Source organism: Aliivibrio friggae (assembly GCF_057368515.1).
In genome coordinates, this window is the sequence record NZ_CM170649.1 from 922,741 (window position 1) to 1,153,426 (window position 230,686).

At 37.4% G+C, this 230,686-nt stretch carries 234 protein-coding genes, 2 tRNA genes and 1 pseudogene (1 of these 237 cut by a window edge); 169 read left to right on the plus strand and 68 right to left on the minus strand.

What is annotated here, in order from left to right:
- From AC2INI_RS17555 to AC2INI_RS17565, 3 genes are all read left to right on the plus strand, one after another.
- A protein-coding gene (locus tag AC2INI_RS17555) for a multidrug effflux MFS transporter (protein WP_486305862.1) crosses the window boundary here: on the plus strand, nucleotides 1-274 show its 3' portion. Its footprint begins 935 nt before the window's first position; only the last 274 of its 1,209 coding nucleotides appear in the window; the start codon falls outside the window, past its left edge; the stop codon is at nucleotides 272-274.
- Between the two features lie 220 nt (nucleotides 275-494).
- Nucleotides 495-1,151 carry a 2OG-Fe dioxygenase family protein gene (locus tag AC2INI_RS17560; RefSeq protein WP_122032698.1) on the plus strand — a complete coding sequence of 219 codons (657 nt, stop codon included), beginning with the start codon at nucleotides 495-497 and terminating at the stop codon, nucleotides 1,149-1,151.
- Nucleotides 1,135-2,367 (plus strand): cysteine desulfurase-like protein, encoded by a 1,233-nt coding sequence (locus AC2INI_RS17565; RefSeq protein WP_122032699.1) that lies wholly within the window; start codon nucleotides 1,135-1,137, stop codon nucleotides 2,365-2,367. Before AC2INI_RS17560 ends, AC2INI_RS17565 begins: the two co-directional genes overlap by 17 nt.
- On the opposite strand, the gene AC2INI_RS17570 is transcribed toward AC2INI_RS17565, so the two are convergent.
- Entirely contained in the window at nucleotides 2,334-2,648 is a 315-nt protein-coding gene (locus AC2INI_RS17570) for a c-type cytochrome (RefSeq protein WP_162922448.1), read from the minus strand. The two genes, AC2INI_RS17565 and AC2INI_RS17570, sit on opposite strands and share 34 nt — an antisense overlap.
- 207 nt (nucleotides 2,649-2,855) lie before the next feature.
- Between AC2INI_RS17570 and AC2INI_RS17575 the strand changes: the two genes are divergently transcribed.
- From AC2INI_RS17575 to AC2INI_RS17625, 11 genes are all read left to right on the plus strand, one after another.
- Nucleotides 2,856-4,892 (plus strand): EAL domain-containing protein, encoded by a 2,037-nt coding sequence (locus AC2INI_RS17575; RefSeq protein ID WP_486305863.1) that lies wholly within the window; start codon nucleotides 2,856-2,858, stop codon nucleotides 4,890-4,892.
- A 210-nt stretch (nucleotides 4,893-5,102) separates the two neighbouring features.
- Nucleotides 5,103-5,720, plus strand: coding sequence for a sigma-70 family RNA polymerase sigma factor (locus AC2INI_RS17580; protein ID WP_486305864.1), 618 nt, complete (start codon nucleotides 5,103-5,105; stop codon nucleotides 5,718-5,720).
- Entirely contained in the window at nucleotides 5,713-6,366 is a 654-nt protein-coding gene (locus tag AC2INI_RS17585) for a ChrR family anti-sigma-E factor (protein WP_045104093.1), read from the plus strand. The genes AC2INI_RS17580 and AC2INI_RS17585 overlap by 8 nt, the downstream gene beginning before the upstream one ends.
- Before the next feature lie 124 nt (nucleotides 6,367-6,490).
- Nucleotides 6,491-6,919 (plus strand): nuclear transport factor 2 family protein, encoded by a 429-nt coding sequence (locus AC2INI_RS17590; RefSeq protein WP_122032703.1) that lies wholly within the window; start codon nucleotides 6,491-6,493, stop codon nucleotides 6,917-6,919.
- On the plus strand, nucleotides 6,916-7,653 hold the full coding sequence (locus AC2INI_RS17595; RefSeq protein WP_486305865.1) for an SDR family NAD(P)-dependent oxidoreductase: 738 nt from the start codon (nucleotides 6,916-6,918) through the stop codon (nucleotides 7,651-7,653). Before AC2INI_RS17590 ends, AC2INI_RS17595 begins: the two co-directional genes overlap by 4 nt.
- Entirely contained in the window at nucleotides 7,653-8,930 is a 1,278-nt protein-coding gene (locus AC2INI_RS17600) for an NAD(P)/FAD-dependent oxidoreductase (protein ID WP_122032705.1), read from the plus strand. Before AC2INI_RS17595 ends, AC2INI_RS17600 begins: the two co-directional genes overlap by 1 nt.
- Entirely contained in the window at nucleotides 8,927-9,658 is a 732-nt protein-coding gene (locus AC2INI_RS17605) for a DUF1365 domain-containing protein (RefSeq protein WP_122032706.1), read from the plus strand. Before AC2INI_RS17600 ends, AC2INI_RS17605 begins: the two co-directional genes overlap by 4 nt.
- Before the next feature lie 10 nt (nucleotides 9,659-9,668).
- Nucleotides 9,669-10,943, plus strand: a complete 1,275-nt coding sequence (locus AC2INI_RS17610) for a class I SAM-dependent methyltransferase (protein WP_486305866.1) — start codon at nucleotides 9,669-9,671, stop codon at nucleotides 10,941-10,943.
- Between the two features lie 80 nt (nucleotides 10,944-11,023).
- Entirely contained in the window at nucleotides 11,024-11,593 is a 570-nt protein-coding gene (locus tag AC2INI_RS17615; RefSeq protein WP_122032708.1) for a DUF2878 domain-containing protein, read from the plus strand.
- Nucleotides 11,541-12,044, plus strand: a complete 504-nt coding sequence (locus AC2INI_RS17620) for a chalcone isomerase family protein (RefSeq protein WP_486305867.1) — start codon at nucleotides 11,541-11,543, stop codon at nucleotides 12,042-12,044. The genes AC2INI_RS17615 and AC2INI_RS17620 overlap by 53 nt, the downstream gene beginning before the upstream one ends.
- Nucleotides 12,044-12,562 (plus strand): DUF3833 domain-containing protein, encoded by a 519-nt coding sequence (locus AC2INI_RS17625; RefSeq protein WP_486305868.1) that lies wholly within the window; start codon nucleotides 12,044-12,046, stop codon nucleotides 12,560-12,562. The genes AC2INI_RS17620 and AC2INI_RS17625 overlap by 1 nt, the downstream gene beginning before the upstream one ends.
- A gap of 102 nt (nucleotides 12,563-12,664) precedes the next feature.
- Here AC2INI_RS17625 and AC2INI_RS17630 read toward each other — a convergent pair whose 3' ends face one another.
- Nucleotides 12,665-13,612, minus strand: a complete 948-nt coding sequence (locus AC2INI_RS17630; RefSeq protein WP_122032710.1) for a ChaN family lipoprotein — start codon at nucleotides 13,610-13,612, stop codon at nucleotides 12,665-12,667.
- Between the two features lie 181 nt (nucleotides 13,613-13,793).
- Here AC2INI_RS17630 and AC2INI_RS17635 point away from each other — a divergent pair, with 181 nt between their 5' ends.
- A complete protein-coding gene (locus AC2INI_RS17635; protein ID WP_099047787.1) occupies nucleotides 13,794-13,931 on the plus strand; it encodes a hypothetical protein in 138 nt (45 codons plus the stop codon).
- A 37-nt stretch (nucleotides 13,932-13,968) separates the two neighbouring features.
- Here AC2INI_RS17635 and AC2INI_RS17640 read toward each other — a convergent pair whose 3' ends face one another.
- The 3 genes from AC2INI_RS17640 to AC2INI_RS17650 are packed head-to-tail and all read right to left on the minus strand — an operon-like array spanning nucleotide 13,969 to nucleotide 18,275.
- Nucleotides 13,969-15,849 (minus strand): alkaline phosphatase D family protein, encoded by a 1,881-nt coding sequence (locus tag AC2INI_RS17640; RefSeq protein WP_486305869.1) that lies wholly within the window; start codon nucleotides 15,847-15,849, stop codon nucleotides 13,969-13,971.
- A gap of 46 nt (nucleotides 15,850-15,895) precedes the next feature.
- The gene (gene phrB, locus AC2INI_RS17645; protein ID WP_486305870.1) at nucleotides 15,896-17,341 is read right to left on the minus strand and encodes a deoxyribodipyrimidine photo-lyase; all 1,446 of its coding nucleotides are present in this window, start codon (nucleotides 17,339-17,341) and stop codon (nucleotides 15,896-15,898) included.
- Nucleotides 17,331-18,275 carry a YbgA family protein gene (locus AC2INI_RS17650; protein WP_122032713.1) on the minus strand — a complete coding sequence of 315 codons (945 nt, stop codon included), beginning with the start codon at nucleotides 18,273-18,275 and terminating at the stop codon, nucleotides 17,331-17,333. Before AC2INI_RS17650 ends, phrB begins: the two co-directional genes overlap by 11 nt.
- Before the next feature lie 150 nt (nucleotides 18,276-18,425).
- On the opposite strand from AC2INI_RS17650, the gene tyrR reads away from it, so the two are divergent.
- The 3 genes from tyrR to AC2INI_RS17665 all read left to right on the plus strand — a co-directional run bounded on the left by tyrR (nucleotide 18,426) and on the right by AC2INI_RS17665 (nucleotide 20,879).
- Entirely contained in the window at nucleotides 18,426-19,973 is a 1,548-nt protein-coding gene (gene tyrR / locus AC2INI_RS17655) for a transcriptional regulator TyrR (protein ID WP_486305871.1), read from the plus strand.
- A gap of 9 nt (nucleotides 19,974-19,982) precedes the next feature.
- Nucleotides 19,983-20,540 (plus strand): ribosomal protein S5-alanine N-acetyltransferase, encoded by a 558-nt coding sequence (rimJ, locus tag AC2INI_RS17660; protein WP_122032715.1) that lies wholly within the window; start codon nucleotides 19,983-19,985, stop codon nucleotides 20,538-20,540.
- A gap of 126 nt (nucleotides 20,541-20,666) precedes the next feature.
- Nucleotides 20,667-20,879 carry a hypothetical protein gene (locus tag AC2INI_RS17665; RefSeq protein WP_122032716.1) on the plus strand — a complete coding sequence of 71 codons (213 nt, stop codon included), beginning with the start codon at nucleotides 20,667-20,669 and terminating at the stop codon, nucleotides 20,877-20,879.
- 91 nt (nucleotides 20,880-20,970) lie between these two features.
- Here the strand turns inward: AC2INI_RS17665 and bioA are convergent, their stop codons facing one another.
- Nucleotides 20,971-22,251, minus strand: a complete 1,281-nt coding sequence (gene bioA, locus AC2INI_RS17670) for an adenosylmethionine--8-amino-7-oxononanoate transaminase (protein ID WP_486305872.1) — start codon at nucleotides 22,249-22,251, stop codon at nucleotides 20,971-20,973.
- A 160-nt stretch (nucleotides 22,252-22,411) separates the two neighbouring features.
- Here bioA and bioB point away from each other — a divergent pair, with 160 nt between their 5' ends.
- From bioB to bioD, 4 genes are read left to right on the plus strand one after another with little or no spacing between them, the layout of a single operon-like run.
- Nucleotides 22,412-23,464 (plus strand): biotin synthase BioB, encoded by a 1,053-nt coding sequence (gene bioB, locus AC2INI_RS17675; protein ID WP_300178068.1) that lies wholly within the window; start codon nucleotides 22,412-22,414, stop codon nucleotides 23,462-23,464.
- On the plus strand, nucleotides 23,448-24,599 hold the full coding sequence (bioF, locus tag AC2INI_RS17680; protein WP_486305873.1) for an 8-amino-7-oxononanoate synthase: 1,152 nt from the start codon (nucleotides 23,448-23,450) through the stop codon (nucleotides 24,597-24,599). The genes bioB and bioF overlap by 17 nt, the downstream gene beginning before the upstream one ends.
- A gap of 7 nt (nucleotides 24,600-24,606) precedes the next feature.
- Nucleotides 24,607-25,428 carry a malonyl-ACP O-methyltransferase BioC gene (bioC, locus tag AC2INI_RS17685; protein ID WP_486305874.1) on the plus strand — a complete coding sequence of 274 codons (822 nt, stop codon included), beginning with the start codon at nucleotides 24,607-24,609 and terminating at the stop codon, nucleotides 25,426-25,428.
- A complete protein-coding gene (gene bioD / locus AC2INI_RS17690; RefSeq protein ID WP_486305875.1) occupies nucleotides 25,421-26,101 on the plus strand; it encodes a dethiobiotin synthase in 681 nt (226 codons plus the stop codon). Before bioC ends, bioD begins: the two co-directional genes overlap by 8 nt.
- Nucleotides 26,102-26,175: 74 nt before the next feature.
- Here bioD and AC2INI_RS17695 read toward each other — a convergent pair whose 3' ends face one another.
- The gene (locus tag AC2INI_RS17695; protein ID WP_486305876.1) at nucleotides 26,176-27,057 is read right to left on the minus strand and encodes a LysR family transcriptional regulator; all 882 of its coding nucleotides are present in this window, start codon (nucleotides 27,055-27,057) and stop codon (nucleotides 26,176-26,178) included.
- Nucleotides 27,058-27,172: 115 nt separating this feature from the next.
- On the opposite strand from AC2INI_RS17695, the gene AC2INI_RS17700 reads away from it, so the two are divergent.
- The 4 genes from AC2INI_RS17700 (at nucleotide 27,173) to AC2INI_RS17715 (ending at nucleotide 30,853) form a co-directional block, all read left to right on the plus strand.
- Entirely contained in the window at nucleotides 27,173-28,240 is a 1,068-nt protein-coding gene (locus AC2INI_RS17700) for an HlyD family secretion protein (protein WP_486305877.1), read from the plus strand.
- A gap of 13 nt (nucleotides 28,241-28,253) precedes the next feature.
- Complete coding sequence (locus AC2INI_RS17705; protein WP_122032723.1) at nucleotides 28,254-29,279, plus strand: DUF2955 domain-containing protein; 1,026 nt, start codon at nucleotides 28,254-28,256, stop codon at nucleotides 29,277-29,279.
- Nucleotides 29,280-29,401: 122 nt separating this feature from the next.
- Nucleotides 29,402-30,406: a glycosyl transferase family protein gene (locus AC2INI_RS17710; RefSeq protein ID WP_122032724.1), complete on the plus strand. Its 1,005-nt coding sequence runs from the start codon at nucleotides 29,402-29,404 to the stop codon at nucleotides 30,404-30,406.
- Nucleotides 30,407-30,583: 177 nt separating this feature from the next.
- On the plus strand, nucleotides 30,584-30,853 hold the full coding sequence (locus AC2INI_RS17715) for a DksA/TraR family C4-type zinc finger protein (protein ID WP_300180450.1): 270 nt from the start codon (nucleotides 30,584-30,586) through the stop codon (nucleotides 30,851-30,853).
- Nucleotides 30,854-30,952: 99 nt separating this feature from the next.
- Here AC2INI_RS17715 and AC2INI_RS17720 read toward each other — a convergent pair whose 3' ends face one another.
- On the minus strand, nucleotides 30,953-31,447 hold the full coding sequence (locus AC2INI_RS17720; RefSeq protein ID WP_105055832.1) for a GNAT family N-acetyltransferase: 495 nt from the start codon (nucleotides 31,445-31,447) through the stop codon (nucleotides 30,953-30,955).
- A 199-nt stretch (nucleotides 31,448-31,646) separates the two neighbouring features.
- Here AC2INI_RS17720 and AC2INI_RS17725 point away from each other — a divergent pair, with 199 nt between their 5' ends.
- From AC2INI_RS17725 to AC2INI_RS17755, 7 genes are read left to right on the plus strand one after another with little or no spacing between them, the layout of a single operon-like run.
- Nucleotides 31,647-32,294: a hypothetical protein gene (locus tag AC2INI_RS17725; RefSeq protein ID WP_122032726.1), complete on the plus strand. Its 648-nt coding sequence runs from the start codon at nucleotides 31,647-31,649 to the stop codon at nucleotides 32,292-32,294.
- A gap of 9 nt (nucleotides 32,295-32,303) precedes the next feature.
- Nucleotides 32,304-32,987, plus strand: a complete 684-nt coding sequence (locus tag AC2INI_RS17730; RefSeq protein ID WP_486305878.1) for an ABC transporter ATP-binding protein — start codon at nucleotides 32,304-32,306, stop codon at nucleotides 32,985-32,987.
- Entirely contained in the window at nucleotides 32,975-34,243 is a 1,269-nt protein-coding gene (locus tag AC2INI_RS17735; protein ID WP_486305879.1) for an ABC transporter permease, read from the plus strand. The genes AC2INI_RS17730 and AC2INI_RS17735 overlap by 13 nt, the downstream gene beginning before the upstream one ends.
- 31 nt (nucleotides 34,244-34,274) lie before the next feature.
- Complete coding sequence (locus AC2INI_RS17740; protein ID WP_486306463.1) at nucleotides 34,275-35,057, plus strand: outer membrane lipoprotein-sorting protein; 783 nt, start codon at nucleotides 34,275-34,277, stop codon at nucleotides 35,055-35,057.
- Between the two features lie 2 nt (nucleotides 35,058-35,059).
- Entirely contained in the window at nucleotides 35,060-36,316 is a 1,257-nt protein-coding gene (locus tag AC2INI_RS17745) for a hypothetical protein (protein ID WP_486305880.1), read from the plus strand.
- Nucleotides 36,316-37,377, plus strand: coding sequence for a sensor histidine kinase (locus AC2INI_RS17750; protein WP_486305881.1), 1,062 nt, complete (start codon nucleotides 36,316-36,318; stop codon nucleotides 37,375-37,377). The genes AC2INI_RS17745 and AC2INI_RS17750 overlap by 1 nt, the downstream gene beginning before the upstream one ends.
- Nucleotides 37,374-38,177, plus strand: coding sequence for a LytR/AlgR family response regulator transcription factor (locus tag AC2INI_RS17755; protein ID WP_486305882.1), 804 nt, complete (start codon nucleotides 37,374-37,376; stop codon nucleotides 38,175-38,177). Before AC2INI_RS17750 ends, AC2INI_RS17755 begins: the two co-directional genes overlap by 4 nt.
- Nucleotides 38,178-38,289: 112 nt before the next feature.
- Here the strand turns inward: AC2INI_RS17755 and AC2INI_RS17760 are convergent, their stop codons facing one another.
- A complete protein-coding gene (locus AC2INI_RS17760; protein WP_486305883.1) occupies nucleotides 38,290-39,921 on the minus strand; it encodes a glycoside hydrolase family 13 protein in 1,632 nt (543 codons plus the stop codon).
- Between the two features lie 144 nt (nucleotides 39,922-40,065).
- On the opposite strand from AC2INI_RS17760, the gene AC2INI_RS17765 reads away from it, so the two are divergent.
- The 7 genes from AC2INI_RS17765 (at nucleotide 40,066) to AC2INI_RS17795 (ending at nucleotide 46,090) form a co-directional block, all read left to right on the plus strand.
- On the plus strand, nucleotides 40,066-40,947 hold the full coding sequence (locus AC2INI_RS17765; protein WP_486305884.1) for a LysR family transcriptional regulator: 882 nt from the start codon (nucleotides 40,066-40,068) through the stop codon (nucleotides 40,945-40,947).
- A 106-nt stretch (nucleotides 40,948-41,053) separates the two neighbouring features.
- Nucleotides 41,054-42,232 carry an MFS transporter gene (locus AC2INI_RS17770; protein ID WP_486305885.1) on the plus strand — a complete coding sequence of 393 codons (1,179 nt, stop codon included), beginning with the start codon at nucleotides 41,054-41,056 and terminating at the stop codon, nucleotides 42,230-42,232.
- 60 nt (nucleotides 42,233-42,292) lie between these two features.
- Nucleotides 42,293-42,571, plus strand: a complete 279-nt coding sequence (locus tag AC2INI_RS17775; RefSeq protein WP_486305886.1) for a GNAT family N-acetyltransferase — start codon at nucleotides 42,293-42,295, stop codon at nucleotides 42,569-42,571.
- An 89-nt stretch (nucleotides 42,572-42,660) separates the two neighbouring features.
- Nucleotides 42,661-43,005, plus strand: a complete 345-nt coding sequence (locus AC2INI_RS17780) for a HopJ type III effector protein (protein WP_486305887.1) — start codon at nucleotides 42,661-42,663, stop codon at nucleotides 43,003-43,005.
- A gap of 52 nt (nucleotides 43,006-43,057) precedes the next feature.
- Nucleotides 43,058-44,035: a Gfo/Idh/MocA family protein gene (locus AC2INI_RS17785; protein WP_486305888.1), complete on the plus strand. Its 978-nt coding sequence runs from the start codon at nucleotides 43,058-43,060 to the stop codon at nucleotides 44,033-44,035.
- A 200-nt stretch (nucleotides 44,036-44,235) separates the two neighbouring features.
- Nucleotides 44,236-45,768 (plus strand): Na+/H+ antiporter NhaC family protein, encoded by a 1,533-nt coding sequence (locus AC2INI_RS17790; protein WP_486305889.1) that lies wholly within the window; start codon nucleotides 44,236-44,238, stop codon nucleotides 45,766-45,768.
- Between the two features lie 247 nt (nucleotides 45,769-46,015).
- Nucleotides 46,016-46,090 (plus strand) — tRNA-Gly (locus tag AC2INI_RS17795).
- A 114-nt stretch (nucleotides 46,091-46,204) separates the two neighbouring features.
- Here AC2INI_RS17795 and AC2INI_RS17800 read toward each other — a convergent pair.
- The 5 genes from AC2INI_RS17800 to deoD form a co-directional block, all read right to left on the minus strand.
- Complete coding sequence (locus AC2INI_RS17800; RefSeq protein WP_122032739.1) at nucleotides 46,205-47,788, minus strand: diguanylate cyclase; 1,584 nt, start codon at nucleotides 47,786-47,788, stop codon at nucleotides 46,205-46,207.
- Nucleotides 47,788-49,260 carry an ATP-dependent transcriptional regulator gene (locus AC2INI_RS17805; protein ID WP_486305890.1) on the minus strand — a complete coding sequence of 491 codons (1,473 nt, stop codon included), beginning with the start codon at nucleotides 49,258-49,260 and terminating at the stop codon, nucleotides 47,788-47,790. The genes AC2INI_RS17800 and AC2INI_RS17805 overlap by 1 nt, the downstream gene beginning before the upstream one ends.
- Before the next feature lie 116 nt (nucleotides 49,261-49,376).
- The gene (locus tag AC2INI_RS17810; RefSeq protein ID WP_486305891.1) at nucleotides 49,377-50,354 is read right to left on the minus strand and encodes a sugar-binding transcriptional regulator; all 978 of its coding nucleotides are present in this window, start codon (nucleotides 50,352-50,354) and stop codon (nucleotides 49,377-49,379) included.
- An 8-nt stretch (nucleotides 50,355-50,362) separates the two neighbouring features.
- Entirely contained in the window at nucleotides 50,363-51,832 is a 1,470-nt protein-coding gene (locus AC2INI_RS17815; RefSeq protein ID WP_122032742.1) for an IS1 family transposase, read from the minus strand.
- Nucleotides 51,833-51,883: 51 nt separating this feature from the next.
- A complete protein-coding gene (deoD, locus tag AC2INI_RS17820; protein WP_122032743.1) occupies nucleotides 51,884-52,594 on the minus strand; it encodes a purine-nucleoside phosphorylase in 711 nt (236 codons plus the stop codon).
- Between the two features lie 336 nt (nucleotides 52,595-52,930).
- On the opposite strand from deoD, the gene AC2INI_RS17825 reads away from it, so the two are divergent.
- Nucleotides 52,931-53,593 carry a potassium channel family protein gene (locus AC2INI_RS17825; protein ID WP_122032744.1) on the plus strand — a complete coding sequence of 221 codons (663 nt, stop codon included), beginning with the start codon at nucleotides 52,931-52,933 and terminating at the stop codon, nucleotides 53,591-53,593.
- Nucleotides 53,590-54,954, plus strand: coding sequence for a TrkH family potassium uptake protein (locus AC2INI_RS17830; protein ID WP_122032745.1), 1,365 nt, complete (start codon nucleotides 53,590-53,592; stop codon nucleotides 54,952-54,954). The genes AC2INI_RS17825 and AC2INI_RS17830 overlap by 4 nt, the downstream gene beginning before the upstream one ends.
- Before the next feature lie 100 nt (nucleotides 54,955-55,054).
- On the opposite strand, the gene AC2INI_RS17835 is transcribed toward AC2INI_RS17830, so the two are convergent.
- The 3 genes from AC2INI_RS17835 to AC2INI_RS17845 are packed head-to-tail and all read right to left on the minus strand — an operon-like array spanning nucleotide 55,055 to nucleotide 57,278.
- Complete coding sequence (locus AC2INI_RS17835; protein ID WP_122032746.1) at nucleotides 55,055-56,128, minus strand: mechanosensitive ion channel family protein; 1,074 nt, start codon at nucleotides 56,126-56,128, stop codon at nucleotides 55,055-55,057.
- Nucleotides 56,129-56,145: 17 nt separating this feature from the next.
- Nucleotides 56,146-56,796 carry a cytochrome b/b6 domain-containing protein gene (locus tag AC2INI_RS17840; RefSeq protein WP_486305892.1) on the minus strand — a complete coding sequence of 217 codons (651 nt, stop codon included), beginning with the start codon at nucleotides 56,794-56,796 and terminating at the stop codon, nucleotides 56,146-56,148.
- Nucleotides 56,797-56,822: 26 nt separating this feature from the next.
- Nucleotides 56,823-57,278 (minus strand): c-type cytochrome, encoded by a 456-nt coding sequence (locus tag AC2INI_RS17845; RefSeq protein WP_122032748.1) that lies wholly within the window; start codon nucleotides 57,276-57,278, stop codon nucleotides 56,823-56,825.
- Between the two features lie 206 nt (nucleotides 57,279-57,484).
- On the opposite strand from AC2INI_RS17845, the gene AC2INI_RS17850 reads away from it, so the two are divergent.
- Both AC2INI_RS17850 and AC2INI_RS17855 read left to right on the plus strand, forming a co-directional pair.
- On the plus strand, nucleotides 57,485-58,012 hold the full coding sequence (locus AC2INI_RS17850; RefSeq protein WP_122032749.1) for an NUDIX hydrolase: 528 nt from the start codon (nucleotides 57,485-57,487) through the stop codon (nucleotides 58,010-58,012).
- Nucleotides 58,002-58,223 carry a DUF3820 family protein gene (locus tag AC2INI_RS17855; protein ID WP_122032750.1) on the plus strand — a complete coding sequence of 74 codons (222 nt, stop codon included), beginning with the start codon at nucleotides 58,002-58,004 and terminating at the stop codon, nucleotides 58,221-58,223. The genes AC2INI_RS17850 and AC2INI_RS17855 overlap by 11 nt, the downstream gene beginning before the upstream one ends.
- 58 nt (nucleotides 58,224-58,281) lie before the next feature.
- Here AC2INI_RS17855 and AC2INI_RS17860 read toward each other — a convergent pair whose 3' ends face one another.
- Nucleotides 58,282-58,605 (minus strand): hypothetical protein, encoded by a 324-nt coding sequence (locus AC2INI_RS17860; protein WP_254052580.1) that lies wholly within the window; start codon nucleotides 58,603-58,605, stop codon nucleotides 58,282-58,284.
- A gap of 242 nt (nucleotides 58,606-58,847) precedes the next feature.
- Here AC2INI_RS17860 and AC2INI_RS17865 point away from each other — a divergent pair, with 242 nt between their 5' ends.
- A complete protein-coding gene (locus AC2INI_RS17865) occupies nucleotides 58,848-59,756 on the plus strand; it encodes an aldo/keto reductase (RefSeq protein WP_486305893.1) in 909 nt (302 codons plus the stop codon).
- Nucleotides 59,757-59,845: 89 nt separating this feature from the next.
- Here the strand turns inward: AC2INI_RS17865 and pyrC are convergent, their stop codons facing one another.
- On the minus strand, nucleotides 59,846-60,874 hold the full coding sequence (gene pyrC / locus AC2INI_RS17870; protein ID WP_122032752.1) for a dihydroorotase: 1,029 nt from the start codon (nucleotides 60,872-60,874) through the stop codon (nucleotides 59,846-59,848).
- A 194-nt stretch (nucleotides 60,875-61,068) separates the two neighbouring features.
- Between pyrC and arfA the strand changes: the two genes are divergently transcribed.
- Together arfA and AC2INI_RS17880 are read left to right on the plus strand one after the other, a co-directional pair.
- Complete coding sequence (gene arfA / locus AC2INI_RS17875; protein WP_122032753.1) at nucleotides 61,069-61,269, plus strand: ribosome alternative rescue factor ArfA; 201 nt, start codon at nucleotides 61,069-61,071, stop codon at nucleotides 61,267-61,269.
- A gap of 139 nt (nucleotides 61,270-61,408) precedes the next feature.
- Nucleotides 61,409-61,483, plus strand: a tRNA-Gly gene (locus AC2INI_RS17880).
- A gap of 292 nt (nucleotides 61,484-61,775) precedes the next feature.
- Here AC2INI_RS17880 and AC2INI_RS17885 read toward each other — a convergent pair.
- Nucleotides 61,776-65,147 (minus strand): Ig-like domain-containing protein, encoded by a 3,372-nt coding sequence (locus AC2INI_RS17885; RefSeq protein ID WP_486305894.1) that lies wholly within the window; start codon nucleotides 65,145-65,147, stop codon nucleotides 61,776-61,778.
- A 420-nt stretch (nucleotides 65,148-65,567) separates the two neighbouring features.
- Here AC2INI_RS17885 and AC2INI_RS17890 point away from each other — a divergent pair, with 420 nt between their 5' ends.
- Nucleotides 65,568-66,440 (plus strand): multidrug transporter, encoded by an 873-nt coding sequence (locus AC2INI_RS17890; protein WP_486305895.1) that lies wholly within the window; start codon nucleotides 65,568-65,570, stop codon nucleotides 66,438-66,440.
- 41 nt (nucleotides 66,441-66,481) lie between these two features.
- Here AC2INI_RS17890 and AC2INI_RS17895 read toward each other — a convergent pair whose 3' ends face one another.
- The 3 genes from AC2INI_RS17895 to gcvH form a co-directional block, all read right to left on the minus strand.
- A complete protein-coding gene (locus tag AC2INI_RS17895) occupies nucleotides 66,482-68,518 on the minus strand; it encodes an EAL domain-containing protein (RefSeq protein ID WP_486305896.1) in 2,037 nt (678 codons plus the stop codon).
- 371 nt (nucleotides 68,519-68,889) lie between these two features.
- On the minus strand, nucleotides 68,890-71,757 hold the full coding sequence (gene gcvP / locus AC2INI_RS17900) for an aminomethyl-transferring glycine dehydrogenase (RefSeq protein WP_486305897.1): 2,868 nt from the start codon (nucleotides 71,755-71,757) through the stop codon (nucleotides 68,890-68,892).
- 23 nt (nucleotides 71,758-71,780) lie between these two features.
- Complete coding sequence (gene gcvH / locus AC2INI_RS17905) at nucleotides 71,781-72,161, minus strand: glycine cleavage system protein GcvH (RefSeq protein ID WP_122032771.1); 381 nt, start codon at nucleotides 72,159-72,161, stop codon at nucleotides 71,781-71,783.
- A gap of 342 nt (nucleotides 72,162-72,503) precedes the next feature.
- Between gcvH and AC2INI_RS17910 the strand changes: the two genes are divergently transcribed.
- The 3 genes from AC2INI_RS17910 to AC2INI_RS17920 all read left to right on the plus strand — a co-directional run bounded on the left by AC2INI_RS17910 (nucleotide 72,504) and on the right by AC2INI_RS17920 (nucleotide 75,333).
- Nucleotides 72,504-73,112: a helix-turn-helix domain-containing protein gene (locus AC2INI_RS17910; RefSeq protein WP_486306464.1), complete on the plus strand. Its 609-nt coding sequence runs from the start codon at nucleotides 72,504-72,506 to the stop codon at nucleotides 73,110-73,112.
- Between the two features lie 95 nt (nucleotides 73,113-73,207).
- Nucleotides 73,208-74,326 (plus strand): glycine cleavage system aminomethyltransferase GcvT, encoded by a 1,119-nt coding sequence (gcvT, locus tag AC2INI_RS17915; RefSeq protein WP_446701661.1) that lies wholly within the window; start codon nucleotides 73,208-73,210, stop codon nucleotides 74,324-74,326.
- Nucleotides 74,327-74,649: 323 nt separating this feature from the next.
- Nucleotides 74,650-75,333 (plus strand): MaoC family dehydratase, encoded by a 684-nt coding sequence (locus AC2INI_RS17920; protein ID WP_122032774.1) that lies wholly within the window; start codon nucleotides 74,650-74,652, stop codon nucleotides 75,331-75,333.
- Between the two features lie 141 nt (nucleotides 75,334-75,474).
- On the opposite strand, the gene AC2INI_RS17925 is transcribed toward AC2INI_RS17920, so the two are convergent.
- Complete coding sequence (locus AC2INI_RS17925; protein WP_122032775.1) at nucleotides 75,475-76,374, minus strand: chemotaxis protein; 900 nt, start codon at nucleotides 76,372-76,374, stop codon at nucleotides 75,475-75,477.
- Between the two features lie 145 nt (nucleotides 76,375-76,519).
- Between AC2INI_RS17925 and AC2INI_RS17930 the strand changes: the two genes are divergently transcribed.
- Nucleotides 76,520-76,798, plus strand: a complete 279-nt coding sequence (locus AC2INI_RS17930; protein ID WP_045103769.1) for a peptidylprolyl isomerase — start codon at nucleotides 76,520-76,522, stop codon at nucleotides 76,796-76,798.
- A gap of 80 nt (nucleotides 76,799-76,878) precedes the next feature.
- On the opposite strand, the gene AC2INI_RS17935 is transcribed toward AC2INI_RS17930, so the two are convergent.
- Nucleotides 76,879-78,183, minus strand: a complete 1,305-nt coding sequence (locus tag AC2INI_RS17935) for an inosine/guanosine kinase (protein ID WP_122032776.1) — start codon at nucleotides 78,181-78,183, stop codon at nucleotides 76,879-76,881.
- 462 nt (nucleotides 78,184-78,645) lie between these two features.
- On the opposite strand from AC2INI_RS17935, the gene AC2INI_RS17940 reads away from it, so the two are divergent.
- Nucleotides 78,646-79,689 carry a GMP reductase gene (locus AC2INI_RS17940; protein ID WP_486305898.1) on the plus strand — a complete coding sequence of 348 codons (1,044 nt, stop codon included), beginning with the start codon at nucleotides 78,646-78,648 and terminating at the stop codon, nucleotides 79,687-79,689.
- 498 nt (nucleotides 79,690-80,187) lie between these two features.
- Nucleotides 80,188-80,658, plus strand: a complete 471-nt coding sequence (locus AC2INI_RS17945; protein WP_486305899.1) for a DsrE family protein — start codon at nucleotides 80,188-80,190, stop codon at nucleotides 80,656-80,658.
- A 200-nt stretch (nucleotides 80,659-80,858) separates the two neighbouring features.
- On the opposite strand, the gene AC2INI_RS17950 is transcribed toward AC2INI_RS17945, so the two are convergent.
- Complete coding sequence (locus tag AC2INI_RS17950) at nucleotides 80,859-81,059, minus strand: hypothetical protein (RefSeq protein ID WP_122032779.1); 201 nt, start codon at nucleotides 81,057-81,059, stop codon at nucleotides 80,859-80,861.
- Between the two features lie 304 nt (nucleotides 81,060-81,363).
- Here AC2INI_RS17950 and AC2INI_RS17955 point away from each other — a divergent pair, with 304 nt between their 5' ends.
- Nucleotides 81,364-82,668 carry a GGDEF domain-containing protein gene (locus AC2INI_RS17955; protein WP_486305900.1) on the plus strand — a complete coding sequence of 435 codons (1,305 nt, stop codon included), beginning with the start codon at nucleotides 81,364-81,366 and terminating at the stop codon, nucleotides 82,666-82,668.
- 110 nt (nucleotides 82,669-82,778) lie between these two features.
- Entirely contained in the window at nucleotides 82,779-83,435 is a 657-nt protein-coding gene (locus tag AC2INI_RS17960) for an NAD(P)H-dependent oxidoreductase (RefSeq protein ID WP_486306465.1), read from the plus strand.
- Nucleotides 83,436-83,509: 74 nt separating this feature from the next.
- Here AC2INI_RS17960 and AC2INI_RS17965 read toward each other — a convergent pair whose 3' ends face one another.
- On the minus strand, nucleotides 83,510-87,598 hold the full coding sequence (locus AC2INI_RS17965; protein WP_486305901.1) for a zinc metalloprotease: 4,089 nt from the start codon (nucleotides 87,596-87,598) through the stop codon (nucleotides 83,510-83,512).
- Nucleotides 87,599-87,631: 33 nt separating this feature from the next.
- The gene (locus tag AC2INI_RS17970; protein WP_122032783.1) at nucleotides 87,632-88,486 is read right to left on the minus strand and encodes a hypothetical protein; all 855 of its coding nucleotides are present in this window, start codon (nucleotides 88,484-88,486) and stop codon (nucleotides 87,632-87,634) included.
- A gap of 252 nt (nucleotides 88,487-88,738) precedes the next feature.
- Here AC2INI_RS17970 and AC2INI_RS17975 point away from each other — a divergent pair, with 252 nt between their 5' ends.
- Nucleotides 88,739-89,521, plus strand: coding sequence for a helix-turn-helix domain-containing protein (locus tag AC2INI_RS17975; protein ID WP_486305902.1), 783 nt, complete (start codon nucleotides 88,739-88,741; stop codon nucleotides 89,519-89,521).
- A gap of 226 nt (nucleotides 89,522-89,747) precedes the next feature.
- Nucleotides 89,748-90,701: an LpxL/LpxP family Kdo(2)-lipid IV(A) lauroyl/palmitoleoyl acyltransferase gene (gene lpxL, locus AC2INI_RS17980; protein WP_486306466.1), complete on the plus strand. Its 954-nt coding sequence runs from the start codon at nucleotides 89,748-89,750 to the stop codon at nucleotides 90,699-90,701.
- A gap of 115 nt (nucleotides 90,702-90,816) precedes the next feature.
- Here lpxL and tkt read toward each other — a convergent pair whose 3' ends face one another.
- The 8 genes from tkt to AC2INI_RS18020 all read right to left on the minus strand — a co-directional run bounded on the left by tkt (nucleotide 90,817) and on the right by AC2INI_RS18020 (nucleotide 101,343).
- Nucleotides 90,817-92,808, minus strand: a complete 1,992-nt coding sequence (gene tkt, locus AC2INI_RS17985; RefSeq protein ID WP_486305903.1) for a transketolase — start codon at nucleotides 92,806-92,808, stop codon at nucleotides 90,817-90,819.
- 191 nt (nucleotides 92,809-92,999) lie between these two features.
- The gene (gene tal, locus AC2INI_RS17990; protein ID WP_122032787.1) at nucleotides 93,000-93,950 is read right to left on the minus strand and encodes a transaldolase; all 951 of its coding nucleotides are present in this window, start codon (nucleotides 93,948-93,950) and stop codon (nucleotides 93,000-93,002) included.
- Between the two features lie 389 nt (nucleotides 93,951-94,339).
- Complete coding sequence (locus AC2INI_RS17995) at nucleotides 94,340-95,971, minus strand: BatD family protein (protein ID WP_486305904.1); 1,632 nt, start codon at nucleotides 95,969-95,971, stop codon at nucleotides 94,340-94,342.
- Between the two features lie 65 nt (nucleotides 95,972-96,036).
- Complete coding sequence (locus AC2INI_RS18000) at nucleotides 96,037-97,920, minus strand: VWA domain-containing protein (RefSeq protein ID WP_486305905.1); 1,884 nt, start codon at nucleotides 97,918-97,920, stop codon at nucleotides 96,037-96,039.
- Nucleotides 97,913-98,878 carry a vWA domain-containing protein gene (locus AC2INI_RS18005; RefSeq protein WP_486305906.1) on the minus strand — a complete coding sequence of 322 codons (966 nt, stop codon included), beginning with the start codon at nucleotides 98,876-98,878 and terminating at the stop codon, nucleotides 97,913-97,915. The genes AC2INI_RS18000 and AC2INI_RS18005 overlap by 8 nt, the downstream gene beginning before the upstream one ends.
- Nucleotides 98,871-99,398, minus strand: coding sequence for a DUF4381 domain-containing protein (locus AC2INI_RS18010; RefSeq protein WP_486305907.1), 528 nt, complete (start codon nucleotides 99,396-99,398; stop codon nucleotides 98,871-98,873). Before AC2INI_RS18010 ends, AC2INI_RS18005 begins: the two co-directional genes overlap by 8 nt.
- A complete protein-coding gene (locus AC2INI_RS18015) occupies nucleotides 99,398-100,369 on the minus strand; it encodes a DUF58 domain-containing protein (protein ID WP_486305908.1) in 972 nt (323 codons plus the stop codon). Before AC2INI_RS18015 ends, AC2INI_RS18010 begins: the two co-directional genes overlap by 1 nt.
- A 17-nt stretch (nucleotides 100,370-100,386) precedes the next feature.
- A complete protein-coding gene (locus AC2INI_RS18020) occupies nucleotides 100,387-101,343 on the minus strand; it encodes an AAA family ATPase (protein WP_065593597.1) in 957 nt (318 codons plus the stop codon).
- A gap of 193 nt (nucleotides 101,344-101,536) precedes the next feature.
- Here AC2INI_RS18020 and AC2INI_RS18025 point away from each other — a divergent pair, with 193 nt between their 5' ends.
- Nucleotides 101,537-103,450 (plus strand): methyl-accepting chemotaxis protein, encoded by a 1,914-nt coding sequence (locus tag AC2INI_RS18025; RefSeq protein ID WP_486305909.1) that lies wholly within the window; start codon nucleotides 101,537-101,539, stop codon nucleotides 103,448-103,450.
- 79 nt (nucleotides 103,451-103,529) lie between these two features.
- On the plus strand, nucleotides 103,530-103,730 hold the full coding sequence (locus AC2INI_RS18030) for a restriction endonuclease subunit S (protein WP_122032794.1): 201 nt from the start codon (nucleotides 103,530-103,532) through the stop codon (nucleotides 103,728-103,730).
- A 90-nt stretch (nucleotides 103,731-103,820) separates the two neighbouring features.
- Here AC2INI_RS18030 and AC2INI_RS18035 read toward each other — a convergent pair whose 3' ends face one another.
- Entirely contained in the window at nucleotides 103,821-104,528 is a 708-nt protein-coding gene (locus AC2INI_RS18035) for a DUF445 domain-containing protein (protein WP_122032795.1), read from the minus strand.
- Between the two features lie 147 nt (nucleotides 104,529-104,675).
- Between AC2INI_RS18035 and AC2INI_RS18040 the strand changes: the two genes are divergently transcribed.
- Genes AC2INI_RS18040 through AC2INI_RS18050 form a run of 3 tightly spaced genes read left to right on the plus strand, consistent with a single transcriptional unit; the run spans nucleotide 104,676 to nucleotide 106,123 of the window.
- Complete coding sequence (locus AC2INI_RS18040; protein WP_122032796.1) at nucleotides 104,676-105,101, plus strand: hotdog fold thioesterase; 426 nt, start codon at nucleotides 104,676-104,678, stop codon at nucleotides 105,099-105,101.
- A 21-nt stretch (nucleotides 105,102-105,122) separates the two neighbouring features.
- Nucleotides 105,123-105,947, plus strand: a complete 825-nt coding sequence (locus AC2INI_RS18045; RefSeq protein WP_486305910.1) for an HDOD domain-containing protein — start codon at nucleotides 105,123-105,125, stop codon at nucleotides 105,945-105,947.
- Between the two features lie 2 nt (nucleotides 105,948-105,949).
- A complete protein-coding gene (locus AC2INI_RS18050; RefSeq protein ID WP_122032798.1) occupies nucleotides 105,950-106,123 on the plus strand; it encodes a hypothetical protein in 174 nt (57 codons plus the stop codon).
- Between the two features lie 15 nt (nucleotides 106,124-106,138).
- Here the strand turns inward: AC2INI_RS18050 and AC2INI_RS18055 are convergent, their stop codons facing one another.
- Nucleotides 106,139-107,122 (minus strand): integron integrase, encoded by a 984-nt coding sequence (locus AC2INI_RS18055; RefSeq protein WP_486305911.1) that lies wholly within the window; start codon nucleotides 107,120-107,122, stop codon nucleotides 106,139-106,141.
- Nucleotides 107,123-108,237: 1,115 nt separating this feature from the next.
- Here AC2INI_RS18055 and AC2INI_RS18060 point away from each other — a divergent pair.
- The 46 genes and pseudogenes from AC2INI_RS18060 (at nucleotide 108,238) to AC2INI_RS18285 (ending at nucleotide 151,066) form a co-directional block, all read left to right on the plus strand.
- Entirely contained in the window at nucleotides 108,238-108,588 is a 351-nt protein-coding gene (locus tag AC2INI_RS18060; protein ID WP_486306467.1) for a YkvA family protein, read from the plus strand.
- A gap of 2,524 nt (nucleotides 108,589-111,112) precedes the next feature.
- Entirely contained in the window at nucleotides 111,113-111,325 is a 213-nt protein-coding gene (locus AC2INI_RS18065) for a hypothetical protein (RefSeq protein WP_060993032.1), read from the plus strand.
- Nucleotides 111,326-111,479: 154 nt separating this feature from the next.
- On the plus strand, nucleotides 111,480-111,956 hold the full coding sequence (locus tag AC2INI_RS18070; RefSeq protein WP_486305912.1) for a GNAT family N-acetyltransferase: 477 nt from the start codon (nucleotides 111,480-111,482) through the stop codon (nucleotides 111,954-111,956).
- A 56-nt stretch (nucleotides 111,957-112,012) separates the two neighbouring features.
- Nucleotides 112,013-112,621 (plus strand): hypothetical protein, encoded by a 609-nt coding sequence (locus AC2INI_RS18075; protein ID WP_486305913.1) that lies wholly within the window; start codon nucleotides 112,013-112,015, stop codon nucleotides 112,619-112,621.
- A gap of 154 nt (nucleotides 112,622-112,775) precedes the next feature.
- On the plus strand, nucleotides 112,776-113,303 hold the full coding sequence (locus AC2INI_RS18080) for a DEAD/DEAH box helicase family protein (protein ID WP_486305914.1): 528 nt from the start codon (nucleotides 112,776-112,778) through the stop codon (nucleotides 113,301-113,303).
- 154 nt (nucleotides 113,304-113,457) lie between these two features.
- Nucleotides 113,458-114,162: an aspartate/glutamate racemase family protein gene (locus AC2INI_RS18085; RefSeq protein WP_065594940.1), complete on the plus strand. Its 705-nt coding sequence runs from the start codon at nucleotides 113,458-113,460 to the stop codon at nucleotides 114,160-114,162.
- 163 nt (nucleotides 114,163-114,325) lie between these two features.
- Entirely contained in the window at nucleotides 114,326-114,988 is a 663-nt protein-coding gene (locus AC2INI_RS18090; RefSeq protein WP_486305915.1) for a DNA alkylation repair protein, read from the plus strand.
- A 269-nt stretch (nucleotides 114,989-115,257) separates the two neighbouring features.
- Nucleotides 115,258-115,590, plus strand: coding sequence for a hypothetical protein (locus AC2INI_RS18095; RefSeq protein WP_486305916.1), 333 nt, complete (start codon nucleotides 115,258-115,260; stop codon nucleotides 115,588-115,590).
- Nucleotides 115,553-116,065, plus strand: a complete 513-nt coding sequence (locus AC2INI_RS18100; RefSeq protein ID WP_486305917.1) for a hypothetical protein — start codon at nucleotides 115,553-115,555, stop codon at nucleotides 116,063-116,065. Before AC2INI_RS18095 ends, AC2INI_RS18100 begins: the two co-directional genes overlap by 38 nt.
- A gap of 180 nt (nucleotides 116,066-116,245) precedes the next feature.
- On the plus strand, nucleotides 116,246-116,884 hold the full coding sequence (locus AC2INI_RS18105; protein WP_486305918.1) for a glutathione S-transferase family protein: 639 nt from the start codon (nucleotides 116,246-116,248) through the stop codon (nucleotides 116,882-116,884).
- A 750-nt stretch (nucleotides 116,885-117,634) separates the two neighbouring features.
- A complete protein-coding gene (locus AC2INI_RS18110) occupies nucleotides 117,635-118,306 on the plus strand; it encodes a hypothetical protein (RefSeq protein ID WP_486305919.1) in 672 nt (223 codons plus the stop codon).
- Between the two features lie 145 nt (nucleotides 118,307-118,451).
- On the plus strand, nucleotides 118,452-119,402 hold the full coding sequence (locus tag AC2INI_RS18115) for a phospholipase D-like domain-containing protein (protein ID WP_486305920.1): 951 nt from the start codon (nucleotides 118,452-118,454) through the stop codon (nucleotides 119,400-119,402).
- A gap of 242 nt (nucleotides 119,403-119,644) precedes the next feature.
- On the plus strand, nucleotides 119,645-120,223 hold the full coding sequence (locus AC2INI_RS18120) for a hypothetical protein (RefSeq protein ID WP_486305921.1): 579 nt from the start codon (nucleotides 119,645-119,647) through the stop codon (nucleotides 120,221-120,223).
- A gap of 182 nt (nucleotides 120,224-120,405) precedes the next feature.
- Nucleotides 120,406-120,816, plus strand: coding sequence for a VOC family protein (locus AC2INI_RS18125; protein WP_486305922.1), 411 nt, complete (start codon nucleotides 120,406-120,408; stop codon nucleotides 120,814-120,816).
- A 1,266-nt stretch (nucleotides 120,817-122,082) separates the two neighbouring features.
- Nucleotides 122,083-122,826: a nitrilase-related carbon-nitrogen hydrolase gene (locus AC2INI_RS18130; protein WP_486305923.1), complete on the plus strand. Its 744-nt coding sequence runs from the start codon at nucleotides 122,083-122,085 to the stop codon at nucleotides 122,824-122,826.
- A gap of 239 nt (nucleotides 122,827-123,065) precedes the next feature.
- The gene (locus AC2INI_RS18135; RefSeq protein WP_486305924.1) at nucleotides 123,066-123,608 is read left to right on the plus strand and encodes a hypothetical protein; all 543 of its coding nucleotides are present in this window, start codon (nucleotides 123,066-123,068) and stop codon (nucleotides 123,606-123,608) included.
- Nucleotides 123,609-123,778: 170 nt separating this feature from the next.
- Complete coding sequence (locus AC2INI_RS18140; RefSeq protein ID WP_486305925.1) at nucleotides 123,779-124,408, plus strand: LysE family translocator; 630 nt, start codon at nucleotides 123,779-123,781, stop codon at nucleotides 124,406-124,408.
- Between the two features lie 169 nt (nucleotides 124,409-124,577).
- On the plus strand, nucleotides 124,578-125,216 hold the full coding sequence (locus tag AC2INI_RS18145) for a hypothetical protein (RefSeq protein WP_065605006.1): 639 nt from the start codon (nucleotides 124,578-124,580) through the stop codon (nucleotides 125,214-125,216).
- A gap of 719 nt (nucleotides 125,217-125,935) precedes the next feature.
- On the plus strand, nucleotides 125,936-126,871 hold the full coding sequence (locus AC2INI_RS18150; protein WP_486305926.1) for a hypothetical protein: 936 nt from the start codon (nucleotides 125,936-125,938) through the stop codon (nucleotides 126,869-126,871).
- 150 nt (nucleotides 126,872-127,021) lie between these two features.
- The gene (locus tag AC2INI_RS18155) at nucleotides 127,022-127,372 is read left to right on the plus strand and encodes a hypothetical protein (RefSeq protein WP_023604650.1); all 351 of its coding nucleotides are present in this window, start codon (nucleotides 127,022-127,024) and stop codon (nucleotides 127,370-127,372) included.
- 174 nt (nucleotides 127,373-127,546) lie between these two features.
- Nucleotides 127,547-128,563 (plus strand): restriction endonuclease, encoded by a 1,017-nt coding sequence (locus AC2INI_RS18160; RefSeq protein ID WP_486305927.1) that lies wholly within the window; start codon nucleotides 127,547-127,549, stop codon nucleotides 128,561-128,563.
- A gap of 1,275 nt (nucleotides 128,564-129,838) precedes the next feature.
- Complete coding sequence (locus tag AC2INI_RS18165) at nucleotides 129,839-130,375, plus strand: nucleotidyltransferase family protein (RefSeq protein ID WP_486305928.1); 537 nt, start codon at nucleotides 129,839-129,841, stop codon at nucleotides 130,373-130,375.
- Between the two features lie 131 nt (nucleotides 130,376-130,506).
- Entirely contained in the window at nucleotides 130,507-131,328 is an 822-nt protein-coding gene (locus tag AC2INI_RS18170) for a hypothetical protein (protein WP_486305929.1), read from the plus strand.
- Nucleotides 131,329-131,481: 153 nt separating this feature from the next.
- Entirely contained in the window at nucleotides 131,482-132,096 is a 615-nt protein-coding gene (locus AC2INI_RS18175) for a hypothetical protein (RefSeq protein WP_486305930.1), read from the plus strand.
- 192 nt (nucleotides 132,097-132,288) lie between these two features.
- A complete protein-coding gene (locus tag AC2INI_RS18180) occupies nucleotides 132,289-133,134 on the plus strand; it encodes a hypothetical protein (protein WP_155660263.1) in 846 nt (281 codons plus the stop codon).
- Entirely contained in the window at nucleotides 133,112-133,513 is a 402-nt protein-coding gene (locus tag AC2INI_RS18185; protein ID WP_155660262.1) for a hypothetical protein, read from the plus strand. Before AC2INI_RS18180 ends, AC2INI_RS18185 begins: the two co-directional genes overlap by 23 nt.
- A gap of 136 nt (nucleotides 133,514-133,649) precedes the next feature.
- The gene (locus AC2INI_RS18190; protein WP_486305931.1) at nucleotides 133,650-134,084 is read left to right on the plus strand and encodes a GNAT family N-acetyltransferase; all 435 of its coding nucleotides are present in this window, start codon (nucleotides 133,650-133,652) and stop codon (nucleotides 134,082-134,084) included.
- A 140-nt stretch (nucleotides 134,085-134,224) separates the two neighbouring features.
- Nucleotides 134,225-134,743 (plus strand): hypothetical protein, encoded by a 519-nt coding sequence (locus AC2INI_RS18195; RefSeq protein WP_155664145.1) that lies wholly within the window; start codon nucleotides 134,225-134,227, stop codon nucleotides 134,741-134,743.
- A gap of 133 nt (nucleotides 134,744-134,876) precedes the next feature.
- Complete coding sequence (locus AC2INI_RS18200; protein ID WP_486317279.1) at nucleotides 134,877-135,365, plus strand: GNAT family N-acetyltransferase; 489 nt, start codon at nucleotides 134,877-134,879, stop codon at nucleotides 135,363-135,365.
- A gap of 174 nt (nucleotides 135,366-135,539) precedes the next feature.
- Nucleotides 135,540-135,989, plus strand: a pseudogene (locus AC2INI_RS18205) (GNAT family N-acetyltransferase).
- Nucleotides 135,990-137,286: 1,297 nt separating this feature from the next.
- Nucleotides 137,287-137,751 (plus strand): ASCH domain-containing protein, encoded by a 465-nt coding sequence (locus AC2INI_RS18210; protein WP_486305933.1) that lies wholly within the window; start codon nucleotides 137,287-137,289, stop codon nucleotides 137,749-137,751.
- Nucleotides 137,752-138,587: 836 nt separating this feature from the next.
- A complete protein-coding gene (locus tag AC2INI_RS18215) occupies nucleotides 138,588-139,343 on the plus strand; it encodes a hypothetical protein (protein ID WP_486305934.1) in 756 nt (251 codons plus the stop codon).
- 153 nt (nucleotides 139,344-139,496) lie between these two features.
- Complete coding sequence (locus AC2INI_RS18220; RefSeq protein WP_486305935.1) at nucleotides 139,497-139,961, plus strand: GNAT family N-acetyltransferase; 465 nt, start codon at nucleotides 139,497-139,499, stop codon at nucleotides 139,959-139,961.
- Nucleotides 139,962-140,096: 135 nt separating this feature from the next.
- Nucleotides 140,097-140,777 carry a hypothetical protein gene (locus AC2INI_RS18225; RefSeq protein ID WP_486305936.1) on the plus strand — a complete coding sequence of 227 codons (681 nt, stop codon included), beginning with the start codon at nucleotides 140,097-140,099 and terminating at the stop codon, nucleotides 140,775-140,777.
- A 143-nt stretch (nucleotides 140,778-140,920) separates the two neighbouring features.
- On the plus strand, nucleotides 140,921-141,385 hold the full coding sequence (locus tag AC2INI_RS18230) for an ASCH domain-containing protein (RefSeq protein WP_486305937.1): 465 nt from the start codon (nucleotides 140,921-140,923) through the stop codon (nucleotides 141,383-141,385).
- 154 nt (nucleotides 141,386-141,539) lie between these two features.
- On the plus strand, nucleotides 141,540-141,881 hold the full coding sequence (locus tag AC2INI_RS18235; protein WP_486305938.1) for an SH3 domain-containing protein: 342 nt from the start codon (nucleotides 141,540-141,542) through the stop codon (nucleotides 141,879-141,881).
- Between the two features lie 150 nt (nucleotides 141,882-142,031).
- Nucleotides 142,032-142,880: a GTPase domain-containing protein gene (locus tag AC2INI_RS18240; protein WP_486305939.1), complete on the plus strand. Its 849-nt coding sequence runs from the start codon at nucleotides 142,032-142,034 to the stop codon at nucleotides 142,878-142,880.
- 1 nt (nucleotide 142,881) lies between these two features.
- The gene (locus tag AC2INI_RS18245; protein WP_486305940.1) at nucleotides 142,882-143,331 is read left to right on the plus strand and encodes a hypothetical protein; all 450 of its coding nucleotides are present in this window, start codon (nucleotides 142,882-142,884) and stop codon (nucleotides 143,329-143,331) included.
- A 229-nt stretch (nucleotides 143,332-143,560) separates the two neighbouring features.
- Nucleotides 143,561-143,806 (plus strand): Rho-binding antiterminator, encoded by a 246-nt coding sequence (locus AC2INI_RS18250; RefSeq protein WP_038155800.1) that lies wholly within the window; start codon nucleotides 143,561-143,563, stop codon nucleotides 143,804-143,806.
- Nucleotides 143,807-144,663: 857 nt separating this feature from the next.
- Nucleotides 144,664-144,999, plus strand: coding sequence for a hypothetical protein (locus AC2INI_RS18255; RefSeq protein ID WP_233651675.1), 336 nt, complete (start codon nucleotides 144,664-144,666; stop codon nucleotides 144,997-144,999).
- A 155-nt stretch (nucleotides 145,000-145,154) separates the two neighbouring features.
- A complete protein-coding gene (locus AC2INI_RS18260; RefSeq protein WP_486305941.1) occupies nucleotides 145,155-145,670 on the plus strand; it encodes a GNAT family N-acetyltransferase in 516 nt (171 codons plus the stop codon).
- A 1,014-nt stretch (nucleotides 145,671-146,684) separates the two neighbouring features.
- The gene (drt2, locus tag AC2INI_RS18265; protein ID WP_486305942.1) at nucleotides 146,685-147,968 is read left to right on the plus strand and encodes an antiviral reverse transcriptase Drt2; all 1,284 of its coding nucleotides are present in this window, start codon (nucleotides 146,685-146,687) and stop codon (nucleotides 147,966-147,968) included.
- Between the two features lie 140 nt (nucleotides 147,969-148,108).
- A complete protein-coding gene (locus AC2INI_RS18270; RefSeq protein WP_486305943.1) occupies nucleotides 148,109-148,567 on the plus strand; it encodes a GNAT family N-acetyltransferase in 459 nt (152 codons plus the stop codon).
- A gap of 142 nt (nucleotides 148,568-148,709) precedes the next feature.
- Nucleotides 148,710-149,063 carry a hypothetical protein gene (locus AC2INI_RS18275; RefSeq protein ID WP_486305944.1) on the plus strand — a complete coding sequence of 118 codons (354 nt, stop codon included), beginning with the start codon at nucleotides 148,710-148,712 and terminating at the stop codon, nucleotides 149,061-149,063.
- A gap of 779 nt (nucleotides 149,064-149,842) precedes the next feature.
- Nucleotides 149,843-150,433, plus strand: coding sequence for an outer membrane beta-barrel protein (locus AC2INI_RS18280; RefSeq protein ID WP_486305945.1), 591 nt, complete (start codon nucleotides 149,843-149,845; stop codon nucleotides 150,431-150,433).
- A 168-nt stretch (nucleotides 150,434-150,601) separates the two neighbouring features.
- Nucleotides 150,602-151,066, plus strand: coding sequence for a GNAT family N-acetyltransferase (locus AC2INI_RS18285; protein WP_102257510.1), 465 nt, complete (start codon nucleotides 150,602-150,604; stop codon nucleotides 151,064-151,066).
- A 235-nt stretch (nucleotides 151,067-151,301) separates the two neighbouring features.
- Here the strand turns inward: AC2INI_RS18285 and AC2INI_RS18290 are convergent, their stop codons facing one another.
- Complete coding sequence (locus AC2INI_RS18290; RefSeq protein ID WP_486305946.1) at nucleotides 151,302-151,631, minus strand: hypothetical protein; 330 nt, start codon at nucleotides 151,629-151,631, stop codon at nucleotides 151,302-151,304.
- 401 nt (nucleotides 151,632-152,032) lie between these two features.
- Between AC2INI_RS18290 and AC2INI_RS18295 the strand changes: the two genes are divergently transcribed.
- Complete coding sequence (locus AC2INI_RS18295; RefSeq protein ID WP_486305947.1) at nucleotides 152,033-152,509, plus strand: HEPN domain-containing protein; 477 nt, start codon at nucleotides 152,033-152,035, stop codon at nucleotides 152,507-152,509.
- Between the two features lie 129 nt (nucleotides 152,510-152,638).
- Here AC2INI_RS18295 and AC2INI_RS18300 read toward each other — a convergent pair whose 3' ends face one another.
- On the minus strand, nucleotides 152,639-153,145 hold the full coding sequence (locus AC2INI_RS18300) for a GNAT family N-acetyltransferase (RefSeq protein WP_175354183.1): 507 nt from the start codon (nucleotides 153,143-153,145) through the stop codon (nucleotides 152,639-152,641).
- A complete protein-coding gene (locus AC2INI_RS18305) occupies nucleotides 153,142-153,414 on the minus strand; it encodes a type II toxin-antitoxin system TacA family antitoxin (protein ID WP_017018730.1) in 273 nt (90 codons plus the stop codon). Before AC2INI_RS18305 ends, AC2INI_RS18300 begins: the two co-directional genes overlap by 4 nt.
- Nucleotides 153,415-153,635: 221 nt before the next feature.
- On the opposite strand from AC2INI_RS18305, the gene AC2INI_RS18310 reads away from it, so the two are divergent.
- The 15 genes from AC2INI_RS18310 (at nucleotide 153,636) to AC2INI_RS18380 (ending at nucleotide 166,117) form a co-directional block, all read left to right on the plus strand.
- Complete coding sequence (locus AC2INI_RS18310) at nucleotides 153,636-154,292, plus strand: hypothetical protein (RefSeq protein WP_486305948.1); 657 nt, start codon at nucleotides 153,636-153,638, stop codon at nucleotides 154,290-154,292.
- Nucleotides 154,293-154,463: 171 nt separating this feature from the next.
- Nucleotides 154,464-155,093, plus strand: coding sequence for a LysE family translocator (locus AC2INI_RS18315; RefSeq protein ID WP_486305949.1), 630 nt, complete (start codon nucleotides 154,464-154,466; stop codon nucleotides 155,091-155,093).
- Between the two features lie 129 nt (nucleotides 155,094-155,222).
- Entirely contained in the window at nucleotides 155,223-155,804 is a 582-nt protein-coding gene (locus tag AC2INI_RS18320; protein ID WP_486305950.1) for a basic helix-loop-helix domain-containing protein, read from the plus strand.
- A gap of 1,504 nt (nucleotides 155,805-157,308) precedes the next feature.
- Nucleotides 157,309-157,905, plus strand: a complete 597-nt coding sequence (locus AC2INI_RS18325; RefSeq protein WP_155654025.1) for a DUF2971 domain-containing protein — start codon at nucleotides 157,309-157,311, stop codon at nucleotides 157,903-157,905.
- Nucleotides 157,906-158,070: 165 nt separating this feature from the next.
- A complete protein-coding gene (locus AC2INI_RS18330) occupies nucleotides 158,071-158,493 on the plus strand; it encodes a GNAT family N-acetyltransferase (RefSeq protein WP_151656827.1) in 423 nt (140 codons plus the stop codon).
- 193 nt (nucleotides 158,494-158,686) lie between these two features.
- On the plus strand, nucleotides 158,687-159,097 hold the full coding sequence (locus AC2INI_RS18335) for a VOC family protein (protein WP_486305951.1): 411 nt from the start codon (nucleotides 158,687-158,689) through the stop codon (nucleotides 159,095-159,097).
- 708 nt (nucleotides 159,098-159,805) lie between these two features.
- Entirely contained in the window at nucleotides 159,806-160,342 is a 537-nt protein-coding gene (locus AC2INI_RS18340; protein ID WP_486305952.1) for a nucleotidyltransferase family protein, read from the plus strand.
- 152 nt (nucleotides 160,343-160,494) lie between these two features.
- Nucleotides 160,495-160,944: a GNAT family N-acetyltransferase gene (locus tag AC2INI_RS18345; RefSeq protein WP_486306468.1), complete on the plus strand. Its 450-nt coding sequence runs from the start codon at nucleotides 160,495-160,497 to the stop codon at nucleotides 160,942-160,944.
- A gap of 67 nt (nucleotides 160,945-161,011) precedes the next feature.
- A complete protein-coding gene (yqfB, locus tag AC2INI_RS18350) occupies nucleotides 161,012-161,419 on the plus strand; it encodes a N(4)-acetylcytidine aminohydrolase (RefSeq protein ID WP_486305953.1) in 408 nt (135 codons plus the stop codon).
- A gap of 224 nt (nucleotides 161,420-161,643) precedes the next feature.
- Nucleotides 161,644-162,201 (plus strand): hypothetical protein, encoded by a 558-nt coding sequence (locus tag AC2INI_RS18355; RefSeq protein ID WP_486305954.1) that lies wholly within the window; start codon nucleotides 161,644-161,646, stop codon nucleotides 162,199-162,201.
- 151 nt (nucleotides 162,202-162,352) lie between these two features.
- Nucleotides 162,353-162,868 (plus strand): GNAT family N-acetyltransferase, encoded by a 516-nt coding sequence (locus AC2INI_RS18360; protein WP_375320669.1) that lies wholly within the window; start codon nucleotides 162,353-162,355, stop codon nucleotides 162,866-162,868.
- A 132-nt stretch (nucleotides 162,869-163,000) separates the two neighbouring features.
- On the plus strand, nucleotides 163,001-163,759 hold the full coding sequence (locus AC2INI_RS18365) for a hypothetical protein (protein ID WP_486305955.1): 759 nt from the start codon (nucleotides 163,001-163,003) through the stop codon (nucleotides 163,757-163,759).
- An 825-nt stretch (nucleotides 163,760-164,584) separates the two neighbouring features.
- Entirely contained in the window at nucleotides 164,585-164,797 is a 213-nt protein-coding gene (locus AC2INI_RS18370; protein WP_060993032.1) for a hypothetical protein, read from the plus strand.
- 172 nt (nucleotides 164,798-164,969) lie between these two features.
- Nucleotides 164,970-165,434: a GNAT family N-acetyltransferase gene (locus tag AC2INI_RS18375; protein ID WP_486305956.1), complete on the plus strand. Its 465-nt coding sequence runs from the start codon at nucleotides 164,970-164,972 to the stop codon at nucleotides 165,432-165,434.
- Between the two features lie 152 nt (nucleotides 165,435-165,586).
- Nucleotides 165,587-166,117: a GNAT family N-acetyltransferase gene (locus tag AC2INI_RS18380; protein ID WP_486305957.1), complete on the plus strand. Its 531-nt coding sequence runs from the start codon at nucleotides 165,587-165,589 to the stop codon at nucleotides 166,115-166,117.
- A gap of 731 nt (nucleotides 166,118-166,848) precedes the next feature.
- On the opposite strand, the gene ribB is transcribed toward AC2INI_RS18380, so the two are convergent.
- The gene (gene ribB, locus AC2INI_RS18385; RefSeq protein WP_486305958.1) at nucleotides 166,849-167,502 is read right to left on the minus strand and encodes a 3,4-dihydroxy-2-butanone-4-phosphate synthase; all 654 of its coding nucleotides are present in this window, start codon (nucleotides 167,500-167,502) and stop codon (nucleotides 166,849-166,851) included.
- 311 nt (nucleotides 167,503-167,813) lie between these two features.
- Between ribB and AC2INI_RS18390 the strand changes: the two genes are divergently transcribed.
- The 3 genes from AC2INI_RS18390 to AC2INI_RS18400 all read left to right on the plus strand — a co-directional run bounded on the left by AC2INI_RS18390 (nucleotide 167,814) and on the right by AC2INI_RS18400 (nucleotide 169,341).
- On the plus strand, nucleotides 167,814-168,221 hold the full coding sequence (locus AC2INI_RS18390; protein ID WP_486305959.1) for a hypothetical protein: 408 nt from the start codon (nucleotides 167,814-167,816) through the stop codon (nucleotides 168,219-168,221).
- Nucleotides 168,222-168,416: 195 nt separating this feature from the next.
- Nucleotides 168,417-168,827 (plus strand): VOC family protein, encoded by a 411-nt coding sequence (locus AC2INI_RS18395; RefSeq protein WP_486305960.1) that lies wholly within the window; start codon nucleotides 168,417-168,419, stop codon nucleotides 168,825-168,827.
- A gap of 163 nt (nucleotides 168,828-168,990) precedes the next feature.
- Nucleotides 168,991-169,341, plus strand: coding sequence for a hypothetical protein (locus AC2INI_RS18400; RefSeq protein WP_486305961.1), 351 nt, complete (start codon nucleotides 168,991-168,993; stop codon nucleotides 169,339-169,341).
- 745 nt (nucleotides 169,342-170,086) lie between these two features.
- Here the strand turns inward: AC2INI_RS18400 and AC2INI_RS18405 are convergent.
- Together AC2INI_RS18405 and AC2INI_RS18410 are read right to left on the minus strand one after the other, a co-directional pair.
- The gene (locus tag AC2INI_RS18405; protein WP_122033201.1) at nucleotides 170,087-170,356 is read right to left on the minus strand and encodes a type II toxin-antitoxin system YafQ family toxin; all 270 of its coding nucleotides are present in this window, start codon (nucleotides 170,354-170,356) and stop codon (nucleotides 170,087-170,089) included.
- Nucleotides 170,349-170,627, minus strand: coding sequence for a type II toxin-antitoxin system RelB/DinJ family antitoxin (locus AC2INI_RS18410; RefSeq protein WP_017020218.1), 279 nt, complete (start codon nucleotides 170,625-170,627; stop codon nucleotides 170,349-170,351). Before AC2INI_RS18410 ends, AC2INI_RS18405 begins: the two co-directional genes overlap by 8 nt.
- Nucleotides 170,628-170,822: 195 nt before the next feature.
- On the opposite strand from AC2INI_RS18410, the gene AC2INI_RS18415 reads away from it, so the two are divergent.
- The 3 genes from AC2INI_RS18415 to AC2INI_RS18425 all read left to right on the plus strand — a co-directional run bounded on the left by AC2INI_RS18415 (nucleotide 170,823) and on the right by AC2INI_RS18425 (nucleotide 172,976).
- On the plus strand, nucleotides 170,823-171,389 hold the full coding sequence (locus tag AC2INI_RS18415; RefSeq protein ID WP_486305962.1) for a hypothetical protein: 567 nt from the start codon (nucleotides 170,823-170,825) through the stop codon (nucleotides 171,387-171,389).
- Between the two features lie 695 nt (nucleotides 171,390-172,084).
- Nucleotides 172,085-172,231 (plus strand): hypothetical protein, encoded by a 147-nt coding sequence (locus AC2INI_RS18420; RefSeq protein WP_017019179.1) that lies wholly within the window; start codon nucleotides 172,085-172,087, stop codon nucleotides 172,229-172,231.
- A gap of 259 nt (nucleotides 172,232-172,490) precedes the next feature.
- Entirely contained in the window at nucleotides 172,491-172,976 is a 486-nt protein-coding gene (locus tag AC2INI_RS18425) for a GNAT family N-acetyltransferase (protein ID WP_486305963.1), read from the plus strand.
- Nucleotides 172,977-173,168: 192 nt separating this feature from the next.
- Here AC2INI_RS18425 and AC2INI_RS18430 read toward each other — a convergent pair whose 3' ends face one another.
- Nucleotides 173,169-173,963, minus strand: a complete 795-nt coding sequence (locus AC2INI_RS18430; protein WP_486305964.1) for an aminoglycoside 6-adenylyltransferase — start codon at nucleotides 173,961-173,963, stop codon at nucleotides 173,169-173,171.
- 98 nt (nucleotides 173,964-174,061) lie between these two features.
- On the opposite strand from AC2INI_RS18430, the gene AC2INI_RS18435 reads away from it, so the two are divergent.
- From AC2INI_RS18435 to AC2INI_RS18470, 8 genes are all read left to right on the plus strand, one after another.
- The gene (locus tag AC2INI_RS18435; protein WP_486305965.1) at nucleotides 174,062-174,235 is read left to right on the plus strand and encodes a hypothetical protein; all 174 of its coding nucleotides are present in this window, start codon (nucleotides 174,062-174,064) and stop codon (nucleotides 174,233-174,235) included.
- Between the two features lie 2 nt (nucleotides 174,236-174,237).
- Nucleotides 174,238-174,702, plus strand: a complete 465-nt coding sequence (locus AC2INI_RS18440) for a GNAT family N-acetyltransferase (RefSeq protein WP_102257510.1) — start codon at nucleotides 174,238-174,240, stop codon at nucleotides 174,700-174,702.
- 177 nt (nucleotides 174,703-174,879) lie between these two features.
- Nucleotides 174,880-175,395, plus strand: a complete 516-nt coding sequence (locus AC2INI_RS18445; RefSeq protein WP_486305966.1) for a DUF6933 domain-containing protein — start codon at nucleotides 174,880-174,882, stop codon at nucleotides 175,393-175,395.
- Between the two features lie 157 nt (nucleotides 175,396-175,552).
- Nucleotides 175,553-176,008, plus strand: a complete 456-nt coding sequence (locus AC2INI_RS18450; protein WP_211254252.1) for a GNAT family N-acetyltransferase — start codon at nucleotides 175,553-175,555, stop codon at nucleotides 176,006-176,008.
- Nucleotides 176,009-176,802: 794 nt separating this feature from the next.
- Nucleotides 176,803-177,207, plus strand: a complete 405-nt coding sequence (locus tag AC2INI_RS18455; RefSeq protein WP_486305967.1) for a DUF2726 domain-containing protein — start codon at nucleotides 176,803-176,805, stop codon at nucleotides 177,205-177,207.
- 105 nt (nucleotides 177,208-177,312) lie between these two features.
- Nucleotides 177,313-177,474 (plus strand): topoisomerase DNA-binding C4 zinc finger domain-containing protein, encoded by a 162-nt coding sequence (locus tag AC2INI_RS18460; protein WP_486305968.1) that lies wholly within the window; start codon nucleotides 177,313-177,315, stop codon nucleotides 177,472-177,474.
- A gap of 121 nt (nucleotides 177,475-177,595) precedes the next feature.
- Entirely contained in the window at nucleotides 177,596-178,267 is a 672-nt protein-coding gene (locus AC2INI_RS18465) for a thermostable direct hemolysin-family toxin (RefSeq protein WP_122033262.1), read from the plus strand.
- Between the two features lie 185 nt (nucleotides 178,268-178,452).
- Nucleotides 178,453-178,896 carry a GNAT family N-acetyltransferase gene (locus AC2INI_RS18470; protein WP_065598008.1) on the plus strand — a complete coding sequence of 148 codons (444 nt, stop codon included), beginning with the start codon at nucleotides 178,453-178,455 and terminating at the stop codon, nucleotides 178,894-178,896.
- A gap of 184 nt (nucleotides 178,897-179,080) precedes the next feature.
- Here the strand turns inward: AC2INI_RS18470 and AC2INI_RS18475 are convergent, their stop codons facing one another.
- Nucleotides 179,081-179,290 (minus strand): hypothetical protein, encoded by a 210-nt coding sequence (locus AC2INI_RS18475; protein WP_486305969.1) that lies wholly within the window; start codon nucleotides 179,288-179,290, stop codon nucleotides 179,081-179,083.
- A 386-nt stretch (nucleotides 179,291-179,676) separates the two neighbouring features.
- Between AC2INI_RS18475 and AC2INI_RS18480 the strand changes: the two genes are divergently transcribed.
- From AC2INI_RS18480 to AC2INI_RS18495, 4 genes are all read left to right on the plus strand, one after another.
- Entirely contained in the window at nucleotides 179,677-180,132 is a 456-nt protein-coding gene (locus tag AC2INI_RS18480; RefSeq protein WP_254052606.1) for a YhfG family protein, read from the plus strand.
- Nucleotides 180,125-180,727, plus strand: a complete 603-nt coding sequence (locus AC2INI_RS18485; protein WP_486305970.1) for a putative adenosine monophosphate-protein transferase Fic — start codon at nucleotides 180,125-180,127, stop codon at nucleotides 180,725-180,727. Before AC2INI_RS18480 ends, AC2INI_RS18485 begins: the two co-directional genes overlap by 8 nt.
- Nucleotides 180,728-181,490: 763 nt before the next feature.
- Nucleotides 181,491-181,889, plus strand: a complete 399-nt coding sequence (locus tag AC2INI_RS18490; protein ID WP_122033208.1) for a hypothetical protein — start codon at nucleotides 181,491-181,493, stop codon at nucleotides 181,887-181,889.
- Nucleotides 181,890-182,350: 461 nt separating this feature from the next.
- Entirely contained in the window at nucleotides 182,351-182,599 is a 249-nt protein-coding gene (locus AC2INI_RS18495; protein WP_105055996.1) for a DUF3297 family protein, read from the plus strand.
- 188 nt (nucleotides 182,600-182,787) lie between these two features.
- Here AC2INI_RS18495 and AC2INI_RS18500 read toward each other — a convergent pair whose 3' ends face one another.
- Nucleotides 182,788-184,155 carry a YjiH family protein gene (locus AC2INI_RS18500; protein WP_486305971.1) on the minus strand — a complete coding sequence of 456 codons (1,368 nt, stop codon included), beginning with the start codon at nucleotides 184,153-184,155 and terminating at the stop codon, nucleotides 182,788-182,790.
- Between the two features lie 279 nt (nucleotides 184,156-184,434).
- Nucleotides 184,435-186,081 carry a P-loop domain-containing protein gene (locus AC2INI_RS18505; protein WP_486305972.1) on the minus strand — a complete coding sequence of 549 codons (1,647 nt, stop codon included), beginning with the start codon at nucleotides 186,079-186,081 and terminating at the stop codon, nucleotides 184,435-184,437.
- A 167-nt stretch (nucleotides 186,082-186,248) separates the two neighbouring features.
- On the opposite strand from AC2INI_RS18505, the gene AC2INI_RS18510 reads away from it, so the two are divergent.
- The 3 genes from AC2INI_RS18510 to AC2INI_RS18520 all read left to right on the plus strand — a co-directional run bounded on the left by AC2INI_RS18510 (nucleotide 186,249) and on the right by AC2INI_RS18520 (nucleotide 188,759).
- Nucleotides 186,249-186,482, plus strand: a complete 234-nt coding sequence (locus AC2INI_RS18510; RefSeq protein ID WP_122033211.1) for a hypothetical protein — start codon at nucleotides 186,249-186,251, stop codon at nucleotides 186,480-186,482.
- Nucleotides 186,483-186,661: 179 nt separating this feature from the next.
- The gene (locus tag AC2INI_RS18515; RefSeq protein ID WP_122033212.1) at nucleotides 186,662-188,071 is read left to right on the plus strand and encodes an FAD-dependent oxidoreductase; all 1,410 of its coding nucleotides are present in this window, start codon (nucleotides 186,662-186,664) and stop codon (nucleotides 188,069-188,071) included.
- Between the two features lie 310 nt (nucleotides 188,072-188,381).
- Nucleotides 188,382-188,759 carry a hypothetical protein gene (locus AC2INI_RS18520; protein WP_122033213.1) on the plus strand — a complete coding sequence of 126 codons (378 nt, stop codon included), beginning with the start codon at nucleotides 188,382-188,384 and terminating at the stop codon, nucleotides 188,757-188,759.
- Here the strand turns inward: AC2INI_RS18520 and AC2INI_RS18525 are convergent, their stop codons facing one another.
- The 3 genes from AC2INI_RS18525 to AC2INI_RS18535 form a co-directional block, all read right to left on the minus strand.
- Nucleotides 188,760-189,398, minus strand: coding sequence for a hypothetical protein (locus AC2INI_RS18525; protein ID WP_486305973.1), 639 nt, complete (start codon nucleotides 189,396-189,398; stop codon nucleotides 188,760-188,762). It lies immediately after the preceding gene.
- A 119-nt stretch (nucleotides 189,399-189,517) separates the two neighbouring features.
- Nucleotides 189,518-191,875, minus strand: a complete 2,358-nt coding sequence (locus AC2INI_RS18530; RefSeq protein ID WP_486305974.1) for a fatty acid cis/trans isomerase — start codon at nucleotides 191,873-191,875, stop codon at nucleotides 189,518-189,520.
- Nucleotides 191,876-191,983: 108 nt separating this feature from the next.
- Nucleotides 191,984-193,222 carry an L-lactate MFS transporter gene (locus tag AC2INI_RS18535; RefSeq protein ID WP_486305975.1) on the minus strand — a complete coding sequence of 413 codons (1,239 nt, stop codon included), beginning with the start codon at nucleotides 193,220-193,222 and terminating at the stop codon, nucleotides 191,984-191,986.
- 315 nt (nucleotides 193,223-193,537) lie between these two features.
- On the opposite strand from AC2INI_RS18535, the gene AC2INI_RS18540 reads away from it, so the two are divergent.
- The 4 genes from AC2INI_RS18540 to AC2INI_RS18555 all read left to right on the plus strand — a co-directional run bounded on the left by AC2INI_RS18540 (nucleotide 193,538) and on the right by AC2INI_RS18555 (nucleotide 196,360).
- Nucleotides 193,538-194,089, plus strand: a complete 552-nt coding sequence (locus AC2INI_RS18540; RefSeq protein WP_122033217.1) for a DUF3332 domain-containing protein — start codon at nucleotides 193,538-193,540, stop codon at nucleotides 194,087-194,089.
- A 327-nt stretch (nucleotides 194,090-194,416) separates the two neighbouring features.
- The gene (locus AC2INI_RS18545; RefSeq protein WP_122033218.1) at nucleotides 194,417-194,782 is read left to right on the plus strand and encodes an NADH:ubiquinone oxidoreductase; all 366 of its coding nucleotides are present in this window, start codon (nucleotides 194,417-194,419) and stop codon (nucleotides 194,780-194,782) included.
- Between the two features lie 133 nt (nucleotides 194,783-194,915).
- Nucleotides 194,916-195,920 carry a response regulator gene (locus AC2INI_RS18550; protein WP_122033219.1) on the plus strand — a complete coding sequence of 335 codons (1,005 nt, stop codon included), beginning with the start codon at nucleotides 194,916-194,918 and terminating at the stop codon, nucleotides 195,918-195,920.
- A complete protein-coding gene (locus AC2INI_RS18555; protein WP_122033220.1) occupies nucleotides 195,920-196,360 on the plus strand; it encodes a PAS domain-containing protein in 441 nt (146 codons plus the stop codon). Before AC2INI_RS18550 ends, AC2INI_RS18555 begins: the two co-directional genes overlap by 1 nt.
- A gap of 65 nt (nucleotides 196,361-196,425) precedes the next feature.
- Here the strand turns inward: AC2INI_RS18555 and AC2INI_RS18560 are convergent, their stop codons facing one another.
- Nucleotides 196,426-196,734 (minus strand): DUF496 family protein, encoded by a 309-nt coding sequence (locus tag AC2INI_RS18560; protein WP_060993732.1) that lies wholly within the window; start codon nucleotides 196,732-196,734, stop codon nucleotides 196,426-196,428.
- A 109-nt stretch (nucleotides 196,735-196,843) separates the two neighbouring features.
- Nucleotides 196,844-197,251: a bactofilin family protein gene (locus AC2INI_RS18565; protein ID WP_122033221.1), complete on the minus strand. Its 408-nt coding sequence runs from the start codon at nucleotides 197,249-197,251 to the stop codon at nucleotides 196,844-196,846.
- A gap of 155 nt (nucleotides 197,252-197,406) precedes the next feature.
- Between AC2INI_RS18565 and AC2INI_RS18570 the strand changes: the two genes are divergently transcribed.
- Both AC2INI_RS18570 and AC2INI_RS18575 read left to right on the plus strand, forming a co-directional pair.
- Nucleotides 197,407-198,066 (plus strand): YceH family protein, encoded by a 660-nt coding sequence (locus AC2INI_RS18570; RefSeq protein WP_486305976.1) that lies wholly within the window; start codon nucleotides 197,407-197,409, stop codon nucleotides 198,064-198,066.
- 4 nt (nucleotides 198,067-198,070) lie between these two features.
- Nucleotides 198,071-198,352 carry a GIY-YIG nuclease family protein gene (locus AC2INI_RS18575; RefSeq protein WP_486305977.1) on the plus strand — a complete coding sequence of 94 codons (282 nt, stop codon included), beginning with the start codon at nucleotides 198,071-198,073 and terminating at the stop codon, nucleotides 198,350-198,352.
- Between the two features lie 11 nt (nucleotides 198,353-198,363).
- On the opposite strand, the gene nadE is transcribed toward AC2INI_RS18575, so the two are convergent.
- Nucleotides 198,364-199,194 carry an ammonia-dependent NAD(+) synthetase gene (gene nadE / locus AC2INI_RS18580; protein WP_486305978.1) on the minus strand — a complete coding sequence of 277 codons (831 nt, stop codon included), beginning with the start codon at nucleotides 199,192-199,194 and terminating at the stop codon, nucleotides 198,364-198,366.
- Nucleotides 199,195-199,353: 159 nt separating this feature from the next.
- Between nadE and AC2INI_RS18585 the strand changes: the two genes are divergently transcribed.
- Nucleotides 199,354-199,866, plus strand: a complete 513-nt coding sequence (locus tag AC2INI_RS18585; RefSeq protein WP_486305979.1) for a nicotinate-nicotinamide nucleotide adenylyltransferase — start codon at nucleotides 199,354-199,356, stop codon at nucleotides 199,864-199,866.
- 6 nt (nucleotides 199,867-199,872) lie between these two features.
- Nucleotides 199,873-200,379, plus strand: a complete 507-nt coding sequence (locus AC2INI_RS18590) for a hypothetical protein (RefSeq protein WP_122033226.1) — start codon at nucleotides 199,873-199,875, stop codon at nucleotides 200,377-200,379.
- Between the two features lie 33 nt (nucleotides 200,380-200,412).
- On the opposite strand, the gene AC2INI_RS18595 is transcribed toward AC2INI_RS18590, so the two are convergent.
- Nucleotides 200,413-201,030 (minus strand): hypothetical protein, encoded by a 618-nt coding sequence (locus AC2INI_RS18595; RefSeq protein WP_486305980.1) that lies wholly within the window; start codon nucleotides 201,028-201,030, stop codon nucleotides 200,413-200,415.
- A gap of 181 nt (nucleotides 201,031-201,211) precedes the next feature.
- On the opposite strand from AC2INI_RS18595, the gene AC2INI_RS18600 reads away from it, so the two are divergent.
- The gene (locus tag AC2INI_RS18600; RefSeq protein WP_486305981.1) at nucleotides 201,212-202,315 is read left to right on the plus strand and encodes a 1-acyl-sn-glycerol-3-phosphate acyltransferase; all 1,104 of its coding nucleotides are present in this window, start codon (nucleotides 201,212-201,214) and stop codon (nucleotides 202,313-202,315) included.
- Nucleotides 202,316-202,331: 16 nt separating this feature from the next.
- On the opposite strand, the gene AC2INI_RS18605 is transcribed toward AC2INI_RS18600, so the two are convergent.
- Together AC2INI_RS18605 and AC2INI_RS18610 are read right to left on the minus strand one after the other, a co-directional pair.
- Nucleotides 202,332-203,255 carry a LysR family transcriptional regulator gene (locus AC2INI_RS18605; protein ID WP_122033229.1) on the minus strand — a complete coding sequence of 308 codons (924 nt, stop codon included), beginning with the start codon at nucleotides 203,253-203,255 and terminating at the stop codon, nucleotides 202,332-202,334.
- 38 nt (nucleotides 203,256-203,293) lie between these two features.
- Nucleotides 203,294-203,908: a hypothetical protein gene (locus tag AC2INI_RS18610; RefSeq protein ID WP_486305982.1), complete on the minus strand. Its 615-nt coding sequence runs from the start codon at nucleotides 203,906-203,908 to the stop codon at nucleotides 203,294-203,296.
- 193 nt (nucleotides 203,909-204,101) lie between these two features.
- On the opposite strand from AC2INI_RS18610, the gene cspE reads away from it, so the two are divergent.
- Complete coding sequence (gene cspE / locus AC2INI_RS18615) at nucleotides 204,102-204,308, plus strand: transcription antiterminator/RNA stability regulator CspE (RefSeq protein WP_122033231.1); 207 nt, start codon at nucleotides 204,102-204,104, stop codon at nucleotides 204,306-204,308.
- A gap of 65 nt (nucleotides 204,309-204,373) precedes the next feature.
- Here cspE and AC2INI_RS18620 read toward each other — a convergent pair whose 3' ends face one another.
- Complete coding sequence (locus AC2INI_RS18620) at nucleotides 204,374-204,670, minus strand: YfcZ/YiiS family protein (RefSeq protein ID WP_122033232.1); 297 nt, start codon at nucleotides 204,668-204,670, stop codon at nucleotides 204,374-204,376.
- 463 nt (nucleotides 204,671-205,133) lie between these two features.
- On the opposite strand from AC2INI_RS18620, the gene AC2INI_RS18625 reads away from it, so the two are divergent.
- The 9 genes from AC2INI_RS18625 to AC2INI_RS18665 all read left to right on the plus strand — a co-directional run bounded on the left by AC2INI_RS18625 (nucleotide 205,134) and on the right by AC2INI_RS18665 (nucleotide 215,168).
- The gene (locus tag AC2INI_RS18625) at nucleotides 205,134-205,595 is read left to right on the plus strand and encodes a TetR/AcrR family transcriptional regulator (RefSeq protein WP_122033233.1); all 462 of its coding nucleotides are present in this window, start codon (nucleotides 205,134-205,136) and stop codon (nucleotides 205,593-205,595) included.
- A 101-nt stretch (nucleotides 205,596-205,696) separates the two neighbouring features.
- The gene (locus tag AC2INI_RS18630; RefSeq protein WP_486305983.1) at nucleotides 205,697-207,076 is read left to right on the plus strand and encodes a TolC family protein; all 1,380 of its coding nucleotides are present in this window, start codon (nucleotides 205,697-205,699) and stop codon (nucleotides 207,074-207,076) included.
- A 1-nt stretch (nucleotide 207,077) separates the two neighbouring features.
- The gene (locus AC2INI_RS18635; protein ID WP_274445221.1) at nucleotides 207,078-208,058 is read left to right on the plus strand and encodes an HlyD family secretion protein; all 981 of its coding nucleotides are present in this window, start codon (nucleotides 207,078-207,080) and stop codon (nucleotides 208,056-208,058) included.
- A gap of 30 nt (nucleotides 208,059-208,088) precedes the next feature.
- Nucleotides 208,089-209,204, plus strand: a complete 1,116-nt coding sequence (locus AC2INI_RS18640) for an ABC transporter permease (RefSeq protein WP_486305984.1) — start codon at nucleotides 208,089-208,091, stop codon at nucleotides 209,202-209,204.
- A gap of 3 nt (nucleotides 209,205-209,207) precedes the next feature.
- Nucleotides 209,208-210,308 (plus strand): ABC transporter permease, encoded by a 1,101-nt coding sequence (locus AC2INI_RS18645; RefSeq protein WP_486305985.1) that lies wholly within the window; start codon nucleotides 209,208-209,210, stop codon nucleotides 210,306-210,308.
- 119 nt (nucleotides 210,309-210,427) lie between these two features.
- Complete coding sequence (locus AC2INI_RS18650; protein WP_122033238.1) at nucleotides 210,428-210,703, plus strand: HlyU family transcriptional regulator; 276 nt, start codon at nucleotides 210,428-210,430, stop codon at nucleotides 210,701-210,703.
- Between the two features lie 262 nt (nucleotides 210,704-210,965).
- Nucleotides 210,966-212,522, plus strand: a complete 1,557-nt coding sequence (pntA, locus tag AC2INI_RS18655; RefSeq protein ID WP_486305986.1) for a Re/Si-specific NAD(P)(+) transhydrogenase subunit alpha — start codon at nucleotides 210,966-210,968, stop codon at nucleotides 212,520-212,522.
- Nucleotides 212,523-212,533: 11 nt separating this feature from the next.
- Complete coding sequence (gene pntB, locus AC2INI_RS18660; RefSeq protein WP_486305987.1) at nucleotides 212,534-213,910, plus strand: Re/Si-specific NAD(P)(+) transhydrogenase subunit beta; 1,377 nt, start codon at nucleotides 212,534-212,536, stop codon at nucleotides 213,908-213,910.
- 301 nt (nucleotides 213,911-214,211) lie between these two features.
- On the plus strand, nucleotides 214,212-215,168 hold the full coding sequence (locus tag AC2INI_RS18665) for a tyrosine-type recombinase/integrase (protein ID WP_486305988.1): 957 nt from the start codon (nucleotides 214,212-214,214) through the stop codon (nucleotides 215,166-215,168).
- A 147-nt stretch (nucleotides 215,169-215,315) separates the two neighbouring features.
- On the opposite strand, the gene AC2INI_RS18670 is transcribed toward AC2INI_RS18665, so the two are convergent.
- Nucleotides 215,316-215,882 (minus strand): PhnA domain-containing protein, encoded by a 567-nt coding sequence (locus tag AC2INI_RS18670; protein ID WP_274420030.1) that lies wholly within the window; start codon nucleotides 215,880-215,882, stop codon nucleotides 215,316-215,318.
- A 301-nt stretch (nucleotides 215,883-216,183) separates the two neighbouring features.
- Between AC2INI_RS18670 and AC2INI_RS18675 the strand changes: the two genes are divergently transcribed.
- Both AC2INI_RS18675 and AC2INI_RS18680 read left to right on the plus strand, forming a co-directional pair.
- Entirely contained in the window at nucleotides 216,184-216,984 is an 801-nt protein-coding gene (locus AC2INI_RS18675; RefSeq protein ID WP_486305989.1) for a phytanoyl-CoA dioxygenase family protein, read from the plus strand.
- Between the two features lie 34 nt (nucleotides 216,985-217,018).
- The gene (locus AC2INI_RS18680; RefSeq protein WP_486306469.1) at nucleotides 217,019-217,099 is read left to right on the plus strand and encodes a hypothetical protein; all 81 of its coding nucleotides are present in this window, start codon (nucleotides 217,019-217,021) and stop codon (nucleotides 217,097-217,099) included.
- A gap of 172 nt (nucleotides 217,100-217,271) precedes the next feature.
- On the opposite strand, the gene yciH is transcribed toward AC2INI_RS18680, so the two are convergent.
- Together yciH and AC2INI_RS18690 are read right to left on the minus strand one after the other, a co-directional pair.
- On the minus strand, nucleotides 217,272-217,583 hold the full coding sequence (gene yciH / locus AC2INI_RS18685; RefSeq protein ID WP_122033596.1) for a stress response translation initiation inhibitor YciH: 312 nt from the start codon (nucleotides 217,581-217,583) through the stop codon (nucleotides 217,272-217,274).
- Between the two features lie 36 nt (nucleotides 217,584-217,619).
- Nucleotides 217,620-217,970 carry a DUF3319 domain-containing protein gene (locus AC2INI_RS18690; RefSeq protein WP_486305990.1) on the minus strand — a complete coding sequence of 117 codons (351 nt, stop codon included), beginning with the start codon at nucleotides 217,968-217,970 and terminating at the stop codon, nucleotides 217,620-217,622.
- Nucleotides 217,971-218,130: 160 nt separating this feature from the next.
- Here AC2INI_RS18690 and AC2INI_RS18695 point away from each other — a divergent pair, with 160 nt between their 5' ends.
- On the plus strand, nucleotides 218,131-219,045 hold the full coding sequence (locus AC2INI_RS18695; RefSeq protein ID WP_486305991.1) for a tyrosine-type recombinase/integrase: 915 nt from the start codon (nucleotides 218,131-218,133) through the stop codon (nucleotides 219,043-219,045).
- A 36-nt stretch (nucleotides 219,046-219,081) separates the two neighbouring features.
- Here the strand turns inward: AC2INI_RS18695 and AC2INI_RS18700 are convergent, their stop codons facing one another.
- Both AC2INI_RS18700 and AC2INI_RS18705 read right to left on the minus strand, forming a co-directional pair.
- Nucleotides 219,082-220,074: a D-alanine--D-alanine ligase gene (locus AC2INI_RS18700; protein ID WP_486305992.1), complete on the minus strand. Its 993-nt coding sequence runs from the start codon at nucleotides 220,072-220,074 to the stop codon at nucleotides 219,082-219,084.
- Between the two features lie 51 nt (nucleotides 220,075-220,125).
- Nucleotides 220,126-220,692, minus strand: coding sequence for an SPOR domain-containing protein (locus tag AC2INI_RS18705; protein ID WP_122033592.1), 567 nt, complete (start codon nucleotides 220,690-220,692; stop codon nucleotides 220,126-220,128).
- A 220-nt stretch (nucleotides 220,693-220,912) separates the two neighbouring features.
- Between AC2INI_RS18705 and AC2INI_RS18710 the strand changes: the two genes are divergently transcribed.
- Entirely contained in the window at nucleotides 220,913-223,600 is a 2,688-nt protein-coding gene (locus AC2INI_RS18710) for a bifunctional acetate--CoA ligase family protein/GNAT family N-acetyltransferase (RefSeq protein ID WP_486305993.1), read from the plus strand.
- 263 nt (nucleotides 223,601-223,863) lie between these two features.
- Here AC2INI_RS18710 and AC2INI_RS18715 read toward each other — a convergent pair whose 3' ends face one another.
- The 5 genes from AC2INI_RS18715 to AC2INI_RS18735 all read right to left on the minus strand — a co-directional run bounded on the left by AC2INI_RS18715 (nucleotide 223,864) and on the right by AC2INI_RS18735 (nucleotide 230,534).
- Nucleotides 223,864-225,831: a sensor domain-containing diguanylate cyclase gene (locus AC2INI_RS18715; protein WP_486305994.1), complete on the minus strand. Its 1,968-nt coding sequence runs from the start codon at nucleotides 225,829-225,831 to the stop codon at nucleotides 223,864-223,866.
- Nucleotides 225,828-226,358 (minus strand): YfiR family protein, encoded by a 531-nt coding sequence (locus AC2INI_RS18720; RefSeq protein WP_486305995.1) that lies wholly within the window; start codon nucleotides 226,356-226,358, stop codon nucleotides 225,828-225,830. Before AC2INI_RS18720 ends, AC2INI_RS18715 begins: the two co-directional genes overlap by 4 nt.
- On the minus strand, nucleotides 226,348-228,408 hold the full coding sequence (locus AC2INI_RS18725) for a TonB-dependent receptor plug domain-containing protein (protein ID WP_486305996.1): 2,061 nt from the start codon (nucleotides 228,406-228,408) through the stop codon (nucleotides 226,348-226,350). The genes AC2INI_RS18720 and AC2INI_RS18725 overlap by 11 nt, the downstream gene beginning before the upstream one ends.
- 324 nt (nucleotides 228,409-228,732) lie before the next feature.
- Complete coding sequence (gene mog / locus AC2INI_RS18730) at nucleotides 228,733-229,269, minus strand: molybdopterin adenylyltransferase (protein ID WP_486305997.1); 537 nt, start codon at nucleotides 229,267-229,269, stop codon at nucleotides 228,733-228,735.
- 77 nt (nucleotides 229,270-229,346) lie between these two features.
- Entirely contained in the window at nucleotides 229,347-230,534 is a 1,188-nt protein-coding gene (locus tag AC2INI_RS18735) for a conjugal transfer protein TraF (RefSeq protein WP_122033587.1), read from the minus strand.
- Nucleotides 230,535-230,686: the final 152 nt, after the last annotated feature.

Sequence of the window (230,686 nt, forward strand, 5' to 3'; positions counted from 1 at the left end):
ATTGGTTTTTGGCTTTACATTACTTGCTGTGGCTCAAGGCATTTCATTCCCACTTTCTATTAACTTATTATTGTCTCCGCACACTAAAAAAGTAGGCACTATTTCTGCTTTATCAGGCTCTGTTCAAATGTGTTTAGCTGGGGTGCTTGGGGGGTATTTGGTAAAAAATTGGGTGATAGATCAAAACAGTTTAGGCTTATTTTATTTACTGATCACAGTGATTATGTTCTTTGTTTTATTATGGAACAAACAAGTTCAGGGTGAAAATGAGTAATATAATCAAATCATTACGCTACTTTCAGTGAAGAGTTCTAGATTCTTTAATGAGCACAAAAGATAAATGGTGTTTAATTTTTCAATAAGTTAAATATTAGAGATTATATGTTAAACTTTTAAATTTGTGTGAAGTAAAGCACTGTGTGGTTTGATTTATCAGCATTTCTGCGTAAATAATAGATATGTAAGATATATGTTAATTTATTGCAGGAGGCATCATGTTACATTCACACGATACAACATTGCAGCTGACACAGTTAAGTCACGCTGCGGTTCATCAACTCGCACCTTCATTTTCTGGTCTACCTCAGACCATGCACGCTGATGGTAATTTTCGATTAAGGCGTTATTCCGTTATTCGAATGGTGAATGAAAAAGTTATCGAGACGAATAAGCATAACTTTGTGCAAAGTGAAGATATTAACCATTATCAAGGTGATGTGGTTCGTGAGTTTGAAGGTATTGAAAGTAAGATCCTACACAGTGAAGGTATGGCTGAAATGTGCCAGGTCTTTATGGATCTTAATCATTTACCAAATGGTCAAGAGATTGAAATACATCAAATGCGAATTGCGGCGATTTACGAAGAAACCGAGATAGCCCCAGAAGGCGTCCACCAAGATGGTTTTGATCATATCGCATTAATTGGTATCGATCGATCAAATATCGAAGGAGGAGAATTACTTGTATACAAAGATTCAAACGAAGAACCATTTTTTAGGAAAATTTTAGAAGATGGTGAAGTTGCTATGGTTGATGATAGAAAGCTGTGGCACAACGGCAAGCCAATTCGATTGATTGAACAAGGTCATGAAGGGCATATGGATGTATTTGTATTAACCGCAAAGGATAATGTTGATGACTTTCACGCCTGATCAAGTTCGCTCTCAATTTTCAGCACTTACACAAAAAATTGATGAGTTTCCGGTACTGTTTTTAGATGGTCCCGGAGGCTCTCAAGTACCTAATTCTGTACTGACAGCAATGACTGAATATCTGGGTTATTCTAATTCCAATTTAGGCGGCCATTTTTTTTCAAGCCAAACGACAAATAATGTGATGGATACTGCTCGTTCTTCTTGTGCTGCATTAGTAAATGCACCAAGCAGTAATAATATTGTCTTTGGTGCCAATATGACGTCCTTAACGTTTCAATTAAGTCGAGCTATAAGTCGAGAATGGAAAGAGGGTGATGAGATCATCGTTACGGCATTGGATCATTATTCGAACGTATCAAGCTGGCAGCAAGCCGCTGAAGATAAAGGGGTAATAGTTCATCAAGTTCGAGTTAATACCACTGATTGCACGCTAGATATGGATCATTTTTTTTCACTGTTGTCTGATAAAACCAAGCTAGTTGCCACGACGTTCGCCTCTAATACTACAGGGTCTTTAGTTGATGTGAAGTCGATAATTAACGCTGCACATGCTGTTGATGCAATGGTGTATGTTGATGCGGTTCATTACGCCCCTCATCATTTGATCGATGTGCAAGATCTTGATTGTGACTTCTTAGCTTGCTCGGCCTATAAATTTTTTGGTCCCCATGTTGGCATTGCTTATGTTTCTCCTAAATGGATACAAACGCTGTCGCCATATAAAGTTGAACCTGCTACAAATATAGGGCCTGGCCGATTTGAGACAGGCACACAAAGCTTTGAAGGGCTTGCTGGCGTTACAGCAGCTATTGAGTATTTGGCTCAGTGGGGAGCAAAAGAGGCGGGTTTACGAGAAAGACTTATCTCTAGTTTTACTCAATATGAACAACATGAATTGGCATTGACTCACTATTTTTTAAATAAATTAGAAAGCAGGCCTTGGATTTCATTGTTTGGTATTAGTGATCCTGAAAACTGCACTAATCGGACCCCAACGTTTGCTATTCGACTTCAAGACCATACGCCAGAAGTCGTAGCTAAAGAATTAGGTTCGCACAATGTGTGTGTATGGAATGGACATTTTTATGCGCTTGGTTTGATTAAGCAGCTTAATTTAGAAGAGTGTGGTGGTGTTGTGCGGATTGGATTTATGCACTACAACACCATCGATGAAATAGACTACTTATTTTCGCTATTAGATGCATTGGCATAAAACGCAGCAATGTCTTTTAAGTCTTGATCATTAAGTCGTTGCAGCTGGGCCTTCATCATTTGTGCGAGGGGGCCCTTTCGTTCGTCATTTTGATATGATTTCATTGAGTTATATAAATACATTTCATTTTGCATATCCAAATTAGGGTAGCTTGAATCTATTGCTTTTCCTGTTTCGCCGTGACAAAAAATACAACTTGGTGCTTTTAGTTTACCTAGCTTGGCATCGCCGGCACTGATATTAAATGAAAAAAACGCTATAAAAATTAAATATTTAGCCACAATTAAAACCTTATGTATTAATAGTTAATTAAGCCAATACATTTTCTTTTAGTCAAGAGTATTTATTGCTTTTTGAGATGCAGTTTATGTTTCTATCATTAACTTTAGTTGCCCCTTATTTTTCTACGGAAATAAAGTGAGCAAGTTTGCTTTATAGTATAACATGCATAAAAGATTTGAGTGTGCAGTTAGCTGTAAGGGGCATGAGTGTTTGATTATTTGATGAAGAACTTTCCGTCTAATAAATATTTAGCGGGTATTAGTAATGTATTTATTATGCTACTTCCTATCTCATTACTTTCATCGTTTTCTTTACTTGCTTCTAATGGCGCAGAGCTGTTTGAATTATCAAGCATCAGCAGAGATTTACACTTAACAAGCACGCTTATTTCACAACTATTTCCAGTTTTACTCGTTGTCTTCTTTTCTCAATATCTAGCTTCACTTCATAAACAGCCTATCATTGCTATTATCACCTCTTCGATTTTGGTTTATTTTATTGTTTGCCCTCAATGGGGAGAAGGTGAAGGGACAGCTGCAATTCCAATCAATTTTCCTTTTGCTATTCTTCTTCCTATTTTAGTCAGCTCTTGTTATCAATACTTTAAATTATGGTCTTTTTTTAAAGACTCACATTTACCTAGCGTAGTTGAGCGATCAATCAATCTTGTTATTTCAGTATCTACAATCAGCATTTTTATTGTTGCTGTTAGTTATGTTCTTAAATACGTTGTTTTTGATAATTTGCAACTCGAATTTGAAATGCCAACATTAGATCCTATGTCACTTTTTGATGGCATTGTTTACGAGTTGAGCCGTGGGTTATTTTGGTCAATTGGTATTAATGGCCATGTGGTGCTATCAAGCTATAAGTCAGAGCTTTTTGCTGTTACAGAAGAGAGTTTGGCACTAATAGAACTTGGTAAAGGAACAATGCCTATTTTAACCAGTAACTTCTATGATTTTTACACTGGGATGGGAGGGGCAGGAAACTCTCTTAGTTTAGTGTTATGTGTGTTGATTTTTGCAAAAAATAAAGGCTATAAAAATCTTGCTCAAGCCGCATTTTTGTTAAGTATCTTTAATATTAATGAGCCGATACTTTACGGTTTACCAATCATGTTTAACCCTATAATGATTGTTCCTTTTTTAATTGCTCCTATTGCGGGGTTAATTATTGCTTATTTTGCTACGCTATGGGGCATAGTCCCGCCAATTATGGGGGTAATAAGTTGGATGACACCGCCTATCATTGGTGGCTATCTAGGAACTAATGGTGCAATTTCAGCTTCGATATTACAAGGTGTCATTTTACTTGTTGGTATGGCTATTTATTATCCATTTTTTATGAGAATGGACAAATTAAGCATAGGTAGAACCGCTTTAGACTCATTAACTGAACGATTCTTTTCCTCAGAAAAAATTGATACAACTAAGGCGATTGGCAGTTATATTCCGCATTTAACAAAAAATATGGCAGCCCAAAAAGAAGTTGAACATTTGCATAAAACAGGTGATTTCATTCTTTACTATCAGCCGCAATATAATGTGAAGCAGAACAAGATTGTCTCATTAGAAGCTTTAATTCGACATCGTTCATACTCAGGGAAAATTACGCCTCCGACCTTTATTCAGTCATTTTCAGAGCTTGGATTACTGGCGGAATTAGATTTTTGGGTATTAGAAAAAGCAATTATGACAGCAAGTCTTTATGCTGATGATCCCAACTTTAAAATTTCTATTAATGTTTCTCCTGAGACGGTATTAGTACCAACATTTTTACCAACGTTATCGCGTCTTATTACGACGAGTAATTTAAAGTTTTCACAGCTTGAACTAGAAATAACAGAAGAACTGCTGATTAAAGATGAAGAAAAAACAAAGGAAATACTAACCCAACTTAGATCTCTAGGTGTTAAGATCGCGTTAGATGATTTTGGATCTGGCTATTCTTCAATTGCCTACTTATCTCGTTTTGATTTTGATAAAGTAAAAATTGACCGCTCATTATTATTGAATATTGATACATTACGCGGACAAAAGCTATTTAGGCTTTCTGTTGAATTAGGTCGGATCACAGGTGCAGGTATTGTGGTTGAAGGGGTAGAAACGTCTAGTGAACTTGAGTTTGTTCAATCACTGGGCGTTGAATGCATCCAAGGCTTTTTCTTTTATCGACCAATGCCAATCGAAGATGTGATAGATCTTGGTCTGATTACTTGCTTAAAAGATGATGTTGCTTAATTAAATCGAATATCAGTTTAAATAATTTTTATCGTAAACTAAACCGTTCGCTGTTATGACGAGCGGTTTTTTATTTGCGTTTTATATAATAGCTAAGTCGCATTGAGTGACATTAATTGAGATTTATTAGGTTAAAACCGTCTATAGTCTAGAGAGTGATCCAAACATGAATCTCTTTCGTAATAGTTAGAAATAATTACGGAGGTAGATATGCAAACTCAGCAAATAGAGGTTAGCAGTCGAGTGAACTCTAGTTATAAGCAACTGCCAATAAACAGTGAAGAAGAGATAGCCAAGCTAGATGTTTGGTTAAATCTGGTAGGAGAAACTCAAGATAAACAGGCATTTTCTGAGCTGTTTTCTTGGTTTGCACCCAAAATTAGAGCGTATGGATTAAAGAAATTCAATGATCCAACGTTAGCAATGGATTTAGTTCAAGAGACGATGACGCTTGTTTGGCGAAAAGCGGCCTTATTTAATCAGGTTAAAGGGAATGCCTCTGGGTGGATATTTACCGTCATGCGTAATCACAGCTTTGATATGTTACGTAAAATGCAATCAAATAGAGAAGATACGGTCAGTGATGAGTTATGGCCTTTGTTTGATAAGCAAGTCGAGACTGTAGAGCTAGATTGGCTTGAAACTAAAAAATTGAAAAAAGCAGTCAGTGTACTGCCTAGTAATCAGCGAGTAGTTGTTGAAGGAATTTATGAACAAGGCTTGACTCAACAAGAGCTTTCTGAGCAACTTAGTGAACCAATCGGAACGATTAAATCACGGCTACGTTTAGCATTAACCAAATTAAGACAGGAGTATGAGCATGAATAAAATTACCCACCATCCTAGCGATGCATTATTACGTTCTCATGTTGACGGTGATTTACCTGAATCTCTTGCTGTTGGTATGACGCTACATTGTGATTTGTGTGAACATTGTAAGCGTAAATCAGAGAAATTAACTCAAGAATTTGCAGCGAAAGCATGGCAAGAACCAGTAGAAGCGGAATCGATTGATTTTTCTCAAATGCTCAACGGTATATTAAATACCGAGGTTGAAACTAGCTATTTGAAAGAGCCATCGGTAGAGCATATCTTTATTGATTCTTTTCATTATGAATTACCTCGTGTATTAACTCGTTATGTTGATATGAAATGGAATCAAATGGGGGCGGTCAGTCGTGCTCGTTTGATAGAAGAGGGAGCGACACGATCTAACTTACTGCACATTAACGCGGGTGGTGTGATCCCAACGCATACCCATAAAGGCTTTGAGTTAACTTTATTGTTAGATGGCAGCTTTGAAGATGAATCAGGACATTATCATAAAGGTGATTTTATTTGGTTAGATTCTTCACATGCCCATAGCCCTAAAACCACTGATGGGTGTTTATGTTACACCGTACAAAATGCGCCACTTCACTTTACCCAAGGAATAAGTAAATTATTTAACCCGATAGGTAACTTATTGTACTAATATATAAATATAGGTAAGCAAGCTGAGTTAAAGCTAACTTCCTTTATGAAAAAAGATCACAGGATGTGATCTTTTTTGAATGCTACCACGTAGTATTTCATAAGTTTAATAAGGACATATCATCATGAAGCACTCTAATTTTGTTACTACATTTATATCACTTTATGGTGAATTAGATCGTTCAACTCTTCATCGCCTTCCTGAAATTTATTCTAATGATATTCAATTTATTGATGCCGTACATCAAATCGATGGGCTTCCTATGCTTACCGAGTATTTTGAACATTTATACGAGAATATTTTAAATTGTCAGTTTCATATTCATCATGTTATCGAGAATGATAATGAAGCCAGTCTTTTTTGGACGATGGAATACAGCCATCCTAAAATAGGTAAAGGGAAATGTATTTCTGTTGATGGTACTTCACATATTAAATTCAATGAAAGAGTGTATTACCACAGAGATTACTTAGACATGGGGCAGATGCTGTATGAGCATTTACCAGTTCTTGGTTCAGCGGTAAAGCTGATTAAAAAGAGAATGCAGTCATGAAAACAATATTAATCACAGGCGCAACGTCGGGCATTGGTCTCTCTTTAACAAACAAATACCTTAAACAAGGGTATCGGGTTTATGCGTGTGGTCGTAATTTTTCTGGGTATGTTGATTCAGATTACTTAACGACCGCAAAAGGCAACGGTAGTTTAATTGAGGTCGTTTTTGATCTTGATGACAGTAATTCAATCCTCGACGCACTTTCTACGATTGAAATGCTAGATACCGTGATTCTTAATGCAGGTACATGTGAATATATCGATGACGCGAATCAGTTTGATGCTGCATTATTTGAGCGAGTGATCACAACCAATGTCATTTCAATTGGGTATTGTTTACAAGCGTTAATACCAAAAATTAAACAGGGCGGTCACTTAGCATTAATGGGTTCAAGTGCTTCTTATGTACCATTTCAACGGGCAGAAGCGTATGGCTCAAGTAAAGCAGCAATTCATTATTTGGCAAAATCGCTTCAATTAGATATATCACCGGAACAATTTACTATTAGTGTGATTGCTCCTGGTTTTGTTAAAACGCCGCTTACAAATAAAAATGATTTTCCTATGCCAATGTTAATCGAAGTTGATAAAGCAGCAGAGCATATAATTGCAGGCATAGATAAAAATAAAAAACACATACATTTTCCATTTCCATTTACGAGTTTCTTAATTTTAATGGGAAGTCTCCCAGATCGTATTTGGCACTGGCTCGCTTTAAGGATGAAACGATAATGAAAAAAATTGCAGTAGTTGGTACAGGTATTTCAGGATTGGTGTGCGCGCATTTATTATCACGAGAACATGATGTAACAGTATTTGAAGCTAATGATTATATTGGTGGGCATACCGCAACAAAACGAGTAAAAGCAGAAGGAAAAGAGTGGGATATTGATACTGGTTTTATTGTATTTAATGATCGAACTTACCCAAACTTCATTGAGTTATTAACTCAACTTGGTTTATCTGGGCAAGAAACAGAAATGAGTTTTAGTGTTAAAAATGTTATTTCTGGTCTTGAGTATAATGGCCATAATTTGAATACGCTTTTTGCTCAACGCTCAAACTTATTTAATACTAAATTTTTATCCTTAATTAGTGAGATTTTACGCTTTAATAAACAATGTAAAGAGATGTGGAGTGTGGAGCACAGTGATGATCACATCGATCTTGATGTTGATGGCACGTTAGGTGATTTCTTATACCGTAATGAATACAGTAGCTATTTTTCTGAGCACTATATCTTGCCGATGGGTGCGGCTATTTGGTCATCCAGCTTACAAGACATGAAAGCATTCCCGTTACACTTTTTCATTCGTTTTTTCCATAATCATGGCCTGTTAGATATTGCGAATAGACCTCAATGGTATGTGGTGCCTAATGGTTCTCATTCATACATAAAACCTCTGATTGCGACGTTTAAAGATAAAATTCATTTAAATAGCCCAGTAACCAGTGTGACTCGAAATCCTAGAGGAGTAACGTTAGAGATAAATGGTGAAGACAAGCATGACTTTGATGAAGTGGTATTAGCTTGTCATAGCGACCAGTCACTAGCAATGTTAAGTGATATTACAACCGCTGAAAAAATAGTGCTAAGTAAACTCACTTATCAAGAAAATGAAGTCGTTATGCATACTGATGAGAGCTTATTACCAATACAAAAACGTGCATGGGCAGCTTGGAATTATCATCTGGATACGGGGAATAAAAATAACCCATCCAGTGTGACTTATAACATGAATATTCTTCAAGGATTAGAAACTAAAGAAACAACATTTTGTGTCACTTTAAACAATTCCCCTTTGATTCATAAAGATAAAATATTAGGTTCATATAAATACGATCATCCTGTGTTTAATACAGACACCATAGAAGCACAAGCTCGTCGAGAAGAAATTTGTGGTCGACACCATACCCACTTTGCTGGTGCTTATTGGTATAACGGTTTTCATGAAGACGGAGTAAGAAGTGCGCTTGATGTATGCCAACGTTTTGGGATTAGCCTATGATCAATTCTTGCCTTTATCACGGTGACGTAAGGCACAGACGATTTCAAACTAAGGCGCATAGTTTTAGTTATCAGATGTTCTTTATCGCCTTAGATTTGGATGAATTAGAAAAAACAGAACAGGTGGGGTGGTTCAAAAAAGGGCGTTTTGCTCCCCTAAGTTTTCGACGTTCTGATTATCTTGGCAGTCAGGATGAATCTTTAAAAGAATCGGTGTGGAATAAAGTGAGTGAATTGGGTGGAAATAACAGCCAAGGTCGAGTGCTTTTTGTTGGACAGGTTCGTTGTTTTGGGCTTTATTTTAGCCCAATTAATTTTTATTACTGTTATAACCAACAAGATGAATTGACGGATTTACTGGCTGAAGTGAGTAATACGCCGTGGAATCAAACTCACTATTACTTAATAAAAATTGGCTCTGAGCAAATCATAGATAAAACCTTTCATGTATCGCCTTTTTTGGATCTGAATATGAAATATCATTGGTTTATTAAAGCGCCAAGCAAGCGATTATCATTACATTTAGAAAACCGTGGTTTAGATGAAGAACAAGAAAAAATTTTTGATGCAACGATCGCTATGACACGAAAAGAATTTAATTCAAAAAATATACGTGAACAAGTGATCTCTATTCCCGTAATGACCGTAAAAATAGTATGGGGCATTTATTGGCAAGCATTGAAATTATTCATAAAACGAATCCCGTTTGTGCCACACCCAGAGCAATAAGGAGAGAGCAATGGCTAGTAATCAAATAGAGAGAACAGTATTGAAAGAGTCAGTTCTAAGCAATGATAAAAACAATAAGCCAATGCGCTGGATTGATGGTATGGCGCGTAAAGTGTTATTGGATTACTTAGGTAAGATGACTCAAGCCTCATTGACGATAAACGATGAATTAGGGCAAGTTGTTTTGGGAGATCCATTAGCCTCTTTGCAAGCTGTTGTAGAAATTAATAATACCGAAGCGTATCGAAAAATTTTATTCGGTGGTGGTATTGGTGCGAGTGAGGCATATGTTGCTGGTTGGTGGACAAGTCCAAACTTAACAAAGGTTATTCAAGTGTTAGGCCGTGAAGAAGGCGTACTTGATAGAGTAGAAAATAGCTTTAGTAAACTGGTTCAATTTTTTGATTTAATCAACCACAAGCGCAATAAAAATACCAAAGAAGGGTCTAAAAAGAACATTTTAGCGCACTATGATCTCGGTAATGAAATGTACAAAATGTTTCTGGATAAAGAAATGTTGTATTCAAGTGCTATCTATCCTAATGCCGATGCAAACTTGGAAGAGGCTCAGTTATTTAAATTACACACTATCTGTGAGCGACTTGAACTAAAAGAAGGTGAAACCTTACTTGAAATAGGCACGGGATGGGGAGCGTTAGCTATTTATGCAGCACAGCATTATGGCGTAAATGTTACCACGACGACAATTTCTGATGCTCAATATGACTTTGCAGAGCAGAGAGTAAAAGCCTTAGGTCTAGAAGACCGAATTACGCTTCTAAAGCAAGATTATCGTACTCTTGAAGGTCAGTATGACAAATTAGTTTCGATTGAAATGATAGAAGCGGTGGGACACGAATATCTAAGCACTTTCTTTGATGTATGCAGTCGACACCTTAAACCTGAAGGTAAAATGTTAATTCAAGCAATTACCATTGCAGATCAACGTTACGACCAATACCGTAAAAGCGTCGATTTTATCCAGCGTTATATATTTCCAGGGGGCTGTTTACCCTCAGTTAGTGTTATGGCAAATAAAGTGGCACAAAACACAGATATGGTGATTACTTCACTACATGACATCGGCTTAGATTACGCCAAAACATTACGCCATTGGTATGAACGTTTTGACGATGCAAATAGTGATTTAAAACAGATGGGTTATGGCGATGATTTTATTCGTTTATGGCAGTTCTATCTTTGTTACTGCGAAGGTGGTTTTTTAGAACGCAAGATCAGCACTGTGCATTTAGTGGCTGCGAAACCACAAAACGGGGTGTATTAGCCAATTAGTATTTGTTTCATACCAATCTGAGGGAGTAGTTGAATTACGACTTATTTAGGTTGGTATGGTAGGAGGCTTCAATGTTACGTTATTTCCCTATAATCAATGCAGTCTGGTTTCAATTGATTTGGTTTGCAGTGATCCTTTATCAACAGCAAGCGGTTCCTTTTTTACTCGTTTCAATATTGCTTCATCTATTGGTATCTCCAACACGGAAAATTGACTTTTATCTATTCATTTTAATTTCGATGTTAGGTGTTTTTGGGGACGTATTACTGTCTTTTACAGGCGTATATCAATTCTCTAATGATGTACTTATACCTGTGTGGCTTATTTTATTATGGTGTCATTTTGGTTTTGCTATCAATCACAGCTTAGGGTGGTTATCTCGTTTCAATCTTGGACTTATTGCTTTAATTGGTGCTATTGCAGGTCCATTAAACTATTTAGCCGGTCATCGATTAGGTGCTGTGGATTTCTCATATTCATATCAAATCACTTTATTTTCAATTGGAGTGATCTGGGCGGTCAATCTACCCGTATTTATTATTATTCAAAAGCGTTTAAGAGCAAGAATAAATAATGAGGGGAAGGATCATGAAAAGCTTGATAAGTATACTCACCATAGTAAGCCTGTTAACAATAAATAGTGTGTTTGCAGCCCCATTACAAGGTCTACAAAGCAGCGGAAAGTCAGAATTGTCATGGTTTTTAATTTCAGTGTATGAAGCACAACTGTTTACCACTTCAGGTCAGTTTGTCTATGGTCAATATCCACAAGCACTTGAGATTGAATATTATCGTAACATTACTAAAGAAAACCTAATTAAAGCGACTAAAGATCAGTGGGAAGAGCAATCAATTAAACACCCTGATTTAGACTCATGGTTGGTTGAATTAGAACAAGTATTTCCTGATGTGAAACCTGAAGATAAATTGGTTTTTAGCATTGATGAGATAGGGAATAATCAGTTTTTTCTAAATGATAAACCTATTGGAACAATAGCAAATAAAGATTTTTCTCAGCTTTTTCTTGATATTTGGGTATCTGAAAAAACAACGTATCCAGATCTACGTCTTGAATTGATAGGAGATAAATAATGAAAAAGATAGTCCTATTTATTTTTAGTATTCTATTAGTAGGGTGCTCTTCTCAAGACATTAATGATTACGCAGGCACTAGCCCTGAATTTTCAATGAGATCATTTTTTCAAGATGATTTAAAAGCAGAAGGGATAGTAAAAGACTTCAATGGCACGGTTATTAGAACATTCACTGTCGATCTTCAAGCTCAATGGGATGGAGACACATTAACGCTAGACGAGCAGTTTTTATTTAATGACGGTGAAGAGCAAGAACGAACGTGGATTATTCAAGATCTAGGCGATAACTCATATACAGGAACGGCCAGTGATATCCTTGAAACTGCTTATGGTAAAAGTGTAGGAAACGCCCTTAATTGGAAATACTCGATGATATTAAAGGTAGATGATTCACACTATGAAGTTGAATTTGATGATTGGATTTATCAAATTTCAGATAATGTTGTTATTAATCAAACAGAAATATATAAGTGGGGTATACAAGTTGGTGAAGTTGTACTTGTTATCCGAAAATAAAAGAAGTTAGTAAACACCTTGAAATGAAACATACCACTAAACTAAAACCACTCACTTGATTCCCTCGTCGAAGTGAGTGGTTTTTTATTTCTTATTGTTTAATCATTTACATACAAGATCATGGTTACGATTTTTAATCGTTTTGTATGCTTTCATCATGTTCTCTTGTTTCACAAAGCGTTTTGGTGGGGCTAAAACCTTTAATTGATAATCAGAGTCGTCAGTAGTAACTTCTTCTGCCGGAGTGATAACCACGACATTAAGCTTAGGGTTTAATTTTACTATTTGTGCCGCAGTGCCTAGACCATTTTCGATATGAAACTTTCCTGCAATATGCATGACTTGCGCTTTAGGGTGTAGCGCTAAGTAATTAACAATGCTTTCTGCCATCGTGGCATCCCACGTCATTTGAGCTGCAAATTGTTTTTGAGTTTGTTCTTCGTCACCATGATGCATAGAAGCTAAAAATTTTGACTTATAAGGGGACTCAGCAAGGTCGATGTTTTTAGCTAACCATGACTTTTCATCAACATCGAGTTTATCTAAATAGCTAATACCTTGTTGGCCAATGCATTTTACGATTGGTTTTGGAGCATTTGCTGCGATAATATCACGCCCTTCAGCCTTTGCGATTTCAACTAATGGGCGATAATCACTTTCATAATTAGGCCATGCCTTAGCTTCTGACATTAATGTTTGTTCGCCAATTTGTCCTGTTAAATACTCATCCACAACCATCTGTTTATCACGACTGAATTGCTCCATAGATAATGCTAATTTAGGCTCTGTTGCAGAGAGTTGCTTAAATAGATCCGTTTGAAAACGGTGGATAGCGGCATGAGTGTGCCATTCACCAATAAGAATTACATCAGCATCAATTATCTCTTGAGGTAAAGCACTAAGGGACAAAGGAGAGCTTGTTGGTGAGAGTAATTGATAATCATAGAAACTGGTGATAGCTTGAGAGGGAACTGGTGTTGGCTGAATTTGTTGGCTGCAACCTGACAGTAAAAGTATCGCAACAAAAGACAATAAAACGGTGGATTTCATAATAGAGATTCAGTAGAGAACAATCTTATAGATTAGGATAAAACGAGAGATAATTCAATCTTAATAATAATCATTACCATTTATAGTGGTGTGATTTGAATTCGTTCTTCTATCTCTGTCACAGTATTGCAACTCAAGACTCGTATAATCGGGATCTTGAAACTCACATAAGGATATTCATATGAGTGCAAATTACCTTGAGAAAACTAGGTATCATGAAGAAGTGGAATTAGAGTGGCTAGACGCAATTGAAGCAGGTCTATACTTCCATAATTCAATAGAAGTTGAGAGTGGCACTGATACCACTCTGAACGATTAATTTTTCAATTCTCATTATTTTCAATATAAAAAGTGATTCAATCACTTGATTTAGGCAAGAAGGAAATAGATTGTCCTTCCGCGGTTAAAATCGAAATCTGCTCCGGCTTGCCTTTTTCATCTAATCTTAACTCCCCAATTGAACTTTTATTAATTAGCTTATCGTTATTGATAACGGATGGATCTCGTTTAGTGACTAATAAATTCTTACGCTTTGTAAACCAGTTTAATGGAGAGTGTGGGCTATAGAGTACTCTGTCCATAAAATCACAAAAACGAAGTAAGACATTAGGAAACTCGTTTTTAAACCCACTACAAGTAATTTGGTAGATATCAGGGCTTGATTTACTGTGACGCAATTTAATGTCATAGGCGAAAGAATAATGCACATCACCAGATAGAATGACAAAGTTTTGTGGTGTTTTAGGGTGAGTAAGAATACTCAATAATGTATTCGCTGAGCCTGGGTGAGCCATCCAGTTTTCTGCATCAATCACTAACGGTTGTCCTAACATAGTCATTGTTTTTTGCAGGGCTTCAATAAATTTAACCCCAAAAATAGGCGCAGCAGAGACGATGATGATCGCTTCTTGTCCAATAAGCTCATGCTGAAAATCAAGCATTGCCTCCCAATCCATCAAACCTGATGGTTTATTAGTATTGGATTCAGAACGCCAACGACGAGTTCGAGTGTCTAACACCACGATTTTAGGCATCGTATGGATAGAGTAATGCCATTGCTCGAATCGGGTTAAATCTCTGATAAGTTGCGTATGCTGCTCATGATTATAATCATTAAAGAGTTGACGGAAACCATCTAAAAATGCGTCATCAAATTGCTCAGGATTATTTCCCCAGCCCTGACACAGAAAGTAGCCCATTAAGCCATTACCAATGACTTGAGCGGCGAGTGGATGCCCATTAACGGCATTCTCCCAGCCAATGGTTAAATTCCAGTCATCAGTGATGTCATGATCATCAAAGATCATGTAAGTCGGTATATGCGAAAACAGTTGCTGGACGTCATTTAACCCTTGCACAAATTGGTCAATAATGATTTTTTCTGTTTTCCAGCAAGCGTGCCATTTTTTATCTAATTTATTATCAGGATCAGGAAGTGACGCGGGTAGACTTACACATTCCCACAATGCAGGCGACCAAACTAATAAATACATGACGAAGAATTCGGCACAGGTGATTAGATGATTTTCGTGCTCACTGGAGCTAAAAATGGGACGAGACTTATATAGATTCCATCGAGAAAGAAAATTAGTATTATCAACATAGTGCGGCAAAAGCTTATCACGTTGATAAAGGTTATGTTGATGGGCGTAAAGCGAAGTACTTGTTGGGATCGCGGTATCAGGAAGCGATTCTTCAAATAACTCTAGTTGAGGAATGATTTGCTGAATTGCCATTAACATCGGTCCTGCGACATCATCTGCATAGATCTGGTCGCCACTCATCATTAATAGCGAAGCTCTCTCTTCAAGCGCTTGTGTTTTCAATTGTTGATTGGCGATGACTAAGCTGTCTTTGCTAGGATAATGAGGATTACGACATGAACCATGTAAGACATAATCTGCTTTGTCTTTAATGATGAATGAAAATAGAGATTCATTAGAATAAAGCGCATTAGGTAACAAACCAGATAATGCGCCATATTGAGTGATGATATCGTATTCGAGAGCTTGATTTACCGGAAAGTCCGCTTGGCATTGCAGTAGATATACCCAAGCATGGTGACCGATTTGAATGCATTGCAGATCGGTGATCATAAACTCAAGTGAGTTATTTGCCCATTGAATTAGGGTATGACCTTCGAGGCGTTCTGAAGTCGTTAGCCATAAGTTGACTTCAGTCGCACTCGATTTTCTAATAATAGGCCCAGCAAGAACTAACGGTAGTGATTTAGACATCAATTAATACAACTCTTAATAATAGATGAGACCATCATAATACTTGCTATGACTTACTTGCAACATCTTGAGCTTTGGCGTTTTTATAGATATCCAATGTTGTTAAGCGTTGTATTGCATGTTCAATAATAGGCTCTACATAATTATCAGGCTTTAATAGTGGTTTACTATTGGGCTGATGCAGCAGTTTTCCAGTTAGTGCTGTTAATTCAGGTAGCCAATGTTTGATAAAAATCCCTTTATTATCAAAGCGTTCACTTTGGGTGGTGGGGTTGAATATACGAAAGTAAGGCGTACTGTCACAACCTACTGATGCACACCATTGCCAACCGCCATTATTCGAGGCAAAGTCACCATCAATAAGTTTTGACATAAAGTACTGTTCGCCCCATCGCCAATCAATGTGTAAATCTTTGACTAAAAAACTGGCGGTGATCATTCGCAGGCGATTATGCATCCAACCGGTATTGTTGAGTTGTTTCATTGCAGCATCAACAATAGGAAAGCCAGTATCGCCTTTACACCACTGTTCAAATTTTACTCTGTCGTTATTCCATTGAATGTATTTGTCAAAGCTTAAAAAAGCGTGGTTTTTAGATAGCAATGGATAAAAGTGAAGTAGATGAGTGTAGAACTCTCGCCATATTAATTCATCAAGCCAAATTTCTTGCCCCTGAGTTAGTTGATTATTTGCCTCTAGGTGCAAACGTAAAATACACTGTTTTGCTGAAATCGCACCAATAGCTAGATAAGGAGAGAGTTGACTCGTCCCTTCAATTGCAGGGTAATCTCGTTGGTCATGATATTGTTGTGATTTTTCGCGACAAAACTGACGCATAGCATTGACTATAGTTTTATTTGAAACTAACCACGCCTTGCTTTCATTACTGATAGAGCCAGTAAATGTAGGGTTATGATAACGTTTAAGTGACCTTAACTGTGTCGCCGATAATTCAACTGAAGCGGTCACTTTTTCAATGGTTGGAAAGTGTTGATAAAAGTACTCTCTCCACGCTTTTTTAAAGGGCGTAAAAACTTTATAAGGCTGATGAGTTTTATTCAGTACTTTTCCAACTTCTACCGCACATTTGGCGTCATAAAAAGCACATTGAACATCAGAGAGTTGTGTTACAACATCTGCATCTCGGCATAATTCGTCAGCTTCATATTCTTTATTGGCGAATAAATGTGATATACCAAGATCTTTACATAATCCGTGCAGTTGTGGAGGAACATCCTTGAACCAAGGGCAAGATAATACCAGTAAAGGAATATGTAATGAGTGAAGCTCTTTTTCAAGCTCAAGTAAGCGCCTCTTTATCAAATCAATTTGAATTGAGGCTTTATTGTGTCGTTGCCATTGCGATTCACTAGCTACAAAAATAGCGACAGTAGGGGCTTGATTTGCAAGAGCAGCAGATAACGCCGGGTTATCGGCCACTCTTAAATCAGTACGAAACCAAACGCATTGCATGGTTGGTTTATAATCCATATCGTAATCTCAGTTCTTGAGGATATGGATTAAGGAAAGATTGCTTTGCTAAGTACTCATTGGAATGAATACCTAAATGATGCTTAATTAAGGTAATTGGTGAAAGCAAAGGCAATAACCCTTGATTGTAGTCTTGGATTATTTGAGCTAATTCAACCTTTTGTGGTGATTGAAGTTCTTTTTTGAAATAGCCTTGTAGGTGCATTAATACATTCGTATTGTTTTTACGAGAAGCTCGGATCGCCATTGTCTGCATTAGCTGTGTACGATAAATTGCAAAAAACTCATTAATGTCATATTCCGCCACTTTAGCAACTAATTTACCTAAGTTTTTGTACCCAACGGTTGAGTGCGACATCAGGGTGTATTTATAACGAGAGTGAAAGGCGATGATTTTCCCCGCGGTTGGTTCACCATCCATAGATTTATACAGGTCATTTAAACAAAAAACACGAGTAATAAAGTTTTCTTTAAGTACAGGGTCACTCAATCGGCCGTCTTCTTCTACTGGCAGCCAAGGCATTTCCTTCATTAGGATTTGAGTGTAAAGACCAACGCCATTTTTTGTCGCACTGTTTTTACTGTATACCTTAACGCGTTCCATGCCACAGCTTGGCGAATTCGCACAAACAATATAACCACACATCTCTGTTTCTTTCAGTCTATCAACCGTTTTTTGAGAAAATTCGATCATTGAATCAGTGTAGTCTAAAGATGCATCTTTTGAGTCAACAAGGGCAATTCTCTCTTCGTTTGTGATTAAACGTATTGTCGGCCTTGGTACTGACATACCACTACCAACTTCTGGACAAATAGGAACATAAGTAAAGTACGGGGCAAGGACTTTAGAGGCAAATTTATTGCTTTTATGGCCACCGTCAAAACGAACACTTTCACCGTTAACACAGGAACTTATACCAACTTTAATATCCATGATTGACTCTCCATTGCTTATTTTTATTATCAATGAGTAATTAAACGAATTAACTCTCTATTTGGATCACTTCAGCTTGACTCTTTTTTTGTAGTCGAGCAAACTAACTGTAAACATATTGTGACACCTATCTTAGTTAAGGAAGCTTTTGTGCGTCTTGAAGTGCAATGTAAAGATCGATTAGGACTAACCCGTGAATTACTTGATATTTTGGCCTCTCAGAATATCGATTTACGAGATATTGAAATTGAAAAAACAGGGTTAATCTATCTTAACTTTCCTGAAGTAGAATTTGATGAATTCAGTCAATTAATGGCTAAAATTCGTCGAATTGATGGTGTTATGGATGTTCGTAAAATTCCATTCCTACCAAGTGAACGAATTAACACTGAATTATTAGCAGTATTAAGTACCTTGCCTGATCCGGTTTTCTCTATTGGTTTAAAAGGAACCATTGATCATGTAAATCACGCCGTGGCTTCATTATTTAAAATTGAAAAAGAGACATTACTGGGTCAACCAGCAAGTACTTTATTGCCTGATTTTAATGTGATGAATTGGTTTGAAGAGTCACGTATTCGCCAGCGTGAATCGATGCTAATTGATAATATAACCTATGTAATGGAAATCATGCCGGTGTACATTACCGATGATGATAATGCCTCAATTTTAGCCAGCGCAGTGGTGATCATCAAACCTGCAATGGATTCAAAATTAGCTCGTCCATTTATTCCTGAAGCCTCTAATCTTGGCTTTGAGCATTTTGTAGGTTCTTCGACTAAATATAAAACCTTGATCTCACAAGCGAAGAAATTATCAGATATTGATCAATCATTATTGATCCAAGGTGAAACAGGCACTGGTAAAGAGATGTTAGCGCGTGCTTGTCACAATGCATCTATCCGTTCAGGAAAAGCCTTCATGGTGGTTAACTGTGCAGCCATGCCTGATGATGTCGCTGAGACGGAATTATTTGGCTACGCTCCAGGAGCATTCCCTAATATGCCAGAAGGTAAAAAAGGGATCATTGAGCAAGCGGACGGCGGTACGGTCTTCTTTGATGAGATCAGTGAAATGAGCCCACTGTTGCAAATCAAACTGTTACGTTTTATTCAAGATGGTAACTTTCGTCGAGTGGGTGAAGAGAAAGAGATCCATGTTGATGTTGGGATCATTGGCGCAAGTAAGAAGGAACTACTAGAATTAGTGGAACAAGGCGTATTCAGAGAAGATCTTTATTATCGTTTAAACGTATTATTTTTGGAGATCCCACCACTGCGTGAGCGTCCTTCTGATATTGCTACTTTGTTTGAGTTTTTTGTGGCTCAGTTATGCAAAGAGTTAGGTATTGTTAAGCCATCTATTTCAGAAGATGTGTATGAGTATTTACGCAGTTATTCATGGCCGGGAAATGTACGCCAATTAAAGAGTTCGACACTAAAAGCGTTAACTCAAATGGATAGAAACCAATTGAATACCTCACATTTTATGCTGCCAATATCAGATGCTAAAGCAGCAAATATGATGGATATTAATGTAGATGGCACACTTGATGAGATCATGAAATCGTATGAATCAATGATCCTAACTGGATTATACGGTGAGTTCCCATCCAGTCGTAAATTAGCAAAACGATTAGGTGTTTCGCATACCGCAATAGCGAATAAGTTGCGAGACTACGGAATAGGTAAGAAGTAGGGGAACGACATGGATGTGCATTTTGAGTTTGACCATTACCAAGTTCGTTTAATTAAAAGCAGTGACTCTGTGATGATTGCCAATTATTTTATGCGCAATCGGCACCATTTAGAACCATGGGAGCCTAAGCGCGCGAATTCCTTCTTTACCGCTGAAGGTTGGAAGCAACGTTTGTTGCAATTGGTTGAGTTACATAAGCATAATTTAGCTTTCTATTTTGTGATTTTTGATACTCAAGAGAAGAAAATTATGGGGTCGGTGAGCTTTAGTAATATTACTCGCTTTCCGTTTCATGCCGGTCATGTTGGCTACTCTCTTGATGAACATTATCAAGGTAATGGGATTATGCAGCGAGCGCTAGAACATACCGTAGATTGGATGTTTTCAGTTCAGCATCTTCATCGAATTATGGCTGCGTATATTCCACACAATAAAAAAAGTGGCAATGTGTTATCGGCACTGGGTTTCGTTAAAGAAGGAGAGGCGAAAGACTACCTTTATATTAACGGAGCTTGGGAAGATCATATTCTGACTTCTAAGATAAATAGCCATTGGGTACCAGAATAACTCTATTTTTGTGGCATAAATATAAGAAAGAATAGTTTAAATTGAAAGTTAGCATAGAGAAGTCGTTTAATTGGTGTACTCTATAAAGATGGTTTTTAAGACAATGATAATAAAGAAGGAATTTAAATGCTGAAGTTTATTAAATTTTTACAGTTGCTGATTTTAGGTGTTGTTGGTGCATTTGTTATTCAATCAACTGTGTTGCATGGTATTGGTATTTTCAGTGAGCGCTATGTGATCATGAGCTTGGTGCTGACAGCATTCTTAGAGCTGGCTATTTTTATTATTTATAAGTTAGTAGAAGATGATTTCACTAACGAACCGAAAGTAAAAAAGTAGCACGAATTTAGCAAATCGTTGAATAAAAAAAACCGATAACTCTTTGGAGATATCGGTTTTTTTGTGCCTAGTATTGAACAATTACATTGAGTTAGAAGAGTTCATTTAACGCACTATCAATAGCATTAACCAATTTAGTAATGTGTTCAGGCTGCGAAATAAACGGCGGCATCATATAAATTAACTTACCAAATGGTCGTATCCAAACCCCTTGCTCGACAAAGTGTGCTTGTATTTTTTCCATCTCAACAGGCGTGGTTAATTCCACAACGCCTATCGCGCCAAGCCATCGAACATCGGCAACTACATCGTGTTTTTTAAGTTGAGGCAGTAATTCTGAAAAGCAGGTTTCAATCTGTTTAGTTTGAGTCTGCCAATGATTTTGTTGGATCAATTCTAAACTAGCATTGGCTACGGCACAGGCCAATGGATTTCCCATAAAGGTTGGTCCATGCATAAAGCAGCCGGCGTCTCCACTGCATACTGTATCAGCAACAACTTTGCTGGTGAGTGTTGCAGATAATGTCATATAGCCGCCAGTAAGCGCCTTACCAATACACATGATGTCAGGCTCAATGTCGGCGTGTTCACAAGCAAATAACTTTCCTGTTCGCCCAAAGCCGGTTGCTATCTCATCTAGAATCAGAAGTAAGCCATATTCATCACACAAACGGCGGACTTCTTTTAAATATTGAGGGTGGTATAAACGCATTCCGCCAGCGCCCTGAACAATAGGCTCAAGGATCATAGCGGCGATCTCTTCATGGCGTTCGGCCAGCATCTTTTCTAAAGGAAGAATATCTTCAGGGTTCCATTCACCACCAAATTTACTGGTCGGAGATTCAACAAATAGATGTTCTGGTAAAAAACCTTTATATAGACCGTGCATTGAATTATCGGGATCGGTTACCGACATCGCGGCAAAGGTATCACCATGGTATCCATGTCTAACCGTCACGAATTTTGAGCGTGGTTGTCCTTTGGCGTGCCAATATTGCAGAGCCATTTTTAAACTAACTTCAACCGCGACTGAGCCAGAATCGGCTAAAAAGACTTGCTCTAATCGAGAAGGGCTTAGTTCAACTAACTTTTTACATAGATCAACCGCAGGTTGATGAGTAATACCACCAAACATCACGTGTGCCATTTTATCGGTTTGATCTTTAAGCGCTTGATTAAGGTGAGGATGACAGTAACCGTGAATGGTAGACCACCAAGAAGACATTCCATCAACCAATTCCGCCCCATTTTCTAAATAGAGATTAACTCCATTCGCGTGAGTGACAGGGTAGCAAGAAAGCGGATTAATTGTAGATGTGTAGGGATGCCAAATGTGTTGATGGTCAAAATCCAAGTCGATGCTATTGTTCATTTATTCACCAGTTGTAAACTTTATCTATCCATTAAGGTTGACAGTGTATCGTTTAACCGTAGACTAGCCAAGTATAAATAGAGACCAAAAAGCACAATCAAAAGTGGTCGGATCTTAGCAATAGCAATGGTTATAGCATGTTAACGAAAGGAATTTACACGTGGAAGTGAGACATAACTGGACAGTAGCAGAAGTACAGGCGTTGATGGATAAGCCGTTTATGGATTTAATCTTTGATGCTCAATTAGTACATCGTAAGTATCAACAAACAAACCATGTACAAGTAAGTACACTGCTATCAATTAAAACGGGCGCTTGTCCTGAAGATTGTAAATATTGCCCTCAAAGTGCTCATTACCGCACTGACGTTGATCGTGAACGCTTGATGGAAGTAGAAAGCGTTTTGGATGCTGCGAAAAAAGCGAAGAACTCAGGTTCAACCCGTTTCTGTATGGGCGCTGCTTGGAAAAATCCAAAAGAACGTGATATGCCTTATCTGCTAGATATGATCAAAGGCGTCAAAGAGATGGGTCTTGAGACGTGTATGACGTTAGGGATGATCACCTCAGATCAAGCGGATGAATTATCAGGCGCAGGGTTAGATTATTACAACCATAATTTAGATACCTCTCCAGAGTTTTACGGCAGCATTATTACGACACGAACGTATCAAGATCGTTTAGATACGTTATCTCATGTTCGTGATGCCGGAATGAAGATCTGTTCTGGTGGCATTATCGGCATGGGCGAAAGTGACAGTGATCGTGCCGGCCTATTTGTTGAATTAGCGAACCTTCCTCAGCATCCTGAGTCTGTTCCTGTCAATATGCTGGTAAAAGTAAAAGGCACTCCATTAGAGGATGCTGAAGACGTTGACCCATTTGATTTTATCCGTTTGATTGCGGTTGCTCGTATCATGATGCCTGAGTCTGCCGTACGTTTATCTGCAGGTCGTGAAAGCATGAATGAGCAGATGCAAGCCTTATGCTTTATGGCGGGTGCTAACTCGGTATTTTATGGTTGTAAACTACTGACGACACCAAACCCAGATGAAGACAGTGATATGCAACTGTTTAAAAAATTAGGTGTAAACAGCCAGCAAATAGCACAGAAACCAGATGTGGTTCAAGAACATGAATTGTTAGACCGCGTTGCTGAACGTGTCGCTTCTCGTCCTGAAAAAAACGATTTATTTTATGAAGCAAGCGTTTAATCAACGTATTAGCTCCGCACTTACTCAACGTAAGCAAGCGGGGCTGAATCGTTCTCGAACGGTAATAGAGCAAGGTAATCAATCTCGATTAGTGGTGGATGGTCAATCTTACATTAACTTTTCAGGTAATGATTATCTTGGTCTTGCTGGCAGTAAAGAGTTAACTCAAGCGTGGCAACAAGGCTTATCTTTATATGGTTGTGGTAGTGGTGCTTCGCCATTAGTGACTGGCTACTCAAAACCTCATGCCGATTTGGAATCTCAACTGGCTGAATGGCTTGGGTTTGATTGCGCATTACTGTTTAACTCAGGTTTTAGTGCTAATCAAGCGGTGCTTTTTTCATTATTAGAAAAAGGCAATACCTTGCTGCAAGACAAACTTAATCATGCCTCGTTAATGGAAGCGGGTATATTGTCACCTGCGACGATGAAACGCTTTAAACATAATGATATATCTCACCTAACCAAATTATTAACTGCGTCTGATCATTCACTTTCTTTGGTCGTCACCGAAGGGGTTTTTAGTATGGATGGGGATTTATCACCACTGTCAGATATTGCCAAAGTAACCAAAGAAAATAATGCGTGGTTAATGGTGGATGATGCCCACGGATGTGGCGTGTTAGGTAACAATGGTCGAGGGTGTTGTGATTTTTATCAAGTAACGCCAGACATTTTAGTCGTCACGTTTGGTAAAGGGTTTGGTTTATCGGGTGCTGCGGTGTTATGTAATCAAGAATGTGGTGATTACTTAGTGCAATTTGCTCGTCATCATGTCTATTCAACAGCAATGCCTCCTGCTCAAGCTCATGCCTTGTCTCATGCCTTATTGATGATCCAGCAACAAGAGTGGCGACGTGAAAAGCTCAAAGAATTAAATCAACAATTTGAATCAGAATTAACTGGTTTTTCAGGATCGGTGAAAACAGACACACCGATAAAACCGATTATTATTGGTGAAGCCGATAAAGCAATGAATGTCTCTGCCGCACTTAAAAATCAAGGACTGTGGACAACTGCCATTCGTCCACCTACCGTGCCAACAGGAACTGCGAGGTTAAGAATTACGTTAAGTGCCAATCACTCGCAACAAGACATTACACAGCTTACACAAGCAATAACAGAATTAGGATGATGGAGTTATGGTTAATCAAGCGGTCGCCATAGAAACCTCACATTGGACACCAAGCCAAGAGAAACAAGCCATTCAAGCCGCGTTTAGTAAGGCGGCGAATACGTATGATCGCTCTGCTGAATTTCAGCGTCAGGTGGCGGATACCTTATTATCTTACTTACCTCAAGATCTGTCAGGACTGCGTATCGTCGATGTCGGTTGTGGAACGGGTTATTGCAGTGAACAACTGTTGAAGCGCGGTGCAACAGTGGTGGCGTTTGATCTGTCTCAATCAATGTTAGATAAAGCCAAAGAGCGTTGTGGTGAAATAAACATCAGTTATGTTCAAGGGGATGCTGAGCATTTACCGTTTAAGAACAATGAATTTGATGTAGTTATTTCTAGTTTAGCACTGCAGTGGTGTCAGGATTTATCCGTACCGCTAGCTGAAATGAATCGAATTACCCATAATAAAAGCAAGGTTATATTTTCAACTTTGTTAAATGGCTCACTGTTTGAGTTAAAAAAAGCGTGGTCAAAGGTTGATTCATATCAACATGTTAACGATTTTATTACCTCATCTATGGTAAACCTTGCGTTAGCGCAATCTGACAGTAAGAATTTTACACTAGACTGCACGCCAGTCGAGATGACGTATTCTTCTGCTCTTGCTTTGATGAAAGATTTAAAAGGAATTGGAGCAACGCATTTACCTAATGGTCGCCACTCAGGTTTATTGAGTAAAGAAAAGCTATTAGCAGTAGAAGAAGCGTATCAAATTTTTAAGAATGAATTTAATAAGTTACCTGCTACTTATCAGGTAGGCTTTGGAGTTATAAGTAATGATTGATGCATTTTTTGTTGCAGGTACAGATACCGATGTAGGTAAAACCGTTTCTTCTAAAGCGATTTTAGATGCATTAAATATGAAAGGGCTAAATACAGCCGCATATAAACCTGTAGCAGCAGGATCTGAAGACAAAGGTGAAGGCGTCCAAAACTCTGATGCAATCCATTTACGCTCTGTAGCCAATGTTGAATTAAGTTATGAAGAAGTAAACCCATACGCATTGTTATTGCCTGCATCGCCACACATTGCAGCAAAAGCTGAGAATGTTGTAATTGATTATTCTGTTCTTTCACAAGGCTTAGCGGCATTAAAAGCTAAGTCAGACGTAGTATTAGTTGAGGGCGCTGGTGGTTGGCGTGTCCCTGTTTCTAAAGATGATTGCCTATCAACTTGGGTTAAACAAGAGAAATTGCCAGTTGTATTAGTAGTAGGCATTAAATTGGGCTGTTTAAGTCATACAATGTTAACGGCAGAAGCGATTCAACATGATGGTTTAGAGATCATTGGTTGGGTAGCAAACCGAGTAAACCCAGGTACTGAAAATTATGCTGAGATTATCGCGATGTTGGAAGATAAAATGCCAGCACCAAAATTAGGCGAGATCCCATATATGCCAAGTGTTAAGCGTAAAAATATGGGTAAGTACATTAATTTAGATGTGTTAGAAGCTTAATTTCTATAGTTACAAAAAATAGTTAAGAGACAACAAAGCCAATATCTTTCATGATGTTGGCTTTTTTATTGACGTTAATTAGAAAACGTTTCTCTAAATAAGGCCACCATCGCCCGCGTTTTTTCAGGTAAATAACTGGGTGTTGGATAAACTAAAGTAATGGTCAAATCAGTAAAAGAGGTTCTTGGTAAGACCTCAATGAGTTGGCCATTTTTGATTTTATCTTCAATTAAGATCGAAGGCAGAAGAGCAATGCCTTTACCTGACAGGGCTAATCGTTGAAGTAGATTAAGATCATCACTAAATAATTGATAATCAAGTCCTTGAGGGAGCAAGCTTTTATTATAACGGCTAGCAAGCAGATGAAAGTCATTTAACTGAGCCACATTATCAGGGCATCCGTTAAGCGCTAAATATTCAGAAGAAGCAACCATGCTATAAGGAATTTGAATTAAGCGTTGTTGAATATAGTCATCATGCAAAGGTTCGATGTAGCTAGGTAGAATTTGTAGATCAACATTTTCACGACGAAGATCCAACGATTGAACATGATGCTCAATCTCCAATTTAACCTCTGCATACTCCTTCATATACTGTTCAATTAGCTGGGAGAAAATCTCGGTCATTCCTAGGGCTGGTGGGATAGCTACTTTTAATCTACCTCTTGGTGTTAAGTGGTGCTCTCTCATTAATCGGCTCGCATCCACTAGGGTATTGACTGGATTCGAGGTTTGCTCATATAGCCATTTTCCTTGCTGGGTTAATTCAATCGCTCTTGTCGTTCTGATGAGTAATTGATGGCCAAGGGCTTTTTCCAATTCTTGCAGTCGACGGCTGACTTTTGAACGCTGTAATCCTGCAAATTGCGCGGCAGAGCTAATCCCCTTGTGCCTAACAATAAGAACAAATAGGTAAATATCATCAAATGAAACGGTGCTTTCTGGATGGTGACTCATATCTATTGTCCTGTTATTAGGTCATATGTGAGCTATTTTGCCATCTATTCGAAATAAAATCACGCACTATAATGAGAACCAGATCACAGCAACTTTGACTTTATTGAGAACTTCTATGCAAGCTGCAGAGCAAAAATTCAAACAATGGATGCGTATCCTAATCGTATTATTTCTTCTCGTTACTGCTTATTTAGTGATGGCAGATAGATTAACGCCGTTAACGACCCAAAGTAAGGTGCAAGGCTTTGTGGTTCAAATATCACCAGAAGTGTCTGGTCGAGTAGTTGAAGTTAATCACACAAATAATCAATTAGTTAAGCAGGGCGAGTTACTGTTTAAGATTGATGATGAAAAATATCAATTGGCCGTTCAAAAAGCCGAAATTGGATTAGCTCAAGCAAGAGAGCAAGAAGCGTCATTAGTGGCGGATATCGAAGCGGCACGCTCAAATGTTAAAACGACTCAAGTAACGGCAGATAATGCGAACCGTGAATATCACCGTATTAAGCGACTAGCCAAATCAGGGGCAGTATCAGCATCAGGCTTAGATTCTGCTGTCACTAAGCGTGACCAAGCCGCTGCCAATTTTATGGCTTCAAAGCAAAAGTTACACGCATTGGAAGTTAAACTAGGTAAAGGAGATGGCCAAAGTAGTGCCGTACTTTCTGCAAAAAATGCCTTAAAACAAGCGTTGCTGAATTTAGAAAATACTCAAGTAATAGCGCAAAGTGAGGGGATAATTACCAATATGCAGTTGCATGTCGGTTTGTTTGCCAATGCTAATCAGCCATTACTGACGTTTATTCCAACCGATTCACTGTGGATCTCCGCAGATTATCGTGAGAAAGCGACTTCAGAGATGAATAAAGGAATGTATGCTGAAGTGGCTTATGATGCACTGCCGGGTGAAGTGTTTCCATTATTGGTAGAGAGCCGCGATTATGGGGTTGCTTCTGCCCAACAAAAAGCCAATGGTCAATTGAGCAGCGTAGAAGTCAGTAATCGCTGGGTTCGTGATGCCCAACGTGTACGAGTGAATTTAATTAGCGAAGAGGCTATTTCACCACGATTATTTGTTGGCTCGCGAGCAACCGTTATTATTTATACGTCAGGCAATGCCGTCATTGATTACATTGGTCATAGCTTAATTACCATGATCAGCTATCTACATTACATATACTAGGTGGAATGTTGATATGAAAGCATTACGGATATGGTTTGGTTGTGTTCTAGGCTTTGCAATGTGTACGGTATTTGGTTGGTCAAACGGTATGTTCGGAACTCTGCTACCACTGTTTATTTTATCTAACCTGAATCGTTGGAATTGGGGAATGTTCATCCAGTTGGTTGTCAGTGTCGTTTGGGTGAGTATTCAAGTGGTATTAATTGTCGGTTTTTTACAACCATATCCACTATTGATGACCGTAGCTGTTGGCATTATGCTGCTATTTAAATGCCACGCAATGCACTATAAAGCGAGTTACTTATTCGGCTACACTGGCTTATTAGTAGGTTCAATTTTATTGAATTTTGGATCGTATGTGACATTTGATTTAGAAAACTTCATTGTAGGGGCGTGGGTTGCAGCCATTATGGTGATCCCTATTTGTGCTTTAGCTTTCTATCTGTTTCCTGATCCTATTGACAGTAATGCACCGATTTTAAAAGTAGAAGGCGAGAGCAAAGATCCACGAGAGATGCTAGAACAAACGGCATTGGGCTGGATGGTTGCTATGATTGTATTTTTGATATTTGAAATCGGTACATTAAATGATTCATTATCAGCCCAAGCTTCAATGCTTATCATGCTCTCTCCAATGACACTCGTTGGCTCATTGATGATGGCTCGAATTCGTATCGTAGGGACTATCTTAGGCTGTTTAGCTGCGATGGCGATGCAATTGATACTTTATGATCTGTATGATAATCCAATTTTATACATTCTAAGTTTTGCAATTGCCTCAGGCTATTTCTGTAAATGGTTAGCCAGTGAAAATCCAATCATGAAGGGAGTTGGATTCTCAGCAATGGCGGCCTTAACCATTCCAATAACAGGCGTGATCCCCGGCCAAAAAGATGCATTTTTTGCTATTTTATACCGAGTATCATCTATTGTGGTGGCGGTGATTATAACCAGCATATTAATTTGGGTCTGCTATCGGTTAATTAAACAGTTTCCTGTCTTTTTCCGAGGGGTTGAGCGAGAAGAAAAGGCTCACTAACAATTTGAATTATTAGATAATAAGCCAAGAGGTTGGTACATTGTTACGAACCTCTTGGCTTTTTTTGTTTATGTGATAACGTCTGTGTAGTTGAAAATTATAAAGAAATAACAAGGACAGTCATGAGCTCAATTATAGAATGCATTAGAACCGTTGGTCGTGGTGAGCGAAGCCGTAAGCCACTTAGTTTTGATCAAGCTTATCAAGTAATGAAAGAATATCTTGCCGGTGAAGTCTCTAGTGACAAAATGGCAATGCTGATGATGCTTATCCGAGTTCAAAACGAAACGGTTGAGGAGATCAGCGGCTTTACCACTGCTATTCGTGAATTTATTCGTAACGAACAAACGCCAGAGCTAAAAGAGCTTAACGTTGGTATTGATTGGGCGTGTTTTGCCGGTAAGCGTCAGGTTCAAGGTCCATCATGGCAGTTATACGCAGCACAAATTCTAGCGAACAAAGGATTTAGAGTATTACTTCATGGCCACTTACAGCTGGGCAGCACACGTGAACACGTATCTCAAGTGATTGATAAACTAAATATCCCTCGCTGTTCAAGTATTGCAGAGACACAAAAAGCATTAGATGAGGGTAATATCGCATATTTACCGCTATCGGTTTACGCCCCTCAAGTAGAAACCATGCTGTTATGGCAACATGAGTATGGTCTGCGTACCCCTGCGAATACCTGTGCGCGTATGTTAAACCCGGCATCAGCTCCAATTTCATTACGTGGAAGCTTTCATCCAGGTTTACCACAATTACACGGTGAAGCTGAATCTCGTTTACAACAAGCGACAGAAGATTGCTCAGAATTGGCACTGTGCTTTAAAGGCATGGGCGGAGAATCTGAATTTAATCCTAAAGTTAGCCAGTCTCTATGGTGTGCATCAAAAGGGGTATGTGAAGAGCTGTATTGGGAAGAGGCATTAATTGAAGATTTACCAATCCCTCAAATTTGTTTGTTAGGGACTAAACCCGAGCAGTTACAGCTAATGGCGAACACCGTTATTTTTAATGTCGCTAATGTTTTATGGGCAAATAAACGTGAAGAGAACTATCCAAGAGCAGAGGCGATTAAGCTTGCTACTCAATATTGGGAAGAGTATGTAAACACACTCGATTAACTCTTTATTAAGCAAATGAATCTGTTAAGCCGTAACTTTATCGTTGCGGCTTTTTTATAATTATAATAATTTAGTTTATTACATCAGTGTAATAGTAATTCACATTTAGCTCTATTATCAAAACACAGTTAATAATCGATAATGTTCTCCTAGTCAATCATATATTTGGAGACCATTATGGCTAATGGATTTACAAGAGATGGTGGCGTACAAGAACAAATTGATGCCACAGTTACTGATGCAATTAATCGTGCGAGAGCACACCTTAACCATGAACATAATGAGACAGATTATTGTCTTGAATGTGGTGAGTTGATCCCTGAAGGTCGACGTAAAATCATCCCCGGCGTTGAGTTGTGTGTGGAATGTCAATCTAAAGAAGATACACGTGAAAAAGCATTCAGTGCTTACAACCGTAGAGCAAGTAAAGACAGTCAATTACGATAGCAATGGTTACTGTCTAGATCTGCATTGGTATAATAATGGCGAAGTATCATATTTCGCCATACTATTACTGAGAAATGGTTTTGAATAAAAAAAGAGAGGCTATTTACGATTGATACGTGCCAAGAAATAGGTATTTACGTACTCACCCTGTCTAAACGCAGAATCAATTGCTTCACCTTCAATCACAAACCCGAATTTTTTATATAGAGAAAGCGCCGCGTGGTTATCTACAAACGCGTCAATCTCAATACGGCGAACATTAAGCCAATTATCAGCAAGTTCTAAAACGGTTTCAATTAGCTTACTACCAATACCACGTCCATGATAATCATCGTGAACGCCCATTCCAAAATGAGCAACATGACGAGTCCTAGGATGTGTCACTTGTTCAAAACCAATATTACCTACAACCTTGTTATCAATAAGGGCAACATAGCTATAGACGTTATCAGGTTTGCTTGAAATGCGTTTTTCCCAGAGAGCAGGAGATGGGAGTGGCAGTTGAAGTGTTTGCGCCTGAGCTTGTGGTTGATTATACAACTCACATAAACCATCAATGTCTTTTAATTCTGTTGGGCGAATTATTATTTCCATTACCTGCATCCTTTGCCTAATAAACATACACTTAACTTAACCAGAATCATCTTCGATGACAAGCACTGATCCCATTTGAATCTAATAATTACCGTTTATTCCTGTTATTTACCATTCGTCGCATCTTCCTGTTTTTCATTTTTACCTTAGCTAATCTGTAAACATCAAAAAGGACCACAGATTAACTAAGGCCAACCTAATGAAACATAAATTAACGACACTAGTATTTAGCTTATTAATGAGTGTGATGACTTTCTCCACGCAGGCGGCATTAACGGATAAAGATATTGCGGTATATAACCAAGCGGCAGCAGGCGATGAAGATCTTGTTGAATCAGCTTATGAACGTTTTGAACAATTGATTCAAACTGAAGGTGCAACGCCATTAACACTCGTTTATCTTGGCAGCGCAGAAACTCTAAAAGGCCGAGATGCAATGATGCCTTGGACAGCAATGAAATACGTTGAACAAGGGTTAGCTAAAATTGGCAAAGGTCTAAATCTACTTGCTACGGAAACCACTCCAATTGAAGATCAACCCGTTGTGTCTGGTCTTCCTAATTCTTATCTCACCCGTGCTTTAGCGGCAGCAACTTATTCACAATTGCCTGATATGTTTAATCATTTTGAGCGCGGCTATGATCTTTATTTAGCTCTTTTATCTGAACCTGATTTTCAACAGCAACCTTATCAAGCCACTGCTTGGGTATATGGTTATGCAGTGCAAGCAGCGCTTCGTGCTGATGATATAAATCAATCAAATCAATGGATAGCAGTCATGATTGAGCGAGATAAAAATCACCCTGAATCAATAAAAGCACAAGCACTTATTAGTGCTAAAAATTAGGAGAGGACAATGATTAGTTTTAGTGGCATAGAAAAAACATATCAATTGGGCTCTCAAGACGTTGCTGCGTTGAAAAAGGTAGAGGGCTTTATTATTAAAGGCAGCATGGTGGCTCTGTGTGGCCCATCAGGCTCCGGAAAAAGTACTCTACTCAATATACTTGGTTTGTTAGATATGGATTATAAAGGCAAGATCAGAATGGATGGAAAAGCGTATCCTAAAGATCCCATTAAAGCGGCCACGTTACGTCGTCACAAGTTAGGTTTTGTATTTCAACGCTTTAATCTAGTGCCAGTGATGACCGCTTTAGAGAATGTTGCCTATCCGCTGCATTTAAATGGCTACAGTCGAGAAGATCAAAAACGCTTAGCCACTGAAATGTTAGAAAAAGTAGGTCTTGGCGATTTTATTCACCACCGTCCAGATAACCTTTCTGGCGGGCAGCAACAGCGCGTCGCCATTGCTCGTGCGTTGGTTCATAAGCCAAGTTTAGTCATTGCCGATGAACCAACGGCCAGTTTAGATAGCCATACCGCAGAAAAAGTGATTGATATTATGAAAGCGTTAGGCAAAGAAATGGGAACCACCTTTATTATTGCGACGCATGATTATCGCATGGCACAGCATTGTGATGCCTGCATTAATTTACTTGATGGCACCATAAATAAGGAGGCAGTTTCATGGGCAAGTTAATCTCATTATTTCCTTATTCATTGCGTCTCGCGTGGCTTAATTTATTACGAAATGGCCGCCGTAGCGCACTTTCGATTTTAATCATTACCATTGCGGTGTTTGCATTAACCAGTGCGGGTGGTTTTGGATTGTATACTTATGACTCACTCAAAGAATCAACGGCAAGAGACACAGGCCACCTTACCCTAAGTCAGCCGGGTTACTTTGAAAGTGATGAAGAGATGCCCCTTAGTAATGGTCTTTCTGATATTTCGCAATTAACTCGTGATCTAATGAAGCACGATGAGGTTCGTGGAGTTCAACCAAGGATCGATTTCACAGGGTTAATCTCTAACGGGAGCAAATCGACTATATTCATGGGAACCGGTGTCAACGATCGTGAGTTTGACATGAAAGGTCCATTTCTAGATATGAGATCAGGAAAAACCTTAACGGATATTACATCGAGTCGATATGACGTGATGGAGCCTGAGATCATGCTTGGAGTGGATCTCGCCAAAAACCTAAACGTGGGTATCGGTGATTGGGTAACTTTACTGGCAACGACCAGTGAGGGGGCATTGAATGCGTTTGATTTTAAAGTACATGGAACTTATTCAACAGGGGTTCCAGAATTAGATAAACGTCAACTGTATATTCACATTGACTCAGCTCAAGAGCTATTGATTTCAGAGAAAGTGAGCACATTGTCGGTGTTTCTATTTGATACAGAGAAAACAGCTCTGATACATCAACGATTGGATGATGAACTAAAATCGATGTCACTAGAGCAAGATATTGAGATCACACCATGGCAAGAGAGAGCGTTTTTCTACAATAAAGTGAAAGATCTTTACGATCTTATCTTCGGTGTGATGGGTTTTGTGATGGGATTAGTGGTCTTTGTGGCCCTGTTTAATACCATGACAATGTCCGTGACTGAGCGAACTCGTGAAATTGGTACCTTATCCGCACTGGGAAGTTACCCAAATGAAATTATCAATTCATTCTTACGAGAAGCGGGCTTACTTGCCATCATTGGAGTGCTATTTGGTGCAATCACGACGGCAATTACCACGATATTGTTAATGATTGTTGATGTTCAAATGCCACCACCACCAGGAAGAACCGATGGTTACCCACTTAATATTTACTTCTCATTTGAGCTGGTTGTTTATGCAGGCATTGGTGTGATGTGTATTTGCTTACTTGCAGCGTATTTATCCGCTCGCAAGGGCGTTAAAAAACCCATTACGGAGGCGCTTATCTATGTCTAAATTAAAATTATTATCTACGTTCTGCTTATTTATGGGGCTTCATTTTTCAGTGGCCGCGACAGAGTTATCTCAATCAGAGCTTACTCAACAAAAGAATCAGCAAGAAATCGGGATTAATCATAACCAAGTGGAACAAATGATTAAGGCTGCTGATGATTATCGACTAGATAACGCAGCTGCAAAAGTCGTATCAGAAGTATTGCTATATAAAAATGATGAGCTAGATAAAAAACGTCAATACACGGTATATATGCGAGAAAATAGAGAATCATTAGTGCTATTTAATTCTCAAGTCGAAGCTGGGCAAAAGATGCTGATGTTAGGCGATAATTATTGGTTATTAATGCCTAAAAGCCGCCGACCAATCCGTATTACACCAATGCAAAAATTATTGGGAGAAGCATCGGTAGGTGACATTTCAACCCTCACTTGGAGCGAAGATTATCAAGGGCAATGGCAAGCAAGTGAGGAACTAAAATTAGAGAATGGGAAGCAGGTACAAGCTGAAAAACTTAAACTGAATGCTATTACTAAAGGCGCGAGTTATTTCACCATTGATTTATGGCTAGAGCAGGGGACTCATTTTCCAATTAAAGCCGATCTCTATCTACGTTCAGGAAAAATGGCGAAAGAAGCGTGGTTTATTAAAGGGCTTAGAGAAGGTGAAACCAAAGTTATCTCAATGGTATTAAACGATCAAATCCAAACCAATCAAAAAACCGTCATTGAATACAAAGAAATAGTGCCAACAGAGGTTGCGGATAAATATTACAACCCTGCTTATCTGTCACGTACCAAGCAGTTGGATTTGTGATCATGAAACCTCGGGTGAAATGGATATTATTGTGCGGTACTTGGCTGGCTTCTTTTTGCTCTCAATCTTCAGAGATGACTTTCGAATGGGATTGGATGCTTAGTGCTGAAACGGTTCAACAGAGAGAAACGGTTTTCTCTTCGATGACAGATAACGAGCATCAAGAGTCATTCAATGGTTTATTAGATGTTCAGATTGGCTATCAAGATTGGAATGTGGTGGTGGCACTGAAAGGTAATGATCTCTATTACCATTCAAATCTTGAGTCTCAAGATAAAAGCGCAGAAGCTGAGCTAATTGTCAGTGAACTATTTTGGCAAAGTAGTGTTGATATTTCCAATACATCATTAGATTTACAACTAGGTAAAGTTAGAGTCGATTGGGGTGTTGGTTATGGTTATCGCCCTCTTGATATATTCACGCCATATCGTCGTAACCCAGTCGGAATTCAAGTAGAAGAAGGAGTAGGCGTAGCTTCGGTATCCTATTTTGATAATCAAGGCGAGTGGTCATTAATTTATACCGATTCGTCATGGACTCAGCAAGAAGGGAGTGAGTTAGAAGAGCAAAGCGAACAACAAGGGATAGGAATAAGACGTTATGCGTTAGTGGGAGATACCGAATACCAATGGGTTGCTTATTATGACGATGTTCGACAGGGGCTATTGGGTGCGAGTGTTGTTACTGTGCTTGATGCCGCGTGGGAGTTTCATGGCTCAGCGGTATATCAATCAAAGTATCTTTCTTATCAGCAGCCAAATATCACACTTTACCCTGTCACTTTAGAAAAAGAAGAAAATGCATATCAAGCCTTAGTCGGGTTTACGTGGGCAAATGATGTGGGAAATAGTATCGTTTTAGAATACTGGTATGACAGCCGAGCGTGGGGTAAAAGTGATTGGAAAAATGCACTTACTGTGGCAACACCGTCGTATCAACAAGGCTTTAATCAGGCGAATATGGTTCAACATAACATGATGTTTCATTGGAGCTTAGATCCTAACGCATGGTCAACATGGGAATGGAGCCGAGATACCTCATGGTTAAGTCAATTTACCCCAACATTTGATGTGCTTTACTCACCAGAAGATAATGGCGTGATAGCAACGCAGTGGTTAAATTATTTGCTGCATGACTCGGGTGATTCCAGTATTGAAATGGAACTTGCCGCACGTTTTTTAACAGGTTCGGATGATTCAGCGTATGCAAATTTACCCGATAAGCATATGCTGTTATTGAATCTAAAAGGACGATTTTAATGGTAGTGATAAATAAGCAAAAAGAAGTAGCGATTCAGTTAGTAAAAAGCCTAGCGATTACGACTGTGTTTTGTCTTGTTATCGCCATGATGACGAGTAATATTTGGCCATCTCCTTTTTATGAACACGTTCTTATTAGTTTTGGTTATGGCTACAGTGCCGTGTTATGTTCATTCGCCTTAGAGTGGTTTTTACCGACACTTAAAAAAGCATATTCGACCGTTATTGCTATGGTGTTATCTCTTGCTTTAGGCACATTTCACGCCTCTTTGTGGTTAAATAAATACGACGATTTTGCAACTTTAGAAGCATTACAGCCGATCGTATTATTAGGATTGATATTTACCGGGATCTGTTTTTATTACTTTCACGCCACAGAGAAAACGTTGCAGGCAGAGCAAGCATTAGAGATCTCTAAGCGCAAGCAATTAGAGCAAGAAAAAGCATTAGCATTAAGTCAATTAAGCCAACTTCAAAGCCAAATAGAACCTCATTTCTTGTTCAATACCTTAGCTAACATTAGTGCGTTAATCGAATTAGACAGTGATAAAGCCAAATTGATGTTGGAGAAATTAACGGACTTACTTCGAGGCACCCTAAAAACAAATCGTAACCCTCTAATTACGCTAGAACAAGAAGTAGAATTATTAAGTGCGTATTTATCAATTCAACAGATCCGTTTAGGTGAGCGTTTAACGTATGAGATTGAGAACCAACTGAGTGGAACAATTTCGCTGCCTCCTTTACTCATTCAGCCTCTGGTTGAAAACGCGATTACTCATGGTATAGAGCCACAAGCAAAAGGAGGTAAGGTTGTTATCATGTTTAAGCAGCAAGATAATAGATTCAAGGTGTCAATTTCTGATAATGGTTTAGGCTTAGAACAAATGACATCAACCAAAGGAAATGGAATGAGTTTGAATAACATCAAGCAGCGTTTGCATAACCTATTCGATGGTACTGCTTCTATCATGATAATAGAGAATGAAGAGGGTGGCGTAGACGCTGAACTTTCTATTCCATTGGAGAAATTGGCTCAACTAAATAGGGAATATTCATGAGTAAATTGATGACCGCCATTATTGCCGATGATGAGCCTTTATTACGATTCCATTTGGAAAAAATGCTGTCTGACCTTTGGCTTGAGCTAGAGATTGTTGCAGTGTGTAGTAATGGTAAAGAAGCGCTTGAAGCAATAGAGCAGCACCAACCAGATATTGCCTTTCTTGATATTAAAATGCCAGAATTAGACGGCATGACTCTGGCCTCACAATTACAAAAATCAGCAACAGCACCAATGGTTGTTTTTATTACGGCTTATGATGAATTTGCCGTTAAAGCATTTGAAAACAATGCAATAGATTATGTGTTAAAACCAATTTCTGAAGCAAGATTAGATGCAACGTGTCAAAAATTAAAACAGAGAGTGGGTCAGCAATCTAGAGGTTCTGATTCAAAACAAGATCAAGGGGCATTAAGTGATCTGTTTGCTCAAATTCAGCAGCTATCAGCACAGCAAAAACCAGAATATTTAAGTTGGATTAAAGCGTATCGGGGAGAGGAGTTACACTTGCTTTCGGTCTCTGATGTCCTCTATTTTAAGGCGGAAGATAAATACGTTTCTGTTTATGCACAGCAGGCAGGCAATAAAGTTACCGAATATTTGATCCGCTGTTCGCTTAAAGAATTACAACAGAAGATAAATCCTGATCATTTTTGGCATATTCATCGCTCAAGCATTGTGAATGTCGCTCAAATAGATAAAGTGAAAAAGGATCTGTTAGGCCATTTATATGTGCACATTGGAGAGTCAAAGCTACCTGTTAGCCGCAGTGCGCAAAGTTTATTTAAAGGGATGTAGATTAAAGAGTGAATTGATTAAATTGATGGAGGTAACGCCCCATTCCAACAGCAGATCTAAGTAATAGAAAAGAAATAGGGCGTTACAGGTTGGTTCAATAATCTCGATGATCTTACAGTTTTGCCACAATACTTTGATATGGTGTAAGCGTTAGCTGTGAGCCAAAATGAGTGACAGAGTCTAGATTAGCAATTAAGCACTCGACTTCTTTATCCATTAAATGTTCAGGTAAAATTAACGTCTGAGGCTCAGCAGTAAAGTTATTTAGTGCCACTAAATGTTGATCTTCATTTTTACGCTCATAAGCAAATACAGCAGGATGATCTTCAAACAGTGGAATAAAATCACCGTACACAATCACAGGATTTTGTTTTCTCAGAGCAATCAGCTTTTGGTAATGATAGAAAATTGAGTCAGTATCTTCTAAAGCCGCAGCCACGTTTATCTGTGGGAAATTTGGGTTCAATGAGATCCAAGGCGTACCTTGAGTAAAACCAGCATGCGCAGAATTATCCCAATGCATTGGAGTACGTGCATTATCACGGCTATTGGCATGAATGCCTTTCATCATAGTTTCATGACTGACGCCTGATCCGGTTTTTACCTTGTAGAAATTCAGCGTTTCAATGTCTTTGTACTCTTCTAACGTATTAAATGCCACGTTTGTCATGCCAATCTCTTCACCTTGGAAGATATAAGGTGTGCCTTTTAGTAGGTGTAACGTTGTCGCTAACATCTTCGCTGATTCAACACGATATTGACCATCACACCCGTATTTAGAGACAACACGAGGTAAATCATGGTTATTCCAAAACAGAGAGTTCCAGCCGTTATTACTCAGCTCAAGCTGCCATTTGATCATCACTTGCTTAAAGGCATTAAGATCTAACGGTTTTGGTTTCCATTTATCTCCGTCTTCCCATAGCAGAGTAATGTGCTCAAACTGAAACACCATAGAGAGTTCATTACGAGCGGGGTTGCTATAAAGCTGTGCTGTTTCTGGCGTGGCATCCCAGGTTTCACCCACGGTTAATAGGTCTTTATTACCAAACGTCGCTTGATTCATCTGTTGAAGAAGTGGGTGAAGGCGCTTGCCGTTTCCTGTGATCTTTTTATCGATCTCTTTGCCAATGAGATCAATCACATCTAAGCGGAAGCCACCAATACCTTGGTCAATCCACCAGTTCATCATATCAAATACTTTTTGATGAACAGCAGGGTTCTCCCAGTTTAAATCTGGCTGACGTTTTGAAAATAAATGGAAATAGTATTGCTGATTTTCCTCGTCCCACTCCCATGCAGTGCCACCGAAGATTGAGCCTAAATCACTTGGCGCTTCTCCGTTTTCACCCGCATCACGCCAGATATAAAAATCACGGTATTCACTGTCTTTGTTATTTTTCGCTTCAACAAACCAAGGGTGTTCATCAGAAGTATGGTTAACCACTAAATCCATGACGATTTTAATGCCACGTTGTTCAGCTTTTTGCATTAGTTCACGCATATCATCCATGCTGCCAAACTCAGCAGCAATGGCTTGGTAATCAGAGATATCGTAACCGTTATCATCCATTGGTGATTGATAAACAGGAGAGAGCCAAATAACGTCGATACCAAGAGTGGTTAAGTAATCGAGTTTGCTGATAATGCCTTGTAAATCACCAATGCCATCATTATTTGAATCGCAAAAGCTACGTGGGTAAATTTGATATACCACACTGTTATGCCACCAACGTTTTTCCATCTTGATATCCAATATTCACTAAAAGAAAGTAACGTTAATATAGCGAAATTAAATTGGTATGAATAATTGATAATTTGAACTCTGATATAGAAAAAATTTATATCACGAGTATGGTAGAGCTGAATTTAATAGTGGGTATCAATAATGGAAAAGCAATATCGTTACTTTTATGAGGTAGCTCGCCAAGGCAGCATTAAAGCTGCGGCAGATAAATTGTGTATTAGCCAACCAACACTAACCACGGCGATTAAAAAGCTTGAAGAGTTGTTAGGTACTGTGCTGTTTTATCGTAAATCTAAAGGGGTAGAGTTAACCAGTACCGGCTGGGTATATTATCGCTACGTACAAGATATTTATGAAAAACATGGCCAGATGATGCATCAACTATCGGACATGAAAGCGCGCAGCCAAGGTAAAATTAAAATTGGTATTGGTGAAGCGTGGTGGGAGTGTTTTGCTGCTGATGTAATTAAACAATTTATAGAGACGCATCCAACAAATTCACTCTATATTGAGTTTGGCAATGGCTTATCAATGCTGAGTCATTTACTTAATGGTGATATTGATCTCTTTATTGGTCATGAAATAGAAAATATTGATTCTCGTAACCGCGTGCGTTTCATTCCACTATTTACTGAATGCGAAGCCTTATATGTGCGAGAAGGGCATCCATTATTAAATGAGAAGAAGGGGGGTGATAACAGTCATTACCCACAAATAAAAGTCACCCCCGACCATAGTCGAGATGGAAAAGTGCTCAATGATAAAGGCGCAGAGACCTTTGCATTAAAAGCACAACAAGCCAAAGTTATCTATGAGTTAGATTCATTAAAAGCCAGTATCGATATGCTTAAAATGAGCGATGCTATTATGCCTTATACCGATAAAATAAAATCGAAAATGGCTCTGCAAGGAGTTGTCGCCTTACCTACTGAACAATGTAAAACTGGTGTGGTTGGGATTTACTCTAATACAGAAGTATTGTCTGAAAATATGGAATACTTGGTCGATTTATTTAAACACTAATTTTTAGCAATAGGTAAATAAAGTAAAGATAAGGCTGTCGTAGATTAGAATTAATAAAAGTTATGTTACTGTAGCCGCAATATAAATAAAAATGAGAGTCACTATCATGCCGAGCCTTGCTCATTGGAAAAATCCTAAAACTTTTTTGATTTTAATTTCCATCGTTGTTCCCATTGCTTTTTCTACATGGAATGCGTTACTTAATAACTTCGTGATTGAAAAAGCGGCGTTTACTGGGGCTGATATTGGGCTCTTGCAAAGTGTGCGAGAGATCCCTGGTTTTCTAGCGTTTACTGCTGTTTTCGTCCTTCTTTTTATTCGTGAGCAAAAGTTCATGATCCTCGCTTTGGTGATGTTGGCAATTGGTGTAGCAATTACTGGTTTTTTCCCAAGTGTGTATGGCCTGTTATGCACCACGCTGTTGATGTCGGTAGGCTTTCACTATTTTGAGACCTTAAAGCAATCCTTATCATTACAGTGGCTAACTAAAGAAGAAGCTCCTGAAATGTTAGGTAAGCTGATCTCGATTGGTGCTCTTGCATCGTTATGTACTTATGGTGTGCTGTGGGTATTACTTGAGTTAGTGCAATTAGAGTTTAAATGGATCTATTTAATTGCAGGGACAATTGCCCTTATGGTGACTGTTTTTATGTGGTTGTCTTTCCCGAACTTTGAAAGTGAAACACCACAGACGAAAAAATTGGTTCTACGCAAGCGCTATTGGTTGTACTACGCACTTACCTTTATGAGTGGTGCTCGTCGTCAGATATTTATGGTGTTTGCAGGCTTTTTAATGGTTGAAAAATTTGGCTATTCAGCTGCTGATATCACTCTACTGTTTCTTGCTAATTATGCATTCAATTGGCTTTTTGCTAAAAAGATTGGCCGCTGGATTGGTGTTGTGGGTGAGCGCAAGGCACTAATGTTTGAATATATCGGTCTTATTTTTGTGTTTGTTGGCTACGCATTAGTTCAGACGTCAGAAATGGCAGCAGCGTTATATATTATTGATCATTTGTTCTTTGCATTAGCATTAGCGATTAAAACTTATTTCCAAAAAATTGCCGATCCTGCTGATATGGCATCAACTGCGGGTGTGGCATTCACCATTAATCATATAGCAGCAGTTGTTATCCCAGTAAGCTTTGGTTTGATATGGTTGGTATCGCCTGCTGCTGTGTTCTATGTTGGTGCTACAATGGCATTTATTTCGTTCTTATTGTCATTAAATATTCCAGAAGCACCGCAAGAGGGGAATGAAACTCGCATTTTGAAGTGGAACTGATTACAGTATAGGGACGACAATCAATGGCATAAGCCAACGATCATTCAAAAGGAATATAGAATGAATGCGATTACCCATGATCCAGATAACAAATGCTACTTAATCGCTTTAGAAGGTGATGCGGTAGCAAAAGTTTATTATGAAAAGAAGGGCAATATTTTTGATGTGATAAGCACACGAATTCCGGATGAACTGCAAGGTAAAGGCTACGGAAAAGTGATGATGGAAGCCTTTTTAGCAGAGATGAAAAGCTCTGGTTTATTGATTGTTCCCGTCTGCTCTTATGTGGTTCATTACATGAATAAGAATCAGCAGTGGCAAGATCTATTAGCAAAATAAAAGAGACCTAGGTGGAGATTCTACCTAGGTTTTTTTGTATGAAAAATATCACTTAAAGAGAATGAATTTAGATAAACAAGGAAGATCTCATGGCGTTACGTACATTTATTGAAAAATTGAATACTCAACCTGAGTTGGTTGAATTTACTGAGACAATGGCTGCTATTGATAATAACTATGATTTTACGCCAACAGAGTTTTCAAATGGAAAGGTAGTTAATCAAGCGGATCAGAATAATGGGTCATGTAAGATTTTTGCGTTTGCTGAGCTAAATAAATTGAGTGTTGAACAAACCTTAGCGTGTTTTGGTCAATATTACCGTGAAGATGTATTACAAAACCCAACCAATGATGACCACCAAAACATTCGAAATTTCATAGTGACAGGCTGGTCTGGTATTCAATTTAGCTCTGTGGCATTACAATTAAAATAAGACGTTAAACGATAATAAATATTAGAAAAACAAAACCAATAAAGAGACCATTATGATCAAACTTGCTGTTATTGGAACCAACTGGATAACTGAACGATTCTTAGCGGGGGCAATAGAGTCGGGGAAGTATGAAGTTACTGCGGTATATTCTCGCTCATTAGAACAAGCAAAAGTGTTTGCTGAAAAGTTTAAAGCAGAGTTAACGTTTGATTGTTTGGATCAATTAGCACAATGCAAAGAAGTGGACGCGGTGTATATTGCCAGCCCAAACTCTTTTCATGCGCCTCAATCGATTCAAATGATGAAGCAGGGAAAACATGTTATTTGTGAAAAGCCAATGGCATCAAATCACACCCAAGCGCAATTAGCGTATCAAACGGCACAAGAAAATAATGTGGTGTTGTTTGAAGCATTTATGTCGCCATATCTACCGAATTTTCAACAGATTAAATCGCATTTACCAAGTTTAGGGGCAATTCGAAAGGCCCACATTACCTATTGTCAGTATTCTTCGCGTTACCCTAAATACCTCAATGGTGAAAACCCAAATACTTTTAACCCTGAGTTCTCTAACGGCTCTATTATGGATATTGGTTTTTACTGTGTCGGCTCTATGATTGAGTTATTTGGTGAACCTAAATCGATTCAAGCACAAGCGCATGTATTGGATTCAGGTGTTGATGGTAATGGCAGTATCATTTGTGGTTACGATGGCTTTGATGTCGTTGTCATGCACTCTAAAACCAGTGATTCTTATGTACCAAGTGAGATCCAAGGTGAAAATGGCGCTATCCTTGCTGAAATGATTTCGATTGGTGAGAAGGTAACAAAGATACCTCGTGGTGCTGAAAAAGAAGATCTAACACTTGAACAGAATGCCAATCCAATGTTCTATGAAGCACTTAAATTTGCCGAGCAAGTAGAATCAAATAAAATGGATGATCATGCGGTTGAGCGTTCATTGTTGATCTCGAAAGTAACGACAGAGATCCGTAAGCAGACAGGCGTTGTTTTCCCTGCAGATAGCTAGCTTTTTAAATAATTACCGTAAATGGAGAAGCCGAATGAGATGAAATCATTCGGCTTTTTTTATGTCGGAATCTTAATAAGAAAAGAGTCAATTATAAAGATGGTATTTTTAGTGTTTACACAACTACTTTTTAAATATACAGTCATAAATAGTGAATTTATATTTAATTTGTTTTATGCAGTAGCAAAAGGAATATCGTTATGGAACAGACAGACATTACCTCCCTTATCCCCATCGTAATTACGCTCTTAATCTCATTGACTACTCGAAATGTGGTGGTTGGTTTATTTGCTGGCGTACTTAGTGGCGTTGCTATGCTAAATGGCTTATTTACGCACCTTGATCCACTCGAAACTTTTGGTGTGATGGTTAAAAGCTATATATCACCGCAATTAACAGACAGTTATAATGCGGGTGTCATTGTATTACTTGTCTTCATCGGTGGTTTTGTTGCTTTAATGGAGAAATCTGGTGGAGGCTATGCCTTTGCTGATAAAGTGACCACTTGGGTGAGAAGTAAATTTCAAGCACAAACCTCAGCATGGCTAGGTGGTATTGTGATTTTCTTTTCTGATTTAGGCACACCTTTAATTGTAGGTCCCGTTTTTCGTCCTCTTTTCGATAAACTAAAAATCTCTCGTCAAAAACTGGCTTTCATTATTGATTCAACCTCATCTCCTGTAGCTATTTTGATCCCATTTATTGGTTGGGGCGTGTATATCATGGGGTTAATTCAAAAAGAATTTATGGCTCTAAGCGTGACAGACATTAGTGATTGGGATGCTTTTATTGGTGCGATCCCATTTCAATTCTATGCAATATTAGCTATTGGTATTGTTCCACTTGTGGCGTTTAAAAAATTAGATTTTGGTCCTATGGCTAGAGCTGAACAAGCGGCAGAGCAAGGTAATGCTCACGTATCATCTGATGTATCGAAAGAAATATTTACGCATAAAAATGCAAAGGCATCGTTTGTATGGGGACCATTACTTGTTATGGGGATTGTACTCTGCTCAATGCTAGTTCCGTTAGGGTTCCCATTTGAAAAGGTATCTGGCTCAGTTTTCCGTTCTGCTCTATCGACGGCGTACTTCTTTGCAGCGGCGACATTAATTGGGTTAATGGCACTTTATAAAGTTAGAGGTTGGTCTGAAGGTATTTCAGTTTATATGAAGGGCATGGGTAACATGATGCAAGTGGCTATCATTTTAATCCTAGCGTGGTCATTAAGCTCTGTAGGCAAAGAATTAGGTGCGGCAGCTTATATTGCAGAGCAAGCGCAAAGTGGTTTTCCTCATTGGTTAGTCCCTGCAGTAGCGTTCTTGTTAGCGGCGATTATTTCGTTTGCAACCGGATCATCATGGGGAACGTTCGCTATAATGATGCCTTTGGTTATTCCAACAGCCATTGCTATTGATGCGCCTTTATATGCGAGTATCGGTGCGGTTTTATCTGGCGGCTTGTTTGGTGACCATTGCTCTCCTATTTCGGAAACAACTATTTTGTCTTCGACAGGGGCAGGTTGTGATCAGTTTGAACACTTCAAGACTCAGTTGCCATACGCATTATTGAACGGTGGGATTGCACTAATCAGCTTTGTTATTGCAGGTTTTGTTGAGAATGCCCTGATCTTTGTTTTTGCCTTGTGTGTTCAAGTTGCTCTTGTGTTTACATTAGCAAAAATAACAACAGAGAAAAATAAATACACTGGCAAAGAAAGTGAAGCATTCTAGTGATTTAACCAGGAATAATGATTAGATAATTACCGGAATGGGTATGACAAATATGCATCATGATTAGAAAGCAAAGAGCGACCAATAGGGTGGCTCTTTGTTTTATCGCTAAGTGTTATTAAAGAAAAAGATAGAATGCTGTGTTTTGCTACAAATTGTTTAAATAACCTGCAATCAATTAGTTAACAGTAAAAAAGGGCTTTACCTTAGCGCTCAGTGTGGCATTATCTATCTCGTTCAACGATGTGCGTACATCGTATAATGGCTATTACCTCAGCCTTCCAAGCTGATGATGCGGGTTCGATTCCCGCTGTACGCTCCAATCTCTTTTTATCCTCCTCAAGAGATTGTATCTGTTTTAAAATTCCAACTTATTGAAAATTAAGCGCTTAATAGCGTGCTTTGCCGTATCTGGCGTTTGAGGGGCAAATTAGATCTAATGGACACACACTCTATTTTTTCCAGACCGTTTGGCTTGGTAAAGTGCTTTATCAGCTCGTAATAAAGTCGCCTTATAATCTTCATCTTGAATATGGTTCGTCACACCAATACTGACCGTGAGTAAGCGATCATTAAGGGTTTCTTTCCAATCGTTATAGGCGATAGCTAGGCGGCAATTTTCTGCTACCTCATGCCCATATTGTCGATCATTTGACATGACAACAATGATAAACTCTTCGCCACCATATCGAATTGCATAATTATCTGGCCCAATTGTGTTCTGTAATATTTTTCCTACAACTTTTAAGATCACATCACCCGTTAGGTGAGAGTATTCATCATTGATTGATTTAAAATTATCAATATCGATAATTAGAAGCTGATACTTAGCCATGGTTGATTTTACTTCCTTTATAAAGGTAGTTTCAAACCAACGGCGATTATAGAGCTTGGTTAAACTGTCATGAAAGACGTCTTGTTGAAGCTTTGCTACGGTATCTTTTTGTTGAACAGACGCTTTTTTTAGTTGGATGTTTTCAGTTTCCGATATATTTAACCGAAGTTGTAGTTCTAAGCGGCTTAGTCGTCGTAAAGAGTGCTCACCAAGTTGGTTAATTGGAAAATTATCGATGATTTCAGTTGTTAGTTTATGCGATTCTTTTTCGCACTTTAGCGCTTCAGAAAAGCACATACAGCTTGCTAATGCATCGCTCTTAATATCCAGTAATTGGCGTATATAATACCCTTGTGAGTACTTTCTGGTACGTTTTAATTGCTGAGATATAAGGACATCAGCGAGATCGCCTCTTTTAAGTTGAATAAGGCAGTAGGCTGCCTCAATGGAGAAAAGTTTACTTAACCATGGGGATGAATGAAGATTGTTATATTCTTTACGAAAAGAAACTAACGTATCAAGGGCTGCTTTTGATTCGTTCTGTAACCTTAATAGTTTTGCGGTATACAGTTTTACTTGTGCGGTAAGTGACAAATCATCTGAAACATATTGAATGACTTTACACTCATCTAAGACGATTTTTGCTTTTGACAAACGATTAAGGTCAAGCAAACAAGCAATAGTATATAAACGATAGCGTAGTGAGAGATTATTACTTTTTATTGTTGAACTTAATGATTCTAGTTTTTGGTAGTAGCGTAATGCTTTAAGGTGATCACCATAAATAGAACATAAATTTCCAATCCCTAAAATCGATTGGATATAATATTCATGGTCGCCAAACTTCACTGCTAGATTAGACAGTGATGATAAATGATCTAACGCTTTTTGATATTCACCAATATCAGTGTATCGATAAATAAGAGCAGAATAGATCTGCAACATCAATTTATTGTCTTGTGGCAGCGACAAAAGCAAGAGAGCCCGTTGCAAATGCAAAATACTCTGCGTGGTGAGATTAAACTCAACCTCCAATTCAGAGCACATTAATAATGCGTAGGCTTTTTCAGTATCAGACTCAGTAAATTTTTCAACAATAAGTTCCCAAAGCTCTAACGATTGTTGAGAGTTGAGCTTCATGAGGTCAATGCCCTGATCGGCAATTCGAACTAAAAGAGTATCCATTAAAACACCACTTGAGAGTCAAGATGACTGGGTGAGAAGTCAGGCTGAGATCCCCACTGATGTAAATTAAAGTAATTCACAGAAGGGATCGAAGAGTTTAAAGAATAACGATGCCAAGGGTAGCTTGAAAACAGCGACGATAACGAATGCACTATTTCTTGTGTTCTTTGCTCATTTTCATTAATTAATAGTGAAACCTCAGTCTTACTAATACGAGTCATGCTGTCACCATGCTTGCAGTAATGATGACCTAATAATATGAGATTATTAATTTTATCTTCAGACGGATCCGTTATCGTGATCAAGTGATAATCCATATTAGTAGAATGAGAAAGCAATGATTTAACATGTTGTTGCCATTTATCAAGAGGCAACAAATAGGTGAGTGATGATATGGAATTAAATTCCAACTGAATCTCAATACGTTGGATTAATTTTTTAGCACGTCTTTCAAGTTGTTCTTTAGATGAGCGAGTTTTATCTCTGCCTAAACTGTTTGTTTGCTCTTGAATGAGTGAAACTTCATACTGACGATAACGTTTATAAGAATAAAGGGCATGCTCATAATCTTGCGTTAACTCAGCGATACGAGATTGCTCAAGACAGATTTGAGATCGTAACTCTCCTTTATCAAATTGATGTGCAATCACTTCAGCTTGAGTCAGTAGATCGTAAGCATGAGCATAATGAGATTGGGCTGAGGCAATTCGTGCTAAGCTAATAGCAGAGTGAGCCTTCATCCAGACTAAGTTATGCTGTTGAGCTGTTTGATGTGCGTAGCTGCAACATTGGTGTGCTGAATTTAAATCATTTAAGCCTAAAAATGCCAATCCCCTAAAATCGTAGACTTCAGATTTCCATGTGAGATTATTACTGTTACTTAGCAGCTGTTCAGCTTTAAATAAGACCGGCAACATAGCCTGATAATCTTGCAGTAAATAACAGTCCCACGCATAGAGAATAAATGCTTTTGCTTCTAGGTGGGGAATTCGATAATAATTGGCTCGTTGAGCGGCGATATTGTGAGCTGATTTTGCGTTTTCTAAACTATTGGTCATCCGCCAAATGTTGCCAAGCCCAATTAATGACTCAACCTCAACTTTATTATTACCAAGTAATGAGGCTTGCTCTAGAGCTTGTATCCAATATTGCTGTGCAGAATAAAGCTTAGCTTGCCCCCAAGAGTGAAGAGCGAGATTATGTAGAATACTCGGTAACAAATCATCGTTATCTAGCTCTTGGTGAAGTGTTAATAAATCTTTTGCAATAGCAAAGCCTGCTTGATACTTAAGTAAATGCCAAAGAGACGTTGAAATAATTAATTTTGAGTATGTTATACCATATTTAAAGTGTAGTGCTTCTGAGAGTAATAATTGTTGTTCTGCGCCTAGTTTGGCTTTCTCTGCATCTTCTTCGACAATTAAGTCTAGTGCATTGAGACTAGATATGATGTTATTTTGGGATTGTTTCACTGCGTCCTTCCTAGTTGACATCAATATAATATCGCTAATGTATTGATGTCACGAACTTTTTATCAGATATGCGACTGAGTTAAAAGGAAGGAACGAAAAGTAAAAGAAGGGGTTAATTATTCATTTTCAGCGAGATTCAATAAGGCCATTGCACAACTCACACTGGTTGCAAGAACATCAATAACGCCGGTTCTCAGTGCTCCCATAATTGACAATGCTTTGCGACTTTCACTCGCCATAGCAATAACATTTGAGATTTGGCGAAGATCTTCCATTTCAAGTCCAATCACTCGGCCGCGCATTAAAGTATCCGCGTTTGAGCCATCTAACTTAAAGAAATCAAAACCGCCAATATCACCGACAATGCCATCATTAAGGCGTGCTTCAACAAATTCTTTTGGAGTAAAGAAGCCTAGTTTAACCATATGGCTGTTCTCGTCCATATCACCAATACCCACTAAAGCAAATTCGGCTTTACGTGCTTGATTTAATGTCTCTTTAATCGTAGTGTGTTCCATAAAAGCAGAGCGTAAGCTTAGGTCATTTACGTAAGCGGGCGCATACAGAGTTTCACTACTGCCACCGTATTTTTTGGCTAAGCGACGGCAAATGTGATCGGCATTAATAATATCACCACTACGATGCGTGCCCCCAATAGCAGAGACAAAACGCGCATTACGGTGAGATACAATACCCGCGTGATCAGCAACGGCTGCCACATTTTGGCCTTGGCCTACAGCGACTGCCATATCTTCTTGTAAGTTATTGTTTAAATATGAACTTACGAGAGCGGCAACTTGTTTACGTTGTTCGTCAGTATTTGGCTGATCTAATGAAATAAGTGCGCGTTTCAAATTAAACTTTTCAACTAATTTTTGTTCAAGCTGAGCACTGTAAACAGGGTGAAACTTAACGGTAATCTCAACAATGCCTTCTTCGCGTGCTTTTCTAAGCATACGACCTACTTTGGCGCGAGATAAACCAAATTTTTTCGATATCTCTTCCTGAGTCGCTCCTTCTTGATAATAAAGAATAGAAATTTCAGTAAGAATATCTGTGTTTTCAGTTTGATCTTGAGAAAGCAATGGAGGCATATCGTTTCCTAACTTAATAATTCGGCAAGAGTGATTGGTTTAGAAATCAATCCAAGCTTTTGTGCTGGCGTAGAGCCAAGTTTATCTTGATGACAGAGATTATGCCACGCTCTGAAAATATCGAGTAGTGGAAGTAAACTTGCTGGGCGTAGTTTTCGTCTTGGTTCATTCACTAAGCTAGTGAATTGGGTATAAAAACGCTCTTGATACTCTTTAGCCTTTGTTGCTGAAGCACGTTTTAACCAATAGACTTCATTGTTTTCAGCACCGTTAAGATGGCAAATGCCTTTATGTAGGCCATTTAGTTCTGTAAAAGCCCAACGGTCACGCCACCAACCAACAAGGTGTATATCAATTTTTTCACCACTTTGCTCAAGAGGAAAAGCAGAGTCCTGAGTGACATATAAGAGATCAATACTGTTTTCTTTAATGCGATTTAAAAATACCGACATTGCAGCCGAACGCAGCATTGGCTCTTGAGGCATATACAGTTCAATGGATTCACAGTGTGAGAAAGCTCGTTGAATTTCTAAAAAATGAGCATAAGAAGTATAGGGTGGTCTAATTAATGCCCCTTTTGATGGATAATTTAATGAGACGTAATTACCTAATGGATCTTCCACGTTTGCTCTAGCTAAGATCTCTTGATACTTAGCATCAACACGCTTAAAAATTGATTGTTCGGTTACTGCGCTTTGAGAGTTAGCTTCCCCAATAAAAGCAGTCGGTAAAAATTGAGCATCATCATGAAAAGGGTCATGATCAAGCTGAGTTCCAGGCTTATGAGATTCTGAATAATTGATGTGTTGCGCTATTACGTAACCTGAATTCATTTCTGCAGTGGTGTACCAAAATACGCCATTATTACTTAATGGTTGTAAAGGTGTCGCATTTGAAGCCAGCTGGATCTCAGTTCTATCGTGTTGTAATCGAGTGTCAAATAAGGACATATGACGACGGCAGCGATTGGCAATCTGATTGATATGATCGTAAAAGGTTTTAGGATTTATATGTAAACGACGGCAAATTTCACGTACTGAATAACCAGTAAATAAAAAACCTAAAATCTTTTGTTGGATTAGACTTTTTTGATTCTCACCAGACCACTTATCTACAAACGTAGACGCGCATGATTTACAGCGATAGCGTTGACGATCACCACTGTAACCAAAGGCATGATAAAGCTCTCGATGTGTTAAAACATCAAGACCAAAATGGTCACAATCTGAATTATTACAAGAGGGCAATGAGTGAGATTGAACAGAGTCTTGACGAGCAAGTTCATTCAATACTTCATTGTTATTGATTAAGGGAGGAAAAGCACCACATTTCCTGCAAACTAATGCTGGTCGCTTAGGGTTAGTGCGTTGAACTAAATAATGTTGTTCATCGCTATCACCAAAATTGTCACACGCCAATGTTTTACAAAAATTGAGTTGTAACCCTTTAGCAGCCAACGGCAGTTTTTCGGTCGGCACTAGACGCCCCTTATAGATTTATAGCGCCAGACCTTTCTGGCGCAAACATAATTACAGTTTAATCGCTGTTTCTAGCGCAACTGTCATCATGTCGTTGAATGATTTTTGACGATCTTCAGAGCTTAATTTCTCACCGCGTTTGATGTGGTCTGAAACCGTTAGAATAGTTAGGGCTTTTGCACCTAAATCTGCGGCTACACCATAAATGCCTGCCGCTTCCATATCAACACCAAGAATGCCTAATTTTTCCATTTTGTCGAACAGATCAGCTTCTGGAGAGTAGAAAAGGTCAGCAGAGAATACATTACCTACTTTTACAGGTACGTTTAACTCACGCGCTTGAGCAACGGCTGTTTCTAACAGACCGAAATCAGCGATAGCTGCGAAGTCGTGGTTGTTGAAACGAATACGGTTTACTTTTGAATCAGTTGATGCACCCATACCAATAACAACGTCCATTAATTTAACGTCATCATGCACTGCGCCACAGCTACCAACACGAATTACGTTCTTCACGCCGAACTCTGCGATTAGCTCATGAACATAGATACAACAAGATGGAATACCCATGCCGTGGCCCATTACCGATACTTTTTTACCTTTGTAAGTACCAGTGTAACCAAACATATTACGCACATCACATACTTGAGTAACATCTTCTAGGAAGTTTTCAGCAATGAATTTTGCGCGTAGTGGATCACCTGGCATTAGAACTGTTTCTGCGAAATCACCAAGTTGAGCATTAATGTGTGGGGTAGCCATAATAAGGTCTCCGGTTCTCAAAAGTTAAATATAATTCAGTGTAACTAAAAATGTTGAACAATCTTGTTCGTTATGTGGCTATTTTATGCCTATATTTTAAGGTGTCATGAGATTAAGGTCACATTTTACCTTAGATCTTACATTATTTTTGCTATTGATAACTAAATCCGTTGAAAGTAAAGGAGCAATCGCAACCTTTTGCGTGTCTTAGCTTTAATACAGTCATGGAGTTTCTTTAATCAAGAACCTCAATTAGATTGAACTTAGGATTATCTAAGAGGATGATGCAAAAACGAAACTTCTCTTATCTCGTGATTATAAAAGTGAGTGAATTGGATGAAAGCAAAAAATAAACAATATGCAGTGATTGGGTTAGGTCGTTTTGGGCTAACGGTATGTGAAGAATTACACCAATACGGTTCACAAGTGCTGGCTATTGATATAAATGAAGAGCGAGTTAAAAAGGCCACTGATTTTGTATCCACAGCAATCGTTGCTAATTGTGCTAATGAAGAGACGATTTCTGAATTGAAACTCGATGAGTACGATATGGTGATGGTCGCGATTGGCTCTGATATTAATGCGAGTATTTTAACGACACTAGTGCTTAAAGAGGCAGGTGTTAAGACGGTTTGGGTAAAAGCGAACGATAAGTTTCATGCTAAAATTCTGACAAAAATAGGGGCTGACCATATTATCCTCCCAGAAAGAGACATGGGGATCCGCGTGGCAAGAAAAATGTTAGATAGACGCGTATTTGATTTTCATTTGTTGGGGAGTGGGTTAGCAATAACCGAGATCGTGATTGGTGGTGATAATATGGGGAAATCATTAGGACAGCTAGATTTTTGCAAAATGTCTGAGGTGAAAATACTTGCGATTAAACGTGGTCCTGAAATCATGACCGCACCGGAGCACAGTAAAGAGCTTGAAATCGGAGATATTCTTATTATTGTTGGGCCAGAAGAAAAATTGGCGCAAAAAATTAAAACATTATGAATTACTTACCAAAGCGTGGATTGTTTCCATTAAAGAATAACCAAAAAGCAAAAGAGTGGTCTGAACCAAGGATCATCCTTTTCTCATTTTTGGCTATTCTTTTACCTTCTGCATTGCTGCTTACTCTGCCAGTATTCTCTGTTTCTGGCTTGAGTTTCATGGATGCATTATTTACAGCGACCTCGGCAATCAGTGTAACAGGGCTTGGTGTGGTCGATACCGGCTCTCACTTTACGATAAGCGGAAAAATCGTTTTAATGTTTCTGATGCAAATAGGCGGCCTTGGACAAATGACCTTGTCTGCGGTTTTACTTTATGTATTTGGTTTGCGTTTAAGTTTGCGTCAACAAGCATTGGCAAAAGAAGCGTTAGGTCAAGAAAAGAAAGTGAACCTACGTAAGTTGATAAAAAGTATTATCTGCTTTGCTTTAGTCGCAGAGCTGATAGGTATGATTATTCTCTCTTTTCGTTGGGTTCCTGATCTTGGTTTAGCAAAAGGCTTATTCTATGCCGCGTTCCACTCTATCTCGGCATTTAATAACGCTGGGTTCTCTTTATTCTCAGATAGCTTAATGGGTTATGTGGGGGATCCGTTGGTTATTTTTACTTTATCGTGTTTGTTTATTGGTGGTGGTTTAGGTTTTACCGTTATCGTCGATTTAGTTAAAAACAGCTCAAAAGGGTTTAGTCGTCTCCAATTGCATACAAAAATAATGGTTATTGCAACGCCAACACTATTAATTATTGGTACCTTATTTTTCTATGTACTTGAATATAATAACCCAAGCACATTAGCGTCATTATCTGCAGGTGATAAATGGTTAGCCGCCTTCTTTCAATCAGCAAGTGCTCGTACTGCCGGCTTTAACAGTGTGGATTTAACTCACTTCACGCAACCTGCGTTGTTTATTATGATCATATTGATGCTAATTGGTGCTGGCTCAACCTCTACTGGTGGGGGCTTAAAAGTGTCGACCATTACCGTTGCGGCCGTTGCCACTTGGACTTTCTTACGTCAGAAAAAGCATGTAGTGATGTTTAAAAGAACCGTGAGTTGGCCGATTGTGACTAAATCTCTGGCGATTATTGTTGTGAGTGGATCGTTGCTTTCAATTGCTATGTTTTCATTGATGCTGACTGAGAATACTGGGTTTGATAAGGTGATGTTTGAAGTAATTTCAGCCTTTGCTACCGTTGGTTTAACGGCGGGCTTAACCGCTGAGCTGTCAGAACCTGGCAAGTTTATTATGGTTATCGTGATGATTATAGGTCGTATCGGGCCATTAACTTTAGCCTATATGCTTGCAAGGCCAGAAACATCGCGAGTGAAATACCCTGAAGAGAATGTGTTAACGGGTTAACGCTAGAAACATCATAAGCAGTATATAGAGGGCATCAACTTAGAGTGGATGCCCTTTTTTGTTATTTATTCACCCAATTATCTGCTCAGTCTAATCGATACTAATTAACGGGCAGTTGTTCAATTTTTACTGTTTGTGTAGGGAAAGCAATCTCGGCATTGTGTTGAGCGATAATGTCACCAATTTTGATCAACACATCTTGCTTCACTTCATGGTATTCAATCCAATTAACCGTTTTGGTAAAGGTATATACCAATAGATCCAAAGAGGATGGGCCAAAGCCATTAAAATTGACGATTAATGTTTGATTAGAATCGATATCATTATGATTAATTAACATCGTTTTTATGTCACTTACGATCAGCCCAATGTTACTTATGTCATCGTAACGAATACCAATATCTTCTTTGATACGACGATTCAGCATTCTTGATGGGTTCTCTACCACGATATTACTGAATACAGAGTTGGGTACATAAAGAGGGCGTTTATCAAAGGTTCTGATCACGGTCATACGCCAACCAATACGTTCAACCGTTCCTTCTAAAGAGCGATCAGGCGATCGGATCCAATCTCCTACTTTAAATGGGCGATCAAAATAGATCATCATGCCACCGAAGAAATTAGACAGTAAATCTTTGGCCGCTAAACCGACAACTAAGCCACCGACACCGCCAAAGGTTAATAATCCAGATAAACTTAATCCCATACCTTGCATTAAAGAAAGGATGCCGAGTGATATAAAGATTAATCGGATTACTTTTCCTACCGCAAGGACGGTGGTCTCATCGTGCTTAGGGTTTATAAGAACTTGCTTCTCGATAAGAGTAGTGAGGCGTAATGCAGACCAAATAAAACTCCAGACAAGAATAAATATTTGTAATTCAGGTAACCAAGTCGTACTAAAATGCGTGTGAGTGGTCAACAATATCTTGAGAGAAGCGGTCGCTGGCCATAACCAAATGACTAAGGTTATAGGAGATGAAATAGCTGTGAAGACAGCGTCATCCCAAGGGAGTTGGGTTTTGGCTGCAATATGGTGAAGGCGCTGAACAATAACGCGCCAAGATAACCATAGAAAAGCACTAAATAAAGAGATCACGATTATGTTTTGTGCCCAATCGTGATCTTTAAATTCTAATAGGGTGTTCCACCAATCAAGGAAACGAGTCATTGATAGTTCTCTTTTATTTAAAAAAGATAGCTTATCACTTCGCCTGCCCAAAAAAAGTAGATAAGGAAAAATATCACTGCAAAAATTCCCCATGCAATGGCAGCATGTTTCATTTTTGGACTATTTCCTGTGAGCTCGGCATATCCTGTCAACATTGGCTTAATTAAATTAATCCCTTTGAGTCGATAAAAGAAAACCGCGGCAATGTGTAAGCCTATAAACCCAAGAAGAACATCAAAGTTTTGATGATGTATTTGAGTTAAAAATCCACTTACATCATAACTAACTAATGAAGCCAAAGGGCCTTCAGAAAGGATATCATCATTACTGAATAATCCAGTGACTAATTGTAATGTGAGTAAGAGGAATAGCCCTAGTACCATGTAACCGCCAGCAGGGTTATGGCCAATAGAGTGGGATAATTGCCCTTTTTTCTCTAACGATAAGTAATTAATCGCTTTTTTAGGTGAAGTGATAAAGTGAGAAAACCTTGCGGTGTCACTACCAATAACTCCCCAAATAATTCTTGTTCCTAATAAGGCCATTAGAAGGTAAGCAAGAGTGAAATGCCACTCCATCAAACCTTCTTCTGCAGTATACCAAAGAGAGCCAAGTAAAATGACTTGGCTCCAATGATAAACCCGGACAAAACTATCCCAGATTTTCATATTTATCCTTCGACTATTCTATCTAATTATTTTGCTTTGTAATCTGAATGGCACGCTTTACAGTTTTTCACCGCTTTTCCAAAAGCTTTACGGATCGCTGCTTTATCACCGCTATCTGAGATACTAGCTAGGGCTGCAGTGTCTTCTTGAAATTGCGCTAGACGAGCTTCAAAATCAGGAAAGTTTGTCCATACCTTAGGTAGGGCATTCGTTTTTCCCTTATCAGATCCTTCTACATAGAAAGCATCAAGTGGCATTAAAGAAAGTTGAGACAATTGATTGGCACGTTTAGAAAAAATAGCGTCACTCCAATCAGTTTTACCTTTAACCATTTCGCCCATTTCACTCACGTTGCCAGCGATCATCGTGAATGCAGCTTGACGGTATTTTATTGCTTTGTCCGCTTCGTTAAAAGTGTGGGCTAAAACAGATGTTGAAGCCAAAAGAGTCGATGCGATAACCAGTGTTTTAATTGCTTTCATGTTGAGACTTCCTTGAATTGTAATTATTTTAAGTCACTATTATATGAAATGATGGATAAAAGAAGTAGTTACTTATCACAACATTTACACATTCTTTACACTTAATGTAGAGGATTATCAAAATTCAGTGGTTATTTGATTGCTGCAACAAAAAACAAAGTGCGTATAATGACAGTGTTATTTTTTAAGTAGGCTTGTTAGTTTTTATGCGAATTTTAAATATTACAACGCATCCGGATCTAGAACGTTTAGATAATAAAAAAATCCTTCAACGTAATGCGACGCGCGCGATTGTTTTAAAAGGAGAAGACATACTTCTTCTATATACAGAGCGCTATCATGATTACTCATTACCTGGTGGTGGTATTGATGATGGTGAAGATGTCATTGCAGGCTTAGTTAGAGAAATTGAAGAAGAAACGGGCGCTAAAAATATTTCAAACATCGAACCATTTGGTATTTATGAAGAGTTTCGCCCTTGGTACAAGCATGAATGTAATGTTTTACATATGATTTCATACTGCTATACCTGTGATGCAGATAAAGATCTTGGTGAAACTAATTATGAAAGCTATGAAATCCGTAATGGAATGAAACCAGTGTGGATTAATATTCATGAAGCAATTGCTCACAATGAAGACATTATTGCGAACAGTGAGAAAAAAGGCATGAGTATTGAACGTGAGACCTTTTTACTTCACTTGATCGTAAAAGAGCGTTTACATGTTCAATAAAGAACAGATCCTAAAGTTAACTCAGATGAAAATGCCTTTTGGTAAGTATGCAGGGAGAGTGCTGATTGATCTTCCGGAAGAGTATCTTTTATGGTTTGATCGAAAAGGAGGCTTTCCTGACGGGGAATTAGGAGAGTTAATGGCGTTATGTTTAGCAATGAAAATTGAAGGGCTAGATGAAGTTATTCGTCCTTTAAAATATCGTAGATAACGGCAATAGCAATAAATAAGAAGCATGAATAAATGAGTTATTTATGCTTCTTATTTCTTTATTTGTACTGAGATTCACCTTCTTTAGCTCGTTGAAAATCATCTAGTAATTCATCAGAGGCATCATTAAGTAGATAATTTAGCGCAGAGCAAAAGCTGTTAGTCTCATTATAAACTTCACGAGAGCGATCGATATGGCGCTCAGCCGTTCTTCGCACTTGAGGGGTATTTTGAGAGTTACTGTATTGAACTTGTTGATCAAACACTTCTTTTACGTATTTTTGTTTACAAATATCTTCATTTTCAGGTGTAGCGACAATATCAGCCAGAGATGGAAATGAAATAAATGCGAATAATAAGGCATGAAAATGCTTTTTTATCATGATGTTATGTACCTTATGTTGAATTGTTTTTTCATTTTTACTTTCACGCTATGTTGAGCTTGGCGATTATAAGAAAATAATTGCATCTTGTCTTTGGGTAATCACTTTATTTATGAGTTTGGTACGTAAAGATATATAGACTGTGCGATATAATTACTTACTCATTATGTTGATTTTTCGATCTGTATCACTGTAACTCTGAGGTCAGAAAACTACTATAAGTTCACATAACGGAGAATATAATGATTAAGAAAACAACGATTGCACCACAAGGCCCTGAATTTTCAGAATTAGTTCAAGGTTACTGGAGACTTTCTGAATGGGAAATGACACCAACACAACGATTAAATTTCTTAAAACAACACATTGAATTAGGTATTACAACCGTTGATCACGCTGATATTTATGGCGGCTATCAATGTGAGCGTTTATTTGGAGAGGCTTTAGCGTTAGAACCTTCAGTTCGTGACCAAATTGAAATCATCACTAAGTGCGACATTAATTTATGTACTTCAGATTTCCCAAACCGAAAAATAAACCACTACGATACCTCAAAAGAACACATTGTTAACTCAGTTAATAACTCACTTTCTCGCCTTAATATTTCTGAAATTGATGTACTCTTGATCCATCGCTTAGATGTATTAATGGATGCAGATGAAGTAGCCGATACATTTAATCAACTGCAGAAAGAAGGCAAAGTTAAGCATTTTGGTGTTTCTAACTTCACACCAAGCCATTTTGATTTATTGCAATCACGTCTTGATAAACCATTAGTGACGAATCAAGTTGAGATTAACCCACTTAATTTTGAAGTGGCGCATGATGGTACGCTTGACCAACTGCAAATGAATCGTATTAAGCCAATGGCATGGTCGTGTTTAGCGGGAGGAGAGATCTTCTCTGGACACTCTGAGCAAGCGATTCGTGTTCGTAAAGTCCTTGAAGAGCTAAAAGAAGAGGTGGGGGCTAAGAACATTGATCAAGTGATTTATGCTTGGGTGCGTAAGTTACCATCAAAGCCATTACCAATTATTGGTTCAGGTAAAATTGAACGTGTACAGGCGGCTGTTGATGCGATGGATATTAATCTAACTCGTGAACAATGGTATCGCGTGTGGGTTGAGTCAAAAGGCCACGGTGTGCCATAGAGAGAGTTCTCTGAATCAAACAGATACAAAAATGGGATGCTAATTGGCATCCCATTTTTATTTATGTTTTTAGTTAATTAGTATCGTAATTATTTAACTAACCATTCAATCGCTTCACCTGCACGAATTGGCACAACAAAGTCATTACCAAATGTCATTGTTTCAGGAGCGATCCACGCTTCTTTTACAAGAGTAATCGTATCTGTATTGCGAGGAAGGTTGTAAAAATCAGGACCGTTGAAGCTTGCGAATGCTTCAAGGTTTTCTAATTTACCTTCATTCTCAAATACTTCAGCGTACAATTCAATCGATGCGTGAGCAGTATAAGAACCAGCACAACCACAAGCCGCTTCTTTTTTGTCTTTCGCATGCGGTGCCGAGTCTGTACCGATAAAGAATTTAGAATTACCGCTTGTTGCTGCTTCAACTAAAGCTTGCTGATGGGTGTTACGCTTTAAGATTGGAAGGCAGTAGAAGTGAGGTTTAATACCACCAACTAACATGTGGTTACGGTTAAACAATAAGTGGTGTGCCGTAATTGTTGCTGCGACGTTTGGACCTGCGTTTTTAACAAAATCAACCGCATCTTTAGTTGTGATGTGCTCTAGAACGATTTTTAACTCAGGGAAATCATTAACGATAGGTGCTAATACAGTATCAAGGAAAGTCTTTTCACGATCAAAGATATCAACATCGTGTGTCGTTACTTCACCATGGATAAGAAGTAGCATGCCTTCTTCTTGCATCGTTTTTAATACAGGGTAAACCTTGCTAACGTCGCTTACGCCAGAATCTGAATTGGTTGTTGCGCCAGCTGGGTAAAGTTTAGCAGCAACAATATGGCCTGTTGCTTTTGCTTTGCGGATCTCATCTGAGGTTGTTTTTTCTGTTAAGTATAAAGACATGATTGGAGCAAAAGTATCAGATGGGTTTACTGCTTGAATGCGGTCACGGTAACTAAGAGCTTGTTCCGTGGTTGTTACTGGTGGAACTAGGTTTGGCATAATTAATGCGCGGCCATTGTAACGGCCAGAATCACGTACAGTGTCAGTTAATACGTCACCATCACGTAGATGTAAATGCCAATCATCAGGACGAGTAATTGTTAAAGTTGTCATTTGCTGCTCCCACCAGAAAAAGAAATAAGAGCCTAAGAATTATCGAGTTAATCGTTTGCTTAGGCGGAAGGATTCTAAAGCAAAATGGCTAAAACAAATAGGATAAAGTAAAAATTAGTAACAAATTTGACTTAAAAGCTAAAAGAAAAGACAATGTGTGCAAAATTTATACAGTAAGAAAATAGCGAGAAGTTATGAAAAAGAGTAAAAAAGAAGTGTTACCAGCTTCTGAATTTGAGCATGGTAGAGGTAAAATTAAAGATAACGCCTTAAAAGCAATTGTCACCAGCCCCTTATTTACAACAAGGGTCATGAAAGCTAAAAAAGGAAAGGGGAGCTTTGCTCGTAAAGAAAAATATAAAGGGTTTAAAGAGCCCTATTCAAAAGCAGCGTAAGTTTTTGAATAGGGCTTTTGTGATCTAGGTTCGATTTTTATGGCTATTCGAACAAATATCCACCATTTAACTTGTTGAAATGAAAAAAGATCTTTACCTCAGCGCTCAGTGTGGCATTATCTATCTCGTTCGACGATGTGCGTACATCGTATAATGGCTATTACCTCAGCCTTCCAAGCTGATGATGCGGGTTCGATTCCCGCTGTACGCTCCAATCTCTTTTTATCCTCCTCAAGAGATTGTTCCTGTTTTAAAATCCCAATTTATTGAAAATCAGCGCTTAATGGCGTGTTTTGTTGTATCTGGCGTTTGGTATAAATCTAACTATTCGCTTTGTTTCTTGCTCTAACTCATTTCCCATATAATTATTTGAATACACTTGTTCTGATGGATTTAATAAATAGGGTACTAATATTGTTTATAAAAAAGCCCCCAGTTTTAAAAGCTGGGGGCTTTTTGTTTTAGTGAATGATGCTACTAGATTTTATCTAGGCTTTTCATTCATATTATTGAGGGCTAAGACCTAATTGCTCTAGTACTAGTTTAAAGTTAGCACGACGCTCTTTCACGTTATGAACTTCACCAGTAGAACACACTAAATCAGGACAACCACGGTTTACGATACCAGAAACATCATCGATAAAGTCAGTGCCTTTCATACCGCTATCAACATATTTCTTAAGCTCGTTGTGGTAGTTCCAGTTACCGTACTGACCAGACTCATCAGGGTAGGCTTGTACTGAAGTAACCCAGTAGAATAGACCTGCAATCCACTTGATTTCTTTGTTCTCTTCAGAGCTACAAATTAAGCCTGGGTTTGAACAGAAATCTAACTCAGCGTATAACGGGTTCTTTGGTGGTGCTTCAACAACAACACCATCAATTGTTTTACCAATTGTCTCAGGATCAACGTGTGAGCGGCCTAAGTAATGGTTAAGCGTACCGAAGTTTTGACGACCAGTAGTTTGAATTACACCACGGCCCCACCAACCACAACCTTCAACGTCAGCTTGGCTGCTGCCATCCCAAATAAAGCTACCTGCTTTTTGCTCTACGTATGTTTTACATGTATCACGTTCCCATACTTGCTTAGATGTATCTACAGAAGTAGGTACGTCGTTACAATGACCGCTGTTAGTCCAACGACCAACGCTACCGTTAACAAGCAAACCGCGCTCTTCAAGCACTGCATTTGGAGCAGCAAATACTGGAGCTGGAGCACCGTACCATTTAGCGTGAGTTAGTGCACTTACTTCCATTTTGTTATCACGAGGACAAGAGTAAGCGTGATCTAAACCAGAAACAGGATTTACACCGTAATCTGCATATTTTTGACCAAGTTGACCACAGCTCGCTGACATTGGGTAATCTGTTGCAGCACCGTATCTAATCTCAGCCCAGTTGTTTTCATCACATGCGTTGTAACGAATCGTTTCTTGCATACTTTGTGCTAAGAACGCAGCAATCGCTACTTTCGCGTATTTGATGTTGGTTGCATCATCAACGTTTTCATCTAGTAGCCAGAACTTGTTACCAGCAACACCAACATTATGCATTGCATTCAGACCAGTCATGAAGTCAGTCCACTTATAAACAGTAGACGGAACCCATTGTGATTCAGGTGTTTCGTACAAGAATGCGGTATTGTTCATCGTATTTTCAGCGTCAGCCAATTCACGGTTCAACGCATCAATGATAGTTAATTGACCATTTTCTGTTGATTCACCAACATAGTACAGTGGCATTTTAGCTTTTTTGTATTCTTCGATTTCAGCAGTTAAGTTTGCTGTATCTTTATCAAATACGATAGCAAATACGTTGCTGAATGCAGCTTTACGCACTTGTGGTTTGCTTGCATTATCACCCATGAAATAAGCAGAAGCTTGATCCGTAGGGATATTGTTTAACATTACAGGCGTTTTAACAAAGTCAGAAACTTGTTTAACGTACTCTAGTGCATTGTGCCATTGCTCGCTATTTAGTGCTGCTGTTGAGCTTGACTTAGTGAATGCAATGAAATCAGCTTTAGTTGCAACATCTGCTTTGAACAACTCTAGTTTGTCTAATAGATCAGCGCTGTAGTTTGATGCTTTATCCCATACAGATTGTCTGCCAGAGTGAGTATCAAATGCGAAATCACCAATGCTTAGAGACCAACCGTAGTTTGCTTCTGGTGCTAGCGTAGAGATGATTAGGTGATGCGCATTAGCCCAGCCTTTCAAGTCATTGCTAAGAGCGTTGATATCATCGATGTCAATCTTGTTGCCAGTGATGTCCATCGCTTGTGTTAGCGCTTCTTTAACCGCAATGCTGTTTGAAGATAATGCTTTATCTTGCGTTGCTTGATCAAGAACATCAGTGTTGATGATGATTGATGCAGAGCCAGCTTGTGCAGCTGCATTAATGATAGATACAAACGTGCTTGTAAGCTTACCTAAATCGGCTAAATCAGCGCTGTTGCTTGCTTCAATAGTTAGCATTGCTGGTGCCGCAGACGATGGACTAGCAACAACTAACGTGTTTGGCCAACCAGCGACTTCTAGACGAACTGGATCCATTGGGTTCGGTAGAGAAAGAAGCGGTGCTGTACCCGGTTCTGTACCATCACAATTTAGATGAAGTGCCCATGAATCATCGCTACCAGGAACAGACTTAGTCCAGTAGATCGCAGAGTAAGCGATGTTTTTATTAACCATAATGTCACCGCCAGTCGCGTGATCACCACGTGTCCAGTCAGGGTAAACATTAAAGTCTTTACATAAGTCACCTGGAGTTACAGGCGGCTCTACAGGTGGCTCAACCACATCTTCTTCAACAGTGATTTTTACACTTGCTGTAGATGAAAGATCTTGAGCATCAGTAGCGATAGCTTTCAGTGTTACGTTACCAGCTTGAGTAGGCTGAAAATCACACGCAAAAGTGTTGGTATTCGCAGCGTCAAACGAACAGATTTCTTTGTTGTTTGCAGTAACAACCAGCGTTGCTAAATCGTTATCAGCATCTGTTGCATTAACAGAGATAGCAACGCTTTCTGTTACGTTGATTGCCGAGCCGTTTGTTGGAGTAACAAACTTAACTACAGGTGCAACGAAATCTTCAGTTACTTCAGCTTCTACAACAACAGATACTGATTTTTGTTCGATTTTTTGGTTATTTTTATCGAATACAAATACGTTAATTGTCGCATTACCTTCTTTACTTGGTGTCCAAGTTTGAGAGTATTGAGTGTTGTTTTGGTTTACTGTTTTTTCAGCAAGTTTGGTGCTGTTTGCCCAAAATTCAACTTTAGCGGCTAAGTTACCATCAACGTGAGCAGTAATTGAGGTTGCTTCGTTAGCTGTTAGTACTTGGCCTGTCGTCGGAGCAAGGATCGATAGTTCAGTGATCTCAGGCTCAGGATTTACAGGTTCGTCAGAACATTCTGTTAGTGACCAGAACCAAGAACTAGCACTTGGCGTTTCCCATACACCCGGATTATTTTGCGCAATAAAACACTGGTTGTCATAAGAAACCACATCACCATTTGAAACCTGAGTTTTACCAGGAATAAATAGAATAACATCGCCTAAATCAGGATCTGGAGTTGGGTCAGGATCTGGCGTCGGATCGGGATCCGGTGTTGGCTCTGGATTAGGTTCGCCTGAGCATACTGCAGTATCCCAGAACCATGAATCTGCGGTTGGAGATTCCCATATGCCTGGGTTATTTTTGGCAACAAAACAGTCGCCATTGAAAGAAACCATCTCTCCATTTTGAACTTTTGTCTCACCTGGAACAAAAGTAACAATGTTAGACGTTAAATTTACATCAGCGGCATATAGGTATCCACTGAACATAACGCTAGTAATAGCGGCTGTTATTTTATTTATTTTTATCACTGCTTTTTCTTCTTTTTATTTATCTTATCTAGATAAATTTATTGTTATTAAAGGTGTGCGATGGGTGATGGCCTATCATTCATTCTACGTTTATACATGAGGTAGTAAGTTTGAATTCAACCCATTCAAAATTCATATACCAAAATTAAATTGATAGCTAAACTGAATTTTCGAGCATTCTAGTCAGAAGTAATCGAATGGATATAAATATTTATAAAATATGAGATCTTGCTTCTAAAATAATAATTGGTTTTAATATTAAAATATGTTAAGCGTCTGTTTTTTGACGTAAAAGTCAGTTTTTTGTTGTTATAGCAGCTAATTCTATATTGCTAATAGATAGCTAATATTTGAAATATAAGAATATTAATAACAGCTAAGGTACTATGTATTTACAAGGATAGTTTATAAAGGATTATTGTGAGCTGGATATTATTTACGTTATTGGCGGCATTTAGCCAATCATGGCGCAATGCGTTTCAAAGCCGATTAAGCAAAGAGATGAATGTGATTGGCGTGACGTTGTCACGATTCTTGTGGGCTGGTCCGTTAGCGGCGCTCTATCTGTTTGCTCTGTATAGTTATAACCCTGTCTCTATTCCTATTTTTACATCGCATTCTTATCTCTACATTATTGGTGCATCCATCATGCAAATAGTAGCGACTGGACTGATAGTGGTGTTGTTTAAGCAGAAAAATTTTGCGATTGGTGCTGGTCTTGCAAAAAGTGAAGCGCCAGTTGCCGCGTTTTTAGGCGTTCTTTTCTTTGGTACTTCATTATCACTATTAGGATGGGCAGGCGTGGCAGTTGGAGCCATTGCGGTCTTTATGTTGAGTTGTCCTGATGGACTCCGTAGTCTCTCATTAAAAACAGCATTGATTGGACTCGCCTGCAGTACTTCTTTTGCTTTAACATCACTTTGGGTAAGAGAAGCAAGTCTTACCATCGACTTGCCTTTTCCACATAGTGCAGCTTGGGTACTGTTACTCGTTATTTTGTTGCAAACCGTATTACTCGTGGGTTATATGTTAGCCAAAGACCGTAAGACATTATACACGATGTTTACCAAACCTAAATTGGTTGTTATGACTAGCATCGCAAGCTTTATTGGCTCACTTGGTTGGTTTAGCGCTATGTCTTTACAAACGGTTCCTCTTGTAAAAACGCTTGGACAAGTAGAAGTATTCTTTACCATGCTGATCTCCCTCTTTTGGTTAAAAGAGGGGATTAAACGTAAAGACATGCTTGCCCTGCTATTAATTGCAATGGCTGCAGTATTGGTTATGTGGTAGATAAGATTTTTTATCAAACACAGATGATTAATTACCCGTGATTAAAACATCCCTTTTCTTTTTAATATCTGTTGGACAAATAAAAGAGGTTGAGGTTTGGCGATAAGAAAACCTTGAATTTTATCTACACCACAATTAGCAACAAATTGAAATTCCTCCTCAGTCTCAACTCCTTCGGCAACGACCTCACAATCGGCGATATGGCCCATTTGAGCGATTAATTGATACAGTTGCTTTCCTTTTGGTGTTGATGCGCCGAGTAATAAAGAACGATCTAATTTTATCTTATCAAACGGGTATTGAAATAAATGAGGAAATGAGGCGTAACCAGTTCCAAAATCATCCATTACGATTTTTATACCATATGCTTTTAAGGTTTTTAATGTATTCAATAAATGAGCATTACCACTTAAAATAGCTTCTTCTGTAATTTCAACTTCTAACCATTGTGGCGGAACAGAAAAGTATTTTAGTCTATTAATAAAGTGTTCAGCAAAGTCGCCTTCTTCTATCGAAGCCACCGAGATATTAATCGCTACACGTTGTCCTTCTGATAGTTTCATTTTTTGCATATCAGTTAGCACTTTATCGATAACTAACTTATCGAGCATAGGCATCATATTCAATAATTGGAAATCACTAATGAATGTTGGGGGACACAGATTTCCAGCACTGTCTTGATAACGTAATAAAGCTTCAAAGGATATAGCGTTGTTTTTTGTAACAGGTTGAAGCAGTTGATAATGCATTAGAAAGCCATCTCTATGAAGCATATGAGATATACGTTTTTGAGCAGAAGAATGCTTTAAACTACTGGCTGCTGAGCTTCTAGCACTATTTAATAAACTTTGAAAAATTGATTTTTCTATCGCGGTATTAGTAATAGCCGATTTATGGTGTAGTGCATATTTTCCTGCAAACGCGAGATAAAATGGGCGATAAACAAAGATACCAATGATAATAATCATTAGTTGTAATAACGAGCCTTCAACATTATTTCCCATAGCAATGTAGCCACTGATTAGTGGTGGTGTCATCCAATCGACGATGTTCGATACCGGTGAGATGATACCTGAAAAAATAGCCATATATGTGATAAGAAAGCTGAGTATTGGTAGAGCAACGAATGGAACAATAAGCAATGGATTAAATATAATAGGTAAACCAAATAGCAGGATTTCATTGATATTGAAAAGCACCAAGGGTAAAGCCGCTAAGGCAAGCATGATGTGATTTTTTTCTTTAGAAAATAGCAGGACACATAATAATAAGCTTATGGTATTTCCTGAACCTCCCATAGACAAAAATGCATCATAGAATCCTTGATTGATGATATGTAAAGAGGCTTCTCCCGCAGTCCAATCTGCGATATTTTGTTGGGTTTCAGCATAGATAGTCTGTTTGATAGTAAACAGCATATTATGACCGTTAACGCCAATTGAGCCTAACAACCCTAGAACCGTTTGATAGATCAGCCCTCCAGAAAAGGTTAAAGGGTCGGCATTTATATTCCCAATAAGTGCAGTAAAGTAATTGATACCTTTAACCATTATTTTAGATAGGAAGAAGGCAGAGCTAATAAAGATAAAAAAATGGAGAACATGCTTGAATAGACGAGACGAAAAATCTAAAGATTGTGGTTCAAGTTGTTGTAAGTTGAAGCGGTAACAGTATAAATAAGTAATTGAAGCACTTAACAAGGCTAATAATGGATTGTTAGGAAAGCTAAATGAAGCAGATAAACTACCACTTTCTATAGATAGTAAATAGAAAAGAACCACTGAATAAATGATAAATGACGCACTACTGAATGTTGTCTTGTGGGATAAATAGTACCCAGCAATAATACAAAATGAGAGAGGGTAAATATTGATCAGTAGATTTGATAAATGGAAAAAGAGGTTCGAAGCTTCTTTAAATTCCAATAGATTTAAAGAGTGCCCTAGAAGTACGGCGAATGCATTCGAAAGTGTTAAAGGGATCAATAACAGTGCAATGGCAGATAAGTCATAAATATAAGAGTGAGAAGCAATATGACTAGTCTTAAATTTTTGATGTAATGAAGCTACAAATGTCAAAAATGCATTATTTATAAAACTTGGATTTAGGTTTGCCTTCAAATGAAATAATTCCAGTAGAAGATAACATCGTATAACTGAATCTATAAGAAATCAGTAAGCCATTGTCGATGTAATCAGTAGCCAATAAAAGAGTAAAATTCACTTATCATTATTTGTGCTTTTTTAAAAGCGGCGAATTCTTACATAGAGATTAGCAGGTTACTAGCTTTTGTTTGTGCTCTCAGTCATTTTTTTCATAAATTGTTCAGTGTGCCGCCCATACTATCTTATTGATTATTTGTATGTTTTTTTTTAAAAAAAGGCGAACCTATAGGTCCGCCATTGTTCAGCTGTATTTTTGTTCTAACTTTTCATTTTAAGTTAGCTGATTACTCTTCATAGCTCTCAATGCTTGGGCAAGAACAAATCAAGTTACGGTCGCCAAATACGTTATCTACACGGTTAACGGTAGGCCAGTATTTAGAAGCTTTTGCTTGAGTTGATGGGAAACACGCCACTTCACGAGTGTATGGGTGCTCCCACTCATTAGACATTAGGTCCACTTGAGTATGCGGTGCATTCACTAATGGATTATTGTCTAATGGCCATTCGCCTTGTTGAACTTTGTTCATCTCTTCACGAATCGCAATCATTGCATCACAGAAGCGATCAAGCTCTGCTAAGTCTTCAGATTCTGTTGGCTCAATCATTAACGTACCCGCAACTGGGAACGACATGGTTGGCGCATGGAAACCAAAATCCATTAAACGTTTTGCAATGTCTTCTTCACTAATTCCTGTTGCTTCTTTAAGTGGACGAATATCAATAATACATTCGTGCGCGATGCGACCATTTGTACCACGGTACAGAACAGGGTAGTGAGGACGTAGACGCTCCATTACATAGTTTGCATTCAGGATTGCCACTTTAGTTGCTTCAGTCAGCCCCATTTCTCCCATCATCGCAATGTATGCCCATGAGATAGGAAGAATAGAGGCACTGCCTAGATCCGCTGCAGAAACTGCGTAATCTGAACCTTGAACACCGTTTTCTGTGTGACCAGGTAGGAAAGGCGCTAGGTGAGATTTAACACCGATAGGACCCATGCCTGGACCACCGCCACCGTGTGGAATACAGAAAGTTTTGTGTAAGTTTAGGTGAGAGACATCAGAACCAATGAAACCAGGGCTTGTTAAACCAACCTGTGCGTTCATGTTGGCACCATCAAGATATACTTGACCGCCTGCTTCATGAACCATGTCGCATACTTCGCGTACTTGCTCTTCATATACACCGTGTGTAGAAGGGTAAGTGATCATGATGCTTGATAGGTTTTCTTGGTGCTTAGCGATTTTTTCAGCTAAATCGGTCATGTCGATGTTACCGTTGTCATCACATTTCACCACAACCACTTTCATTGACACCATTGATGCCGTCGCTGGGTTAGTTCCGTGCGCTGAGCTTGGAATTAGACATACATTACGTTGACCTTCACCACGGCTTTGGTGGTAACGCTGAATTGCAATTAAGCCAGCATATTCACCAGACGCACCAGAGTTAGGTTGTAGAGAGAAGTCATCATAGCCTGTGATTTCACATAGCATTGATTTTAGTGACGTTGATAGTGTGGTGTAGCCTGCTGCTTGGTTTAATGGTGCGAATGGGTGAATACCACCAAACTCAGGCCATGTTACTGGAAGCATTTCTGCTACAGCATTTAACTTCATCGTACATGAGCCAAGTGGGATCATACCGTGAGTTAATGAGAAATCTTTGTTTTCCAGTTTTTTCAAGTAACGCAGCATTTGTGTTTCGCTGTGGTGCGTGTTGAACACTGGGTGGGTTAAGAATGAAGAAGTACGACGACACGCTTCAGGGATAGCAGCAAACTCATCTGCACCGACTTCATTAGAAAGCGTATCACACTCGGCATTATCAACACCAAATACAGTTAGTAGTGCAACTAAATCAGAAACCGTGGTGGTTTCATCAAAGCTAATGCCAAGCTCAGTATCAAATTTACGTAAATTGATGCTTGCTGCTAATGCTTTGGTATAAAGAATGTCTGTCTGCTGTTCAGTTTTAACTGTCAACGTATCAAAGAAGCTCTGATGTGTTAATTCAAACCCTGCAGATTGCAATGCTTTTGCAACGATAGCCGTGAAGTGGTGTACACGACGAGCAATGGTTTTTAAGCCTTCTGGACCGTGATATACCGCGTAGAAAGAGGCCATGTTTGCAAGCAATGCTTGTGCAGTACAAATGTTTGATGTCGCTTTCTCACGACGAATGTGCTGCTCACGTGTTTGCATTGCCATACGCAGTGCTTGGTTGCCTTTTGAATCAACTGATACACCAATAATTCGGCCAGGCATTGAGCGTTTTAGCTTTTCACGTGTTGCCATGAATGCCGCGTGCGGACCGCCGTATCCCATTGGTACGCCAAAGCGCTGTGCACTACCAATCGCAATATCTGCACCCATTTCAGCAACAGGTTTAAGAAGCACAGAAGCAAGAAGATCAGTGGCAACAACAACTAAGGTTTTTTTCGCTTGAGCTTGTTCAATCAGTGTTGATAAATCTTTTACTTCACCCGTTGTGCCAGGGTATTGAAGTAGAGCACCAAACACATCATGTGAATCTAAGTTTGAGTCAGTATCAACAACAACGTCAAAACCGATGAATTCGGCACGAGTCTTAATCACCGCTAGTGTTTGTGGGTGAACATCGTCTGCCACAAAGAAGGTGTTACTCTTGCTCTTTCCTCCGCGTTTACATAGCGTCATTGCTTCTGCTGCTGCGGTAGCTTCATCAAGCAAAGAGGCGTTCGCGATGTCAAGACCGGTTAAATCCATTACCATTTGTTGGTAGTTTAGTAGAGCTTCTAAACGACCTTGAGATATCTCAGGTTGGTAAGGCGTATATGCGGTATACCAGCCTGGATTTTCTAATACATTACGCAAAATCACATTCGGTGTATGTGTATTGTAATAACCTTGGCCGATGTAGCTTGTATTGAGCGTGTTTTGTTGAGCGATCTGTTTTAACTCAGCAAGCATGGCATTTTCAGAAAGGCCGTGAGGTAACTGCATTGGCTGAGGTAAACGAATTGAGCTTGGTACGGTTTCTTCGATTAATTTTTCTAGTGTTTCAGCGCCAACCGTATTGAGCATATGTTGATGCTGTGAAGAAGCGGGACCATTGTGGCGACGAATAAATTCGTTATCCGTACCTAATTGTTGAAGAAGCTGACTCATGATCTTAATCCTTTAAATTATTTTTATTCTTCTTCGATGCTTTCAAGGTATTGATCGCCAGGAATTAGGCTTTCTAATTGACCTTCATCAGACAGTTTAATTTTAGCAATCCAACCACCTTCATACGGTTCTTCGTTAACAAGCTCTGGGCTGTCTTCAAGTTCTTCATTAATTTCAACAATCACACCAGAAACAGGTGCGTAGATGTCTGAAGCTGCTTTAACAGATTCAACCAAAGAGAAGTTTTCTTCTGCTGTTACTTCGTCGTCTACCTCTGGTAAGTCAACAAATACAACATCACCAAGCAGGCCTTGAGCGTGGTTTGAGATACCAACCGTTACAGTGCCGTCGCCATTTTCACGTACCCATTCGTGGCTTGCTGTAAATTTAAGATCTTTTTCCATGATACTTCTCCAGTGTGAATTGTTTTTTAGCAAATGCTTTTAGCCATATGCTTTCAGCAAATTAGTATTAAACGAAATTATATTAGTCGAACTCAGGAAGGTGTTATCTGTATTAATAACGACCATCGCATTACATTAGCTAAACATACAAGTGTGAAATGCAACATTCAACCATCGAGTTTCCAATAAGAAACTTTGTTTCCCATTTTGCTACCTAGCGCACTCTTTCAGCATTCTTGTTGCTTTTTATCTCGCAATTTTCCGCCGATAAGATGAGTATTACAGAGGTTGATTGAATACTTAATGAGCAAGGAGCGTCGTTTGAGTAAGCCTCAAAATGCAATGGCAGAAGCAAAAATCGTCAAAATAGAGAAAAATAACGAAGAGCAACCGATTGCTCCGCTTGATCTTGGAAAAAGATTAAAAGACATCCGTATTCAACTTGGACTCACTCTTGAAGAGGCAAGTAAGCGCACGGGTCTTGCGCGTTCAACGCTTTCAAAAATAGAAAACGAACAGATCTCACCCACATTTCAAGCATTACAAAAACTCGCAAGTGGGTTGGATATCGCCATACCTCAAATATTTGAGCCGCCGAAACAAAAAGGGGCGGTAGGGCGTCGAGATATTACGCTTTCGCAACAAGGTAAGCCTCACCCAACGGCTACATATGAGCATGAATTGTTAGCAACTCAATTGTCCAATAAAAGGATGATGCCATTTAAGAGCCGTATTCGTGCGAGAGACTTTGATGCTTATGCTGAATGGGTGCGTCATGACGGAGAAGAATTTTTATTGGTTCTAGAAGGTAAAGTCTGTTTTTACAGCGAATTCTACGAGCCGGTTAATTTAGCAATAGGGGACAGTGTTTATTACGATGCAAGTATGGGACACGTACTTATATCGATTAGTGAGGAAGACGCTCATATCCTCTGGGTTACAGCAAAGTAATGCGTAGCTGAAAACACAATCCACTATTTTATTAGAAACCTATCCCAAGAATAACCGACACACTTAGCCAATATCAGGCAAATGGAGAAAGAAGAATGTCAGAACAACTAAACAAAACCGCTCTTTTTGATATGCATGTCGCTGCTGGCGCAAAAATGGTGCCATTTGCAGGTTATGATATGCCTGTTCAGTACCCATTAGGCGTAAAAAAAGAACACCTTCACACACGTGATGCTGCTGGTCTGTTTGATGTATCGCACATGGGACAACTTCGATTAAAAGGTGATGGGGCAGCTGCTGCACTAGAAGCACTAGTACCTGTTGATATTATTGATCTTCCTTCTCAGAAACAACGTTATGCATTCTTCACTAATGATGCGGGCGGTATTATGGATGACTTGATGGTGGCTAATTTTGGCGATCACCTGTTTGTTGTTGTGAATGCCGCATGTAAAGAACAAGATATTGCGCATCTACAAGCAAACCTTCCTGAAGGTGTTGAGCTTGAAGTGATTGAAGACCGCGCTTTATTGGCATTACAAGGCCCTCAAGCGGCAGATGTATTATCACGACTTCAACCGTCAGTGGCTTCTATGCTGTTTATGGATACGGCTGTTATTGAGATCAATGGCATCGAGTGTTACATCAGCCGCTCTGGTTACACAGGTGAAGATGGCTACGAAATCTCAGTGCCAAATGATAAAGCCGCAGAGCTTGCAGACGCCTTAACGTCTTTTGAAGAAGTAGAGTGGATCGGCCTTGGTGCACGTGATTCACTGCGTCTTGAGTGTGGTTTATGTTTATACGGTCATGATTTAGATACAACAACGACGCCAGTAGAAGCAAGCTTACTGTGGGGTATCAGCAAAAATCGCCGTGCAGACGGTGAGCGTGCAGGTGGGTTCCCAGGTGCAGATATCATCTTAAAGCAAATCGAAACGAAAGATGTGAATCGTAAACGAGTTGGTTTAGTTGGTCAAAGTAAAGCGCCAGTGCGTGAAGGGTGTAAGTTATTTGATGCTGCTGATAATGAAATTGGTGTGGTGACGTCTGGTACGGCAGGCCCGACAGCGGGTAAGCCCGTATCTATGGGTTATGTCAGAACGGACCTTGCAGTTATTGGAACAGAAGTGTTCGCTGAAGTTCGTGGTAAAAAACTCGCAATGACAGTAGAAAAAATGCCATTCGTACCGCAACGTTATTACAGAGGTTAATTTATTAGAGTTAGAAGCTCATAATAACGGCAATAGAAATGAATGAATAAGGCAAAAAGAGTATATAACTATGCTCTTTTTTTGGTTATGAAAAAAGTGAAGGTGAGGATTTCTCGCTATAAAGTATAAGCTAGGTCAGATTTTTGAAATTAATTGCACACTGTGCATATTGTATTATCTGTTTGAATTTAAATGATTTACTAGTACTCAGCGAACGTGTGTATGCTCGGAAAGTATTTGCAAAAAAACGTGACCTGTAACACAATTATAAACATGGCACTTAAGCATTGTTTTTACGATTAGATATCAAATAAGGTTTCTCTATGAAGGTTGTCGATTTTCTAAAGCATAAGCGTGAATATCTGGCGAAACATCCGTTTGAATTAAAAGACTGGATGTCACCAACCATTAAAGATTACTGGATTGAATTTTTAAATAAAGCCAACAACATTCACATTATTTCGTGGGTTAAAGAACACAAACGTACTGCTAATGGACAGCAAAACGAGGTTGTTCAACCTGAGCCAATTGAAATGAACTTAGATACTCAAGCTGTATTTGAAGAATTAACCGCTCGATTGGGCGAAGAAATCCACATTGGCGATTGGGCAATGATGGATCAAGAACGCATTAATAGTTTTGGTGCAGTGACAGAAGATATGCAATGGATCCATACTGATCCAGAAAGAGCTTCAGCGGAATCTCCGTTTAAAACGCCGATTGCCCATGGGTTCTTAACACTGTCTATGTTGTCAAAACTGACGGATAACGTGGGAAGTGATAACTTGCTTTTCCCTACGGCTAAAATGACAGTGAATTACGGCTTGAATAAAGTTCGTTTTCCATACCCTGTTAAAGCTGGAAAGCGTATTCGCGCAAGAAGCACACTAATGTCGGTAACACCGATTAAGCGTGGCTTAGAAATTGAAACAGAAGTTAAAGTTGAAATCGAAAAATGTCGCCGCCCAGGTTGTGTTGCTGTTTCAGTAATACGTTTATACTTTTAGGCCTTTTTGATTACACCAATCTTATTGAAGTTGATAGCTAACATTAGTGTTGAACGCAGTAAGATATAAAAAAACCGCGTTAACCTAATAAGGTAACGCGGTTTTTTGTGTCTGCAATTCTATTTATTACAGTTGGTATAACTAGGCAACTTGTCGATCGTTATGATTAGCACCACGTAGCATAGCTTGCACTAGCTCAGTTGCTTCAAACTTAGTTAACGCCTCATGAGCACCAACTTGATGTGCCTGCTCAACACAGATCTCACTTGAGAGCGAGGTATGAAGGATCACATACGCATCTTTCAATCTTGTATCGTTCTGAATTTCAAATGCCAATTCATAGCCGTCTAAACCGGGCATCTCAATATCACTGACCACAATATTATATGGGTGACCTTCATCAGAGGCTTGTTTTAGCATTTCATAGGCATCTAATCCGTTTGTAGCTACTTGATAAGGGATATTAATACTGTCTAAAGCCGTTGAAAGTTGTTTACGCGCTACAAAAGAATCATCAACTAATAGAATGTTAAGAGGTTTTAATTTCTCTCTTTCTACATCAGATAATATAGGGTACAAGTTAGAGGTATCTTCTGGATAGATTTTTGATAATAGAAGCTCAACATCAAGCAGTTGAACAATATTATCTTCAAAGCGGGTGATCCCAGTAACAAAGACATTAGAGCCCGCTGTTTCTGGTGATGGCTCAATGGCTTTCCAATCACACTCAATGATTTTATCTATGGCTCTTACCGCAAATCCAACAACGGTACGCATGCAATCGGTAATGATGATATAGCAGTCTTTTAACTCATCTTTATGAAGGGCTCTAAAGCCAACAGCTGCAGACATATCAATAATTGGAATCGCCATATCACGAATGGTTGCAGTCCCTAATACGTGGTGATGAGAGTAGGGAATAGAAGTCAATGCTTGAAAAGGTACGATCTCACGAACCTTCAACGTGCCGATGGCAAAACGCTGAGTCAGTGTGAGTTTAAATAGCAGCATACCTTGCGATTGGTTCGCTTTGCTTTTCATAAGTAAATGGCCTTCTGAAAAATAATTATTTTTATAAACTTGATTGTAGTTTTTTTGAGACGGTTTTTAAAGGTGAGACTATCAATTGATGATGAATAAACGATATAATTAAGCTTAATTTATCTAGAATCATTTTGAGGTATTCATGGCTAGCACTGCAGCTGCGCTACACATTCTTGTTAAACATAAAGAACAAGCAGAAGACATTATTCAACAGCTTAAAAAAGGCGCTAAATTTCACGTATTAGCGAAAAAATACTCTAGCTGTCCTTCTGGTAAAAAAGGCGGCGATTTAGGTGAATTCAAGAAAGGCCAAATGGTACCGCAGTTTGATAAAGTGTGCTTTAGTGGTGAAACACTTGTCCCACACCTAGTGAAAACTAAATTTGGCTGGCATGTCGTTAAGGTTCTTTATCGCACATAAGCAATAGCCTTTTCGAGATAATAAAAATCCGACCTATAATGTCGGATTTTTATTATCTGTTCAACGTAAGCTTGAGAAAATTAACGTTCCCAGTACGCTTCCTCTAAACAATCTTCACGCTCAGGCATTGATTTCGACAAACGTGGAGAGTGCTGAGTTAGTACCTCGTAGCTTGCACGGTTTGAGTACTTACAAATTTGAGAGAAAGAAGAGTAAGTTAAATAATCAGCATCGTGTTTGCTTGAGTTTGGCACATTCTCTTTATGGTAGTAGTTAGCGGCCATATCATGAAGAAGAGCAGATAATGCCGCATCACCAGCGCCATTGGTATTTTTAATCTCCATTGGACCACCCATGTAAGGGGCAATGTGAGAAGATACTTTAATTGGCTTAGTACATTGTGCTTTCATCATTGGGCGACTGTATTCAAAACGATTGAATTCAGGGATGTTACCAGGAAGAAGTGGCTTATCAGTTTCGCGTTTAATACTTTCTTCTGTGAAACCAGCCATGTACAAACCAACAGGACCAGCAGTACAAAGCACTAAATCTACCCACTCTAGCGCTTTATCTGCTGCTAGTAGGGGATCTTTCTCGCCAGTAAGGGCTTCTGCTTCTTCTTCGTTCATTGCAACAACAGTCACATTTTCTTTTAAGAACGTTTGCCACCATTCTGCTTTGCCTTCAATAACGTACTTAGTGCCTAAAGTAAGAACAACAGGGACGTTATGAGATTTTGCACAATCAATCGCTTTTTGAACCGCGTCCATCATTGGATCGCCTTCTTTACCACGAACAAGGTAAGAAGAAATCACTAATGCAGAGGCTTTTTCAAAAATATGCTCAGGAACGTGAGCAGGACATAGTTGGTTCATGTCACCTTCATTAATCGCAAACGTACGCTCGCCATCTTCAGAAATTAAGGTGTAACAACGACCAATAGGGCCTTGAACTGGTTGTAGGTGATCTAAATCCATACGGCTTGTTGTGTTACATAGGTAACGATAAGCGTAAGAACCGATTTTGATATTTTCACTCATTACACCAAGCAGAATAGACTTGCTGTCTGCTAGAACAGAGTAGTTATGAAGGGTGTTACCAATGGTATCGCCAGGATACTCATGACTGATCAAGTTTCTTTCAAACAGTTCTTTATATAAAGCTTCTGCTTTTGATTCTTCAAGAACCAAAGAATGACCTTTACTTAACTGGTGACGCGCTAAGAAATCATCATCAACTTTTGCTTCAATATCGACGATGGTTTGACCTACACCGATAAGGTGGGTGCGTTCAAGTTTAGGGGTTTGTTTGATTTGATTCACTAATGGATCGCGAGTGTGAACAGGAAAATAGTGTTTAGACTTACGTTGGCCAGGAAACTTCATGAATTAAAGATCAGTTAATAAGTGAATTTTCCGAGATTATATCACAAGTTTTTTCATTAACATTCATCAATCGATTAAATAATTGTGGACTAGGTCACTTTATTTTTTTTGGTGAAATAGCAAACGTTTACTTTAGGAGAGAAAATAAGAAAACAATCCAGAATGAAGGCCCGTATAAGGTGTGGGTGGAATGCTAATTTATAGAGGTATATGCTAGATATGATGTTTTTATGGTTGGATTATTCTGAAAGTTATGTTTTGTTTGCAGATTTATCAATAGTATCACAAAAAAAAATGAATTATCAGACTTGCAGAATTAGTTTCCGGCCCTATAATACTGAAAACCGGAGCGCCTGCCAGCGCCCCGGTTTTTTTGTGCCTGCTATCTTGGTTTGTTAACTGCCTTCTGCCAAAGGCAACAAGAGATAGTAGAGCCATTATCGATAATACGAGGAATTTATCATGCGTATCGAACAAGAATTAAAGTTAGGCTTCAAAGATGTACTGTTTCGTCCTAAGCGTTCAACACTGAAAAGTCGCTCTCAAGTCGAATTAACCCGCGAGTTTACATTTAAGCACAGCGGTCGTCAATGGTCTGGTACACCTGTAATTGCAGCTAATATGGATTCTGTTGGTAGCTTTGCTATGGCAAAAGCACTTTCTGAGCACGGTGTAATGACTGCGATTCATAAGCACTACACAGTTGAAGACTGGGCTGGCTTTGTTAAAGAGAACGATGTATCTGTTCTTAAAAACGCAATGGTTTCTACTGGTACTTCTGAAGCGGATTTCCAAAAAACAAAAGACATCATGGCATTAACAGATGACTTGATCTTTATTTGTGTTGATATCGCAAACGGTTACTCTGAGCATTTAGTTCAATACGTAGAAAAAGTACGTGCTGAATTCCCAGATAAAGTGATCTCTGCTGGTAATGTTGTTACAGGCGATATGGTTGAAGAACTTATCCTAGCTGGTGCAGATATCGTTAAAGTAGGTATCGGCCCAGGTTCTGTATGTACTACACGTGTTAAAACTGGTGTTGGTTACCCACAACTTTCTGCAATCATTGAATGTGCTGACGCAGCGCACGGCCTTGGTGGTCGTATCATTGGTGACGGCGGTTGTTCATGTGCTGGTGACGTTTCTAAAGCGTTCGGCGGCGGTGCTGATTTCGTAATGTTAGGCGGTATGCTTGCTGGTCACGAAGAGTCGGGCGGTGAAGTTATCGAGCAAGACGGTAAGCAATTCATGAAATTCTATGGAATGTCTTCACAAAGCGCGATGGACAAACACTCAGGTGGTGTTGCTAAGTACCGTGCAGCGGAAGGAAAAACCGTACTATTACCATACCGTGGTTCAGTTCATACAACGATTTCTGACATCCTTGGCGGTGTACGTTCAACTTGTACATACGTAGGCGCGGCGCAGCTTAAAGAGCTAACTAAGCGTACTACTTTCATCCGAGTACAAGAGCAAGAGAACAACGTTTTCGGTAAAGAGTAATCACTCGATACTTCGGAAATAACGAATAATGAAAGGTCGCATTTAGCGGCCTTTTTTTTGGCCTAAAAATGGCTAATGACTACAAAATGACTACGCAGATCCAAGTTTTTATTTTCCACATTATTCAAATGTGAGTAATTATGCATATTTACTGAGTTACTTAAAAGTAGCTTAAAGGTTTTTTTGTGATCGAACGGATTATAGTATTTTTTAAACAACTGACCTGAGATTCACTTAGTTCGCTCTTGCAAGAATACGATAAATTTATGCGAAAATTGCAGTAGTAATAAAGAAGGAACACTGAGAGTATATTTGTTATAAGATTTTAGGAACTGATATTTAAATGATTAATAAATTGCCTCGTAAATACTTGAGAAATAGATCTCTTTTTTTTAATATTTCTTCGATTTTTACTAAACTTTGAAACAATTAAGGCGTTGTTAGTACCTTCGATAGCATAAATAATGCTCTTTTTAAGACGTAAATGAGCATAATCTAATGAGATCTTTACAGAAACTAGTTTGTTTTATACTTGTACTTATTGCACCAACTGCCGCTGCATTAGATAATAAACAAGTAATTAACATCATTGAGTCCGATACTCCCCCTGTTGGTGTAGTTTTTGAAGTTATGGAGTGGGAAGATGGAAATTTTGAAGAAGTGCTTAAAACTATTGAGCGTTATTCAGAAGAATTAAAATATCGACACCCAAATATTGATTTTGCTGTAGTGAGTCATGGAGCGGAACAATTTTCTTTGTTAAAAGAAAATGAACAATCAAAAGGAAATATTCATGCGCTCACTCAATCACTTGTCGATGATGGTATTTCCGTAGAGGTATGCGCAACTCATGCATCTTGGAGAGGGAATGAAAAGGATGATTTTGCAGAGCATATAAAGGTTGTGGATAGAGCCCCTGTAATGATTAGAGAGTATCAGAGTAGAGGTTACATCTTAATTAGATTATAAATTAACTCGAATTAATGTTGCTGATGAAATGTAATTGAATAAATATTAGCGATATTGTCCTAAAAAATGGTTAATATCCATTTCGTTCTAAGTTTTTTATTTGGTTTTAAGCGAATTTTTTAGTTATTATTTAATAGTAAATAGAGGGCTGCTTGTTGCGTGCGGCCCTGTTTTATCTAAAAAATAACTGGATGGGGATGTTAATTATGATAGTACCTTTCACCATCAATGACCCAACTTGAAATAACGTTTGAATCTCTTATTTCAACTTTAATTTCTGTCATGTTGCGTGCTCCTTTGCCCAACAATTCAGAATAAAGTTCTTCAGCTTCTCTTTCTGCTGTCGCTTGACCTGACACACCTAGCTCTTTTGGTACGTTGTATACAAATTCAGGTTTCATGGCAATCCTTCTCCTTTTAGATTAATTCTTCTAAACCCTAGCATAAATTTTTTTATAGTAAATAAACTGATCTCTCAGAAATTAAATGACAAGGTAGTAATTTATTAATAATCATTAGTTTATTAAAAAAAGCACAGTCATTATGGTGAATGAAATGTTGCTTTTGTATGGTTTTGATGAATGATTTTGTTTGGTAACTGAGTTTGATTTCTTTAAAATGAGATAAAGTCTCACTTTATAAAATAACTAGGTTGATTATGTGATTTGCTGTTATATATTCATTCTTTTTTTCAATGAGAATTAAATGCCAAGTAGAAAGAAAACAAACGAAATTTTCAGTGAAATGCGTATCTTCTTTAAGATCTTAGCTGTTGCCTTATGTGTGTTTTTTGCTTGTTATTTTTTATTTAACACAGTGTCTTTAGCGCGGCTTGAGCGGGCAGTAGTTAATGACTATAAAAGTATCTATTCGATCAGTCGTCGTTTTTCATCTTACTATAATAATGTTGATTCAGTCTCTTTAGAAAAGGGACGTTATTATAAAAACGGTGTTGATATCGTGGTAAATAGTGACACTAATGTTAAAGTGCTTTCTATTGGTATTAAAAAATTACGTGCTGAATTAGAGAAGTTGATTGGTGATAGTTTATGGACTATCGCAGTGTTTCAAAATCCATCTAAATATGTTCATTTTGATCCTTTACGAAAAAGCTACGAAATGTTTTATCAAGAAGGGAATAAGGATGTCATTGAAGATATTGTTGATAAAGAAAGTCTTAGGGCTACGTATCAATCATTTTATGGATGTAACCTAAAATTAACGGAAAAGTACAAAGAAGATGAAACACACGAGTTTATCCGTTCAATGTTCTATCCTATCTATAATAAAAAGCATTTAGATTCCTTACTTGTCGTTGATATTAAAGCCTCTTTGCTTTACGACAAAGTGACTGAATTTAACAAGGAATACAACACGGTTATTAATTGGCAAGATAGTAACACTTATCAGAAATCAATGTATTTACCTTGTTCTGAGCAGGATGAGATCACCCTCGGAATAGGTTTTGTAGATGTGTTCAAAGAAATCCTCATTCCATCTATATTGTTTTCATTAAGCTTTTTCTTTTTACGAGTGAATTACAATCGACGTAAATATTTATTGCAGTTTGATCGTATGACGGGTTTTTATCGTCGTGACTTTTATGAAAAACGATTAAAAAGAATGAGAACACATGCTCTATTGATTATCGATATCGATCATTTTAAACGTATTAATGATACGTATGGGCATAAAAAAGGCGATGATGTTATTCAAGAGATTGCTGAGCGTATTTTAGGTACTATTCGCCGAAAAGACGCTGCAATAAGATGGGGTGGCGAAGAGTTTTTGATCACATTCAAGTCACTAAGCTACGAACAGTTAGAAGTTAAAGCTGAAGAAATTAGAGCTGCGATTGAAAAAGAACTCGTTAAAAAGTTAGCAATTACGGTATCTATTGGTGGCGTTGTTGACACAGATATGTCTTTTTCTGAAGCCTATAAACTTGCTGATTCAGCATTATATTTATCAAAAGAACATGGTAGAAATAGAGTAACAATGGCAGATTAACCACCTAGGTTTTAGCTAAGGAGTTAACTTGTGTTTCGGACTGTGCCAAAATGCTCTTAATGGATATGTATCGTTTTAATTGAATTTAAATAGGAATAGGTAGAGTGAATATGAAGCATGAGATCATTAGCGATTTAGAAAACCGTTATACAACTAAGAAATACGATCCGAGTAAGAAAGTATCGGCAGATGATCTTGCGGTATTACTTGAGGCGTTACGATTATCAGCTTCATCCATTAACTCTCAGCCATGGAAGTTTGTGGTAATCGAGTCTGATACAGCCAAGCAGCGTATGCATGATTCCTTTGCCAATATGCATCAGTTTAATCAGCCTCATATCAAAGCGTGTTCTCATGTGATCTTGTTTGCACATAAATTAAAATACACTCGTGATGATTATGAAGTGGTTTTAAATAAAGCCGTTGCCGATACTCGTATTACAGAAGAACAAAAAGAAGCCGCATTTGGTTCATTTAAATTCGTAGAGTTAAATTGTGATGAAGAAGGCCAACATAAAGCGTGGACGAAGCCACAAGCCTATTTAGCTTTAGGTAATGCACTGCATACGTTGGCTCGTTTAAAGATAGATTCAACCACGATGGAAGGGGTTGATAGCCAGTTATTAGGTGAAATTTTTGCTGATGAATTAGCTGAATATGAGTGTCATGTTGCTTTAGCGATTGGTTATCATCATACAAGTGAAGATTATAATGCCTCTTTACCTAAGTCTCGCAAAGCATTTGAAGATGTGATTACGATTCTTTAGATTCTTATTGTTTTGGGATAAAGAAAAGCCAGCGTGATAGCTGGCTTTTTGTTTTTAAGGCTGTTTATTTAAGGTTAATAAACTTTTTTCACTGGCAGTTTACGCAAGGTGTCATAGTGTTGACCTACCATGTTAATGTAATCACCTGATTGGTATGCTTTAATCATCTCTAATGTTAGTGTCCAAGCAAACTGGTCCGCTTCATTTGCTCCAGTAAAGCCATCATACAGAGCGTAACTTGTAGAAAGAAGTGTCGCATCAAGGCTAGCATTTACGTACGCCATTGTATAATCAATGATAGAAATCACACTGCTGATACTATGCTCTTTACCTGTATTCGACGTTACAGTGCCCGCCTCTAAGTCATAAATAACATCAGATTGAGATAGAACGCCATTAATTACTGCGTTAAATATCTGATTATTCATACCATTGCTTAAATCAATCTCACCTGAAGCAATTTGTGCTTTATATGAATTAATAATCAATTCAATAAATGGCGCATCCAAAGCAAGAATAGGTGTATGGAATGTTGATTGAAAACCAGCAACGGGTTGCCATGCATTAAGAACATTCGTTAAGGTTTCAGATGACGTATTATCAAGGGCTACTTTGGCTGTATAACCTTCACTCGTAAACAGTTTAGAGGCTACACGATCCGCTAATGCGTTATCTTTAGTGATTGTATAGTTAATACCGCTAATTGAAACCGTTAAAGCATCACCACCAAGTAAACCATATTGATCAAGTTGCTTACTTAAACTATTACGTTGCTTTAAAGCTGTCTCTGCAAATGTATAGTCTTCTGTTTGCATTTGCTTTGTGCCCATAGACAAGATCATGCTAGACATATCGGTACGAGCGTAACTGTTTAACCCATAAAAATTACGAATCCCTTTTGGTAGAGGAGGTAATGATTCAATAAGTTGAGTCACATGCAGATTTACATCAATCGTTGGTTCATAAGCCGCATTAGTACTATCTACAAACTCAACAGCATTAGTTAGCGATTCTTTGGCAACTAGGTGAGCCATAATTGCATCGTATTCTGCTTTTACTCCTGGTAAATCGAGCAATGAAGCAAATGCACCTTCATCGGTGTAACGTAAAGAATAACGACGAGCTAATTGATAACTTGCTAATCCTTTGTCTGGCCACATACCAAGTACTGAAACGGCATTTGAGTATGGGTTCGCAGGGTCAAATGAACCTACTGAGTTTAAGAACTTTGAGTTAATTGATTTTGCATGAATTTCCGTTGCACCGTGTAAAGATTCTATAATTGGTTTTGCTACGTCATCAAAACAGTCTGCTTGTGTAATATCATAATTACTTGGGATTTTATAACTTTGTGCAGACAGTGTTTCACCAAGAGAAATACTACGCATTGTCCCTGTGCGATCGGTAATAATACATTGTGATTCAGGTGTTCTTAGAATGTCTAAGAAAAACTCAGACGCTTTTTTAGCACCATAAGCATAATCACATAACCATGAATTACTTGCTCTTGCATTACGGTCTTCGGTGTAAACACATGAACTTGGATTGGCAGCGACTTGTTGTAAGAACGCAGTCGGTTTGTCTGATGGAGACGCATCACCAAAATCATGGAATAATTCATCAATACGCTCGTTGTCTTCAATCATATCGCGCATTGTATTCATTTCACGGAATCGACGGATAATGTATGAAGGATAATCAGAGTTAAAGATCCCATCACGGTATAATCCCGCATTTCTAGAGTCGTAACTATCAAGATATTGTTGCCATTTATAGGTGGCAATCTCTTGTAGGTTTGTTCCTTCATCAAAGCGATTACAATCACTATTTAGAGAAACATTGCCATCGGTACAAAAAGCATATGATTTGCGTGATAGGCCTAATACATCATCAAGGTAATAAAGAACACCGTGCTCAGCAAGTGGCTCGCCATTAAGTGCGGCGGTATCTAAGCGAGAAAAGTCACAAGTATAGTTCGATTGGCCTGTTGGCTCTCCTTGTTCATTAAGAACTGGAGATTGTTCGGCACAAACCATAAGGGATTCATTTTCAACTGTTGATCCGTATTGACTGTAAAACGAATTTGAATAAGCCGCTTCACCACCATCAGCCGATCGTTGCTCTTCAGTCATTGGAGAGGCTTCAACTAAATCGAGTTTTCTCCCATAAGCAAACTTAAATGCTGCAAGATCATATAATCCCCATGTTGGAATTTCATCAAGCATACTTGGGGCATAATCCATAGTAGAGCTGTATGCTGGAATATTACTCAAACCAAGTAATCGAGATTGTTCAAACGTTAAATAGTTGTCAATATCATTTGAGCCTTTAAAGTTATGGCGCAAACCGACATTATGGCCAAGCTCATGAACAAGAGTATTCGCATACGTAGTTACTGTAATCGCATCTGCTGCAATCGCTTGTAGGTTATCAGGCAGTAGAACCCATGGTTTTAGTGTTTTTGTGACGACTCCTGTTTCAGCATCGGTAATGTTTGTGAAGTAACCTTCATCAGTCAGTGGTAAGTTGTCAATTACCGCTTTGCTTGATGATGATACCCATGATGCTTCGATAGGGTAGACGTTATTTTCACTCCAAAAAGCGATACGTTTTTCTTCAGCTCGTACAATATCTTCTAGATCCATATCATCATGAACCTGAGTTAGTTCTGTCGGTGATAGGTTAAATTTGTTTTGAATTCGCTGTTGTGCCAAAAACTCAATCACATCTTGCTCACCAAGAGATGGGGTTACGTGATTATGATCTGCGTGATTGGTTTGTAGAAATTCACTCACCGCCTTGTTTGTTTGCAACTCAGCACGTTGAGCTACTGACGGGGTTTCATTTACGGGAGGTAAACCGTTCATTTCTAATTGACCGCGGTTATATAAACGCGCCATGTTGTCCCAGTAGTAAGGCACACCAGTACGAGCAACACCTGAATATTGGTTTACATGGGCTTTAATTATTTCTCCGGTTACAGGGTTGGCAATAGAGGGACCATAGCCTAATAAACCATTATCTAGAGGCTCATCGACAAGATTAATCACGTTATAACGTAAATCGCCCGAATGAATGCCAGCTGCTTCATTTTTATTGGCAATTTCAATCATTGGTTTGCTTGAGTTAGGTTCAAGTAAACGCAATGTTTCGTTCATTTTATTAACAGTATTAATTGTTGAGTTTAGGAACAGTTTATTTTTTTCTTCAAAAAAGTTATCCGAAAGATAGTATTTGATCGACCCTTTAGTAGGATTAAAACGATTTAAATAGGTGACTGAGTCATACTTATTAGTGATTGGATCTTTCTTTTTCGTTGTTGTGGTGAAAAAACCAATGTCATTTTCATCGTTTACTGGATATAGAATAGGTTTGTAGTCTTCAGATGCTACATGGCTTTCATGAACTAATGAATAAAAGAAGCGAGCTTTAAATGACCCTTTCGCCATTTCTTCTTCCATTGCTGACCAATCCATGTAACGAGATAGTTTGTCAAAGTTGATCTTAAATGTCTGTTCAAGCTCAAAGTTTAACACGCCTTCTTTTGGGTCAAATTCCCAAGAGATTACTTCTGGAGATCCTTGAGGCGTTAAGCCATCTTTGGTCCCATACAATTCGTCCCAGTTAAGATCACTAACGAGGGTTGATTCTGGATCTGGCGTAAAGTGGGTGTTGTTTCTAAAAGTGGTATTGCCAAGATTGGGATCTGAATCTTTCTCTTCAACGTTAGTACAGTCACCATAGTTGTCTTCACGACATTGGTATTTTGCGTAGCTACCTGGAACGGTCATTACGTGGGGAAAGTTTACTTGATCGTCAGAACCAATATTATTTTGGTCTTGTGGTAAACAGAATCCATTTTTATCTTTAGGTAATACGAGATCAGGGTTGTTGTTGTCATAACCGCGAACTTCTAGACCTTCGTCAGAAAAACAAAGTTCAACATAACGGCCCATACCTTGTAAAAAAGGAAATTGAGTAACGGCAAAACGAGGTGCAGCGCCGGTTGTTGGAGCATAGAACCAACGGCCATCAAGGCGAAGATCTTGAACTTGAACTTCGGTTACGTCTTTATCTAGGGCATCGTATTCTTGTTCTTCAGGCGCACAGCCAGATAGAGTTGCGGTAATCGCCGCGGCTAAAGTTAGTTTTCTAAATATCATATTGTTCACATCCTGTTATTATTTTTTTCTTCCTTAAAAGGAGTAAGTCATGCCAAGTGAGTAGGTTGCTTTGGTTTCATCAAAAATATCAAAGCTGCCTAATGTCCCTTGTGCTGCATCTGCATAAACACCTGAAGAGGCGAGAGTTAAAGAGATGGAGAGATCATCTCGAAGGTTATAACCGGTACTTAAGCTTCCTCCATAACTGTAACCATCAGCCCAACGCCCGTTGTAATTAATTGAAGTACCACCGAGTGCTGACGCTGAGACAAAGGCATTACCAAAGCTATAGTTTGCTGCAACTAAGAGGGATAATCCCCAAGAAGCATTAACGTTACCTGATGGGGAGGTTGTGTATTGATGGAAGTTTTTTCGTATTCTTGGTGCGAGGGTTATTCCCACATCTGCAAGTTTGAATGAAACAGGTGTTTGAACTCTAAATGCCGTATTTAAAAAGCTGTCTTGAGATGCTTGTGATGTCGGGATTGAAAATTGACCGCTTATGGAGACGTTCCCAGTATCACCAAAAGTCAGTAATGATGAATGAGAGAGACCGACAACGGTGTCCGTTGAATAAAAACTTTCTGCATTTTGTAAAGTACGATAACCACCACTACTGGTGTATAAAGAGTAGTTATCTAAAAAATTCATGAATAGTGAGCCATGAAATGATAAAGCTCTGTTGGAACGATGATCTGACGCTTGAAAGAAGTTACTGTCGTATCCAAGGGACAATGAACCACCCCATGAGCTTGTTGATTCTTCTGTTTCTGATGTTATTTCAGATCCTTTTTCTGTAGTTTCTTCGGCTGACGCAGGGTGGACTAGCACGAGAGTGCAGCCGATGAAGCGAGATAGCAGTAATTTTCTAGTTGTATTTGTCTGCATAAATGACTTCCGTGTAAATTAAAACGCTCTTCTATGAGCAAAAGTTAGTGTTATAATTAGCCCGTCATAAACTTGACGGTGTAACATATTTGTAACCTTTTCTCGGGTGGTACTGCAATTGCTTATATTAATATCAAGGTTACGGTCTATATTTTGAGTTCACAAACGTCAAAAAATGAAACTGAACTGGTAATTTTAAACAAGATGAAGTAACGTTAATTTTAGTCGTTAAATAACAGCAAGGAAGTAGTTATGGGATTTTGTGCAAGTTTATTATTAAATGCATTAAGAGTTAAATTAAAAGAAAATGATCTAACTTATAATGAATTATCATTAAAGGTTAACGTGCCTATTTCAACGTTGAAACGTCATTTTCACAGTAACTCTATTGGTATTGATAAATTAATGGAGTATGCGACCGTATTAAATACCAATATTGAAGAGCTCTCTCAAATTGCTCGAGATATTCATAATAGAGAAGAAGGAACAAGAACTGAAGTTTTGGATGAGGTTTTCTTTAATCACCCCTATTTATATGATTTCTTCTATGAAATACATGTAAAAGGGCGAGCTGTTGATGAGGTTGCACAAGAAAATAAGCTAACTGAACAAAGTGTCTATATCTACTTGAGAGCCTTGGAAATTATGGGTTTGCTAGAACTTAGATCTGATGGTGTGCCTTGTTTCTTAACCCCGCCATATTACACTTTCTTTGAAGGATCTAAGCTCGATAAGCTTTTTACTGAAAAATTACGATTAGAAGTGTTAACACAAGACTGTAGACCAGAGGTTGGAATGTCTCGTGTCTGTTTAACACAAGAACAAATAGATCAGATCTCAGAAATGGTTTATGAGAAAGTACAACATTTTCATTTTCAAAATAAAGAATCAAAAGAAAGTGAGTTAATTAGAAAGAATATATTACTCAATGTAACAGCAGGTAATTATATACACCTTTCTGACGGGCTTATAAATATTGACTCTATTTTATTAAAAGAATTATATGAAACGGTTAATTGTGATGACACTAACTAGGATATGATAATTTAGAATAAATAATACGAGCCAGATCAACTTATATAAATGATAATGTTAAGTGAAAAATTAACCTCACGATTATGTTACCAAGTTATTTCTTGTTTTCTGAGGTTATATACTAATTTCAGTTTAAACCGTTTGATTTGGTTTTAGTTACATTTCACTTAATTTTCATCTTTTATGTATTATAATGGTGGTAGTATCATTTTTATAAGGTTGAATGATGAAAACAGTTCCAAGCCCTAAGTTCTCATGGGCACTACTTTCCCCAAGGTATTGGTTTCTTTGGATATTCTTTTTTGTATTGGCATTATTAGTCAATGTACTGCCATTTTCTATCTTAAAATCAATTGGATTTAGCTTGGGAAGGCTCTCTAAAGGGTTACTTAAAAAACGAGCAATTATTGCAAGAAAAAATCTAAAATTGAGTTTTCCAAACTACACGTCATCAGAAATAGAAAAAATAGTCACTGAGAATTTTCAAAATACAGGATTAGCTATTGTAGAGATGGGAATGGCGTGGTTTTGGCCAGATTGGCGAGTTAAGCGTCATGTCTCTATTATTGGTAAAGAAAAAATCCTTGCGCAAGAGAAAGAGGGGCGAGGAGTATTAGTTGTTTGTTGTCACTTTTTAAATCTAGAAATGACCGCTCGAATATTCAGTCTTTTTGCTCCAGGCTACGGAGTTTATCGCGCTAACAGTAACCCTGTATTTGAGTTTATTCAGCATCGCGGTCGTACCCGTAAAGGTCATCAGATGATTGATCGTCATGATGTTAAAAGCATGATTAAAGTTCTTAAATCTGGCAATCGTCTTTGGTATTTACCTGACCATGATTATGGTAAGAAAAACGCAGTGTTTGTACCATTTTTTGCGGTAGAAGACGCTGCAACTACGACAGGCTCTAGTTTTTTAATTGATATGTCAAAGTGTGCGGTGATGTCTGGGTGTAGTCTACGTAAAGGCAATAACTATACTTTAGAAGTCGGAGATGATCTAAGTGGTGAGATTCCTCGTCGAGATGCCGTTTCTGCCGCTAAAGTTCTGAACCATGAGATTGAGCGATTAATAAAGAAAGGGATATCGCAATGGATGTGGCTACACAAACGCTTTAAAACGTTACCAGATGATGCAGTAGAACGTGATCGCTATAAAAATGTGAACCTTAATGACTAGACTTAATCATTAGTTTTTAGAATTAGAAATGAAAAAGCCTCGTTTAGATCTAATTAGATATAAACGAAGCTTTATTATTTAAGGACTTAATAGTGATTAAGTCCTTTTTTATGGATTAAGCTAAAAGCTCTTTTGCTGTTTTCACTACATTTTCAGTAGTGAAACCAAACATTTTGAATAGTTCTTCAGCAGGTGCTGATTCGCCAAACGTTGTCATACCGATGATCTTGCCGTTTAAACCAACGTACTTGAACCAGAAGTCAGCAATACCCGCTTCAATAGCAACTCGTTTTGTTACTGCTGATGGAAGTACTGATTCACGGTAAGCTTCATCTTGCTTATCAAATGCATCAGTTGCTGGCATTGATACAACACGTACCGCTTTGCCTTCAGCAGTTAGTTGAGCCGCAGCTTCAACTGCAAGCTGAACTTCAGAGCCTGTAGCGATAAAGATTAGTTCAGGTTGGCCTTCACAATCTTTAAGAATGTAGCCACCTTTAGCGATGTTAGCTACTTGCTCTGCATCACGATCTTGTTGTGCAAGATTTTGACGAGAGAAGATAAGTGCTGATGGACCATCGCGACGCTCAATTGCTAGTTTCCAAGCAACTGCAGATTCAACTTGGTCACATGGACGCCATGTGCTCATGTTTGGTGTTAGACGTAGAGAAGCGATCTGTTCAACCGGTTGGTGAGTCGGACCATCTTCGCCAAGACCAATAGAGTCATGAGTGTATACTTGGATATTCTGAATTTTCATCAGAGCAGCCATACGCATAGCATTACGAGCGTATTCCATGAACATTAGGAACGTTGCGCCGTATGGTACGAAACCACCGTGCAGAGCGATACCGTTCATGATAGCTGTCATACCAAATTCACGTACACCGTAGTGAATGTAGTTACCAGAGAAGTCTGTTGCTTCAAGCGACTTAGAACCAGACCACATAGTTAGATTAGAAGGTGCAAGGTCAGCAGAGCCGCCCATAAATTCAGGTAACATAGCACCAAACGCTTCTAGTGCATTTTGAGAGGCTTTACGTGATGCGATGTTTGCAGGGTTCGCTTGAAGATCAGCAATGATTGCCGATGCTTTTTCTTCCCATTCAGCAGGCAAATCACCGTTTACGCGGCGAGTAAACTCGGCTGCAAGCTCTGGGTATGCTGCTTCATAAGCTGCAAATTTCTCGTTCCACGACGCTTCCTTAGTTGCGCCTGCTTCTTTCGCGTCCCATTCTGCGTAAACTTCTTGCGGAATTTCAAATGCGCCGTGCTCCCAACCTAATTGTGCTTTCGCTGCTTTAATTTCTTCAGCGCCTAGTGGAGCACCGTGACAGTCGTGTGTGCCTTGCTTGTTTGGAGAACCAAAACCGATGATAGTTTTAGTACAAATCAGAGTAGGACGAGGATCTGCTTTTGCTGCGATGATAGCTGCATTGATTGCGTCAGCATCGTGACCATCGACAGCAGGAATTACATGCCAGCCGTATGCTTCAAAACGCTTAGGTGTATCGTCAGAGAACCAACCTTCCACTTCACCATCGATAGAGATACCGTTGTCATCCCAGAAAGCAACCAGCTTACCAAGACCTAATGTTCCTGCTAGAGAACATGACTCGTGAGAAATACCTTCCATCAGACAGCCATCACCCATGAATGCATAAGTGTAGTGGTCAACGATGTCGTGGCCTTCTTTATTGAATTGTGCCGCTAATGCTTTTTCAGCCATCGCCATACCAACTGCATTCGTGATGCCTTGGCCTAATGGACCAGTGGTTGTTTCGATGCCTGGTGCATAACCGTACTCAGGGTGACCTGGCGTTTTAGAATGCAGTTGACGGAAGTTTCTAAGCTCTTCAATTGGTAACTCATAACCTGCTAGGTGAAGCAGAGAATAAATTAGCATAGAGCCGTGGCCGTTAGATAGGATAAAACGGTCGCGATCAGCCCATTCAGGATTAGCAGGGTTATGGTTTAGGTGTGAACGCCAAAGAACTTCAGCGATGTCAGCCATGCCCATTGGTGCGCCAGGGTGACCAGAGTTTGCTTGTTGTACGCCGTCCATGCTTAGAGCACGAATAGCATTAGCTAGATGTTTACGGTTCATAATGATTAACTCGAATATTTGAAAATGAAGGGCTGAAAGGCTCAACCCGATTTGAATATGATGACGAGCTAGAAGCTATAGACGCTTCGCTTCTAGAAACTATAAGAGCATGGAATATGCACGTTGAGAGTGTTACTTATAACGTGATTGCTTTTGCCCTTATAGTAGCGAAGCGTTCTAGTTTCTAGAAATTATAGTTTAGCTGCGATCATGTCTTCTAGCTTACCTTGGTCAACCGCAAAGTTACGGATGCCTTCAGCCAGTTTCTCAACAGCCATTGGGTCTTGGTTGTGATCCCATAAGAACTCAGCGTGAGTCATTGCAGCTGGACGTTCTTTGTTGCCGTTAGTATCAATCAGTTTCTCAACCACTTCGCCAGTTGCTTCTTCAAGCTCTTGAAGTAGGTTAGGGCTGATAGTTAGACGGTCACAACCAGCAAGCTCAAGAATCTCACCGATGTTACGGAAGCTTGCGCCCATTACTACTGTGTTGTAGCCGTGTTCTTTGTAGTAGTTGTAGATACCAGCAACAGAGATAACGCCTGGATCTTCAGATGCTTCAAAATCACGACCTTCTTTTGCTTTGTACCAGTCCATGATGCGACCAACAAAAGGAGAGATTAAGAACACGCCAGCTTCAGCACATGCACGCGCTTGAGCGAAAGAAAATAGAAGCGTTAGGTTACAGTTGATGCCTTCTTTTTCTAAAACTTCAGCAGCGCGGATACCTTCCCACGTTGAAGCCAGTTTAATAAGAATGCGATCGTTAGTGATGCCAGCATCATTATACATTTTGATCAGTTGGCGCGCTTTTGCAATGCTACCTTCAGTGTCGTAAGAAAGACAAGCGTCTACTTCAGTAGAGATACGACCTGGAACTACTTTTAGGATTTCTTTACCGATGCTAACAGCAAGCATGTCACATGTATCTTGTACTTGTTGTGCTTTGTCGTTGCTTTGAGCTTTTGCGTATTCAATTGAAGCGTCAATTAGTGGCGCATATTCTGCGATTTGAGCTGCTTTAAGAATTAGAGAAGGGTTAGTGGTTGCATCTTCTGGCGTGTATTTTGCGATTGCTTCAATATCACCTGTGTCTGCTACTACTGTTGTTAGTTTACGAAGTTGTTCTAATTTAGTTGTCATACTACTTACCCTTACTGATCACATGCTATTTAGCATCTTCTTTGAAAGTCCGTCTCGCTGCCATCACGATAATCTCTATGAGCAAATGCGATGGTAGTGAACATTTGATAGGTTGATAATTGTGTTTTCTGACTCAGATGTCAATGGCAAATCGAAGATAGTGTGAGAATACATGAATTTTTATGTGAATATTTGAGGGAGATCGTTTGCGCAAAGAAGCAAAGCCTACCGCAATGGATTAATTTGCACTATAAATAAAGAAGTGAGAGCTGATAAGGGATACAGAAAGATTAAGAGCAAATAAAGCTTCAGAGCTGAAGGTGAAAAAAAGGCGGGCAACTAAGTGTTGTTCCGCCTTAAATTAGCAAAAATAATGAAATTAAAAATCGTTATAATCTTTCAAGTTCAGGGGTTGTGCTTGATGATCTATTTGTCGATGATAATTTCTTTTCTATATTGCTAATTATTTGTTTTGTAGAGTTATTACTCGTATCTCTTGCATATTGTTGTTGGCTTAATTGAGTGATTAGCTCTTTAATAGCAGCAACGTCAATGCCTTGTTTATTCCACTGTTCATAGTGGTCTGCAAGGATCTGATGAGCAAGAATTGTATTATTTTCTTTTAAAGCAGAGATAAGCGCTTTACAGCCATTACCTATCACTATACTTTTTTGATTGGTAGATGTGTTTATTGCCTTTACTTTTGTGCGGCTAACAGCCCAACCAATCGCGGTAAATAACCAAAGAAGCGCAAAAGCAAGGGTGGTATATGGCCAAAAACCATGATCAACTTCACGTTTTACTATGGTTTCTGGCTGAGCATTTGTTTGGTTATCGATCTTTTGCTCATTAATGTGAGTACTTGGTGTCACCGTTAACGTCAGTGAATCGAGTGTTGCTGTTTCAGATTGACGTGTTTTACTGTTCCACCATTGAATTGAGACCGCAGGTAATTTTACCGAACCACTGGTATGAGGGATAATCACTTGTTTAATGGTTATCACGCTATTGCCTTGGCTGTCTTTGCCTATGACAGGTTTCTCATCATACATGCGAACCGATTTAGGATAATCAATATCAAGCTTTGGTAATTTCTCTGGTGGAACATCTGCCATCATTAGCGTGATTTGACGTGTAATGGCAGTTCCGGCTTCTACTGTGGTATCAGATAATGGCTTCCCATCAACTAGCCATTGCTGTCCTAGTTTTAAATCCGTAGTCGGTAACCAAGTACCTGTAAAATCTGCAGGTTTTGCTAATATCGTTAATTGGTATTGTTTAGGGCTGATGTTTAATGGGATTAATTTGGTGCTACGACCATAACGATCGGTTTGCACTAATCCACCAGTAAAGGCTAAACCATCAAAGCTTAATTTTCCTGCTTGGCTTCCACTGACGCTGAAGGCTTGTTCAACCACAGTGGCTTGCAGTCCATCAATCACTGTTTGGTATTGCTTGCTTTCACCAATAGGGGAGAACTCAATACCGACTCCTTGCGGCGTGATGATGTTTGGATCTTTTAAACGACGAATATCCGCAAATATAGCAATCTTGGCATCAAATTGAGCGGTTTCACCTTCATACAATTCATCTTTTGTTAGTTCACCACTGACTTTGATTACATCACTGCTTTTTGGAGCGGTCGCATCTTTAGTCACACGAATCGTTATTGGGTTAGTTTGCTCACCAGCGACATTCATGCTAGGAATGGTTAAGGTGCCCATTTTTGTTGGGGCAATAGAAACCGTCCACTGGCTTTGTACACTATAGTCGCCATTCACTAATGAGCGTGAGCTACCAAAACTAACTTGGCCACTGCGAAAATCAGGTGCGAGTTGGCTAGGGTCAAATTTACTTTGATCGGCACTTTTATCGACAGAGACCATTAATTGAATCACTTCGTTTTCAGTGATTTGGTTTTTACTTACTGTAGCAATGGCCTGAGCGTAACTTGCAGAGATACCACTAAAGCATAATGCGGCAAATAAAATCACTTTTTTGATTAGCGCTGTCTTTTTCATAGAAGCCTTCATTGTCGAACTCTTTACAGTAGAGTAGGGACTGATTTGTCTTATACTCATTTAAACTACCATTCATTCTCAGAAGCTTGTGGTGCTTCTTGTTGTTTTGCTTGCAGATACAATAGGGCGCGCAGCAGTTCATCTTCTTTTGCGCCTGATTGTTCTAATTTTTGTAGACGAGGATCGGTTTTAATGGCGTCACTGTCGGCTTTTGCTTGTTGTGATTGCATTTGAGCTTGTAGCTCTTTTTCTTCGTCCGATTTAGGTTGCTTATCCTTTTTATCACGAGCTTGTGCAGCTTGCTCTTTGTCTTTCTTCTCTTGTTCTTTTTTAGCTAGATCTTTTTGTTGCTGTTCTTGAGAAGGAGCCTCTGACTTATCTTGTTTATCTGACTGTGATTTATCATCAGATTGAGGTCCATTTTTCTGCTGATCTTGCTGTTGATCTTGAGATGGTGAGTCTTGTGAATCTGAAGATTGCTCAGAGCCGTCTTTGCTGTCTTTATTCTCTTGGTTTTGTTTATCCTGTTTTTTATCTTGCTTGTCGTCTTTATTTTTATCCGATTGTTGATTCTTATCGTCTTGCTGTGGCTGTTGCTGTTTTTGCTCTAGCGCTTTATTGACGATATTAAGATTCTTCTTCACATCTTTCATATCTGGATTGTTTTTTAGTAAAGACTCGTACTTCTCTTTTGCATCTTCCAATTGACCACTTTGTGCCAAGGCATTCGCAAGATTGTATTGAGATTGAGTATCTTCAAGACCGGTTAAACTCTCAATCGCGCCCTTATAATCTCCAGCTTTGTATTGAGCGGCTCCTTTCCATTGTTTGGATTTGAACTGCTCGCTTGCCGCTTGATAGTCTTTTTGCTTAAATTGTTGATGCGCAGTGTAATCATCAGAAAGTAAGCGGCTTGATAGGTCTGTATTTGCCATGGACTTATCGACAGGCAATAACACCAGCAATAACGCTAAGAACATCCCTTTTCTAAAGCAAAGCAGTGAGAAAAGTACCAATGGGAAAAGCAGCCAATAACCATGATTGGCACGACTGTTTACCTGGGTATCGCTGTTTTGTGTTACTTGCTCTAATGGTGTTTTAGTTAAACGAGCAATGGTTTCAATATCACTGTTATCTGATTGAATAAGTTGAGCGACACCATTGGTAGCTTGTGCCAGTGTCACTAGTGGATCGGAATCCAAGGTTGCGACAACGGTGTTACCAGAACGATCGGTTAATAACTGACCTGAAGGTAATTCAATTGGTGCGCCATTTTTAGTTCCGATACCTAATAAACTGATGCGCCATTTGGTGCCTTTAACGCGACTCATCACTTTATCGAGCTGTTGGTTTGATATTCCATCAGTCAAAACAATGATGTCACCTTGTTGATGGCCTGATTTTTTCATCATCTCAATACTTTGATCAACCGCGGCTAACAAGTTACTGCCTTTACCTTTATAAGGCATGATTTCTGGCGATAAATTAGTGATTAAGTTATTGAGTGTTTGGCTATCTTCAGTTAACGGACTAACTAAGTAACTGTCAGCGCCATAAGCAACTAACCCTGTCATCCCTTCTTTCCAATAAGGCAGTAAATCTTTGGCTTTGTATTTTTCTTGAGTTAAACGATTTGGTTTTACGTCGGTCGCATACACTGAGCGAGACATATCCATCACCAGTACTCGTGCACCAGAGAGCTGAAAACTCGGCGAGTCTTTATAACCAAAACTAGGACCAGCGAGGGCGGTAGTCACACATAACCATGCTAAAACCAGTCCAAACGTAAAGCCATTGCCTTGTGTCTTTTGAGTCATTCCCAATTGTTTGGCAATGTGAGGTGCAATCAATCCTGTGGTGTTTTTGTTTTTACGTTGAATAAACACCAATAGCCCAAGAGGGATAAGGGCTAAAAACCACAGTGGATAAAGAAAAGTAAAATTAGCCATGACGCTTTCTTACTCCCACAATAATAAAGAAGAAAAATAGATACCCCATTAACGGATAGCGGAACCACTCTTCATGTGGTCGCCAGGTTTGTGTTGCTTGAGTAATGGGCTCTAGTTGGTCGATGGTTTGGTAGATCTGCGCTAACTCATCAGCATTACGTGCACGGAAATATTGTCCACCCGTCATGGTTGCAATTTCAGTCAGTGTTTTCTCATCCAAATCACGCGCGGTATTAACGGTTTGTTTACCAAAGAAACCTCGAACCTGCATTTCACCCGCACCAATACCGACAGTATAAATCTTGGCATTGTTGTCTTTGGCAAGTTGCGCTGCTTCTAATGGCTCTAGTACTCCGGCTGTATTGCCACCATCACTTAATAAAATAATGGTTCGTTGAGGTGCATTGCTTTCGATAAAGGTTTTAGTTGCAAGTCCTAAGCCTTCACCCATGGCGGTCATTTGCCCGACTAACCCAAGAACGGTACGGCCCAGTTGTTCTTCTACCGTTTTTCTATCAAAGGTGAGTGGGGTTTGTAGATAAGCGTGATCGCCAAACAGCACTAATCCAAGACGGTCGCCTTTACGCTCATCTATGAAATCAGACACAACTTTTTTAACCGCAGTTAAGCGGTCAACAAAATCCCCATTCTCGGTTTGCATATCTTCTTCGGCCATTGAGCCAGATAAATCGACCACAAGCATCATGTCACGGTGTTCAGGCTGAATATCAACCGGGTCGCCATACCATACCGGACGCGCTAAGGCGGCAATCAATAACAGCCAAGCTACGGACAATAAGCCAATGTTGATGCGTTTATTCGGTTGCTTATATTCCCCTTGCTCTGGCAGTCGAGGAAGATGAATTGCGCTACCTACGTCTTTTTCAGGTACAAAAAAGTAAAACAGGAAGGGAATAGGTAATAAAAACCATGCCCACCACCAAACGAATTCAAGCATGTTGATGTCCTTTTGTTGTTGCTATTACTTTTTTTACCGGTAAAGCATGAGATAGCCAATAACGAACATCATCATAGAAACGTTGTTGATTGGTTTCTGATAATGCTTGTTGTCCGTATAAAGCCTGTTCTAACATGTCAGAACGAGATGAGAAATGGACATTGGCCTGTTTTTTCACGGGTAGCTGTTGTTCAACAAAATGCCACCATGCTAACCCATGCAGTGATGCAATGCGCTCACGAGGAAAATGACTTAATGCCGCTTGTTTTAATAACTGTGCAATGTCACTGGTTTGTTGTGGTGATAATTGGGCTAGCTGTTGTAAGGCAAGACGCTGTAATACGCCTTTTTGACGTTGACGACGTATAAGCCAAATTACGGCGATAACCAGTAATAACACACAGACGATGAGCCCATAACCCGTGAGTGATAACCCCCATGAGGGTGCGGCAGGTAAATGAATATCCGCTAATGGTAATATGTTGCTTGCTGGTGCTTGTTGGGTTGAAGATAAAGACATTACATGGCTCCTTTATCTTGTTGTGATGGATCTTGTGACGACGTCAGTTGCGATAATAACGGCAAGCCTGATGACAAACAGTGCAGCTGAATACCCAATTGCATCGCCATGTTTTGCACATACGCTTTATGAAGATTTGCTTGCTGCTCTAACGCTTTTTTGGTCGATGATGAAGAAAAATCTAACCATGCAGATCGCTTGTTATCAGAAACATATTCTGTGCCATTAAAGCGAGTTGAACCTTGCTCAAGCGGATCGCTAATCATCACAAACTGCAAACGGTTGTGTTTGCTTAATTGACTGAAGATCGCTTTACACTCATCGGTTAGTGCATAGAAATCACTGATGATCACAATCTCACTGCCTTTAGGACATAAACGCTGTAACTGGCTTAACCCCTTGGCAAATGAGCTAGCTTGCAGTGCGGTATCTAAAGGCTCTGAGTCACTGTTGGTGTTATGCTGCTCAATGATGGATTGCATAAATTGCAGCACACTTTTCTGACGAGAAGAGGGCTTGCAATCAAAGGTCGATAATCCATCAAAGATGATCCCACCGACGCGATCTTTCGCTGCTAACGTTATCCAACTTAATAAACTGGCAAAATGCGCAGCTTGTACTGATTTAAACAGCAGTTGAGAGCCAAAACGCATGGTGTCACTGACATCAATAAACAGCATGGTTGGTTGTTCACGCTCTTCACTGTAGAGTTTGGTATGAGGTTTCCCGGTACGTGCAGTCACACGCCAATCAATCGAGCGAATATCATCGCCCGGTTGGTATTGACGAACTTCTGAGAAATCCATACCGCGGCCTTTTTGTCGGCTTTGGTGGCTGCCATTCATTTTTGACCACACAGATTGAGACGGCGGTAGCCACTGTAATGAATGATTCTTATAGTGAACCAATTCATTAAGTGACAAGGTAACGCCATTACTGTGTGGTGGCAGCGATAGAGTAGTCTTTTTCATATAATTACTTTACGGCGTTAAGAAGCCGCAACCATTTGTAATAATCGTTCAACCACTTTATTTGCAGTTGTCCCTTCCGCTTGTGCTTGGAAGCTTAACAACAGACGGTGACGTAACACAGGATAAGCCATCGCTTGCACATCTTCAGGGCTCACAAAATCACGACCGGCTAACCATGCATGCGCACGAGCACAGCGATCAAGCGCTAACGTGGCACGAGGACTCACGCCCATTTCTAGCTGTTTCGCTAAGTCTTGGCAGTATTGTTCAGGCTTACGCGTCGCCATAGTAATACGAATAATGTATTGCTCAATCTCAGGCGCCATGTAAATCGACAGCACTTCTTTACGCGCTTTAAATATTTCACTTTGCGCTAAAGGTTGTGGTTTCTCAGCTTGTTCACCTAGGGCTTCACCACGGTTTAAACGAAGAATCGCCAATTCGTCTTCTGCGCCTGGGTAATCAACATCCAAGTGCATTAAGAAACGGTCAAGTTGCGCTTCTGGTAGAGGATATGTCCCTTCTTGTTCAATCGGGTTCTGTGTCGCCATCACCAAAAATAGCTCTGGTAATTGATACGTGTTACGGCCTGCAGTGATTTGTTTCTCTGCCATTGCTTCTAACATTGCCGCTTGCACTTTAGCAGGCGCACGGTTGATCTCATCTGCTAACACCAATGAATTAAAGATAGGACCGGGTTGGAAGGTGAACTCTCCCGTCTCTTGGCGATAAATATCCGTCCCCGTTAAATCAGAAGGCAAGAGATCCGGAGTAAATTGAATGCGGTGGAAATCCCCTTCAATAGAGTCAGCCAAAATTTTCACGGCACGCGTCTTTGCAAGACCAGGAGGACCTTCAACTAAAATATGCCCGTCGGCAAGCAGAGCAATCAATAGTTGCTTCACTAACGCAGGTTGACCAATGACTTGAGATTCAAGATAAGTTTGTAATTGTTGAATTTTTAACGCTGGCATAGTTCACCCATTCTCTGGATTGCTGAGTAATTATTTCTTTGTGACTGATTAAAATCACATTAGTTCCTTAATAGATGAGGTTTAATTTCGATTATTCAACCATTTAGGTCATGAATAAAATTGTAACTATTTATTAAAGCTATTATGATCCAAGTCGATATACAAAATGTCTATTTAAAGCTGTGGAATTAATATGATAAATCTAACAATTAAACAGAAACTCGTCGCCGGCATTGTAATTGCAATTATTGCCTCAACTTCACTTGTGGGTATTGTAGCCCAAAAAAAAGCATTCGAAACATTAGATGAGCGGTTAACCACTCTTGAACTGCCAACCATTCTTAACCAAATTGGTGGTGAGGTGGATAAAGAAGTTGCGGTGATCTCCTCTGCCGCTGAACAGATGGCAAATAACCCTTTCATCATCGACGCTATTTCAGATCCAACCATCTCTCCTGAAGACCAAACCATTCTTATCGCTCAACTTAATCAGTTAAAGCAACAACATCAATTGAATGATGCATCAGTTGCTAACCGTAAGAGTGCTAATTATTGGAACCAAGACGGTTTCTTACGTCAATTAACACAACAACAAGATGCTTGGTTCTTTGGTTTTACTCAAGGTGGTCCTGAGCGAATGCTGAATGTTTTCACTGAGCAAAACGGTGAGGTTAAACTTTTCGTTAACTTTCAGCAATTGAATGGTGTGTCTATGGCGGGCCTCTCGAAATCGTTAGATGACATGGTATCGCTACTAAATGGCTTTCGAATTGAGAAAACCGGTTTTGTCTATTTAATGGATGGTAATGGGGATATTAAGATCCATAAAAATAATAGCATCATGGGTAAACAATCTATTAGTGATGTGGTTGGATCCCAAGAAGCTTCCGTTTTACTTACCAAACAAAACTTCAACTTAAGCCGTATAATGAAAGATGGCCAAGAGATCTTCATTGCATCGCATTACATTCCTTCAATGGAGTGGTTTATTGTTACTGAAGTTCCTGTCGATGAAGTATTTGAAAGCCTTCATAGCTCAACTCAAGATATCGTAATGTGGATTGTTGTTATTATTGCCGTATTTATTACTCTGGCAATTTGGGGAGCAGGCTCTATTACCAATAAACTTAATGATCTGTCATGTCGATTCCGTGAATTAGGAGAAGGTGAAGGCGATCTAACTCATCGTATCGAAATCAAAGGTAATGATGAGATAGCACAACTTTCAAAAGGCTTTAATAGTTTTGTAGAGAAAATTCATAATACCGTATCTGAAGTCGTAGAAACGGGTCATGTTTTACATACAACTGCTGAAAATGTTGCACTCAAAGCAACATCAACACGTGATAACAGTGAAATGCAGCGAGATCAAACCTTACAAGTAGTAACTGCCATTAACCAAATGGGGTCAACCATTCATGAGATTGCCTCTAATGCCGCAAGTGCAGCACAATCTGCAAGTAAGGCAGAAGTAAGCACGCAAGATGGCCGTCAAACGGTGATTGAATCTCGTGATGCTATTACCCAGCTTGAAGGTGATTTAGTTCAAGTGAGTCATGTGGTGGAACAACTTGCAGGAACGACACAAGATATTGGTTCAATCCTAGATGTAATCCGTGGTATTTCAGATCAAACTAACCTATTAGCATTGAATGCCGCCATTGAAGCCGCACGTGCTGGTGAGCATGGTCGTGGATTTGCCGTCGTTGCCGATGAAGTTCGTCAGCTAGCAAGTCGTACTTCAGAATCAACTGATGAAATTCAAAAGATGATTGATCAACTGCAAACTGAAGCTCAAAACGCAGTAAACGCAATGGAAGCCAGTCATACCGTTACGGCTCGCGGAGTGTCATCGGCAGATAATGCCACTGAAGTGTTAGCGGGTATTGCGTTAAGTATCACTGATATATCAGACATGAACACGCAAGTAGCAACGGCAACAGAAGAGCAATCAACAGTGGTGTACACCATTAACCAAAATATTGAAGAGATCAATGGCATTAATGAGTTAACAACCGCAACAGCACAAGAATTGGCAGATTCAAGTCAGCAGTTGAATGCACTTTCACAACGATTAGATCAATTAGTTGGTGCTTTTAAAGTATAAGCATTTCTTTAAGGTTTACCTTATGTGGGGTTCTCTTGTAGAATCTCACCAATTGTTTTAATGAATTGAGAAAATAATCATGAGTGATGTTGAAAAAGATTTGCAAGACATGGTTCAGCAAGAATCAGACAAACCAGAAGTGGCACTGCCTTCAATTGAAGAGCAAAAAGCGATTGTAGCAGAGCTTAAACGCCTAGAAGAAGCGGGTGAACTAACGCCTGAGATCCTTGAAGCGCATTTTGGTAAGTTTAACGCTGAAGATGAAGCCCCAATTCATTAATCGAATTCTCGGGTCTTAATTTAATAAAAATGCCAGTATCTCGCGATGCTGGCATTTTTTATATTTACGTTATTGATTTACCAAGAAAACCTATTGGATTAATGTCGATAACAAACCAATGACACCACCAAAAATACCACCCCAAACGACAAGCCAACCAAGGTGCTTTTTAATCATATCTTGAACCATCTCTTTTACCATTTTAGGTGTGAGTTCGTTTAAACGTTGATCAATGATCTCTTCGATAGTGACTTGAATGTCATCCATCATCTCAGGGCTTTCTAATTCCTCTTTTAGTGCGTTCTTAAACTGATCCTGTTGACTGATCTCTGTTATCGATACTTTCATCTTTTCAATAAAAGGTTCACGCATAGGCTGAATGGCTTCACTGCCGCCCATCATTGCTAACATGCCACCAAATTGAGAGTTCATGATCACCTCAACTAAAGAATCAAACGCAGGAGATAGGTCAATTTTTTCAATCACAGGCTCTAGATTGATATTTGTCGCCGAGGCCATCTCTTTAGATAGAAACTTATCCACGTTTGATTTTGTGAAAAACTGTTCCATCATTAAATGCTTGATACTCGCTTTAAATTCCTCAAAACGTGCAGGAATAACACCAGAGCCATACAAGCCAGGGACTTTCTCAAATAACATGTGAATAGCAAGCCAGTTTGTTAGCGCACCAGAAAAGGCAAATAGGCCAATATAGTATAGGGTATTTTGTTGCGTATAATAACCAACAACTAACAAGAGTAATGAGATTAAATTGGTGATCATGCTTTTATTTAACATATTAAAGCCCGTGAAAGATAAAATAAAAATTTTGTGAAGTTTATCAGCTACTAAAAGCAGACAACAAGTGAAAATGTGTTTTTGATCTGCTTTGTTGAGTGTAGACTGATGAAAGACACATTAAAAGATAAGTATTAGAGGCCGGTTATGAGTATTTGGAAGCGCCCGATGGATTTGGCAATATTAAACGCCACATCTCGTAATACATTGATGGAAGCATTAAATATTGAATATTGTCACTGTACAGGGGATTCAATTACAGCATCAATGCCAGTAAATTCAACGGTACATCAACCTCTTGGAATGTTACATGGAGGAGCCTCTGTTGCTTTAGCTGAGTCTGTTGCTTCTATTGCCGCTAATTGGTGTGTCGATGAAACAAAATATTGTGTAGGGTTGGATATTAATGCCAATCATATTCGAGCAGTCCGAGAAGGTACTGTTTATGCCACAGCAAAACCGGTGCACTTAGGTGCAACCACGCAAGTTTGGCTAATTGAAATTAAAGATCAACGAGAACGCTTAGTTTGTACCAGCCGCTTTACAGTTGCTGTGATGAAAAAGAAAAAGTAGCGGTCGTTGTGGAGAAGAAAAATGGAACAAAATGAAATTTTAAGTCATGCGCACGAGCTGCCAAAGATCCCTAAAGTGATCCGCGAGATGATGGAGCTTGTGAATGACCCTGACGTAGAGCTTCAAGAACTTGCTCGTACGATTTCAATGGAACAAGTGGTTAGTGCTCGTGTTATTCGTTTAGCAAACTCTGCACATTTCTCTCGTGGTAAAAGTGTATCATCAGTTGATCAAGCGGTTGTTCGTTTAGGGCTTGAGCCATTAAAAACGTTAATCATTGCCTCTTCTTTAGTTAGTGCCTTCCCATACGTAGAAGTCATCGATTTAGAAGCGTTCTGGCAAGAGACGTTTGAAGTGGCAATCCTAAGTAAAGCGATAGCACAAAGCTGTGACGTCAACCCTAATGCAGCCTTTACTGCGGGTATGTTACACAACATCGGCGATTTAATGATCTACACGGTAATGTCTGATCAAGTTCCAACTATTTTTGAAAAAATGGAAGCGGGCAGCTCTAAAGTAGCAGCACAACGATCAACAATTGGTACAGATAGCGCCGTTCTAGGTGCCAAACTAGCGGAAAGCTGGAGCTTTTCTAAAGAGTTAGTATTTGCGATTTCTGAACAGTATGAACCAAAAGTCGATAATATTTATTCACCATTAGCTGCAACTGTGCGTTTAGCTAATGCGATTAATCGTAATTGGGATGATTTGCCAACATTAGATGCAAAATCGGTGTGGTTATCTGAACAGATTGAAATAGATATTTTATCTGTTAATGCAGCTATTATTGAAAATATTGATAATGTGAAAGGATCTGGTATTGAAATGGCTAGGTTGGTAATGTAAACATGCAAAAAGAGTGGATGCTATCGGCGTTGATTGGTGCTTTTTTTGCCATTATTTCATATCTAGCCCCTGACTTTATTATCAGTAAAGTATTGATTATTATCGCAGTGATTTTTTTGGCGAAAGCAGTAAAAGCTATTTTTTACTCACTAAAACATCGCCAATATGAGATGTAGATTTTAAAAATGTATTTAATCAAAATCGAGTGGGCTTTTAGTTCCTGAAAAATGTAAACCAATAACATGTGTATAAATTTGGGTCGTTTTGATATCAGAATGACCCAATAATTCTTGTATTGTTCTTAAATCTCCTCCTCGTTCTAATATCCTTGTCGCAAAACTATGCCTAAATGTGTGACAACTGGCTTTTTTGTCTATTTCTACTGTTCTAATTGCTATTGTAACTTGTTTTTGTACGCTTCTATCTAATATATGGTGACGTCGTCGTTTACCCGAACGAGGATCTTTACTGATTTGTTTTGATGGGAATAGATATTGCCAACCATAGCTTTTAGCTCGATGAGGGTACTTTTCGGCAATAGCAAATGGAAGGTATACTTCATCATCTCCATTTATAGCATCCATTTGGTGCTGCTGTTTTACAAAGGCTAACTGTGTTTTAAGCTCTTTAATGATGCTTTCAGGCAGTACAGTGGTTCTATCTTTATTCCCTTTTCCGCTACGTACTGTGAGTGTTTTGTGCATTAAGTCAATGTCATCAACCCTTAATCGTAGGGCTTCGTTAATCCGTAAACCGCTGCCATACATAAGTTGTGCAATAAGCTTTGTTGGATGTTTGAGTTCATTTATAACAGCCATTGCTTCACTGTGAGTGAAAACGGTAGGGAGTTTGGTCGCTTTTTTGGAACGTTTAAAATCCAAGTTATCGACTGATTGCTGCAAAAACTCACGACATAGGAAGACCAGGGCGTTAAGAGCCGTCTTTTGAGTGTTTGGTGAGACGTTTTGTTTAACAACAAGATGTTCAAGATATTCTGGAATATCAAAAGCAGTAATCTCTTCTTTTGATGTGTAATTATTATGCCTAATAAAACAGCTTATCCAATAGATGTACTGTTTTTCAGTATTATAGGCCATTGATCGTGTACGAATGAATATTCGTATTTGATCGGTAAATCGTTGTGAATCGGGATTAAGATCTAGTGGGATGTCCATGATTATGACTTTATTGGTGGATAGATGATGATTGAATTGTAGTCACTAGAATTTGACCCGCAATGTGGGTTCGCATATTTGTAAGACATATAGAGTTTTGTTGGAATTATTATTTTAATCAATTACATGGAGTAAGGCCAAAAAGTGGGATATACGAACCATTATCTTATATTGTTTGTTTAATTTATGGCGTTTTGGCTGTTAGGTAATTGGTTTTAAAGTAGAATATGGTGTTATTGTGGTGGTGGAATATATTCGGTAGAGATTACGAATGTGATGGGTATAATTAAATGTTGTGCGTACTGAGTCCGAAATTTTTTGCACGGTTCATCAATAGGATTGCGGCTTTCGTAGTCTTGGCTTAGTAAGCGTTCCTTTCTTCTTTGTTTCCTTTTGGTTTTCGTATCATCAGGTTCGGCAAATTAGCCTTATTTTCTTAAGTTCAGGCGTTTCAGAAGCTATTTTATGCTTCAATTGTTCTCTGGTTATGCCTCATTTTAGTCTGCATCAGTGTTTTACTCGCAGCATTTCAATCCCAGTTGTGGCAAGGATATTTGGTTTATCAGCTCCAAATCTGCTGAAACCAAGTCGTTCAAATGGCGTAAAAAGTGTATTTGTTTTCCATTCACTTTATCTCGCAGTTTAAGAACATTTTGTTCGCTTAATTGGCATCGGTAAATTAGAATCTAGGCTTAGAAAATCTTGGCAGGGCAGTTCTTTACCAAGTTGACCAAGCCGAAAGTAAGCACGCACAACAATCGCATCAACACGATTTATTACATTCGGCGTTCTGGGTTTGCCTTGGGTTTCGTGATTAAGGCGGTTAATTCAGGTTGGTTTGCATAGTAATAAACGTGTTATGCAGGCGTTATAACTCAAAATCAATATGGAATGACGTACTGGTTTCTGGTAAAGTCTCAATTTATGGAACAATATGTTTAAATTTTTAATTATTATCAGTTGAGCGAGAAATCAATATGTTTAAAAGCCTTATGAAATCAGTATCAGATGTAGCTTCTAATGCAGCACAACAAGTAGTAGATGGTGCATCTTCAACTGTTAATACAGTTAAAAATGGTAACGTTGCAGATCTTGCGACAAATAAAGTTAAAGATATGAATGAATCTGTTATAAATCGTTGGGTTAAAGATGAAGGAGAGCCAAGCGAACGTTCTTTCTGGGATAAAATGGCTGATTCAGCTAAACAAGTTGGTGAAGAACTAGCTGTGACTGGAATTAAATCTTGGCTAGCTATGACAGATTCAAAAACAGATATGCATCATAAAGCTATTTTAGGTTCAGCACTTGCTTATTTCATTCTTCCTATAGATATGATTCCAGATGTAATTGTTGGTGTCGGCTTTACGGATGATGCTGCTGCTATGGCTTTAGCTGTGAATTCAGTCGGTAAAGCAATTACCGATGAGCATGAAGAGCAAGCGAAACAAAAGTGGGATGAGTTCTAGGATAATAGAGTTATAACAAATGCATCAACACGATTTACTACACTCGGCAATCTCAGTTTGCCGAGTGTTTCTCGTTTTAAGGTGTCAATTTTAAGTATAATCGCTTGGTAGTAAACGTGTTATGCAGGCGTTATACGACCTCTGAGAATGCAGTTATTTAGTTTAGTTCAGCGATTGAACCATTAGCTTTTTAGGTGTGAAAGTAGGGTGGTTTATCTTTTTCTTTGTTGCCTTTTGGTGTTCGTTTTATCAGGTTCGGCATTGAACTATTATTGCCCTAAATTCAGGCGTTTCAGCGGCTAATTTACGCTTCAATTGTTCTTTGGTTATGCCTCATTTTAGTTTGCATCAGTGTTTTCCTCGCAGTATTTTCAATCCCAATTGTGGCTAGGATATTTGGTTTATCAGCTCCAAACTTGTTGAAACCAAATCGTTCAAATGGTGTAAGAAAAAGGATTGTTTCGTTTCACAGTTATTGTTGTTGATTGGATATTTTGCTCGCTTAATTGAGCCAGTCTAATTAAACTCAGTTTACAGCAAGTCTTGGTAAATCAGTTCTTTACCAATTTAAGCGGAGTGAAAGCAAGGCTCGTATAACAAAGCAATCAACACGATGCTATTTACATTCGGCATTCGCGGTTTGGAGTATAATTGGTTTGGTAAGTCGGTCTTTCGCACGTGTTATTGCGGCGTTACACGAACTCTAAGGCCGCAGTTTTTTGGCTCAGTTCAGCGATTGAGCCGTTAGTTTTTTAGGTGTGAAAGTAGGTGGTTTTCCTTTTTCTTTATTTCCTTTTGGTCTTCGTTTCATCAGGTTCGGCAATTGACCATTATTGCCAAAAGTTCATGGATTTCAGAAACTAATTCACGCTTCAATTGTTCATGGTTTTGCCTCATTTTATCCTGAATCAGTGTTTTCCTCGTAGTATTCTCAATCCCAATTGTGGTGAGGATATTTGGTTTATTAGCTCAAAATAGGCTGAAACCAAATCGTACAAATGGTGTAAGAAAAAGGGATTGTTTCGTTTCACAGTTATTGTTGGTGAAATGATATTTTGCTCGCTTAATTGAGCCAGTCTAATTAAACTTAGTTTACAGTAAATCTTGGTAAATCAATTCTTTACCAAGTAAATAGAAATGTTGACAAAGATCGTGTAACAAATGCATCAACACGATTTGCTACATTCGGCGTTGTCGGTTTGCCATTAGTTTCAGTGATTAAGGCAGTAAAATTCAGCTAAGTCTGTATCGTAGCAAACGTGTTATGCAGGCGTTGTGCGTACTGAGTCCGAAATTTTTTGCACGGTTCCTCAATAGAAACGAGACTTTTTTAAACGTTATTTAGTTATCGCCAATCCTCTTCTTTGTTGCCTTTTAGCGTTCGTTTCATCAGGTTCGGCAATTAAGTATTGTCGGCCTAAATTCAGGCGTTTCAGAGGCATTTTTACGCTTCAATGGTTCTTTGGTGTTGCCTCATTTTAACCTGCATCCGTGTTTTCTCTCAGCATTTTCAATCCCAATTGTGGTGAGGATATTTGGTTTTTTAGTTCCAAACTAGCTGAAACCAAGCCGTTCAAATGGTGTGAAAAATATACCTGTTTTCCATTTACTTCATCTCGCAATTTAAGAACATTTTGTTCGCTTAATTGCCATTGGTAAATTAGAATCAGGGCTTAGAAAATGTTGACCAGGCAGTTCTTTACCAAGCTAGCCAAGCCGAAAGTAAGCACGCACAACAATCGCATCAACACGATTTATTACACTCGGCGTTCTGGGCTTGTCTTTAGTTTTGTGATTAAGGCGGTTAATTCAGGTTGGTTTGCATAGTAATAAACGTGTTATGCCAGCGTTATGTGCTTTCTATCAAAAACTAGCTTTTGTTTAGACTTATCGTAATCTAGGTAGCAAATTTTAGTTGTTTTTTCGATCCTAAACCGTTAGTCTGATTGTAATTTAACGGTTTAGGAATAGTACTTACGACTAACATTGATGTTGAGGCTTCGCTTGGATTAGAACTTACACTGACGGCTCCGGCGGTAACAATGGTGCAAGATAACAAGAACGAAACAAGCAATAATAAGGGGAACTTTATGAAAAACGTAAAAGGTGGAATCGCGGCGTTACTGGAGCAGCAGGTAGCAGATTCTAATCCGAGCGAGTAGCTGGCAAAAAATGCAAACCGTGAGTCCCTAGAAGTGCGTCACGGGGGTTCAAGTCCCCCATGCTCCACCATTTCAATATATCTTGAATATGCACATAACAAATGCATCAACACGATTTACTACATTCGGCAATCTCAGTTTGTCGAGTGTTTTTCGTTTTAGGGTATCAATATTAAGTATAACTGCTTGGTAGTAAACGTGTTATGCAGGCGTTATGTTCTAGGCGATAGATAATGGTTATCTAAAATATTACCTTTGTTTTTATTAACTTAGAAATTAGTGATATTAATCACAGTAGTTCTTCACGATATTACAATAATGATATTTGTATATTTTGGTACAAATGGATTATTGAGGCTTAAATGCAAACTTACAACTCTTCAGGAATACGTGGTTTTGAGTTAAATTCTAATTCAATCACGGTTTGGTTTGATGAAACTGCTCGTTCAGTTAGTTATGACTACGATAGTGCGGGTAAGCAACACATCGACAGAATGAAAATCATTGCAGTATCTGGCGGTGATCTTAATTCTTACATCGATACGCATGTTAAGTTTAGATACGTCCGTGATTAACGGTTAGAGCGAACATAACAATCGCATCAACACGATTTGCTACACTCGGCGTTGTCAGTTTGCCTTTAGTTTCAGTGATTAAGGCAGTAAAATTCAGTTAAGTCTGTATCGTAGCAAACGTGTTATGCAGGCGTTATAACCTCAAGAGGAAATCATGGAATTAGAGACTTTTGAACATAAGGACTATGATCAGCTTACTGCCTGGATAGATAGCGAAAAACTTTGTTATTTATGGGGCGGGCCAGCTTATAAATACCCTCTTACTCATGAACAAATTGAAATTCATTGTAAGCAGCCACAGGTGTTTCCATTTCTATTTACTGTTGAGAATAATCCTGTTGGTTTTGTGGAGCTTTATCAAGTTTCAGTTAATGAGTTTCGTATCTGCCGTGTATTTATCTCACCTGAATATCGAGGTCAGAATCTAGCTCAAACCATGCTACAGCTACTTATTGAAAAGGCTCAGGTTAATTACAAAGCTAATTTACTAACATTAGGTGTTTTCAGCCACAATAAATCAGCGATTTCATGTTACGAAAAACTGGGTTTTGTAGAATTTGAGCAGGTAACTAATAGCTTATCATTTGATGGTGAGAGTTGGGACTTGTCACGCATGGAAAAACGGTTATAACAAATGCATCAACACGATTTGCTACATTCGGCATTCTAGGTTTCTTTTAGTTTACCGTGTTAAGTGGTAAATTTGGGCTTAATCTGCATGGTAACAAACGTGTTATGCAGGCGTTATGTGCAAAGAGGTTAATTTTGGTAGAATTATTTAAGCAATGGTTTCTTGATATTCGTGATAATGCGATAGAAATAAAAAAAGAGAAAGCAAGAAATAAAGGTGATGAATCTAAGTGGATAAATGAGATTTGGACTAGCCCTAATAAAAATAAAGACATAAAAGCTAGATTTTGCGATGAAGGTGATATGTTAGGTTATTGGTCTCGACCATCATATAAATCTAAAGCCGGTGAATGGCTATATGATTTCTCTTGGCGTGAGTTCGATGAGCATGATAATTTAAAACGGATTATCCTTAGCATGGAAATTGAGGTATCGGATAGACATTTTAAGTATGATTTTAATAAACTACTTCAATCTGATTCAAAATATAAAATTATGGTATTTCAAGTAAATTCAGAATCAGAAGTAAAAGAGGTATTTGCTTCATTAAAAAGCGCAGCCGAAGCTTATCAATCTAAAGTTCAAGCTCATTATTTACTTGTCGGATGGAATACCTCAAAAAATGACTTTATATTCAACGACTTTAGAATTGGAATCTTCAAGTAATTTGCACATAACAAAGGCATCAACACGATTTACTACACTCGGCAATCTCAGTTTGCCGAGTGTTTCTCGTTTTAAGGCGTCAAGATTAAGTATAATTGCATAGTAGTAAACGTGTTATGCAGGCGTTATGCGATTCAATGGATGAGGAGAGTATATGAAGTTAATTTGGATTCACGGTGCTCCAGCGGCAGGTAAGTTGACTGTTGCAAAGTATTTACATGAACATTATGGCTATAAATTGCTTCATAATCATTTAGCTGTAGATTTGAGCTTGGCGATTTATGATGAGTTTGGTGACAAAGATTTTAGTGACTTTACTAATAGCATTAGAAGAACCGTTTTAGCCAAAGCTAAATCAATTGGTGTATCTCACCTTGTTATGACATATATGACTTGTGCAGAAAGTGACTCTGTAGAAATTAATAAGTATCTCGATTTTTTTGCTGAAAATGAAATCGAAGTGTATCCAATTCATTTATGCCCAAATGCTGAAGTCATTTTAGACCGTTCAATCTTTGAAGAAAGGCAGCAATCACACAAACTATCGTGTCAGGAAACAATTTCAAATTTACTAAATAATATGAAGTTTTTAGGTATTAATCACGAGAATACACAATCAATTGATAACAGTAATCTTACTCCAAAGGAAGTGGCATTAAAGATAGTCGATTACGTTAAGTAAAATCGCATAACAAATGCATCAACACGATTTGCTACATTCGGCATTCTAGATTTTTTTGGGTTTACCGTATTAAGTGGTAAATTTGAGCTTAATCTGCATGGTAGCAAACGTGTTATGCAGGCGTTATATTGCTTTTTAAGGTATGGAGTACAAAATGAAAACAATTGGGATGTTAGGTGGTATGAGTTGGGAATCTACCGCAAGTTATTACAAAGCTATTAATGAAGGCGTAAAGGCTGAACTTGGTGGCCTTAATTCTGCGAAAATCTGCCTATACAGCGTAAACTTTGATGAAATCGAAAAATTACAACATCAGGGAAAGTGGGATGAAACAGCATTAATTCTTACTGAGGCTGCAAAATCGGTTGAAGCTGGTGGTGCTGATTTCCTAATTATTTGCACTAACACAATGCATAAAGTTGCTCCTGAAATTGAACGTAACATATCAATTCCTATTCTTCATATTGCCGATGCAACAGCTAATAAATTGGTTATTGATGGCATTAAAAAAGTTGGGCTGCTTGGTACTCGTTTTACTATGGAACAGGATTTCTATAAAAGTCGTTTGGTCGAAAAATTTGGTATTGAAGTTGTTGTACCAGAAGAGAATGATCGTACGACTGTTCATAACATTATTTACGATGAATTGTGCAGAGGTGTTATTAACTCTGACTCAAGAGAAAAGTATTTAAGTATCGTTAAAAGTTTGCATGAGCAGGGCGCTGAAGCTGTTATTTTAGGTTGTACTGAAATAGCTCTACTTATTCAGCAAGCACATACAGAAGTTCCATTATACGACACAACTGAAATTCATGCGGCTCAAGCTGTTCAATTAGCTATTTCAGATATGGCAATATAACAAATGCATCAACACGATTTGCTACACTCGGCATTGTCAGTTTGCCTTTAGTTTCAGTGATTAAGGCGTTAAAATTCAGCTAAGCCTATATCGTAGCAAACGTGTTATGCAGGCGTTATGCCAATAGGTGGTTGATTTTATTTTTATGGAGGTTGCGTAGTTAATGAATATCGTTGAAACGGTGAGATATCATCTCTCTGAAATTGGGTACCCTAAAAGTAATATTAAAACAGGCCAAGTTAGGGCTATATCAGCTCAAACCTTTAAAACTATTGAAAATAAAGATATATCTAATGTATTGGCATTATGTACACAATTATTGGAATCCAAAGATTGGGCATTGGGTGTTATTGCTTACGATTGGGCTTTTAGGGTAAAAAAGCAATACTCAAAGGAAACGTTCTACGTATTTGAAAATTGGTTAACAAACTATGTTATTGATTGGAATGATTGTGATGATTTCTGTACTCATGCTTTTGGTGAGTTAATATCCCAATATAATGAGTTATTTGATATGGCACTAAAATGGATTAGTCATCCTAACTTTGCCGTTCGACGAGCCGCTGCTGTCATTTTAATTTATCCAATTAATAAGGATAAATACTCAGGTATAAACCCATTGAAAGTTGCGGATTTATTAATTAAAGATGATCATGACCTTGTACAAAAAGGATATGGCTGGATGCTTAAGGTGCTTAGCCAAAAAGAACCTCAATTAGTCATTAATTATGTGAACTCTAAGCATAAGGTCATGCCGCGAGTTGCATTCCGCTATGCAATAGAAAAATTAGATAATCAAACAAAACTAGATTTAATGTCACTTTGAGTATTGGCATAACAAAGCAATCAACACGATTTATTACATTCGGCGTTGTAGGTTTGTCTTTGGTTTCGGTGATTAAGGCAGTAAAATTCAGCTAAATCGTCGTAGTAATAAACGTGTTATTGCGGCGTTAAACGTATTTTTTGACTATTTTAAGTTTGAATCCAGATCTCTTTTCTGCCATTTAGTTGTTTTACCTATAAGTTTAGTAAAAATATTAAATTCGCTTTGGTTATAATCATAGGCCGATATTTTTACAGAAAGTGATAAAAATGAAAAACAGTGATTTTTGTAATATATATGATTTAGAATTTAGTCAAACGTCTGTTACTCATTTAAGGTTAATTGAGCTGAAGGTGGATTTTGGTAATTTTGTCGCAACGGGTGTTGGTATTACTCAGTTAATTCAAATATTTGCTGATAGAAAATACACTGGAGTAGTTAAAGGTATTACTACTCATGATTGGGAAGAATTTAGTACTCAATTAAATGCGGTAAAAGATACGACAAGAATGCAAGTGTGGAACATATCAAATGATGCAGCATTATCAACAAGAGGCAAAGAGTATGAATTTTGGAAGTGCATGGCTAATGCAAGCCGTTAAAATATCGGCGGTATCTTCAATGCTTTTTCTAACAGCATGCTCTGCTCACCCTGCAAAGCAAGTCAATGATATGTTGGAACGACAAACAAGCAGTGAATATATAGCTTATGAAACTAAAATTGGCGCTTGCTTAGATGCGACTCATAGAGAAATAGAATCGGTAGATGATACTTACTTTAACTCTTTAAGTGATAAACAAAAACTTAAAGTTTTATCGATTTTATCTAGAATGGCAATGGATAAGTGTTATTCATATGAACAAGCTAAATACTATGAATATGCAATAATTAATAATGATAAAGAAGCTTTTGAGATTATTAAAAGTCTTGCGTATAAACCAATAGAAACACAGGAAAGCCAAGCTCTATTAGACTCTATCGATATGAATGAAATAAAGCGTTTATCTGACAGTAACTTGTTTTCTACGCCATTCGATGCGCTCTATATAAGAGATACTTTGAAGATTGCTTTATAGTTATGAGCTAAATCTTTGAGAATACGTTTAACAAATGCATCAACACGATTTACTACACTCGGCATCTCAGGTTGTCGGGTGTTTCTCGTTTTAAGGCGTTAATTTTGAGTATAATTGCATAGTAGTAAACGTGTTATGCAGGCGTTATGAGTATTTGTGGATTAAGAAAAGGAAGTCATTTTGTATCAGCTATATTATTACCCAAACAACGCGAGTTTAGCTCCGCACTTCTTATTACATTTCATGGGATTAGAGTATGATTTATTGTTGGTTGATAGGAAATCAAGCTTCCACAAATCAGCTGAATATTTAAAATTGAATCCAGCGGGTAGAATTCCTACATTAATTGACGATGGAATGGCAATCTTTGAAAGTTCTGCTATTTGTATTCATCTTTGTGAGCAAAATCCTAAGCATGGTTTAATCCCTCGGTTGGGGAGCAAAAGTAGACCTCAGTTTTTCCAATGGTTAGCGTACTTGAATAATACGCTTCAAGCTGAGTTAATGGTTCGATATTATCCACATCGACATACAAATGATGAAAGCACTATTCCAAATGTGGTTGCCGCCCAAGATGATCGAATTGCTGAATCACTATCCGTAATTAATGATCAACTTGAGGGTAAGAACTACCTTTTAGGCGATGAAATATCAGCCTGTGATTTCTTTTTATTTATGCTTTCTGAGTGGTGTTTACCAATTAAACAATCGCCATTAAGTTTTGAGCATTTCTCAGCTTATCTAAATCGTTTATCATCACATCCAACAATCATGGCTGTTTGCGAGTTAGAGGGTATAGATCTTAGCCCATTTAAGTAATACTCATAACAAATGCATCAACACGATTTGCTACATTCGGCGTTGTCGGTTTGCCTTTAGTTTCAGTGATTAAGGCAGTAAAATTCAGCTAAGTCTGCATCGTAGCAAACGTGTTATGCAGGCGTTATACGAACTCTGAGAATGCGGTTTTTTGGTTCAGTTCAGCGATTGAACCATTAGCTTTTTAGGTGTGAAAGTAGGGTGGTTTTCCTTTTTCTTTGTTGCCTTCTGGTGTTCGTTTCATCAGGGTCGGCATTGAACTATTATTGCCCTAAGTTCAGGCGTTTCAGCGGCTAATTTACGCTTCAATTGTTCTTTGGTTATGCCTCATTTTAGCCTGTATCAGTGTTTTGCTCTCAGCATTTTCAATCCCAATTGTGGTTAGGATATTTGGTTTATCAGTTCCAAACTGGCTGAAACCAAATCGTTCAAATGATGTAAGAAAAAGGATTGTTTCGTTTCACAGTTATTGTTGTTGATTGGATATTTTGCTCGCTTAATTGAGCCAGTCTAATTAAACTCAGTTTACAGCAAGTCTTGGTAAATCAGTTCTTTACCAAGTTAATTGGAGCGAAAGCAAGGCTCGTATAACAAAGCAATCAACACGATGCTATTTACATTCGGCATTCGCGGTTTGAAGTGTAATTGGTTTTGTTAGTCGGTCTTTCGCACGTGTTATTGCGGCGTTATGTGTATAAAGGAGTTAATAAATTGATCTCAAATTGCATTTGTCCCTATTGCTCTATCATTATGATTAAAGGGGAAAACTTATTAAATAGTAGGTCAGTAGAGCATCTTGTCCCAAATACACTCCTTACAAATAAAAGGAATAATGGTGAGGGTGATTTTTATGCTTGTCGTAAGTGTAACTCTGAAAAAGGTACTTTAGATGAAATCTTCGGATTGGTTGCTCGATGTCAGTCTAGTGATAATGAACTAGCAGCTAAAGCTTTAATTAGAGCCTTTACTAAGCGCAAAAATGTACCTAACCGACTTTGGGAAATGTACGATAGTGCAGAGGAAGTAAATGGTCATGTAGAAGCAAAAATGCCCGTGTACGGTCAAGAATTATTGGATTACGCAACTTACTTTGGGAAAGGACTGTATTTTATTAAACATAAAAAAGTGTTTAATGAAAAGCGTGAGGTTATGCATATTAGTTTCTTTAACAAACAGGTACATTCTGGATTTGCTGACAATTATGAAAACAGATTTTCTAGTAACCCAATTAAAGACCTTGAACTTAATTCAAACTCTTGGGTTATTGCGGAAGATGAGTGTGTTATCTGGTCAAAGAGTAGAAGCTCTTTAATTATATTTCACCATTTTATTTCATTTGCAATTAAGTTTAAAACTCGTAACAGAAAGACTGTTGAAAAAAAGATAGAGCTTGAAAATAGTATTTTAGAAGACTTTGGGTAATACACATAACAAATGCATCAACACGATTTGCTACACTCGGCGTTGTCAGTTTGCCTTTAGTTTCAGTGATTAAAGCGTTAAAATTCAGCTAGGTCTGCATAGTAGCAAACGTGTTATGCAGGCGTTATATTTTTTAAGGTTATATATGAGTGAAATTAAAACAAGTTCTTTCTTTGAGGATATTGATTATCGAATATCAAAAGAGCTCTTAAAGGCTGAAAAATCTGTAAAGGTATGTGTAGCATGGATTAGTTGGAGTGTTTATGTACCAATATTTAACCAATTAACTAGTAAAGGGGTTGATGTTGAAATTATATATAATGATGATTATATAAATAGAAAAAATTTCATTGCTCCGACAAGTAAAACAATTACTTTACCAATTAAAGGCAGAAGTAATGCTTTAATGCATAATAAATTCTGTATTATAGATGATTCTTTACTAATTACAGGTAGTTTCAATTGGTCGGCTAATGCTAAGAGACATTTTGAAAATATTGTTATCATTGAAAATGATTTTAACCTTATAAAAGGGTTTTTGTCTGAATACCAAGATATTAAGAATTACTATAGTAGTTATGCTAAACAAATAAGATTTAGATGTTTATATAAAAACGAGCGTAATACTCAATGTAGGGCTAGTTCTTATAATCTTGGTATTTTAGGTGATGAAAATGGTTTGTATGATAGTTCTGTAATTGATGTATGGAATATTTGCTTTAAACATGATCATGGTAAATTTGTAAGTGAATCTCATGAACAATTTCTTCAGACTCATTTAGGTCTGAAGGACGAGCCAGATTATGATTATGAGGAAGAATATGACAAAGATAGAATGCTTTCTGAACTTGAAAGGGAAGCGTCTCGAATGACCTCTCTTCATGATCTTTTTGTAGGTAGAAGTAAAACTCCAATTCATGCTATCGGTATCGTAGTAAAGACTAATGAAATGGAATATATGGAGGGTTATGATGATATTCTTGAATATAAAGTTAGGATTATTTGGCGTGATATGTATTATCGGAAGGTTATTCCCGATGTCTTAGATGATGATTGCTTTGGTTTCGTCAATGACATAATAAGTAAGCAATGTTAAAAAATATAACAAATGCATCAACACGATTTACTACACTCGGCAATCTCAGTTTGCCGGGTGTTTCTCGTTTTAAGGCGTCAATATTAAGTATGATTGCATAGTAGTAAACGTGTTATGCAGGCGTTATAACTCATTGAATTATTGAGCTTTCTATTAATAACTGTTTGTTTAAACAGTACTGGTTGCGTGTACAGTTTTTTGTGGTATTTTATTCAAAATAAATTACTAATAGGAAACTAGACATGACGAAATTTGAAAAGACTGAAAAAGGGATCACCATACTTTGTGCGGTTGTAGGCTGTTTTTTAAGCTTGTATTTATTCATTAAGGATATACAAGATACTAAACCAACGCTGTACTCATCATATTCGATCTTACCTGAAGTGACGGAACCAAAATTAGGTAAAACAGAGAAAGTACGAATGGATGTTACTATCTCGAATACGGGTAAAGAAGAAGTGGAGATTCCACCTATTATTTCTATTACGATATTTGATACTGTTAGTCGTGAAGAGCGTCAAATTACAGCGAATCTTTTGGGCGAAAAAGGAGAGGAATTGACTCACATCATTCCAACCACCTTAAAACAAGGAAAAACTCGTTTATATCGAACAAGTTATGAAAATATTAGTTACTTTTGGGGCCCACATGTATCAACAGTTATCCAAATGTGGTCAGGTGATGACTTATTTATAGCTCCAACTGAACCGTCAAAAAATCCTGAAGCTATTAAACTGATGCTGGATCATGAAATAATGAATAAACATTTCGGCAACATAAAGTCTTATCCTTCTAAGTTTCTTAAATTAGAGGAGTTATAACAAATGCATCAACACGATTTGCTACATTCGGCATTCTAGGTTTCTTTGGTTTTACCGTATTAAGTGGTAAATTTCGGCTTAATCTGAATGGTAGCAAACGTGTTATGCAGGCGTTATATGCAAAAATGAGTTTATGAGCTAAATAGGGTAGAATTCTATTTTTGAACTGTAGTGAGTCACAAATGAATAAGCCTATCGAACAAAGAATTGGTAACGTTGCCTTAGTTGTTGAAAACTACGATGATGCAATTGAATTTTATACTAAAAAACTACAATTTGAACTTGTCGAAGATACTGATTTAGGCGGTGGTAAGCGTTGGGTTCAAATATCTCCACCTAATTCAACGGGTACAAATTTACTATTGGCTCAAGCAAGCAATGATGACCAATTAAAATCAGTTGGTAATCAAGCTGGCGGTCGTGTTTTCTTATTTCTTCAAACTAATGATTTCTGGCGTGACTATGAGTTTATGAAAGCTCAAGGTGTCGAGTTTACTGAAGAACCACGTGTTGAAGAATACGGCACAGTTGTCGTATTTAAAGACTTATACGGTACAAAATGGGACTTATTGCAGTTAAATCAAGCTAACTAAGTCTGTAGCATATAACAAATGCATCAACACGATTTGCTACATTCGGCGTTGTCAGTTTGCCTTTAGTTTCAGTGATTAAGGCAGTAAAATTCAGTTAAGTCTGTATCGTAGCAAACGTGTTATGCAGGCGTTGTGCGTACTGAGTCCGAAATTTTTTGCACGGTTCACCAATAGAATCGCGGCTTTCGTAGTTTCGGCTTAGTTAGCGTAAATTTCTTCTTTGTTTCCTTTTGGTTTTCATTTCATCAGGTTCGGCAAATTAGCCCTTATTTCCCTAAGTTCAGGCGTTTCAGCGGCTATTTTACGCTTCAATTGTTCTTTGGTTATGCCTCATTTGAGTTTGCATCAGTGTTTTCCTCGCAGCATTTTCAATCCCAATTGTGGCGAGGATATTCGGTTTATCAGTTCCAAATCTGCTGAAACCAAGCCGTTTAAATGGTGTAAGAAATGTATCTGTTTTCCATTCACTTTATCTCGCAATTTAAGAACATTTTGTTCGCTTAATTACTATTGGTAAATTAGAATCAGGGCTTAGAAAATCTTGGCAGGGCAGTTCTTTACCAAGTTAACCGAGCCGAAAGTAAGCACGCACAACAATCGCATCAACACGATTTATTACATTCGGCGTTCTGGGTTTGTCTTAGGTTTTGTGATTATGGCAGTAAAATTCAGGTTGGTTTGCATGGTAATAAACGTGTTATGCAAGCGTTATAACCTAGGTGAGATACTTCTCAAATACACTTAAATATTAATAGTTTAAGTGATAGTTAAGGTAAAATTGATTTCATACTATAGATTGTAGCTATTTAGTAATCATTGAATAAAAAAGGACTTTGAAAATGACAACTCTTCAAAAAATTGCAATTGGGCTTGGTTCTGGTTTACTTGTTGGATCTGTTTCAACGGTGCTACCTAGCTTACAATTTTGGTGTTTTTGTCATGGGATTAACTCTAATTAATTACGTTATTGTTACGAAGAAAAAATAAAGCAAATAAGTGATAGTTATCGGTGCCAAAGAACATGACTTGCTGGAAATAAGATGATCAAGGTAGCGATTATAATGTTGAAGGTAAACAGTTACGGTTTCAGTAACATTATCAGATGGTTATAACAAATGCATCAACACGATTTGCTACATTCGGCATTCTAGATTTCTTTGAGTTTACCGTGTTAAGTGGTAAATTTGAGCTTAATCTGCATAGTAGCAAACGTGTTATGCAGGCGTTATAACACCGGTTCATTTTTTATAGTTAGTGAGGTGCTCGTTGAAAGTAGGTATAGCTCAAATGCCCATGGATTGGACTGTTGAGGGGAATACAAAAACGATTTGTAATATCGTTACCAAGAATCATGATCTGGATGTTCTTGTGTTTCCTGAACTGGCAATTACTGGCTTTCATCGAGATATTAAAAATCAGGCACAGCAACATTTGGTCGAAAATGCACTGAATGAAATTTCAATTCAATGCCAACTGTCAAATACATTGGTTTTCGTCGGCTACCCATTAAATGAAAATAATAAGGTTTATAATGTGTACTCTGGTATTAATGAGCAGGGAACTCTTGAGATAGTTTGGCGAAAAGTAGGGCTAACTCAAAGTGAGTGTACATTTTTTGAATCTGGTGATAAGCGTAGTATTTTGGAACATCCACTTGGGACGTTCAGCTCTTATTTGTGCCGTGAGGCAAGCGACGTTAATTGGGTTGTTGAACAATTATCAGTTCAATCGCCATCTTACATTCTCTGGCCAAGCTATATTGGGCAACCTGAATTCTCAGTAAATACTGAAAGTACAAATTATGAGGAGGACTCAAAAAAGATAGCTCAATCACTTTCTGCTATGGTTATTCAATGTAATTGGCCTAATTCTTTGAATAACCCCAATGATAATGGGTTAGGCGGAAGTAAGATAATTTCAAGTCATGGTAATATTATTGCTCAATTGCCCTTCGATAAAACTTGTATTGGCGTATTCGATACAATGACTCACGAGTTAGTAATTAGATAGGTAGGCGTAAGTGTTATAACAAATGCATCAACACGATTTGCTACATTCGGCATTCTCGGTTTCTTTGAGTTTATCGTAATAAGTGGTAAATTTATGCTTAATCTGCATGGTAGCAAACGTGTTATGCAGGCGTTATACCGCAAATCTCTGAATGGAAGCTGAATCGCATTCTTTTATAATTTGTTTCTTTATACTTATTGTCGTAATGTCATAAAAAATAATTAGTTAGGAGGCAATAGGTGAAAATAATATTTGTCGATGCTGAAAATGTTGGCTTGAAAGAACTCGAAAAAATTAAAGCTTCAATTGTTGATAAAGTACTTGTATTTTCAAGGGTTGAGTCAATTAAACAAACGTGTGAGAAACTATTATATTTATGCCTGTCTGACTATCCAGAAGGGGCAAATCAGGCTGATTTTCATATTATCGCTTATCTATCGAGGACGTTAGTATCACTTAGCCGAAAGGAGCTTAATTTAATCACGTTCGAACTTTTTAGTAATGATGAGAACCTGATTTCAGCATTTAAGTTTCAATGTGATTTATTAGGTGGTAACTGTGAAGCTATTCGGACTAAGCCTGATATCGTAGTGTCTATTGTTTCTAAATCAGCAGAAGATAAAATCTATAATAGTCTGAAGCAACCAACTGAATTAGCTCCGTTACAAGACAAATTGAAGTTACCTAGATCTGAATTTACCAAAGCGATTAATAGTTTAGTTAAAGAGATTAAAATTGAGCGTTCAGTTGAAAGTAAGAAAAAATGGGTACAGGTTAGGTAGCGGTATAACAAATGCATCAACACGATTTGCTACATTCGGCATTCTAGGTTTCTTTAGGTTTACCGAGTTAAGTGGTAAATTTAGGCTCAATCTGCATGGTAGCAAACGTGTTATGCAGGCGTTATATGCTTTTTTTTAGCTTACGACTTAATTTATTGGAATGGTAGGTAATGGACTATTTATTGGTTCTTCTTCATGTGGCTTTAATTTGGATGTTAGCTGTTGCGACTCCTGGAACTAATGTACTTTTAACGATTAACACTGCACTTAATTACGACCGTAAAATTGCGGCTTTTTCTGCTTTCGGTGTTAGTTGTGCAACGTTACTGTGGTCGTTTTTTGGTGGCTCCGGATTAGTTATTCTCTTTTCTCATTTTCCTCAATTATTTGGTTTAATGAAAGTGGTAGGTGGCAGTTATTTATTGTATTTGGGAATGCGTCAGATTTATCTAACTCGAAAAATAAAGAGGTTAGATGAGTTAACTGAAATCAATCAAATGGTAACACCATCGAAAAGAAAGGTTTTCATTTCAGCGTTTATCACCAGTATTTTAAATCCGAAAACGGGTTTCTTCGTTGTCAGTTTATTCAGTGTTTCCATGCCTGAAAACATGAGTGCAACAATGATATTAGCAATCATGCTAACAATGGCTTCAATTACACTTAGTTGGCATTTATTTTTAGCTACAGCGTTTTCTCATGAATCAGCTAAAAGCGTTTATGCTCGTATTTCAGGGGTTATGGATTATGTCACTGGTGGATTATTTACCATTTTTGGCATCAAAGTAATGACGTCATAGTAAGAATGGTTGTTTGCATATAACAAATGCATCAACACGATTTTCTACATTCGGCATTCTAGGTTTCTTTGAGTTTACCGTGTTAAGTGGTAAATTTGAGCTTGATTTGCATAGTAGCAAACGTGTTATGCAGGCGTTATGCGCAAAGCGAAGTAGGTAAGGAATAATAATGAATAAAGGTCAGACTACCATTTTGTTAGATGAACGTTGGAAGTTAGAAGATTTCTCCGTATTTACAAAGGAGTATCAACAATTATATGGTTTTTTTCATGGTTTACGCTTAATCAAAGAAGGTGATTTTTCAAATATTGAATTTGAAAGGATGCCATGGCTAGGTGGAGGAAGTGTTGTTGGGTTTTTTAGTATATTAGGTAAATATGTCCGTCCTGAAAATAAGCCTGAAGTTAAGCAAATTCAATATGCATCTCCAGGTTTTATTGAATTAACCTTATATGTTGAGGTTGCCAAAGATATTGCATTAATTGTTAGTTCTGTTGCTGGATCTATAACTTCGGTTGCTGCGACATATAATTTTATCTACAGCCAATATCAAAAACGGAAATTGACGCAGTTAAAAATTAAAGATCTTGAAGCTAAGCAATTACGTGAGCAAATTGAATTTGTTAAGAGTTCTGTATTGGAATTACAGCAATTATATAAACTTAACCCAGCTCAAGTGAAAGCTTTAACTCAATTATCAAAAGGCGATGAATTAGTCCAATTGAAAATGCTTTTAGCTCTGTACCGTAGAGTAAAACCGGTTGCAGATTTACAGGTTAATAATAAGGCCAATTTTAAAAGCGCATAACAAATGCATCAACACGATTTGCTACACTCGGCGTTGTCAGTTTGCCTTTAGTTTCAGTGATTAAGGCGTTAAAATTCAGCTAAGTCTGTATCGTAGCAAACGTGTTATGCAGGCGTTACACGAACTCTAAGATCGCAGTTTTTTGGCTCAGTTCAGCGATTGAGCCATTAGTTTTTTAGGTGTGAAAGTAGGGTGGATTTCCTTTTTCTTTGTTGCCTTTTTAGTTTTCATTTCATCAGGTTCGGCAATTGACCATTATTGCCAAAAGTTCATGGGTTTCAGAAGCCAATTTAGGCTTCAATTGTTCATGGTTTTGCCTCATTTTAGTTTGTATCAGTGTTTTGCTCGCCACATTTTCAATCCCAATTGTGGCAAAGGTATTTGGTTTATCAGCCCCAAACTGGCTGAAACCAAATCGTACAAATGGTGTAAGAAAAAGGGATTGTTTCATCTCGCAGTTTTTGCCGTTGATTGGATATTTTGCTCGCTTAATTGAGCTAGTCTAATTAAACTCAGTTTACAGTAAATCTTGGTAAATCAATTCTTTACCAATTAAAGCGAAGCGTTGACAAAGATCGTGTAACAAATGCATCAACACGATTTGCTACACTCGGCGTTGTCAGTTTGCCTTTAGTTTTAGTGATTAAGGCAGTAAAATTCAGTTTAGTCTGTATCGTAGCAAACGTGTTATGCAGGCGTTATAAACCTCTGGAGGAATAGTGGGTAGTAAAATTCCGAAAGCAATTCGAGGAAGTGGCGTGTTAGTCTCAGCTTTAAGTTTTGAGCAGCAGCCATTTGGAAAGCTATTTTGCAGTATAGATGGTTGCAGTGCAGAGTTAAGCTTTGTCAAAAGACACAATAGAAAATATGAATCCAAAACAGTAGAGATTGCACCATGCTTTAGACTTAAACGTTATGAGCAACATAGCTTGGGCTGTAAGTATGATCTTTCAGGTCGATTAGAACTTGTGGCTAAACGGTCTGACTCAGAGGTATTTAGAGCTGTATCAGCCTCAGAATATGAGTTTAGACTGCACATATTATTGCAAGCTTTATGGGAGCTGTCAGATCATCAAGTGAAACGAAAAGGGGTAAGTTGGGGAGTTGCTGGAGAGCAAGATAAAAAATTCACGAACAAAGGCAGATTGACTAATTATTTGCGTACGTTGAAACAAGTATTAGAATTAAGGGAACTTTGTGAACAAAAAGAGGAACTTTCATCATTAGTGACACTTGACTTTAAGGGACATAAAATCCCTTGGAATCAATTTTTCTTTGATGTTAATAATTTAGTGGATTTCTTAACCTATTACATGCCGGATAAAACCACGCCACCTCTTGCTATATCGGGACATATAAAGGAGATAAGCAACCCAACTAAAAACTTTAAATATCACCAGTTAAAATTAGAATCTCCTTTTGTTGAAGCAAATGATGAAGGCGTTATTAATAAACCGACACCTGAAATAACAATTAAAGACCCTAAGTTATTAAAGTATTTTAAAGTTGGGGCGGAGTATATCTTTTTTGGTATTTGGTTTGTTCGTAAAAGACCAAAGCAGGGGCGTGGTGAAAACTCTCATATACAATGGAATTTTAATAACATAGTACTAAATGTTGCGTATAAGGATCACTTTGTAGAAATCGGTTTATAACAAATGCATCAACACGATTTGCTACATTCGGCGTTGTCAGTTTGCCTTTAGTTTCAGTGATTAAGGCGTTAAAATTCAGCTAGGTCTGTATCGTAGCAAACGTGTTATGCAGGCGTTATACCCTAAAAGGTTAATTAAGGAAGAATATCTATGCTAAATCTGTTGAAAGTGGTTGTTATTACTAATCTATTGGCGGCTTTAATCGTATTCATTCTTTCCAAATATGTAGCCTTTTTCAACTCAACAAGTTTGATGGATTTTCTATTCTTTATCGTGATTATTATCTGGGGAATAGCTAGATTAACTTGGGATGGAAATAGCCAAAGTCGCAATTGGGCGCAAGACCCAGCTTCAAATAAAACAATGAAAATGGTTTCTAATCATGATTTTGAGTCTGATTTTCATGAACAAAAAAGGCTGAATTATCAGTTTGGTTTGGTTATGTTTATCTCAGGAATCCCAGCATTCTTAGGTAGTATTTTATTATTGGTTACTTCCTAGTTTTGAGGGCGATTTTAGTCCGGGTATAACAAAGCAATCAACACGATTTATTACATTCGGCGTTGTAGGTTTGTCTTTGGTTTTGGTGTTTAAGGCAGTAAAATTTAGCTAAGTCGCCGCAGTAATAAACGTGTTATTGCGGCGTTATACCCTTCGAGGAATATAAGAGGAATTATGGGTAGAATTTGGTTTTCTCCTGGTGATTTTGCTGATCACCTTCATGAGATCGTTGGTTACAAAGCTGGTTTAGCTAGTTCAATTGAACAGATGTGTGATTTACTTTCAGGCACTTCATATGCTGATGATATATTGAGGTCTGAAAGTAATGGGCTTGCTATTCGCTCTGAAGATTACGAGGATTTGTATTACCAACTTTTATATAAGGTTGGTGTTACCAATACCTCAAGACCGGGATTGTTTACACAATCACAGTTCTTCATAAGAGTAATGAAAGAAAAAGGTCTAGATTACATTACTGATCTTCAAAATATTTACAGCAAACATTATAAATTGGGTGTAGATCTAGCAGTAAAAAATGGTCAAAGCTCCGTTGACCCTATGCCAATGCTTGCTGAAGCAATGAAAAAATACGGAAAAACTGGTGCAAATGATCTTATTGAATTAATAAAAATGTACGACACTCATTTTCAAAATAGTCCACATACTTCGGGGCGATGGGAAGAATGGAAAGATATAGTCGATCTAAATGATTTATTCAAGGAACATAAACCTGTAGTTTCACATGGTACTTTCTTAGATCAACGCTTCATCAATTATTTGTCGAATAACTTAGCTAAACTGGGTGAAATCCATTGGCGAAAATTTGAAGAATTAATTAGTGAGTGCTTTAGTCAATCAGGATATAAGGTTGAACTTGGAGCTGGGACAAATGATGACGGTGTTGATGTTCGTGTCTGGAATGATTCTGCTCAAACGCATCCAGAGTTTATCATTCAATGTAAACGGTATAATAAGTCGAAGATCGATAAAGTAACCATAAAAGGTTTATATGCAGACGTTTTAGAAGCGAAGGCAACAACGGGCTTACTAGTTACTACATCAGAGTTTAGTCCCGGTGCTAGAACTACTATTTCGGCTCGAAATTACCCAATTAAGGAAGTTAATGGAGAAAAGATTTCTGAATGGTTAAAAGCATTGAGAACTCCGGGTTCAGGAGTAATCAGGGTATAACAAATGCATCAACACGATTTGCTACACTCGGCGTTCTAGGTTTCTTTGAGTTTACCGCGTTAAGTGGTAAATTTGGGCTTAATCTGCATGGTAGCAAACGTGTTATGCAGGCGTTACACGAACTCTAAGATCGCAGTTTTTTGGCTCAGTTCAGCGATTGAGCTATTAGTTTTTTAGTTGTGAAAGTAGGGTGGTTTTCCTTTTTCTTTGTTGCCTTTTAGCTTTCATTTCATTAGGTTCGGCAATTGACTATTATTGCCAAAAGTTCATGGGTTTCAGAAATCAATTTAGGCTTCAATTGTTCATGGTTTTGCCTCAATTTATCCTGCGCCAGTGTTTTACTCGCAGCATTTTCAATCCCAATTGTGGCAAAGATATTTGGTTTATCAGTACAAAACTTGCTGAAACTAAATCGTACAAATGGTGCTAGAAAAAGGATTGTTTCGTTTCGCAATTTTTGCAGTTGAACGGTTCTTTTGTTCGCTAAATTAGCTTTTGTAATTTAGAATTGTTTTTTAAATATTATTGGTAAATCAGTTCTTTACCAATTAAAGCGAAGCGTTGACAAAGATCGTGTAACAAATGCATCAACACGATTTGCTACACTCGGCGTTGTCAGTTTGCCTTTAGTTTCAGTGATTAAAGCAGTAAAATTCAGTTAAGTCTGTATGGTAGCAAACGTGTTATGCAGGCGTTATACGAACTCTGAGAATGCAGTTTTTTGGTTCAGTTCAGCGATAGAACCATTAGCTTTTTAGGTGTGAAAGTAGGGTGGTTTTCCTTTTTCTTTGTTGCCTTTTGGTTTCCATTTCATCAGGTTCGGCATTGAACTATTATTGCCCCAAATTCAGGCGTTTCAGAAGCTAATTTACGCTTCAATTGTTCTTTGGTTATGCCTCATTTTAGCCTGCATCAGTGTTTTATTCTCAGCATTTTCAATCCCAGTTGTGGTTAGGATATTTGGTTTATAAGCACCAAATTGGCTGAAACCAAGTCGTACAAATAGTGTAAGAAAAAGGGATTGTTTCGTTTCACAGTTATTGTCGTTGATTGGATATTTTGCTCGCTTAATTGAGCCAGTCTAATTAAAATCGTTTTACAGTAAATCTTGGTAAATCAGTTCTTTACCAAGTTAATTGGAGCGAAAGCAAGGCTCGTATAACAAAGCAATCAACACGATGCTATTTACATTCGGCATTCGCGGTTTGAAGTGTAATTGGTTTTGTTAGTCGGTCTTTCGCACGTGTTATTGCGGCGTTATAACGCAGGGTGGATATGGATAGAATCATCACATTAATTGAGAAAGATGAATTGAGGGTTAAGGCTCTTGATTGTGTTCGACAACTCAATTTACCTCATTGCTATTTAGCCGCTGGTTTCGTCCGAAATTTGGTGTGGGATCATTTGCATCAAAAATCAGTATCAACGCCTTTGAATGATGTTGACGTTATTTATTTCGATGAAACTGAATCTAATCCTGAAAACTACAAATTAATTGAATTTCAGCTTTCTGTATTGATGCCAGAATTGAACTGGGAAGTGCGTAATCAAGCAATCATGCACAAAAGAAATGGTGATAAACCGTATTTAAGTATTATCGACGCAATGAGTTATTGGCCAGAAAAAGAAACAGCGATAGCCATACGAAAATTAGGAAATGGTAAATATGAATGTATTTCTGCTTTTGGCTTTGAATCGTTGTTTAATTTGCAAGTTACACATAACCCGAAGCGTTCTTTAGAAATCTTCAGTGACCGTGTAACGTCGAAAGGTTGGCTGAGTCATTGGTCTAAATTGAGAACTGCGTTATAACAAATGCATCAACACGATTTGCTACATTCGGCATTCTAGATTTCTTTGAGTTTACCGTGTTAAGTGGTAAATTCAGCTTAGTTTGCATGGTAGCAAACGTGTTATGCGGGCGTTATAACGCAGGAGGTCAAGTGGATAAATATCAACAATTTGAAAGATTAATAAGAAATGAATTGAAAAAATTAGGTTGCCAGAAACAAGTCACTTTCGAAAAGTTAGAGAAACTAGACCGTAGAGATTCCAAGTACAAATTAGGTACCAATTATCATCTAAACGAATTAGCTATTTATTTTTATTTTGTGCTTGAACGACTTGTTTTACCAGCTAAAAGAACAGTTGTTGTTTATGATAACTTCGATACAAGAGGTCATGATCTTGGTCTTGAGCGGCTTTATAATAAGTTTAAATTTGGTCAAAGTGTTATTCCTCATTTAAGCCGATTGGTATTCGATGTTGAACAAGGGCGGCTCAATGATCCTATGCTTTCAGAATGGGGGATTTTTCATTTTCATATCCCTGAAACTGATGGTAATAAATTTTTTGTTAATCGTACAAATCATCTGCTTTTTGCAATGGTTACTGAAAATGAATTTGTGCTGTTGGATATTCAGCCACATTCTAATGAGTCAGGTACATATGAACCTTGGGTCGATGTGGAAATTTTTGAAAAAATAGAACGCTATTATCCTCAAACAATCGAGCACCTTAAGCAGCGTGAAGGTGTACAACTTTTTACTTTAGAACAAAGAAAGACATTGCGTAGTAAGGGGTATAATACAAATGTTATAACCAATACTGGCAATGAATACGCATCTCCCGGTTTTGGCTCTATGATTTCTGGACATCCTATGACGGTTATAAGAAGGGTTGATTATAATATGCTACTTTTAAGTAATTATTTTAAGGACTTTGATGAAATTAAATTTGATAATAACTACAATCTGATTCTGTAAGATGCGTTATAACAAATGCATCAACACGATTTGCTACACTCGGCATCATAGGTTTCTTTGGGTTTCTCGTATTAAGTGGTAAATTGAACTTGATCTACATGTTAGCAAACGTGTTATGCAGGCGTTAACCGTCTCATTGAAGGAATAAATAGTATGGATAATGTCCATTATTTTTCATTGTTGTATCTAAATGATTGGGTCTATTGGGATGAGCGCTTCATTGAGCGACTATGCAATCAAGATAAATCAATCAGAATTGAAGGTTTACATGATGCAGCCAAATATTACAAAGTAACTCGCAATTTTAAATATATTGATGAATGTACTCGTTTCGAGAGTGCCTTAGATGAAGTTGAAAAAATATTAAAGCCTAATAGTGAAATCGAAGCCATCGATGCTGTTAATCAATTGGCTAAGTCACTAATGGCTATTTATGGTAAAAATGCTATTTCAGCAGCATCAAAATTTCTTTGGCTGAAGTATAAAAGTCCAATAATAATATATGACAGTCGTGCTTATAATTGGTTAAAGAGTAAAAATTATAGCATTGTTATCGGTGATTATAGTTCTTATTATGCTGCGTGGTTAGATGCTTTTTCTCTTGCTGAACCTGATATTAAAGATGCTTTACTGGATTTATACAAGGTTAAAAAGTATTCACAAGCAGAAGAATATGATGACTTAGCAATTATCAAATTAACATCGAATCGTTGGTTTCGAGAACGAGTATTTGATAAGTTTTTGTGGTTTAACGCAGGTAACGGTTAACAAATGCATCAACACGATTTGCTACACTCGGCGTTGTCAGTTTGCCTTTAGTTTCAGTGATTAAGGCAGTAAAATTCAATTAGGTCTGTATCGTAGCAAACGTGTTATGCAGGCGTTATGTGTTTTTCTTAACTATCCATAATATTAAACTAAGTGTATGATTAGCCAAAAAATATATAGGCTTAGGTTGCAATGAAAAACTCTTCTCTTGAATTCCATTTTGAATACAATCCACACCGAAAAAATGTTGCAGATATTTTATATGCAATGGGTCACTATATAGAAGCATATGAAGCTTTTGGTAATGCAATTGCAAATGCTATTGGTCATGATCTAGAGTTCTCTATTGAGCTTGAGGAGATAACTAGTGGCTCAATTAAATTAAAGTTTTTAAAATTATTCGACTTATTAACTAGTCCAAATGATTTAATGAATGATCTAACTGGTAGCGTAAATTCTTATGATGAACTGGTAACAATCACTGATGCGCATAACGAAAAATTAGCTAATAAAGTAAATGCTAGTGGTAAATTTAAAGAACGTATTGAACCGACACTTTGTGAGCTTGATATAGCTTTAGCTATGGACAAATTATCCGAAGCAAATCGAATGATTGAACCTGATGAGAAATTAACTATTACAGAAGATCTAAGCATTCCTGATAATGTTATAAGCATTGATACTGGTTTTCGTTTGACTAAACGACCACGTGAGATGTTTTCTAATTATATGGGGCAGCATGATGGTGATGAAATTGTTAATGTGATTAGGCCTTGCTTTAAAGGTCATCTTAAATGGCGCTTTCAAAATACCAATACAAGATTGATTTATAATGCTCCTATAAAGCATGCAAAATGGTTAGAGGAGTACCAAAATGGCGCTCAAAACATTGAGGTAAAAGATAGTCTTTTAGTTGATTCAACATATGAACTTTGGAAGGTTAAAGGGGAAACTTGTATAAAGAACGCGAGGGTAAATAGGGTTAAAGACATAATAAAATGCAGCGGTGAACAAAATGAATTCTTTAGAAGAGATTAGATATGCAGCAATCCCATATGTTTTTATAATATTACCATTCATTGCTCTAATTCTTGTTAAGGGTTTTACTGGGAATTGGGGGGACTTACTTGTTACTAGTGATTGGGCTGTAGCAAGTGCAATGATCTATTCCAGTTCAATTATTAATGTACGAAGTGCAGCAAAGGAATATAAAGGTAATATTAATGAACTAAGCCTTGATTGGTTTATGAGTATTACCATTTTTATGGCTACAATTAGTGTTGTACTGTATGTACTTGTTCTTTTAGTACCAAGTACAGCATTAGGTATTGCTCAAATTTTATTATTTATCTATGCATCACTATCTCATTTTAAATTTGGTCGAATGATGTATCGTCTTAAAAATAAAAACACATAACAAATGCATCAACACGATTTGCTACATTCGGCATTCTAGATTTCTTTGGGTTTACCGCATTAAGTGGTAAATTTAAGCTTAATCTGCATGGTAGCAAACGTGTTATGCAGGCGTTATGTGTTCCCAAGGGGTAAGTATGGATATTCAGTTTAAAAGAGCTTCTGAGCTAAAATATGCTGAGTCACTAACTCAAACAAATATGGCTAATTATTATTTAACTCGGAATATCATTTGGGACAGCAATCTGTTTATCAACAATTGGGCTATCTTGGATAACTTTGAAATATTCGTGGATAATCATCGAGTTGGTATTGTTCGTTTTAGCTATAACGAATCGACCACTTTTCTGCGAGATTTACAGCTAAGCCCAGAATTTCACGGGAAGGGTATCGGTGCGAAAAGTCTCGATATGATTATAAATCACGCTAGACAGCATCAATCAAAAAAGTTACTTCTTCGTGTGTTCAGCGAAAATCCAGCAATCAAGTTATATAAAGAAAAAGGGGTTACACAAACCGTGGAAGTTAATGGGTTAATAGAAATGGAATTTACTTTAAGTTCAAACACATAACAAATGCATCAACACGATTTACTACATTCGGCATTGTAGGTTTGTCTTTGGTTTTTGTGTTTATGGCGGTAAAATTCAACTTAATCTGCATAGTAGTAAACGTGTTATGCAGGCGTTATGTGTTTGAATGGTGAAAAATAATGTCAATTACAGGTGTTTCATTTACTTGGTTGTTTATCATGCTAGTAGCACTATTTATGCTTGCGGTATTATCACCAAGTGGGGCTAAAATTGCTCTAAAAGAGGTTGTATCGGAAGAGCTATTTTGGTCTGGCTCGTACTTATCTTTATCGTTGAGCTTACTTTCTGTAGTTTTATATTTACTTCAGGATTATTTATTGGGAACTGTAAAATATATTTATGATTTATTACCATACGTTGTCTCAAGTATTTTTGGTGCTCTTTTTTGGATATTGATATCTTTGATTTATTTAAAGCCAGGTAAGGCTCCGTGGATTCTTATTACGTTTGGATATTTGTTACTGTTGTTAGGTTTAGAATATTTATGGTACATAGAAGCTGCTTTTAATGTTAACGACCAAGAATTAATCTTGACTCTGATAGCAACAAATTTACTTTCTTTTGTTTTAGTCTTTTTAAGTTACCTTTATTTTTATAAGTTTGTTCCGGCAAAGAAAAAAATTGAGGTTCACACATAACAAATGCATCAACACGATTTGCTACATTCGGCGTTGTCAGTTTGCCTTTAGTTTCAGTGATTAAGGCAGTAAAATTCAGGTAAGTCTGTATCGTAGCAAACGTGTTATGCAGGCGTTATGCGCAAAAAGGATAATGATGATAATTAGAGAAATTTTAAGTAAAGACATTGATACGATTTTAGAATTAAACGAGACGTTCGTAGACGTATTAAGTCCGATGGATAAAAGTAAGTTATTGAGGCTAATTGAAATATCAGCATTGTCAGTTGTAATTGAAGACGAGAACAAAGTTGTTGGTTTTCTGATTGCACTAATTGAAAATGTAGAATATGAAAGTATTAATTATCAATGGTTCAATGAAAATTATGGTTCATTTTTATACATCGATAGAATTGTAATTTCGGAAAAATCCCAAGGAAAAGGCATAGCATCAAAGTTATATCAATATGCTTTAGATTCAGCCATTGATAATTCAATCCTTTGCGTATTTGCTGAAATTGACGTTATGCCACCAAATAAATCATCTCTGTTATTCCATAAAAAAATGGGTTTTAAAGAGTTGGAATTATTGAAGCACAGCGAAGAAAAAATGGTATCTCTTCAACAGTTGACAGTTAACTAGGCTAATTTGAGATAGCGCATAACAAATGCATCAACACGATTTGCTACATTCGGCATTGTCGGTTTGCCTTTAGTTTCAGTGATTAAGGCGTTAAAATTCAGCTAAGTCTGTATCGTAGCAAACGTGTTATGCAGGCGTTAAATGTTTCTTGGGCTCTAAGAGGAAGGTGGCTTGATTGAATTTAAAAAAATATCATCTGAATTAGTGCCAATGACGTTATTGCTTGAAGCTGATCCGTCTGAAATTGCTATCAAAAAATACTTAGCGGATTCAGCTTGTTTTGGTGCGTTTGATGGTGATGAAATTATTGGTGCTTGCGTTAGTAAGTCATTGAATATTTCTACTTCTGAAATTTTTAATATAGCAATAGATCCTGAATATCAGTAAAAAGGTATTGGTTCAAAACTACTCCAATTTGTATTAAAAGAATTAACTACGATTGGTTATAGTAAAGTTGAGCTTGGGACTGGTAGTTTTGGGTATCAATTATCGTTTTATCAACGTCACGATTTCAGAGTCGATTCCATTTTAAAGGATTTCTTCCTCGACAATTATGATGATGAGATATTTGAGAATGGAATTCAGTACAAGGACATGTTGCGTTTAGTTTTCAGGCTTCGTTGAGTCACATTTAACAATCGCATCAACACGATTTGCTACACTCGGCGTTGTCGGTTTGTCTTTAGTTTCAGTGATTAAGGCAGTAAAATTCAGCTTGGCCTGTATCGTAGCAAACGTGTTATGCAGGCGTTGTGCGTACTGAGTCCGAAATTTTTTGCACGGTTCATCAAAAGGATCGTGGCTTTTGTAGTTTCGGCTTAGTAAGCGTAAATTTCTTTTTTGTTGCCTTTTGGTTTTCGTATCATCAGGTTCGGCAAATTAGCCCTTATTTTCCTAAGTTCAAGCGTTTCAGTGACTATTTTACGCTTCAATTGTTCTTTGGTTATGCCTCATTTTAGTTTGCATCAGTTTTTTCCTCGTGGCATTTTCAATCCCAATTATGGTTAGGATATTTGGTTTATCAGCTCCAAATCTGCTGAAACCAAGTCGTTCAAATGGTGTAAGAAATGTATCTGTTTTCCATTTACTTTATCTCGCATTTTAAGAACATTTTGTTCGCTTAATTGCCATTGGTAAATTAAAATCAGGGCTTAGAAAATCTTGGCGAGGCAGTTCTTTACCAAGTTAGCCAAGCCGAAAGTAAGCACGCACAACAATCACATCAACACGATGCTTATTACATTCGGCGTTTTTGGTTTGAAGTGTAATTGGTTTGGAAAATTGATCGTCAGCACGTGTTATGCAAGCGTTACACGAACTAAAGATTGCAGTTTTTTGGCTCAGTCCAGTGATTGATCCGTTAGTTTTTTAGGCGTGAAAGTAGGGTGGATTTCCTTTTTCTTTGTTGCCTTTTAATGTCCATTTCATCAGGTTCGGCAATTAACCATTATTGCCAAAAGTTCATGGATTTCAGAAACCAATTCACGCTTCAATTGTTCTTTGGTGTTGCCTCATTTTATCCTGCATTCGTGCTTTGCTCGTAGCATTTTCAATCCCAATTGTGGTTAGGATATTTGGTTTATAAGCTGAAAACTTGTTGAAACCAGATCGTACAAATGGCGTAAGAAAAAGGGATTGTTTCGTTTCACAGTTATTGCCGTTGAAATGACATTTTGCTCGCTTAATTGAGTCAGTCTAATTAAACTTAGTTTACAGTAAATCTTGGTAAATCAATTCTTTACCAAGTTAATAGAAGCGTTGACAAAGATCGTGTAACAAATGCATCAACACGATTTGCTACACTCGGCGTTGTCAGTTTGTCTTTAGTTTCAGTGATTAAGGCAGTAAAATTCAGCTTAATCTGTATGGTAGCAAACGTGTTATGCAGGCGTTATATTGCGAAAATAGTTAAGAGGATTTCATGGAAGAACAGTCTCAAATCTACTTGGATCAGTATCTAAGCTCACTTTCTGAAATTGAGCGTAACAAGTATCAATCATTCAGTTCAGACTATTTCTGTGCTGATGAGCATAATGCCAATTTATGCGCAGAATTAATCCGAATTGGTCAAAAGACAGCAACTTGTAGCTTAAATGTTTGGTATGAATCTGGTGAAGAACCAATGCCAACCGTTGGTCATTTACAAGTGGTTGTTGATTGGAATGGAAAACCAATTTGTATCATTGAAATTGATTCAGTTGAAATGTGTAAATATAACGAAGTTACGGCTGAGTTCGCTCATGCAGAAGGCGAGGGCGACCGTTCATTAAAATGGTGGCGTGAAGCTCATTGGCGTTTCTTTGGTGCTGAATGTTTAGAGTTAAATATTGAGCCTAGTGAGGACATGGTTCTTGTATTGGAACGATTTCATGTCGTGTATCAATAGGCAATATAACAAATGCATCAACACGATTTGCTACATTCGGCGTTGTCAGTTTGCCTTTAGTTTCAGTGATTAAGGCGTTAAAATTCAGCTAAGTCTGTATTGTAGCAAACATGTTATGCAAGCGTTGTGCGTACTGAGTCCGAAATTTTTTGCACGGTTCATCAATAGGATCGCGGCTTTCGTAGTTTCGGCTTAGTAAGCGTTCCTTTCTTCTTTGTTGCCTTTTGGTTTTCGTGTTATCAGGTTCGGCAATTAAGCATTGTCGGCCTAAGTTCATGCGTTTCGGAGGCTATTTTACGCTTCAATGGTTCTTTGGTGTTGCCTCATTTTAGTTTGCATCCGTGTTTTCTTCTCAGCATTTTCAATCCCAGTTGTGGAAAGGATATTTTGTTTATCAGTTCCAAATCTGTTGAAACCAAGCCGTTCAAATGGCGTAAAAAATGTATCTGTTTTCCATTTACTTCATCTCGCAATTTAAGAACATTTTGTTCGCTTAATTGGCATCGGTAAATTAGAATCTAGGCTTAGAAAATCTTGGCAGGGCAGTTCTTTACCAAGTTGGCCAAGCCGAAAGTAAGTCCGCACAACAATCGCATCAACACGATTTATTACACTCGGCGTTCTGGGTTTGTCTTGGGTTTAGTGATTAAGGTGGTAAAATTCAGGTTGGTTTACATAGTAATAAACGTGTTATGCCAGCGTTAGGTGTCTAAAATGTCGTGAAACATATCTATAAAAGCTAAAAACATTTCGGGATAATTGCAAATAAATTGATTATCTTTTAGTTTGTTCTGTAAGTGTTTTAGGTTTCATTTGATTGATAATAAAGGTAAATCATGGTTCATAATAGAACTTGCGGGTGTCAAAACTGTTTTCATATTAATTACCCTGAACGTGTAAATCCACATGGTAGAACTGTTTTTTTTAAGCCTAGTGTCACAAATCATATCGAAGTTAAGAAAACATTAGATCTTACAAAAGCAGAATCATATGTTTGGATTCGCAATGAGAGTGTTACTTTTTATACTAAATGTTGGTGGTGTGGAAAATCTGTATTTTTTCATCGAAATACAAATGGTGGTTGTGTTCTTTTTGATGATTTAGTCGTTCCATGGCCAGTACACAGTTGTTGGTTAGCCAATAAAAAAACTTCTACAGTTGCTGAAAAAGCGTTGGTTTCCGCTCGTATAGAAGAAATGAGAACTATAAATATTACAAACTATGAATACCTTAAAAATACAGCGTCAAAAAGATCTTCAGTACGAGGTTTTGTAATTGGAATCAACTCTGCAAAAAGAATTTTACCTGACCCAAAGAGCTTATCTCGTTCTGAAACCTTTCTTAAATACATGGTCTTTAGAACATCTGAAGGAACGTTTATAAAGGTTCTTGTGCCTGAAAGTGATGTCAGTAAAATAATTAGATTTTCATATTCTATGATTGATGTTGAATACTTGTATAAAAATGAAACACTTTCAGTGTGCTGTTTGAAACATATAAAATCGGTAGCCTTGGATGGTAATAAAAATGAAGAATTAAATATAGATTATAACTATGAGCAGATAATAAAGAATAAATGGACGACTCAATAGGTGGCTTACACCTAACAAATGCATCAACACGATTTACTACACTCGGCAATCTCAGTTTGCCGAGTGTTTCTCGTTTTAAGGCGTTAATATTAAGTATAATTGCATAGTAGCAAACGTGTTATGCAGGCGTTAACTGAATTCAAGTGAGGTTCTATGGTTTTAATAAGACATTACACTGAAAATGATGCAGAAGCTCTCTGGTACATCTTTCTTAATACTATTCGAATTATCAATGCTCGTGACTATTCTCAATCACAAGTTGAAGCATGGGCACCAGAATCATTTGATTTTTCAGTTTGGCAAACGAAAATGAAAACGATAAACCCATTTGTCGCAGAAATTGATGGTGTAATTGTTGGGTATACTGATTTGCAAAGTAGTGGGCTAATTGATCATTTCTTTTGCCATCATGAATTTCAAGGTAAAGGCGTAGGTCGTGCTTTAATGGATCATGTAATGTCCAAAGGAAAAGCCCTAAACATTACTCGTTTTTATTCTGAAGTAAGCATTACAGCTAAACCATTTTATGAGCATTTTGGCTTTAAGGTGGTTAATGAGCAAACTATTGAAGTTCGCGGTGAAAAGCTTGTTAATTACGTGATGGAGAAATTCAGTTAACAAATGCATCAACACGATTTGCTACACTCGGCGTTGTCAGTTTGCCTTTAGTTTCAGTGATTAAGGCGTTAAAATTCAGCTTGGCTTGCATAGTAGCAAACGTGTTATGCAGGCGTTATGTTTTTAAGGTAGTAAATGCGAAAAACAATAGATAAAGAAAGTAAAAGGTTAGCTAGTCGAACTTTTGAATTGCGAAGAAGGCGATTGAACTGGAGGTTTTCAGCTAAGCCAAAAATTAATGATACTTGTTCGATGTTTATTGAACAGTTGAAGGAGTCTAAGTATCCGTTTCGTTTGTTTTGTAAACAAGGCTCGACTACGGAAAATTATGAAACCGTACAATTAACTTCATGTTTCAACCCTATTGGGGTTATTGAGAGAAAAACCGAAGTTACAGAACAAAGTGAAATCAAGAAGTCGATCAAACACTATGATGAAAGTGGAGCTTGTTTAGTTTTTTCTCAGTCGGCAAATGGTGCGATCTCTGTAATGATGTACCCATATAAGTCAGAGTTACATAGTCGTACTGAAAAAAATATTGTTTTATATCACTCGTTACATCCAGATGATATTACTGAAAAACTAATTCTAAGTTGTGTTAAAACTTTCCTCATGTACATAAGGTGTACGAGTATTTATGGTTTGGGTTGTAAGCCCAGCGTGATTGAGAGCTCCAAGCTTGCTTGGTTAACAATTAAAGATATTCGGCATAAGTCAAAATTACTTGATTCTGTTGTAAAAATGAACAATGAGTGGGGTAAATTAGTTGTTGCAGCGGCTTTGGCATTTTTGGTGGGCTACGTCTCCAAAACATAACAAATGCATCAACACGATTTGCTACATTCGGCATTCTAGGCTTCTTTGAGTTTACCGCATTAAGTGGTAAATTTAGGCTTAATTTGCATGGTAGCAAACGTGTTATGCAGGCGTTATATTGCGAAAATAGTTAAGAGGATTTCATGGAAGAACAGTCTCAAGTCTACTTAAATCAGTATCTAAGCTCACTTTCTGAAATTGAACGTGAAAAGTATCAATTATTCAGTTCAGACTATTTCTGTGCTGATGAGCATAATGCCAATTTATGCGCAGAATTAATCCTGATTGGTCAAAAGACAGCAACTTGTAGTTTAAATATTTGGTATGAATCTGGAGAGGAACCAATGCCAACCGTTGGTCATTTACAAGTAGTCGTTGATTGGAATGGGAAACCAATTTGTATCATTGAAATTGACTCAGTTGAAACGTGTAAATATAACGAAGTTACGGCTGAGTTTGCTCATGCAGAAGGCGAGGGCGACCGCTCATTAAAATGGTGGCGTGAAGCTCATTGGTGTTTCTTTGCTGCTGAATGTTCAGAGTTAAATATTAAGCCTAGTGAGGACATGGTTCTTGTATTGGAACGATTTCATGTCGTTTATCAATAGGCAATATAACAAAGCAATCAACACGATTTATTACATTCGGCGTTGTAGGTTTGTCTTTGGTTTCGGTGTTTAAGGCGGTAAAATTCAGCTAAGTCGTCGTAGTAATAAACGTGTTATTGCGGCGTTATGCGAATAGAAGACATAAGGAAATATTATGGAAGTTGTAGTTAAGGAAGCTCATAAATCAGAGTATCCAAATCCAATTTCGTTTAACAAAGGTGAGTCTTTAATTCTCGGTCATCTTGATACTGAATTTATTGGTTGGATCAGAACTATAACTACCGATGGAAATGAAGGTTGGGCACCGGTTGATTATATTGAAATGGCTCAATGTAAAACTAAAGGAATAGCCAAATGTAATTACAACGCTTTTGAACTAGATACTAAAATGAGTGAATCGTTAACGGTTTTATCTGAGCTAAATGAATGGTTTCTTGTAGTAAATAATCGTGGCGAGAAAGGTTGGGTTCCGGTACAAACTGTAGGTATCGCATAACAAAGCAATCAACACGATGCTTATTACACTCGGCATTCGTGGTTTAGAGTATAATTGGTTTGGTAATTAAGGTGTTCAGCACGTGTTATTGCGGCGTTATACGATTCTTAATTTGTAAAATATAAATAAAAATTATAAAAGGAACAAAAAATGAGCAGTGACAGTTGGACAGATTTAGTACCTACATTAGCAAAACCAGTAACTTATGCTTATAAATATAGGCATTCAATTCAAGAGTATTGGATTAAGGCGTTAGTGAAGATTGGGAAGGGAAATGCAGATATTATAGTTACAGGTAGAGGTGGAGCCGGTAAAAGTGTATTAGCTTCACATTATCATGGTGAAGCTAATAGCCTTGACTGGGTTTTACCTGACACAAGTAAGGACGTAGAAATAAAGCCAATCACAATGGGGGATTGGACAAAAATTGTATCAGTGATACCTGGCCAAGATAACGCAGAGAGAGCAAAAGCAATAGATTTAGCATTAAATAAAAGTGAATATTTAGACGGTATTATCCATGTTGTTGATTGGGGTTATACGGCAATTAGAGATGAATCAATTAAAAACTCTATGGTATCGACAAAAAAAATTGATACTGTTGGTAAGGTTCGTGATCATAATTTACAGCTTGAGCTACGTGAATTTGAAGAGTTATTAAATAATGTCAAACTTGCAATTCGTAATGGCAGAGGCCCAAAATGGTTAGTGATTGCAGTTAGTAAGATCGATTTGTTTGAATCATCACTAGATGAGGCTAAGCAATATTATCATCCAGAATGCGATGGACCATTTTCAAAAGCAATTGAAAGTCTATACAATGCAGTGGGGAAAGATAATATTAAAGTTCTTTGTGTCCCAGTTTGTGCTCAGCCTGAAACTTTTGAGTGGAATGGTGAAAAAATCAGCTCACAGATTGACAGCGTGACAAAACAACGCAATTATCTAAGATTGTTTGTTGAAAATTTAGCAGTATTACAATCGAGTATGGAAAAATAATATGATAGATAGCAATAGCCACAATGAATTAGAAAGCTTGGTACAAATGGCAGAAAATGTCTCATCTACGATAGAAGAGCTGAATACCAAAATCACCAATATTCGCTCTATGGCTATTCTACTTTTCATTGGTGTTTATGCATCAATTGGTTTTGGCTTTATGTTATGGACCCAACCTTTTTTTAGTCAAAAGTTAGCGTTTTGGGCTTTTATCTTTATTTGCTTAATTACTGGGCTATCGGCTCTAGGCTCGATTTTTTTATTATTTCAATATTTTGGAAAAATTAAAAATTTAAAATATAAATTAAGTATAGAAAAGGAAATGTTAGAACATCTTCTTAAAATGGTTTTTGAATATAAAGACCATCTTTACGTAAATTCGGAGAATTTTGTGGAAAATGCTCTAATTGAAATGAGATTAAAAAGAATTGGTTTCTCTGCGAAATGGTAATATTTAATGTTCTTTTACTAATCACTCAAATCGTATAACAAATGCATCAACACGATTTACTACACTCGGCATCTTAGGTTGTCGGGTGTTTCTCGTTTTAAGGTGTCAATATTAAGTATAATTGTATAGTAGCAAACGTGTTATGCAGGCGTTATGTGTTTTTTTGAGATTATTGCAATAACCAGTATTCAGGCTTAAAGTAAGTAATCCATTTTCAAAGGTAAATCTTATGATAAGTTGCAATGAATATGATTATATTGAAATCGTCTGCTTATACCGATATCCAGTTAGGTTAACGATGAAAGTGGGTGAGTCTATCAAAGGCGTTGCTCTTGATACATCACGTAATGAAAGCAAGAATGAATGTATCAAACTCAATACTAATGAAACTGAAATTCTAGTTGAATTAGATGGTATCTCTAAACTGGAAGTTTTAGTTGATAATCCACATTTTTCTGAGGTTATCTTTAAATAATCTCTAGATATTCATAATATTTCTGTGAGTCGGTTTATTTGGGTAATCTACTTTTTAGTATTACAGCGCTCCCTTTGAGAGGGAAAATTTGGCTTATAAGAACACACATAACAAATGCATCAACACGATTTGCTACATTCGGCGTTGTCAGTTTGCCTTTAGTTTCAGTGATTAAGGCGTTAAAATTCAGCTATGTCTGTATAGTAGCAAACGTGTTATGCAGGCGTTGTGCGTACTGAGTCCGAAATTTTTTGTACGGTTCATCAAAAGGATCGCGGCTTTCGTAGTTTTGGCTTAGTAAGCGTGAATTTCTTCTTTGTTGCCTTTTTGCTTTCGTATCGTCAGGTTCGGCAAATTAGCCCTTATTTTCCTAAGTTCAGGCGTTTCAGAAGCTATTTTACGCTTCAATTGTTCTTTGGTTATGCCTCATTTTAGTCAGCATCAGTGTTTTTCTCGCAGCATTTCCAATCCCAATTGTGGCGAGGATATTTGGTTTATCAGTTCCAAACATGCTGAAACCAAGTCGTTCAAATGGAGTAAAAAGTGTATTGGTTTTCCATTCACTTCATCTCGCAATTTTAGAACATTTTGTTCGCTTAATTACTATTCGTAAATTAGAATCAGGGCTTAGAAAATCTTGGCAGGGCAGTTCTTTACCAAGTTGGCCAAGCCGAAAGTAAGCACGCACAACAATCGCATCAACACGATTTATTACATTCGGCGTTCTGGGTTTGCCTTTAGTTTTGTGATTAAGGCGGTTAATTCAGGTTGGTTTGCATAGTAATAAACGTGTTATGCCAGCGTTATGTGCTTAAAAGAGAACGATAAAATTAAGGATGATTAATTAAGTGATTGATATGGAAGATTCAAGTTATTCGACAATTGAAATTTGGGTGAAAAATCAATATTTGCCTAAAAATTTGCAATCGCTTCATTGGGAAGACTCTCCTGAAACAGAGGTGTGTTTGAGTGTATCTCCTAATGGACGTTTACGTAAGAAATTAATTTATTTAGATTCATTTGAATTGGCGGTTGATTATACGACTTATTTGAAAACGATTTTTAATAAAAGGGTATATCGCGATTCATATCGAATGGAAGTTAAATATTACGCATCAACTAACCTAAAACTGATTAAGCGTTGGAAAGTAAGTGATTCGAAAACTGTAAGAGATTTGCTTAGTGGTCAATAGATAAACGCACATAACAAAGCAATCAACACGATTTATTACATTCGGCGTTGTAGGTTTGTCTTTGGTTTCGGTGTTTAAGGCGTTAAAATTCAGCTGAGTCGTCGTAGTAATAAACGTGTTATTGCGGCGTTATACCGTTAAAAGGAGAAATTGACATGGAATTAGTTGTACCATCACTGGAATTGAAGTCAGCATTCTTTGGTTTTTTCGAGGATTATGCAGCCAACGACAGTGGTAATATTGAATCTTACTTATTGGGAAAAGAGGATTTTTCTTCGTATATTCAAAGTTTAATTGATGAAAGTAACGGGATTAACTTACGTGAAGGTTATGTCCCATGCAGCCACTTTTGGCTAATTAATGATAATCAGTCTATTTTGGGCGTGGTTCGTATTCGTCACAATATAAATAATGAGTTTCTAGCACTGGAAGCTGGTCATATTGGTTATGATATAGCACCGTCATTTCGTAGAAATGGTTATGGAAAATCGATACTCAAATTGGCTTTAACTAAAGCTAAAGAACTTGGGCTTAATCGAGTGCTATTAACTGCTGACGAAGACAATATAGCTTCACGAAAAATCATAGAAAGTAACGGTGGTAAATTTGAAGATATCGTAATGGGTAAGGTCTTTCCGAATCCATTAGCAAGGTATTGGGTACGTTGTTAGAAACGGTATAACAAAGCAATCAACACGATGCTTATTACACTCGGCATTCGTGGTTTAGAGTATAATTGGTTTGGTAATTAAGGCGTTCAGCACGTGTTATTGCGGCGTTACACGAACTAAAGATTGCAGTTTTTTTTGCTCAGTTCAGCGATAGAACCGTTCGATTTTTAGATGTGAAAGTTGGGCGGTTTTCCTTCATCTTTGTTGCCTTTTAGTTTTCATTTCATCAGGTTCGGCAATTAACTATTTTCGGTCTAAGTTCATGCGTTTCAGAGGCATTTTTACGCTTCAATGGTTCTTTGGTGTTGCCTCATTTTATTCTGCATCCGTGCTTTGCTCGTAGCATTTTCAATCCCAATTGTGGCAATGATATTTGGTTTATCAGCTCAAAACTTGCTGAAACCAAATCGTACAAATGGTGCTAGAAAAAGGATTGCTTCGTTTCGCAGTTTTTGTAGTTGAACGTTTCTTTTGTTCGCTAATTTAGCTTTTGTAATTTAGAATTGCCTTCTAAATATTATTGGTAAATCAGTTTTTTACCAATTAAAGCGAAGCGTTGACAAAGATCGTGTAACAAATGCATCAACACGATTTGCTACACTCGGCGTTGTCAGTTTGTCTTTAGTTTCAGTAATTAAGGCAGTAAAATTCAGCTAAGCCTGTATCGTAGCAAACGTGTTATGCAGGCGTTATGTTTTAATTCAAAATAGTACCGATAAATCATTGATCTACAAATAATATGGTGTATTATATTTTGGCTTTTAATAATTATTTCATAATTGATTAAAAGGTGCTGAACAGGCTGTCAAACCTACTCAATAAGCTTATTGAGCAGAATGACAGCAATACATGGATAAGTGTCTTCATAGATGCCTCCAGAGTTATTGTTATAGTGATAGCATAATTTATATTTAACATGACGCGGCTTTTGACGGCTGTAATGGCCAGTTAATCCGAGGATGCGTTTAGAATTGCCGCTGTTCTAGCTTCCTCGGTTTTGCTCTTGGAGTAAAAATGAACATTCTAACTACAGATTGGTTCCGCCCGCGAACTTATCTACACTTTGACCTTCCGATTAATATAAAAAAAGCACCGAAAATTGTGACGGATCCTGATGCTGTATCTAAACATGCATTTTATCCGTTAATTCATTATGTAATTGAAATTAATAAAATTGGCAAAGACCCAATTAGTAAAAAAGTAATCGCTTTACCTCCTAAGCTCCGTCCAATTTCTTATCCTGCACACCTTGATAGCCATATATATTCATACTATTCAAAAATATTAACTCATTATTATGAAGGTAAGCTCAAAGAACATGGATTAAGTGATTCTATTTTAGCTTTTCGTTCACTTGGAAAAAGTAATATTGATTTTGCATTAGATGCTTTTAATGAGGTGAAAAAAGTAGGTGAATGTAGTGCTGTTGCTTTAGATGTCACTAAATTCTTTGATACGTTAGACCATGAAGTTTTAAAAAATGAATGGTGTAGCTTACTTCAAGTACAAAAGCTTCCAAAAGATCACTATAATGTCTTTAAATCAATTACTAAGCATGCTCATGTAAAGAAAGTTGATTTGTATAAGCTATTGGGAATATCGCTAAATTATCATAATCATGGCAAGCGTAGAGTGTGCGAACCTCAAGAGTTTCGCGAGCAAGTCAGGGCTAATAAGCTTATTGAAACGAATCCTTTCAAATTTGGTATTCCTCAAGGAACACCATTAAGTGCAATGTTGTCGAATATATATATGTTCGAATTTGATCTAAAAATGAAGCAATTCGTTGACGAACATAATGGAAAATATTTTCGTTATTGTGATGATATGCTATTTATTGTTCCAACTGAGGTTAGATCAAAAGTTGAACAATTTGCTGTGAATCAAATTAAAGGCTTAAAACTGTCGGTTAATCAGAAAAAAACAGAAATCCGAACATTTACACGTGTTGGTGATAAATTGAAAGCTGATAGCCACTTACAATATTTAGGTTTTATGTTTGACGGAGAGGATATGTTTATTCGTTCATCTTCTTTGGCTAGGTATTCAGAAAGAATGCGTCGAGGGATCCGGTTAGCGAAAAAGACGATGATTAAATATAATTCAATTCGTTATGAAAAAGGATTACCAGAAAGGGAATTGTTTAAGCGTAAATTATATAGTAGGTATACCCATTTAGGTAAAAGAAATTTTATAACTTACGGTATAAGAGCTGCTAATAAAATGGAAAGTGAATCAATTCGTCGACAATTAAAGCCATTATTTAAACGTTTCAATGACGAGTTAAATAAAACATAACAAATGCATCAACACGATTTACTACACTCGGCAATCTCAGTTTGCCGAGTGTTTCTCGTTTTAAGGCGTCAATTTTAAGTATAATTGCTTGGTAGTAAACGTGTTATGCAGGCGTTATGCGCTAAAAAAGGAAAGGTTATATGGTAAATATTAGAAAAGCTCAGGTGTCTGATTTAACGTTAATTCAAGAATTGGCTAGAGACACGATTAATACTTGTTATCGTTCTTTCTTAGGTGATGAGGGTGTTGATTGGTTTCTTAACAGCGGTGAGTCAGATAAAGAAGTTGAAAAACAACTGTCGAACTGTGTTGTAGTTGAATTGAATAACCAAATTCAAGGTTATTGTGCATTTGAAAATGATTTCGTGCATATTTTAATGGTTTCTCCTCAAGTTCAACGTTCCGGTCTAGGATCTAACCTTCTCAAATATGTTGAAAATGAAATGACATTATTAGGTCATCAAACTTATCGCCTTGAAACTTTCAAAGGTAATGAACAAGCCATTGAGTTTTACCTAAAAAATGGTTGGACAATTGATAGGGAAGAAAAGGACGAAGAGTTTGGGTTTGTAAGGGTTTACTTAAGTAAGCGCGCATAACAAATGCATCAACACGATTTGCTACATTCGGCATTCTAGGTTTCTTTAGATTTACCGTATTAAGTGGTAAATTTAGGCTTAATCTGCATAGTAGCAAACGTGTTATGCAGGCGTTATGCGCAAGTTCAAATTAGGAAGAAGAATGAATACTAGCGCTCTAAGGTTAGCATCTGAGCTAAGAGAACATAGCTTAAATGTAACCAATGCATTGATAAACCTATTTATGATGGAGGATCATACTTGTTTTGTTTATTACGAAGTGGAAGAGTACTTATCTAAAACATTATACTCGTTGGCAGATCAAGGTTTTTTCAATTCTGCGATTATCACTATTGACGGTAAAAAGACACCAGAAATGAAATTTTGTAAACTTTCGGCTGTTGAGCAAGGGATTTTAAAAGAAATTTTAACTATTAACTTAGTGAAGTTAGGTTATGAATTCAAAAATGTTAGTCAGGCTCATGATCAAATTAGTTTAGAAATATCAATTAGCTAAATCTAAATACGCATAACAAATGCATCAACACGATTTGCTACACTCGGCATTCTAGGTTTCTTTGAGTTTACCGTATTAAGTGGTAAATTTGAGCTTAATCTGCATGGTAGCAAACGTGTTATGCAGGCGTTACACGAACTAAAGATAGCAGTTTTTTGGCTCAGTTCAGCGATTGAGCCGTTAGTTTTTTAGGTGTGAAAGTAAGGTGGATTTCCTTTTTCTTTGTTGCTTTTTGGTGTTCGTTTCATCAGGTTCGGCACTGAACTATTATTGCCCCAAATTCAGGCGTTTCAGAAGCTAATTTACGCTTCAATTGTTCTTTGGCTATGCCTCATTTTAGCCTGCATCAGTCTTTTTCTCTCAGCATTTTCAATCCCAATTGTGGCAATGATATTTGGTTTATCAGCTCAAAACTTTCTGAAACCAAATCGTACAAATGGTGCTAGAAAAAGGATTGCTTCGTTTCGCAGTTTTTGTAGTTGAACGTTTCTTTTGTTCGCTAATTTAGCTTTTGTAATTTAGAATTGGTTTCTAAATATTATTGTTAAATCAGTTCTTTACCAATTAAAGCGAAGCGTTGACAAAGATCGTGTAACAAAGCAATCAACACGATGCTAATTACACTCGGCGTTTGTGGTTTGAAGTGTAATTGGTTTGGTAAGTCAGTCGTTCGCACGTGTTATTGCGGCGTTATGCCGCTTTTGAAAGGCTTGCATTAATCATTACCGCATTCTATTTTGCTATGGTAATATGATTCTTTTTATTGAGAGTAATACTAAATGAGTAAGCTTAAAGGATTAATCGCTACTTCTCTTATGCTTTTGAGTGCATCTTCTTATGCTAATGTTAATGAGCACGTTAAAGAATCTGGTAATCAATTTTATATTGGTGCTGATTTATCGATGGCTAATAATGTTGAGCTTGAAGTAGGAAGTGAGTCAGCAGAAGAATCAAGTGATTTAGGTTACAACCTTGTCGCAGGTTATGAATTTGATACGCATCGAGTGGTAAAAACTAGTATTGAAGCAGAGTATCGAACATTTGGTGAAATTGATAATAGTGGCTCTTTAAGCTCTGATGGAGATGCTTTTTTTATTAACGCTAAGGCTAAATTATTTGTTCTCTATGATTTTGGCAATATCTATTTTGCTCCAATGATAGGTGTTGGCCAAATAGATATTAATGTTAAAGACAGCGCTAATCAAAATTATTCAAAAACAGAAACTGGTTATCAGTTGGGTGCTGAAATTGGAACTCGATTACCGCAAGGTGTGGATTTGAATTTAGGATATCGAGCAGCCTTTACTGAAATAGAAGAAGCTAACTTAACATTAACTGGCTTTTATTTAGGTGCTCGTTATTTCTTCTAAAATCAGTGGCATAACAAATGCATCAACACGATTTGCTACATTCGGCGTTCTAGATTTCTTTTGGTTTACCGCATTAAGTGGTAAATTTAGGCCTGATCTGTATGGTAGCAAACGTGTTATGCAGGCGTTATATCGTTTTTTTAAGTACATCGTTTTAAAGGATTAAATATGATTCAGCTTAGATCAATGACCACAAATGAATATCCTGCGTATTGTGAATATTTCATTGATGATTATAGCCGTGAAATAGCTGAAAACTATGGTCACTCAATGGATAGGGCGCTCGAATTGGCTAATCAGGATCTTCTTCGTAGTTTTCCTAATGGTTTGGAAACTAATGAGCATGAATTATTGTGCATTGAATTAGGTTCAGAATTGGTTGGTTATTTGTGGCATTCGATTAACGCAAATGATAAGTCGACGTTTATTTATGACTTCTTTATTTTTCCAAACTGCCGCAATAATGGTTATGGAAAATTGGCAATTACTGCTCTTGAGTTACAATTAAAATCGATTGGTATTGAGCAAATAAAATTACGAGTTGCATATCAAAATCAAAGAGCGTTAAAGCTGTATCAAGAGGTTGGTTTTTCTATTTCTGGCTACAATATGTCAAAGAAAATAGTAAGTTAGCATTCTCGATATAACAAAGCAATCAACACGATTTACTACATTCGGCGTTGTAGGTTTGTCTTTAGTTTCAGTGATTAAGGCGGTAAAATTCAGCTAAGTCTATGTCGTAGTAAACGTGTTATTCCGGCGTTATGTGCTTAAAAGTCATATTTCATAGTCTCTATCCTAATTTGGAACGATCTTTTTAGAGGCTAATTGAATACTATTGTCTAAGAATTACTAAATATATTTGAATTTAAAGGTTATCTTTTCTAATTTTAACCTTATCACAGCAAAATGGTTCTATTGCTAGATTTTCACGACCTTTTAGATCTGCATTCGTCATAAATTGATATTTCAGTTTGGTAAACCAACCATTAGTATAATCACAATTGTTTGCCTTAATCATATCTAATACTTGTGAAAAGGCCATGCAACGGAAGTCGTACTCTACGACAAGGAGACTATTTTTTAACGTTACATGGTCAATATATAAATTACGCTTTAAGTAATTGAATACCTTATCTTGAGCATGTTGTGTTCCCAAGAGTCGACATTTGTGCTCATGCATAAATTGACTATTCATATAGACTCCTACTGCCACAGAGCAAGTAAAAATATAAATAGACCAATCCCAAGGATAACCTTTAGTAATAGTCCAAGAGGTGCTCCACCTTTTGGAGCCTTATTGCAACATCCCATAATAATCTCCTAATTACATCGAATATTTTACTAACCATAGACCTTCCACTTACTGTAAGGTCAATGCTTTTTTAAGCTGTAAAATATTTTATAAATTAGGTTAAGCTTTTAAGAGTGAATTTGTTTAATTAGAACGCACATAACAAATGCATCAACACGATTTGCTACATTCGGCGTTGTCAGTTTGCCTTTAGTTTCAGTGATTAAGGTAGTAAAATTCAACTCAGTCTGTATCGTAGCAAACGTGTTATGCAGGCGTTATAACCTTAAAGGATGTATCTAAAAATGAATCAATCTCCTCATATGCTTAATGCTGCCCATGGATATTTACGAGCATCTCAGGTTTTGTGGGCTCAACCAAATTTAAGCGCTGTATCTAACGTAAATGCAGCTATCGGTATTGAAATATTACTCAAAAGCTTCATTGCTGAACCTGTAGAGAATGAACGTATTGATACCTATGGTGAGAATTATTTAGTCAGAAAACGTTTCCATAAATTGACCGAACTATCGAATCAAATTGAGACTGATATTTATAAGCAATTGCGTTTAGATCGTTATGAAAAATGGTTTGAGATGTTTGATAATTTATTTATTGAAGCTCGTTATCCCTATGAAGCGGGAGCCAAAAATAGTTACTCTGAAGTACCTATTGATATTGGCGTTGAATTGTTCAACATTATAATGCAGTGGTATAAAGATACTGATAGCAAAGATATATGGATTAGGGCTTATCCGGATGTACCGGGAGGTCGGTTATAACAAATGCATCAACACGATTTGCTACATTCGGCATTCTAGATTTCTTTTGGTTTATCGCGTTAAGTGGTAAATTTAAGCATAATTTGCATGGTAGCAAACGTGTTATGCAGGCGTTAACTGCTTCTCGGTTTAAATTAATTCACCGATACTAGCTCTAATGTCTGCAATTGTAATAAACAGTTTGTTATCAGCGTCTTTGAATGCGGTAAAACCGTATTTTTCATAGAAATATTCAGCGCCATCTTTTGCATCAACAATGACAACAGGGAAGGCCACGGTTTCACTTGCCATTAATAGTTTTCTAAGCGCATCAATTAAAAGCCATTCACCGAAACCTTGACCTTTGTATCTATGGTCGACGGCTAAGCGGGCAATCAAACCACCAGAAGTTACACTGTGATGCTTCTTTTGTAATTTGGGTGGTAAATCCTGAATATCAATAGGAGTCATGGTTAATGTGTAATAACCAATAATGTGCTCAGGGCATTGTTTATCTTCAAGAACAAAAGTACGAGTATTGTCTTTCTTAGCTTGTTGGCTTGCCATAACTTTCAAGTAATTATTGAGTGCGGTAATACCACAATCAAAACGATTTCGGTCATGTTTAGCTTTTTCTAATTGGACAGTATTCATTATTGAGTTTTATCCATATAACGTGAAGCTGCTTTTTGTAACTTGCTATTTGGTTTAGCAGGTTGGTCTAACGCAGTCATTAACGTCATAGCATCTTGCTGACTTAGTTGTAGGGCTCGTTCACGTTCCATAATAGTTTTAGCTTTTTCTACAGCCGCACTAAGCACAAATGAGTTAATGCTAGACATACCAGCAATAGCCGCAGCTTGAGATAGTAGTTCTTGTGTATCAATATCTACACGTGCTGTAATACGAGGTAATGCAGTTGCCATAATAATCTCCATTCAGTGTCAAAGTGGCACAAGTGAATTGTAGTTCAATTATTATACGCTGACAAGTTTTGTGTCATTTTGGCACGCAGTTAACAAATGCATCAACACGATTTACTACACTCGGCATCTCAGGTTGTCGAGTGTTTCTCGTTTTAAGGCGTCAATTTTAAGTATAATTGCATAGTAGTAAACGTGTTATGCAGGCGTTATATGCTTCAAGGATGAAAAAAGTGAAATACGATATTTCTTTTATACATACAAGTCAGGTCCATATTGAAAAATTTGGTTCATTAGTAGCTGAACTTTCTCCTAATTTACTTATAAATCATATTGTTGATGAATCATTGTTAACTCATGCTCAGCAGTTTGGTGTTGATTCGATATTAAAAGCTAACCTTATAGCGCAGTTGGAAGCTTTGAGTTTAGTCAGCAAAGTCATTGTAATCACTTGCTCATCGATTGGTGGCATTGCTGAAGAAATAGATATCTTAAATGGCTGTAAAGTTCAACGAGTCGATCAGGCAATGGCTGACTTTGCTGTTGAAAATGGCAATAATATTTTGGTTCTTGCGGCATTAGAAAGTACTTTAGAACCAACTCGTGACCTGTTGCTGAAGTCGCTAGCCAAACACAACTTAAAATCTAAGCTTACTTTGTGCTGTGTTGAAAATGTATGGGATTACTTTCTAGCTGGCAATATGGAAGAATATTATGACCAAATCAGTGCCGTAATTACCTCTAATGAGACAAAGTATGATTTAATCGTATTAGCTCAGGCTTCAATGTCTGAGGTTCAAAATAATGTTAACGTCTCTATTCCAGTAATTAGCAGTCCACGCCTTGGTGTCGAACGAGCAATAAAAGCACTAACAATTTAAGGCGCATATAACAAATGCATCAACACGATTTGCTACATTCGGCATTCTGGGTTTCTTTTAGTTTACCGTATTAAGTGGTAAATTTAGGCTCAATCTGTATGGTAGCAAACGTGTTATGCAGGCGTTATATGCTTTTTTAGCTCACGGCTTAATTTATTGGAATGGTAGGTAATGGACTATTTATTGGTTCTTCTTCATGTGGCTTTAATTTGGATGTTAGCTGTTGCGACTCCTGGAGCTAATGTACTTTTAACGATTAACACTGCACTTAATTACGACCGTAAAATTGCGGCTTTTTCTGCTTTCGGTGTTAGTTGTGCAACGTTACTGTGGTCGTTTTTTGGTGGCTCCGGATTAGTTATTCTCTTTTCTCATTTTCCTCAATTATTTGGTTTAATGAAAGTGGTAGGTGGCAGTTATTTATTGTATTTGGGAATGCGTCAGATTTATTTAACTCGAAAAATAAAGAGGTTAGGTGAGTTAACTGAAATCAATCAAATGGTATCACCATCGAAAAGAAAGGTTTTCATTTCAGCGTTTATCACCAGTATTTTAAATCCGAAAACGGGTTTCTTCGTTGTCAGTTTATTCAGTGTTTCCATGCCTGAAAACATGAGTGCAACAATGATATTAGCAATCATGCTAACAATGGCTTCAATTACGCTTAGTTGGCATTTATTTTTAGCTACAGCGTTTTCTCATGAATCAGCTAAAAGCGTTTATGCTCGTATTTCAGGGGTTATGGATTATGTCACTGGTGGATTGTTTACCATTTTTGGCATCAAAGTAATGACGTCATAGTAAGAATGGTTGTTTGCATATAACAAATGCATCAACACGATTTGCTACATTCGGCGTTGTCAGTTTGCCTTTAGTTTCATTGATTAAGGTAGTAAAATTCAACCAAGCCTGTATCGTAGCAAACGTGTTATGCAGGCGTTATATGGTTTTGAGGTAAATATGCAAGTCGACAAGTTAATAAATACGGTTATTGATGATTTAAAAAAAGTTTCAGAATCTGAACCGAATGAACGCCTTCCAAAAGAAGAACAAATACGATCTTGTATATTCTCCACTTTAAAGAATAAATTTGATTATGTTTGCTGTGAAAGAAATTATCAATCTGTTGATAATGGTAACAATATAGAATGTGATATTTGGGCCGCCAATTCGGGAGAACAGCCAGTTTGGATGGAAATTAAACGGTGTTGGCATTTATCATCTTGGGTTAATAAACCTGGTGAGCAATTAAAGTCTTGGGAAGCGGATTTAAACAAATTATCTACTGTTGATATCAATTCCAAACGCTATTTTTTTCTTGTCGGAGTATTTGATTCTGAGCCAAATAGAGACGATTCTAAAAAGAATAAAGTTATTTTAAACATTCAAAACACTCAACCTCAAAATTTGTGCTTTGAGCGTTATTCATCTTATTTTTGGAGAGAATCTTCTATCTCTAATATTGCAGTTTGGGTATGGTGTTGGAATTCCGGAGAGGTCATAACCATATAACAAATGCATCAACACGATTTGCTACATTCGGCATTCTAGGTTTCTTTGGTTTTACCGTGATAAGTGGTAAATTTAAGCTTAATCTGCATAGTAGCAAACGTGTTATGCAGGCGTTATACGAACTCTGAGAATGCAGTTTTTTGGTTCAGTCCAGCGATTGAACCATTAGCTTTTTAGGTGTGAAAGTAGGGTGTTTATCTTTTTCTTTGTTGCCTTTTGGTGTTCGTTTCATCAGGTTCGGCATTGAACCATTATTGCCCTAAATTCAGGCGTTTCAGCGGCTAATTTATGCTTCAATTGTTCTTTTTTTATGCCTCATTTTATCCTGTATCAGTGTTTTCTTCTTAGCATTGTCAATCCCAATTGTGGTAAGGATATTTGGTTTATCAGCTCAAAACTTGCTGAAACCAAATCGTACAAATGGTGTAAGAAAAAGGGATTGTTTCGTTTCACAGTTATTGCTGTTGATTGGATATTTTGCTCGCTTAATTGAGCTAGTCTAATTAAACTCAATTTACAGCAAATCTTGGTAAATCAGTTCTTTACCAAGTTTATCGGAGCGAAAGCAAGGCTCGTATAACAAAGCAATCAATACGATGCTATTTACATTCGGCATTCGCGGTTTAGAGTATAATTGGTTTTGTAAGTCGGTCTTTCGTACGTGTTATTGCGGCGTTACACGAACTCTGAGAATGCAGTTTTTTGGTTCAGTTCAGCGATTGAACCATTAGCTTTTTAGGTGTGAAAGTAGGGTGGTTTATCTTTTTCTTTGTTGCCTTTTGGTGTTCGTTTCATCAGGTTCGGCAATTGACCATTATTGCCAAAAATTCATGGATTTCAGAAACCAATTCACGCTTCAATTGTTCATGGTTTTGCCTCATTTTAGTCTGCATCAGTGTTTTGCTCGCAGCATTTTTAATCCCAATTGTGGCGAGTATATTTGGTTTATCAGCTCAAAACAGGCTGAAACCAAATCGTACAAATGGTGCTAGAAAAAGGATTGTTTCGTTTCGCAGTTTTTGTAGTTGAACGGTTCTTTTGTTCGCTAATTTAGCTTTTGTAATTTAGAATTGGTTTCTAAATATTATTGGTAAATCAGTTCTTTACCAATTAAAGCGAAGCGTTGACAAAGATCGTGTAACAAAGCAATCAACACGATGCTAATTACACTCGGCGTTTGTGGTTTGAAGTATAATTGGTTTGGGAAGTAAGGCGTTCGCACGTGTTATTGCGGCGTTATACGATTTAGAGGATAGTTAAAATTTCAAAATTATATAAATTTAGAGCTGTTGATACATATAGTCTATCAGCATTAGCAAACTCTCAACTTTGGTTCTCGGATATAGGTTCTTTTAACGATCCATTTGAAGGAGTATTTGTTCTTGAACAGTCAATTTCTGATACGAGTTACAAGCTTTGGGAAAATTTAGTTGAATGGAAAGATAACGAAGACATCAATCCAGAAGAAAGGAAGCAAAAACAAAAAGAACTGGGTTTAGAACATTTGGACGTTTCTCATCCTGATTTTTTGTCAAAATTAGCTAAGTCAGAATTTGATATAGTTTTAAAATTAATTCAGCTCTCGAAAGTTATTTCATTATCATTATCTGATAATGATTGTGACCCTATAACTGACAACTTAATGTGGTCTCACTATGCTGATGGGTTAAGAGGCTTTTGCTTAGTTTTTGATAGCCAAAAACTGCAAGCTGATATTCATAAAGCTTCAGACCGAGTTATTAGACCCGTAAAAGTGAGTTACCAAAATACACCTAATATTATCGATATAAATGAATTCATTGAATCTCCAGCGATGCTTGGCGTATCAGAGTTAAATTATATTGATTATGTGGTTGGTACAATTGCTAGTAAATCGGAGTCATGGCGTTATGAAAATGAATTTAGAATTCTTTCGATGTCAGACAGTAATTTACATGGCTATAGCGTAAGTTCGTTATGCGAAATAATTATTGGTGATAAAATGCCAGAAGACCAACAAAAATTGGTTACAGGTATAGGTAAATCTGTCAATCCGGACATGATCATTAAACGAGCTAAGTTAAAGGAAAATAGTTATTTAATTGAGATTGTCGATTATTAAAAATCGTATAACAAATGCATCAACACGATTTGCTACATTCGGCATTCTAGGTTTCTTTGAGTTTACTGTATTAAGTGGTAAATTTGAGCTTAATTTGCATAGTAGCAAACGTGTTATGCAGGCGTTATGTGTTTTCACGGAAATGATAGGTTTAATGGAGTAATTATGGTTTTAATTCAAACGGTTGAAAGTAATTCACCGTATTTAGCTGAATTGTATCAATGGTTTGAAAGTGAGTGGGATGATGTTGAACCACTGGCTAAAACAAAGGATGGAAAAGTTATCCCAAATCCTATTATTGCCTTAGAAAATGGTGAATTAATTGGTGGTTTAGTTTTTACTCGTTTTCTATCTCCAATTACTCAAGAGCAGGCTGTTTGGATTAATGCTGTCTTTATTAAGTCTGAAAATCGTAAGCAAGGAATTAGCTCACTATTGATTAATCATGCTGAAAAAATGGTTAATGAAATGGTTGAACCAGAGTTGCTGGTTTTTACTCATATTCCTGCATTGTATTCAAATCTAAAATGGACAGTAATTGAAACGGTCGATGATCATTTCGTACTTAAAAGTTCATTGGTTCAATAAAAACACACATAACAAATGCATCAACACGATTTGCTACATTCGGCATTCTAGATTTCTTTTGGTTTACCGTGTTAAGTGGTAAATTGAGCTTAATTTGCATGGCAGCAAACGTGTTATGCAGGCGTTATATGCAAAAATGAGTTTATGAGCTAAATAGGGTAGAATTCAACTTTTGAACTGTAGTGAGCCACAAATGAATAAGCCCATCGAACAAAGAATTGGTAATATCGCCTTAGTTGTTGAAAACTATGATGATGCAATTGAATTTTATACCAAAAAACTACAATTTGAACTTATCGAAGATACTGATTTAGGCGGTGGTAAACGTTGGGTTCAAATATCTCCACCTAATTCAACGGGCACAAATTTACTATTGGCTCAAGCAAGTAATGATGACCAATTAAAATCAGTTGGCAATCAAGCGGGCGGTCGTGTTTTCTTATTTCTTCAAACTAATGATTTCTGGCGTGACTATGAGTTTATGAAATCTCAAGGTGTCGAGTTTACTGAAGAACCACGTGTTGAAGAATACGGCACAGTTGTTGTATTTAAAGACTTATACGGTACAAAATGGGACTTATTGCAGTTAAATCAAGCTAACTAAGTCTGTAGCATATAACAAATGCATCAACACGATTTGCTACATTCGGCATTCTAGGTTTCTTTGGGTTTACCGTATTAAGTGGTAAATTTAGGCTTAATCTGCATAGTAGCAAACGTGTTATGCAGGCGTTACACGAACTAAAGATAGCAGTTTTTTGGCTCAGTTCGGCGATAGAACCATTCGATTTTTAGATGTGAAAGTAGGGTGGTTTTCTTTCTTCTTTGTTTCCTTTTGGTGTTCATTTCATCAGGTTCGGCAAATTACCCCTTATTTCCCTAAATTCAGGCGTTTCAGAGGCAATTTTACGCTTCAATGGTTCTTTGGTGTTGCCTCATTTTATCCTGTATCCGTGCTTTACTCACAGTATTATCAATCCCAATTGTGGTAAGGATATTTGGTTTATAAGCTAAAAACTTGTTGAAACCAAATCGTACAAATGGTGTAAGAAAAAGGATTGTTTCGTTTCACAGTTATTGCCGTTGATTGGATATTTTGCTCGCTTAATTTAGCCAGTCTAATTAAAATCGTTTAACAGCAAATCTTGGTAAATCAGTTCTTTATCAATTAAAGCGAAGGGTTGACAAAGATCGTGTAACAAAGCAATCAACACGATGCTAATTACACTCGGCGTTCGCGGTTTAGAGTATGATTGGTTTTATAAGTCGGTCTTTCGCACGTGTTATTGCGGCGTTATAACGCAGGGTGGATATGGATAGAATAATCACATTAATTGAGAAAGATGAATTGAGGATTAAGGCTCTTGATTGTGTTCGACAACTCAATATACCTCATTGCTATTTAGTCGCTGGTTTCGTCCGAAATTTGGTATGGGATCATTTACATCAAAAATCAGTATCAACGCCTTTGAATGACGTTGATGTTATTTATTTCGATGAAACTGAATCTAATCCTGAAAACTACAAACTAATCGAATTTCAGCTTTCTGCATTGATGCCAGAATTGAATTGGGAAGTGCGTAATCAAGCAATTATGCACAAACGAAATGGTGATAAACCGTATTTAAGTATTATCGACGCAATGAGTTATTGGCCAGAAAAAGAAACAGCGGTAGCCATACGAAAATTAGGCAATGGTAAATATGAATGTATTTCTGCTTTTGGCTTTGAATCGTTGTTTAATTTGCAGGTTACACATAATCCTAAGCGTTCTTTAGAAATCTTCAGTGACCGTGTAACGTCGAAAGGTTGGCTGGGTCATTGGTCTAAATTGAGAACTGCGTTATAACAAATGCATCAACACGATTTGCTACATTCGGCGTTGTCAGTTTGCCTTTAGTTTCAGTGATTAAGGCGGTAAAATTTAGGTAAGTCTGTATAGTAGTAAACGTGTTATGCAGGCGTTAAATGTTTCTTGGGCTCTAAGAGGAAAGTGGCTTGATTGAATTTAAAAAAATATCATCTGAATCAGTGCCAATGATGTTATTGCTTAAAGCTGATCCGTCTGAAATTACTATCAAAAAATACTTAGTTGATTCGGCTTGTTTTGGTGCGTTTGATGGTGACGAAATTATTGGTGTTTGCGTTAGTAAGTCATTGAATATTTCTACTTCTGAAATTTTTAATATAGCAATAGATCCTGAATATCAGCAGAAAGGTTTTGGTTCAAAACTACTCCGATTTGTATTAAAAGAATTAACCACGATGGGTTATAGTAAAGTTGAGCTTGGGACTGGTACTTTTGGGTATCAATTATCATTTTATCAACGTCACGGTTTCAGAGTCGATTCCATTTTAAAGGATTTCTTCCTCGACAATTATGATGACGAGATATTTGAGAATGGAATTCGGCACAAGGACATGTTGCGTTTAGTTTGCAGGCTTCGTTGAGTCACATTTAACAATCGCATCAACACGATTTGCTACATTCGGCATTCTGGGTTTCTTTGAGTTTACCGTGTTAAGTGGTAAATTTAGGGTTAATCTGCATGGTAGCAAACGTGTTATGCAGGCGTTATGTGTTCGTACTGACTTGAATAATAGGTATAAATTATTGGATAAAATCACTTTTTCCTCACGATTGGAAACTCAAATAATCACTGGCAAAAAGACAGCGACTATTCGTGATCACCCTGAGAGTAACTTCTCAGTAGGTCAAGTTTTGAATGCTTATACTTATGAGGATAATCAAAAGATTTGTCAGATTGAAATACTTAGCGTTGAGCCAGTTGAGTTTAATGAATTAAATCGAACGCATGCTAAGGCTGAAAATTTACCATTTGTTTTCATTTTAAAGTGGCTTTTACGGAAGATTTATTCAAAAGAAAGTAGTCTGTTTTTTATTCGTTTTAAAGTCGTGAGATAATCATATTCCTAACTTATCCTGTTTTCTATACCGAATTTAATCGCTTTCAATAAATGGGTAAGTCAAAAAATTCAACAACACACATAACAAATGCATCAACACGATTTGCTACATTCGGCATTCTAGGTTTCTTTTAGTTTACCGTATTAAGTGGTAAATTTAGGCTTAATCTGCATGGCAGCAAACGTGTTATGCAGGCGTTATGTGAATTAATGAGGTTATAAATGAACGAAGCGTTAATCGGTTTAGCTGGTGTGGTTGTAGGCGTTTTTGTTACAAGTCTAAAAGAGTGGGTTACCTCTTTTTTTAGTACAAGACGTAGAAAACGTTACCTTGTAACTCGAGTGGTTAGTTTATTGGAAGTTTTTGTTGATAATTGTGCATTAGTTGTAAAAGATGACGGTTTATACCGTGGTCAGCCAGATAAAGATGGTTATTATTTCCCTCAAATCAGAAGGCCTGAATTTACTCCGTTATCTTTAGATGTTGATTGGTTGTCTATTCCATCAAGCTTAATGCATGACATACTTTATCTTCCGAACGAAATTTATATGGCGGACGCAAAAATTGATAGTGTGGCTGAAGTTGTTGCAGACCCTCCATATTTTGAAGAGCTATTTGTAGAGCGTCATTATCAGTATTCAAAGCTTGCTCTTAAAGCTGTTAAATTAATATCTCAATTATGTGCTGAGGCAAATATAAAATTAAGCAATGATAACAAGTGGTTTGAGGATGAATTGTTTGAAGATATTGTGAAAAATAATGGTGTAATTAGGAAATGAAATTCACATAACAAATGCATCAACACGATTTGCTACATTCGGCATTCTAGGTTTTCTTTGAGTTTACCGTATTAAGTGGTAAATTTGAGCTTGATCTGTATGGTAGCAAACGTGTTATGCAGGCGTTATACCGTTAAAAGGAGAAATTGACATGGAATTAGTTGTACCATCACTAGAATTGAAGTCAGCATTCTTTGGTTTTTTCGAGGATTATGCAGCCAACGACATTGGTAATATTGAATCTTACTTATTGGGAAAAGAGGATTTTTCTTCGTATATTCAAAGTTTAATTGATGAAAGTAACGGGATTAACTTACGTGAAGGTTATGTCCCATGCAGTCACTTTTGGCTAATTAATGATAATCAGTCTATTTTGGGCGTGGTTCGTATTCGTCACAATATAAATAATGAGTTTCTAGCACTGGAAGCAGGTCATATTGGTTATGATATAGCACCGTCATTTCGTAGAAATGGTTATGGAAAATCGATACTCAAATTGGCTTTAACTAAAGCTAAAGAACTTGGGCTTAATCGAGTGCTATTAACTGCTGACGAAGACAATATAGCTTCACGAAAAATCATAGAAAGTAACGGTGGTAAATTTGAAGATATCGTAATGGGTAAGGTCTTTCCAAATCCATTAGCAAGGTATTGGGTACGTTGTTAGAAACGGTATAACAAAGCAATCAACACGATGCTTATTACACTCGGCATTCGTGGTTTAGAGTATAATTGGTTTGGTAATTAAGGCGTTCGCACGTGTTATTGCGACGTTAGTTCTCAATAGGTAAGCTTAAGTATGTTTAATAATAAAGTTAAAGAAATTAAAGATGCATCTGTTGATATTGGTTTGGTTGCAATCGCTACAATTCCATATATAGGTGGCATCATAACAAGAACCATTGATCGTAAAATGAATAAGTATGAACAACGTAGAATAGAAATGTTGGCAAACAATATTTCTCAACGAGTTGAAAACCTAGAATACAAATTAGAACTAGTTGGTCAAAAAGAGGGTTTCAATGATTTCTTTTATGACTTATTAACTCAGGTTAAAACCATAAGCGGAAAAAAGTTAATTGAAGCTCATTCAGGTCTTGCTATTAATGTGATTGAAAACCACAACATACAAGATAGTGAGTTTGCATTAAAAGTATTATCTGGATTCACTGAACATCATATGAAAGTTCTTAATTATATGTCTGTAACTAACTATGAAAATGCTGAGAAAATTAAATATACTTGTAACTCTAAGGTAGATATTCCACAAGCGTGCATCAATTCACCTATCTTTACTTTTATTAACCAAAAGCATGAACTTATGGCAACTCATGAGTATGATGATGGACTTTTGATTGATGAAGCGTGTCTTATTGATCTAACTATACTTGATTATGATGCTGCAATATTAATGAAAATAGCAAGTGACTTAAAAGCTATGGGGTTGGCAACTAGCTCTCAATATTATACTTTTTCTAAAGACCCTAATAATTGCTTATATTTATCACTTACAGATATTGGACTTTGGCTTATTAGGATATCGGTTATTGAAAACTAACAAATGCATCAACACGATTTGCTACATTCGGCATCCTAGATTTCTTTGGGTTTACCGCATTAAGTGGTAAATTTAGGCTTAATCTGCATGGTAGCAAACGTGTTATGCAGGCGTTATACGAACTCTGAGAATGCAGTTTTTTGGTTCAGTCCAGCGATTGAACCATTAGCTTTTTAGGTGTGAAAGTAGGGTGTTTATCTTTTTCTTTGTTGCCTTTTGGTGTTCGTTTCATCAGGTTCGGCATTGAACCATTATTGCCCTAAATTCAGGCGTTTCAGCGGCTAATTTATGCTTCAATTGTTCTTTTTTTATGCCTCATTTTATCCTGTATCAGTGTTTTCTTCTTAGCATTGTCAATCCCAATTGTGGTAAGGATATTTGGTTTATCAGCTCAAAACTTGCTGAAACCAAATCGTACAAATGGTGTAAGAAAAAGGGATTGTTTCGTTTCACAGTTATTGCTGTTGATTGGATATTTTGCTCGCTTAATTGAGCTAGTCTAATTAAACTCAATTTACAGCAAATCTTGGTAAATCAGTTCTTTACCAAGTTTATCGGAGCGAAAGCAAGGCTCGTATAACAAAGCAATCAACACGATGCTATTTACATTCGGCATTCGCGGTTTAGAGTATAATTGGTTTTGTAAGTCGGTCTTTCGTACGTGTTATTGCGGCGTTATGTTCTAGGCGATAGATAATGGTTATCTAAAATATTACCTTTCTTTTTATTAACTTAGAAATTAGTGACATTAATCACAGTAGTTCTTCACGATATTACAATAATGATATTTGTATATTTTGGTACAAATGGATTATTGAGGCTTAAATGCAAACTTACAACTCTTCAGGAATACGTGGCTTTGAGTTAAATTCTAATTCAATCACGGTTTGGTTTGATGAAACTGCTCGTTCAGTTAGTTATGACTACGATAGTGCGGGTAAGCAACACATCGACAGAATGAAAATCATTGCAGTATCTGGCGGTGATCTTAATTCTTACATCGATACGCATGTTAAGTTTAGATACGTCCGTGATTAACTGTTAGAGCGAACATAACAATCGCATCAACACGATTTATTACATTCGGCGTTCTGGGTTTGCCTTGGGTTTTGTGATTAAGGCAGTTAATTCATGTTGGTTGGCATAGTAATAAACGTGTTATGCCAGCGTTATATCGTTTTTTTAAGTTCATCGTTTTAAAGGATTAGACATGATTCAGCTCAGACCAATGACCTCAAATGAATATCCAGCGTATTGTGATTATTTCATTGATGATTACAGCCGTGAAATAGCTGAAAACTATGGTCACTCAATGGATAGGGCGCTCGAAATAGCTAATCAGGAGCTTCTTCGTAGTTTTCCTAATGGTTTGGAAACTAACGACCATGAATTATTGTGTATTGAATCGGATTCAGAACTGGTTGGTTATTTGTGGCACTCGATTAACGCAAATGATAAATCGACATTTATTTATGACTTTTTCATTTTTCCAAGCTGCCGCAATAATGGTTATGGGAAATTGGCAATTACTGCTCTTGAATCACAATTGAAATTGATTGGTATTGAGCAAATAAAATTGCGAGTTGCGTACCAAAACCAAAGAGCGTTAAAGCTGTATCAAGAGGTTGGTTTTGCTATTTCTGGCTACAATATGTCAAAGAAAATAGTAAGTTAGCATTATCGATATAACAAATGCATCAACACGATTTACTACATTCGGCATTGTAGGTTTGTCTTTGGTTTTTGTGTTTATGGCGGTAAAATTCAGTTTAATCTGCATAGTAGTAAACGTGTTATGCAGGCGTTATAATTTTTTGAGGTAACAATATGATTAATAGCTCAAAGTTGAAGTCTATAGCATTTACGACAACGAGACTTGAGGTTGAAAATGTTGACTCTTACTTGGTGTCAGGATTGCTGAAATCACAGTTATTATCTGAAATTGTTAGCTTACTTTCTCCCTTGGTTGTTGAATCGTTACCTCCATATTTTCATGATATTAATACTGAATTGGATGCTGAAGTGTGGCTTTTGAAAATGGTGTCAGAAAGCCATTTATTTTCAGTTAAGCGTAAAGGTTTAGAACCAATTATTGGCTTCGTTTTCCTTTATGAATCAGATAATGCTACAGCGCATTTAGGTTATTTATTAGCTGACTCTAGTTGGCATCAAGGTTACGGTAGTGAGTTGTTATTTGGTTTACTTAAAAGCTGTCGTGATAACCAATTAGTAGAAAAACTTATTGGTGGTGTCGATATTGGAAATGTAGTTTCGGCAAAGTTACTTGAAAAAGTTGGTTTTGTTGCAACTCAAGAGGGTGGCAATGGCGTCATTTTCTACGAATGTGTGTTGTCTTAAGCACAAATTATAACAATCGCATCAACACGATTTGCTACACTCGGTGTTGTCAGTTTGTCTTTAATTTCAGTGATTAAGGCAGTAAAATTCAGCTAAGTCTGTATCGTAGCAAACGTGTTATGCCAGCGTTACACGAACTCTAAGATCGCAGTTTTTTGGCTCAGTTCAGTGATTGAGCCATTAGTTTTTTAGTCGTGAAAGTAAGGTGGATTTCCTTTTTCTTTGTTGCCTTTTAGTTTCCATTTCATCAGGTTCGGCAATTTACTATTATTGCCAAAAGTTCATGGATTTCAGAAACCAATTCACGCTTCAATTGTTCATGGCTTTGCCTCATTTCAGTTTGCATCAATGTTTTACTCGCAGTATTTTCAATCCCAATTGTGGCGAGGGTATTTGGTTTATCAGCTCCAAACTTGCTGAAACCAAGTCGTACAAATGGTGTAAGAAAAAGGGATTGTTTCGTTTCACAGTTATTGCTGTTGAAGTGATATTTTGCTCGCTTAATTGAGCCAGTCTAATTAAACTCAGTTTACAGTAAATCTTGGTAAATCAATTCTTTACCAATTAAAGCGAAGCGTTGACAAAGATCGTGTAACAAAGCAATCAACACGATGCTATTTACATTCGGCATTCGCGGTTTAGAGTATAATTGGTTTTGTTAGTTAGTCTTTCGCACGTGTTATTGCGGCGTTATACCTAAGGCGATCTTGAAGTGATGCCCTAGATGGAATTTAGTTGCTCATTTCTTGTCGATATAAAGCGATATCATTAACAGTCAATACTGGTAAATGATGTTGTTCAGCAAAAGTAATTATTTCTGGGGTTTTAGCCATTGAACCATCAAAATTGGTTACTTCGCATAAAACGCCAGCAGGAGTTAACTCTGCTAGTCGCATTAAGTCGACTGTACCTTCTGTATGTCCTCGTCTAGTTAAAACGCCACCATTTTTTGCCCTTAAAGGGAAAACATGTCCAGGTTTTGCAAGTTCATGTGGAAGGGCGCCATTTTTACAAGCCGTTTTAATCGTTGTTACTCTATCTGTGGCTGATACACCTGTAGTAACTCCTTTTTTAGCCTCTATTGAAATTGTAAATGCAGTTTGATTTACACTTTCATTATGTTCAACCATTGGTGGAAGTTCAAGGTAATCAGCTTTATCCTCTGTAAGACACAAACATACAATACCGCTACAAGAACGGATCATTAAAGCCATTTGTTCTGAAGTTAGGTGATCTACTGAATATATAAGGTCTCCCTCATTTTCACGAGACTCATCATCAAGTAATAAAACGCCATTACCTTGTTGAACGGACTTTATTGCTTGTTCGACACGTTCCGTAGGAGATCCAAATTTACTAGTTAGTGAATATTGATTAAGCTTCATTACTACAAATCCCATATAATAGTTAATTAAAATTTTAATGACAAATTAAGAGATCAGATATTTCATTTATCTATTCATATTTAATGATTGATAATGAGCTTATTACAATTTTAGTTATGTTATTACTGTAAATTATTGCGGGTTAGACTTTTCACCAATGATATAAAAGGTATAACAAATGCATCAACACGATTTGCTACACTCGGCATTGTAGGTTTGTCTTTGGTTTTTGTGTTTATGGCGGTAAAATTCAGTTTAATCTGCATAGTAGTAAACGTGTTATGCAGGCGTTATGTTTTCGGAGATAATTAATGGTAAAGCAACCATCATCAGAATCAGGCTGTGGTATAGCTTGTGTCGCTAATATTATTGGTAAAAGTTACCAAGAAACTTATGAAGCCATGTCAGGTTTAAGGTGTAAAAATAAACATGATGACAGAGTTACGATACAGCAAATTGAGAAATTCCTAAGTTTGGCTGAGCATATACATACGGAAAGGGTTGATGGAATTGAAGATACTAAATCAGCTTTATTATATGTGCGTTGGCCTGGTGATAAACGTTATAAGCATTGGATTTTGTATTCAGAAGGTTTGTATTGGGATCCTAGTCCGCAACAAAATGAACCGACAGCTAATTATCCGACAAAACCAGAAGTGATTATTTCATTGTTTGATGATCAACATTTATCAAAAGAACTAGCCTTATTTGCCAATTAGCAGAAAACATAACAAATGCATCAACACGATTTACTACACTCGGCAATCTCAGTTTGCTGGGTGTTTCTCGTTTTAAGGCGTCAATATTAAGTATAATTGCATAGTAGTAAACGTGTTATGCAGGCGTTATATGCAAAAATGAGTTTATGAGCTAAATAGGGTAGAATTCTATTTTTGAACTGTAGTGAGCCACAAATGAATAAGCCCACCGAACAAAGAATTGGTAATATCGCCTTAGTTGTTGAAAATTATGATGATGCAATTGAATTTTATACCAAAAAACTACAATTTGAACTTGTCGAAGATACAGATTTAGGCGGTGGTAAACGTTGGGTTCAAATATCTCCACCTAATTCAACAGGAACAAATTTGCTATTGGCTCAAGCAAGCAATGATGACCAATTAGAATCAGTTGGCAATCAAGCTGGCGGTCGTGTTTTCTTATTTCTTCAAACTAATGATTTCTGGCGTGACTATGAGTTTATGAAAGCTCAAGGTGTCGAGTTTACTGAAGAACCACGTGTTGAAGAATACGGCACAGTTGTTGTATTTAAAGACTTATACGGTACAAAATGGGACTTATTGCAGTTAAATCAAGCTAACTAAGTCTGTAGCATATAACAAATGCATCAACACGATTTGCTACATTCGGCATTCTAGATTTCTTTTGGTTTACCGTGTTAAGTGGTAAATTTAAACTTAATTTGCATAGTAGCAAACGTGTTATTGCGGCGTTATACCCTAAAAGGTCAATTGAGGAAGAATATCTATGCTAAATCTGTTGAAAGTAGTTTTTATTACTAATCTATTAGCGGCTTTGATCGTATTCATCCTTTCCAAATATGTTGCCTTTTTCAACTCAACAAACTTAATGGATTTTCTATTTTTCATCGTGATTATTATCTGGGGAATAGCTAGATTGACTTGGGACGGTAGTAGCCAAAGTCGTAATTGGGCGCAAGATCCAACTTCAAATAAAACAATGAAAATGGTTTCTAATCATGATTTTGAGTCTGATTTTCATGAACAAAAAAGACTGAACTATCAGTTTGGTTTGGTTATGTTTGTCTCAGGAATTCCGGCATTTTTAGGTAGTATTTTATTATTGGTTACTTCCTAGTTTTGAGGGCGGTTGCTAGTACGGGTATAACAAAGCAATCAACACGATTTATTACATTCGGCGTTGTAGGTTTGTCTTTGGTTTAGGTGTTTAAGGCGGTAAAATTCAAATAAGTCGGCGTAGTAATAAACGTGTTATTGCGGCGTTACACGAACTAAAGATTGCAGTTTTTTGGCTCAGTTCAGCGATTGAGCCGTTAGTTTTTTAGGCGTGAAAGTAGGGTGGATTTCCTTTTTCTTTACTGCCTTTTAGATTTCATTTTATCAGGTTCGGCAAGTTAGCCCTTATTTCCCCAAGTTCATGGATTTCAGGAGTTAATTCACGCTTCAATTGTCCATGGTTTTGCCTCATTTTATTCTGCATCAGTGCTTTGCTCTCAGTATTTTCAATCCCAATTGTGGCGAGGATATTTGGTTTATCAGCTCCAAACAGGCTGAAACCAAATCGTACAAATGGTGTAAGAAAAAGGGATTGTTTAGTTTCACAGTTATTGCCGTTGCAATGATATTTTGCTCGCTTAATTGAGTCAGTCTAATTAAACTCAGTTTACAGTAAATCTTGGTAAATCAATTCTTTACCAATTAAAGCGAAGCGTTGACAAAGATCGTGTAACAAATGCATCAACACGATTAGCTACACTCGGCGTTGTCAGTTTGTCTTTAGTTTCAGTGATTAAGGCAGTAAAATTCAGCTAAGTCTGTATCGTAGCAAACGTGTTATGCAGGCGTTATATGCAGTATCAGGTTCAAAATAGATCGCTATGTGACCCAATTCTTGCTAGTTGTAGTTGCTCACCAAATATACGATAAATGAGAACTAAGTCTGGTTTTATATGGCAGTCGCGAAAACCACTCCAATTTCCTGTTAAAGAATGGTCTACATTTTTAGGGTCTAATGTTTCATTTCTTTGTAATTTAGAGATGATATTGCCAACTTCGATGATATCGGAGATTGGCATCTTAGTTATCTTCTTAAAATCCTTTTTAAATTGGGTTGAGTATTCTAGGTTATACATTTGTCACTTTGCCTTCAGTGAGCTCAGAAAACATCTCATCTATAGAGTTAACTTTATGTCCTTTATTTTCAACAAGTTCTTTCATCGCAGCAGCAGAAACTTCATTTGGTTGCGGAACTCGTAGATCAAATGGAATACCACCATGGTTAATGACAGCTTTAGCAAACAGTTTAATTGCTTGTGATGTGCTTAGGCCAACTTCACCGCAGATGCTAGTGAAAGCAAGTTTAGTATCATGGTCTATGCGGGTACTTAGCATTTCATTTCTCATAATTACACCTTAATAAGTTACATATTGTAATACATAGTTGTACAAAGTATATATGCATATAACAAATGCATCAACACGATTTGCTACATTCGGCGTTCTAGGTTTCTTTGAGTTTACTGTATTAAGTGGTAAATTTGAGTTTAATCTGCATAGTAGCAAACGTGTTATGCAGGCGTTATATGCTTAGAGGAAATAATGAAAATAACAATAAATCAGTTGGTTAATAGATATAGGGGAGAAAGTGAGGCTAACGAATATTCTCATTTTAACCTTAAACACCCTCAACCATTACTAGAATCGGCTAGAGAACTTCTTTCTATTGTTCCACCTTCTATGGGGGCTTGCGCTCCACTTAGTGCTGTTTGGGCGCAAATGCTAAGAGATAAATATGATATACCAGCAATAGTTGTCGCAGGAGATTTTAAAGTATTAGGGAAACGAATATTTAAATGTAAAACAAATCTTCCTGAATCAAATCTAGGCGGCAAAGTTATTAATAAAAAATGGGATGGTCATTGTTGGATAGAAATCGATGGGTATATTGGTGATTTATCCATTTTCAGAACTGCCTACTCATTGAACCATCCAAGTGTATTGAAAGAGTTTGTTGAAAGTACCTTTGGTTCTGGTAGAGGAGCGTTTCTTGCACCATATACTGATGTTCCTAAAGGAATGAAATACGAAGCTAAATACGTATTAACAGACAAGCAAATTGCTGGGTTATTAGGTGGGTTAAGTTATCAACTTGAGCAGCGCATATAACAAATGCATCAACACGATTTACTACACTCGGCATCTCAGGTTGTCGGGTGTTTCTCGTTTTAAGGCGTCAATTTTAAGTATAATTGTATAGTAGTAAACGTGTTATGCAGGCGTTATACGATAATTGATAGTCTAAATTTATACATATTTAATAAATAACCTGTCTGATTTCACAGTTGGTAGAGTGCGGTTAAAGTAATAAGCTATGTTTGCTCCTTATTCTGTGTTGCTGTAGACAGGCGTTGCAGCTTTGGGACTCAATTCTAGCCATTGAGTCCCTTTTTTTTGTGGATATGGTATAGAATACTTTCATTCTAAAGATTTTAACTAAGGTTAAATATTTTATTAGTTTGTACCTAGATAGAGCTTCATAAGTTTAATCTTTCTACTTCATTGTAACTTAATCAAAACTTGTAACGCAGTTTATTTAAGCAAAGTAGAACTCGTATAACAAATGCATCAACACGATTTACTACACTCGGCATCTCAGATTGTCGGGTGTTTCTCGTTTTAAGGCGTCAATTTTGAGTATAATTGTATAGTAGTAAACGTGTTATGCAGGCGTTATAACCTAGGTGAGATAGTTCTCAAATACACTTAAATATTAATAGTTTAAGTGATAGTTAAGGTAGAATTGATTTCATACTATAGATTGTAGCTATTTAGTAATCATTGAATAAAAAAGGACTTTGAAAATGACAACTCTTCAAAAAATTGCAATTGGGCTTGGTTCTGGTTTACTTGTTGGATCTGTTTCAACGGTGCTACCTAGCTTACAATTTTGGTGTTTTGTCATTGGATTAACTCTAATTAATTACGTTATTGTTACGAAGAAAAAATAAAGCAAATAAGTGATAGTTATCGGTGCCAAAGAGCATGAATTGCTGGAAATAAGATGATCAAGGTAGTGATTATAATGTTGAAGGTAAACAGTTACGGTTTCAGTAACATTATCAGATGGTTATAACAAATGCATCAACACGATTTGTTACATTCGGCATTCTAGGTTTCTTTGGGTTTACCGTATTAAGTGGTAAATTTAGGCTTAATCTGCATAGTACCAAACGTGTTATGCAGGCGTTATGCGCAAAAAGGATAATAATGATAATTAGAGAAATTTTAAGTAAAGACATTGATACGATTTTAGAATTAAACGAGACGTTCGTAGACGTATTAAGTCCGATGGATAAAAGTAAGTTATTGAGGATAATTGAAATATCAGCATTGTCAGTTGTAATTGAAAACGAGAACAAAGTTGTTGGTTTTCTGATTGCACTAATTGAAAATGTAGAATATGAAAGTATTAATTATCAATGGTTCAATGAAAATTATGGTTCATTTTTATACATCGATAGAATTGTAATTTCGGAAAAATACCAAGGAAAAGGCATTGCCTCAAAGTTATATAAATATGCTTTAGATTCAGCCATTGATAATTCAATCCCTTGCGTATTTGCTGAAATCGACGTTATTCCACCAAATGAAGCATCTTTGTTATTCCATAAAAAAATGGGTTTTAAAGAGTTGGAATTATTAAAGCACAGCGAAGAAAAAATGGTATCTCTTCAAAAGTTGACCGTTAACTAGGCTAATTTGAGATAGCGCATAACAAATGCATCAACACGATTTGCTACATTCGGCATTCTAGGTTTCTTTGAGTTTATCGTATTAAGTGGTAAATTTGAGCTTAATCTGCATAGTAGCAAACGTGTTATGTAGGCGTTATACCAAATTTTCTCCAACGAAAAGGGGATATATTTCAATCCCCTAAATATTACATTACGCTTGAGTTTCTTGCTTTAAGTAGGTAACGCACATTTCTTGTGCTTCTATGTTTCTTTCTACTTGTTCATTTTCTCTAAGCTTTAAGTAAAGCTCAATACATTTATTAGTGGCCACAATTAGCGATTCTTTTTCTGGCTTTGCTACTGTAAGTTCTAATTCTTTACTGAACTCAGGTAAACGAGTTTCAATTTTCCTTACACCAGATGGAGTTAGTCCTGCCTGTTGTAGAGCTAATGGTGACAAGGCGACATTTCTGAGAAATGATAAAAACTCAAGAGCTTCAAAATATTCACCTCTAGCAATTTTAGTTGCTGCATAATGAATCCAAATCCAAAAACGATCTTCAATCCATTGTGGCTCTGGGCATGGGTATTGATGTTTTTTTGTTTTAAATGTATCAGTTAGAAGCTGATCTTTTTCCCATAAAACCTTCGTATCATCAACACGAGTTGCCGCGTCGGGTAAGGATACAAATTTGTAGTCGACATGTATTGCATGTGGTGCATAAAGAGCGATAACTAGTCGTGGCTCACCAACATGTTCGCCAGTAAATGCTGCTATTTTACCTTCGATGCTGTTAATGATAGTAAACCGTTCAGTCATGATATCGTCAAAGTCTGCTGGGTTTACAGCAATAACTAAGTCTAAATCACTATATTTGTCCATAGCGTCAGAAGCATATGACCCACTAGCACCAATCCCAAGGATCCGCTGATCCTTTTTTAATGTAGTAATGATTTTGTCTAAAAGTTGCTTATGAGTCTCTGGAAGAGTTTTTGGATAGTTCATATTTTACCTTTTACCTAAGTTAATCCTAAAACTACAAGTTAAGTAGTTAGTGCGGTAAAATTAACGCAGCATTATAATATCGCTAAAAAACAGTTTATATGCAACTAAAATTTGGTATAACAAATGCATCAACACGATTTGCTACATTCGGCATTCTAGGTTTCTTTGAGTTTACCGTGTTAAGTGGTAAATTTGGGCTTAATCTGCATGGTAGCAAACGTGTTATGCAGGCGTTATATCGTTTTTTTAAGTACATCGTTTTAAAAGATTAAATATGATTCAGCTTAGATCAATGACCACAAATGAATATCCTGCGTATTGTGAATATTTCATTGATGATTATAGCCGTGAAATAGCTGAAAACTATGGTCACTCAATGGATAGGGCGCTCGAATTGGCTAATCAGGATCTTCTTCGTAGTTTTCCTAATGGTTTGGAAACTAATGAGCATGAATTATTGTGCATTGAATTAGGTTCAGAATTGGTTGGTTATTTGTGGCATTCGATTAACGCAAATGATAAGTCGACGTTTATTTATGACTTCTTTATTTTTCCAAACTGCCGCAATAATGGTTATGGAAAATTGGCAATTACTGCTCTTGAGTTACAATTAAAATCGATTGGTATTGAGCAAATAAAATTACGAGTTGCATATCAAAATCAAAGAGCGTTAAAGCTGTATCAAGAGGTTGGTTTTTCTATTTCTGGCTACAATATGTCAAAGAAAATAGTAAGTTAGCATTCTCGATATAACAAAGCAATCAACACGATTTACTACATTCGGCGTTGTAGGTTTGTCTTTAGTTTCAGTGATTAAGGCGGTAAAATTCAGCTAAGTCTATGTCGTAGTAAACGTGTTATTGCGGCGTTATGTTGTTGGTGTAAAATAAGGTTTTTCAACACCTTGGGGTGAGCTATGTTTCAGTTTAAATGTACCAAAAAAGTTCAAGATTTCATTGGCCTGAAACCAAGTGACTTAAGTGAAATTGAACCTGAAAGGTTTGTTCTAGGTAATTGGTTTGTTAACTCTTTTACCCAAAATCGTCGTAAAGTTTTAGTCTTTATGGAAGAGAAAACATTATTCTCATTTATTATTATTGGTGTCCGAAAAGAACATATCAAAACGTTAAGAAAGCATTTTCTGGAAGGACTGTGTTTACAGTTGAAAGCTGAAGGCATTAGCCCTCAGACCGTGTTAGCATTTTCAAATAATGAAACGGTGCTGCATTATGCTAAAACCGATAATAGAAGTAAGGTAGGCTCTATGACTGACCTTATTAATTTGTATAGCGCATGGATTGAATCAGCAGGTGGCTTGTCTGAAATTGACGTTGTTGAGATGGGAATGAAACTTAACAGAGTACCTCAAACGAATTTAAAGCTGACTTACGCAATTGATGAGCTTAGATACGCGCTTGGAGAAACAACATAACAATTACATCAACACGATTTACTACACTCGGCATCTCAGGTTGTCGGGTGTTTCTCGTTTTAAGGCGTCAATATTGAGTATAATTGCACAGTAGCAAACGTGTTATGCAGGCGTTATGTTTATCCAATAAATTGAGGTACTTATGAAAGTAAGGTTAATGGAAAAGTCTGATTTAAATGATACAGCAGAAGTACATAAATTAGCTTTCGTAAGACAGAAACAATCTTATGAATGGTTAGTGTGTAATTTCAATGCTTTCCCGCGAGTCTTGTGTTTTGTCGCTGAAGATAGCAATGGGATTATTGGTTATATTATTTGGACTCAGAAAAGTGGTTTTCGTCCTGAAGTCGTAATGGAAATTGAGCAATTAGCGGTTTCTCCTAACCACCAAAGAAAAGGTATTGGGCGCAGCTTAATCATGAACTCTTTACCATTAGTAAAAGCAAAATTGGCAGAGAATGACTCAGTATTAAAGCATGTGTTTGTTACAACGAGAGCCGACAATTTTGCTCAAGAATTGTATAAATCAACATTAGGCGCAGAAGTGGAAGCAACGATTACTAATCTATATTCTGCGGATGAAATATTAATGATTGCACGCAACGTTAGTTAATAAACATAACAATTGCATCAACACGATTTATTACATTCGGCGTTCTGGGTTTGCTCAGGGTTTCGTGATTAAGGCAGTAAAATTCAGGTTGGTTTGCATGGTAATAAACGTGTTATGCCAGCGTTGTGCGTACTGAGTCCGAAATTTTTTGCACGGTTCATCAATAGGATTGCGGCTTTCGTAGTCTTGGCTTAGTAAGCGTTCCTTTCTTCTTTGTTTCCTTTTGGTTTTCGTATCATCAGGTTCGGCAAATTAGCCTTATTTTCTTAAGTTCAGGCGTTTCAGAAGCTATTTTATGCTTCAATTGTTCTCTGGTTATGCCTCATTTTAGTCTGCATCAGTGTTTTACTCGCAGCATTTCAATCCCAGTTGTGGCAAGGATATTTGGTTTATCAGCTCCAAATCTGCTGAAACCAAGTCGTTCAAATGGCGTAAAAAGTGTATTTGTTTTCCATTCACTTTATCTCGCAGTTTAAGAACATTTTGTTCGCTTAATTGGCATCGGTAAATTAGAATCTAGGCTTAGAAAATCTTGGCAGGGCAGTTCTTTACCAAGTTGACCAAGCCGAAAGTAAGCACGCACAACAATCGCATCAACACGATTTATTACATTCGGCGTTCTGGGTTTGCCTTGGGTTTCGTGATTAAGGCGGTTAATTCAGGTTGGTTTGCATAGTAATAAACGTGTTATGCAGGCGTTATAAGCTTAAATTGAAATGGTAATTACAGCTGTTTCTTGGTTATGTCAAACTAGGCCAAGATATGGAAGTAAAGGTTGAATTAATGGAGATGTCGTGGAAATTCTAATTGTAATAGCTTTGGTATTTGTTCTGGTTTTATTTTTTATCACTAAGCTAAAATCAAGTCAATCATCGGCTAAAAGTGGTCATTCTTACCGTAAACTCGGGGCATTATTTACTCCCGCAGAGCGTTCATTTTTTGGTGTACTACAACAAGCCGTTACTACGGATAATGTTCTATTTTTTGGTAAAGTTCGTGTCGCTGATGTTATTACTCTTGAAAAAGGAATGACAAAATCAGCATGGCAAATCGCGTTTAATAAAATATCAGCCAAGCACTTCGATTTCATTTTGTGTAATCAAGATGACTTGTCAGTTATCTGTGCAATCGAACTAGACGACAGTTCTCATAATAATGCTAAACGAAAGTCTAGAGACCAATTTTTAGAAAGTGCTTGAGAATCTGCTAATTTTCCACTTATTAGAGTACCTGCTAAACAAGCTTACAGTATCGAAAGTATCAGGCTCAGCTTACAAAGTGTCTTATCAAATGATGAAACTGAAATGCCTAGTTTTAGCCTTGACCCCGCAGATAAGCATTGTCCTAAATGTTCATCGAATATGGTTCTTAAAGTGGCTAAAAAGGGTAAATCAGTTGACAATGAATTTTGGGGTTGTAGTTCATTTCCAAAATGTAGGCATATCGAACAGAAAATATCTGAATAATCAGTACGCTTATAACAAATGCATCAACACGATTTGCTACATTCGGCGTTGTCAGTTTGCCTTTAGTTTTAGTGATTAAGGCAGTAAAATTCAGCTAAGTCTGTATCGTAGCAAACGTGTTATGCAGGCGTTATACGATGAAGTATTCGTGTTGGTATTTTACACTGTAAAATATTGCGGCTTAAATATACAAAAAAGATATATATTATTAATTAATTTTGTATATGAGGGTGATATGTTGTTAAAGACTACTTGGGCTATTTTATTTTTTTTAATTCCTTTTTTGACTACAGCAAGTATTGATGTGCCTATCGATAACTTGTTCCTTCAGAAGTCAGGGGTTATAAAGTTTGTTGTTAAAAATAAATCGATTGAGCTAGATGTTAATGTTGATAGTTATTGGACTAATCAAACTATTAAACGAGTACCAAATTCTGATGTAAAAAAGCAGTCAATTTTTACAATATCTAATACACCGTGGCCGTGGGCGTACGGTTATCTGACTATTAGTATAGACAATCGCCAGTTCACAATGGCAGTAATATCAGGATATGAAAACTCTAGTTCAATGATTAAAGTCAAATTTGATGAAGGTACAGTAACAAATAGTGCTGACTCTGTAACTGATTTTATTGGTGTAGGTAGCAGTTTACCTCACATAGGTAGCGTTGTAGATTTATCGCTTCCTAACTATTTTATTAATATCGAGCTATACGAAGAGAATGAAGAAAGCTTGCTAGTTATGTGTATATCTGAAAGCTCTACAAGTGATGAATGTAAATACCAAGATTAACAATAAAATATTTTTTAATCGTATAACAAATGCATCAACACGATTTACTACACTCGGCATCTCAGGTTGTCGGGTGTTTCTCGTTTTAGGGCGTCAATTTTAAGTATAATTGTATAGTAGCAAACGTGTTACGCAGGCGTTATAAGCACCGATTTATTAAGGTTATTTGAGCCAGAGGTAAAGGTTTGAAATTTTCTACGCGTTTAGCGAAAGATAGTGATTTTGAGTTCTTATTTGAACTTAAAAAGGCGGCTGAATTTGAGCCAATTAAGGCTGTGTTTGGTTGGGACGATAAAATCCAACGTGAAATGCATCAAGATGAATGGGATGAGGAAAAACCAACCATCATTGAAATGTCAGGTGAAGCCGTAGGTAGCTATTTACTTCAAAACAAAGGCGACCATTTCTATTTTTGCCGTTTCTTTTTATTACCAAGCTTTCACGGGAAAGGAATAGGAAGTCAGGTTTTAAGCCAATGTTTAGAGTTTGCTGATAGCGAGAATAAACCAGTGAAATTGTGTTATTTGCAAGGCAATCGAGTAGGCGGTTTATATCGTAAATTTGGTTTCCAAGTAACATCAGAAGATGCTCAATTTGTTCATATGAACCGTGTGAGAATGTGCTTATAACAAATGCATCAACACGATTTGCTACATTCGGCATTCTAGATTTCTTTTGGTTTACCGCATTAAGTGGTAAGTTTGGGCTTAATCTGCATGGTAGCAAACGTGTTATGCAGGCGTTATGTCTTATTTAAAATATAAATTATCCATTCGCGTACACATGAACGAATGGATAATAGTTCATATCTAATTATATGTTTTTATTTGAAATTTCCAGTATTTGTTTTTTTGACATGCCCTGAGTTATTTTATTCTTGGCTACAAGAAGTACAGCTTGGTTTGTAGTTAGACCTGCTGAGACTGCATTATCAATTAAAGCTCCATTTAAGCCACTATTAGATTGAGCGGAAAATGCAGAAAAAGAGAATATAGATAATGCAATAATTAATATTTTTTTCATAATCTAATACCTTTTTACTATTTTTCGACGACCTATTTCGTCTTTATTAATAACAATAGTGTGACATTGCTCGCATGTAAAGTTATTAGGCGATATATTCTAATTATGTTCACTGAATTTTAACTTTAAAAAGTGTAGGGGTACTATTCTTACGGTAACGCTATCATTGAGACATAACAATTGCATCAACACGATTTACTACACTCGGCATCTCAGGTTGTCGGGTGTTTCTCGTTTTAGGGCGTCAATTTTAAGTATAATTGTATAGTAGCAAACGTGTTATGCAGGCGTTAACTGCTTCTTTGTTAATTTATCTTTCAAATATGGTAATAATTCTCTTTGAGTAGTAGACTAATATTATTTCCGCATAAATGTGCGAGGTAAGCATGAAGTACGAATTATTAGTTTTAGCTGCAATGACACGATTGGAAGCTCCAAATACTCAAGCTATCGTGGCTGCAACTGGGATTTCTGAACGTAAAGTACAATCCGTAGTAAACTCATTAGTTGAAAATTTAGGTTTAAATATTCAAAGAGAGCGCCAAGGTCGAACCTTCCGTTTTTCTATTAGTAGCTGGGGTGTTTTTGAATCAGGGAAAGCGATTCAATCTCAACTTAATGATATTGATTTAGTTATGCCAAGTAATTCAATGCTTTCTTCCTACGAAGAAAAGCATGCCTATTTCGAGAAAGTTAAAATGGATAACTTTAAAGAAAGTATGCGTTTAGAGGGGCATGATGTTGCTAGTGATTTCGATTTATCTCTCGATAGAGAGCAACAGCGTCAAATTCTGTTAAACAAGTACTCAAACCTTAATTCGTTAGAGGCGCTCAATGGCTGATAAATATGGCACAAAAAAAGATCCTTATACTTACGAAAATAGTACGCTTCTTGTTAATAAGCTCAATATCAGCAATGAAACTGTGCTAGAGGCTGCTGAACGTGATTTAACAACGTTAGCTGCGATGTATGTGGAGTTTCAATTACCTCCTTACGATTTCAGCTATCTGCGTTCAATTCATCATGCTTTGTTTTCCGATCTATTTGAATGGGCTGGCGAGTTAAGAACAATTGATATTTCAAAGGGAAATACACGTTTCTGTAATGTAGCTAGGATTGAAAAAGAAGCAAATAATCTATGTTCAATGTTAGAAAAAGATAAGTACTTAGTAGATCTACCATACGATGAGTTTCTCACTAAGTTAGCTGAGTATTATTGCGATATTAATGTTCTACATCCATTCCGTGAAGGTAATGGTCGTGCCCAACGTTTGTTGTTTGAGCATATTGCAATCAACTGTGGTTACAATATTAATTTTGCTGGTATTACTTCTGAACAGTGGGTAGCCGCAAATATCCATGGTTATCATTGTAATTATGTACTAATGAAAGAGCTGTTTTCTGTTTGTGTAACTAAAGCTGAAAAGCTCAGTTAACAATGGCATCAACACGATTTACTACATTCGGTGTTGTTAGTTTGCCTTTAGTTTCAGTGATTAAGGCAGTAAAATCTGTATCATAGTAAACGTGTTATGTAGGCGTTATATTTTTTTTGTATACTTTCTTATGAACTATTCAGCCCATTGTTTTCTGCTAATGTCTACTTACAAAATTACCAATAATTAGAAGTGTTTACAGTATTTAATCCTATCTAATTGAGTTACATTTATTTCTATTTTAAATAATCTCATTAGGAAGCCGATGTATACATCAATGTTCATAGAACTAAATTCATCATTAACGGTATTTATTATTTTTGTTGTAAGCTATTTTGTGTATAAAAAAGAATCGTTAGGGATTGAAACGTACTTAAAAATAAGTGAATTGTCTTATTATCTATCTTTTATAGTTTCAACGGTTTGGTGTATTTATTGGCTTTCGCATATTGAGGATCTAAAGGAAGTTGGATTTATCCTTGCATTTGCTTTTCAATTACTCTTTTATACATCAACCTTAAGGGTAGGATTAATCTTAGTTAATCAGCTGAATCGTAAATCAAAAATATAACAATTGCATCAATACGATTTGCTACACTCAGTGTTGTCAGTTTACCTTTAGTTTCAGTGATTAAGGCGTTAACACTCAGCTAGGCTTATATAGTAGCAAACGTGTTATGCGATCTATCGAGTATTTAAGACTATAATTACTTATTATACTAAATTTGTATAGGATGTATTAACTTATAATAGGAACGGAGTAATGAATAATAAAGTACTAAGGCTTGGTTTTATCGCCGCAGCATTAATGAATATTGTTGGAGTTCTAACTTTCTCTCGATTTTTTACTAACTCGGTAATCAATGATTTCGATCCGGTTGTAATGTCTAATTTTGGTTTGCTAATGATCCTTGTTTGGGGGCTTGCATATTTAGGAGCATCTTTTGTTAACTCAAATATCAAGTGGCTAGCATTGGCTTTCGCGCTTGAGAAACTCGTATATGTTATTGCATGGTTAGTTTGGTTTTCAGGTAATGATATTAGGTCGGTTTATGAGCAGGATTTGTTTGCAGGCTTTTTCTATAGTATCTACGGTCTAAATGATTTTATATTTATGCTATTTTTTACTTGGGTTTTTATATATCAAAATAAGAAAGCATAGTTGACTCCACTGATTAAAAGCCTTTGTTGTTTATCAATATATAATGACAAAGGTAATATCAAATTAATCGTAGAAAACGAATATGGTGTCAATAACTAATAGTTAACGTGTTTTTCCTTCAGCTACGATGCGACTGTAAGTTGACTTAAAAACTGGGTTACATTGTATGCTGACATCATAGCCATATAGAGAATGTTCCGTACTTGCTTACGTCTCCTTTGAGTTTTACCGGTATCAATATATCGTAATAAACGTGCCACGCAGGCGTTAGTTGTCAACGTAACTTTAAAGGTATGAGTATGAATCAAGAAAAAATAGTTACTATTATTGAAGCTAATGAGGCTTTTATTTCGCCACAAGCAAAGCTTTACAACATTTATGATAATTGAATCAGTATCTCTTGAGGCTTAGGCTTATATTGACTACAATAGCGCACTTTTTATTTTCTATAGGCAACAAACATGAACGATATTAAATCGCAACCAGCTCTACCTGATCACCTTTCTGGCAATCCTCGTAGCCCGCATCATGTAGCAGAGTGTTTTGAGCATCACATTGGTATTCGTCTTAATGGTAAAGAGCGTACAGATGTTGAAGAATACTGCATTAGTGAAGGTTGGGTAAAAATTCCTTCACCAAAAGCACTAGATCGTCGTGGTCAGCCTCTTATGATCACACTAAAAGGCACAGTTGAAGCTTTTTATAAATAAGAAAAAGAGATAACTCAATTATCATATAATTAAGTAATTAAGTAATTAATTGATTTTCTTGAGTTACATTATCTCAAAAAGGGCCTAAAGAAATTTAGGCCCTTTTTTATAACATCATAAACTAGAACAAAAAAAGCGACCTCATCAGAGATCGCCTTTATATGTGTTAGCTAAATTAAACGAAGCGTTTAGAAAATCAAGTGCGCCATACCCGCAATAACAGGTAGCGTAATTAATGTACGTAAGATGAAGATAGCGAATAATTCAAAGATATTCACAGGGATCTTACTACCAAGTAATAGAGCACCCACTTCGGACATATAAATAAGCTGAGTTACAGACATTGCAGCGATAACAAAACGAGTCATCTCACTATCAATAGAAGCAGCAATGATTGATGGAATAAACATATCAGCAAAACCAACAACAATCGTTTGAGATGCTTCTACCGCATAAGGAACACCAAGTAATTCTAAGAAAGGAATAAAAGGTTGGCCCAATACAGAGAATATAGATGTATATTCAGCGATAACTAAAGCAATAGTACCTAGCGCCATTACAACAGGTAATACACCAAAAACCATATCGACTGCATTTTTAACACCTTCACCAAATACACTACGAATAGAGGTTACTTTTGATGCTTTATTCATTGCCTGCTCAAGACCCCAAGAGAATGTAGTATAACCTTGAGGGATAACTTCAGCATCTGCAGCTCGTTCAGTACCATCGATAAACAAATCTTTTTTACGGCTAAGAGGCGGCAAACGAGGGATGATGATTGCAGCAACAACACCAGCTAGACATACCGTTAAATAGAATGGTAAGAAGTAACTCTCTAATTCAACTTGTGCAATAACCACTAAGCTAAAAGTAATTGATACCGCAGAGAATGTAGTACCAACAACGGCCGCTTCACGCTGAGTATAAAACTTCTCTTCGTATTGCTTGCTTGTTAAGAGAATACCAACAGAGCCATCACCTAACCAAGAAGCCATACAGTCGATAGCTGAACGTCCAGGTAAGTTGAAAATAGGGCGCATAATTTTACTTAAAAGCGCACCAAACAGTTCTAATAGACCAAAATTAAGTAGTAGAGGAAGTAATAAACCAGCAAAAATAAATACAGAGAATAAAACAGGTAAAAGGTCATTAAGAACTAAGCCACCTGTATTTGGTTCCCATACCGCTTCTGGACCAACTTGAAAGAAAACCATTGCAGCAGCTACGCCACCAATTAAGCGAACCACAAACCAAAGAGGGGTAGGGTTAAGTAAACCAAATAAAAAGGGGTTATTTGTGATAAAGCTAGGTTTAATGATTTTAGCTAGAATGGTAACAACAGACATAAACATAACGATGCCTGTGACTATCGCAACCAAATGATCACCAAATAGTGCCTGAATAGATTTTGCTAATACAGCAACAGGTATTGTGATATCACCGTTATAAGTGATTGGTGCCATAAATAGGAATAAACCTATTAGTGATGGGATAAGAAACATTAGAAGATTCTTCTTCTTGCTCATTTGGGGTATCTCACTTGAATTTTGCATAAATCTCTCAAATTACTACTAGTTAATAAAAGCTAATCCTTAGCATTATTATTCACTAAACTTCCGTATTCATTCAGTTATTGTGAAGAGTACACTGTTTTTTTAAAAAGTGGAATACTATTCATTAAAAAAACGTATTTATTCACTTTTAGGCAGGATAATATCATACAGTTAAGATAATATGTAACCGATCTGATTGTTTTTTGTTAAATTTGTGAAATAAAATACAAAAAAAAGCCTCCGAAGCGGAGGCTATATAAAAATATGTAAACTAGAGACTTACTTGAAATCTGCGACGCGCATACGGTTTAATGTTGCCATAACTTCGATAACACGAGGCTTCGCTAAATCACCGTGTTTTGGCATTAATTCGTGCCAGTTGTCATGCAGTTGCTGCGCAATAAATTCAACAGGGTCAGTTTCCCAACCTGGAGTTTGAGAAAGTTGGAACCACAACCAACCAATCGCATGAACTTGTGCTGAAGACTGCAACTGAGACATAGCGGTAATATCGACTAATTCGCGACCAAAGCGTAATGTATTCTTGTTTCTTGCTTGAATACGGAATTTACCTTCTTGCAAGATAGCTTGAAGAGAAGAACGGTTCAACTGACGAGTTTGAGTTGGTAATAAATGTTCAGAACCTTCACGAACTCGCGTTGTAGGATGAGTCGCTACCACTTCTTTTGCTTTTACAGTGACATCAACCGCTTGGTAATCATGCATTTGAATCACCGTATCGGCAACATCAAGGTAATCACCAGAACCACCCATAACTAGAATGGTTGATACATCTAACTCATCACGTAATTGGCCAATACGATCAACTAATGGCGTGATTGGCTCTGCACCATTATTAACTAATGCTTGCATGCGCTCATCACGGATCATGAAGTTAGTTGCTGAAGTATCTTCATCTATTAATAGCGTTTTTGCTTGCGCTTCTAATGACTCTTGAAGCCATGCCGCTTGTGATGTAGAACCTGATGCATCTTGTGTAGAAAAACAGGTCGTATCTTTACCCATCGGCAAATGATTAATGTAGTTTGATAGGTTCAAATTGTGAACACAACGTCCATCTTCAGCCTGAATTTTGGTTGTAGAAGACTCAGTCACAATGTATTCGCGGCCATCACCAGGAATATGATCGTAAATTGAACGCTCTAATGCATTCAGTAATGTTGATTTACCATGAAAACCACCACCAACAATAAGCGTAATACCTTTAGGTATCCCCATGCCTTTAATTAAGCCACGGTTAGGTGTTGATAATTCAACTTCAAGAGACGCAGGGCTTTGAAATGCAATCGCTTCTTTCATTGGACGATCATTATTACCTGCAATACGAGGTAAAATACTGCCATTAGCAACAAAAGCCACTAAATTATGCTCAGCTAACTGACGACGTAGCGCAACTTGATCAACGATAACTTGGCAGTGTGCTTTTAGCTCATCAATTGGTAATTCACGAGCCAATAAAGTACGACGGATATATTTTGGCATGTGGAATGTCAAAATATTAATCGCGCGTTTCGCTAAGATCTCACGACCATCAGCTGGTAAGTTCATGTTATAACGAAGTTCAATCCCTTCATCATCAAAAATAACCGATGTATGATCTAAAACAGTTTGGCCAGAAAGCGCAATTGAAAGTGTCGTATCTTTCTCAAGCAGTTGACTAAAGTGACGAGCAAGGAAATCTCTTGCTGCACGTTGATAATCAAGAGACGTTTCTTGCAACCATTGAAGATGAGTTAGTGACCAAGCACGCTTCGCTCTTAGGCGAGAAGGCGGCGCATATGGGTCAGATTGAACATTATCAATAGATAAAGTGAAGTCGGTGAAGTCATACTCCCCCTTAATAGAGGTGTAACTACGGTAGTTTCTTTTTTCTAATTTTTTTAGCTTGGCTTCAAGATGTTCCATTACATTCACATTATCAAATAAAGTTGTGAGCAGTATAACAAAATCCCAGTCATAATAAGAACTTCTTTCATGCGGATGTGAAAAATAACTCTACGACCAATGGCTAATTTACTTTCTAAAGACTTTCAAGCCATAGTAATGCTAATAAGACGTAAAGGAGTACAGTCATGAATGTTATGGTCACCATTTTAGAAAACCTATTTATTGCTTCTGGAGTGATCTCGCTCTTGTTGGCAATTTCACTATATGGTAAACGAACGGCTGATTGGGGTGGGGCGTGTTTACTTTTTGTAAAACGTATTGATCTCTCAATTCAAGAACACAAATGGTATCGCATTGGAGTGAGCTTATTTTTCATTGGTGTTCTGGTTCGAATTCTAAATTTAACACTCTGGGGCTAGAGATACTCACAGTTATCCACATTTTCTGTGGGTAACTATTTGAATAACCCTTTAACTGTATGAATAATAAATATTTTCATTCTGTAGCAAGCTTTTTTTATGATATCCTATTATTTTTTTGTGACGCGAAGTAAAATAGACAAGTCAATAAAAAATAGCCTTGGATAGATAAGAATAAGATGGATAAATCTCAATCTCGCAAGAAAATTGCAATTATTGGTGGTGGAATCGCCGGTTCAAGTATTGCCATGTATTTATCAGAGTATGACGTTGATATTGACGTGTTTGAACAAGGCACCAGTTTGGTTAATGGTCCCCCTATCTGCCATCTTCATGCGGGAGGTAACTTATATCGAGAGATCTCTGATGAACAATGTATCACGCTGCTCACTGAATCTATCGATACTGTGCGTTATTTTCCACATACACTGAATGTCCGTCCAACCATTATCGCTATTCCTAAAATAGACAAAGGACAGCCAGAAGCACTCTTACCTCGCCTAAAGTTACTTCAAACCACATATTCAGATCTAATCGCTGAAGATCAAACCAATCAAGTATTCGGTCCTGCTTGCGATTATTTTAAAACGTATTCAAAAAAAGAATTACAAAAAATTGCGTTACGCACTCCAACCAATAACCCAACAACATTAGATGAGTGGTTAATCGGTTTCTCTAATCAAGTGGATTTAGAACAATTAAAGTATCCAGTTGTACTTGTACAAGAACACGGTTTAAGTGTCTTTCGTATGGCAGCCACGGCACTGTTAACGTTATCTTCTCAAAATAACGTCACGCTTAATTTTTCTAGTTCAGTCAATGGTGTCCATAAAGAAAGAGTAGATAATGACGGCTGGACACTAAGCTACACAAAAGATAAGCAAACGCACTTAAAAAAGTTTGATTATGTAGTTAATAGTGCGGGATTTAAAACTGGCATAATCGATGATCTTGCGAATAAACCTAGAAAGAGATTAGTTGAATTTAAAGCAGCCTATGTCACGCATTGGAATAATGATAACTATGGTAAATGGCCTGAAATTATTTTTCATGGCGAACGTGGAACGCCACAAGGTATGGCTCAATTTACTCCTTATCCAAATGGTTTTTTTCAACTGCATGGTATGACTGAAGAAATAACCTTATTTAAGAATGGGTTATCTGGCTCTTGTCATCTTTCTGCACAACCAAAATTGTCTGAAGAGTTTAATAAAAAAATTAAAGAAGGATGGGATAAGCAAGTCGAAGAAGACAGAACCGTAAAAGCCATCGCTCATCTTTCTCAATTCATGCCAGAATTTATCCAAGCTACACCAGCAGGGAAGGCGTTATACGGAGCACAACAGATCCCAGGAGATGATGTGACATTAAGAGCGGCAAATATATCGTATACACCTGATGGTTACTTTAGAGCTGAAATAGTCAAAGCGTCTTCTGCTATTACATGTGCGAAAGAGCTCGGTCGTTTAATGCAGCTTGAAGTAAAAATAAAGAGTGCGCCCATTTACAGCGAAGAGAAAATCGAGCTTGAAGCTGAAAGGTTAGCAAGTGAGCGAGGTTATCCAATAGAGCTAGCTCAAATATATTAATATTAATTAGAAATGAAAATATGACCTCGTTAATAGTACGGCTTACTGTACTTGTTGATGTGTGATATCCATCACTAAAAGCGAGTTTAGCCGCATGATATTTACCACAAATGAATACAAAAGGTAGTGAATGTAATTAATACGTTGTTATCATTTAATTCATTTACATTTAAAAAGTTGATGTATTTGTTCATTATTTAACTGAGCTTAAATATATTATGCCATACTGTAGTTAAAGTCAGAGAATTTGATTGAATTTTCTGGTTTTTTTGTTGAAAATAGTCACATAGAGACTTCTTCAGGGTGATATGTGGAATTTTTACTGAAACGTCGTTGGCCTAGATTTGAATGTAAGAAATCGGTTAATGCAAAAATATTTTGGGCTCACCGATTGATGCCGTTTGTTAGTATTAAATTAATGGATGTGTCTAAAAAAGGGTTTGGTTTTACCAGTGAAAGGAAATTAAAAGAAGGTTGCTGTGAACTTAGAATCCGCTCATTCCCTAGTATGATTGGTGACATCGTTTATAGAAAAGAATTCAAAAATGAGAAGGGTGATACTCTGTATCAATATGGATTCTATTTAAGCACTCAATTACATAAAACTCAAATTGAGAACTTAGGTTGTAAAGGTGTGATTGAGTTGGAGCATATCGCTAAGGATCCAAGTAAAGAATCACTTGGATAATTATCGACAAGCTGGATTTTTATTTTTAAATAGCGCAAAACAGAGAAAATACTTAAGTAAAGCATGCTGTTGATTAGATTCTAAGGGATGATAAATAGAACGATTAACGCATGCCATAGAATAATTGGTTTCTAATACTGCTGCGAAATTATCTTCTGAAAGCTGATTGTGTATACCTTGCTTTAGGTAGTTATCATTTTGAGCTGGCAAAATTCCTGTCCACCAGTGATAAAGAGCTTTACTGCTGCGCGTACGATCAAACCAGTGATCGCATAAGATCGCGAGACTGTCTGTTACTTCAAACCCCAAGTTATCTATCGTGTGTTTTATCGATGACAGCATTTGTGATTTAGCTTCTGTTTTGGCATTCAAAAATTGCGGATAAATAATCCATACCTTTTGCTTATCAATAAGAATAGAATAAACAAAGATGTGGTGGGTGGTATCATGAAAAACCAGCTCGTTACTTATGGTATTGCCATTACACTTAGCAAGTGAGATCAATCGTCGATTAAATGCGGCACTAAGATGTGCTGGCGACATTCCTCGATTGTGAATTGTAGGGTAATGTGATTTACACAATGCCTTATAATCATCACTAAAGGCGGTAAGTGTATTGATAAATAACGATTCTAACAAAAAGAGATACCTTATTAAAAAAAACAGTATCGCTCGAGAATCGCTACTTTTCAATGACCAACATTAATACAACGCTAATTATTGTGTTGTTTGTCTACAATTAGCGCATATTATTTTTTCTAGCGATTTTCAAAACGATTGTAATCAAGCAGCCCGGCCTCGATAGGGTTATGTGTTTTATACCACTCTGTTAATTCATCACTGTATGGCCAAAATTTTACCGAACTTCGTCGAATAGCAAAGCGATTAAGAAAGGCAATATAGTCGCCTTCAGAGCTAATATTACGCAGTTGAGTGATAAACCGTTTTAACTGTGATTCTCTTACCTCTAAGAATGCGGCAGGGTAACTACCAACAACACCATATAGAATAGAGAAATGATCTTGTTCTGGCATTCTATTACTCTCTTCGTTAAACAAAGAAGAAATATTTTTATGCGCACTGGTATTAAATAAAGTAAAAAATTCACTATGATTATCAGTATCAGCAATAATTTTTACCGTAATAATCTGTGGTAGGTGCTGTAAACCAGAGCCTTGTATAGTGTCTATCGTTTTCAATAATGTATGCGACGTATTCATCAGCTTTGAGTTTGTGACATCGTAACGTTGGGATATATTTGAGCCGATATGATTACGCAACAGAGCAAATAACTCATCTTTTGGATTGTCCGATACATATTTTATACGAGTAGGTTGTTCGAATGGCTGAACATCACGCTGTAAGTATTTGCTCAATTGTGGAGATGGATCTTGATACCAACTCTGCCACTCTTTTTTACGTTCTTTTCTTGGAAGTAGAGTTAAAAAGTTAGTTTCCCCTTCCATTCGTAAGAAGTCCATATACATTCTGGTCATCAATTGGTGACCAAAATTACCATATACGTCAAAGCCAGCGACCAAAAGGTAATGGATTCTCTCTAATAAGGCATAATCAATAACCCAAGCGGTTTTAGGGGTAGGGCCATTTAACCCTTTAATGACGGACGCGCTATCAAAATGACGATAAATCGTTAAGGCTGCATTGTTATTATCATCACCGCCATCCCAAATGAGTTCAGGTGTTAAGTGTTGACCGTCTTTAAATACTTGATTTAAATATATGTTTTTATCTTTAAGATAACGTGCTTGATTACGTGAATATTGTATCCAACTCGTAATAGGAACGGTTGTACTTTCTAGTTCAGCCGGTAATGCTAGGTTTTGTTTTTGCTCTCTGTAAAACTGCTCGACGTTAGGATTGTCGGCGGTTTTAGGATCAACAAAAAACACCCAGAAATGGTCGTTAATCACATTAAGAGCCAACTGTCCACGGCACACAGGCCCTTTAATAAACCCCTGAATCGTGTCTTGCGCCTCATCAAGTAAATAGTTATAGCGAGAGTTAACGGGTAAATCAACAAACGTCGTCAATGGGTTCGCCGCAATTTCCGTAGAATAACTAGGTAGTTTAGTCACAGTGTAACTTTCTTTAATAAACCATTGCTCCCATTTACTAAAACGCGTTTGATCGAGTAAGTAAGGCATGTGAGTTTTATCTACAATGGTACTTCTAACCGGAGTAATACGGTAATAAACGCGACCAACGTTTGGATCATCATATGGTCGACGAGTTGCAATTAAAGCTATCTCTTCACCTGGAGGGGTTGCAGAACGAACCAACTTAAAAAAACGTAAAGTATCTGGGTCACTTGAAAAATATAAATGATTTAAAAATAAATGTTCATACAAATATCGGCTTGTCAGTTGTTGTTTTAAACTGTCGCCATTAAAGAAAGATTCCCATTGTGCGATGTTTCTTTTTTCATTCTGAGACAGTGGTGCAATATCACTTGTCTGAGCTCCTTTTTCCAACCATGTTACTAATAGATTATGTTCTGAATCATTTAACCCTGGCATCCCATAAGGCATTCCCCAGCTAGGGTATTGAGATTCATAATCAGACATTTCCTCAATCGTAGGGCATTGTTGGTCTCTATCGACAGCAAAGTCATAACCGGTTAATTGTTTTTCGTCTGCCAGTGGATTATTTTGTTTTAACGTTAGCATACGAGCCATCACACTGGCTTCAGTATTGGCTATTGGTGTTTGTTCACGTTCATTAAAAATAGGGGTGAAACCAATATCACGCCACTCTTGAGTGGTTTGAGCGTCTTCAAATAAACGAGTAGGGTTTGCTGCGACTAGCCTCGTTCCTTGGTAAATAGGGAATTTGTGAGCGCCGCGATCCATTCCTTCAGCAGATGACATTTTAAGTTGGCAAGGTGCATCATAACAGGCATGACAAACGACACAGCGCTTATCGATTAAAGGCTTAACCTCATTAAGATATTGTAAACTGTCAGAAGTGTTATATTCATTAAGTCGTTGTTGTACAGATTGTTTACCAAAAAGTTGGTCGTAATTATAAGTGGCGTAGGTCGCACAGCCGGAAAAGATGACAACAAGAAGAATAAGTAATGAGCGGTTAGAAAACATAAGCGCATCCATGAAGAAAAAGAACTTTGATTATAATAATAAATGAAAAGAAAAACAAAAAAGCCCGCTTACTTTTCAGTAAACGGGCTTGATTTTATTAAGAATATATTAAACAGTAGCAGGGCTTAGTTGCTGTGCTTTTTCTTCAGAAATAGGTTTGGTAACAAGAGCTAGAACAATTGCAACACCAACCATTACTGCAGAGATAGTGTAAGCCAGTGCATAGTCACCGCCTTGAGTCATTGAGTAACCAACAACAGCAGCACCGATAGCACCACCAATACCCCATGATGTGTAAAGTACACCATAGTTAGTACCGTAGTTTTTCAGACCGTAAAACTCAGCAGTTAACGATGGGAATACAGCAAGTAGAGTACCGTAACCAACAGCAGCGATTGCAGTACCAACGATTAGCATAACTTCGCTATCAAATGTACCGAACATAGCCATGTTTGCAGCTTGTAAAACAAACGCGATAAGCAGTGTCTTAACGCCACCAATTTTGTCTGAAAGCATACCAGCAGCAACACGACCGCCTGAATTGAATACAGCTAGGATTGAAGCTAGGTAAACCGCGTTAGGCAGATTAGCTTGCATGCTTGCAATCGTAGTAATGTTACCGATGATCATAAGACCTGCAGAAGCAGCAAACGCGTACATAATCCATAACGAGTAGAATTGTGGCGTTTTAAGCATTGCTTTCCAGTTAAGATCAAGTGGTTGGCGAGTAGAAATAGGTGCTTTACCCGCTTTTACTTTTGGTAGCTCTGGCGTGTAACCTTCAGGTGGGTTAGTAATTGTCGTCGCTAATGGCACTGCGATAGCAAGGATTGCCACACCAAGCACTAAGAAGCTTGTTTGAATACCGTACATAGAGATTAGCGCCGATGTAACAGGAGCTAGGTAAATAGCAGCAAGACCAAAGCCTGCAGCAATTAAACCATTAACCATGCCTTTTTTAGAAGGGTGGAACCACTTCATTGCAGATGGAGCAAGACAAGCATAACCAAAACCGATACCAGCACCTGTCATAACACCAAACGTTAAGTTCAGCATGAAAACAGTGTCAGCGAAGCTTGATGCGATCATGCCCAAGCCAACTAAGATTGTACCGAAGATCAAGATTAGGCGTGGACCCATGCGATCTTGAAGGATGCCAGCAACAAGAAGACAGATAGAAAAAGTGATTGTTGCAGTTGCATAAGGTTGAGACGCTTGTGACGCCGTCCAGCCCATATCAGTAACAAGAGCTTTGTTGAATACGCTCCATGCGTAAAGAATTCCCAAACATAGGTTAATACAGAAGCCTGCAAGCAGGATACGCATTGCTTTATCGATATTTTTCATCGCAATCTCAGTGAGTTGAAAGTTTATTACAATTAAATGTATGTTTTTTATAATTGATTCTTAGAAACATGACAGACGTCACGTTAATCTGCGCGGAGTTTATCAGCACTTTATATGTATTGGAATAGCTTGTATGAAAATTACACCACATTTTTTCAATCTAACATTGCATATTTGACAGTGTCAATATATTGGCTAGTGGCGACAGTATATTGTCAGTTTTATGTAAAATCATGATCTTCGGTCTATTTTTACAATTAATTGCTTGATAATATCTGCCGCGGTAAAAACATAACTAATAAATATGAGAAAATTATGAACTTTAAAAAAGTTAAAATCGCAGTGGCAGTAACATTAGGCATTACAACTCTTACTGGTTGTATGGGCCAAATGGGGGTTACTCAATTAGTGACTTTTGGTAACTTAAAAGCAGTAGATAACCGTTATGGTCGTGCTGGACTTTATATCCTATTAGCTCCTGTTTACGGTATCACTGCTGCAGCGGATTTATTTATTTTTAACTCAATTGAGTTTTGGACTGGTAAAAATATCATTACTGGTAAAAGTCCAGCTCTTGTCGATAAAGATGTTGGCGGTGCAGTATTTAAAGTAAATGATAAAATTGACTCTTCGATGACGAAGGCACCAATTGCTCCACTTCAAGTAAATAATAATGTGAAAAGCACATCAGTTGAGCAAATCGATGCGAATACGCTAGAGATGCACGTAGCGCTACTAGATGGTACTCAACAAGTACTTCGCGGTGAGAAAACGGATGACAGCGTTGCTTTCTACCTTGATGGTAATTACATCACTACAGTACAAGTTGAAGAGTTAGAAAATTATGTAGCGGCGTCGCAAGCATAATCTAAGTCTGAAATTAATTAGTATAAAAGCACTCATTTTTGAGTGCTTTTTTATATCAGATCAAAAATAATAAAAATAATTATTCCTCGCGCATTATGTGTATTTTAACTGTTTTTTAACATTGTGCGTATTAACTATAAGACATAAAAAGATAAAGACTAAGTCTAGCTATTTTATCAGAAATAACGCCATTTATTTGCAACAAAACCGCAACATGTTGCAATTCTTCACCTAGTTGAAATTTGATAAAAAAGCGATAGAATACAGCGAAAACAAAGATTCCAAAATTGAAAGGATGCTCTCAATTTATTTTCGAGGTCTTATATTATGAAATTACTACTAATCTTTTTAGTTTCAACTCTAGGTGGTGTTGCCGCTGCCGAGCACTTTCATTCTTTTCTTTTAGGTTTAAGTATAGCGAGCTTAGCAGTAGGCTGCTGTCATTGGTTTGCATTTAGAACGACCCGTTACCCACAAATGGCGCTATTACTTTTAATGCTTGGCTTATTCTCAAAAATGGCTGTAACCATTGTCGGTGTTATGATGGCGGTAGATGCGGAACTGATTACTTCTCCATTTATTTTTGCTGTCTCGTATCTTTTCTTTTCAATCGTAGCAACATACCTATGGTTTAAAATTAAGGATCGTAAAATTTCAGAGCCTCTGCTAAATAGAAAAGCTGATCTCATGTAATAGAATCACTTTTATAAAAGATAAGAAGGAGCTTTTTAGCTCCTTTTTTTTGTTTTTGTACAATGCTGTACTGTATCTATGCGAAAGGTTACTTGATATAGTATTGATAGTTTTAGTTAATAAGGGTTTTTAGATGGCAATTTCCATCTTAATTTGTGACGATTCAGCTTTAGCGCGCAAACAATTAGCGCGAGTGATCCCATCTTCATGGGGGACAACGATAGATTTTGCTCATCATGGTTGGGATGCTATTGGTAAGCTTGAAGCTACGTCATATGATCTTCTGTTTCTCGATTTAACGATGCCAGAGCTAGATGGCTATGGTACATTGGAGCAGATAAATGCACGTAATATATCCACACAAGTCGTTGTTGTTTCTGGTGATATTCAACCAAAAGCTCAACAACGAGTATTGGCGCTTGGTGCAAAAGCATTTATTAAAAAGCCTGTTGATAAAGAGACATTAATCTCAACCCTTATTTCTATTGGCATTCAACCAGAACGTCAGCAGACTTATACGCCACAATCGATAGCCCCGATCCAGCTGCGTCGCCGTGATGTTTATTTAGAAGTTGCCAATGTCGCTATTGGTCGTGCCGCTGATTCATTAGCGCGTCACTTTGATGTGTTTGTTCATATGCCTTTGCCTAACGTTAATCTGTTTGAAATGAGCGAATTACAGATGACATTGCGCCATTTAGCAAATAACCAAGAGATGTCGGGTGTTTGTCAGGGCTTTAGCGGTGAGGGAATCGCAGGGGAAGCTCTCGTATTATTGAGTGACTCAAGTGTCTCTGACTTAATCAAATTAATGGATTACCCTGAATCTGATGATGCAAGTCTAGAATTAGAGCTTTTAATGGATGTTTCTAATATTCTAGTGGGTGCTTTTTTAAAAGGAATCGGCGAACAAGCCGAAGTTCGTTTTTTCCAAAGCGCTCCGGTCTTACTGGGCCAACATATCTCTGTAGATAGTGTAATTGAATCTACTAATGGTTCATTTAATCGTTTGATGGCATTTGAAGTCAGTTATAACATCGATGGAACAGACATTAAATGCGATATGCTATTGATGATTGTAGATGAATCCCTGCCAATTTTAGATAACAAACTAGCTTACTTACTGGATGATGAATAATGAACGGGATCCCTGCGGAGTTTGAACAGTTTCACTGGATGGTCGACATGGTACAAAATGTTGATGTAGGCTTAATTGTTGTGGATAAAGAATTTAATATTCATCTTTGGAATGGGTTTATGACGCACCACAGTGGTAAACAAGCTCATGATGTGATGGGTAAATCTTTATTTGATATATTCCCTGAGATTAATGATGCTTGGTTTAAAGCAAAATCAAAACCAGTGTTTGATTTAGGAACGCGCAGTTTTGTTATCTGGCGACAAAGGCCTTATTTATTTCGTTGCCGTAATGTTCGACCAATCACTCAGCAAAGTGAATTTATGTACCAAAATGTCACGTTAAATCCTATGAGAAGTACAACAGGGGAAATTAAATCAATGTTTTTAGCTGTTGAAGATGTGACTACTGAAGCATTAGCTGAGTTAGCAAATATATAAAATTGAAAAGTAGGATAAAAAAATGGAGGCGAATAGGCCTCCATTTTTGTATCTAAGCGCGATGATTATTTATTCGCTTTTTTGTCCGCTTCTGTTAAATCACGGATTTTACGGCTGATATCACGACGAGATTTAGAGATTTCAGCACTTTTGATGATGTGGTCATCAACACGGTCTTCGTAATCAGCTTTCATGTTTTGTACAACAGCAATGATTTCGTCAGTAGACATTGTTGGGTGAATATAATCCAACATGTTTTCTAAAAGAGTCACACGCTTCTGGTTATCACGAATTTTCTTTTGGTTATCTTGTAATTCACGTTTTAGTTTATTCTTACGACGAGCTTGGTTGATGATTTCAAAAACGTTGTTCATTTTTATATCCTATAATATTTAATAGCTACTCTCTTGATTAAATCATAAATGCAGCGTTGAAAACAATAACAAGATCAATACAGTGCTAAAAAAATAAATTAAGACGCAGTTAAACCGCTATCTTCTCTTTCTCTGTATTAGGTTTAGTTTCTGTAATTTTGGTTACTTTTTCAATATCAACCACTTCACGATTTTCACCGATCAGTAAACCACCTTTCTCGATGGTCAATTGTTGAGTTTGCATTGTACCTTTGAATTTGCCTTTAGGCTGGATATTTACTTCACCACCTTGGCATGTACCTTCAACTAAACCATTAATCAGTACCAATCCTGCTTTAATGTCACCTTGGACACGACCAGAAGGAGTAATAATGACTTCAGCTTCCGTTGAGATATTACCTTGAACAAAACCATCGATTTGAATGCTATGCTCAGATTCAATGTTACCTATAACTCGGCAACCTTTGGCAATGATAGATAAAGAGGCTGAGGTAGACCGACTACTAAAAAGGCCCATGTGTATTTCTCCAATTGATATTAAACTAACGAAAGAATACTATCATGGATAGAACAGGGGATAACTACTATTTATAGAGTCAACAGTAGTATTTAGTAACAGAGCTCACACTTTTATCGTATGCATTATCGAATAAAGTAAAAGGAATCATAAGAATGAGAATTATCACCCAGGCAGAAATACGTGTTATTGGCTGTTTAATAGAAAAAGAAATCACCACACCAGAACATTACCCATTAACATTAAATGCACTAACGAACGCATGCAATCAAAAAAGCAATCGTGACCCTGTCACCTCAATGACGGATTCAAACGTATTAGATGCACTTAATGCACTGATTAAAGACCGATTAGTGACTGATGAAACTCGTGGAAACTCAAGAGTCGCTAAATATCAACACCGTTTTTGTAACACCGAATTTGGTAGCCTTAAATTGTCTTCGCAAGAGATTGCTATTTTATGTGTCCTTTTTTTACGTGGGCCTCAAACGCCGGGTGAGCTAAGAACGAGAACGCAACGCTTATGTGAATTTGAAAATGTTGCGCAGGTTGAGGCCGTTTTAAATAAATTAGCCGCAGATGAACTCTCTCCTAAAGTTGTTAAGCTATCAAAAGAGCCAGGCAAACGTGAAGCTCGATATGGGCACTTATTTTGCGGTGAGCTGAGTGACAGCGTCGCTGATTCTGGTATTCAAGAAGCACCGACACAAAATACCGAAAAAAATGATCGAATTGAGCAATTAGAAATTGAAGTTTCTCAGTTACGTACCGAGCTGAATGAATTAAAACAATTGGTTAATGAGGTTCTCTCTTAGTGACATGACAGAGCTTAAATCTGACTGGACTCTCTATTTGATACGAACCCGATCTAACAGTTTATATTGTGGCATCACTAATAATTTGCCACGTCGCTTAGAAATGCATAAAGCAGGCAAAGGGGCGAAGTATTTACGAGGAAAAGGGCCTTTAACTTTAGTGTGGGCACAGAATGTAGAGTCAAAATCACACGCGTTAAAATATGAGTATCGTATAAAAAAAATGACCAAGGCCTCAAAAGAAGCCTTGGTCAATCAAACAGGAAGTTTACCTAGCCTTGACTGATCTCTGAATTACTAATCGTAGATAGTCGGGATCGGTTGGCGTTTATGCTGGGACAGTTGGTAGATAGTAATTAATCTAGCTTCTGCTTCAGCATCAATTTTCTTACCTTCTAAAAAGTCATCTATTTGGTCGTAAGTAACCAACAGTGCATCTTCATCTGCTTTTTGAGGAGCAAGTTCTTCTAGATCAGCCGTTGGCACTTTTTTCACTAGCTGCTCAGGAGCACCTAACGCCGCAGCAACCTCTCTTACCTGACGCTTGTTTAAGCCAAATAGGGGAGCCAAATCACACGCACCATCACCAAACTTAGTGTAAAACCCAGTAATGTTTTCAGCAGAGTGATCGGTTCCTAATACTAAACCGCCAACATAACCTGCAACTTCATATTGAGCTATCATTCGTGCGCGTGCTTTTACATTGCCTTTCACAAAATCTACCTTTGCAGAATCGCTAGGAAGTAGGCCTGTATGCTCAAGAGCAATATGATTCGCTTTGTGTAAGCCATCAACACCGTCTTTAATGTTTATGCTGATTGATTGAGAAGGTTGAATAAAAGATAAGGCTAATTGAGCTTCATCTTCATCCTTTTGGATACCATAAGGTAAGCGTACCGCGATAAATTGGTATTTATCCGTTTCAAGCTCTTGGTTTAATTCATTAATTGCAATTTGAGCTAATCGCCCGCAAGTTGTTGAGTCGACACCACCGCTGATCCCAAGGATTAGCGATTTGCAATGAGATTGAATTAGTTTTGATTTAATAAAATCGACACGAGTTGTAATTTCTTGAACTGGGTCAATTGATTCTTTTACTTTCATTTCTTCAACAATCTGCTGTTGCATTGCGATTCCTTTACCCTTTATTGAGGGGCTATTAACACTTAAGTAGAATAATCATACTGAATTAAATGAATTAATAACAGCCTAATAGTGTTCTCACATAGCCATCGACATAAATTTCACTTATGCTGATTAATAATATCAACAATAACGAGATTAAAAATGAAGATTGCAGTATTTGGTAGCGCCTTTAATCCACCATCATTTGGTCACAAGAGCGTGATTGAACGTCTTGGGCATTTTGACAAAGTGTTACTGGTACCAAGTATTTCACACGCATGGGGTAAAGCGATGCTGCCTTATGAAACTCGACTTAATATGATTAATGTATTTATTTCTGACTTAGCGTTGAGTAACGTTGAGTTATCTACCTTGGAAAAAGAGATCCACATTCCAGAACAAAGCGTCACCACTTTTTCCCTCTTAAAAAAACTTCAAGAATTACACTGTAATGCCGATATTACTTTTATCATTGGGCCAGATAACTTCCTTAAGTTTGACAAGTTTTTCAAAGCTGATGAGATAATAAAACGTTGGAGTGTTATGGCTTGTCCAGAAACAGTACCTATTAGAAGTACCGATATAAGAAATACGATACAACGTGGTGAGGATATCTCCCACTTAACAACAAAGGGTGTCCAAGAATACATTTCTAGGCATCAATTATACGAGTAATAATCTATGAAAATACAAGTTGGCTTAATCAGTTTAACGATGGCAATATCTATGTACGCAAGTGCAGAAGAGAGGTCGACTTGTTTGCAAGAAAGCTACGATAGTTATTCACGTGAAATTTATTCGTCAAACAACCACTGTTTAGTGCCTTTATTTGAAGTTAATCAGTTTATTTCACAATTAACTGAAATAACAAAAAATATTGAAGAAGAAGTTTTTGAAGAAAGCTTTTGGGATAAGTGGGCTTACACTACTGGAGATGACCCATTATTAACTGGTTACCTTAGTGACAGTGCGGTGGGTTTTACTGTGTGGCAACCTGAAGAATATTACGACAAAAAAATAGAAGAATTTGAATCATATGGCGAATGGCTTGAAAGTCATGGTTTACAGTTGAGCTTAGCGTTTGGTGGAGAAAAACAGGGAAGAAATGCCCGTTTTCGTATTGATTATCGCTGGCATGAACGCGCTGATGATCAGGTGTTTATGCAGTTTGAAATCCCTTTCCAATAACGAAAAATCGAGCATCATCGTGATGACGTTAGCTTACTTTAGTAAAGAAAATACTTGTTGAAGTAGTTGTACATTGCCTGAAAAATAACGCTTCGCAATCATCTCATCTTTCGCGCCAGATTTACGCATTTTATCCGCTTCTCTTACTTTCAATGCGATCATCATGTCTGGGGACACTTGGCAATCTACCGTCTCTTTAGCGTCAGTTAATGAGGATAAGTAGCTATTAATACTCTTTGATTCTACAGACAATTCTGTATGCAAAGAGGCCGTAAGTAACTCATCTTGCATTACCTGCAATAAACGCTGTTCAGCAAGTTCTGTTAAATTACTTGATTGCAGCTTTTGTAATCCCGCAAGTAATAAAGGACTCATCTCAACATAACCACCATGAGATTGTAATAACTCGCGAGTTCTCACCGAAAACTTAACAGTAGAGATACTCGAGTTCGGAACAATAGTGATTGAAGATAAAGCATCAAACGGAAGCCAAAACCCTTCTCCAGGCAGAACCAAATATTCCCATTTACCTAAACGAATAAGCGCAGCACCAGTAAGAACAGATACGAATTCATAATGGTTCTTTTTCTTTCTCGCTGTATAAAAAAGATGGGAATGTGTCTCTGAGTGAAAAGTGATTGCGTTTTTCATAGGTACCTCTAAATTTGAGTTCGTAACTTTACTGGTTTTTACCTAAAAATCAACGGATTCTCTATCGTAAAAGTAATATTTACTCACAAATGGTACGACCACTGTAATTGTTCACGTACAAGTGAAGTAAAATCAAGTAGAATATGGCCTCATTTCCTTTTTGGTAACCAGAAGTCTAAAAATGACCACACAAGATATCTATCAAGAAATTCGCCCATATAATGATGATGAAGTTCCTGCTGCTATTGAGCGTTTAATTTCTGATGATGAATTCATTACCGCTATTCTGCATTACAAGTTTCCTTCTGCCTCTAAGTTTTTATTTTGGCTATTAGCGCCATTGTTGCGTTGTAAGTTACGTCGCTCATTATCTAAGATCACCACAATAGAAGATGTGCAGTTGAATGTGGCGACGTATTTGAATAAGACGGTTAAAAAGACAACCAATGGTATTACCTATACTGGACTGGATAAGTTAGATCCTAATCAAGCGTATTTATTTGTTTCTAATCACCGTGATATTGCTATGGACCCTGCGTTAATGAATTGGGTTTTATACAATAATAAGATGCAAACCGTTAGAATCGCGATAGGTGATAACTTATTGAAAAAGGCCTGCAGTACGGAATTAATGAAGCTAAACAAAAGTTTCATTGTAAAACGTTCAGCAAAAGCGCCTCGTCAAATGCTTAAAGCGTTAGGGCAGTTGTCTGCTTATATTAAGCATTCTTTAGAAACCAATAACTCTATTTGGATCGCGCAAAAAGAAGGTCGCGCAAAGGATGGTAACGACTTTACCGATCCTGCAATTTTAAAGATGTTTCATGTTGAAGGGCGTAAACGTAAAGAGAGCTTTTCTGATTACATGAATAGCTTAAAGATAGTTCCTGTATCTATTTCTTATGAGAATGATCCATTAGATGTCCAAAAGGCCAAAGAATTGAATGCCGTAGCAACATTAGGTTCATACGAGAAAGGTGAATTTGAAGACATCGACAGTATTATCAAAGGGATCATTGGTAATAAGAAACGCATTCATATTCACTTTGGTGACGTTGTCACTTCTGCACCGGAATCTGCTGATCTATTAGCACAAGAGATGGATCAACAGATAACAAAAAATTACCATCTGTTCCCAATCAATTATGCAGCAGCGAATGTTGACTCTGATACCGTGACAGAAGAAGTAAAACAAGAGTTAGATACTAAGCTGGAGCAGTTGTCATTACAAGAACAGCCTTATCTGCGTGCGCTTTACGCTAATCCAGTAAAGAACGCACAATAGTTCTGATTCTTTAAGTTTAATTGAATAGCTTTTTATCCCAATGTGGTGGATTACCCACTTGTTGGGATAAAAAGTCAATAAAGGTTCTAACCTTTGGAGGTAAGTGCTGGCGTCTTGGATAGACTGCATAAATCGGTAATACCATGTCTGCTTGCCATTCCGTTAATAAACGTACCAAAGTGCCATTTTCAAATTCATCTTCAAGTAAATAGCTCGCCAAATACGATATACCGGCTCCGGCTTTAGTTGCATCTAAAATCGCTGATGCATTGTCTATTTTAAAAATACTCTGCACTTTAACAACTTGATGGACGCCATCACGAGTAAATTCCCATTCATTAAACTTGCGCTCATTACTATGATAAGCAATACATTTATGTTTACTTAAATCAGCCGGTCGGGAAGGCAACCCATTTTCTTTAATATAACTTGGTGCAGCTGCGACGATAAAACGGCAGTCGGCAATTTTTCTCGCTACCATGCCTTCGGGTAAATCATCATGTATGGCTATCCAGCAATCAAGGCCATCCTCTAACAGCTTTGGTTTATGATCGAATAGGGTGACTTCCAGATCAACGTCAGGAAATTGCGCTTGAAACTCAGCAAGGGCATGAATGATATGACGATTACCAAAGGATTGTGCAATACCAACCTTAAATACGCCAGATATCCTACCGTGGTGTGCATCTAACAAGGCATCAGCTTCATAAGCAATATCAATGAGCTTTTGGCTGTATTCGGCGTATTGCTGACCTAGCTCAGTGATCGAAACAGATCGATTATTACGCTGGACTAACTGGCAGTCTAAGCGAGTTTCTAAGGCTTTTATCTGTTTGGATACATGAGATTTGGAGATACCTAACTTTTCAGCAGCACGTGTAAAGTTTAACTCATTGGCTACCGTAGCAAAGATTACCATTTGATGCAGATTATCTAACATTATCAAACCTAAAGAAAAAACAGTCTTCTATTGTAATGCTACTTAAAAATATAACCATCAACTTTTATGGTTTCTGGAAATTCAGTGATTTGTTGTCCACCAAGATAGATATTACCCTTGACGATTAAGTCAGTGGGTAGGGTAGTGATTTGAGAGTAACCAAGATAAAGGTTCCCTTTTACGACTAATTGTTTTGGCAAATTAGCTAAAGGGGTTCGAATAACACTTAAATCGCCATTTACCGTTAATCGTTGAGGAAGCTCTGTTAAGCCTGAACCTGCAAAATTGATAAAACCTGCCACTTTAATACCACGAGTATATCGCTTGAGTTGGGTTGTTCCAGCCAGATTTAAATAGCCTTTTACTTGCGTCCCTCTGGGAATGTTCTTAATCTTCGTATTAGCTAAATTGAGATCACCATTGACGATTAAGCCCTTGGGTAACTTTTTGATGTAACTGTTGGCAAGATTTACATTGCCTTTAAGTTCAAGATTATCAGGGAGCTCTGTGTAATTTGTATGTCGTAAATTGATATTTCCATAGCTATCAATATGATTTATTAAGCGATGTTTATTAAGCATTTCAGCCATTAAAGGTGAAGAAGTAAGGCTTGCTACCATTAGTAAGGCCAAAGAAATGTGCGATTTAGACATAATATAGACAACATAAAGTTAGTGACTTACTTTGTTATCGACTATAAATGAAATATGTTTAATTTCAAATCAGTGATATAAGTCTTGTTTTTCGGTTTTTTTTATTAAAACACATTTGGTATAGTGAAATCCGGTATTCAAATACCGCAGCGATAAATAGAATCGCGAGTAATTCAAACATTAAGGAGACGTAATGTCTAAAGCGACTGGTACTGTAAAATGGTTTAACGAAGAGAAAGGTTTTGGTTTCATCGCACAAGAAAACGGACCTGACGTGTTTGCTCACTTCAGCGCGATTCAATCAGACGGTTTCAAAACGTTGAAAGAAGGCCAAGCAGTAACTTTTGATGTTGAGCAAGGTCCTAAAGGCCCTCAAGCAAGCAATATCCAAGCTGCTTAGTACCAAGAATATTAATAAAAAGGCTCTCAATGTGAGAGCCTTTTTTCTTTGTTATCTATAACTGATTATTTTCTAAGAGAGCGGGTCTTTAATTCGTAAATCAGTTTTTCTGCACTACAAGAGAATTTTAAGCGTGCATGAAGTTCTTTTTCATCGTTAGCCAGCTCAATATTGTGCTCAACGTCTTCGCATACTTCTTTCGCTAGAGATAGGTAATTAGCAAATTCTGCTTCTAACTGTGCTTTATTATTAGCGAAGATGCTTACTTCAGCAACATCATCACCTTCTTTAATCACAAAACCCATTTCTGCACTACAGCCACATGAATCACATGGTACATTTTGCTCAACTTCAGAAGTCATCGTTTGTTTCCTCATAATAGTTATCTATGGGATATACTATGCTTGTTCATATTAGAAAACTAGTATTTATAACAGGCATATGCAAAAACTTTCCGTAGTAACAAATTACTAAGAATTCCACAACAGTATTACAACTTGGGACTAAGACCTCAAAATATGAACCTTTATGACAAATCTTTGTCAGAATTCAGAGCAGTGTATTGTAATTCCGTACTGTATAATACAGAATACTGACTGAACATAGGGCAGGGTTAAGCAGCAAACAGATATTTCGTTAAAAATGTGATTCTTATACTTGAGAATGCTTTAACGGCTAGATTGCGATAATATGTTTAACGTGCAAAATATCATAAAAAAAATTATACAAATGGACTTGAATCTTATAAATTAGCTTAATTAAATCATTTAGTTAATTTTTACGATTAATTTCTTAATGGACTAACTACATTAGAAGAGTTTTATTATGCCAAAAAGAAGTAAAGAAGATACTGAAATCACCATCCAGAAGATCATGGATGCGGTTATTGATCAACTATTACGCTTAGGCTATGACAAAATGTCATACACGACATTAAGCCAACAGACTGGTGTATCTAGAACAGGTATCAGCCACCACTTTCCAAAGAAAACTGACTTTACTGCTGCTTTAGATGGTCGTATTTTCCGTCTATTTGCTGAACGTCTTGAAATGCAAGGTGATAAACAAGCATTTATTGATAGCTGGATTTCTTCTTTAGAAGACGAGCAATTCCGTGCAATTCTACGTCTTTTATTCCACCATATCGTTACTTCTGCAAATGCACATGAATTTGCTCATAATGGCATTGAGCGTCTATACGGAATGGTTGAAGACCTATATGGCGAAGAAAGCCGTAAAGATCTTGAATGGCTAATTGGCCTTTCTCTAATTCGTATGTCTAAGTAATTATATTATTTAGTATGAAAGCTTATCGGTATTACTATCGATAAGCTTTTTTTTTGCATTCAAAACCAATTAGAGCTTATACTCTATCCATTGGAGGGGTTATGCTAAAAATTACACGTCTATCTGCTTTATTAACCACATTTATGTCTCTGTCTGTTTGCGCTAAATCGGTAGATTTCGATAGTGCATGGAAAAATGTACTCAATAATCATAATGGCATTGCCGCTGAGCGTATGAATGTTCAACGTCAAGAATCATTAGCTTCAGGTACTTCTGATCTTAATTTACCTTCAGTTACACTAAGTGCAAATTATACGTATCTTGATGATGATGTGACGGTGTCACCAGATCAACTTCTTAATAGTACTAAATTAGGCTCTTCTGGCTTACCAGCATTAAGTGGTTTAAACGATTTACTTACTTCAACATTAACTGAACGTGATATTTTCACCAGTTCAATTCGTGCTATCTGGCCTATATTTACAGGTGGACGAATTTCTGCTGCTGAAAATGCCGCTGAAGGAAAAACAGACGAAGCACGCAGTAAACTGAAAATGAAACAACAAGCCTCTTATGAAGATCTAGCTAAATACTATTTTAGTGTTGTTCTCGCTAATGAGGTAGTTAAAACCTATAGCGAAGTAGAACAAGGATTAGCAAAACACAGAGACAATGCTATTAAACTGCAGCAACAAGGGCAGATCGCCAAAGTTGAACGCCTTCAAGCCGATGCATCGTACGATAAGGCACGAGTAGATTTACGTAAAGCGCAGCAAGATTCTGATATTGCGAAAGCAGCATTAGCGAGTATGTTGCAATCAAAAGAAACCATTACCCCTGAGACTGAACTTTTTACTAATCCTTCTTTACCTCAGCTAAGTGCTTTCATAGATAACACATTAAATACTTACCCTGGTCTTGATTTATTAGACGCTAAAGAGCGCCAAGCAAGCAGTTTAGTTAAAGCAGAAAAAGGACGTTATTATCCTGAAGTTTATTTATATGGTAACTACAATCTATATGAGGGAGACAGTTTATCTGCAGAAATAGCCCCTGATTGGATGGTGGGGATTGGTGTGAATGTACCTCTGATTGATAATAAAGGTCGTTCAGATAAAGTCGTCGCTGCACATAATGCGATTCAGCAAGTTCAATATTTAAAAAAACAAGCTCAACAAGATCTCGCATTACTGGTAGAAAAAACGTATCGAGAAGCGCTTCAAGCCATCGATGAATATGAAGGATTAGCTTCAAGTCTAGAGCTCGCGTCAGAGAATGTATTACTACGTGAAAAAGCGTTTAAACAAGGTTTATCTACATCATTAGATGTGGTCGATGCTGAGTTGTATTTGGCTAGTATTAAAACTCAACGTTCTTTAGCGTCTTTTAACTATGTTATCTCACTTGTTAAATTACTGGCATTAAGCGATCAAACAGATACGTTTGTTCAATACCAACTTCAAGCAAGAGAAGGAAAATAATATGAGTCAGTTAAAAAAAGTTATCGGCTCTCTTGCCGTTGTTAGTGTGGTTAGCTGGGTTGGTTATAGTTTTTGGGCAGCGTATCAACCTCGCCCTGAATTACTTCAAGGTCAAATAGAGGCTGAACAATATAATATATCCTCAAAGGTTCCAGGACGTATTGAAAATGTATTTGTAAAAAAAGGGGATATGATAGAAAAAGGCCAACCTGTTTTTTCATTATATAGTCCTGAGATAGAAGCTAAACTGGCACAAGCGAAAGCTGGTGAAGCTGCCGCAAGTGCATTAGCCGATCAAGCAGAACAAGGTGCTCGAACTCAACAAGTTGCCGCAGCAAAAGATCAATGGCGCAAAGCTAAAGCAGCCAGTCAGCTACTTGAGAAAACGTATGCCCGTGTTAATAACCTTTATAAAGACGGCGTTGTTGCAGAGCAGAAAAAAGATGAGACGTACACTCAGTGGCAAGCGGCCAAATACACAGAAAGCGCTGCCTACCAAATGTATCAAATGGCTAAAGAGGGTGCTCGTTCAGAAACCAAACGTGCTGCTAATGAAAAAGTAAAAATGGCGATGGGCTCAGTTGCTGAAGTTGAAGCCTATGTTGCCGATACAAAAATCAATAGTTGGTACAATGGTGAAGTATCACAAGTCATGCTTAATGCTGGTGAAATTGCGCCTCAAGGTTTTCCTGTTGTTAGCGTAATCGATATAAAACAAGCGTGGGCAGTGTTCCATGTTCGTGAAGATAAATTAAAAGCGTATAAGAAAAATCAAACAATTGATGTTTACTTGCCTGCACTTGATCAAACCGTTCCATTTACGATCACGCATATTGCTGTAATGGGTGATTATGCTACGTGGCGAGCAACCGATAACAGTCAGGGATTTGATTTGAAAACCTTTGAGGTAGAAGCTCATCCAGTGAATGACATTCCGAATCTACGCGTAGGCATGAGTGCCGTAGTAAGAATAGATAAATAATGTACATCACTTGGTTATAGTTGGATCGTTATGAAAATGTTTTGGCGCTCTTATTGTTCAAATCCATGGTTAATAGCGGTTACCTTTGCTTTACCTTTGGTATTATCTCTCATTATTTGGTGGGTATTTTCAGCATCTGTCGTGCGAGAGCTGCCTATTGATGTGGTGGATCTGGATCAGTCTAGTTTATCAAGAATGATCATTCGTGATTATGATGCAACGCCGACGCTTGCTGTACGATCTATTCAACCTAATAATGAGATTGCAAATCAAGCATTAAAACGTGGTGACAACTATGGCTATATCGTTATCCCAAGTCACTTTGAGCGCGATGTCTTACTTGGTAAGAGTCCTCAAGTCTCTGGTTTTTATAACGGACAATTCATTCTAATTGCTAAACAAATTAACTCCGCGTTAATGCAAACAGATATGACGACTCAAGCTAAATTATCGACCGTAAAAGCACTGAGCACTAAAGAGACCGCATGGACTCAAGCAATTAACTCTGCAGTACCTATTAACGTTCAGATCACTCCCTTGTTTAATCTTGGTAGTAATTACAATCAATTCTTGGTTTCTGCCGTTTTACCGGCAATTTGGCAAATGGCGATCATTGTTGGCATGATCTGGGCAATGAAAAATGAAATGGTTCGCGCTAATTGTCACGATATAAGAACATGGTTTGATTCACAAAGCATCAAGCAAATACTTCAATTTATCTCAGTCTATTTTGTGGTGGCGATGGTATTAGGTTGTCTGCTTTTTTACTTTTTATATGGCATTTTGCGCTTCCCATTCGATGGCCAAATTCCATCATTTTTACTCGTAATGAGTGCTATGGTATTTGCGTGTATTAGTTTAGGTTGTGCGATAGGCTATGCGACGAATGATATTGTCAGAGCAATGAGTATTTCAGGCGCTTACACTGCGCCAAGTTTTGCCTTTCTTGGTGTGACTTTTCCTGTTTCTGATATGAATGGCCTTGCCACATTCTGGCACTCTATTTTACCAGCAAGCCATTTTGTACGATCTCAAATAGAACAAGCGAATTATGGTTATACTTTTATACAAACCACACCAAATTTAGGTGCGTTATTGTTATTTACATTACCATTATTGTTGCTTATGGCCCGTTTAAGGAAGTAGCTAATGTCATTAATATCTATCATAAAAAATGAAGCAAAGGCTATTTTTACTAACAGCACTATTTTAATGGCTATGATAGGAGGTGTATTATTTTACGCCTTTTTATATCCACTTCCTTATCTACAGCAAAGTCCTGAAGAGCAAAAAATTACGGTGGTTGATCTAGATAAATCTGATTTAAGTCGTCGTTTTATTCGTATGGTTAACGCATCACAGCAAGTCGATGTAGTTGAACAAGCAGAGAGTGTAACTGAAGCTAAGCAGCAGTTCCTTGATAACACCGTTAGTGGATTTCTGGTTATCCCATATCAATTTTCAAAAAACCTACAACTTGGACAAGCACCAACAGTTGCATACGCAGGTGATGCCTCTTATTTCTTAATTTACGGCACTATTGTTGAAGGCTTAATGAAAGCGGGTGGCACCATTGCAGCGCAATATCGTATCGCTCATATGGCCATAGATGGAGTACCTATTAATGCAGCGATAAATACATTTCAGCCGTTTAAGTCAAATTACATTCCAGTGTTTAATCACAATATGGGTTACGTGCAATATGTCGTGCCTGCCGTCTTTGTGCTTATCTTACAACAAACGTTGTTAATGGCTGTCGGGGTGAGACAAAAAGCAACTAAAATAAGCGAAAATTCAGCAACTCAGCTAGTGGTGCGATTTGGAATATTCTTACTATCAGAATTAGTGTTGGCCTGTTTCTATTTTGGTTATGTTTTTGATTTTTATCACATAGGACGCTTCTCAAATCCTATTGATTTAATCACCTTACTCGTTCCTTTTATATCTGCGGTGATCTTACTCGGCATGTTATTAGCTCGATGGTTTCCAACCCCTGAAAGCATTTTGTTAGTCGTTTTATTTAGTTCAATGCCAATTGTTTTTAGTGCTGGTTTTATCTGGCCAACCGAACTTATTCCAACGGTACTTACCGATGTTATGCATTTACTGCCAAGTGGTTTTGCTATTAATGGTTTTCTTACCTTGAATCAGCAAGGGGCAGGATTAAACAGTGTCTTATCTAATATGCTAGGGCTTTATGGCTTGTGCTTGCTATATGGCTTCTGTTTATTTTTAAGTAAACGGAAATAGAATATTAATTCCCCTTTGTGCTCTTGGCGATACTAAACCTATTGCACAATCTCAAGAGTCACTACTTCACGATAGGGCTTTTGAGGTATAATTAGTCTTATTTCAAAAAGGAAAATGAAATGGGACTTTTTTCACGTCTATTTGGCTCTTCCCCTAAACAAGAGCCAGTCATCGAGCCAATCGAATACAAATCCTTTCTTATCTACCCAAACTCTGAGCGAGATGGAAGTCAGTTTCGTATCGCAGGTAAAATAACAAAAGAGATTAATGGCGAACTCAAAGAGCATCGCTTTATTCGATCTGATGTTATTTCATTGAAGAGTGATGCTGACGAATTGATGGTAAGAAAATCAAAAATGTTGATTGATCAAATGGCTGAATCAATTTTTAAATAAATGTAAATTAATTGATATAGATTACGGCAGCATTGGTTTTACGCTCTATACTTATTGTTTAAAATCAATCAGTAACGCTAAGTGGTTTGACCTCTATTTTATAATCATCATTATGTTGTTTATTTACTAAATAGGGGTGAGAATAAGCTGACATTTATTTTTTGTAATAAAATGATGTCGTTTTATTACAAAACACTTGAATTAGTATCTTATGTTCGATACAACAAAGGTATCAATTCAAGCCAATAGTAAAGGAATAACTATGCAAGTTGGTGTACCTAGAGAAGTACTCGCGGGAGAGACCCGTGTTGCTGCCACTCCAAAAACAGTTGAGCAGCTATTAAAACTCGGTTTTACCGTCGCTGTAGAATCTAAAGCCGGTATCTTAGCCAGTTTTGATGACTCCGCATTTGAAAAAGCAGGCGCTACTATTGTTTCTGCCGATGATGTTTGGAAATCAGAACTTATCCTCAAAGTAAATGCGCCTCAAGTTAACGTCGAAACCGGTGTTGATGAATTTGAGCTGCTTCAAGATGGCGCAAGTTTAGTTAGCTTTATTTGGCCAGCTCAAAATGAAGAATTACTAGCCAAATTAGCCACAAAAAATATCAATGTTCTGGCGATGGATTCTGTTCCTCGTATTTCACGCGCCCAAGCATTAGATGCACTAAGCTCAATGGCAAACATTGCAGGTTATCGTGCTGTTGTAGAAGCGGCGCATGAATTTGGTCGTTTCTTCACAGGTCAAATTACGGCTGCGGGTAAAGTTCCACCAGCGAAAGTACTTGTTGCGGGTGCCGGTGTTGCTGGTCTTGCTGCTATTGGTGCCGCGGGTAGCCTTGGTGCTATTGTTCGTGCATTCGATGTTCGTCCAGAAGTAAAAGAACAAGTCCAATCAATGGGTGCAGAATTCCTTGAAGTTGATTTCAAAGAAAACTCCGGCTCAGGTGATGGCTACGCAAAAGAAATGTCTGATGAGTTCAACAAAAAAGCAGAAGAGTTGTATGCTGCTCAAGCTAAAGATGTTGATATCATTATTACAACTGCACTTATCCCTGGTCGTCCTGCACCAAAGCTGATTACTAAAGCAATGGTTGATAGCATGCAAGCGGGTAGTGTGATTGTTGATTTGGCGGCTGCTAATGGCGGTAACTGTGAATACACAGTAAAAGATCAAGTTATCACAACAGAAAATGGCGTAAAAATTGTGGGTTATACAGATATGGTTGGTCGTCTTCCAACTCAATCATCACAACTTTACGGCACAAACTTAGTTAATCTTCTTAAGCTTCTATGCAAAGAGAAAGACGGCAACATCAACATTGATTTTGAAGACGTTGTTCTTCGCGGTGTAACCGTTGTTAAAGAAGGTGAAGTCACATGGCCTGCGCCACCAATTCAAGTTTCAGCTCAACCTCAAGCAAAAGCAGCACCAAAAGCTAAGGTCGCTCCGAAAGTTGAAGAGCCTATGTCTCCAGTTAAAAAGTTCGGAATGATCGGTGCTGGTATTGCCGCTTTTGGTTGGGTGGCGTCTGTTGCTCCTGCTGAATTCTTAGCACACTTTACTGTTTTCGTTCTTGCCTGTGTTGTTGGTTATTATGTGGTATGGAATGTAAGTCATTCATTACATACTCCGTTAATGTCAGTAACGAATGCCATTTCAGGGATCATCATTGTGGGTGCATTGCTGCAAGTTGGACAGGGTAGTGCTGTTGTTTCATTTTTAGCATTTATTGCAGTTCTAATCGCGAGTATTAATATATTTGGCGGTTTTGCTGTAACCAAGCGTATGCTTGAAATGTTCCGTAAAGATAAGTAAGGGGTAGGATAATGTCAGCAGGATTAGTTCAAGCAGCATATATTGTATCTGCCGTTTTATTTATTATGAGTTTAGCCGGTTTGTCTAAACAAGAAACCGCTCGTTCTGGTAACTACTACGGAATGACAGGTATGGCCATCGCACTGATCGCGACCATCTTTGGTCCTGACTCTGCAGGTACAAGTTGGATCATCGTTGCTATGGCAATCGGTGCTGCAATTGGTATCTTCTATGCGAAGAAAGTTGAAATGACTGAAATGCCTGAGCTTGTGGCAATTCTTCACAGCTTTGTAGGTATGGCAGCAGTATTAGTTGGTTATAACAGCTATATCGATCACGGTGAATTAACTGGTGCGCTACTGAATATCCATCTAGTTGAAGTGTTCTTAGGTGTCTTCATTGGTGCCGTTACATTTACGGGTTCACTTGTTGCATTTGGTAAATTGCGTGGTGTGATTAGTTCATCAGCACTTCAATTACCACATCGCCATAAGCTAAACCTATTAGCATTAGTCGCTTCTGCCGCACTTCTTTACTATTTTGTTAGTGTTGAAGGCAGTATGTTTGCAATTATCTTAGTAACACTAATTGCTTTCGCATTTGGTTACCATCTAGTTGCTTCAATCGGTGGCGCTGATATGCCAGTGGTTGTTTCAATGTTGAATTCATATTCTGGTTGGGCAGCAGCAGCAGCAGGTTTCATGCTATCAAATGATCTTCTGATTGTGACTGGTGCGTTAGTTGGTTCTTCAGGTGCGATCCTTTCTTACATCATGTGTAAAGCAATGAACCGTTCTTTCATCAGTGTTATTGCTGGTGGTTTCGGTCAAGATGTTGTTGCATCATCTGGTGATGAAGCTCAAGGTGAACACCGTGAAACAACGGCTGAAGAAGTTGCAGAAATGCTTAAAGATTCTAAGTCAGTAGTTATCACTCCAGGGTACGGCATGGCAGTAGCTCAAGCTCAATATCCAGTTTACGAAATTACTGAAAAACTGCGAGCACAGGGCATTAACGTTCGTTTTGGTATTCACCCAGTTGCGGGTCGTCTACCAGGCCACATGAACGTACTGCTTGCTGAAGCAAAAGTACCGTATGATATCGTTCTTGAAATGGACGAAATTAATGATGACTTATCTGAAACAGATACGGTTCTAGTGATTGGTGCAAACGATACAGTTAACCCTGCAGCGATGGAAGATCCAAATAGTCCAATCGCAGGTATGCCAGTTCTTGAAGTGTGGAATGCGAAAAACGTAATCGTATTTAAACGCTCTATGAACACAGGTTATGCAGGTGTTCAAAACCCATTGTTCTTTAAAGAAAACACTGAAATGCTTTTTGGTGACGCTAAAGAAACATGTGTTGAGATCAGTAAACATCTTTAGTTAAACGTGTTTATTAAATAGATTAAACCGAGTATTTAGTACTCGGTTTTTTTTCATCTATTTTCCAATAGTAGTAATACCGATTACAGTCTTCCTAAAATCTCTTCTTTGTTATATATAATCTACTCACTCTTATTTTAGACAGTGACAACAATCAGCATAAAACAGATCTTCATGGTGTATTTATCATCAATATCCACTTAAAGGATCCAAAATGGATCTCTACTTATTAAAATGTACCTTTGGAAAAGTAGAGAATGATCATATACTAGGGACAGAGTAATAAATAAGTTGTAAATCAATGAGTAGTGACAGCGTAACACTTTTAAGTAATGATATTTCAGTAGGACTAACTATGCCTAAAGTGAGTAGCTTAAATGCAGCTCAGGCATATTTGTTATCACTAAACTCTGAAAATAGCCGATCAACGATGAGATCAAATTTAAATAAGATCGCGCATCTTCTTGGATCTTTTAATTTAAACAACTGCCCATGGCATCAGATAAATCGTGATTACGTACTTGGTGTTATTGAGGCATTAAAATCTGAAAAATTAGAATCGGCAACCATCAATACGTACATAGCGGCAATCAAAGGTGTGGCTCAAGAACTATGGTTATCGAAAAAAATCACGACTGAAAACTACCAATTAATAAAGCACATTAAACAAATGAAAGGCTCTCGATTAGCTAAAGGCCGCGCTTTATCCAGCAATGAGATCCAATTGTTGTTTTCTTCTTGTAATGACCAAACCATAAAAGGTATTAGAGATAGTGCTATTTTAGGTGTGTTATTAGGCTGTGGTTTAAGACGTTCAGAAATTGTGGATTGTTCTGTTGGTAGCTTTAATGCAGAAGAAGGGTCATTGCGAGTACTCGGAAAAGGTAATAAAGAACGTATGTGCTATTTACCTCAACAGTCTTTAACGTTATTAGATTTATGGCTAACCACCGTCAGTGGAGATAATGAGCGAGCTCTGTTTACCCGTATAAGACGTTTTGATGCAGTAACCGATGATAAACTGACCTCACAAGCTATCTTGCATATACTGAATGAAAGACGAAAACAGGCTGGGGTAAATGCATTTTCTCCGCATGATTGCCGAAGAACTTTTGCTTCTATGTTGTTAGATAATGGCGAGGATATCTCTACCGTAAAAGATGCGATGGGGCACGCTAGTATCATTACCACACAAAAATACGATAAGCGTGGATTTGAACGTTTGAAGACAGCGAGTAATAACTTAAACTTTATGTGAATAAATAATCACAGTAGTTAGAAAATCTTCGGGATTATAATTTAATTTTTGCATTCTTACTCAAAATAGTGAATGCCGAAAACTTTCAGACATAAAAAAAGACGCAATTAAGCGTCTTTTTTAGTCTGTAGATTATTAAGTAACGAATTACTTTTTACGACAGAACTCAGCGATTACATACATAGATTGACCGCCGTTAGCTTTACCAGAAACTAGACGAGGATCGTCGCCAAGGCTGATGCCACGGATAACGGTGCCTTGTTTAATTACTTGGTTAGTACCTTTAACTGGAAGGTCTTTAGTAACCGTTACGTCGTCACCTTTTTTCAGTTCAACGCCGTTAATGTCACGTGGTTTTTCACCGTCAGAAAGAAGTGCTTTCTCTGCCCATTCTTTAACGTCTTCTTCAACGTACATCATATCTAGAGCATCTTGAGCCCAAGATTCAGAAGTTAGTTTGCTTAGTAAAACGTAAGACATAACTTGAACCGTTGGAACTTGGCTCCACATAGAGTCATTTAGACAACGCCAGTGATTAACATCCATTGTTGCAGAGTCTTCGATTTGTGCCGTACATGTATCACAAATCATTACACAGTTATCAACGTTGATGTCTGTCTTTGGTGGTACTGCGAATGGTGCTAGAGAAGATGCAGAACCACATAATTCACATTTAGAATCACAGCGAGATAATAGAGTTGTTTCAGTGCTCATAATAGTGCCTGTTTGTTTAGTAAAACCAATGTCGCTAATTATACAACACAGAAATCAATTGCGGTGAGAATACTGTAATTTTTCTTATTAATACTCTGTTTGGTATCATTAGGGTAAACACAGGATTTCAAAGAGGTAAAACATAATCATCAATGGCGTTACAATTTCTAATTATTGATAAACAGAAAGATTATTTTTCGTAGTATTTAGCTTTTATTCTTACATTAAGCTTGAATGCTTTAGGTTTAACGATACTATGCGCAACTAAGATTATGATGCAAAACAGAGGCAAGAATCGTAAATGGTAAACAATCAAAACCAATGGCAAAGTAACTATGAAGAGAAAGGCTACTTTGTCATTAGAAATTATTTTACTCAGACTGAAATTTCAGAGCTAAGAAAAGTGATATTGAAATTTCATGAATCATGGAAGCAAGATAATGAAGAGTTTTACCATGACGATGCATTCAATTCCTCATTAATTACTGGTAGCCAGTATTTAAAAACTGATGATAGATTAGCACTTTTTAATTTCATTAGTTCTAAAAAAATGATGAGTGCTGTTGAATCTGTAATAGCTGAAAATCCTGCATTTATGAATACGCAGTTGTTTTTTAACCCAGTGAATCCTCAACAAAAGGATTTCTGGCACCGAGACTGCCAATATGATCATGATGTCGATATTCAAAAAGTTGTGATTCACGAGACGCAAGTTGTCCATCTACGAGTGCCTTTATTTGATGAACTAGGCATGGAACTTATACCAGGAACGCATAAGCGCTGGGATAATGAAGAAGAGTATGATGTTAGACAAGAAGAAAATGGTCGTGAGAGTCATGAGAACATTTCAGGCGGAAAAGTCATTAATTTAGCAGCTGGTGATATGTTAGTTTTTTCTGCTGACATGATCCATCGTGGGCTGTATGGATTAGATAGATTGGCATTTGATATTTTAGTTTTTGATCCAGTAGGAGACTTTGTTGATTATGTCGATGACGATTGTCTGCCAGATAACTCAATGCTAAAGAGAATTAATGACCCTAGATTATTTATGAGCACGTTAGAGTTAAAAGCGAAGGCTAATATTAAAGTTGCAGTGTAATGCATTGAATTCCTAAGGATTAAAAAGATTATCAATGACTTGCGGAGGCTTGGCTATGTTTATTGGTATCCCTAAAGAAGCTATGGCTCAGTGCGCATTATATATCTTATGTTAAATAGCGTTTAGCCATACTTGATCTTCACACGTGTCAGCTTCCCCATCACTATTAATTCTTTCAATAACAGCTAATTTAACCATAATCGTATTTACCATAAAATAGCTAATAATCACTAAATAATACTTCGTATCTATCTAATGATTATTAGCTTTTACTAAGAACTTAATGATTAACCACCAGCAAGTTTTACTGTGTGGCCTTGCTTAGTTAAGAATTCTTTAATCTTTTCGCGATTGTCGCCTTGGATTTCAATGTCGCCATCTTTAATTGCGCCGCCACAGCCACATACTTTTTTAAGTTGTGCCGCTAATAACTTAAGTTGTGCATCTTCCATATCAAGTCCAGTAACAACACAAACACCTTTGCCTTTACGGCCTTTAGTTTCACGTTGAATACGAACAATACCATCACCTTTTGGACGCTCTTGTTTTACTTCTTCTTGTTTAATGCGGCCAATATCGGTTGAATATACTAAAGACATAATTAATCTCGTTTTTAAATGATGGTGAATTGTAAATTATTTTTCGTGTTTATCCAAAAAGGATTTTATGGCTGTTAACGAGCCCTTCGCAAGTTTTCCATGATACAAACAATACCAAGTGTTTACTTCACCGGTGTCATTCTTAATTGGAAAGCCTTTGTAATCTTCACTCTGGAATTTATCTCGTTTCTCGTTAATTGCGGTTTCACCCATATCGCCAAACTCTTTAGGTTGGATGATTGAGCCCGTATCACTCCACCAGTCGATACTTTTTTTTACAGCACTTAAGTGGCCGTGTAACACCTTATTTTTAATCAATACTTTCCAGTCATCAGGAACACCTGTTTTATTTTCAATGAAAAAACCTCTGTACAATGACTTCTGCATACTAATTACTCTTACATTTTATCTATTAATAACAACATAGTTAGGATCGAATAAATGTTTCCTTTATGCCAGACTTTAGCTTCTGATTCGTGATCTTATGTGTAATTTAAATTGTATGGTATAGTTTTCTAATATACTTATTAAGTTATGGTGCACTAGGATGGATAAATCTCTTTTTTTAACTCCAGATATAGACATAGATACATTGGCTTCTTGTTTAAAAAAGAAATACTCACACAACAGCTTGGTTTCATTCAAAAATGATTGGGTTAACTTTGTTGTGTTTTGCCAATTACATCAAGTGATAGCTCTGCCCGCTTCTACCACAGCGATTCGTATCTTTATCGAGAAACAAGCTAAGGATAAAAAACTAGCTTCAATTAAGCGCTCTCTCATTTCTATTTCACATATTCATAGTGCTTTTGAATTTAAAGATCCAACTCGAACCTCTCAAGTTAAGGCTGCTCTTGGAAAGATAAGACTAGATAAGAGAGATGATAGCAAACAAACAGAAGGTATTACCCTTGATATGCTTGCAGAACTTGAGCGACAACTCTCTCATTCTGTTGAGCTAAAAGACATTAGGGATTTAGTTATTTGGCATCTAATGTTTGAATTACTCTTAAAACGTGGGGAGTTAAGAGATTTAACTCTTGATGATGTCTGTTTTGATGAATTAGGAAATTGTTTAATTCAATTACAACAGAGTTTTTACCCTCTATCACGAGAGACGACTGTCTTACTTAATAACTGGTTAAATGCATCACAACTTAGTGAAGGATATTTATTTAGAGGACTTGATCGACATCAGAATCTTTCTTCAAGTAACCTAAATGATTCATCTATCTATCGTATTTTCCGTCGGGCGAATGAATTACTTAATCTTGATATTAAATTTTCTGGGTTATCTGCAAGAGTTGGGGCAACGAAAGAACTGTCTAAATGTGGTTATACAGTGCATGAGATTCAAGAGATGGGACGCTGGGTTAGTCCTGCAATGCCTAATCAATATATTGGTAATGTTGAACGTTCTGAGAGACAAAAATCAAAATTTAAAACAAAAAAGCCTGAATAATATCAGGCTTTTGTTTAAAAACTTACGCAGACTAAATTACTTTATTGCGTTAAGAATTGCTTTTTGTAGAAACGTTTTGAAGCAATCACCATTATGTTCTAATAATTTAGGGAACATAGAGATTGGAGTCATTCCTGGGAAGGTATTCACTTCATTCAAGAATATCTCGTTATCTTCTGTTAGGAAGAAATCAATACGAGATAAGTCTTTTAGCTTCATCTGTGTAAATACTTTTTGGCTATATTGATTAATTAACTCAATTTGCTCATTCGATAAATTTTCAGCGGTCAATGTTGTCGTTGAGTGACTACCACTGCCATATTTTTCATCATAAGTATAAAAAGCACCATCAGGAGCGGTGACTTCACCAGGAGGTGTTGTAAACAGCTTGCCATCAATTTGATAAGCGGCAACTTCTAGTTCTCTTGGTTTCACTGCTTTTTCAACAAGTACTTGCTCTGAGTAACCAAAGGCATCATTGATCGCTTGTGATAACTCACTTTCAGACGTTACCTTGTAACAACCAACAGATGAACCTTGGCAAGCAGCCTTAACGAACAATCCGCCCCATTCTTTAAACGCAGCTAATGCAGAGCTGTGTGTCTCTTCATTTTTTTCAGTTAAGAATAAATATGGCGTATTAGGGATCCCAAGTGCATCATACCAAAGCTTTGATGTGATCTTATTAAAGCTGTTAGTACTTGATTCTGCATTACAACCAAAATATGGAATTCCAAACATATCAAGCATAGATTGAATGTCGCCCGTTTCACCTGGATAGCCATGTATGCATGGGATCACGTAGTCGACACGACCTGCATCTACACCGTCACACAATAAAGATTTGTCTGAACGTAATTCATACTTAATACCACTGTCAATGTGATACCAAGCACCATCTTTAATTTCAAGATGAGTAATTTGAAAGGCATTTAATTCAGAAAGCTGTTGATAAATATACTTTGAAGAAACCAGTGAAACTTCGTGTTCAGTACCGCTACCGCCACAAAGTAAAAGGATATGAGTCATAATAGTCACTATAGAAAAATCGGCATACACTTAATGCACGCCGATTCAAAATTAATTTAGTTTATGTAATTCAGGATTATCTGAATTTTTGATGCTGTTAATGCTACGTACAAACGGGCCATACGCTTGAATTTCTGTTGGCAATTGCTTGATTGCTTCACGAGCTTCTGCAGGTGTTGCAAAATCACCGTATAGAATTGTATACCAAGGCATATTATTAACGGTTTTACGATTCATCCAAACAGGCTGTTCACCAGCTAATTTACCAGCATAAGTACTAAGATCTGTTTTACGACTAAGCGCTAAAATCTGCAAAGTATAACCATAACGGTTCTGCATCTCTTTTTGCTTTTCTGTTGGTGGCAAAATCTTAATTGCAGAATCAGAAGTCGCTGCAGTTGCGCTCTCTTCTGAGGTTAATTTAACCACTGGTTTTTCCGCTTCAGTTTGTGGTACTGCAGCAATCTCAGTTTCTTCAAATGTAGTTACTTCTTCTTCAATCGGTTGAGATACTTGATACACTTCTTCAGAAGATTCTGTGGTAATGTTTGTGGTATACGAACTACTTGTACATCCTGCAAGTAGAACGGTTAACGTAATAGGAATGATTTTTTTCATTTTAATTCACAATATAGTCATGCTGATGTCCTAATTTTGCACCTGATATAATATACAATCAAGTGTTTAGCCTTGTAACTGTTCATTTACTCTTAAATTTGTGCTCCATATTTAATAAATGACGTGTTTTTGTGCGCTGGCTTTCGTTTATATTCATTTCCAAAGCCAAAATAGTTAATCTCAGCTATCTTATTCTTATATAAGGATTAAGGGAGCTGTAATGTCTGATTTAAAAACGCTTTTTCGACCACGTTCTATTGCGGTTATTGGTGCATCAATACACTCTGATCGTGCCGGTCATATTGTCATGCGAAATCTACTTGATGGTGAGTTTGACGGTCCAATAATGCCAGTACATCCTACATACAACTCAGTCTGTGGGATCCTTGCTTATCATGATATTCCCTCCCTTCCTATCACTCCAGATTTCGCCATTTTATGTACCCCTGCTAGAGAAAATATTAATATATTAGAAGATCTGGGGAAAAAAGGCGTCAAACTTGTAATCATTCTCTCTTCAGATATGCATTTACATTGCAGTGGTATTGGAGAGCCTCTCCCTTATGAGGCCGCTCGAATTGCCTCTCAATACAAAATGCGAATTCTAGGACCAAACAGCCTTGGGATTATTCTTCCTTGGGTGAATCTTAATGCCTCTTTTTCACCAATTAATGCCAATAAAGGAAACATCGCTTTTATTTCTCAATCCGCGGCTGTTTGCACAACAATATTAGATTGGGCGAAAGAGAAGGAGATTGGATTTTCTGCTTTTGTCTCTTTAGGTGATGGCATTGATATCGATTTCAGTGAGCTTTTAGATGCCTTATGTACCGATTCTAAAACCGACGCTATATTACTTTATATTGATTCTATCAAAGACGCGCGACGATTTATGTCTGCTGCCCGTGCTGCTGCGCGTAATAGACGTATTTTGGTTGTCAAAAGTGGTCGTTCTGTTGCCGGCAGTAAAGCGGCACAGCTTCATACCAATGGCGAGATAAGTCTAGATGCGGTTTATGACTCAGCTATTAGACGAGCTGGTATGTTACGAGTGTCTAATACCCATGAATTATTTGCTGCTGTAGAAACCCTTGCACACCCTATTCCATTTCGTGGAAATCGATTGGCGATTGTCACCAATGGTGGCGGACCTGCCATTATGGCGGTTGACAGTTTAATGCAACAAGGTGGAAAACTCGCCCAATTGAGTGAATCATTGATTCAAAACCTTAATCAACACCTGCCACATAACTGGTCACACTCAAACCCTATTGATATTGGTGGCGATGCAAACGAGAAAAGATACTGCGATACCGTGAATGCTCTGCTAGACAGTGATGATTGCGATGCAATTTTGATCATGCACAGTCCCTCTGCAATATCTAATGCTACACAAACCGCTTCTAAATTGGTTGAATTAATTAATAACCACAAACGCAAAGCTAAATTTACTATTCTTACCAATTGGTCAGGAGAAACCTCATCTAAGGAAGCTCGTTTACGATTTACACAAGCTGGAATTCCAACCTATCGCACACCAGAAAGCTCTGTTTCCGCATTTCTACATCTTGTTGAATACCATCGAAATCAGAAGCTCTTAATTGAAACCCCAGTATCATCAGGGCATATCAATAAACACGATGCAAAAATGGCAAGAGAATGGCTCGATGATTGTGTGTCTCATGAGCTTATCGACCTTGATACGCATGAAACTCAAGCTCTTTATTCTTGTTATGGGTTCAAAACAGTAGACACCTGGATAACCGAAGAACCCGTAGAAACTGGTTATATTGCAGAGAGTATTGGTTACCCTGTTGCGGTGAAACTTCGTTCCCCTGACATCCCTCATAAATCAGATGTTCAAGGTGTGATGTTAAATTTAAACACTAAAGAAGAAGTAATTACTGCGGCGCAATCGATCATTGATCGGGTTTCTATAAGTTATCCTTCTGCACGAATTTCAGGATTAAGTGTACAAAAAATGGCGCAAAGAGCAGGATCTCAAGAGTTAAGAGTAAAAGTCTGTCAAGATCCCATCTTTGGGCCGGTGATCTTACTTGGCGAAGGCGGATCTGAGTGGGATCTCAATAATAACGCCGCTGTTGCACTGCCACCACTTAACATGGCTTTAGCTGAAAACCTCATTAAATACGCCATCAAAGAAAACATCATCCAACACCGAAATTCACCGACTAAAATGAGTCTATTTGACTTGAGTGCGTTTCTGGTTCGACTTTCTCAGATGGTACTAGATTGCCCTGAAATAATTGAGCTTGATATTCATCCTTTACTCATATCAGGAGTCGATCTCACTATCATCGATTCATCAATGAAGGTGCAACATTTTGCAGGTGATATTCATAAACGTTTAGCTATTCGACCTTACCCAAATGAATTAGAAGAGTTTGCCCAATTAAAAGATCAGAGCTCTGTTTTACTTCGCCCTATTCTTCCTGAAGATGAGCCGAAACATGCTGAATTTATCTCTCAAGTTTCGCACGAAGATTTATATAAACGTTTTTTTTCTGAGATTGGTGAATTTAACCACGAAGCTTTAGCTAACTTTACACAAATTGATTATGACCGTGAAATGGCCTTTGTTGCGACTAAACAAATAAATAATCAAGAAGTCATACTTGCTGTAGTTCGAGCCTTATCGGATCCGCATAACATCAATACCGAATTTGCTGTATTAGTACGTTCAGATCTAAAAGGCTTAGGTTTGGGGAAAATACTGATGGATAAGATTATTCGATATTGCCAGTCGCAAGGGATTAAAGTGATGAATGGTATGACAATGCCATCTAACCGAGGCATGATTGGGTTAGCACAGCATTTTGGCTTTACTGTGGATATTCAAATGTCAGATGGTGTTGTAGAGATGAGTCTAGACTTAAGTAAAGACTGATTTAAAGATAAAAAAAACCAAGATAGTCATAACGATTATCTTGGTTTATATAGATATAAAATTGTTTTTAAAAGGGATATCTATATTATTTTGCTTGCTCAGCTTTTTCTTTTTTTACCATAATTGCACCAGCAATAACGAATGCAACTAATAATAAAACTTCCATTAACCTATCCTATTTTGTCTAAAAGTAATTAACGTGCGTAATATAACATCAATTTTAATAAGGTAAATAGATTTATATCATATTTGTAAATAATTTGTCACAGCTCATAAAAAATGTACTTTCCCTTACCTGATAACTTTGCTTCATACATCGCTTTATCTGATTCTTTCAGTAAGTAATCAACATCTTTTCCATCACTATAACGAGATATTGTGATACCAATACTAGCTCCAACACGAAGTATCTTACCTTGATATGTAATAGGTTGTTGAATCGATTCGATTACACGATGGGACAATTCTGCTAATTGATTCTTGTTCTGAACTGGATCAATGAAAAGGACAAACTCATCGCCTGCTAATCGACAAGCAAGGTCCCCTTTTCGAACTGCGTTTTCTAATCGTTTAGCAACAACTCTTAATACTTCATCACCTGCATCATGGCCATAAGTATCATTAATAGATTTAAAGCCATCAAGGTCTAAGTAACACAAACCAAACTCACCTATTGAATATTCATGTTTTTTAAGTGTTTTATGAACGCTCTTGTGAAATTTAGAACGATTAGGTAACCCCGTCAATGTATCGTGATGTGCAAGATAATATAAACGGTCCCTTTCTTTCGCGTCACTTAAGTCACTAAAAATAAAAATATAACTACTTTGAGTATTTTTCTCGTCATCTTTTATTTTACTTGCCTTAATATATAAAGGTAATTCGTTCCCTTCATTATCATGCTCTAAGACCTCACCGTGCCATTGACCAAAATGATCAATTGATTCAGTAATCAAATTGGTTGACGTTGTAAAGTGATGTCCATCAAACAGCTCAGCCATAGATAGAGCGCTTAAATCATTCATCTCATAACCAAACATATCAGTAAATGCTGGATTCATTAGTGTTAAGTTGCCTGAATTATCAAATATTAATACACCATCTTGGCTATTTCTAAATACATTCGCTGCTAGTTTCTGTTGAGTTCTACTTTTGATTGCCTCGGTTACATCAACAATCGAAAACAGTAACTGTTCTTTATTTGATAGTACACGGGTCGTTATCTGTAACATAGATTCGTCTACAGTTTGGAGCAACAAATCATCCACTTCTTCACATGAAGTGATGATAGTTTTAAGCTTTTCAGTTTCAACAGCATTAATGATATCAAGTATGAATACATCACTATAATCATCATCTAACTTTCCTGGAAATAGTGTTTTTGAAGCATCATTAGATAATAGAATTTGGCCATTCTTTTTGTCTACCGCAAACAAACCATGTTGAACAGCTGTGATGATTTGCTCACCAAAATCTCGCTCTTGCTCTACCTTATCAAGAACAAAGTTAAGTTGCTTCTGACGCTCTTCCAATTTATCTGCCATTTTATTGAACGATAATGTAAGATCACCTAATTCATCTTTTGTTGTAACATTAGGTCTTTGATCGAATTCACCATGAAGAATAATCCCTTGCATTGCTTCATTCAAACTAACAACCGGTGTTATTACCCATTGCTGGATCTTGGAGATAAAAAGATAACTAAAAATAATAATTAAACCAAATAAGGTAAACGCCACTTGTATGGCTGTCTTTCTTGTATCATCTAAGCCTTGTTTAGAAACAATCAATCGTATTTTAGCTATTTTCTCATTCCCCATTTTAATAGGAATAAGAATATAAATAGCATGATCACCTAATGCATAACCTTTCTCTATTATTTCAGATTGCAGTTGTAAATTAGGCGCCAACGCAACTAATCCATCTTTTCGATATTCTGCAAATAAAGAACCGTCTGTCTTTAATAATAATGCTTGTAAAATATCACCATCAGCACTGAATGCATGAAGCACTTCAGATGCCGTTATTTCATCATCAAAGAGTAAAGCGGCTTGTAGGTTTACGCTTACCCCATTTGATAATACTTTGATTCTATCGATTAAATTTGTTTTCTGTAGCTGATACGTACTGAAATAATTATAACCTTGAAAAATCACAAACAAGCTAAAAATGAAAACAATAAGAGGTACCGCTAAGCGTTGTCGTAAAGAGGCTTTTTCTATCCATTTCATTTGTTATTCCCTCCCTCTATAACAGAGACACGAAGTAACTGTGAACTAATCTTAAAAGAAGAATTAGCAAGATTATCTAGATTAATGATTGGTTTTACTTTTCCAGCAACTTTTCTTAATTCAATCATTCCAAAGTCTCGAGTGAAGTTTTGTTTACCGCTAATGGTAAGCGTGTTTTCACCCATTGCTTGCAAATCACTCGATTGAGTATTTTGATTAGCAATATAGATATCGCATACTTGAGTAGTCAGATTATTATTCGTATCAACTTCAATACTACGGCCCTGAATATATTTATCTGTCGATATTTTAATTAAGGTTTGAACGACAGGATCAAACCTATCACCACAAAATATCAGTGGTGTTTTAGGCTCTTTCTCAGCCCACTGTATAAAGTTTGCAATTCTAAAAATATAAACAGCTTCAATCTGGTGAGCTTGATAAGCAGCTTGAGCCTGAGCAGACAAACAAGAGCCGATAAAAAAGAATAAAATGGAATTCAATAACTTTGGTCGCTTAAAACTCATAAGAAACCCTACCGTAGATAGATTGCTCGGTTTCATATGCATTACAACTCTCGTAGCGAGTATTAATATTTAATTCGCACTTACTCGACATTCCAATATTTTTGACTATCACTTCAACAAGAGGGGCATTTTCATGTTTTTTCCAACCAATACGAGTATCTAAAGATATTAAATTATCTACATCATACACATATTGGTTACTATCACTTGTGTAGTCGATATCTTTATAGTTAACAACAAAGTCCCACTGAAGTGTATTTGTCACTTGCCACAAGAGTTGATTTGAAAGCATATTTTGATGATTTATCTCGAAGTAATCATCAGAGCCTGAAGCATTTGAATCACCTTGTACTCTATCTTGTGAAAATGAAAGATAGCTGTAGCTGGTATAGTTTTTTAACGAGGTGTTGATATCCCACTCTAGGGCAAGCTCAATACCATATGTCTTAGCTTCGTAGTCATCGTTAACAGAGTAAGCGTAAAAATAATTTCCGTCTCCATCATCTATCCAACCTTTCTCATCAGTACCTCTGATGTTGTTATAATTACTAATAAACGCTGTAACATCAAAACTTACATTAGTTAGATTTAAACGATAACCAGTATCAATCGTAATTACTGATTCATTATCTAAATCATTATTGGCTAAGGTAGCAAATACAGTATCAAAACTATAATCGTAGTTATAATAAACTGTCTTTTGTTCAAAATATGATGGTGTAACAACAGAACGTCCAATACCAAACCAAATATTTTGCTTAGTATTTATTGTATATAGCCCTCTCAATTGTGGAGAAAACTCATATGAATCGTTTAATGTAAAATATTCAGCTTTGATACCAAATTGTACAGAAAAATCACCATTAAATTTATGCTCTATTTGTGAGTATAAATTGGTTATAGAATCATATGAGTTTGGTTCTCTAGCGTAACGGTTATACATATCCATTTGCTCAACATTTAACTCATTAATATCCTGTAATTTAATTTCAGTATAACGAGCACCAATTCCGAGTAACAAAGTTGTATCTATGCTTAATTCAAATGTTATAGAAGAGTCAATATCAACTGTTTTAAAATCACCGCTAGCATCTGGAGAATTATCGTTATCAACCCAATACCAAAGATTCGTCTGCCATTCTGCTTTATCAAAAACCTCTGTTCGATTTATCTGAAAATTATATGATGAGCTTGAAACTGACTTATAACTATCAGTAATATCCGCAGGTATATTTGTATAATCTAAAGTAAACCAATCATAATATTGCTCTGACTTTTCACCACCAAAAGCCAACATCCAAGATGTATTGCCATCCTCAATATCAAATTTTACACCAGCTGTTTGAGTTGAGAGCGTATTTACTTTGTCATTCTCATATTGACTTTGATACTCATTAATTACCGTAAAAGTATTTTTAGCTTTATAGAAGGCTCTTGCTGTGGTTTTTTCATTAAACTGTAAACCATGACGCGCAGAAACCTCTTGATAACCATGCTGTCCATAGGCTATTTGACCATAACTTCCTAGGGTATCTTTAGTAGACTTGGTAATGATATTTATAACACCATTAACCGCATTACCACCCCAAATCGTTCCTGCTGGGCCTCTAATAATTTCAATACGTTCAATATCTGCAAGAATGTAATCAATATCTTCCCAGAATGCACCGCCATACATAGGGCTAAATACACTTCTACCATCTATCATAACAAGCATTTTGTTAAACAAACCATCATGAAAACCACGGGATGAAACAAAATCGATAGACTCATTAAATTGACTAACTTCGATACCAGGAGCAAGAGATAGAACATCTGCTATTGTTTTTGCGCCAGAACGCACAATTCGTTCATTTGAAATAACATAAATGGCTGCGGGAATTTCAGAAATATGCTGCTCTCTCTTTGAGGCACTAGTTACACTCACCTCTAACATAGATAGGTCTTCTAAGCTCATTGACATTAACGCTTCAAGATCATGATCATAGGCGAAAGCAACCGGTGGAGCGAAGACCAAAGAGGTGTAGAAAGAGAGAGTTCTGATTCTCATAGTATTTTTGCCATTTATCCTAATTAATAGAATTATAACTTAAAGTATAATATACAGTTACTTTAATTTGATAATCATTCGTTAACAAGGTGATCAAGTTATCATTTATATATGAAACCAACGCTAATAACGACAATATTAAGATAGACGGATTCAGGGATCCTGACTAAATAGTCAATAATTCGCCGTCAAAATATCATTAACAATCCAATGCTAGGTATTTAGTATTAGCTTAAAAATATAATAGGCAAATAGATGATTGAAATTAAGAAAAAAAACCAACAAAAAATGTTGGTTTAATAAAATTACTGTTTAGACAAATAATTACTTTGCTTTAGGCCTAAATGGTTTAATCACTTCTTCATTGCACTCAAGAAATGGCCCTTCCATTAGATCAATACAATATGGAATCGCAGGGAAAACAGCATCTAAACATTCACGAATAGATTTTGGTTTACCCGGCAGGTTTACAATTAAAGAGTCTTTACGTAGACCTGCAGTTTGTCGTGACAAGATGGCCGTTGGGACAAATTTTAATGACTCAGCACGCATTAGCTCACCAAAACCAGGCATCATACGATCACACACAGCTTCAGTTGCTTCTGGTGTAACGTCACGCTTAGCTGGGCCTGTACCACCTGTAGTAACAACTAAACAACAGCCTTTACCATCCGTTAGTTCAATCAGTGTTTTTTCGATGACATCTTGCTCATCTGGGATAACTACGTATTCAGGTTCCCATTCAGACGTAAGATAATCATTTAACGTTGCAATGATCGCAGGGCCTGAAATATCTTCATAGATACCAACGCTTGCACGGTCACTTACCGTTACAATGCCAATTTTCGCTTTCTTAGTCATAATCTTTTCTTATTGAAGTAAGGTAACCCTATTATTACAAGTGGTTACCTATTTTTCTACTAAAAAGGCAAATTGAATTAGTATTCGTAAGCCATATTTACTGATACACCATAAGTTGAATCAACAGAATAGATGGCAGCTAAATCAAAATGGAACATATTAAGTGGGGAAAAACCAATACCTGCGGTAAATGCATCATCGTAAGTGCCAGCTAAGTCTTTCTTGTAACCACCACGTAATTGAATTTGATAAAGTAAATCGATTTCAGCACCCGCCCTGAACATTTGAACATTATCGTCTAAACCAATAAAGCGCTCTTGCTCGTTTAAATCCATATCAGCGGTTAAGATGAAGTAATTCATCATGAAGGCAACACCAGCTGTATATGTTGGGGTTAGTTCATAGTTGTATTGATAACTTTTAGTACCGTGAAATCCACCATTTACACTATCTGCAAATTTAACATCAACTTTTGCGGTTTCAATCTCATTCTTTATTAGATTTTTACCTGCAGCAGCAAAGCGCCATGGGCCATAAAACCACACTGCACCAACATCAACATTGAATGAATTATCTGAGGTTTTATTTTTATCATAATCTTTAAAATCAAAATTATTAATCGCTTCTACATAAGTATAAGTTAAATAGCTTTGAATCTTAGGAGTAACGCCAATAGTAATGTTTTGGCCTAAGAAGTTAGTGTAGCCTGCAAATGCAACACCAGCCTCCATTAAACCTATTGCAACCGTTCCAACAGCTGTAGTGTCAGCCATTGCAATTGGATCAGCTGTTGAACCTAATGCATTAACATCAGGTAAAGTCATCCCTTCCATTGAAGCTTTAGCGTAAAATGCTGTAGATAAATAACGATTGGGAATCGCAACTGCAATAGCGCCGCCACCATTAAAACTTAAAGCATCTCCACTTAAGTTATTTAAGCCCGCATTAATATCATTAACCCCTGACGGATCTCCTTTTGCTATTTTATCAAAACCGCCTTGAACTTGATCAACATCATCAATCATACCACCACGATCCATCACCTGAAGACCAAAGCTTGGCAATAGTAAGCCTGCATCATCTTTTCGGCTGTAGATAGCAATCAATGCAGGGTTATAAAAAACACCGGTTAGATAATCAGCAGCGGCGGTACCTGCACCACCCATCGCATCAATACGACCATCTACACTGTAGTTAGTTGCGAGTGACTGAGTTGACGTTAATACTGCACAAGAAAGTAAACTAACTTTTAACCACTGTTTCATCTTTATAAACCTAATAGAAATACTTAAATAAAGTATCGGCTTAATAAAAACTAACTTTAGGTAAATTTACGCTTTAATTGATTTTAATGATATACGGGAGGTAAGTAGGTGAAATTTGAATGGATAACGCAAAGATAAGCCGAGATCATATG

Excerpts from the sequence above, each read along its gene's own strand:
- AC2INI_RS17730 (WP_486305878.1), top strand. The coding sequence starts at position 32,304 with ATGATTAGTTTTAGTGGCATAGAAAAAACATATCAATTGGGCTCTCAA.
- AC2INI_RS18675 (WP_486305989.1), top strand. The coding sequence starts at position 216,184 with ATGGTAAACAATCAAAACCAATGGCAAAGTAACTATGAAGAGAAAGGC.
- AC2INI_RS17765 (WP_486305884.1), top strand. The coding sequence starts at position 40,066 with ATGGAAAAGCAATATCGTTACTTTTATGAGGTAGCTCGCCAAGGCAGC.
- AC2INI_RS18505 (WP_486305972.1), bottom strand. The coding sequence starts at position 186,081 with ATGGAACATCTTGAAGCCAAGCTAAAAAAATTAGAAAAAAGAAACTAC.
- AC2INI_RS18155 (WP_023604650.1), top strand. The coding sequence starts at position 127,022 with ATGCTAAATCTGTTGAAAGTGGTTGTTATTACTAATCTATTGGCGGCT.
- AC2INI_RS17770 (WP_486305885.1), top strand. The coding sequence starts at position 41,054 with ATGCCGAGCCTTGCTCATTGGAAAAATCCTAAAACTTTTTTGATTTTA.
- AC2INI_RS17625 (WP_486305868.1), top strand. The coding sequence starts at position 12,044 with ATGAAAAAGATAGTCCTATTTATTTTTAGTATTCTATTAGTAGGGTGC.
- AC2INI_RS18245 (WP_486305940.1), top strand. The coding sequence starts at position 142,882 with ATGATAGATAGCAATAGCCACAATGAATTAGAAAGCTTGGTACAAATG.
- AC2INI_RS18435 (WP_486305965.1), top strand. The coding sequence starts at position 174,062 with ATGCAACTAAAATTTGGTATAACAAATGCATCAACACGATTTGCTACA.
- AC2INI_RS18285 (WP_102257510.1), top strand. The coding sequence starts at position 150,602 with ATGATTCAGCTTAGATCAATGACCACAAATGAATATCCTGCGTATTGT.
- AC2INI_RS18215 (WP_486305934.1), top strand. The coding sequence starts at position 138,588 with ATGGTTCATAATAGAACTTGCGGGTGTCAAAACTGTTTTCATATTAAT.
- gcvP (WP_486305897.1), bottom strand. The coding sequence starts at position 71,757 with ATGAGTCAGCTTCTTCAACAATTAGGTACGGATAACGAATTTATTCGT.
- AC2INI_RS18045 (WP_486305910.1), top strand. The coding sequence starts at position 105,123 with ATGGAACAAAATGAAATTTTAAGTCATGCGCACGAGCTGCCAAAGATC.
- AC2INI_RS18570 (WP_486305976.1), top strand. The coding sequence starts at position 197,407 with ATGAGAATTATCACCCAGGCAGAAATACGTGTTATTGGCTGTTTAATA.
- AC2INI_RS18405 (WP_122033201.1), bottom strand. The coding sequence starts at position 170,356 with ATGTATAACCTAGAATACTCAACCCAATTTAAAAAGGATTTTAAGAAG.
- AC2INI_RS18070 (WP_486305912.1), top strand. The coding sequence starts at position 111,480 with ATGGAATTAGAGACTTTTGAACATAAGGACTATGATCAGCTTACTGCC.
- AC2INI_RS18340 (WP_486305952.1), top strand. The coding sequence starts at position 159,806 with ATGGATAGAATAATCACATTAATTGAGAAAGATGAATTGAGGATTAAG.
- AC2INI_RS18640 (WP_486305984.1), top strand. The coding sequence starts at position 208,089 with ATGAAAATGTTTTGGCGCTCTTATTGTTCAAATCCATGGTTAATAGCG.
- AC2INI_RS18375 (WP_486305956.1), top strand. The coding sequence starts at position 164,970 with ATGATTCAGCTCAGACCAATGACCTCAAATGAATATCCAGCGTATTGT.
- AC2INI_RS17615 (WP_122032708.1), top strand. The coding sequence starts at position 11,024 with ATGTTACGTTATTTCCCTATAATCAATGCAGTCTGGTTTCAATTGATT.
- AC2INI_RS18025 (WP_486305909.1), top strand. The coding sequence starts at position 101,537 with ATGATAAATCTAACAATTAAACAGAAACTCGTCGCCGGCATTGTAATT.
- AC2INI_RS18145 (WP_065605006.1), top strand. The coding sequence starts at position 124,578 with ATGAATAAAGGTCAGACTACCATTTTGTTAGATGAACGTTGGAAGTTA.
- AC2INI_RS17700 (WP_486305877.1), top strand. The coding sequence starts at position 27,173 with ATGCAAGCTGCAGAGCAAAAATTCAAACAATGGATGCGTATCCTAATC.
- phrB (WP_486305870.1), bottom strand. The coding sequence starts at position 17,341 with ATGGATTATAAACCAACCATGCAATGCGTTTGGTTTCGTACTGATTTA.
- AC2INI_RS17850 (WP_122032749.1), top strand. The coding sequence starts at position 57,485 with ATGCGAATTTTAAATATTACAACGCATCCGGATCTAGAACGTTTAGAT.
- AC2INI_RS18415 (WP_486305962.1), top strand. The coding sequence starts at position 170,823 with ATGAAAATAACAATAAATCAGTTGGTTAATAGATATAGGGGAGAAAGT.
- AC2INI_RS17735 (WP_486305879.1), top strand. The coding sequence starts at position 32,975 with ATGGGCAAGTTAATCTCATTATTTCCTTATTCATTGCGTCTCGCGTGG.
- pntA (WP_486305986.1), top strand. The coding sequence starts at position 210,966 with ATGCAAGTTGGTGTACCTAGAGAAGTACTCGCGGGAGAGACCCGTGTT.
- pntB (WP_486305987.1), top strand. The coding sequence starts at position 212,534 with ATGTCAGCAGGATTAGTTCAAGCAGCATATATTGTATCTGCCGTTTTA.
- AC2INI_RS17845 (WP_122032748.1), bottom strand. The coding sequence starts at position 57,278 with ATGAAAGCAATTAAAACACTGGTTATCGCATCGACTCTTTTGGCTTCA.
- AC2INI_RS18125 (WP_486305922.1), top strand. The coding sequence starts at position 120,406 with ATGAATAAGCCTATCGAACAAAGAATTGGTAACGTTGCCTTAGTTGTT.
- AC2INI_RS18515 (WP_122033212.1), top strand. The coding sequence starts at position 186,662 with ATGGATAAATCTCAATCTCGCAAGAAAATTGCAATTATTGGTGGTGGA.
- AC2INI_RS18510 (WP_122033211.1), top strand. The coding sequence starts at position 186,249 with ATGAATGTTATGGTCACCATTTTAGAAAACCTATTTATTGCTTCTGGA.
- AC2INI_RS18320 (WP_486305950.1), top strand. The coding sequence starts at position 155,223 with ATGCAGGCGTTATATGGTTTTGAGGTAAATATGCAAGTCGACAAGTTA.
- AC2INI_RS18585 (WP_486305979.1), top strand. The coding sequence starts at position 199,354 with ATGAAGATTGCAGTATTTGGTAGCGCCTTTAATCCACCATCATTTGGT.
- AC2INI_RS18390 (WP_486305959.1), top strand. The coding sequence starts at position 167,814 with ATGGTAAAGCAACCATCATCAGAATCAGGCTGTGGTATAGCTTGTGTC.
- pyrC (WP_122032752.1), bottom strand. The coding sequence starts at position 60,874 with ATGACAACTTTAACAATTACTCGTCCTGATGATTGGCATTTACATCTA.
- AC2INI_RS17835 (WP_122032746.1), bottom strand. The coding sequence starts at position 56,128 with ATGACTCGTTTCCTTGATTGGTGGAACACCCTATTAGAATTTAAAGAT.
- AC2INI_RS17560 (WP_122032698.1), top strand. The coding sequence starts at position 495 with ATGTTACATTCACACGATACAACATTGCAGCTGACACAGTTAAGTCAC.
- AC2INI_RS17940 (WP_486305898.1), top strand. The coding sequence starts at position 78,646 with ATGCGTATCGAACAAGAATTAAAGTTAGGCTTCAAAGATGTACTGTTT.
- AC2INI_RS18625 (WP_122033233.1), top strand. The coding sequence starts at position 205,134 with ATGCCAAAAAGAAGTAAAGAAGATACTGAAATCACCATCCAGAAGATC.
- gcvT (WP_446701661.1), top strand. The coding sequence starts at position 73,208 with ATGTCAGAACAACTAAACAAAACCGCTCTTTTTGATATGCATGTCGCT.
- nadE (WP_486305978.1), bottom strand. The coding sequence starts at position 199,194 with ATGCAACAGCAGATTGTTGAAGAAATGAAAGTAAAAGAATCAATTGAC.
- AC2INI_RS18545 (WP_122033218.1), top strand. The coding sequence starts at position 194,417 with ATGAAATTACTACTAATCTTTTTAGTTTCAACTCTAGGTGGTGTTGCC.
- AC2INI_RS18250 (WP_038155800.1), top strand. The coding sequence starts at position 143,561 with ATGATAAGTTGCAATGAATATGATTATATTGAAATCGTCTGCTTATAC.
- AC2INI_RS18630 (WP_486305983.1), top strand. The coding sequence starts at position 205,697 with ATGCTAAAAATTACACGTCTATCTGCTTTATTAACCACATTTATGTCT.
- AC2INI_RS18220 (WP_486305935.1), top strand. The coding sequence starts at position 139,497 with ATGGTTTTAATAAGACATTACACTGAAAATGATGCAGAAGCTCTCTGG.
- AC2INI_RS17785 (WP_486305888.1), top strand. The coding sequence starts at position 43,058 with ATGATCAAACTTGCTGTTATTGGAACCAACTGGATAACTGAACGATTC.
- AC2INI_RS18535 (WP_486305975.1), bottom strand. The coding sequence starts at position 193,222 with ATGAAAAATATCGATAAAGCAATGCGTATCCTGCTTGCAGGCTTCTGT.
- AC2INI_RS18255 (WP_233651675.1), top strand. The coding sequence starts at position 144,664 with ATGGAAGATTCAAGTTATTCGACAATTGAAATTTGGGTGAAAAATCAA.
- AC2INI_RS18060 (WP_486306467.1), top strand. The coding sequence starts at position 108,238 with ATGAATGAATCTGTTATAAATCGTTGGGTTAAAGATGAAGGAGAGCCA.
- AC2INI_RS18450 (WP_211254252.1), top strand. The coding sequence starts at position 175,553 with ATGGAAAAGTCTGATTTAAATGATACAGCAGAAGTACATAAATTAGCT.
- AC2INI_RS17955 (WP_486305900.1), top strand. The coding sequence starts at position 81,364 with ATGCCAAGTAGAAAGAAAACAAACGAAATTTTCAGTGAAATGCGTATC.
- AC2INI_RS17665 (WP_122032716.1), top strand. The coding sequence starts at position 20,667 with ATGCTGAAGTTTATTAAATTTTTACAGTTGCTGATTTTAGGTGTTGTT.
- AC2INI_RS17580 (WP_486305864.1), top strand. The coding sequence starts at position 5,103 with ATGCAAACTCAGCAAATAGAGGTTAGCAGTCGAGTGAACTCTAGTTAT.
- AC2INI_RS18490 (WP_122033208.1), top strand. The coding sequence starts at position 181,491 with ATGAATAATAAAGTACTAAGGCTTGGTTTTATCGCCGCAGCATTAATG.
- AC2INI_RS17740 (WP_486306463.1), top strand. The coding sequence starts at position 34,275 with ATGGGGCTTCATTTTTCAGTGGCCGCGACAGAGTTATCTCAATCAGAG.
- AC2INI_RS18165 (WP_486305928.1), top strand. The coding sequence starts at position 129,839 with ATGGATAGAATCATCACATTAATTGAGAAAGATGAATTGAGGGTTAAG.
- AC2INI_RS17640 (WP_486305869.1), bottom strand. The coding sequence starts at position 15,849 with ATGTCTAAATCACTACCGTTAGTTCTTGCTGGGCCTATTATTAGAAAA.
- tal (WP_122032787.1), bottom strand. The coding sequence starts at position 93,950 with ATGACAACTAAATTAGAACAACTTCGTAAACTAACAACAGTAGTAGCA.
- AC2INI_RS17970 (WP_122032783.1), bottom strand. The coding sequence starts at position 88,486 with ATGCAGACAAATACAACTAGAAAATTACTGCTATCTCGCTTCATCGGC.
- AC2INI_RS17855 (WP_122032750.1), top strand. The coding sequence starts at position 58,002 with ATGTTCAATAAAGAACAGATCCTAAAGTTAACTCAGATGAAAATGCCT.
- AC2INI_RS18310 (WP_486305948.1), top strand. The coding sequence starts at position 153,636 with ATGAAAAAAGTGAAATACGATATTTCTTTTATACATACAAGTCAGGTC.
- AC2INI_RS18705 (WP_122033592.1), bottom strand. The coding sequence starts at position 220,692 with ATGAAAAAAATCATTCCTATTACGTTAACCGTTCTACTTGCAGGATGT.
- AC2INI_RS17620 (WP_486305867.1), top strand. The coding sequence starts at position 11,541 with ATGAAAAGCTTGATAAGTATACTCACCATAGTAAGCCTGTTAACAATA.
- AC2INI_RS17610 (WP_486305866.1), top strand. The coding sequence starts at position 9,669 with ATGGCTAGTAATCAAATAGAGAGAACAGTATTGAAAGAGTCAGTTCTA.
- AC2INI_RS18530 (WP_486305974.1), bottom strand. The coding sequence starts at position 191,875 with ATGTTTTCTAACCGCTCATTACTTATTCTTCTTGTTGTCATCTTTTCC.
- AC2INI_RS18595 (WP_486305980.1), bottom strand. The coding sequence starts at position 201,030 with ATGAAAAACGCAATCACTTTTCACTCAGAGACACATTCCCATCTTTTT.
- AC2INI_RS18410 (WP_017020218.1), bottom strand. The coding sequence starts at position 170,627 with ATGAGAAATGAAATGCTAAGTACCCGCATAGACCATGATACTAAACTT.
- AC2INI_RS18670 (WP_274420030.1), bottom strand. The coding sequence starts at position 215,882 with ATGAGCACTGAAACAACTCTATTATCTCGCTGTGATTCTAAATGTGAA.
- AC2INI_RS17995 (WP_486305904.1), bottom strand. The coding sequence starts at position 95,971 with ATGAAAAAGACAGCGCTAATCAAAAAAGTGATTTTATTTGCCGCATTA.
- AC2INI_RS18015 (WP_486305908.1), bottom strand. The coding sequence starts at position 100,369 with ATGAAAAAGACTACTCTATCGCTGCCACCACACAGTAATGGCGTTACC.
- AC2INI_RS17750 (WP_486305881.1), top strand. The coding sequence starts at position 36,316 with ATGGTAGTGATAAATAAGCAAAAAGAAGTAGCGATTCAGTTAGTAAAA.
- AC2INI_RS18710 (WP_486305993.1), top strand. The coding sequence starts at position 220,913 with ATGTCTGATTTAAAAACGCTTTTTCGACCACGTTCTATTGCGGTTATT.
- AC2INI_RS18090 (WP_486305915.1), top strand. The coding sequence starts at position 114,326 with ATGAATATCGTTGAAACGGTGAGATATCATCTCTCTGAAATTGGGTAC.
- AC2INI_RS18190 (WP_486305931.1), top strand. The coding sequence starts at position 133,650 with ATGGATATTCAGTTTAAAAGAGCTTCTGAGCTAAAATATGCTGAGTCA.
- AC2INI_RS18270 (WP_486305943.1), top strand. The coding sequence starts at position 148,109 with ATGGTAAATATTAGAAAAGCTCAGGTGTCTGATTTAACGTTAATTCAA.
- AC2INI_RS18095 (WP_486305916.1), top strand. The coding sequence starts at position 115,258 with ATGAAAAACAGTGATTTTTGTAATATATATGATTTAGAATTTAGTCAA.
- AC2INI_RS17565 (WP_122032699.1), top strand. The coding sequence starts at position 1,135 with ATGACTTTCACGCCTGATCAAGTTCGCTCTCAATTTTCAGCACTTACA.
- AC2INI_RS18020 (WP_065593597.1), bottom strand. The coding sequence starts at position 101,343 with ATGCCAGCGTTAAAAATTCAACAATTACAAACTTATCTTGAATCTCAA.
- AC2INI_RS18720 (WP_486305995.1), bottom strand. The coding sequence starts at position 226,358 with ATGAGTTTTAAGCGACCAAAGTTATTGAATTCCATTTTATTCTTTTTT.
- AC2INI_RS17830 (WP_122032745.1), top strand. The coding sequence starts at position 53,590 with ATGAATTACTTACCAAAGCGTGGATTGTTTCCATTAAAGAATAACCAA.
- AC2INI_RS17705 (WP_122032723.1), top strand. The coding sequence starts at position 28,254 with ATGAAAGCATTACGGATATGGTTTGGTTGTGTTCTAGGCTTTGCAATG.
- AC2INI_RS18560 (WP_060993732.1), bottom strand. The coding sequence starts at position 196,734 with ATGAACAACGTTTTTGAAATCATCAACCAAGCTCGTCGTAAGAATAAA.
- AC2INI_RS17935 (WP_122032776.1), bottom strand. The coding sequence starts at position 78,183 with ATGAAGTTTCCTGGCCAACGTAAGTCTAAACACTATTTTCCTGTTCAC.
- AC2INI_RS17810 (WP_486305891.1), bottom strand. The coding sequence starts at position 50,354 with ATGCCTCCATTGCTTTCTCAAGATCAAACTGAAAACACAGATATTCTT.
- AC2INI_RS17930 (WP_045103769.1), top strand. The coding sequence starts at position 76,520 with ATGGCTAGCACTGCAGCTGCGCTACACATTCTTGTTAAACATAAAGAA.
- AC2INI_RS18540 (WP_122033217.1), top strand. The coding sequence starts at position 193,538 with ATGAACTTTAAAAAAGTTAAAATCGCAGTGGCAGTAACATTAGGCATT.
- AC2INI_RS18180 (WP_155660263.1), top strand. The coding sequence starts at position 132,289 with ATGAAAAACTCTTCTCTTGAATTCCATTTTGAATACAATCCACACCGA.
- AC2INI_RS17780 (WP_486305887.1), top strand. The coding sequence starts at position 42,661 with ATGGCGTTACGTACATTTATTGAAAAATTGAATACTCAACCTGAGTTG.
- AC2INI_RS18715 (WP_486305994.1), bottom strand. The coding sequence starts at position 225,831 with ATGAAATGGATAGAAAAAGCCTCTTTACGACAACGCTTAGCGGTACCT.
- AC2INI_RS18295 (WP_486305947.1), top strand. The coding sequence starts at position 152,033 with ATGAATCAATCTCCTCATATGCTTAATGCTGCCCATGGATATTTACGA.
- AC2INI_RS18030 (WP_122032794.1), top strand. The coding sequence starts at position 103,530 with ATGAGTGATGTTGAAAAAGATTTGCAAGACATGGTTCAGCAAGAATCA.
- AC2INI_RS18315 (WP_486305949.1), top strand. The coding sequence starts at position 154,464 with ATGGACTATTTATTGGTTCTTCTTCATGTGGCTTTAATTTGGATGTTA.
- AC2INI_RS18175 (WP_486305930.1), top strand. The coding sequence starts at position 131,482 with ATGGATAATGTCCATTATTTTTCATTGTTGTATCTAAATGATTGGGTC.
- AC2INI_RS18475 (WP_486305969.1), bottom strand. The coding sequence starts at position 179,290 with ATGAAAAAAATATTAATTATTGCATTATCTATATTCTCTTTTTCTGCA.
- AC2INI_RS18160 (WP_486305927.1), top strand. The coding sequence starts at position 127,547 with ATGGGTAGAATTTGGTTTTCTCCTGGTGATTTTGCTGATCACCTTCAT.
- AC2INI_RS18225 (WP_486305936.1), top strand. The coding sequence starts at position 140,097 with ATGCGAAAAACAATAGATAAAGAAAGTAAAAGGTTAGCTAGTCGAACT.
- AC2INI_RS18275 (WP_486305944.1), top strand. The coding sequence starts at position 148,710 with ATGAATACTAGCGCTCTAAGGTTAGCATCTGAGCTAAGAGAACATAGC.
- AC2INI_RS18280 (WP_486305945.1), top strand. The coding sequence starts at position 149,843 with ATGAGTAAGCTTAAAGGATTAATCGCTACTTCTCTTATGCTTTTGAGT.
- drt2 (WP_486305942.1), top strand. The coding sequence starts at position 146,685 with ATGAACATTCTAACTACAGATTGGTTCCGCCCGCGAACTTATCTACAC.
- AC2INI_RS18650 (WP_122033238.1), top strand. The coding sequence starts at position 210,428 with ATGGGACTTTTTTCACGTCTATTTGGCTCTTCCCCTAAACAAGAGCCA.
- AC2INI_RS18355 (WP_486305954.1), top strand. The coding sequence starts at position 161,644 with ATGAACGAAGCGTTAATCGGTTTAGCTGGTGTGGTTGTAGGCGTTTTT.
- AC2INI_RS18605 (WP_122033229.1), bottom strand. The coding sequence starts at position 203,255 with ATGTTAGATAATCTGCATCAAATGGTAATCTTTGCTACGGTAGCCAAT.
- AC2INI_RS18040 (WP_122032796.1), top strand. The coding sequence starts at position 104,676 with ATGAGTATTTGGAAGCGCCCGATGGATTTGGCAATATTAAACGCCACA.
- AC2INI_RS18335 (WP_486305951.1), top strand. The coding sequence starts at position 158,687 with ATGAATAAGCCCATCGAACAAAGAATTGGTAATATCGCCTTAGTTGTT.
- rimJ (WP_122032715.1), top strand. The coding sequence starts at position 19,983 with ATGGATGTGCATTTTGAGTTTGACCATTACCAAGTTCGTTTAATTAAA.
- mog (WP_486305997.1), bottom strand. The coding sequence starts at position 229,269 with ATGACTAAGAAAGCGAAAATTGGCATTGTAACGGTAAGTGACCGTGCA.
- AC2INI_RS18445 (WP_486305966.1), top strand. The coding sequence starts at position 174,880 with ATGTTTCAGTTTAAATGTACCAAAAAAGTTCAAGATTTCATTGGCCTG.
- AC2INI_RS17920 (WP_122032774.1), top strand. The coding sequence starts at position 74,650 with ATGAAGGTTGTCGATTTTCTAAAGCATAAGCGTGAATATCTGGCGAAA.
- ribB (WP_486305958.1), bottom strand. The coding sequence starts at position 167,502 with ATGAAGCTTAATCAATATTCACTAACTAGTAAATTTGGATCTCCTACG.
- AC2INI_RS18080 (WP_486305914.1), top strand. The coding sequence starts at position 112,776 with ATGAAGTTAATTTGGATTCACGGTGCTCCAGCGGCAGGTAAGTTGACT.
- AC2INI_RS17865 (WP_486305893.1), top strand. The coding sequence starts at position 58,848 with ATGATTAAGAAAACAACGATTGCACCACAAGGCCCTGAATTTTCAGAA.
- AC2INI_RS18725 (WP_486305996.1), bottom strand. The coding sequence starts at position 228,408 with ATGAGAATCAGAACTCTCTCTTTCTACACCTCTTTGGTCTTCGCTCCA.
- AC2INI_RS18395 (WP_486305960.1), top strand. The coding sequence starts at position 168,417 with ATGAATAAGCCCACCGAACAAAGAATTGGTAATATCGCCTTAGTTGTT.
- AC2INI_RS18430 (WP_486305964.1), bottom strand. The coding sequence starts at position 173,963 with ATGAACTATCCAAAAACTCTTCCAGAGACTCATAAGCAACTTTTAGAC.
- bioA (WP_486305872.1), bottom strand. The coding sequence starts at position 22,251 with ATGAACAATAGCATCGACTTGGATTTTGACCATCAACACATTTGGCAT.
- AC2INI_RS17945 (WP_486305899.1), top strand. The coding sequence starts at position 80,188 with ATGAGATCTTTACAGAAACTAGTTTGTTTTATACTTGTACTTATTGCA.
- AC2INI_RS18010 (WP_486305907.1), bottom strand. The coding sequence starts at position 99,398 with ATGTCTTTATCTTCAACCCAACAAGCACCAGCAAGCAACATATTACCA.
- AC2INI_RS18050 (WP_122032798.1), top strand. The coding sequence starts at position 105,950 with ATGCAAAAAGAGTGGATGCTATCGGCGTTGATTGGTGCTTTTTTTGCC.
- AC2INI_RS17600 (WP_122032705.1), top strand. The coding sequence starts at position 7,653 with ATGAAAAAAATTGCAGTAGTTGGTACAGGTATTTCAGGATTGGTGTGC.
- AC2INI_RS17590 (WP_122032703.1), top strand. The coding sequence starts at position 6,491 with ATGAAGCACTCTAATTTTGTTACTACATTTATATCACTTTATGGTGAA.
- AC2INI_RS17605 (WP_122032706.1), top strand. The coding sequence starts at position 8,927 with ATGATCAATTCTTGCCTTTATCACGGTGACGTAAGGCACAGACGATTT.
- AC2INI_RS17710 (WP_122032724.1), top strand. The coding sequence starts at position 29,402 with ATGAGCTCAATTATAGAATGCATTAGAACCGTTGGTCGTGGTGAGCGA.
- AC2INI_RS18055 (WP_486305911.1), bottom strand. The coding sequence starts at position 107,122 with ATGGACATCCCACTAGATCTTAATCCCGATTCACAACGATTTACCGAT.
- AC2INI_RS18100 (WP_486305917.1), top strand. The coding sequence starts at position 115,553 with ATGAATTTTGGAAGTGCATGGCTAATGCAAGCCGTTAAAATATCGGCG.
- AC2INI_RS18305 (WP_017018730.1), bottom strand. The coding sequence starts at position 153,414 with ATGGCAACTGCATTACCTCGTATTACAGCACGTGTAGATATTGATACA.
- AC2INI_RS18610 (WP_486305982.1), bottom strand. The coding sequence starts at position 203,908 with ATGTCTAAATCGCACATTTCTTTGGCCTTACTAATGGTAGCAAGCCTT.
- AC2INI_RS17960 (WP_486306465.1), top strand. The coding sequence starts at position 82,779 with ATGAAGCATGAGATCATTAGCGATTTAGAAAACCGTTATACAACTAAG.
- AC2INI_RS18000 (WP_486305905.1), bottom strand. The coding sequence starts at position 97,920 with ATGGCTAATTTTACTTTTCTTTATCCACTGTGGTTTTTAGCCCTTATC.
- gcvH (WP_122032771.1), bottom strand. The coding sequence starts at position 72,161 with ATGGAAAAAGATCTTAAATTTACAGCAAGCCACGAATGGGTACGTGAA.
- AC2INI_RS17715 (WP_300180450.1), top strand. The coding sequence starts at position 30,584 with ATGGCTAATGGATTTACAAGAGATGGTGGCGTACAAGAACAAATTGAT.
- AC2INI_RS18495 (WP_105055996.1), top strand. The coding sequence starts at position 182,351 with ATGAACGATATTAAATCGCAACCAGCTCTACCTGATCACCTTTCTGGC.
- arfA (WP_122032753.1), top strand. The coding sequence starts at position 61,069 with ATGAAAAAGAGTAAAAAAGAAGTGTTACCAGCTTCTGAATTTGAGCAT.
- bioC (WP_486305874.1), top strand. The coding sequence starts at position 24,607 with ATGGTTAATCAAGCGGTCGCCATAGAAACCTCACATTGGACACCAAGC.
- AC2INI_RS18200 (WP_486317279.1), top strand. The coding sequence starts at position 134,877 with ATGATGATAATTAGAGAAATTTTAAGTAAAGACATTGATACGATTTTA.
- AC2INI_RS18645 (WP_486305985.1), top strand. The coding sequence starts at position 209,208 with ATGTCATTAATATCTATCATAAAAAATGAAGCAAAGGCTATTTTTACT.
- AC2INI_RS18195 (WP_155664145.1), top strand. The coding sequence starts at position 134,225 with ATGTCAATTACAGGTGTTTCATTTACTTGGTTGTTTATCATGCTAGTA.
- AC2INI_RS18035 (WP_122032795.1), bottom strand. The coding sequence starts at position 104,528 with ATGTTAAATAAAAGCATGATCACCAATTTAATCTCATTACTCTTGTTA.
- AC2INI_RS18115 (WP_486305920.1), top strand. The coding sequence starts at position 118,452 with ATGAGTGAAATTAAAACAAGTTCTTTCTTTGAGGATATTGATTATCGA.
- lpxL (WP_486306466.1), top strand. The coding sequence starts at position 89,748 with ATGAAAACAGTTCCAAGCCCTAAGTTCTCATGGGCACTACTTTCCCCA.
- AC2INI_RS18370 (WP_060993032.1), top strand. The coding sequence starts at position 164,585 with ATGCAAACTTACAACTCTTCAGGAATACGTGGCTTTGAGTTAAATTCT.
- AC2INI_RS17825 (WP_122032744.1), top strand. The coding sequence starts at position 52,931 with ATGAAAGCAAAAAATAAACAATATGCAGTGATTGGGTTAGGTCGTTTT.
- AC2INI_RS17725 (WP_122032726.1), top strand. The coding sequence starts at position 31,647 with ATGAAACATAAATTAACGACACTAGTATTTAGCTTATTAATGAGTGTG.
- AC2INI_RS18120 (WP_486305921.1), top strand. The coding sequence starts at position 119,645 with ATGACGAAATTTGAAAAGACTGAAAAAGGGATCACCATACTTTGTGCG.
- AC2INI_RS18110 (WP_486305919.1), top strand. The coding sequence starts at position 117,635 with ATGATTAAAGGGGAAAACTTATTAAATAGTAGGTCAGTAGAGCATCTT.
- AC2INI_RS18420 (WP_017019179.1), top strand. The coding sequence starts at position 172,085 with ATGACAACTCTTCAAAAAATTGCAATTGGGCTTGGTTCTGGTTTACTT.
- cspE (WP_122033231.1), top strand. The coding sequence starts at position 204,102 with ATGTCTAAAGCGACTGGTACTGTAAAATGGTTTAACGAAGAGAAAGGT.
- AC2INI_RS18600 (WP_486305981.1), top strand. The coding sequence starts at position 201,212 with ATGACCACACAAGATATCTATCAAGAAATTCGCCCATATAATGATGAT.
- AC2INI_RS18735 (WP_122033587.1), bottom strand. The coding sequence starts at position 230,534 with ATGAAACAGTGGTTAAAAGTTAGTTTACTTTCTTGTGCAGTATTAACG.
- AC2INI_RS18500 (WP_486305971.1), bottom strand. The coding sequence starts at position 184,155 with ATGCAAAATTCAAGTGAGATACCCCAAATGAGCAAGAAGAAGAATCTT.
- AC2INI_RS17860 (WP_254052580.1), bottom strand. The coding sequence starts at position 58,605 with ATGATAAAAAAGCATTTTCATGCCTTATTATTCGCATTTATTTCATTT.
- AC2INI_RS17650 (WP_122032713.1), bottom strand. The coding sequence starts at position 18,275 with ATGGATATTAAAGTTGGTATAAGTTCCTGTGTTAACGGTGAAAGTGTT.
- AC2INI_RS18575 (WP_486305977.1), top strand. The coding sequence starts at position 198,071 with ATGACAGAGCTTAAATCTGACTGGACTCTCTATTTGATACGAACCCGA.
- AC2INI_RS17790 (WP_486305889.1), top strand. The coding sequence starts at position 44,236 with ATGGAACAGACAGACATTACCTCCCTTATCCCCATCGTAATTACGCTC.
- AC2INI_RS18140 (WP_486305925.1), top strand. The coding sequence starts at position 123,779 with ATGGACTATTTATTGGTTCTTCTTCATGTGGCTTTAATTTGGATGTTA.
- bioF (WP_486305873.1), top strand. The coding sequence starts at position 23,448 with ATGAAGCAAGCGTTTAATCAACGTATTAGCTCCGCACTTACTCAACGT.
- AC2INI_RS18620 (WP_122033232.1), bottom strand. The coding sequence starts at position 204,670 with ATGACTTCTGAAGTTGAGCAAAATGTACCATGTGATTCATGTGGCTGT.
- AC2INI_RS18210 (WP_486305933.1), top strand. The coding sequence starts at position 137,287 with ATGGAAGAACAGTCTCAAATCTACTTGGATCAGTATCTAAGCTCACTT.
- AC2INI_RS18185 (WP_155660262.1), top strand. The coding sequence starts at position 133,112 with ATGAATTCTTTAGAAGAGATTAGATATGCAGCAATCCCATATGTTTTT.
- AC2INI_RS17965 (WP_486305901.1), bottom strand. The coding sequence starts at position 87,598 with ATGATATTTAGAAAACTAACTTTAGCCGCGGCGATTACCGCAACTCTA.
- AC2INI_RS18425 (WP_486305963.1), top strand. The coding sequence starts at position 172,491 with ATGATAATTAGAGAAATTTTAAGTAAAGACATTGATACGATTTTAGAA.
- AC2INI_RS18480 (WP_254052606.1), top strand. The coding sequence starts at position 179,677 with ATGAAGTACGAATTATTAGTTTTAGCTGCAATGACACGATTGGAAGCT.
- AC2INI_RS18235 (WP_486305938.1), top strand. The coding sequence starts at position 141,540 with ATGGAAGTTGTAGTTAAGGAAGCTCATAAATCAGAGTATCCAAATCCA.
- AC2INI_RS17745 (WP_486305880.1), top strand. The coding sequence starts at position 35,060 with ATGAAACCTCGGGTGAAATGGATATTATTGTGCGGTACTTGGCTGGCT.
- AC2INI_RS18290 (WP_486305946.1), bottom strand. The coding sequence starts at position 151,631 with ATGAATAGTCAATTTATGCATGAGCACAAATGTCGACTCTTGGGAACA.
- AC2INI_RS18555 (WP_122033220.1), top strand. The coding sequence starts at position 195,920 with ATGAACGGGATCCCTGCGGAGTTTGAACAGTTTCACTGGATGGTCGAC.
- AC2INI_RS18690 (WP_486305990.1), bottom strand. The coding sequence starts at position 217,970 with ATGCAGAAGTCATTGTACAGAGGTTTTTTCATTGAAAATAAAACAGGT.
- AC2INI_RS18330 (WP_151656827.1), top strand. The coding sequence starts at position 158,071 with ATGGTTTTAATTCAAACGGTTGAAAGTAATTCACCGTATTTAGCTGAA.
- AC2INI_RS18590 (WP_122033226.1), top strand. The coding sequence starts at position 199,873 with ATGAAAATACAAGTTGGCTTAATCAGTTTAACGATGGCAATATCTATG.
- AC2INI_RS18460 (WP_486305968.1), top strand. The coding sequence starts at position 177,313 with ATGCCTAGTTTTAGCCTTGACCCCGCAGATAAGCATTGTCCTAAATGT.
- AC2INI_RS17950 (WP_122032779.1), bottom strand. The coding sequence starts at position 81,059 with ATGAAACCTGAATTTGTATACAACGTACCAAAAGAGCTAGGTGTGTCA.
- AC2INI_RS18485 (WP_486305970.1), top strand. The coding sequence starts at position 180,125 with ATGGCTGATAAATATGGCACAAAAAAAGATCCTTATACTTACGAAAAT.
- bioD (WP_486305875.1), top strand. The coding sequence starts at position 25,421 with ATGATTGATGCATTTTTTGTTGCAGGTACAGATACCGATGTAGGTAAA.
- AC2INI_RS18565 (WP_122033221.1), bottom strand. The coding sequence starts at position 197,251 with ATGGGCCTTTTTAGTAGTCGGTCTACCTCAGCCTCTTTATCTATCATT.
- AC2INI_RS18550 (WP_122033219.1), top strand. The coding sequence starts at position 194,916 with ATGGCAATTTCCATCTTAATTTGTGACGATTCAGCTTTAGCGCGCAAA.
- AC2INI_RS18465 (WP_122033262.1), top strand. The coding sequence starts at position 177,596 with ATGCAGGCGTTATACGATGAAGTATTCGTGTTGGTATTTTACACTGTA.
- AC2INI_RS17720 (WP_105055832.1), bottom strand. The coding sequence starts at position 31,447 with ATGGAAATAATAATTCGCCCAACAGAATTAAAAGACATTGATGGTTTA.
- AC2INI_RS17925 (WP_122032775.1), bottom strand. The coding sequence starts at position 76,374 with ATGAAAAGCAAAGCGAACCAATCGCAAGGTATGCTGCTATTTAAACTC.
- AC2INI_RS18065 (WP_060993032.1), top strand. The coding sequence starts at position 111,113 with ATGCAAACTTACAACTCTTCAGGAATACGTGGTTTTGAGTTAAATTCT.
- AC2INI_RS18085 (WP_065594940.1), top strand. The coding sequence starts at position 113,458 with ATGAAAACAATTGGGATGTTAGGTGGTATGAGTTGGGAATCTACCGCA.
- AC2INI_RS17975 (WP_486305902.1), top strand. The coding sequence starts at position 88,739 with ATGGGATTTTGTGCAAGTTTATTATTAAATGCATTAAGAGTTAAATTA.
- AC2INI_RS18380 (WP_486305957.1), top strand. The coding sequence starts at position 165,587 with ATGATTAATAGCTCAAAGTTGAAGTCTATAGCATTTACGACAACGAGA.
- AC2INI_RS18680 (WP_486306469.1), top strand. The coding sequence starts at position 217,019 with ATGACTTGCGGAGGCTTGGCTATGTTTATTGGTATCCCTAAAGAAGCT.
- tkt (WP_486305903.1), bottom strand. The coding sequence starts at position 92,808 with ATGAACCGTAAACATCTAGCTAATGCTATTCGTGCTCTAAGCATGGAC.
- AC2INI_RS18635 (WP_274445221.1), top strand. The coding sequence starts at position 207,078 with ATGAGTCAGTTAAAAAAAGTTATCGGCTCTCTTGCCGTTGTTAGTGTG.
- AC2INI_RS18240 (WP_486305939.1), top strand. The coding sequence starts at position 142,032 with ATGAGCAGTGACAGTTGGACAGATTTAGTACCTACATTAGCAAAACCA.
- AC2INI_RS17585 (WP_045104093.1), top strand. The coding sequence starts at position 5,713 with ATGAATAAAATTACCCACCATCCTAGCGATGCATTATTACGTTCTCAT.
- AC2INI_RS18365 (WP_486305955.1), top strand. The coding sequence starts at position 163,001 with ATGTTTAATAATAAAGTTAAAGAAATTAAAGATGCATCTGTTGATATT.
- deoD (WP_122032743.1), bottom strand. The coding sequence starts at position 52,594 with ATGGCTACCCCACACATTAATGCTCAACTTGGTGATTTCGCAGAAACA.
- AC2INI_RS18260 (WP_486305941.1), top strand. The coding sequence starts at position 145,155 with ATGGAATTAGTTGTACCATCACTGGAATTGAAGTCAGCATTCTTTGGT.
- AC2INI_RS18005 (WP_486305906.1), bottom strand. The coding sequence starts at position 98,878 with ATGCTTGAATTCGTTTGGTGGTGGGCATGGTTTTTATTACCTATTCCC.
- AC2INI_RS18440 (WP_102257510.1), top strand. The coding sequence starts at position 174,238 with ATGATTCAGCTTAGATCAATGACCACAAATGAATATCCTGCGTATTGT.
- AC2INI_RS17595 (WP_486305865.1), top strand. The coding sequence starts at position 6,916 with ATGAAAACAATATTAATCACAGGCGCAACGTCGGGCATTGGTCTCTCT.
- AC2INI_RS17760 (WP_486305883.1), bottom strand. The coding sequence starts at position 39,921 with ATGGAAAAACGTTGGTGGCATAACAGTGTGGTATATCAAATTTACCCA.
- AC2INI_RS18230 (WP_486305937.1), top strand. The coding sequence starts at position 140,921 with ATGGAAGAACAGTCTCAAGTCTACTTAAATCAGTATCTAAGCTCACTT.
- AC2INI_RS17630 (WP_122032710.1), bottom strand. The coding sequence starts at position 13,612 with ATGAAATCCACCGTTTTATTGTCTTTTGTTGCGATACTTTTACTGTCA.
- AC2INI_RS18665 (WP_486305988.1), top strand. The coding sequence starts at position 214,212 with ATGAGTAGTGACAGCGTAACACTTTTAAGTAATGATATTTCAGTAGGA.
- AC2INI_RS17755 (WP_486305882.1), top strand. The coding sequence starts at position 37,374 with ATGAGTAAATTGATGACCGCCATTATTGCCGATGATGAGCCTTTATTA.
- AC2INI_RS18700 (WP_486305992.1), bottom strand. The coding sequence starts at position 220,074 with ATGACTCATATCCTTTTACTTTGTGGCGGTAGCGGTACTGAACACGAA.
- AC2INI_RS18400 (WP_486305961.1), top strand. The coding sequence starts at position 168,991 with ATGCTAAATCTGTTGAAAGTAGTTTTTATTACTAATCTATTAGCGGCT.
- AC2INI_RS18360 (WP_375320669.1), top strand. The coding sequence starts at position 162,353 with ATGGAATTAGTTGTACCATCACTAGAATTGAAGTCAGCATTCTTTGGT.
- AC2INI_RS17775 (WP_486305886.1), top strand. The coding sequence starts at position 42,293 with ATGAATGCGATTACCCATGATCCAGATAACAAATGCTACTTAATCGCT.
- yciH (WP_122033596.1), bottom strand. The coding sequence starts at position 217,583 with ATGTCTTTAGTATATTCAACCGATATTGGCCGCATTAAACAAGAAGAA.
- AC2INI_RS17800 (WP_122032739.1), bottom strand. The coding sequence starts at position 47,788 with ATGGATACTCTTTTAGTTCGAATTGCCGATCAGGGCATTGACCTCATG.
- AC2INI_RS17695 (WP_486305876.1), bottom strand. The coding sequence starts at position 27,057 with ATGAGTCACCATCCAGAAAGCACCGTTTCATTTGATGATATTTACCTA.
- AC2INI_RS18695 (WP_486305991.1), top strand. The coding sequence starts at position 218,131 with ATGGATAAATCTCTTTTTTTAACTCCAGATATAGACATAGATACATTG.
- AC2INI_RS17910 (WP_486306464.1), top strand. The coding sequence starts at position 72,504 with ATGGCAGAAGCAAAAATCGTCAAAATAGAGAAAAATAACGAAGAGCAA.
- AC2INI_RS17840 (WP_486305892.1), bottom strand. The coding sequence starts at position 56,796 with ATGAAAATCTGGGATAGTTTTGTCCGGGTTTATCATTGGAGCCAAGTC.
- AC2INI_RS17635 (WP_099047787.1), top strand. The coding sequence starts at position 13,794 with ATGAGTGCAAATTACCTTGAGAAAACTAGGTATCATGAAGAAGTGGAA.